At 43.5% G+C, this 230,686-nt stretch carries 206 protein-coding genes, 1 tRNA gene, 1 other RNA gene and 1 pseudogene (2 of these 209 cut by a window edge); 102 read left to right on the forward strand and 107 right to left on the reverse strand.

From position 1 onward, the window contains the following. The 3 genes from C8N29_RS00735 to C8N29_RS00745 all read right to left on the reverse strand — a co-directional run. On the reverse strand, positions 1–870 hold the 5' portion of the coding sequence (locus C8N29_RS00735) for an alpha/beta hydrolase (protein WP_107864103.1). The gene continues 270 nt to the left of window position 1, outside the view; 870 of the gene's 1,140 nt are visible here — the first part of the coding sequence; its start codon is at positions 868–870; its stop codon lies beyond the left edge, outside the window. Between the two features lie 419 nt (positions 871–1,289). Further along, positions 1,290–2,033 carry a LytR/AlgR family response regulator transcription factor gene (locus C8N29_RS00740; protein ID WP_107864104.1) on the reverse strand — a complete coding sequence of 248 codons (744 nt, stop codon included), beginning with the start codon at positions 2,031–2,033 and terminating at the stop codon, positions 1,290–1,292. 328 nt (positions 2,034–2,361) lie between these two features. Then, a complete protein-coding gene (locus C8N29_RS00745) occupies positions 2,362–3,435 on the reverse strand; it encodes a sensor histidine kinase (protein ID WP_107864105.1) in 1,074 nt (357 codons plus the stop codon). Between the two features lie 247 nt (positions 3,436–3,682). On the opposite strand from C8N29_RS00745, the gene argH reads away from it, so the two are divergent. Both argH and C8N29_RS00755 read left to right on the forward strand, forming a co-directional pair. Then, positions 3,683–5,074, forward strand: a complete 1,392-nt coding sequence (gene argH / locus C8N29_RS00750) for an argininosuccinate lyase (RefSeq protein ID WP_204509242.1) — start codon at positions 3,683–3,685, stop codon at positions 5,072–5,074. Between the two features lie 4 nt (positions 5,075–5,078). Beyond that, positions 5,079–5,351, forward strand: a complete 273-nt coding sequence (locus tag C8N29_RS00755) for an oxidative damage protection protein (RefSeq protein WP_107864107.1) — start codon at positions 5,079–5,081, stop codon at positions 5,349–5,351. 95 nt (positions 5,352–5,446) lie between these two features. Here the strand turns inward: C8N29_RS00755 and tfpB are convergent, their stop codons facing one another. Continuing rightward, positions 5,447–7,222 carry a type IV pilus assembly ATPase TfpB gene (gene tfpB / locus C8N29_RS00760; protein WP_107864108.1) on the reverse strand — a complete coding sequence of 592 codons (1,776 nt, stop codon included), beginning with the start codon at positions 7,220–7,222 and terminating at the stop codon, positions 5,447–5,449. A 221-nt stretch (positions 7,223–7,443) separates the two neighbouring features. Between tfpB and C8N29_RS00765 the strand changes: the two genes are divergently transcribed. The 3 genes from C8N29_RS00765 to C8N29_RS00775 all read left to right on the forward strand — a co-directional run bounded on the left by C8N29_RS00765 (position 7,444) and on the right by C8N29_RS00775 (position 10,609). After that, positions 7,444–8,130 carry a hypothetical protein gene (locus C8N29_RS00765; protein WP_107864109.1) on the forward strand — a complete coding sequence of 229 codons (687 nt, stop codon included), beginning with the start codon at positions 7,444–7,446 and terminating at the stop codon, positions 8,128–8,130. Positions 8,131–8,273: 143 nt separating this feature from the next. After that, complete coding sequence (locus tag C8N29_RS00770) at positions 8,274–9,275, forward strand: alpha/beta fold hydrolase (protein WP_107864110.1); 1,002 nt, start codon at positions 8,274–8,276, stop codon at positions 9,273–9,275. A 326-nt stretch (positions 9,276–9,601) separates the two neighbouring features. Continuing rightward, entirely contained in the window at positions 9,602–10,609 is a 1,008-nt protein-coding gene (locus C8N29_RS00775; RefSeq protein WP_146164393.1) for a hypothetical protein, read from the forward strand. Between the two features lie 43 nt (positions 10,610–10,652). On the opposite strand, the gene C8N29_RS00780 is transcribed toward C8N29_RS00775, so the two are convergent. Further along, positions 10,653–13,175, reverse strand: coding sequence for a hybrid sensor histidine kinase/response regulator (locus C8N29_RS00780; RefSeq protein WP_170106837.1), 2,523 nt, complete (start codon positions 13,173–13,175; stop codon positions 10,653–10,655). Between the two features lie 148 nt (positions 13,176–13,323). Here C8N29_RS00780 and C8N29_RS00785 point away from each other — a divergent pair, with 148 nt between their 5' ends. From C8N29_RS00785 to C8N29_RS00795, 3 genes are all read left to right on the forward strand, one after another. Beyond that, a complete protein-coding gene (locus C8N29_RS00785) occupies positions 13,324–14,211 on the forward strand; it encodes a cation diffusion facilitator family transporter (RefSeq protein ID WP_107864113.1) in 888 nt (295 codons plus the stop codon). 232 nt (positions 14,212–14,443) lie between these two features. Next, positions 14,444–15,682: a hypothetical protein gene (locus C8N29_RS00790; protein ID WP_107864114.1), complete on the forward strand. Its 1,239-nt coding sequence runs from the start codon at positions 14,444–14,446 to the stop codon at positions 15,680–15,682. Between the two features lie 278 nt (positions 15,683–15,960). Next, complete coding sequence (locus C8N29_RS00795; protein ID WP_107864115.1) at positions 15,961–18,471, forward strand: ATP-binding protein; 2,511 nt, start codon at positions 15,961–15,963, stop codon at positions 18,469–18,471. Between the two features lie 112 nt (positions 18,472–18,583). On the opposite strand, the gene C8N29_RS00800 is transcribed toward C8N29_RS00795, so the two are convergent. From C8N29_RS00800 to C8N29_RS00820, 5 genes are all read right to left on the reverse strand, one after another. After that, the gene (locus C8N29_RS00800) at positions 18,584–19,888 is read right to left on the reverse strand and encodes an ammonium transporter (protein WP_107864116.1); all 1,305 of its coding nucleotides are present in this window, start codon (positions 19,886–19,888) and stop codon (positions 18,584–18,586) included. A 20-nt stretch (positions 19,889–19,908) separates the two neighbouring features. Continuing rightward, positions 19,909–20,247 (reverse strand): P-II family nitrogen regulator, encoded by a 339-nt coding sequence (locus C8N29_RS00805; protein WP_107864117.1) that lies wholly within the window; start codon positions 20,245–20,247, stop codon positions 19,909–19,911. Between the two features lie 472 nt (positions 20,248–20,719). Further along, entirely contained in the window at positions 20,720–21,082 is a 363-nt protein-coding gene (locus C8N29_RS00810; RefSeq protein WP_107864118.1) for an RNA recognition motif domain-containing protein, read from the reverse strand. 351 nt (positions 21,083–21,433) lie between these two features. Then, entirely contained in the window at positions 21,434–22,687 is a 1,254-nt protein-coding gene (locus tag C8N29_RS00815; RefSeq protein WP_107864119.1) for a dihydroorotase, read from the reverse strand. A gap of 2 nt (positions 22,688–22,689) precedes the next feature. Continuing rightward, the gene (locus C8N29_RS00820; RefSeq protein WP_107864120.1) at positions 22,690–23,682 is read right to left on the reverse strand and encodes an aspartate carbamoyltransferase catalytic subunit; all 993 of its coding nucleotides are present in this window, start codon (positions 23,680–23,682) and stop codon (positions 22,690–22,692) included. A gap of 314 nt (positions 23,683–23,996) precedes the next feature. On the opposite strand from C8N29_RS00820, the gene C8N29_RS00825 reads away from it, so the two are divergent. Further along, on the forward strand, positions 23,997–25,361 hold the full coding sequence (locus C8N29_RS00825; protein ID WP_107864121.1) for a WS/DGAT/MGAT family O-acyltransferase: 1,365 nt from the start codon (positions 23,997–23,999) through the stop codon (positions 25,359–25,361). A 78-nt stretch (positions 25,362–25,439) separates the two neighbouring features. On the opposite strand, the gene C8N29_RS00830 is transcribed toward C8N29_RS00825, so the two are convergent. The 7 genes from C8N29_RS00830 to carA all read right to left on the reverse strand — a co-directional run bounded on the left by C8N29_RS00830 (position 25,440) and on the right by carA (position 34,470). After that, the gene (locus C8N29_RS00830; protein WP_107864122.1) at positions 25,440–25,823 is read right to left on the reverse strand and encodes a septal ring lytic transglycosylase RlpA family protein; all 384 of its coding nucleotides are present in this window, start codon (positions 25,821–25,823) and stop codon (positions 25,440–25,442) included. Between the two features lie 277 nt (positions 25,824–26,100). After that, the gene (locus C8N29_RS00835) at positions 26,101–27,174 is read right to left on the reverse strand and encodes a polysaccharide pyruvyl transferase family protein (protein ID WP_146164394.1); all 1,074 of its coding nucleotides are present in this window, start codon (positions 27,172–27,174) and stop codon (positions 26,101–26,103) included. 124 nt (positions 27,175–27,298) lie between these two features. Then, a complete protein-coding gene (locus C8N29_RS00840; protein ID WP_146164395.1) occupies positions 27,299–28,486 on the reverse strand; it encodes a lipopolysaccharide biosynthesis protein in 1,188 nt (395 codons plus the stop codon). A 275-nt stretch (positions 28,487–28,761) separates the two neighbouring features. Then, entirely contained in the window at positions 28,762–29,238 is a 477-nt protein-coding gene (gene greA, locus C8N29_RS00845; protein WP_107864125.1) for a transcription elongation factor GreA, read from the reverse strand. Between the two features lie 2 nt (positions 29,239–29,240). Continuing rightward, complete coding sequence (gene carB, locus C8N29_RS00850) at positions 29,241–32,456, reverse strand: carbamoyl-phosphate synthase large subunit (protein WP_107864126.1); 3,216 nt, start codon at positions 32,454–32,456, stop codon at positions 29,241–29,243. 49 nt (positions 32,457–32,505) lie between these two features. Continuing rightward, positions 32,506–33,234 carry a pyridoxine 5'-phosphate synthase gene (locus C8N29_RS00855; protein ID WP_107864127.1) on the reverse strand — a complete coding sequence of 243 codons (729 nt, stop codon included), beginning with the start codon at positions 33,232–33,234 and terminating at the stop codon, positions 32,506–32,508. A 93-nt stretch (positions 33,235–33,327) separates the two neighbouring features. Beyond that, entirely contained in the window at positions 33,328–34,470 is a 1,143-nt protein-coding gene (carA, locus tag C8N29_RS00860) for a glutamine-hydrolyzing carbamoyl-phosphate synthase small subunit (RefSeq protein ID WP_107864128.1), read from the reverse strand. A 573-nt stretch (positions 34,471–35,043) separates the two neighbouring features. Between carA and C8N29_RS00865 the strand changes: the two genes are divergently transcribed. Beyond that, positions 35,044–36,000 (forward strand): lipase family alpha/beta hydrolase, encoded by a 957-nt coding sequence (locus C8N29_RS00865; protein WP_107864129.1) that lies wholly within the window; start codon positions 35,044–35,046, stop codon positions 35,998–36,000. Positions 36,001–36,676: 676 nt separating this feature from the next. Beyond that, on the forward strand, positions 36,677–39,364 hold the full coding sequence (locus C8N29_RS00870) for a winged helix-turn-helix domain-containing protein (protein WP_170106838.1): 2,688 nt from the start codon (positions 36,677–36,679) through the stop codon (positions 39,362–39,364). Between the two features lie 489 nt (positions 39,365–39,853). Here the strand turns inward: C8N29_RS00870 and gloA are convergent, their stop codons facing one another. The 4 genes from gloA to C8N29_RS00890 form a co-directional block, all read right to left on the reverse strand. Continuing rightward, complete coding sequence (gloA, locus tag C8N29_RS00875) at positions 39,854–40,237, reverse strand: lactoylglutathione lyase (RefSeq protein WP_107864131.1); 384 nt, start codon at positions 40,235–40,237, stop codon at positions 39,854–39,856. Between the two features lie 32 nt (positions 40,238–40,269). Continuing rightward, the gene (locus C8N29_RS00880) at positions 40,270–43,161 is read right to left on the reverse strand and encodes a hybrid sensor histidine kinase/response regulator (protein WP_107864132.1); all 2,892 of its coding nucleotides are present in this window, start codon (positions 43,159–43,161) and stop codon (positions 40,270–40,272) included. A gap of 196 nt (positions 43,162–43,357) precedes the next feature. Then, a complete protein-coding gene (locus tag C8N29_RS00885) occupies positions 43,358–44,878 on the reverse strand; it encodes a flavin-containing monooxygenase (RefSeq protein WP_107864133.1) in 1,521 nt (506 codons plus the stop codon). A 167-nt stretch (positions 44,879–45,045) separates the two neighbouring features. Next, on the reverse strand, positions 45,046–45,969 hold the full coding sequence (locus C8N29_RS00890; protein ID WP_107864134.1) for a metal-dependent hydrolase: 924 nt from the start codon (positions 45,967–45,969) through the stop codon (positions 45,046–45,048). A 107-nt stretch (positions 45,970–46,076) separates the two neighbouring features. On the opposite strand from C8N29_RS00890, the gene C8N29_RS00895 reads away from it, so the two are divergent. Both C8N29_RS00895 and C8N29_RS00900 read left to right on the forward strand, forming a co-directional pair. Next, positions 46,077–47,093, forward strand: coding sequence for an AraC family transcriptional regulator (locus C8N29_RS00895; RefSeq protein WP_107864135.1), 1,017 nt, complete (start codon positions 46,077–46,079; stop codon positions 47,091–47,093). Then, a complete protein-coding gene (locus tag C8N29_RS00900; RefSeq protein ID WP_107864136.1) occupies positions 47,090–47,632 on the forward strand; it encodes a DUF924 family protein in 543 nt (180 codons plus the stop codon). The genes C8N29_RS00895 and C8N29_RS00900 overlap by 4 nt, the downstream gene beginning before the upstream one ends. A gap of 74 nt (positions 47,633–47,706) precedes the next feature. Here the strand turns inward: C8N29_RS00900 and C8N29_RS00905 are convergent, their stop codons facing one another. Both C8N29_RS00905 and C8N29_RS00910 read right to left on the reverse strand, forming a co-directional pair. Further along, the gene (locus tag C8N29_RS00905) at positions 47,707–48,372 is read right to left on the reverse strand and encodes an SRPBCC family protein (RefSeq protein ID WP_146164396.1); all 666 of its coding nucleotides are present in this window, start codon (positions 48,370–48,372) and stop codon (positions 47,707–47,709) included. Between the two features lie 554 nt (positions 48,373–48,926). Next, the gene (locus tag C8N29_RS00910) at positions 48,927–52,037 is read right to left on the reverse strand and encodes a glycoside hydrolase family 35 protein (protein ID WP_170106839.1); all 3,111 of its coding nucleotides are present in this window, start codon (positions 52,035–52,037) and stop codon (positions 48,927–48,929) included. A gap of 285 nt (positions 52,038–52,322) precedes the next feature. Between C8N29_RS00910 and C8N29_RS00915 the strand changes: the two genes are divergently transcribed. After that, positions 52,323–53,096 (forward strand): dioxygenase family protein, encoded by a 774-nt coding sequence (locus C8N29_RS00915; protein WP_107864139.1) that lies wholly within the window; start codon positions 52,323–52,325, stop codon positions 53,094–53,096. A 77-nt stretch (positions 53,097–53,173) separates the two neighbouring features. On the opposite strand, the gene C8N29_RS00920 is transcribed toward C8N29_RS00915, so the two are convergent. Then, a complete protein-coding gene (locus C8N29_RS00920; RefSeq protein WP_204509243.1) occupies positions 53,174–54,091 on the reverse strand; it encodes a diguanylate cyclase domain-containing protein in 918 nt (305 codons plus the stop codon). Then, a complete protein-coding gene (locus C8N29_RS00925; protein WP_107864140.1) occupies positions 54,084–57,563 on the reverse strand; it encodes a response regulator in 3,480 nt (1,159 codons plus the stop codon). Before C8N29_RS00925 ends, C8N29_RS00920 begins: the two co-directional genes overlap by 8 nt. A gap of 211 nt (positions 57,564–57,774) precedes the next feature. On the opposite strand from C8N29_RS00925, the gene C8N29_RS00930 reads away from it, so the two are divergent. Then, the gene (locus C8N29_RS00930) at positions 57,775–58,020 is read left to right on the forward strand and encodes a DUF2061 domain-containing protein (protein ID WP_107864141.1); all 246 of its coding nucleotides are present in this window, start codon (positions 57,775–57,777) and stop codon (positions 58,018–58,020) included. 56 nt (positions 58,021–58,076) lie between these two features. On the opposite strand, the gene C8N29_RS00935 is transcribed toward C8N29_RS00930, so the two are convergent. From C8N29_RS00935 to C8N29_RS00965, 7 genes are all read right to left on the reverse strand, one after another. After that, positions 58,077–59,054, reverse strand: coding sequence for an NADPH:quinone oxidoreductase family protein (locus tag C8N29_RS00935; protein WP_107864142.1), 978 nt, complete (start codon positions 59,052–59,054; stop codon positions 58,077–58,079). Beyond that, the gene (locus C8N29_RS00940; protein ID WP_107864143.1) at positions 59,054–59,854 is read right to left on the reverse strand and encodes an alpha/beta fold hydrolase; all 801 of its coding nucleotides are present in this window, start codon (positions 59,852–59,854) and stop codon (positions 59,054–59,056) included. Before C8N29_RS00940 ends, C8N29_RS00935 begins: the two co-directional genes overlap by 1 nt. A 1-nt stretch (position 59,855) precedes the next feature. After that, positions 59,856–60,698 (reverse strand): SDR family NAD(P)-dependent oxidoreductase, encoded by an 843-nt coding sequence (locus tag C8N29_RS00945; protein ID WP_107864144.1) that lies wholly within the window; start codon positions 60,696–60,698, stop codon positions 59,856–59,858. A 182-nt stretch (positions 60,699–60,880) separates the two neighbouring features. After that, entirely contained in the window at positions 60,881–61,645 is a 765-nt protein-coding gene (locus C8N29_RS00950) for an SDR family oxidoreductase (RefSeq protein ID WP_420836647.1), read from the reverse strand. Positions 61,646–61,704: 59 nt separating this feature from the next. Further along, entirely contained in the window at positions 61,705–62,406 is a 702-nt protein-coding gene (locus C8N29_RS00955) for a histidine phosphatase family protein (RefSeq protein WP_107864146.1), read from the reverse strand. A gap of 15 nt (positions 62,407–62,421) precedes the next feature. Beyond that, positions 62,422–63,492 (reverse strand): phosphotransferase family protein, encoded by a 1,071-nt coding sequence (locus C8N29_RS00960; protein WP_107864147.1) that lies wholly within the window; start codon positions 63,490–63,492, stop codon positions 62,422–62,424. 290 nt (positions 63,493–63,782) lie between these two features. Beyond that, the gene (locus C8N29_RS00965) at positions 63,783–65,009 is read right to left on the reverse strand and encodes an acyl-CoA dehydrogenase family protein (protein WP_107864148.1); all 1,227 of its coding nucleotides are present in this window, start codon (positions 65,007–65,009) and stop codon (positions 63,783–63,785) included. A 90-nt stretch (positions 65,010–65,099) separates the two neighbouring features. Between C8N29_RS00965 and C8N29_RS00970 the strand changes: the two genes are divergently transcribed. After that, positions 65,100–66,011 (forward strand): LysR family transcriptional regulator, encoded by a 912-nt coding sequence (locus C8N29_RS00970; protein ID WP_204509244.1) that lies wholly within the window; start codon positions 65,100–65,102, stop codon positions 66,009–66,011. Between the two features lie 10 nt (positions 66,012–66,021). Here C8N29_RS00970 and C8N29_RS00975 read toward each other — a convergent pair whose 3' ends face one another. The 6 genes from C8N29_RS00975 to grpE form a co-directional block, all read right to left on the reverse strand. Further along, positions 66,022–67,008: an AraC family transcriptional regulator gene (locus C8N29_RS00975; RefSeq protein ID WP_107864149.1), complete on the reverse strand. Its 987-nt coding sequence runs from the start codon at positions 67,006–67,008 to the stop codon at positions 66,022–66,024. A 245-nt stretch (positions 67,009–67,253) separates the two neighbouring features. After that, positions 67,254–67,835 (reverse strand): NAD(P)H-dependent oxidoreductase, encoded by a 582-nt coding sequence (locus tag C8N29_RS00980; RefSeq protein WP_107864150.1) that lies wholly within the window; start codon positions 67,833–67,835, stop codon positions 67,254–67,256. Positions 67,836–67,895: 60 nt separating this feature from the next. Further along, positions 67,896–68,702: a 4-hydroxy-tetrahydrodipicolinate reductase gene (gene dapB, locus C8N29_RS00985; protein WP_107864151.1), complete on the reverse strand. Its 807-nt coding sequence runs from the start codon at positions 68,700–68,702 to the stop codon at positions 67,896–67,898. A gap of 158 nt (positions 68,703–68,860) precedes the next feature. Further along, positions 68,861–69,988 carry a molecular chaperone DnaJ gene (dnaJ, locus tag C8N29_RS00990; RefSeq protein ID WP_107864152.1) on the reverse strand — a complete coding sequence of 376 codons (1,128 nt, stop codon included), beginning with the start codon at positions 69,986–69,988 and terminating at the stop codon, positions 68,861–68,863. A gap of 280 nt (positions 69,989–70,268) precedes the next feature. After that, positions 70,269–72,185, reverse strand: a complete 1,917-nt coding sequence (gene dnaK / locus C8N29_RS00995; RefSeq protein WP_107864153.1) for a molecular chaperone DnaK — start codon at positions 72,183–72,185, stop codon at positions 70,269–70,271. Between the two features lie 227 nt (positions 72,186–72,412). Continuing rightward, the gene (gene grpE / locus C8N29_RS01000) at positions 72,413–72,958 is read right to left on the reverse strand and encodes a nucleotide exchange factor GrpE (RefSeq protein ID WP_107864154.1); all 546 of its coding nucleotides are present in this window, start codon (positions 72,956–72,958) and stop codon (positions 72,413–72,415) included. 161 nt (positions 72,959–73,119) lie between these two features. Here grpE and recN point away from each other — a divergent pair, with 161 nt between their 5' ends. The 3 genes from recN (at position 73,120) to C8N29_RS01015 (ending at position 77,388) form a co-directional block, all read left to right on the forward strand. Beyond that, positions 73,120–74,775 (forward strand): DNA repair protein RecN, encoded by a 1,656-nt coding sequence (gene recN, locus C8N29_RS01005; protein WP_170106840.1) that lies wholly within the window; start codon positions 73,120–73,122, stop codon positions 74,773–74,775. A 126-nt stretch (positions 74,776–74,901) separates the two neighbouring features. Continuing rightward, positions 74,902–75,825, forward strand: coding sequence for a sulfurtransferase (locus C8N29_RS01010; protein ID WP_107864156.1), 924 nt, complete (start codon positions 74,902–74,904; stop codon positions 75,823–75,825). A 384-nt stretch (positions 75,826–76,209) separates the two neighbouring features. Beyond that, complete coding sequence (locus C8N29_RS01015) at positions 76,210–77,388, forward strand: YeeE/YedE family protein (RefSeq protein ID WP_107864157.1); 1,179 nt, start codon at positions 76,210–76,212, stop codon at positions 77,386–77,388. Between the two features lie 114 nt (positions 77,389–77,502). Here the strand turns inward: C8N29_RS01015 and C8N29_RS01020 are convergent, their stop codons facing one another. Together C8N29_RS01020 and C8N29_RS01025 are read right to left on the reverse strand one after the other, a co-directional pair. Beyond that, positions 77,503–78,543 (reverse strand): Lcl C-terminal domain-containing protein, encoded by a 1,041-nt coding sequence (locus C8N29_RS01020; RefSeq protein ID WP_107864158.1) that lies wholly within the window; start codon positions 78,541–78,543, stop codon positions 77,503–77,505. Further along, positions 78,533–79,321, reverse strand: a complete 789-nt coding sequence (locus C8N29_RS01025; RefSeq protein ID WP_107864159.1) for a hypothetical protein — start codon at positions 79,319–79,321, stop codon at positions 78,533–78,535. Before C8N29_RS01025 ends, C8N29_RS01020 begins: the two co-directional genes overlap by 11 nt. A gap of 264 nt (positions 79,322–79,585) precedes the next feature. Here C8N29_RS01025 and C8N29_RS01030 point away from each other — a divergent pair, with 264 nt between their 5' ends. Together C8N29_RS01030 and C8N29_RS01035 are read left to right on the forward strand one after the other, a co-directional pair. After that, a complete protein-coding gene (locus C8N29_RS01030) occupies positions 79,586–81,091 on the forward strand; it encodes an amidase (RefSeq protein WP_107864160.1) in 1,506 nt (501 codons plus the stop codon). Between the two features lie 44 nt (positions 81,092–81,135). Next, positions 81,136–81,921 carry a dienelactone hydrolase family protein gene (locus C8N29_RS01035; RefSeq protein ID WP_204509245.1) on the forward strand — a complete coding sequence of 262 codons (786 nt, stop codon included), beginning with the start codon at positions 81,136–81,138 and terminating at the stop codon, positions 81,919–81,921. A gap of 157 nt (positions 81,922–82,078) precedes the next feature. Here C8N29_RS01035 and C8N29_RS01040 read toward each other — a convergent pair whose 3' ends face one another. The 4 genes from C8N29_RS01040 to fur all read right to left on the reverse strand — a co-directional run bounded on the left by C8N29_RS01040 (position 82,079) and on the right by fur (position 86,369). Next, complete coding sequence (locus C8N29_RS01040; RefSeq protein ID WP_146164398.1) at positions 82,079–83,287, reverse strand: GGDEF domain-containing protein; 1,209 nt, start codon at positions 83,285–83,287, stop codon at positions 82,079–82,081. 363 nt (positions 83,288–83,650) lie between these two features. Further along, positions 83,651–84,943 carry a replication-associated recombination protein A gene (locus C8N29_RS01045; RefSeq protein ID WP_107864163.1) on the reverse strand — a complete coding sequence of 431 codons (1,293 nt, stop codon included), beginning with the start codon at positions 84,941–84,943 and terminating at the stop codon, positions 83,651–83,653. A 2-nt stretch (positions 84,944–84,945) separates the two neighbouring features. Further along, positions 84,946–85,818, reverse strand: coding sequence for a transglutaminase-like domain-containing protein (locus C8N29_RS01050; protein ID WP_204509246.1), 873 nt, complete (start codon positions 85,816–85,818; stop codon positions 84,946–84,948). A gap of 107 nt (positions 85,819–85,925) precedes the next feature. Then, entirely contained in the window at positions 85,926–86,369 is a 444-nt protein-coding gene (gene fur, locus C8N29_RS01055; RefSeq protein WP_107864164.1) for a ferric iron uptake transcriptional regulator, read from the reverse strand. A gap of 232 nt (positions 86,370–86,601) precedes the next feature. Between fur and C8N29_RS01060 the strand changes: the two genes are divergently transcribed. Then, positions 86,602–87,009, forward strand: coding sequence for an outer membrane protein assembly factor BamE (locus C8N29_RS01060; RefSeq protein WP_239986931.1), 408 nt, complete (start codon positions 86,602–86,604; stop codon positions 87,007–87,009). A gap of 5 nt (positions 87,010–87,014) precedes the next feature. On the opposite strand, the gene C8N29_RS01065 is transcribed toward C8N29_RS01060, so the two are convergent. From C8N29_RS01065 to C8N29_RS01100, 8 genes are all read right to left on the reverse strand, one after another. Then, positions 87,015–87,326, reverse strand: coding sequence for an RnfH family protein (locus C8N29_RS01065; protein WP_107864166.1), 312 nt, complete (start codon positions 87,324–87,326; stop codon positions 87,015–87,017). Then, complete coding sequence (locus tag C8N29_RS01070) at positions 87,323–88,366, reverse strand: hypothetical protein (RefSeq protein WP_107864167.1); 1,044 nt, start codon at positions 88,364–88,366, stop codon at positions 87,323–87,325. The genes C8N29_RS01065 and C8N29_RS01070 overlap by 4 nt, the downstream gene beginning before the upstream one ends. A 140-nt stretch (positions 88,367–88,506) precedes the next feature. Next, positions 88,507–90,447 carry a dynamin family protein gene (locus C8N29_RS01075; RefSeq protein WP_107864168.1) on the reverse strand — a complete coding sequence of 647 codons (1,941 nt, stop codon included), beginning with the start codon at positions 90,445–90,447 and terminating at the stop codon, positions 88,507–88,509. After that, a complete protein-coding gene (locus C8N29_RS01080) occupies positions 90,444–90,752 on the reverse strand; it encodes a DUF167 domain-containing protein (protein ID WP_107864169.1) in 309 nt (102 codons plus the stop codon). Before C8N29_RS01080 ends, C8N29_RS01075 begins: the two co-directional genes overlap by 4 nt. Positions 90,753–90,754: 2 nt before the next feature. After that, complete coding sequence (locus C8N29_RS01085) at positions 90,755–91,324, reverse strand: YggT family protein (RefSeq protein ID WP_107864170.1); 570 nt, start codon at positions 91,322–91,324, stop codon at positions 90,755–90,757. A 4-nt stretch (positions 91,325–91,328) separates the two neighbouring features. Next, positions 91,329–92,153 carry a pyrroline-5-carboxylate reductase gene (proC, locus tag C8N29_RS01090; protein ID WP_107864171.1) on the reverse strand — a complete coding sequence of 275 codons (825 nt, stop codon included), beginning with the start codon at positions 92,151–92,153 and terminating at the stop codon, positions 91,329–91,331. Then, complete coding sequence (locus C8N29_RS01095; RefSeq protein ID WP_107864172.1) at positions 92,150–93,394, reverse strand: glycosyltransferase family 4 protein; 1,245 nt, start codon at positions 93,392–93,394, stop codon at positions 92,150–92,152. Before C8N29_RS01095 ends, proC begins: the two co-directional genes overlap by 4 nt. Positions 93,395–93,399: 5 nt before the next feature. Beyond that, a complete protein-coding gene (locus C8N29_RS01100) occupies positions 93,400–94,089 on the reverse strand; it encodes a YggS family pyridoxal phosphate-dependent enzyme (protein ID WP_107864173.1) in 690 nt (229 codons plus the stop codon). A gap of 361 nt (positions 94,090–94,450) precedes the next feature. Here C8N29_RS01100 and C8N29_RS01105 point away from each other — a divergent pair, with 361 nt between their 5' ends. Next, a complete protein-coding gene (locus tag C8N29_RS01105; protein WP_107864174.1) occupies positions 94,451–95,485 on the forward strand; it encodes a type IV pilus twitching motility protein PilT in 1,035 nt (344 codons plus the stop codon). Positions 95,486–95,498: 13 nt separating this feature from the next. Further along, a complete protein-coding gene (locus C8N29_RS01110) occupies positions 95,499–96,620 on the forward strand; it encodes a PilT/PilU family type 4a pilus ATPase (RefSeq protein WP_107864175.1) in 1,122 nt (373 codons plus the stop codon). Between the two features lie 101 nt (positions 96,621–96,721). On the opposite strand, the gene C8N29_RS01115 is transcribed toward C8N29_RS01110, so the two are convergent. After that, positions 96,722–96,946 carry a zf-HC2 domain-containing protein gene (locus tag C8N29_RS01115; RefSeq protein WP_107864176.1) on the reverse strand — a complete coding sequence of 75 codons (225 nt, stop codon included), beginning with the start codon at positions 96,944–96,946 and terminating at the stop codon, positions 96,722–96,724. Next, the gene (locus C8N29_RS01120; protein WP_170106841.1) at positions 96,940–97,548 is read right to left on the reverse strand and encodes a sigma-70 family RNA polymerase sigma factor; all 609 of its coding nucleotides are present in this window, start codon (positions 97,546–97,548) and stop codon (positions 96,940–96,942) included. The genes C8N29_RS01115 and C8N29_RS01120 overlap by 7 nt, the downstream gene beginning before the upstream one ends. A gap of 246 nt (positions 97,549–97,794) precedes the next feature. Here C8N29_RS01120 and C8N29_RS01125 point away from each other — a divergent pair, with 246 nt between their 5' ends. Further along, on the forward strand, positions 97,795–98,322 hold the full coding sequence (locus tag C8N29_RS01125) for a DUF11 domain-containing protein (RefSeq protein ID WP_107864178.1): 528 nt from the start codon (positions 97,795–97,797) through the stop codon (positions 98,320–98,322). Positions 98,323–98,778: 456 nt separating this feature from the next. On the opposite strand, the gene C8N29_RS01130 is transcribed toward C8N29_RS01125, so the two are convergent. From C8N29_RS01130 to C8N29_RS01145, 4 genes are all read right to left on the reverse strand, one after another. Then, a complete protein-coding gene (locus tag C8N29_RS01130; protein WP_170106827.1) occupies positions 98,779–100,023 on the reverse strand; it encodes an OmpA family protein in 1,245 nt (414 codons plus the stop codon). After that, a complete protein-coding gene (locus tag C8N29_RS01135) occupies positions 100,010–107,785 on the reverse strand; it encodes an SdrD B-like domain-containing protein (RefSeq protein ID WP_107864180.1) in 7,776 nt (2,591 codons plus the stop codon). Before C8N29_RS01135 ends, C8N29_RS01130 begins: the two co-directional genes overlap by 14 nt. Before the next feature lie 167 nt (positions 107,786–107,952). Beyond that, positions 107,953–110,808, reverse strand: a complete 2,856-nt coding sequence (locus C8N29_RS01140) for a beta strand repeat-containing protein (RefSeq protein ID WP_107864181.1) — start codon at positions 110,806–110,808, stop codon at positions 107,953–107,955. Between the two features lie 256 nt (positions 110,809–111,064). After that, complete coding sequence (locus tag C8N29_RS01145; RefSeq protein ID WP_170106842.1) at positions 111,065–111,538, reverse strand: DUF11 domain-containing protein; 474 nt, start codon at positions 111,536–111,538, stop codon at positions 111,065–111,067. A 421-nt stretch (positions 111,539–111,959) separates the two neighbouring features. Between C8N29_RS01145 and argE the strand changes: the two genes are divergently transcribed. The 4 genes from argE to C8N29_RS01165 all read left to right on the forward strand — a co-directional run bounded on the left by argE (position 111,960) and on the right by C8N29_RS01165 (position 116,781). Continuing rightward, entirely contained in the window at positions 111,960–113,114 is a 1,155-nt protein-coding gene (argE, locus tag C8N29_RS01150) for an acetylornithine deacetylase (protein WP_107864183.1), read from the forward strand. 75 nt (positions 113,115–113,189) lie between these two features. Then, positions 113,190–114,536, forward strand: coding sequence for an amino-acid N-acetyltransferase (gene argA, locus C8N29_RS01155; protein WP_107864184.1), 1,347 nt, complete (start codon positions 113,190–113,192; stop codon positions 114,534–114,536). Between the two features lie 155 nt (positions 114,537–114,691). Beyond that, positions 114,692–116,368, forward strand: a complete 1,677-nt coding sequence (ilvD, locus tag C8N29_RS01160) for a dihydroxy-acid dehydratase (protein ID WP_107864185.1) — start codon at positions 114,692–114,694, stop codon at positions 116,366–116,368. Positions 116,369–116,427: 59 nt separating this feature from the next. Next, entirely contained in the window at positions 116,428–116,781 is a 354-nt protein-coding gene (locus C8N29_RS01165; RefSeq protein WP_107864186.1) for a DUF3147 family protein, read from the forward strand. 15 nt (positions 116,782–116,796) lie between these two features. Here the strand turns inward: C8N29_RS01165 and C8N29_RS01170 are convergent, their stop codons facing one another. Continuing rightward, positions 116,797–117,150, reverse strand: coding sequence for a hypothetical protein (locus tag C8N29_RS01170; protein ID WP_107864187.1), 354 nt, complete (start codon positions 117,148–117,150; stop codon positions 116,797–116,799). A gap of 99 nt (positions 117,151–117,249) precedes the next feature. On the opposite strand from C8N29_RS01170, the gene pdxH reads away from it, so the two are divergent. Then, entirely contained in the window at positions 117,250–117,891 is a 642-nt protein-coding gene (gene pdxH, locus C8N29_RS01175; protein WP_107864188.1) for a pyridoxamine 5'-phosphate oxidase, read from the forward strand. Between the two features lie 13 nt (positions 117,892–117,904). Here the strand turns inward: pdxH and C8N29_RS01180 are convergent, their stop codons facing one another. Both C8N29_RS01180 and C8N29_RS01185 read right to left on the reverse strand, forming a co-directional pair. Then, entirely contained in the window at positions 117,905–119,392 is a 1,488-nt protein-coding gene (locus tag C8N29_RS01180; protein WP_107864189.1) for a YifB family Mg chelatase-like AAA ATPase, read from the reverse strand. 95 nt (positions 119,393–119,487) lie between these two features. Then, positions 119,488–119,856, reverse strand: a complete 369-nt coding sequence (locus tag C8N29_RS01185) for an accessory factor UbiK family protein (protein WP_107864190.1) — start codon at positions 119,854–119,856, stop codon at positions 119,488–119,490. Positions 119,857–120,112: 256 nt separating this feature from the next. Between C8N29_RS01185 and C8N29_RS01190 the strand changes: the two genes are divergently transcribed. The 8 genes from C8N29_RS01190 to C8N29_RS01225 all read left to right on the forward strand — a co-directional run bounded on the left by C8N29_RS01190 (position 120,113) and on the right by C8N29_RS01225 (position 125,404). Beyond that, positions 120,113–120,883 carry a TorF family putative porin gene (locus tag C8N29_RS01190; RefSeq protein ID WP_170106843.1) on the forward strand — a complete coding sequence of 257 codons (771 nt, stop codon included), beginning with the start codon at positions 120,113–120,115 and terminating at the stop codon, positions 120,881–120,883. A 90-nt stretch (positions 120,884–120,973) separates the two neighbouring features. Then, complete coding sequence (gene glnK, locus C8N29_RS01195; protein WP_107864192.1) at positions 120,974–121,312, forward strand: P-II family nitrogen regulator; 339 nt, start codon at positions 120,974–120,976, stop codon at positions 121,310–121,312. Between the two features lie 180 nt (positions 121,313–121,492). After that, positions 121,493–122,998, forward strand: coding sequence for an ammonium transporter (locus C8N29_RS01200; RefSeq protein WP_107864193.1), 1,506 nt, complete (start codon positions 121,493–121,495; stop codon positions 122,996–122,998). Positions 122,999–123,146: 148 nt separating this feature from the next. Further along, positions 123,147–123,605: a DUF4124 domain-containing protein gene (locus C8N29_RS01205; RefSeq protein WP_146164399.1), complete on the forward strand. Its 459-nt coding sequence runs from the start codon at positions 123,147–123,149 to the stop codon at positions 123,603–123,605. Between the two features lie 21 nt (positions 123,606–123,626). Then, complete coding sequence (locus tag C8N29_RS01210) at positions 123,627–124,196, forward strand: Crp/Fnr family transcriptional regulator (protein WP_146164400.1); 570 nt, start codon at positions 123,627–123,629, stop codon at positions 124,194–124,196. 68 nt (positions 124,197–124,264) lie between these two features. Beyond that, positions 124,265–124,684, forward strand: a complete 420-nt coding sequence (locus C8N29_RS01215; protein WP_107864196.1) for an MAPEG family protein — start codon at positions 124,265–124,267, stop codon at positions 124,682–124,684. Positions 124,685–124,698: 14 nt separating this feature from the next. Then, positions 124,699–124,980: an antibiotic biosynthesis monooxygenase gene (locus C8N29_RS01220; RefSeq protein WP_107864197.1), complete on the forward strand. Its 282-nt coding sequence runs from the start codon at positions 124,699–124,701 to the stop codon at positions 124,978–124,980. Between the two features lie 52 nt (positions 124,981–125,032). After that, positions 125,033–125,404 carry a phosphopantetheine adenylyltransferase gene (locus C8N29_RS01225; protein WP_107864198.1) on the forward strand — a complete coding sequence of 124 codons (372 nt, stop codon included), beginning with the start codon at positions 125,033–125,035 and terminating at the stop codon, positions 125,402–125,404. Between the two features lie 88 nt (positions 125,405–125,492). Here the strand turns inward: C8N29_RS01225 and C8N29_RS01230 are convergent, their stop codons facing one another. Then, a complete protein-coding gene (locus C8N29_RS01230; protein ID WP_107864449.1) occupies positions 125,493–126,377 on the reverse strand; it encodes an MBL fold metallo-hydrolase in 885 nt (294 codons plus the stop codon). A 162-nt stretch (positions 126,378–126,539) separates the two neighbouring features. Here C8N29_RS01230 and C8N29_RS01235 point away from each other — a divergent pair, with 162 nt between their 5' ends. Genes C8N29_RS01235 through C8N29_RS01245 form a run of 3 tightly spaced genes read left to right on the forward strand, consistent with a single transcriptional unit; the run spans position 126,540 to position 128,103 of the window. Further along, entirely contained in the window at positions 126,540–127,421 is an 882-nt protein-coding gene (locus tag C8N29_RS01235) for an NAD(P)-dependent oxidoreductase (RefSeq protein WP_239986932.1), read from the forward strand. Between the two features lie 53 nt (positions 127,422–127,474). Further along, positions 127,475–127,702: a CopG family transcriptional regulator gene (locus tag C8N29_RS01240; protein ID WP_107864200.1), complete on the forward strand. Its 228-nt coding sequence runs from the start codon at positions 127,475–127,477 to the stop codon at positions 127,700–127,702. Continuing rightward, positions 127,702–128,103, forward strand: coding sequence for a PIN domain-containing protein (locus C8N29_RS01245; protein ID WP_107864201.1), 402 nt, complete (start codon positions 127,702–127,704; stop codon positions 128,101–128,103). Before C8N29_RS01240 ends, C8N29_RS01245 begins: the two co-directional genes overlap by 1 nt. A 40-nt stretch (positions 128,104–128,143) precedes the next feature. On the opposite strand, the gene C8N29_RS01250 is transcribed toward C8N29_RS01245, so the two are convergent. Then, on the reverse strand, positions 128,144–129,100 hold the full coding sequence (locus C8N29_RS01250; RefSeq protein ID WP_107864202.1) for a TerC family protein: 957 nt from the start codon (positions 129,098–129,100) through the stop codon (positions 128,144–128,146). Between the two features lie 339 nt (positions 129,101–129,439). Here C8N29_RS01250 and C8N29_RS01255 point away from each other — a divergent pair, with 339 nt between their 5' ends. The 3 genes from C8N29_RS01255 to C8N29_RS01265 all read left to right on the forward strand — a co-directional run bounded on the left by C8N29_RS01255 (position 129,440) and on the right by C8N29_RS01265 (position 131,419). Next, the gene (locus tag C8N29_RS01255) at positions 129,440–130,228 is read left to right on the forward strand and encodes a hydroxypyruvate isomerase family protein (RefSeq protein ID WP_107864203.1); all 789 of its coding nucleotides are present in this window, start codon (positions 129,440–129,442) and stop codon (positions 130,226–130,228) included. Continuing rightward, on the forward strand, positions 130,221–130,466 hold the full coding sequence (locus tag C8N29_RS01260; protein WP_170106844.1) for an HIT family protein: 246 nt from the start codon (positions 130,221–130,223) through the stop codon (positions 130,464–130,466). The genes C8N29_RS01255 and C8N29_RS01260 overlap by 8 nt, the downstream gene beginning before the upstream one ends. 395 nt (positions 130,467–130,861) lie before the next feature. Then, a complete protein-coding gene (locus C8N29_RS01265; RefSeq protein WP_107864205.1) occupies positions 130,862–131,419 on the forward strand; it encodes a sigma-70 family RNA polymerase sigma factor in 558 nt (185 codons plus the stop codon). Between the two features lie 66 nt (positions 131,420–131,485). On the opposite strand, the gene C8N29_RS01270 is transcribed toward C8N29_RS01265, so the two are convergent. The 4 genes from C8N29_RS01270 to C8N29_RS01285 all read right to left on the reverse strand — a co-directional run bounded on the left by C8N29_RS01270 (position 131,486) and on the right by C8N29_RS01285 (position 136,322). After that, on the reverse strand, positions 131,486–132,652 hold the full coding sequence (locus tag C8N29_RS01270; protein ID WP_146164401.1) for a porin: 1,167 nt from the start codon (positions 132,650–132,652) through the stop codon (positions 131,486–131,488). A gap of 397 nt (positions 132,653–133,049) precedes the next feature. Next, the gene (locus C8N29_RS01275) at positions 133,050–134,702 is read right to left on the reverse strand and encodes a phytoene desaturase family protein (protein ID WP_107864207.1); all 1,653 of its coding nucleotides are present in this window, start codon (positions 134,700–134,702) and stop codon (positions 133,050–133,052) included. A gap of 26 nt (positions 134,703–134,728) precedes the next feature. Continuing rightward, on the reverse strand, positions 134,729–135,355 hold the full coding sequence (locus tag C8N29_RS01280; RefSeq protein ID WP_107864208.1) for a TetR/AcrR family transcriptional regulator: 627 nt from the start codon (positions 135,353–135,355) through the stop codon (positions 134,729–134,731). 409 nt (positions 135,356–135,764) lie between these two features. After that, positions 135,765–136,322 (reverse strand): LON peptidase substrate-binding domain-containing protein, encoded by a 558-nt coding sequence (locus C8N29_RS01285; RefSeq protein WP_170106845.1) that lies wholly within the window; start codon positions 136,320–136,322, stop codon positions 135,765–135,767. Positions 136,323–136,805: 483 nt separating this feature from the next. Here C8N29_RS01285 and C8N29_RS01290 point away from each other — a divergent pair, with 483 nt between their 5' ends. Further along, complete coding sequence (locus C8N29_RS01290; RefSeq protein ID WP_107864210.1) at positions 136,806–138,134, forward strand: DsbA family protein; 1,329 nt, start codon at positions 136,806–136,808, stop codon at positions 138,132–138,134. A gap of 25 nt (positions 138,135–138,159) precedes the next feature. Further along, entirely contained in the window at positions 138,160–140,904 is a 2,745-nt protein-coding gene (locus C8N29_RS01295) for a PAS domain-containing hybrid sensor histidine kinase/response regulator (RefSeq protein WP_170106846.1), read from the forward strand. Position 140,905: 1 nt separating this feature from the next. Here the strand turns inward: C8N29_RS01295 and C8N29_RS01300 are convergent, their stop codons facing one another. After that, positions 140,906–141,361, reverse strand: a complete 456-nt coding sequence (locus C8N29_RS01300) for a hypothetical protein (RefSeq protein ID WP_107864212.1) — start codon at positions 141,359–141,361, stop codon at positions 140,906–140,908. Between the two features lie 184 nt (positions 141,362–141,545). On the opposite strand from C8N29_RS01300, the gene C8N29_RS01305 reads away from it, so the two are divergent. The 7 genes from C8N29_RS01305 (at position 141,546) to C8N29_RS01335 (ending at position 149,769) form a co-directional block, all read left to right on the forward strand. Next, the gene (locus C8N29_RS01305) at positions 141,546–142,886 is read left to right on the forward strand and encodes a porin (protein ID WP_146164402.1); all 1,341 of its coding nucleotides are present in this window, start codon (positions 141,546–141,548) and stop codon (positions 142,884–142,886) included. A gap of 85 nt (positions 142,887–142,971) precedes the next feature. Then, positions 142,972–143,853: a metal ABC transporter substrate-binding protein gene (locus C8N29_RS01310; RefSeq protein ID WP_107864214.1), complete on the forward strand. Its 882-nt coding sequence runs from the start codon at positions 142,972–142,974 to the stop codon at positions 143,851–143,853. After that, the gene (locus tag C8N29_RS01315; RefSeq protein WP_107864215.1) at positions 143,854–144,441 is read left to right on the forward strand and encodes an ATP-binding cassette domain-containing protein; all 588 of its coding nucleotides are present in this window, start codon (positions 143,854–143,856) and stop codon (positions 144,439–144,441) included. Between the two features lie 193 nt (positions 144,442–144,634). Continuing rightward, positions 144,635–145,435 (forward strand): metal ABC transporter permease, encoded by an 801-nt coding sequence (locus C8N29_RS01320; protein WP_107864216.1) that lies wholly within the window; start codon positions 144,635–144,637, stop codon positions 145,433–145,435. A gap of 369 nt (positions 145,436–145,804) precedes the next feature. Continuing rightward, a complete protein-coding gene (locus tag C8N29_RS01325; protein WP_239986933.1) occupies positions 145,805–146,683 on the forward strand; it encodes a polyprenyl synthetase family protein in 879 nt (292 codons plus the stop codon). A gap of 132 nt (positions 146,684–146,815) precedes the next feature. Then, on the forward strand, positions 146,816–148,705 hold the full coding sequence (gene dxs / locus C8N29_RS01330; protein WP_239986942.1) for a 1-deoxy-D-xylulose-5-phosphate synthase: 1,890 nt from the start codon (positions 146,816–146,818) through the stop codon (positions 148,703–148,705). Positions 148,706–148,956: 251 nt separating this feature from the next. Further along, entirely contained in the window at positions 148,957–149,769 is an 813-nt protein-coding gene (locus C8N29_RS01335; RefSeq protein ID WP_107864218.1) for a type IV pili methyl-accepting chemotaxis transducer N-terminal domain-containing protein, read from the forward strand. A 54-nt stretch (positions 149,770–149,823) separates the two neighbouring features. Here the strand turns inward: C8N29_RS01335 and C8N29_RS01340 are convergent, their stop codons facing one another. Continuing rightward, a complete protein-coding gene (locus C8N29_RS01340) occupies positions 149,824–150,234 on the reverse strand; it encodes a hypothetical protein (protein WP_107864219.1) in 411 nt (136 codons plus the stop codon). 181 nt (positions 150,235–150,415) lie between these two features. On the opposite strand from C8N29_RS01340, the gene C8N29_RS01345 reads away from it, so the two are divergent. Next, entirely contained in the window at positions 150,416–150,712 is a 297-nt protein-coding gene (locus C8N29_RS01345; protein WP_107864220.1) for a hypothetical protein, read from the forward strand. Between the two features lie 49 nt (positions 150,713–150,761). Here C8N29_RS01345 and C8N29_RS01350 read toward each other — a convergent pair. Then, a tRNA-Gly gene (locus C8N29_RS01350) sits at positions 150,762–150,835 on the reverse strand. A 566-nt stretch (positions 150,836–151,401) separates the two neighbouring features. On the opposite strand from C8N29_RS01350, the gene C8N29_RS01355 reads away from it, so the two are divergent. From C8N29_RS01355 to C8N29_RS01365, 3 genes are all read left to right on the forward strand, one after another. Continuing rightward, positions 151,402–154,689 carry a transglutaminase family protein gene (locus C8N29_RS01355; protein WP_107864221.1) on the forward strand — a complete coding sequence of 1,096 codons (3,288 nt, stop codon included), beginning with the start codon at positions 151,402–151,404 and terminating at the stop codon, positions 154,687–154,689. A 306-nt stretch (positions 154,690–154,995) separates the two neighbouring features. After that, positions 154,996–157,473, forward strand: coding sequence for a circularly permuted type 2 ATP-grasp protein (locus C8N29_RS01360; RefSeq protein ID WP_107864222.1), 2,478 nt, complete (start codon positions 154,996–154,998; stop codon positions 157,471–157,473). Then, entirely contained in the window at positions 157,473–158,378 is a 906-nt protein-coding gene (locus C8N29_RS01365) for a transglutaminase family protein (protein ID WP_107864223.1), read from the forward strand. Before C8N29_RS01360 ends, C8N29_RS01365 begins: the two co-directional genes overlap by 1 nt. A gap of 86 nt (positions 158,379–158,464) precedes the next feature. On the opposite strand, the gene C8N29_RS17275 is transcribed toward C8N29_RS01365, so the two are convergent. Beyond that, entirely contained in the window at positions 158,465–159,331 is an 867-nt protein-coding gene (locus tag C8N29_RS17275; RefSeq protein WP_275656190.1) for a BamJ family beta-barrel-assembly machinery protein, read from the reverse strand. Between the two features lie 664 nt (positions 159,332–159,995). Here C8N29_RS17275 and C8N29_RS01375 point away from each other — a divergent pair. Both C8N29_RS01375 and C8N29_RS01380 read left to right on the forward strand, forming a co-directional pair. Continuing rightward, complete coding sequence (locus tag C8N29_RS01375; RefSeq protein WP_107864224.1) at positions 159,996–160,661, forward strand: hypothetical protein; 666 nt, start codon at positions 159,996–159,998, stop codon at positions 160,659–160,661. Between the two features lie 46 nt (positions 160,662–160,707). Continuing rightward, positions 160,708–160,959 (forward strand): hypothetical protein, encoded by a 252-nt coding sequence (locus C8N29_RS01380; RefSeq protein WP_107864225.1) that lies wholly within the window; start codon positions 160,708–160,710, stop codon positions 160,957–160,959. Here C8N29_RS01380 and C8N29_RS01385 read toward each other — a convergent pair. Then, a complete protein-coding gene (locus tag C8N29_RS01385) occupies positions 160,956–161,321 on the reverse strand; it encodes a SpoIIAA family protein (RefSeq protein WP_107864226.1) in 366 nt (121 codons plus the stop codon). The genes C8N29_RS01380 and C8N29_RS01385 overlap by 4 nt on opposite strands. Before the next feature lie 184 nt (positions 161,322–161,505). Between C8N29_RS01385 and C8N29_RS01390 the strand changes: the two genes are divergently transcribed. Then, positions 161,506–163,395 (forward strand): ATP-binding cassette domain-containing protein, encoded by a 1,890-nt coding sequence (locus tag C8N29_RS01390; RefSeq protein ID WP_107864227.1) that lies wholly within the window; start codon positions 161,506–161,508, stop codon positions 163,393–163,395. A 95-nt stretch (positions 163,396–163,490) separates the two neighbouring features. On the opposite strand, the gene C8N29_RS01395 is transcribed toward C8N29_RS01390, so the two are convergent. Continuing rightward, positions 163,491–164,936 carry a sensor domain-containing diguanylate cyclase gene (locus tag C8N29_RS01395; protein ID WP_107864228.1) on the reverse strand — a complete coding sequence of 482 codons (1,446 nt, stop codon included), beginning with the start codon at positions 164,934–164,936 and terminating at the stop codon, positions 163,491–163,493. Between the two features lie 148 nt (positions 164,937–165,084). On the opposite strand from C8N29_RS01395, the gene C8N29_RS01400 reads away from it, so the two are divergent. Beyond that, positions 165,085–166,302, forward strand: a complete 1,218-nt coding sequence (locus C8N29_RS01400; RefSeq protein ID WP_107864229.1) for a dicarboxylate/amino acid:cation symporter — start codon at positions 165,085–165,087, stop codon at positions 166,300–166,302. On the opposite strand, the gene C8N29_RS01405 is transcribed toward C8N29_RS01400, so the two are convergent. Next, entirely contained in the window at positions 166,299–167,084 is a 786-nt protein-coding gene (locus C8N29_RS01405) for a class II glutamine amidotransferase (RefSeq protein WP_107864230.1), read from the reverse strand. The two genes, C8N29_RS01400 and C8N29_RS01405, sit on opposite strands and share 4 nt — an antisense overlap. Before the next feature lie 2 nt (positions 167,085–167,086). Further along, the gene (locus C8N29_RS01410; RefSeq protein ID WP_239986934.1) at positions 167,087–167,371 is read right to left on the reverse strand and encodes a YkgJ family cysteine cluster protein; all 285 of its coding nucleotides are present in this window, start codon (positions 167,369–167,371) and stop codon (positions 167,087–167,089) included. A 124-nt stretch (positions 167,372–167,495) separates the two neighbouring features. Between C8N29_RS01410 and C8N29_RS01415 the strand changes: the two genes are divergently transcribed. Then, positions 167,496–169,640 carry an acetyl-CoA hydrolase/transferase C-terminal domain-containing protein gene (locus C8N29_RS01415; RefSeq protein WP_107864232.1) on the forward strand — a complete coding sequence of 715 codons (2,145 nt, stop codon included), beginning with the start codon at positions 167,496–167,498 and terminating at the stop codon, positions 169,638–169,640. 35 nt (positions 169,641–169,675) lie between these two features. Here the strand turns inward: C8N29_RS01415 and C8N29_RS01420 are convergent, their stop codons facing one another. Both C8N29_RS01420 and elbB read right to left on the reverse strand, forming a co-directional pair. Continuing rightward, complete coding sequence (locus C8N29_RS01420) at positions 169,676–170,161, reverse strand: thioesterase family protein (protein WP_204509248.1); 486 nt, start codon at positions 170,159–170,161, stop codon at positions 169,676–169,678. A 420-nt stretch (positions 170,162–170,581) separates the two neighbouring features. Continuing rightward, complete coding sequence (elbB, locus tag C8N29_RS01425) at positions 170,582–171,232, reverse strand: isoprenoid biosynthesis glyoxalase ElbB (protein ID WP_239986935.1); 651 nt, start codon at positions 171,230–171,232, stop codon at positions 170,582–170,584. A gap of 165 nt (positions 171,233–171,397) precedes the next feature. Here elbB and hemB point away from each other — a divergent pair, with 165 nt between their 5' ends. Next, positions 171,398–172,411, forward strand: coding sequence for a porphobilinogen synthase (gene hemB / locus C8N29_RS01430; protein WP_107864234.1), 1,014 nt, complete (start codon positions 171,398–171,400; stop codon positions 172,409–172,411). A 123-nt stretch (positions 172,412–172,534) separates the two neighbouring features. Here hemB and C8N29_RS01435 read toward each other — a convergent pair whose 3' ends face one another. Both C8N29_RS01435 and C8N29_RS01440 read right to left on the reverse strand, forming a co-directional pair. Then, positions 172,535–174,100, reverse strand: a complete 1,566-nt coding sequence (locus C8N29_RS01435) for an RNA-directed DNA polymerase (RefSeq protein ID WP_204509249.1) — start codon at positions 174,098–174,100, stop codon at positions 172,535–172,537. 81 nt (positions 174,101–174,181) lie between these two features. Beyond that, positions 174,182–174,688: an REP-associated tyrosine transposase gene (locus tag C8N29_RS01440; RefSeq protein ID WP_107864236.1), complete on the reverse strand. Its 507-nt coding sequence runs from the start codon at positions 174,686–174,688 to the stop codon at positions 174,182–174,184. Between the two features lie 186 nt (positions 174,689–174,874). Between C8N29_RS01440 and C8N29_RS01445 the strand changes: the two genes are divergently transcribed. Further along, complete coding sequence (locus tag C8N29_RS01445) at positions 174,875–175,378, forward strand: DUF1993 domain-containing protein (protein WP_107864237.1); 504 nt, start codon at positions 174,875–174,877, stop codon at positions 175,376–175,378. A gap of 86 nt (positions 175,379–175,464) precedes the next feature. On the opposite strand, the gene C8N29_RS01450 is transcribed toward C8N29_RS01445, so the two are convergent. The 3 genes from C8N29_RS01450 to C8N29_RS01460 form a co-directional block, all read right to left on the reverse strand. Further along, the gene (locus tag C8N29_RS01450) at positions 175,465–177,645 is read right to left on the reverse strand and encodes a PhoX family protein (RefSeq protein ID WP_107864238.1); all 2,181 of its coding nucleotides are present in this window, start codon (positions 177,643–177,645) and stop codon (positions 175,465–175,467) included. A 131-nt stretch (positions 177,646–177,776) separates the two neighbouring features. Beyond that, a complete protein-coding gene (locus C8N29_RS01455) occupies positions 177,777–178,193 on the reverse strand; it encodes a thioesterase family protein (protein WP_204509250.1) in 417 nt (138 codons plus the stop codon). 13 nt (positions 178,194–178,206) lie between these two features. Then, positions 178,207–178,551: a HopJ type III effector protein gene (locus C8N29_RS01460; RefSeq protein WP_107864239.1), complete on the reverse strand. Its 345-nt coding sequence runs from the start codon at positions 178,549–178,551 to the stop codon at positions 178,207–178,209. 74 nt (positions 178,552–178,625) lie between these two features. Here C8N29_RS01460 and C8N29_RS01465 point away from each other — a divergent pair, with 74 nt between their 5' ends. Further along, positions 178,626–179,381 (forward strand): SDR family oxidoreductase, encoded by a 756-nt coding sequence (locus C8N29_RS01465; protein WP_107864240.1) that lies wholly within the window; start codon positions 178,626–178,628, stop codon positions 179,379–179,381. Here the strand turns inward: C8N29_RS01465 and C8N29_RS01470 are convergent. From C8N29_RS01470 to dnaA, 9 genes are all read right to left on the reverse strand, one after another. After that, complete coding sequence (locus tag C8N29_RS01470) at positions 179,373–180,440, reverse strand: PA0069 family radical SAM protein (protein WP_107864241.1); 1,068 nt, start codon at positions 180,438–180,440, stop codon at positions 179,373–179,375. The two genes, C8N29_RS01465 and C8N29_RS01470, sit on opposite strands and share 9 nt — an antisense overlap. 75 nt (positions 180,441–180,515) lie before the next feature. Beyond that, positions 180,516–180,827: a c-type cytochrome gene (locus tag C8N29_RS01475; RefSeq protein WP_170106847.1), complete on the reverse strand. Its 312-nt coding sequence runs from the start codon at positions 180,825–180,827 to the stop codon at positions 180,516–180,518. A 44-nt stretch (positions 180,828–180,871) separates the two neighbouring features. Beyond that, a complete protein-coding gene (locus C8N29_RS01480; protein ID WP_107864243.1) occupies positions 180,872–182,305 on the reverse strand; it encodes an aldehyde dehydrogenase family protein in 1,434 nt (477 codons plus the stop codon). A gap of 12 nt (positions 182,306–182,317) precedes the next feature. Beyond that, positions 182,318–182,752 (reverse strand): acyl-CoA thioesterase, encoded by a 435-nt coding sequence (locus C8N29_RS01485; RefSeq protein WP_107864244.1) that lies wholly within the window; start codon positions 182,750–182,752, stop codon positions 182,318–182,320. Between the two features lie 52 nt (positions 182,753–182,804). After that, positions 182,805–183,959: an iron-containing alcohol dehydrogenase gene (locus C8N29_RS01490; RefSeq protein ID WP_107864245.1), complete on the reverse strand. Its 1,155-nt coding sequence runs from the start codon at positions 183,957–183,959 to the stop codon at positions 182,805–182,807. A gap of 265 nt (positions 183,960–184,224) precedes the next feature. Beyond that, positions 184,225–186,654 carry a DNA topoisomerase (ATP-hydrolyzing) subunit B gene (gyrB, locus tag C8N29_RS01495; RefSeq protein ID WP_107864246.1) on the reverse strand — a complete coding sequence of 810 codons (2,430 nt, stop codon included), beginning with the start codon at positions 186,652–186,654 and terminating at the stop codon, positions 184,225–184,227. 167 nt (positions 186,655–186,821) lie between these two features. Next, entirely contained in the window at positions 186,822–187,895 is a 1,074-nt protein-coding gene (recF, locus tag C8N29_RS01500; protein ID WP_107864247.1) for a DNA replication/repair protein RecF, read from the reverse strand. A 20-nt stretch (positions 187,896–187,915) separates the two neighbouring features. Next, complete coding sequence (dnaN, locus tag C8N29_RS01505) at positions 187,916–189,070, reverse strand: DNA polymerase III subunit beta (RefSeq protein ID WP_107864248.1); 1,155 nt, start codon at positions 189,068–189,070, stop codon at positions 187,916–187,918. Positions 189,071–189,082: 12 nt separating this feature from the next. Continuing rightward, positions 189,083–190,408, reverse strand: coding sequence for a chromosomal replication initiator protein DnaA (gene dnaA / locus C8N29_RS01510; RefSeq protein ID WP_107864249.1), 1,326 nt, complete (start codon positions 190,406–190,408; stop codon positions 189,083–189,085). A gap of 497 nt (positions 190,409–190,905) precedes the next feature. Between dnaA and rpmH the strand changes: the two genes are divergently transcribed. The 6 genes and pseudogenes from rpmH (at position 190,906) to nemA (ending at position 196,802) form a co-directional block, all read left to right on the forward strand. Then, entirely contained in the window at positions 190,906–191,040 is a 135-nt protein-coding gene (gene rpmH / locus C8N29_RS01515; RefSeq protein ID WP_107864250.1) for a 50S ribosomal protein L34, read from the forward strand. After that, positions 191,037–191,456: a ribonuclease P protein component gene (rnpA, locus tag C8N29_RS01520; protein WP_107864251.1), complete on the forward strand. Its 420-nt coding sequence runs from the start codon at positions 191,037–191,039 to the stop codon at positions 191,454–191,456. Before rpmH ends, rnpA begins: the two co-directional genes overlap by 4 nt. Then, positions 191,419–191,625 (forward strand): annotated as a pseudogene (gene yidD / locus C8N29_RS01525) (membrane protein insertion efficiency factor YidD); the annotation flags it as partial. The gene rnpA and the pseudogene yidD, both read left to right, overlap by 38 nt. 29 nt (positions 191,626–191,654) lie before the next feature. Then, positions 191,655–193,340 carry a membrane protein insertase YidC gene (gene yidC / locus C8N29_RS01530; protein WP_420836644.1) on the forward strand — a complete coding sequence of 562 codons (1,686 nt, stop codon included), beginning with the start codon at positions 191,655–191,657 and terminating at the stop codon, positions 193,338–193,340. 104 nt (positions 193,341–193,444) lie between these two features. After that, positions 193,445–194,902 (forward strand): tRNA uridine-5-carboxymethylaminomethyl(34) synthesis GTPase MnmE, encoded by a 1,458-nt coding sequence (gene mnmE, locus C8N29_RS01535; protein WP_420836648.1) that lies wholly within the window; start codon positions 193,445–193,447, stop codon positions 194,900–194,902. Positions 194,903–195,734: 832 nt separating this feature from the next. Next, positions 195,735–196,802: an N-ethylmaleimide reductase gene (gene nemA / locus C8N29_RS01540; RefSeq protein ID WP_275656191.1), complete on the forward strand. Its 1,068-nt coding sequence runs from the start codon at positions 195,735–195,737 to the stop codon at positions 196,800–196,802. 127 nt (positions 196,803–196,929) lie between these two features. Here nemA and C8N29_RS01545 read toward each other — a convergent pair whose 3' ends face one another. The 16 genes from C8N29_RS01545 to C8N29_RS01610 all read right to left on the reverse strand — a co-directional run bounded on the left by C8N29_RS01545 (position 196,930) and on the right by C8N29_RS01610 (position 205,180). Further along, a complete protein-coding gene (locus tag C8N29_RS01545) occupies positions 196,930–197,367 on the reverse strand; it encodes a gp16 family protein (RefSeq protein WP_107864256.1) in 438 nt (145 codons plus the stop codon). 12 nt (positions 197,368–197,379) lie between these two features. Then, on the reverse strand, positions 197,380–197,682 hold the full coding sequence (locus C8N29_RS01550; protein ID WP_107864257.1) for a helix-turn-helix domain-containing protein: 303 nt from the start codon (positions 197,680–197,682) through the stop codon (positions 197,380–197,382). Positions 197,683–197,686: 4 nt separating this feature from the next. After that, on the reverse strand, positions 197,687–198,364 hold the full coding sequence (locus C8N29_RS01555; RefSeq protein WP_170106848.1) for a DUF2786 domain-containing protein: 678 nt from the start codon (positions 198,362–198,364) through the stop codon (positions 197,687–197,689). A gap of 21 nt (positions 198,365–198,385) precedes the next feature. Beyond that, positions 198,386–198,451: hammerhead ribozyme type II (locus tag C8N29_RS01560), an RNA gene on the reverse strand. 6 nt (positions 198,452–198,457) lie between these two features. After that, positions 198,458–198,631: a hypothetical protein gene (locus tag C8N29_RS16700; protein ID WP_170106849.1), complete on the reverse strand. Its 174-nt coding sequence runs from the start codon at positions 198,629–198,631 to the stop codon at positions 198,458–198,460. A 1-nt stretch (position 198,632) separates the two neighbouring features. Continuing rightward, entirely contained in the window at positions 198,633–198,779 is a 147-nt protein-coding gene (locus C8N29_RS16705; RefSeq protein ID WP_170106850.1) for a hypothetical protein, read from the reverse strand. Position 198,780: 1 nt separating this feature from the next. Beyond that, positions 198,781–199,395: a DUF3164 family protein gene (locus C8N29_RS01565; RefSeq protein WP_107864259.1), complete on the reverse strand. Its 615-nt coding sequence runs from the start codon at positions 199,393–199,395 to the stop codon at positions 198,781–198,783. Beyond that, positions 199,392–200,057 carry a hypothetical protein gene (locus C8N29_RS01570; RefSeq protein ID WP_204509251.1) on the reverse strand — a complete coding sequence of 222 codons (666 nt, stop codon included), beginning with the start codon at positions 200,055–200,057 and terminating at the stop codon, positions 199,392–199,394. Before C8N29_RS01570 ends, C8N29_RS01565 begins: the two co-directional genes overlap by 4 nt. 2 nt (positions 200,058–200,059) lie before the next feature. Beyond that, positions 200,060–200,275: a TraR/DksA C4-type zinc finger protein gene (locus C8N29_RS01575; protein ID WP_107864260.1), complete on the reverse strand. Its 216-nt coding sequence runs from the start codon at positions 200,273–200,275 to the stop codon at positions 200,060–200,062. 2 nt (positions 200,276–200,277) lie between these two features. Continuing rightward, positions 200,278–201,417 carry an AAA family ATPase gene (locus C8N29_RS01580; RefSeq protein WP_107864261.1) on the reverse strand — a complete coding sequence of 380 codons (1,140 nt, stop codon included), beginning with the start codon at positions 201,415–201,417 and terminating at the stop codon, positions 200,278–200,280. An 11-nt stretch (positions 201,418–201,428) separates the two neighbouring features. Next, a complete protein-coding gene (locus C8N29_RS01585; RefSeq protein ID WP_107864262.1) occupies positions 201,429–203,174 on the reverse strand; it encodes an integrase catalytic domain-containing protein in 1,746 nt (581 codons plus the stop codon). Positions 203,175–203,176: 2 nt separating this feature from the next. Next, positions 203,177–204,073, reverse strand: coding sequence for a hypothetical protein (locus C8N29_RS01590; protein ID WP_239986936.1), 897 nt, complete (start codon positions 204,071–204,073; stop codon positions 203,177–203,179). A gap of 7 nt (positions 204,074–204,080) precedes the next feature. Further along, positions 204,081–204,371 (reverse strand): helix-turn-helix domain-containing protein, encoded by a 291-nt coding sequence (locus tag C8N29_RS01595; RefSeq protein WP_107864263.1) that lies wholly within the window; start codon positions 204,369–204,371, stop codon positions 204,081–204,083. Then, entirely contained in the window at positions 204,368–204,631 is a 264-nt protein-coding gene (locus C8N29_RS01600; RefSeq protein WP_107864264.1) for a helix-turn-helix domain-containing protein, read from the reverse strand. The genes C8N29_RS01595 and C8N29_RS01600 overlap by 4 nt, the downstream gene beginning before the upstream one ends. A 45-nt stretch (positions 204,632–204,676) precedes the next feature. Next, entirely contained in the window at positions 204,677–204,913 is a 237-nt protein-coding gene (locus C8N29_RS01605) for a helix-turn-helix domain-containing protein (RefSeq protein ID WP_107864265.1), read from the reverse strand. A 48-nt stretch (positions 204,914–204,961) separates the two neighbouring features. Further along, the gene (locus tag C8N29_RS01610) at positions 204,962–205,180 is read right to left on the reverse strand and encodes a hypothetical protein (protein ID WP_107864266.1); all 219 of its coding nucleotides are present in this window, start codon (positions 205,178–205,180) and stop codon (positions 204,962–204,964) included. A 100-nt stretch (positions 205,181–205,280) separates the two neighbouring features. On the opposite strand from C8N29_RS01610, the gene C8N29_RS01615 reads away from it, so the two are divergent. From C8N29_RS01615 to C8N29_RS01765, 31 genes are all read left to right on the forward strand, one after another. Then, positions 205,281–205,625, forward strand: a complete 345-nt coding sequence (locus C8N29_RS01615) for a helix-turn-helix transcriptional regulator (RefSeq protein WP_107864267.1) — start codon at positions 205,281–205,283, stop codon at positions 205,623–205,625. Positions 205,626–205,647: 22 nt separating this feature from the next. Then, entirely contained in the window at positions 205,648–206,421 is a 774-nt protein-coding gene (locus C8N29_RS01620) for a hypothetical protein (protein WP_146164403.1), read from the forward strand. Between the two features lie 239 nt (positions 206,422–206,660). Further along, positions 206,661–207,038 carry a Mor transcription activator family protein gene (locus C8N29_RS01625; RefSeq protein WP_107864269.1) on the forward strand — a complete coding sequence of 126 codons (378 nt, stop codon included), beginning with the start codon at positions 206,661–206,663 and terminating at the stop codon, positions 207,036–207,038. 154 nt (positions 207,039–207,192) lie between these two features. Then, a complete protein-coding gene (locus C8N29_RS01630; RefSeq protein ID WP_107864270.1) occupies positions 207,193–207,651 on the forward strand; it encodes a D-Ala-D-Ala carboxypeptidase family metallohydrolase in 459 nt (152 codons plus the stop codon). A gap of 8 nt (positions 207,652–207,659) precedes the next feature. Beyond that, positions 207,660–207,872, forward strand: a complete 213-nt coding sequence (locus C8N29_RS01635) for a DUF7940 domain-containing protein (RefSeq protein ID WP_107864271.1) — start codon at positions 207,660–207,662, stop codon at positions 207,870–207,872. Between the two features lies 1 nt (position 207,873). After that, the gene (locus tag C8N29_RS01640; RefSeq protein WP_107864272.1) at positions 207,874–208,173 is read left to right on the forward strand and encodes a DUF2730 family protein; all 300 of its coding nucleotides are present in this window, start codon (positions 207,874–207,876) and stop codon (positions 208,171–208,173) included. A 10-nt stretch (positions 208,174–208,183) separates the two neighbouring features. Beyond that, on the forward strand, positions 208,184–208,477 hold the full coding sequence (locus tag C8N29_RS01645) for a VpaChn25_0724 family phage protein (protein WP_107864273.1): 294 nt from the start codon (positions 208,184–208,186) through the stop codon (positions 208,475–208,477). Further along, positions 208,477–209,016, forward strand: coding sequence for a phage protein Gp27 family protein (locus C8N29_RS01650; protein WP_107864274.1), 540 nt, complete (start codon positions 208,477–208,479; stop codon positions 209,014–209,016). The genes C8N29_RS01645 and C8N29_RS01650 overlap by 1 nt, the downstream gene beginning before the upstream one ends. Continuing rightward, positions 209,016–210,653, forward strand: coding sequence for a hypothetical protein (locus tag C8N29_RS01655; RefSeq protein WP_107864275.1), 1,638 nt, complete (start codon positions 209,016–209,018; stop codon positions 210,651–210,653). The genes C8N29_RS01650 and C8N29_RS01655 overlap by 1 nt, the downstream gene beginning before the upstream one ends. A gap of 154 nt (positions 210,654–210,807) precedes the next feature. After that, on the forward strand, positions 210,808–211,005 hold the full coding sequence (locus tag C8N29_RS01660) for a hypothetical protein (RefSeq protein WP_107864276.1): 198 nt from the start codon (positions 210,808–210,810) through the stop codon (positions 211,003–211,005). A 77-nt stretch (positions 211,006–211,082) separates the two neighbouring features. After that, on the forward strand, positions 211,083–212,696 hold the full coding sequence (locus tag C8N29_RS01665) for a DUF935 domain-containing protein (RefSeq protein WP_107864277.1): 1,614 nt from the start codon (positions 211,083–211,085) through the stop codon (positions 212,694–212,696). Then, positions 212,693–214,105, forward strand: coding sequence for a phage head morphogenesis protein (locus C8N29_RS01670; RefSeq protein ID WP_107864278.1), 1,413 nt, complete (start codon positions 212,693–212,695; stop codon positions 214,103–214,105). Before C8N29_RS01665 ends, C8N29_RS01670 begins: the two co-directional genes overlap by 4 nt. Before the next feature lie 211 nt (positions 214,106–214,316). After that, the gene (locus C8N29_RS01675) at positions 214,317–214,814 is read left to right on the forward strand and encodes a phage virion morphogenesis family protein (RefSeq protein ID WP_107864279.1); all 498 of its coding nucleotides are present in this window, start codon (positions 214,317–214,319) and stop codon (positions 214,812–214,814) included. Positions 214,815–215,011: 197 nt separating this feature from the next. After that, on the forward strand, positions 215,012–216,148 hold the full coding sequence (locus tag C8N29_RS01680; protein WP_107864280.1) for a phage protease: 1,137 nt from the start codon (positions 215,012–215,014) through the stop codon (positions 216,146–216,148). Between the two features lie 34 nt (positions 216,149–216,182). Further along, positions 216,183–216,587, forward strand: coding sequence for a hypothetical protein (locus C8N29_RS01685; protein WP_107864281.1), 405 nt, complete (start codon positions 216,183–216,185; stop codon positions 216,585–216,587). Between the two features lie 66 nt (positions 216,588–216,653). Beyond that, the gene (locus tag C8N29_RS01690; RefSeq protein WP_107864282.1) at positions 216,654–217,562 is read left to right on the forward strand and encodes a Mu-like prophage major head subunit gpT family protein; all 909 of its coding nucleotides are present in this window, start codon (positions 216,654–216,656) and stop codon (positions 217,560–217,562) included. An 81-nt stretch (positions 217,563–217,643) separates the two neighbouring features. Further along, complete coding sequence (locus tag C8N29_RS01695) at positions 217,644–218,066, forward strand: gp436 family protein (protein ID WP_107864283.1); 423 nt, start codon at positions 217,644–217,646, stop codon at positions 218,064–218,066. Further along, positions 218,066–218,671 carry a DUF1834 family protein gene (locus C8N29_RS01700; RefSeq protein WP_107864284.1) on the forward strand — a complete coding sequence of 202 codons (606 nt, stop codon included), beginning with the start codon at positions 218,066–218,068 and terminating at the stop codon, positions 218,669–218,671. The genes C8N29_RS01695 and C8N29_RS01700 overlap by 1 nt, the downstream gene beginning before the upstream one ends. Before the next feature lie 3 nt (positions 218,672–218,674). Continuing rightward, entirely contained in the window at positions 218,675–220,114 is a 1,440-nt protein-coding gene (locus C8N29_RS01705) for a hypothetical protein (protein ID WP_107864285.1), read from the forward strand. An 89-nt stretch (positions 220,115–220,203) separates the two neighbouring features. Further along, entirely contained in the window at positions 220,204–221,649 is a 1,446-nt protein-coding gene (locus C8N29_RS01710; protein WP_107864286.1) for a phage tail sheath C-terminal domain-containing protein, read from the forward strand. An 11-nt stretch (positions 221,650–221,660) separates the two neighbouring features. Continuing rightward, positions 221,661–222,026, forward strand: a complete 366-nt coding sequence (locus tag C8N29_RS01715) for a phage tail protein (RefSeq protein WP_107864287.1) — start codon at positions 221,661–221,663, stop codon at positions 222,024–222,026. A gap of 6 nt (positions 222,027–222,032) precedes the next feature. After that, positions 222,033–222,362, forward strand: a complete 330-nt coding sequence (locus tag C8N29_RS01720) for a hypothetical protein (protein ID WP_107864288.1) — start codon at positions 222,033–222,035, stop codon at positions 222,360–222,362. Positions 222,363–222,561: 199 nt separating this feature from the next. Next, the gene (locus C8N29_RS01725; RefSeq protein WP_107864289.1) at positions 222,562–224,676 is read left to right on the forward strand and encodes a phage tail tape measure protein; all 2,115 of its coding nucleotides are present in this window, start codon (positions 222,562–222,564) and stop codon (positions 224,674–224,676) included. Positions 224,677–224,789: 113 nt separating this feature from the next. After that, positions 224,790–226,013 (forward strand): DNA circularization protein, encoded by a 1,224-nt coding sequence (locus C8N29_RS01730; RefSeq protein ID WP_107864290.1) that lies wholly within the window; start codon positions 224,790–224,792, stop codon positions 226,011–226,013. Then, on the forward strand, positions 225,997–227,136 hold the full coding sequence (locus C8N29_RS01735; RefSeq protein ID WP_107864291.1) for a phage baseplate assembly protein: 1,140 nt from the start codon (positions 225,997–225,999) through the stop codon (positions 227,134–227,136). Before C8N29_RS01730 ends, C8N29_RS01735 begins: the two co-directional genes overlap by 17 nt. After that, positions 227,133–227,597 (forward strand): phage baseplate assembly protein domain-containing protein, encoded by a 465-nt coding sequence (locus C8N29_RS01740; protein ID WP_107864292.1) that lies wholly within the window; start codon positions 227,133–227,135, stop codon positions 227,595–227,597. Before C8N29_RS01735 ends, C8N29_RS01740 begins: the two co-directional genes overlap by 4 nt. Before the next feature lie 4 nt (positions 227,598–227,601). Continuing rightward, the gene (locus tag C8N29_RS01745) at positions 227,602–228,468 is read left to right on the forward strand and encodes a hypothetical protein (RefSeq protein WP_146164404.1); all 867 of its coding nucleotides are present in this window, start codon (positions 227,602–227,604) and stop codon (positions 228,466–228,468) included. Between the two features lie 9 nt (positions 228,469–228,477). After that, positions 228,478–228,849: a phage GP46 family protein gene (locus C8N29_RS01750; RefSeq protein ID WP_107864294.1), complete on the forward strand. Its 372-nt coding sequence runs from the start codon at positions 228,478–228,480 to the stop codon at positions 228,847–228,849. A 1-nt stretch (position 228,850) separates the two neighbouring features. After that, a complete protein-coding gene (locus tag C8N29_RS01755) occupies positions 228,851–229,912 on the forward strand; it encodes a baseplate J/gp47 family protein (RefSeq protein WP_107864295.1) in 1,062 nt (353 codons plus the stop codon). Further along, a complete protein-coding gene (locus tag C8N29_RS01760) occupies positions 229,909–230,490 on the forward strand; it encodes a putative phage tail protein (protein ID WP_107864296.1) in 582 nt (193 codons plus the stop codon). Before C8N29_RS01755 ends, C8N29_RS01760 begins: the two co-directional genes overlap by 4 nt. Before the next feature lie 2 nt (positions 230,491–230,492). Continuing rightward, positions 230,493–230,686 carry the 5' end (the start) of a phage baseplate protein gene (locus C8N29_RS01765; protein ID WP_107864297.1) on the forward strand. 430 nt of this gene lie beyond the right edge of the window, so only the first 194 of its 624 coding nucleotides appear in the window; its start codon is at positions 230,493–230,495; the stop codon falls past the right edge of the window.

Genomic DNA, 230,686 nt, shown 5'->3' on the forward strand with positions numbered 1-230,686 from the left:
CTGGCTGGATGATTCGGGGACTAATACATCTTTAGTGCCTTGTAAAATAATCATCGGCGAGCGGATGTTGTTGATATTCTCTTGTAAACGCTCGGAGGCATTTTGAATGGCAGAAATATAACTTAAAGGCAGAGCGGTACGTGTCGCATTGGGGTCGGTATTAAAACGCTCCCGTGCCTCTTTATCGGCCATCACGCGACCCACGAAGGGTTTTAAGATGGGCAAGGATGGAAATTCAGGTGCTACTGCGTCTGCTTGCGATACTGCCCACATACCAAAAGACATCAACTTATCAGGTACAGGAATGCCTACTAATGCAGACGGATTCGGCTTGACCGCAGGGGCATTGACAATCAGGCCATCACTCGAGACTTTATCCATCATATTCGCCATCAAGACGACCGCCCCACCCAACGATTCACCTTGTAAATAGACAGGAATATTGGGGAAGCGTTTACGAATTTCTCGACGGGCTAGCGTGACATCTTCCACATACTCATCATAGCTGCCCACGCTACCACGGCGACCATAACCTTGAGATTGCCCCCAACCACGCAAGTCAATACCAAAAACCGCATAGCCATTTTTTGTTAATTCGTTTGCCCACGGTGAGTAGAATCCAGAATGAAATACCGTGCCATGAACCAGTAGAATCACCGCACGGGGACGTTCAGCAGGTAGCCACCATTGACCAAACAAACGCAGACCACTGCGCGTGTAAAAATAACGGGCATCGGTTGCGTTATCGCCCAATATATATTTTTCTGGCTCTTCAGACTTGACGTTATGCATACTACTGCATGCGCCTAAACCCGTAACGGCTGTGACTAGCAATAAGCATCGAATCGCCAATAAACGCCAGTTATTCATACACGTTCCCCAACCACAGAACCATGGTACAGATTGAGACTTACTTTTTTTGAATCCGTTAGGTGCACACTTTATTGACTAAAGAATAGGTACACCGCGATGTGTAAGTCGTTATTTGTTTTAGCGGGCTATTTTTATGTTTAGACCTTAAGCCCCAACTTCGTAAGATGGCCTATTATTTAAATAAGACGAGTCGATGGTGGTCTGTACAACCAGATAACTGGTCAGTATGGCCTGTTTGCTATTACGGTTTGATGGTAGCTGCCACGACTCGACTATGAATATAGACTATGCCGACCGCTATATCTTATTGTAATTTTCTTGACCCATCTGTTTGCAAAACACGTCTATATTAGAATGTATGCCCTCATTTGTCATGCTTAACTTTTAAACATTACAAATAAATTTGTGTAGGCTTTCTATAATGATTGCATTTTTTCTCTTAACTGGGGGAGATGTCGACGGCTCACCACCAGCTTTTCGGGTATTCCCCGAAAACGTACTTGATATTGACCACCCGCCAACGACTCTAGGCCATCTAAAAAATGGGTTGCTAATAAGGCATTACGATGCACACGGATAAAACGGTCACCAAACTCCGCCTCTAAGTCTTTAAGTGTTTCATCCACTAATACTTGACCCCGTAAGTGACGCACGGTGACATATTTTTGGTCTGCTAAAAAATAATAAATATCACTGACAGGAATGAGTTCTAAACCACGGTGCGTACGCGCAGTAATATGTTGACGGGCTTCGGGCTTTGCTTCGTCGTTTGATTGCTCACGAATATGCTGTAATTGTGCACGATTGACGCGACTCGCACGGGCTAAGGCTTCATTTAATTGGTCTTTACGGACAGGCTTCAATAAATAACCAACAGCCTCTACCTGAAATGCGGCCAATGCATGTTCATCAAATGCGGTAATAAAAATGACAGCAGGCGGATTGGGCAAGCGCGATAACTCTTCGGCACAAGCAATACCATCCATGACAGGCATACGAATATCCAATAACACAACATCAGGTGCTAATAATTCAATTTTCTGTAACGCCTCGCGGCCATTTTCGGCTTCACCAATAATTTCACAGTCATCGCTATCACGTAGTAGACGTACTAAACGGTCTCGCGCGAGTGCCTCATCATCACAAACTAAAATTTTCATATCGCCTCCGTCTTAATCTTATAATGCTGCTTGCCGATAGAGCGTTTGCGTATAAGCTGTTTATTTTTTGTCCTAACCGTTTTCATTTAAGACCTGATTCAATGTTGTTATACTCTGTCTGGTGCTACATGCTTCGCTTGTCTTTTATGTGGCAATGTAACACCTTATCTAAAGATAGAGCGTCTGTTTTTATATACGGCTGCTATTTATAGCGTTTTTTGTCCAGATAACATAGCTAACTTGCTGTAATCCTTCTCCAAAATAGGCATTTTTGCTTATTTTATCAACATATCAAAGGCCAATTTACAGGGGCTATGATGAGTTAGTCTCAACTTTCCGTATTTTCTAGACTAAATGGATAAGACAATTGCGTAGTAAATAACTCGCCAACCGCCTGTGTTCTTAGTTTAGACTGTTCTCCGTAATGTGCTTGTAGGCGTTCTCGAATATTATTGAGTGCCATACTATTGCTTTTATGATGGCTTTTTTTATCCGCATGATACGGGTTAGTAATCACGATACTGAGCTCTTGCCCCGTCCAGCGAATTAAAATGGTGACTTTACCGACTTCTCCGCTCGGTTCTACCCCATGATAAATGGCATTTTCTAATAAAGGCTGCAAGGTCAAGGCAGGAATACGCAATAAAGGTTGCAAATTATCAAAGCGCCACTCAAAGTCAAGTCGTTTGCCTAATCTCAACTTTTCTATGCCTAAATAACGTTGGCATAAATTGATTTCATCTTGCAAGCTGACTTCACCTTCGGCTTTTAAACTCGCCCTAAATAATGCCGATAAATCTTCTACCACTTGCTCGGCTTTATCTGGGTCAACCATAATCAAACTGGCGATAATATTCATGGAATTAAATAAAAAATGCGGTCGAATACGGGCTTGTAAGGCTTGGACACGCGCCGTCAGTTCAGCACGCTGTTTACGCAGTAATTGCTCTTGCAAATAAAAATAACGTAATACTAAGCCTGCAATAATTCCGCCCATTAACACATTACGGGCTAAAACCGTTTTTAGGTCGATATCGCCTGGTTGACGGATTTGTAAAAATAAAAGTAAGCCTTCGGCGGCAAAGGTAAAAAAAGCGACTAAGGTCAAAAACATAAAAAAGATAACAAAGGCGGCATACGAGCGTTTGATGCGCCGTAAATACGGACGTAAACCACAAATGATAGCGGCAATACTAATGGCGACCCAAGACAACAAAAAAGATTTGAGTGCAAAATCACTCCATGTAAAGGGATGTTGCTGGTCTAAATCGGCAAGCACTAAAAAAATAGCCAATAACTCGGTCACAACCAATAAACGCAACACCGATTGCATATTACAAAAGTCAGGAATAAAAAAATCATCAGTCGTTTGACTGTTTGTTATCAGCGGCGATTGTTGCATAATAGTCGTTGTTCTCTTTATTGGGATATATCGCTTTTTGCACAATTACTGGGTTAGGTGTAAAAAGAAACATCTGCGTTAATAGCGCTGACTGTGTTCCTGTCATAGCGACTAACGATTTATCCTAATGATATCCACTACAGCATAGCATTGACATTTGCATGGATGTTGACTTTATTACATACCACGCAAATCTTAAGACACGTCTGTAGATTTACTTTATTATTTTTACCCCAATCAGTATCTTATGACGACAGCATCTTCTTCTATGTGGGGCGGTCGCTTTAGCGAAGCGACAGATGCCTTTGTAGCCGAGTTCACGGCTTCTGTAAATTTTGATAAGCGTTTGTACAAGCATGATATTCAAGGCTCTATTGCTCACGCGACCATGTTAGCGAAAGTCGGGGTATTAACTACCGATGAACGCGACGCCATCACTCAGGGCTTAACCACCATTCAACAAGAAATCGAAGCAGGTCAGTTTGAATGGCGTATTGATTTAGAAGATGTTCACATGAACATCGAAGCCCGCTTAACCGACCGTATTGGTATTGCGGGTAAAAAACTACATACAGGTCGTAGCCGTAATGACCAAGTAGCAACCGATATACGTTTGTATTTACGTGACGAAATCAGTCGTACACGACAAATTCTACACCGTCTGCTAGTGGGACTGTTAGATTTAGCCGAGCGTGAAGCCAGTACGATTATGGCGGGGTTTACGCATTTGCAAACCGCACAACCCGTCACCTTTGGCCATCATTTGTTGGCATGGTTTGAAATGCTGCTGCGTGACGATGAGCGTTTGGCCGATTGCCGTCGTCGGGTAAATCGTATGCCCTTAGGTTCTGCCGCGTTAGCAGGCACAACCTACCCGATTGACCGTGCGTATACTGCGGAGTTATTAGGTTTTGAAGGCATTTGCGAAAACTCCTTAGATGCCGTGTCTGACCGTGATTTTGCCATTGAGTTTTGTGCCGCAGCGTCCTTAACCATGATGCACTTGTCGCGCATGAGTGAAGAATTAATTTTATGGAATTCTCAACAATTTAAGTTTGTGGATATTCCAGACCGCTTTTGTACAGGCTCTAGTATTATGCCGCAAAAGAAAAATCCTGATGTCCCTGAACTCGTACGCGGCAAATCGGGACGGGTAAACGGTCATCTCATCAGTTTATTAACCTTGATGAAAGGCCAACCACTGGCTTACAACAAAGACAATCAAGAAGATAAAGAACCGCTATTTGACGCTTTAGATACGCTACAAGCCAGCTTACGGGCGTTTGCTGATATGGTACCCGCCTTAAAACCCAATCGAGAAGCCATGCGTGAAGCTGCTTTACGTGGTTTTGCCACCGCAACGGATTTAGCAGATTACTTAGTCAAAAAAGGCACTGCCTTTAGAGACGCGCATGAGATTGTTGGCAAAGCAGTGGCCTATGGTGTACAAAGCAATCAAGATTTAAGTGCCATGTCGCTCGCAGAATTACAACAATTTTCAGCCACGATTGAAGACGATGTGTTTCAAGTATTGAGCCTAGAAGGCTCGGTCAATGCTCGCAATCATCTGGGTGGCACTGCACCCAACCAAGTGCTGGCTGCCATCCAACGCGCTCGTTCACGTATTAGCACGGAGTAACAAAATGACACGCATGGTCATGTGCCGTAAATATCAACAATCCCTTGAGGGATTAGCTTTTGCTCCCTTTCCTGGAGCAAAGGGACAAGCCATTTTTGATACGATTTCTAAACAAGCATGGCAAGAGTGGCTCAAACATCAAACCATGTTGATTAACGAAAATCATCTCAATGTCATGCAGCCCGAAACGCATGCTTTTTTAGATGAGCAGCGGGAAAAGTTTTTCAGTAATGCCGACTATGAACGCCCTAAAGGCTGGACACCTGAAAAAAAATAATACCGTCTTCTTGTGTGCCAAAGACCAGCATTTTATGTTGGTCTTAACGGGCACAATCAGAAATCGCGCCCTTCACCCATCCCAGTCGCTAACGTTTAGTTTAAGGGGGCAACCCGTAATACTTCTTCGATGGTTGTTAAACCTTGCGCCACTTTTTGTGCGCCTGCAATACGCAGGGGTAATAAGCCTTCTTTATAGGCCTGCTTTTTCACTTCCGCTAAAGACGCATTATCGTTGAGTAATCGCTTCACCTCGTTACTCATCGGCATAATTTCATATAAACCGACACGCCCCAAATAGCCTGTATCACGACACTCTAAACATCCTTTGGGCGCACAAATTTTAGTTGGCATCGTGGCTTTCCACGGTTGCGTCAGGTCTGCCCAAGCCACAGCATCACACTCTGCTTCTACTTTGCAATGTGGACACAAAGTACGGACTAAACGTTGCGCCATAATGCCAATCACGGTGGCAGTAATCAAAAACGGCGGCACCCCTAAATCCAATAAACGCGTCACCGACGAAGGGGCATCATTCGTATGCAAAGTGGATAACACTAAATGGCCTGTTAACGCCGCCTGAATAGCCATATCTGCCGTGTCATAGTCGCGCACTTCTCCCACCATAATGATGTCGGGGTCTTGGCGCATCAGTGCTCTAATACCCTCCGCAAAGCTCAAGTCAATGCCATGATGTACCTGCATCTGGTTAAAACTGCCCTCAACCATTTCAATGGGGTCTTCTACCGTACACACATTGACCTCATCAGTGGCTAATTGTTTTAAGGTCGAATAAAGCGTGGTGGTTTTACCCGAACCCGTTGGTCCTGTGACTAAAATAATGCCATTGGGTTCTTGTACCATTTTTTGCCATTTCTCAAAGTCTGCCCCAATCAGACCTAAATCTTTGAAGCCTCTGACTAAAACATCAGGGTCAAAAATACGCATCACTAACTTTTCACCAAAAACGGTTGGCAAGGTCGCTAGACGTAATTCAATTTCTTGGCCTTTAGGATTGCGTGTTTTTAGGCGACCATCTTGCGGCTTGCGTTTTTCGGCCACATTCATACGGCCTAAGATTTTAATACGCGAGACGACGGCATTCATAATCTGACCAGGAAACTCATAAATATTATGCAAGACACCATCAATTCTAAATCTAACTCGACCCGATTCTCGACGTGGCTCTAAGTGAATATCACTGGCACGCTGGTCAAAAGCATACTGCAATAGCCAGTCGACAATATTAACAATATGTTGGTCGTTGGCATCGGGACTTTGTAAATTACCTAGCTCTAATAACTGCTCAAAATTACCCACGCGGTTGACATTACTGACCACAGAATCACTGTTATTTGCGCCCTCAATAGCACGGGCTAATTTATAAAACTCAATACTATAACGGTGTAAATGCGCGGGATTGACGACCACACGGCTAATGACTTTGCCTTTGAGCGTTTGGGTTAAATTTTCTTCCCATTCATGGTGAAACGGCTGACTACTGGCAATCACCACTTCGTCTTTGAACACCTGCACCGCCAAAATACTGTGTCGTTCGGCAAAGGCATACGACATCACTGCCGTCACGGTTGCGGCATTGATTTTTAGGGGGTCAATGTGAAATAGGGGCTGTCCTGCCTTATGAGCTAACCATGTACTTAGGCTGTCTAAGGTCAGCTTATGTTCTGGGTTTGCTTGGTCTACTACATCAAATTGAGCAATCATTTGTAAGGGATGCCAATGGATTTTGTCACGACTACGCGGCGTGGTTGCCACTAAATTGGCATCACGCTGGCTAATACGCCCTTCTTTTAATAACTCATCTAAACACCAACGTGTATCAATTCGATAAGAAACTTTGGATTTATTCATCTTTGTTTGCACACCTAATGGGCTGTACGGTCTGTTGTGTTTTTGATGACGGTTGCGAAAAATATCAACTGCCCCTAAGCCCTATTGTTAATTTTTATAAAATCCAATATAAACTTTCTAGAATCAAGGTTTTGTGTGTATTACGCTCATCACACACCTTTTTAGAAAAACCCAGTTTGGACTATCAAATAAATAGAACATAATTTCAAGGAGCATCTTTTATGTTTAGACGTTTTTCTGTTGTCATTTTAGCCGCTTTATGTTGTCAACAAGCACAAGCCGATGTTGCCCTTGGCGCAGGCTTAAGCACTTTAGGATTTGGTCTACAAGGGACGATTGCCATCAATCCTCATTTGAATTTACGCCTAGCCGCAAATGGCGGTACGTTTAATGATGATTTTGAAGAAAGTGGCATTCAATATAAAGGCGAGTTTGAGTTATCCAGCTATGGTCTCATTGCCGATATTCATCCCTTTGCAGGCAGTTTTTATCTTAGCGCGGGGTATTTAGGTCACGATAACTCTTTAGCACTTAAGGCGACTTGCCCTCAAAGCTGTGATATTGATGGTCAGTCCTACCAAAGCTCACCTGATGGCCAAATTAACTCTCATGTTGATTTTGGTACAGGTGCACCCTATTTGGGGATAGGTTGGGGTAATGCGATGCAAGGGGGCAGACTGTATGCCAAACTTGATATTGGCGTGTTATTTCAAGATAAACCCAAAGTAGATTTGACCGCGACAGGTAGTTTCAAAAATACAACAACAGGGTTAACCATGAATACTAGCAACCCTATTTTTCAAAAAGAATTGGCAAATGAAGAAAAGTCATTACAACAAGAAATCAATGATGCCGACTACAGTGAATTATACCCTGTGATTGGTTTAAGTATCGGCTACCGTTTTTAGGTCTCAGGCCATACGGTAAATAGGGTTGTTGACCCACAGCTTCATGCACAAAAGTGACAACTGTCAATGCTTTTCATGCGCATCGCTCTTTATACTCAAACGTCATCACTACTTTGCTCGTGCCAACGACTGGAATAATAATCATGTTAAAAAAACTCGCACTTAGCTTGTGTTTACCCCTTATGTTAAGCACAACGGCTGTCACTGCTGCCCCTTTAATCAGTGACCCTGTGGCTTTAATGCAATCCATTTTGCAACAAGAACGGGCATGGGCAGGTTTGGAAACAAAAACCATCAAAGTCGAAGATTTTACCTTTGCCTATAGTGAAGGGGGGCCTAAAACCGCACCGACCGTATTATTAGTTCACGGCTTTTCGGGGTCTCGTGATAACTGGAACCGCGTTGCTCGTAAGCTCACCAAAAAATACCGTGTGATTGCGCTAGACTTACCAGGTCATGGCGACACCATTACCCCTCCTACCTACGAGTATACACTGGCCAATTTATCAGAATCGGTACGTAAGTTTGTGACGGCCATGGGTATTCAAAAAGACTTAAATATTGCAGGTCATTCATTAGGGGGCGGTATTTCGGTTTTATATTCGGCTCTTTACTTTTTGGAAGTTCGCAGTGTTTTATTGGTGGATACCGCAGGCGTTTATGCTAATGCAGGGAACAGTTTGATTACTAAACCTCAAGAGCTCAGCAAATTATTAGCCCGTAAACCCGGTGACTTTGAACGTTTAGTCACACAATTTGCCACCTACTCCCCCCCTTTTGTGCCTAAAGAATTAATGGAAGGTTATGAAAAAATTCACATGCGTCGTTTAGCCGAACAAGAAAAATTGATGGCAGGTCTGACCGAACAAATGAAATGGTACACACCCGATACGTTCCAAACAGGCTTACGCACCTTAGAAGCGCCTGTATTGGTAGTATGGGGAGATAAAGACGCGATTATTGGGGTAGAAGCGGTAGAAGAAATTAAAAAGAATCTCAAAGATGGCGAATATTTGATTCTAAACGATGTCGGTCATACACCCATTTTAGAAGCCGACTATCCTGTCAGTGAAGCCTATATCAAATTTTTAGACAGGGTACAAAAAATGCCTAATAAATTCGCGCCTGCTACGCCTGCGAAATAATCTATATTGGGCATAGGGTCTGTTGACGTTTTGATTGTAATTGCGAAAGAAGCTATTTTTAGAGGATACGCGGCTCACACCTAAAACATCAACAGCCCCTACTCTCTCTCAACACCCTAAGATGCGGGAGAGAGTCCCCCCATTAGCCTGTAGATATGACTAAAAAGCAGTTAGATTGGGCTAAATTGTCAATGCAGCAACAGCAAATGCCCGCTAGTATGTCAATAAGACCACACACTTAGACTCTCCAAATAACATAGATTGATTATCCGTAAACAAATTACTAGGATAATCCGCTTATTACACATAACAATGAAGGAATGATTATGCACGCCACAGCGAGTGCTTTATTAGCCGCACACCGTGACCATTTATTAAGCCAACTAACAGGCGAACAACTCAACCATACCCTTAGCCGTGAAGTGAATGCTTTTTTAGATTGGGCAAGCCAATGTCCCATCAACAAAGTCGTCGCGGTAGAACGCTTACAACAAGTAGCGCTGCATTATGTTTTAGCACAAAGTCCAAGCGCAGGTTTAATTGAGCAAATCTTAACGATTGCTAAGGCTGCCTTCCGTAGCCCACTCAATCAAACAACGTATGTACATCAATTAATTGAGCACAAAGACTTTTTGGCGATTGTGGATAAAATTGCCAGCCACGAACAGCTCAAAAAAGACATTATTCATACGGCGGTGGGCAATCCAGTTTACGCCAAACTGTTATCGGATATTGTTTTTCATGCCTTAAGTGACTACTTAGTCAATGAAAATCCCTTAGCCAAAAAAGTGCCTGGTATGTCTTCTTTAATGAAAATGGGCAAAGGTTTAATGGACAGTACAGGCGGTAATGCCGCGATTGAATCGGCATTACGCAGTTATTTGCACAAAAACATGCAAAGTATTGTCGACCTGAGCGAAAAAGTCTTATTGCGCACCTTAGATGCCAAACAAATTCACCATGTTGCTGACCAGTTATGGCACAAAATCAAAGGTTCACCCTTATCCGTTATCCAACAATATATCAACGATAACGACATTGAATTTGCGACCCAAGAAGGGGTCAAATTATGGAATCATTTCCGCCAAACCGCCTATGCAAAATCACTGTTACAAGAGTTAATTGGCGTGTGGTTTAATCATTTTGCGCACAAAGATGGCGTCAGTTTATTGGCCGATTTACAGATTAGTCGTGATGATTTAGTCCGTGAAATTAACGCCTTTGCCGAACCCGTTGTGGCCGAAATGTTAGCCTCTGGTTTTCTTGCCGAGCGTATTGAGGCGCAATTAAGCGAATTTTATGGCTCAGAAGCCGTCAGTAAATTATTAGCTTAAGTCAGTACGGCGCAGGCTCTCAGCAACTGAGGTACTGAGAGTCTTAACGCGCCAATTTACGGCTAATTAATAAACTCATGACATGGGTTAAGGTTTTGAGCAAGGCATCTTGTTTTAAGGGTTTGACCAAAAAACCATTCATGCCTGCGGCTAAACCTTGTTGTTGATATTCGCTCAGGGCATGCGCGCTCACGCCATAAATCAACACGACATTCAGTTGTTTATCTTGCTCCCACTCCCTGATACGGCGTGTTGCGGTATAGCCGTCCATATTGGGCATTTCGCAATCCATTAAAATCACATCAAAATTGATATCGCCCGTCATAATCACTTGTAGCGCTTCTAAACCATCACTGGCGACAACAGGCTGAATTTGATATTTTTTTAACATGCCCACAATCACCATTTGATTGGTTGGATTGTCTTCGGCAACTAGCACGCGCAACCCCGATAGATTGGGATATTCAGCTTGAATAACAGGCGTATTCGTTTTAGCTTTTTTAGTTTTTGGCTCTACGCCATGCTGCATTTTGACATAGAACCAAAAACTTGAACCTTGTGTAGGCACACTTTTGACCCCAATATCACCCGACATTAAGCGCACTAACGAATGACAAATCGCCAAGCCCAAACCTGTCCCACCATATTTACGGGTAATCGAAGAATCTGCCTGTGAAAACGATTGAAATAAGCGTTCCCGTTGCTCATTGGTAATGCCAATCCCTGTATCTTGTACTTCAAATTGAACAAAAATTCCTGCTTCTTTACGGTCTTCACGCAGTGACGCCCTTAACGTCACCGTACCGCGTTCGGTGAATTTATAGGCATTGCCTAATAAATTGATAATAATTTGCCGAATACGGGTTGAGTCACCTATCAGCCAACGCGGTAACAACGGAGAAATATCGGTTCTAATGGGGACACCTCGTTCTTGCGCATGTAACGCAAATAACGACGCACACTCTTCGACTAAACCATAAAGGTCAAATAGCGTATGTTCTATCGCTAACTTACCTGCCTCAATTTTAGAGTAATCTAAGATGTCATTAATAATACGTAGCAAGGCTTCGCAAGACGCATGAATGGTTTGGGTATAGTGTTGTTGCTCGGTATCTAAATCGGTATCGGCTAATAGTTGCGTCATACCAATCATGCCATTCATCGGCGTGCGTATTTCGTGGCTCATATTGGCCAAAAACTCACTTTTCACTCTGGCCGCTGTTTCGGCTTGTTGCTGGGCGCGCTCTGCTTCTTCTGTTTTTAGTAATAAGGCTTGGGTACGCTCTTGCACTTTTTGGTCTAATAAACGATTTAATTGTTCTTGCTCTGCTAATTTGGCTTGTTGGGTGTATTCATTTTCTTGTTGTAGCAGACGTAATCTGTCGGTGAGTGCGGTATTGAGAATCAGTAAAGTGGTGACAGAGCCTAACTGCGAACCGTAAGTTGTCCAAAAATTCACAGGTAAAATATCAAAGGCACGTAATACATTGACCGTCCCACCAATCAACAAACCAGACCAGCCTAGCGTAAAATATTTACCTAGCCGATTACCCTGTCGCCAAATATAGATACCTGTAAAGTACATGGTAGGCGCAGCAATAAAGGCAGCAAACATGGCTAGTTGAATGGCCAACGCAAAGGGTAATATCCATGCGCCAATCAACACAACAGACAAAAACCCCCATATCCAACGGTCTAAGGCATGCCCACGCCATCGGCAATGTTGAATTTGCAGAAAAGACTTCGTTAAGACAAAAGCGGTGAGTGCCAATAAGCCCACGGCAAAAGGACGAATACGCTTCGCAAACTCTGGCCACTCCCCCCAAATAAACATACTGCCAATGCCGTTCAGACTGAGTTCAATGGTGGCATAACAGGCTAATACCATCATGTAATGCCAATGATTGATGTCACGTAAGATAAAAAACAAATAGGCGTTATAAACCAAAATAATCAAAATAGCGCCGTAGTACATGCCGAATAAAAAGCCTTCCTGACGCTGAATATCTCTAAACACTTCAGGATGTAACAAGTTAACCGCCATAATCATGGAGTCACGGCTTTGCAGACGCAAATAAACCACCGTGGTTTGTTTGGAGGGCAAATGGAGACTAAAGGCAAAACCACGGTCTTTAATCGGTCTTAAACTAAAGGGATAACGGTCGCCCGCATGAACTTCTTGATACTGTCCCTTGGCATCAGGCGCATAAAAATCAATTTCGTCCATCAAGGGATAATTGAGCTGTAAAATCCAATCTTGTTGTGTGCTTTGATTGTCTAAGGACAGCTTCACCCAATAAGCGGCTTTGGTAAAACCATAGTTGGGTAATAAGGTATTGGCGTATTGCCATTGTGTTTTATGACGTTGCTCTTCCGCCAAAATATCGGTTAATTTATATTCCAAACTCGGGTCAGCAAAATACACTAAGGCTTTACCCAAAATCAGTTGTTGGTCTTCTGGATTGACTATAATGCGTGTCTCACTGTTGGCATAAACAGGCGCAAACATCGTTAAACAGGCGTACACCAGCGCAATAACGTATGTCCTAAGATGATGAACGGTCATGTCTATACCCATTGTTATACTTATCAGCATGCGTGCTTGTATTAGTCGCTGTTTGGCTTATTATCCATCCAAACTTCCCTTTTTAGCCGTCTTATGCTTGGCCTGAGCTATGTTAGAATAAGGCATATTCTCTTGTTTGAACTGCATCATGAGCTCACCGAATCTACGCCCCTACGCTTGGCTTGCCATTGCCGCTGCTCTGCTTACCTTAGCACTCAAAACAGGAGCCTACTTTTTAACTCATTCCGTGGGCATGTTATCTGACGCCTTAGAGTCTATCGTCAATGTTGCCGCCGCGACAATGGCGCTGGCCATGCTCACCATTGCGGCACGTCCCGCAGATGACGACCATGCGTTTGGTCACACCAAAGCAGAGTATTTTTCGAGTGGGGTGGAAGGCGCACTCATTTTTTTAGCGGCTATTGCTATTATTTATACCGCGATTCCACGTTTATTGCATCCACAACCCTTAGCGCAAGTCGATTTAGGCTTAATGATTGCGATATTAGCATCCGCCATTAACTTTGGTGTCGCACTCATTTTATTAAAAGCAGGTAAACGCTATCACTCCATTACCTTAGAGGCCGATGCTCACCATTTGTTGACTGACGTATGGACATCGGTGGGTATTTTATTAGGGATTGGCGCCGTCGTTTGGACAGGTTGGTATGTTCTTGACCCACTGATTGCGATTGCAGTGGCCTTAAATATTATTTGGACAGGCTGGCAGTTATTACGTCGTTCGGTAGATGGTTTGATGGATGTTGCCTTGAGCGAACCCGAGTTAGACACAATCAAAACCATTCTCAGCACCTACGAACAGCAATATGGGGTGCATTACAATGCCTTAAAAACACGGCAAGCGGGCAGTAAAAAATTTATTTCTTTTCATTTGTTAGTCAATGGTGCATGGAGCGTAGAACAAGCACACGCGCTGCAAGACCAACTTGAAACCGCCATTGAAGCACAGATACTCGGTAGCCACGTATTGAGCCACGTTGAACCGATAGATGCTCCCTCGACTCACCACTACTAACCTTTAATGAAGGCCTCATAGACTATCCGTCTAGGTAAATCTGAACGGCCTTACCCTAATCATGGCTGCTGACACTCCCCAATAATCCAGCCATCGCTATGCCAGTCATCGCGCCAAAAACCTGACTTTTTTCATCAAAGGCCTGTCGCTAATTCCAAAGACCTTCTACGCTAAGTGAGCTACTCTTATTGCTATACAAACGCTACCCTCTATTTGATGACGAGAACATACCATGCCGTATACACTGAGTCCTTTGGCCAAAGAATTAAAACACTTGGAGCAACAAGGTGATTATTTGGCAGTGATAGCACTGGTCAAATCACAACTAGAGGCCAATAAACGTACCTTTGCCGACCCTTATATTAAAGAGTGGATTGGCCGTCGTTGGCGTAATTTATTTTTGCAAGAAGCTATCCACGATAAACGCGCACTCAAAGTGGCTAGCAAAAAATTGGCAATGGCCAAAGATAAACGCTCTGCACCACAAAAAATTGCTGAACGCTTTTTGAAAGGTGACCATCATGTAGAATGGGCGGTAGACATGCCTGCTGCACAAATCTCCCAAGACTTAGCAACGACCCTCATTTTTTGTCCTGGCTTTATTAACGGTTTATTACCTGCGCATGCCTTTGCCGAAGAGTTTCCTGCGATAGAAGCCGAATATGGCTGGAAGATTTTTCAGGCCGATGCTCACCCCATGCGGGGCTGTGAAGCCAACCATAGTGACATTTTACAAGCGATTATTGATGGCAAAGGCTTTTTGTCTAACCCAGGTGCCGCCAGTGACCAATTTCGCCCCAGTGTGCCGCCCGAAGATGTATTTTTAATGGGCTATAGCAAAGGTGCACCCGATATTTTATCAACCCTTGTGCATCATCATCAGGCTATTGGCCAGCGTGTACGCTGTGTCGTGACGTGGGCAGGCGCGATTGGTGGCTCATACATGGCAGACAATTTTTATGAATTGATTAAAAACGCCGATACCGATTTATTAACGTCTCGTTTACATGACTTTTTGCAGCTACTAGTACCCAGTTTAACGCGCAAAGGGTCATTACGTCGTTTAGCAGAATACGATATCAAAGGCGGGGTTCATAGCCTGACCACCAGTGCCCGTAACGAGTTTTATAAAAACTATCACGGCCTATTAGACGACCTCAATATCCCCGTCTTGAACTTTACTGCGGCCACCACCGCACTGGAAGTCCCGACTTTTCAAATGGCAGATTGCTTAAACTTAACTCGCTATGACGGTAATAACGACATGCAGGTAACACAAGAGCAAGCAAAACTTAAAATTCCGATGGCAGCTCATGTGGCCATGCTACACGGCCATCATTGGGACGTATCGTATCCGCCCTTCCCTAAAGCCTTACGCATGACTTCACCCAACTTAGACCATCCCTTTCCACGTAAGGCAGCGATTGTTGCGATTTTCAAACTCTTAGCAGAATTAGGGTTAATTGACTAAAAACTTGGTCAAGGACGACCAAAATCCCGATAAAATGCCCGTAAACAGCCGTGATTTTATGGTAATTTGACTGAGGATCTGTTGGGGTTTGGCCTGTGACTTAGGTTACTGGTACAAGCCTACAATAGCCCTTAGGCGCTGTTGGATGTTAAAGCACGCGGCAACGCCTATTTTTGTCATATGCAAACATCACAGCCCCTCACTAGGCTTGAATAGCTCTGTCTCTTAAAGGTTGCGCCATGATGTCTGCATACTAACGTCATGGATTGAAAATAAACATGCCCCCACTGCTGCGCCATCGTTTATTACGCTCAACCACAGGTTTGGTTGTCATCGTGATTTGTATTGTCGCGAGTGTGACACTGATTCTGGCGTTTCAACCCCAAATTCAACATCAACGGCAACTGATAGAACAACATCAGCAACAAAAAGCGCAAGCGGTTGGTCAGCATTTAGAGCAAACCTTTTTTACCATTCAGCAGCAAGTAGTCAATCTTAATCAACTCGCCTACCAATATCACCGTGACCCGTTAGCGATAGAAACCATTTTACGTACCTTATTGGGCGCATCGTCACCGCAAGCCATTTATGGCATGGGTGTCTGGTTTAGTCCGCAAAACCATCCGCAAAAAACCTCGTTATATGGTCCTTATGTCCATTTTAATGCCCAACAACAAGTAATTTTAACCTACGACTGGATGAATCCTAATTATAACTATCCCAATCAGTCATGGTTCAAGACCATTATGAGTGCGCGTGGCGAGCAGCGTTGTACCCCACCTTATTTAGATATGGGCATGATTTACGTGACCTGTGGACGGGCATTTCCTATGGGGGCAAGCCAACCCATGGGCGTTGTCACCGTCGATTTGGTCTTGCCACAAATAGAGGCAATGGTCACACAAGCCAGTACCCAGCCTTATGAACACGTATTTATCAGTGGCAATCAACAACAACTGATTGCCTTTCCTAATTCGGCTAAGGCATTAAAAAAATATTATCAAAACGACAAACAACAGAGTTTATTGGATATTTCTGTCAGCCACGTCTTAGCCCAACATAATAACCAATACCTAGCGTATGAACACCGCTTAAAAATGGGTTGGACAGTCCATGTACTCAGCCAAAAGTCGTGGTTAGAGCGCGAGATAAACCAACTCAATCAACAATTGTATTTATGGGTGATTTTTATTTGGTTTGCGGGGGCAATTACCGATGCAGTTTGGATGTATACCACACGCCGTATTCGTTCAGAACTACATCATAGTCTGACGTGGCGTAATGCCTTGAGCGATGTGATTCCAGCGGGGGTTTTTGCCGCCAATTTTAATGGCCAAGTGACATGGGCTAACCCTGTATTTAGTCAACTCACCCAACAAATTAAATATCCTTGCGAGCTCATTAATTCGATTTACTTAGAAGACCAACCCAAGTTTCGCTTATTTTGGCATCGGGCCTGTTATGAACGTCGGTCCATGACCAGTGAATTTCGACTCAGTACCAATGCCCGTAAGTGGGTACAAATTCGTTTGGTATTAGCCTTAAACAATGACAAAGAAGCGACAGCCATTGCAGGGACAATGGATGATATTACCGAACGGCGACGTCACGAAGAAGAGTTAAGACACGCTAAAGAACAAGCCGAAGAAGCCAATAAGGCCAAAGGCGAGTTTTTGGCGATGATGAGCCACGAAATACGCACACCCATGAATGGCGTCATTGGCATGTCTAGTCTCTTACTAGATACCCCTTTGTCCTCAGAACAACAAGAGTTTGCCCATACCATTCAAAATTCTGCCAACATCTTACTCAAAATTATTAACGATATTTTAGATGTCTCTCGCATTGAAGCAGGCAAATTCCCCATTGAGCATTATCCGTTTCGCACCGAGAGCCTGATGAGTGAAATACTCACCTTACTCAGTCCTCTTGCCCAGCAAAAAGGCCTCGCCTTACGTTATGATAAAGCCGCAAATTTGCCTGCTATTTTAGTGGGTGACGCTGACCGCCTGAAACAGGTGTTACTCAATCTGCTCAATAACGCACTCAAATTCACGGAACAAGGTAGCGTTAGCTTATTCGTAGACGTGAACCTCAGCGATGCGCAAAAAACCATCCTCACCTTTACCGTTAGCGATACAGGAATTGGACTGTCACAAGAGCAACAACAACGTATTTTTCAACCTTTTACCCAAGCCGATAGCTCAACCACACGACGGTACGGTGGAACAGGTTTAGGTTTAACCATTTGTCGGCACTTAATTGAGTTGATGGGCGGTGAAATTCATTGTGATAGCGACCTCGGCCACGGCTCACGTTTTTGGTTTAGACTCCCCTTTCAACATTATCAGGCAGCGCAATTACCTAGCGCCACCCGTAGCATGCCACAGGCGGTATTACGTACAGATGCCATGATTTTGATTGTCGAAGATAACCCCGTCAATCAACAAGTGGTCGCCAAAATGCTACAAAAACTGGGCTTACATTATGATATTGCCCATAATGGCCGTGAAGCCCTATCAAAACTCAGTACCTCTAATGCGTGGGATTTGGTACTGATGGACTGTCAAATGCCGATGATGGATGGTTTTGAAGCCACACGCCGTTGGCGTGAGCAAGAGCAGCTTTTAGGTCTTAAACGATTAACAATTATTGCCTTAACGGCGAATGCAATGCATGGCGATGAGGAACGCTGTTTAGCGGCGGGCATGGATGGTCATTTAGCCAAACCCATCGGCTTACAAAAACTCTATGAATTGTGCGCACAATGGTTAGCTGTGAAAGATTAAGATCTTTTAAGGTCAACAAGTGAGTAGATTAAGCCATTTAGCTAGGCGTGAATGGCTTAATCTCAGTCAAAGGAAGCGCCTCGCCATATCAGGCAAAGCACTTCAATTGTCATTATTTCAAATCATAACCCCGTTCTTCATGTAACACCAAATCCAAGCCTTCACGCTCTTCATCATCGGTCACACGTAAACCCTTAGTCATGATAGCAGTCAATTTGAGTAGTACCCATGTTGCCAGTGCTGTATAAAGACCAATCACCAAAATACCTGTGACTTGTGTCGTCAACTGACTGCCAATGCTGTCGTGATTCGCGGTATAACCCAAACCAGAAAACACCCCTAAATCTGGGCTACAAAAGATACCTGCTAAAAATGTTCCTAAAATACCGCCTACACCGTGTACAGGGAACACGTCTAAGGAATCATCAATTTTTAGAGTCTTCTTGATTAAATTGGTCATCACGAAACAAATCGCACCTGCCAAGATACCCACAACTAACGCACCTGCGGGTCCGACAACGCCTGCTGCGCCTGTAATCGTCCCTAAACCTGCGACCATACCCGTGACAATACCTAGGACAGATGGCTTACCAAATTTAAGCCATTCACACACCATCCATGTGAGTGCACCTGCGGAAGCCGCAATATGCGTGACAAACAATGCCATGCCTGCCGCTCCGTTAGCCGCTAAGGCAGACCCTGCGTTAAAACCATACCAGCCTACCCACAACATACCTGCGCCAGTCACGGTCATCGTTAAGTTATGCGGGGGCATGGCCACTTTACCAAAACCTTGACGTGGGCCAAGTACTAAAGCAGCCACTAAAGCGGCGACCCCTGCTGTAATGTGCACCACAGTGCCACCCGCAAAGTCAATCAAACCGCGTTGAAAGAAGTATCCGCCCCCCCAAACACTGTGTGCGACAGGCACATAGACCACGAGTGTCCACAACACACTAAAAATGAGTACCGAACTGAACTTCATACGTTCAGCAAAAGCACCAATAATTAACGCAGGGGTAATAATAGCAAAGGTCATTTGAAAGGCCGCAAAAACGATTTCAGGGATATCCCCTGTCATGTTTTCTTTCCCTAAACCTGCCATTAATATGCGCGAACCACCACCCAACCAGTCATTTAAGCTACCGCCGTCGGTAAATGCCAAGGAATAAAAACCTACAAGCCATAACAAACTGATTATCGAGGCAATCGCAAAACATTGCATCAAAATAGAGAGGACGTTTTTAGTACGGACTAAACCGCCATAAAATAAAGCCAAACCAGGCAAGGTCATAAACAGCACTAAGGCTGTTGCGGTCAGAATCCATGCAGTATTACCGTTATTAAGCGGTGTATCGGCGGCAAACGCCGTAGAGGCTAACAAAATAGACGTTAGCCCTGCGAGAATGCGGAACATGATAAATTAACTCAAACAGATTAAATGGCAGATTCGTTAGTTTCGCCCGTACGAATACGTACAACTTGCACAAGGTCACTGACAAAAATTTTGCCATCGCCAATTTTACCTGTACCTGCCACTTTGCAAATCACCTCAATGACTTGTTCAACATCCGCTTCTTTGACGGCTAAGTCTAAACGTACTTTAGGAACAAAATCGACAACATATTCGGCACCGCGATATAATTCGGTGTGTCCTTTTTGACGACCAAAGCCCTTGACTTCCGTCACGGTTAATCCGGTTACACCAATATCAGATAACGCCTCACGGACATCATCTAACTTAAAGGGTTTAATCACTGCACTGACCATTTTCATGGTTGTTCACCTCACCATTTACTACGATTAGGACGACAATGTATTGATACGCCTTGAGCCATAAGCTGAGTTTTTATGCTGACAGAATGACCGCGCCATCACTCCAACAACGCCTTCAGTATGTCTGATTTCGTCTATGTTTAGCGTTTTCTATTGGGAAACGTCCCGTTAAACGCTAAGGCAGACTCGTCTATAGACGTATACAACAAATCAAATCAGGTCGGGTCGGTTGACCCTAGCCATGTATAGGCTTAAAAAAGGCGAATTTATACACTGAATTCACATTAAAGTCGCGTCAAACCCGCATTTATGTCTTTTTTTTTATTAAAAACAGATTAACGGTATCCGACTAAAAAAGCATAAAAAAAAGCCCTAATGAAATTAGGGCTTTTTACAGGCTAGTATGGGCAATAACTATGGTGGTAAAAGCTCTCTTGCGATAAGAAAGTTGATACGGTTGCCCATGTCAGTCTTAGTGGCGACCACCACCAAAACCGCCGTCGCGACGGCCACCGCCATCACCACGACCACCGCCGAATCCACCGCGACCGCCATCACGACGACCACCGCCACCGCCGCCGCCTTCTTCTTTAGGACGAGCTTCGTTAACGGTCAATGTACGACCAGAAATTTCTTTACCATGTAATGCGCTGATTGCAGTTTTGGCTTCTTGGTCACTGCCCATTTCCACAAAACCAAAACCTTTGGAGCGTCCTGTTTCACGATCCATAATTACCATTGCTGAACGTACAGCACCATGAGCTGCAAATAGCTGCTCTAAATCGGCATTGCTTACACCATAGCTTAAGTTGCCAACATATAACTTATTGCCCATGAAAGGGACTCCTCAAAGAACGATAACTGACATAGGACTTAGCTTATTGTTTGCTGGACTCCAAGTTAATAATGAAGGAGCACAAACAAACTCAGCACAATAGAGGCGCACATAAGTCCTGTAATACCACAAACCAAACGCAGGACTTAAGCATTAACAGGGGGAACAAGGTGTTATTACGTAGCAATTATTATAATCAGTACATGACAACTCATGGCCATCCGCGCATAAGCCACTCACCACTAGGCAGTGATACATGCAGTATACTCGCCTGCCTAGTGAGTACAATAGCTTAATTGCTAAAGTTACGGCCGATTTACCCTTTTTTGTGATGACTGGTTACAAAATAGTTTAGAGAAACACACTCTGTACACGTCCTTGCACCGTCATTCCTAAAAATGGGGTGTTTTGTCCTAACGAAACGAGGGTTTCAGGCGCAACATGCCATGTCGCGGCAGGGTCTACTACAATCACACCCGCGCCTGTTGTTAATGCCCCTGCCTCTAAACCTAAAATACGCGCAGGATTGACGGTTAAAGCACGCCACAGTTTGTCTTCGGTCAGTAGCCCATCTCTGACTAATTTTAAGCCTAACGGTAATACAGTTTCTAAGGCAGAAATACCCGCTTCCGTGGCTGGGAATGGCGCTAACTTGGCTGCCGCATTTAAGGGTTGATGATGAGAACAAATGGCATCAATCACGCCCGATTGCAGTGCCGCACATAGAGCCAAGCGGTCTTCTTCGCTACGTAAAGGTGGACGCACATGCGCCAAGCTATTAAAACCGTCAATCGCAGCATCGGTTAAATGGAGTTGATGCATTGCTACATCTGCCGTAATGCTTAAACCTTTCGCTTTGGCAATACGAATTAACTCAACCGAACCTTTACACGATAATTGGCTAAAGTGAGCTTTAACCCCTGTTTCTTCGACCAATAATAATTGTTTAGCTAGCGCAATGGTTTCGGCGATGCTGGGAATGGCAGGTAAACCCAAGCGTGATGCCGTAAAACCGTCATGTACGCAACCCGTTGCTAAGCTGGGCTCTTCAGGATAAAAAAAGACCGTAATATTTAAGGACGCAGCGTATTCTAGACAGCGTAAGAGTGTCTCGTCATTGGCCATACCTTGACGCGCGTTTGTCACTGCAATACAACCTGCCTGCATGAGAGCATGCATATTTGCGGGTTGTTTGCCCTCTAAACCTTTGGTTAATGCGCCAATGGGATATACCTTGACCAAGCCTGCTTGAGCGGTTTTTTCGTGTAATTGCGCCACAATCGCCGCATTATCAATCATCAACTTGGGATTCGGCGGTAATACCACGTGGGCAAAACCACCGTGTAAGGCGGCTTTATTTTCACTAAGCATACTGCCGTGTTGTTTTTCGCCTTCACGTAAACTGGCACACAAATCAATAAATGCAGGTAACACATAATGGCCATGAATTTCTTGCACGTGTGTCACCTGTGCCGCACGTGCTTCCGCCCCCATCGCCACCATACGACCATTATCCACTAAGACATCCGCCACACGGTCTATGTTGGCCGCAATATCAATGACGCGGCCACCCACCAATAAGGTGCGTTGTTGTTGTACTTGCATGATTAGCCCTCTTTGCGTGTGGTGAGTTGACCCTGCATCGTCAAAGCAAGTACGGCCATACGCACAGCAATACCATAATTGACTTGTTTGAGAATCAAAGATTGATGACCATCGGCCACTTCGGAAGCAATCTCTACCCCCCGATTAATCGGGCCGGGGTGCATAACAATCGCATTGGGTTTGGCATAAGCAAGTTTTTGTGGCGTCAAACCATATAAAGCATAAAACTCTTCGGGGCTGGCTAATAACGGTGACTCCATACGTTCATTTTGAATCCGTAACGCAATCACTACATCTGCGCCCTCTAAACCTTGTTCTAAACGCTCATACAACTTGATACCGAGTTGTTGAAAATCTTTAGGCTGTAAAGTACGTGGGGCAATCACGCGAATTTCTTTTGCCCCCAAGGTTTGCAAGGCATAAATTTCTGAACGCGCCACGCGTGAATGACGCACATCACCAATAATGGCGACGGTTAACTGACTAAAATCGCCCGCATGACGGCGAATCGTTAACATATCCAACATCCCTTGTGTGGGATGATTGTGGCGGCCATCGCCTGCATTAATCACTGCCACTTTTGGGGTGACTTGACTGGCAATAAAATGGGCTGCACCCGATTGTGAGTGACGCACCACAAAGGTATCGGCAGTCATGGCTTCTAAGTTCCACAACATATCGCGCAAGGTTTCACCTTTACTGTTAGAAGACTTGGCAATATCAATATTAACGACATCGGCACTCAAGCGTTTAGCTGCTACAGCGAAGGTCGTTAACGTACGGGTTGATGCCTCAAAAAACAGGTTCATTACCGTACGCCCTGCTAACAGTGGCTGATTGGTAATGCTGCCGTCAGGCGCTAAAAAAGATTCGGCAAAATCGAGAATTTCGGTAAGCTGCTCTTTACTCAGGCCTTCAGTTGTTAAAAAGTGACGTAGGCGACCTTGAGAATTAAGCTGCAAACGACTGGGGGTATGCGCATGGGACAAGTGCATGATAGTTTACGATGTGATGAAAAAATTGGCCTCATTTTAACAGAAAGATGCTGGGCTGTTGGCGTTTTGATAGCATGCTGTTGCAGATTGATAACTGATTGCCACAGACGACTTGATTTAGAGGATTCGCTGGCGAGTGCCTAGACACGAATTGCAACTGTTAACATCGCTTTTACCTGTATAAAACCCGCCCTTCTTGAGGCCGATACGATACAATACGCCAAAATAAGAAAGTGTTATGGCCTGTATATCTACAGAGTCATTTGCTAAATAATACCTCAAGGTAAACTGCCTTGCTTTTGTTGAGATGGATTATGGCTAAACGATTAAAACTCCTCGATTCTGGCTGGTTAATGATGGAAACTCCTGAAACGCCGATGCACGTTGGCGGCTTGATGTTGTTTCAATTACCCGAAAATGCGCCTGATGATTACATGCAGTCCTTTTTTCAATATTTGTTACAAGTGGACGATGTCTCTGCACCGTTTAATCAAAAATTGCAGCGCGTTTTACCCTTTAACTTAGATGCCAGTTGGATTAAAGACGGTAATTTTGATATTGAATACCATGTTCGTCCGTCCGCCTTGCCCAAACCCGGCCGTATTCGTGAGTTGTTGGCTTTAGTATCACGTTTACATGCTCAACGAATGGACCAACGTCGTCCGATGTGGGAATGTTATTTAATTGAAGGCATTGAAGGTAATCGTTTTGCCGTTTATAGCAAAATTCATCACTCAATGGTCGATGGTGTAGCGGCTACTCGCCTCATGCAATCACGCATGGCACGTTCTGCCGATGAAGATTTACCGCCTATTTGGTCAGGTGAATGGACAAAACGCTTACCCAAAAAAGAAAAGCGCAGTTTACCCATGCCGCCCTCGCCCAAAGAAGTGTTTCATAGTTTTAGTAATGGTGCCGCGCAACTGGTTGATTTGTTAAAAACACCACGCGAAAGTCATGCCAAAGCCTTATTTCAAGCCCCTAAAACCATTCTTAATCGTCGGGTTACACCTGCTCGGCGTTTTGCCGCGCAGTCATGGCCAATGGAACGCATTCGTCACGTTGCCAAAGGGTATCATGCCACGGTGAATGATATTGTTTTAGCCATGTGTGGTGGCTGTTTGCGTGATTACTTAAAAAGTTATGATGCCTTACCAGCCACCCCATTAGTCGCACAAGTGCCTGTGTCAGTGCGTGCGGCCGATGCCAGTGATGATAATGGTAATGCGATTAGTGCGGTGCAAGTAACCTTGGGAACGGATATTGGCAATCCTGTTGATAGATTACGTGCCATTCAAGAGTCAATGCACGCGGCCAAAAATCGACTATCACACATGGAAAAAGCCGATATTAATGCGTTTACCGTGTTGAGTAATTTGCCGTTAATGTTAGGTCAAGCCACAGGGTTGGCTGGCAGACGCACCACGATGTTTAATGTGGTCATTTCTAATGTACCCGGCCCAAAAGAGCCATTGTATATGCACGGTGCAAAAATGTTGGCTAACTATCCTGTGTCGTTAATTTGGCATGGTTACGCAGCCAATATTACCGTACATAGTTATGTGGACAGTTTAGACTTTGGCATTATTGCTTGTCGTGATACGGTGCCACGTGTACAAAGAATGTTGGACTATTTGGAAGATGCGTTGGCCGCGTTGGAAAATCATTTACCAAAATAAGGCCCCCCGCTCTGTGGGAGAGGGTATTGACCTCACCTTAGCCCTCTCCTAATTAGGAGAGGGAACTTTGTCGCTAATTTAAGGCACTACTTCTATTTGCACTTTTAGCAAGCCTTGATTAGTGTCACTGATTTCCATAAATGCTGATTTTGATAAATCAATAATCCGTCCTTTGCGAAATGGCCCTCGGTCGTTAATTTTTACCACAATACTTTTATTATTTTCTATATTCACCACTTTGACATTTGCGCCAAAGGGCAAACTTCTATGCGCGGCAGTTTTTAGTTTATGCTGATAAACCTCACCACTCGCAGTTTTTTGGTTTTGATGTTTATCGGCATAATAAGAAGCAATGCCTGTTTGGGTATAGCCTAACCAGCTTTTATTTTTGTTGTTTTGGACGGTGCTACAAGCGGTTAAGATTAAGGTATTGATTAAAATGATTATTTTTATAAGTTTCATGGTGTTTTTAATCTTTACTCATTAATACAAATTGTAGGAAAAGCCAACGATACATCGTTAGTCCCTGTGGTCGTTTTAATAGTGGCCACCGAATAAACCCTTTTTCGAGGATACAAGGTTTAGATTGCGTGAGTTGGTCACTCCAACTCAGTTTCTTATTTGTGTGGAGATAGTGACATTATTATAAAGAAAAAACTGATAACAGCTTAGGGGCTATTGATGTTTTGATTGTGGTTACGCAAAACGTCAACAGCCCCTAGCGTTGAGTACGATCATTTTAGTCTTTGACTAAGCCCTCTACCCTGAGTTCTAAATCATGTAAACGCTGACGAGCACGGTATAAATCCTGTTGTACAAGGTCACAGCTTTCAGGAGATATTGCATCTTGAATACGGCTACGCCAGTCACTCACCGAAATAGTGCTCATTTGCTCCAAATCAATAGGGCGACAATTAGACATCACTACGCGCATCGTTGGCACAAGTTTTGTGTCTTTAGATGAAGTCAAGGTAAATGGTATTGCACCTATTCTGACTCCCATAATTAAACCATGTAGTCGATTACTGATAATAATGGCTGTACGTGCATAAATAGCTTCCACTTTTTCAGTCTGCTGATGATGAGTTTCTTGTCCCCAGTCAACTAAATCCATACCATATTTAGTCGCTAGTTCTTGTGCTAATTTATTATCTCGATGTACCTGCACAACCACTGTCGGCTTTAGCCCTTCAGCTCTAGCCGCTGCTACAAAATTAGAAAATATATCGGATGATATAAATTGAGCCTCTCGCAACACAAGGACAGCTAAATCCCTGTCTTTGGTGCCTTGTTGTTGTGCAAAAAAACCTAAATCAGGCGATACTTCGCCTAGACCATTCAGCACAGGTGAGGAAATATCATCTCGAAATGTCAAAATATCCGCTTGACGAGCATACGCCTGTATCAAACGAGCATGTGCAGGATTTCCTCTATATGAGCGTCCCACAATAATAGCTCTACCCCCCGACAAACGAGCAATCTTGATATTGATAAATGCCAATAAATCCCTTAGTCGCGCACGCCAACTCGCAGAGACTATTTGCGGACCTGGTGCAATACAAAAAACAATACGTTTACCACTAAAAAAGGCCATCAATAAAGCCAACTGTAAGGCAAAGTACGATAGGAATAGGCGATACTTTCCTTTTAAGGGGTACGCATTGATATAACTATCCGACATTGTCCCACGATATAATAATAATTCGTTGTTAGATGCTTGTAGCCAAGTCAATAGCACACTTCTAATTTCTATATCACCTAGATTGTCTTCTTGAGCTGCCAAGCTCATTACTACCGTCGTCTGCCTAGACACCTTTATTTCTCCTAAGAGTGTTACTATTAAACATAACCCATGTACTGCGACAAAAAGCAGTATTGATGACACAACATAGTCTGTAAACAGATTTTTGACTACATCTGCCTTTATTTATTGAGGCTTATTGATAACGTTTTAACGCAACGACTAAGACTAAGGTGTGAATAGCGCTGCCAGTTGAATAACCCATTGCCGCACCGACACTGCCTTGTATGTATGCCCCCACTCCTATCAAAGCCAGTACATACAAGCTCGACCAGACACTAATTGCGGATACAATATGACCAAATCCCTTGGCTTGTAATACAGAGCTTGCAATGGATGTACTTGAGGAAACGACTAAGCCCAAACAAATAATTTGTAATGGCAAAACCGCACCCGCATAGTTTTCACCAAACAGTGGGACTACTGCAAAAGGCATCACTCCAATTAAAATAAGATATGGAATAGCCATAATTGCAGTCATACCACCTAATAAACGCATGGGACTTTCATGGGTATTGTCTGGACGAGCAAACCAAGGTAGCACAACGGACGACAAAGAGGTGGGTAACATACGCAATGGCGCAATTAGACGAGAGCCTAGCCCATAAAATCCAGCCTGTAATGGGCCGGCCAACGTACTCACAATTAAAGCATCTAAGTTACGTGCTTGTAAGGCGAAAGAGTGCACCCAATAATGCTTACTTTCCTGAAACACGGTCTTCCAACTCATTTCAATTTCTTCAATTTGAGTGGGTATATTTCTAAATACCATAAAGGCTATCAAAGAGCCTATAAAACTACCCATTGCAAATGAAAATAATGGGTCTAAGCCACCAAAAGCAAAGCCTAAAAATAATGCTAAAGCCAAAAAGCGTCTGATAGTCAGGTCGCGTGTTGTTTTAGTTACGTGGCCTAAGCCCATCCAGACTGCATTACGTACCATTGCCGCTCGTTCAATGGCAAACCATCCCCATAAAGGTAACAATGAATATAAGTCGATAATCTCTAATAACGACAAAGTCACACATGCGCCTAAGGCTAATACACCCAGTAAACTTGTAATATATAAGCTAAAACGTTGTGCTGTTATTGACCCAGTATCCATACCACATGCTGCAACACGTCGTGTAATATAGGTTGTTGCTCCCACATCGCCCACAGAGTGCAAAGTATTCATCACGCCCAATAAGGTCATACAATAGCCTAATTGTACAGGGGTTACCCAGCGTGCTAAAAATACGATACTAATAGCCTGTAATCCTGTACTGACTAGCCTGCCACTCAGCACACTCATGAACTGCCGCAGTAATTTCTTGTGATTCACATTACGACCTCAAATATGAGCTTTACAAAGATACATTGGGTAAGTTGGTTGACATATTTTGCTAGGCATGAAGGGACAGAAAACAAAAGGATACTTGATTTCAGCGTAAAATTTTCGACTGCTTGATAACGTATGATAGTGAGCCTCTACGTGATTTAGCATTTAAAGTCTGAGTCTCATCTAGACTCTAGTCACTAAGACTCAGACTGTAATCTAATCAATACCAGATACGTTAAGTATGTCTATATAAAAATACAAACATGTTATAAAACTCACTAAATATAACGCACTTCACTAATTTCGTATTCGACTTTGCCTGACGGGGTGGTAATCGTCACGGTGTCGCCTTCTTCTTTGCCCATTAAACCACGGGCAATGGGCGAACCAGAGGAAATTTTACCCAACTTAATGTCAGCTTCGTCTTCGCCAACAATTTGATAGGTTTTAACTTCACCTGTTTCGACGTTTTCAATATCAACCGTTGCACCAAAAATTACCTTGCCATTATTGGTCATCTTGGTGATGTCAATAATTTGCACATTAGATAATTTGGCTTCGATTTCTTTAATACGACCTTCAGCAAAACTTTGTTGTTCACGCGCGGCGTGATATTCGGCGTTTTCTTTTAAGTCGCCATGTGCGCGTGCTTCAGCAATCGCCGCAGTAATCCGCGGACGCTCAACATTTTTTAATCGGTCGAGTTCAGCGCGTAAGGCATCTGCCCCCGCTACTGTCATCGGATAACGTTGCATGACTAAACCTCCAAATGCAAGTCTTGTAAACGAGCAACCGATAACTCACCTTGTGCTTTTAAGGCTTGGCACACTGCATTTGCACCACTAATCGTGGTGGTGTAATACACTTTACCTTGTAAGGCACTGCGACGAATCGAGAAGGAATCTTGTTGTGCTTGTTTACCTTCGGTGGTGTTAATAATTAAATTAATCTCACCATTTTTTAACATATCAACAATGTGTGGACGACCTTCAGTCACTTTATTGACACGCTTACAAGGTACACCTGCTTGCGCGAGAATTTTTTGACTACCGCCTGTAGCCACCAAATTAAAGCCTAAAGCGATTAAATCACGGCCAATTTGTGGCAATAAGGCTTTGTCGGAGTCACGCACAGAAATAAAGGCACAACCACCATTCGGTAATTTTTCGTTAGAACCCAACACGGCTTTATGGAAGGCTTCACCAAAGGTTTTGCCAACGCCCATCACTTCGCCTGTTGATTTCATTTCTGGCCCTAAAATGGGGTCAACACCCGGAAATTTAGCAAACGGGAATACCGCTTCTTTGACGCTAAAATAAGGTGGAATGATTTCTTTAGTAAAGTTTTGGCTTTGTAAGCTTTGACCAGCCATACAACGTGCAGCCACTTTAGCTAATGACACACCAATACACTTCGATACAAACGGCACAGTACGAGAAGCACGTGGGTTTACTTCTAAAACATACACATCGTTGTTTTTGACAGCGAATTGTACGTTCATCAAGCCCACAACACCCAACTCACGCGCCATATCAATCGATTGTTGACGCATCACGTTTTGTACTTGCTCATCTAAGGCATACGGTGGCAAGGAACACGCCGAGTCACCTGAGTGAATACCTGCTTGTTCAATGTGCTGCATAATGCCGCCAATGACCACAGTTTCACCATCGGACACACAGTCCACGTCAACTTCAATGGCATCATCCAAGAAACGGTCTAATAATACGGGTGATTCATTAGAAACTTGTACCGCTTCACGCATATAACGACGTAATTCTTCTTCGTTATAAACGATTTCCATCGCACGACCACCCAACACATAGGAAGGACGTACCACTAAAGGATAACCAATCTCGGCTGCTAAACGTACACCCTCTTCTGGGTTACGTGCAGTACGGTTGGGTGGCTGACGTAAATTTAAACGCTCAACCATTTGTTGGAACCGTTCACGGTCTTCGGCACGGTCAATCGCATCTGGGCTAGTACCAATAATCGGCACACCTGCGGCCTCTAAATGACGGGCTAATTTTAAGGGTGTTTGACCACCGTATTGGACAATCACACCTTTTGGCTTTTCAACACGAACAATCTCTAACACGTCTTCGAGAGTAACTGGTTCAAAATACAAACGGTCAGAGGTGTCATAGTCGGTAGAAACGGTTTCTGGGTTACAGTTAACCATAATCGTTTCATAACCATCTTCACGCATTGCTAAGGCTGCATGAACACAACAATAGTCAAACTCAATACCTTGACCAATACGGTTTGGCCCGCCGCCTAACACCACAATTTTGTCACGTTGTGAAGGTTGTGCTTCACACTCTTCTTCGTACGAAGAATACATATAAGCCGTGCTAGTAGCAAATTCAGCAGCACACGTATCAACACGTTTGTAAGTCGGATAAACACCCAATTCCCAACGTTTTTTGCGCAATTGCTTTTCGCTAACACCTAATAAACTGGCTAAACGGCTATCAGAGAAGCCTTTACGTTTTAAGCCCCACAATACATCACGGCTACAACCCGCAAAACCTAATTGCTTGACTTGAGCTTCGGCTTTGATGATGTCTTCGATTTGTACTAAGAACCAAGGGTCAACTGCAGAGTACTCATACACTTGTTCAACGCTTAACCCTGCACGGAACGCATCACCAATGTACCAAATACGGTCAGGGCCGGGATTTTTTAATTCGTGACGGAGTTTGTCTTCAGATTCTGGCGAAGCCAAATTCAATTTTGGACTAAAACCATCTGCACCAACTTCTAAACCACGTAAGGCTTTTTGTACAGACTCTTGGAAAGTACGGCCAATCGCCATCACCTCACCCACCGACTTCATTTGAGTGGTTAAGCGTTGTTCGGCTTGGGGGAACTTTTCAAAGGTAAAACGAGGAACTTTGGTCACTACATAATCAATGGATGGTTCAAAAGACGCAGGCGTTTTGCCGCCTGTAATGTCGTTTTGTAATTCATCTAAGGTATAACCCACCGCTAATTTAGCGGCCACTTTGGCAATGGGGAAACCTGTGGCTTTGGAGGCTAAAGCAGATGAACGGCTAACGCGTGGGTTCATCTCAATCACAACCATACGACCCGTTTTTGGATCAATACCAAACTGAACGTTAGAACCACCTGTTTCTACGCCAATCTCACGCAATACCGCAATACTGGCATTACGCATGATTTGATATTCTTTATCCGTTAAGGTTTGTGCAGGGGCAACAGTAATCGAGTCACCAGTATGCACGCCCATGGCATCAAAGTTTTCAATCGAACAGATAATGATACAGTTGTCGTTTTTATCACGCACAACTTCCATTTCGTATTCTTTCCAACCAATCAACGATTCGTCGATTAACAATTGATGAGTGGGTGATAAATCAAAACCACGCTCACAAATTTCGACAAATTCTTCACGGTTGTAAGCAATACCACCGCCCGAACCACCCATGGTAAAGGATGGACGAATAATGACTGGAAAACCAAAACGTGATTGAATTTCTAAGGCTTGTTCCATGGTCTCTGCAATAGAGGCGCGTGGACATTCTAAGCCAATTTTACGCATCGCTTGGTCGAATAATTTACGATCTTCCGCTTTTTCAATCGCTTCTTTGGTTGCACCAATTAACTCAACACCAAACTTCTCTAATACACCGTTAGCATCCAAGGCTAAAGCACAGTTTAATGCGGTTTGACCACCCATCGTTGGCAATACCGCATCAGGACGCTCTTTTTCGATAATTTTAGCAACCGTCTGCCATGTGATTGGCTCGATATAGGTTGAATCGGCCATGCTAGGGTCGGTCATAATGGTCGCAGGATTGGAGTTAACCAAAATGACGCGATAGCCTTCTTCGCGCAGAGCTTTACAGGCTTGTGCGCCAGAATAGTCAAACTCACACGCTTGGCCGATGACAATCGGACCTGCACCAATAATCAGAATGCTTTTAAGGTCTTGCCGTTTTGGCATCACTCTACTCCAATAAAACGCTTGTGGACGGGTGCATAGCACCTGCCTCTTATTTGGACTGCAAAATTTGTCTATAAGCCTGCATCGTTGCTTCAATACCTTGTTCTAGGCATTCCACAATTAATGCATGACCAATGGAAACTTCTAAAATATTTGGAATTTGGACAAACCTTGGTAGGTTTTGTAAATTCAAATCATGCCCTGCATTGACCCCTAAACCTGCTTGTTGAGCCAATTGTGCGGCACGCGCAAATTGTTGCCATACAGCCTCTTCATCGGCTGTGCCAAACGCTTCGGCATACGGTTCGGTATACAACTCAACCCGTGCTGCACCAATTTCTTTGGCTAAGGCAATATCCGCATTGTCATAATCAACAAACAAGCTGACTTCAATGCCCAAAGGCGTTAGCTCTTGGCAAATTTGCTGCAAAAACTCAGCATGTTGGCGCAAATCCCAACCGTGGTCGGAGGTAACTTGCTGTGGGTCATCAGGAACTAAGGTACATTGTGCAGGACGATTTTGTTTCACAACCGCCAAAAAGTCAGGGGTTGGATAACCCTCAACATTTAATGGCTGTTGATAACGATCACATAAGGCTTTGAGTTCAACCACATCTTGATAACGCGCATGACGTTGATCGGGACGTGGATGCAAGGTAATGCCACTTGCACCAAGCTGCAAAAAACGCTCAGCAAAGTAGTTAACATCAGGGTAATTACGCCCTCTCGAATTGCGGATTAACGCAATTTTATTGATGTTGACAGATAAAGCAGTCATACCTTGTTTACTCTTTTTGCCCCTCACCCTGTCAAAAGGCTAGAATGAGGGCAATAATTACTTCGCCTGATAAATTTACTTTCACAAAACACGCTAATTACGCTGCGATACGTAAGTCGTCATTAACTCAGTAAAATGGTCAAACAACTTATCAGCATCGTGTGGGCCGGGTGCTGCTTCTGGATGGCCTTGGAAGCTAAATGCAGGTTTATCGGTACGATGAATACCTTGTAAAGAACCATCAAACAAAGATTTGTGTGTCGCACGCAAGTTTGCTGGCAAACTGGGTTCATCCACCGCAAAACCATGATTTTGGCTGGTAATCATTACCCGACCTGTTGCTAAATCTTGAACAGGATGATTCGCACCATGATGGCCAAATTTCATTTTTAAGGTTTTTGCACCAGAAGCCAAGGCTAATAATTGATGCCCCAAACAAATACCAAACACAGGAATATCTGTGGTTAAGAATTGTTTAATGGCTTCAATGGCATAAGTACATGGCTCAGGATCACCCGGACCATTAGACAAAAACACACCATCAGGATTCATGGCTAACACAACATCCGCAGGGGTTTGCGCAGGTACAACAGTCACATCACAACCACGGTCAACCAACATTCTTAAAATGTTACGTTTTACACCAAAGTCATAAGCAACCACTTTAAATTTGGCTGGCTCTTTTGGTGTCACGTGGCCTTGACCTAATTGCCAAGAACCTTCTGTCCACAAGTAGTTGTCAGTCACGGTCACGACTTTTGCTAAGTCAGCACCTTTTAAACCACCAAAACCGCGTGCAGCAGCTAAGGCAGCTTCTTCACTGATATTGTCGCCTGCTAAGATACAACCGTTTTGTGCACCTTTTTCACGCAAAATACGGGTTAAACGACGGGTATCGATATTGGCAATACCCACAATACCATGACGTTTTAAGTAGTCAGACAAGGTTTCTTGACTACGGAAGCTACTGGCAACCAAAGGCAAATCACGAATAATTAAACCAGCTGCCCATAATTTTGCAGCTTCTTCATCTTCGTTATTGATACCTGTATTACCAATATGCGGATAAGTTAAAGTAACGATTTGTTGACAATAAGAAGGGTCGGTGAGGATTTCTTGATAACCTGTTAAGGCCGTATTAAAAACAACTTCCCCAACAGTGCTACCGTCAGCACCAATAGCAGTTCCCCGAAAAATACTGCCATCTGCTAGGGCTAAAAGGGCGGGCTTACTCAAACGAACCTCCGCGCATAAACGAGACTTACAAAAAAGCGAGACAGAACTAGACACAACGGTGATTTTGTCATCCCGCTGACCGATTCGCCTCGCTTAGAAAAAATTTGTGCGATTCTACGGAAAAGTGCAGCAAATGTCCAATTCTTAGCGTAGGCTTTTATAGATGCAAGGACATCGCTCAGCTATTTTTTGGCTTATTTTTTCTTCCTGCTGGTTTGAACCTTACTCACACTAGGCTCAACAATACGTCGTGTATCAAAAAATTGATGACTGTTGTAAAGTGACAAATTAGCCACTGAGTAGATAGAAATAGCCTTTTATCTCAAAATCCCCCCTAAAATCATCCTTTTTTCACCCTGTCGGAGGATATATTTTAGACAGTTTTTTTTCGATGATAGCCCTACCACAGCGAGCATCAACATTTAGAACAACAACCGTGATGACGCCAGCCTTGTGACCTTAATGGGCTGCCTGCATTATGTGTCCTGTGCTAATAACATTGACGTGAGTCAACCTGTTGAACCACTCGCAAAAAAAACAAACACATAACGACAATAAACAGGGAAACCTATCATGAAAAAACTACTTGGCTTAAGTGCTATGGCATTGGCAAGCTCTTTAGTATTCACCGCTCCTGCTGCTCATGCGGGTTATACAACCACAAAATATCCTACGTTATTGGTACATGGTATTTTAGGCTTCAAAAACTTTTGGGGTGCAGATTACTTCTATCAAATTCCTTCTACCTTGCAAGCAGACGGCGGCAAAGTGCATGTTGCTACCGTGTCTGCTGTGGGCAGTAATGAGTTACGTGGCGAGCAGTTAATCAAAGAAATGCAAGACCTAAAAGCCATTTACGGCTATGCAAAGTTTAACTTAATTGGCCACAGCCAAGGCAGCCCAACGTCTCGTTATGCTGCTGCTGTACGCCCAGACTTAGTTGCCTCCGTCACCAGCGTTGATGGCGTCAATAAAGGCTCTCGGGTTGCGGATGTGGTGCGTAAAGTAGCCCCTGCTGGGACGGTAACAGAAGCGGTATTCAAATCTGTGGCTGATGGTTTAGCTGCGTTTTTAACCTTTGTTTACGGCACACCCAACTTAGACCAAAGCTCGATTAATGCATTAAATAGTTTAACCACACAAGGTTTAACTACCTTTAATAGCAAATACCCAGCGGGTGTACCGAGCGGTTGTGGTGAAGGCGCCTATAGCCAAAACTATGTTAAGAATGGTGTCACACACAAAGTAAACTACTACTCTTGGGGTGGAACACGCGTATTAACCAATGTACTTGACCCCTTAGATGGCGGCATTGGCTTACTTTCTGCTGCCTTCTTATTTAGCGGTGAGCAAAATGATGGTTTAGTCAGTGAATGTTCACAACGTTTAGGCAAAGTGATTCGCTCTAACTACGGCAATAACCACTTAGATGTGATTAATGGTTTCTTTGGGATTATCAATTTATTCGAAACAAATCCGAAAACCATTTATCGTACACACGCTAACCGTTTACAAACAGCTGGCTTATAAGCCCATACGACCTGTCCTTTAAGGTTGAACACACAACCTTAAAGGGCGTGATAATACGTTAAGATTGTTGTGTCGCCTAAAAATCGAGTCCCCTACAGACTTTTTCTTAGAGTCTCTGTTCTCGCTAATGACATCACTCTCAATACCGCTGGTCTCACCCACTATGTATAAATAGTCTGTCACGACAGCCTAATAGGTGTATTGTCCACTGCTTTACCCTATATGGTGGTTATTCGTGTGTGTGCGAGTGTTCATGACAGCCGTATCCATACGGTGAGATTATTTTTTGTATTGAGAGTTTTTTAGCGTTTTATTCGTCCATTTTCTCCATCCCTCTCCCGTCTTATCGTTATTTGTGTGGCAAAGTTAAAAATTGTCGTCTTTTCACATCTAAAGTGACAGAATTTATCAATAGAAAGTCGCCAATAGTCAATAAAATGATAAGCGGTAAAAATTGGCTTCTATATGGTCTAAACCAAATACCAAGCCAGTGTTTTAATAACAACAATTATTTCATGACTTAGAGCGTACTGAGTCGCTGACGTCGTTAATTACAAAGTAATGACGTTTATGGCAGGAACACCTAATTAGCGCAACGCCAATCATGACGGCTTTCATAATAAAAACCGCCGATAACACGCGCGAGCGTCGTTAATGTGCGCCAATGGTAATGACCATGGACTATATACTAACGACCAAATTACTGATTCCTGCATTGCCTGCACAATTTATTGCGCGGCCTAGACTGATGTTGTCTGAATTCACTCGATTAACCTTAGTGTGTGCGCCTGCGGGTTATGGTAAAACTACCTTATTGACCGATTGGGCACGGCGTCTAGATATGCCTTGCGCATGGTTATCTTTAGATGCCAGCGATAATGATGCACAGCAATTTATTATGCATCTGCTCAGTGCCATCCAAAATCCATGCCCAGCCTTCGCTCAAACAACCGCAACCACCCTCACTTCCACACAGTTACCTTCTATCAATGGCGTTATTCGTACTCTCCTAAATGAGCTGTGCCGCTTACCTCAACATTTGGCGATTTTTATTGACGATTTACACTATATCGACCAACCGAGTATTTATGACGCCCTCGCTTTTATGATTGACCACTTGCCGTCGCATATCCATGTCATTATTGCCAGCCGTAATATTCCACTGTTATCCCTATCTAGACTACGCGCACAACGGCAACTAACCGAGTTTTATACCGAAGATTTACGTTTTAATCGCCTCGAAGTTGCTGAATTTTGCAATCAAGCAATGCAACTCCATCTATCTACCGTGTTAATCGATAGTTTAAGTGAGCGCACCGAAGGCTGGATTGTCGGTTTACAGTTAGCCGCCTTATCGCTTATCAATAATCCGCAGCCTGCGACATTTATTAATAGTTTTGCAGGTGATGACCGCCATATTACCGACTTCCTAATGGACGAAGTATTGCGCTTTCTACCTGCACATATTCAAGACTTTCTCTTAGAAACCTGTTTGGTGAGCCAATTTAATGCTTCTTTATGTGATGCCATTAGACAAAGTCATAATAGCCGTGAACTGATAGACGAATTAGAACGTACCAATTTATTTATCAGTCGCTTAGACCACAAACGTATTTGGTATCGTTATCATCATTTATTTGCCTCTTTATTAACGAGCCGTTTATCTCAACTCACACCCGACCGTGTGGTGGTGATTCATCATCGTGCCAGTTTATGGTTCAAAGAACACGGTTTATTAAGCGAAGCCATTCAGCATGGTATTAAAGCAGGCGATTTTGAGTTTGTTGCGAGTATCATGGAGGAGCACAGTGCAACGCTATTTTCTTTAGGACGTTTTACCACGGCATTGGCATGGGCATACCAACTTCCCGCACAGCTATTGGCTAAACACCCTAAATTGACCATGTTATGTGCTTGGGCTGGTTTAGTCATGGACAACCTCCCCGAAATCGAGCGCCATGTACGCGCCGCTAGTCAATGTTTAGAGCCATACCGTGAAGCACCGTTGGCTAGCCAAGAGCGGGCTTTATTTGGTCAACTCGCCCTGATTCGTAGTTGCCAGTATTGTTTAATGGGCGATGTAGAGCGTGCCGAAGCTTCGGTTATGGATGCCTTGGGTTCTTTATCGCCTAAACAAGTGTTGTATCGTGGCGCGTCTGTCTGCTTAGGCTTTTGTTATTATGCCCAAGGTGATTTAGCAAAGGCACAACGGTTATTTACAGAAAATGCGGCTATTCGAGATGCTAAATACAATTTAATGATTCCTATTTTTGCCACCTTAGGATTGGGACGTACCTTACTACTGCAAGGTCAACTCGTAAAAGCACAAGCGGTGTATTTACAAGCCTTAAGCGAGTGTCAAATATTGGGCTGGCAAGACGTACCTGTCTGTGGGATGTTATATTTAGGTCTGGGGGAACTCTATTATGAACAAGGTTTATGGCAAGACGCAGCCCGTGTTTTACAGTTAGGGATTGACATGACGGCTGCTGGCCACATGCAATATATCAATACGTGGGGACGCGTTTTATTTGCCCGTACACAACATCAATTATGCTTAGACATCACGGCATTAAGTAGCCAACACGACAATTTATTACAAAGCTACTCAGGACGATATGTCGTTGAAACCCCGCCTCTTTCGGCAACCTTAGCACAATTTTGGCGACAAGAAGGCCGTTTAGACTTATGGCAAAAATGGCAGCAACAAGCCCAACTACCAAGCCCAGAGCAACTCGCCTATGAACGACGTGCCGAATATTTGGTATTATTAGATGCATATTGCCAACAAAAACAAGCACAACTGGCACAGCCCCTAATTGATGCGCTGATGAGTCATCCTCATAGCTCGCAAAATATACGTAGTTTAATCGTCATTAAATTAAGCAGTATGCGTTTAGCACTGCAACAACAAGACCTTGAAAACGCTCGCCATCATTTACTCTATGCGCTTGCGTTAGTACAAGACCAACCCTTCAAGGAGCTTTTTCATCATTACTACGATGAGATAATGCGCTTAATTCAACACTATGCCTTAGATGTACAGCATTACCCCGCCATTTGTAAGATTGAAAGCTATCACGCATATCAGCAAACAATGACAGAAATCGCAACGGAGCCACGTATGACGATTAGCTCGTCTTTCGGTGACGTTCTCCTCTCACAACCCACCATCGTGTTAAGTAAAAAAGAGCGTCAAGTCGCTAAACAATTACTGACGGGCGCAACCAGCCAAGAAATTGCCGAGCAACTTTGTGTATCTTTAAGTACCATCAAAACGCATACCAAACATATTTATGCAAAACTGGGCGTTAATAAACGCTTACAGGCCATCGAACTGCTCGTTAAACTCAATCTTGCTTAAGAGGGTGTGTTACTTATGTTACGCAGTTCTCCTATTTGTTACCGTAACACCACAAAGTGTTACTTAGACAGTGTCTAGATGTTACCTTTTAACGAAGGTAACATCGCATATCACACAGAAAAAAAGACGCAAAAATCAATAAACTATTGATAAATATAGATTAAATTTTTTATTATAAAGTTGGCACGCTATCTGCATTATATATTGTGCGTAGCAGATAATAATAAGAAGCACGCGTAACAACAAAAAGAAGACCGACAATAACAACAATAAACATGCTTGTAAGTCAGGATGACAATAAACAAGCCTTAACAAGAGTGGCAACTAACAATAATAAATTGTGCCGCTACAAGTAGAAAAACTGACGAAAAACGATAATAAGCGTCAACTTGCGAAAATATAACAACAATAGTCGCAGCAACAATAAAAATAAGAGGCAATTTAGTGCAAACGTGGGAGCCACAAGCTCCCACGCCTCCTCTTAAACTCTCATTTTTTTCCCAAAAGCTCAATTTTATAACCGTCAGGGTCTTCAACAAACGCTAAAATAGTTGTGCCATGCTTCATTGGCCCTGCTTCACGAACCACCTTAGCACCTGCCGCTTTAATTCGTTCGCAGGCTTGATAAACATCGTCTACTTCCAACGCAATATGGCCATAAGCCGTCCCTAATTCATAGGCTGTTGTATCCCAATTATGGGTTAACTCCAGTGCTGCTTGCTCGCTTTCGTCGGCATATCCCACAAATGCTAAGGTAAATCGGCCTTCAGGATAGTCTTTTTGCCGTAATAAACGCATCCCTAAAACCTCTGTATAAAAAGCGATGGAACGCTCTAAATGAGTCACTCTTAACATCGTATGTAAAATACGCATCATACACCCCAAAAAATATAAAAAACGAAAGACTAGGAATTGTGCCAAAACAACTGCATCAACAATTGTTTTAAGCGTTCAAAGGCGAGTGGTTTGGTCAGAAAATCGTCCATTCCCGACTTCAAACAACGCAATTGTTGTTCTCGCATAGCATGTGCCGTTAATGCGACTATCGGTATAGTACGTAGTTTTTGCGTTTGCTCAAACTCTCTAATAGCAACTGTTGCACCGTAACCATCCAATCTTGGCATTTCACAATCCATTAAAATGGCATCATAGGCAAGTGGCTGTTGTTGATAATACTGCACGGCTTGTAAGCCATCTTGGGCGATATCTACATGAATCGCTAGTTTTTTTAACATGCCCGAAATCACCATTTGATTGACGGCATTATCTTCGGCAATCAATAGTCGTTTACCTGCCAGTGCTTGTTGAATGCTATCGTGGTCTTGGCGTTTATCATGTTGCGAGCGGTAGTGCTGTTGACAACCTAAAAGTTTTAATAAGGCATCTCGTAACATATTGGCCGATGTCGGCTTTTGGATAACTAAGGTTAAACCAACCGCAGCCAATTCGTCCTGACTGGGCGGCATACGCATGGCGGTCAATAAAATACGTTTAGTCTGGCTGAATGTAGGGTCTTGAGCCATTTTTTCTGCTAACTCTAAACCTGTCATACGCGGCATGCGCATATCTAAAGCAGCGATATCATACGGCTCGTTGCGTTGTGTGGCCTGACGCATGAGTTGCAGTGCATGTTCGCCATCATGTACGGCCTCCGCAATCATGCCCCATGCTCGTGCTTGTTCGGTCATAATTTGAGTAAAGTCAATCGAATCATCGACAAATAAAATACGTTGATTTTGTAAGGCCGTCAGCGGGACAAAATGGTCGTTAATATAATCGTGACTGGCGGTTTGATACGGTATTCGGACACTAAACAGTGTACCCTGCCCTATCTGACTCTGTACGGTCATGTGTCCTTGCATTAAATCAATCAAACGCTTACTGATACTCAAGCCCAAGCCTGTACCGCCAAACTGACGGGTGGTTGACGCATCGGCCTGATGAAATGCAGTAAATAACCGTGTTTGTTGTTCTTCGGTCATACCTATGCCTGTGTCACTCACCTCAAAGCACAACTCGGCTTGCTGCTGATTTTCTTCTGCATGCACCCGCAAGCTAATACAACCACGATGGGTAAATTTGAAGGCATTACTGAGTAAATTGAGTAATACTTGTCGCAAACGTGTGGGGTCAGACTTAATAAATAATGGCGTCTGCGGCTCTATAGAGGCTAAAAACTCTAACTGTTTTTGTTCGGCGGTTAAGGAAAAAATTGAGGCGCATTCTAGCAGTAACTTATCTAAGTCCATATCGATTAACTCAATATCCATTTTGCCTGCTTCAATTTTTGAGTAATCCAATATGTCATTGATAATATTGAGTAATGCACTACCTGAGCTATGAATCACTTGCAAATACTGTTGTTGCTGCGGGGTTAATTCGGTATTTTGTAAGAGTTCGGTCATGCCTAATACACCATTCATAGGCGTGCGTATTTCATGGCTCATGGTCGCTAAAAATAAACTTTTGGCGCGACTTTCGCTTTGCGCTTGATAAATCGCTTGTTTGGCTTTGATTTCTTCTTCTTGGGCTTTTAATTTAGTTTGTAAATGCTGTTCGCGTTCCGCATTCGCTCGGCGCTCTTCATTCATTAACAAAAGTTGTGCTTGTTGCTCTTGTTGACGACTGAGGTTAATTCTATCGGCTAAGGCAAAAGATAATAGCAATACCTCACATAATTCCCCTATCTGTAATGCAATATTGGTTAAGGTGGTTTTGGGAATAAGATGTAACTGGCTTAAATCGTAGAGCAGCACCATCGCCGCCAAAAACAACCATGCACACACAAAAAATCGAGCCGCTCTATTGCCTGCACGCCAATTCAAAATACCCGTTGTAATTAATAATAAGGCTACCCCCGCAGACAAAACGATGGTGATAATAATCATTTGCCGATACGGCATTACACACGCCAGTCCCGCTATCAGTATCATCAATAACATATAGGCTATTAATAGACGGTCTATGCGCGGATTAAACCGTTGTGTATGCAAAAAATAGCGACTAAACAGCATACTTAGAAAGAGTGCTAACGCCAAAATGATGACAATGGCTTTGTTATTCCATATCGTCAAGGTTGGCCATAGGTATTGAAACGTCAGGCCATCCACTGTCGTCAACAGCAGGGTATAGACCATGACAAATGCAACATAAATTAAGTAGCTTTTTTCGCGTACCGATAACCAAATAAAAAAGTTATATGCCGCCATAATCAAAAAAGCGCCATATAAAACCCCTAATAATAGTTGCCGATGATGGTCATACTCTTGAAAACGATGTGACTCCCATAAGCTAAGAGGGACTTGCAAGCCGCTAGTACTGACAACACGAATGTAAAGGGTATAGTTTTTCTCAGGCTCTACATGTAAAGGAACTAAGAATAGTCGATGCCGAATGGGACGTTGGTCAAACGCAAAACGGTCGCCTAATTGATACGATTGACGTAATTCAGACTGGCCTTGTACTAAATACAGTTGAATGTCGTCTAATAAGGGATAACTAATTTCTAATAAACGGTCTATCGCTTGTGGATGGTGATGATGTAAATTGACTTTTAGCCAATAAGCAGAGGTCGAATATCCAAAATAGGGTTTTTCTTGGGTTTGTGCTTGCCAGTCTTGGCGTGTTGCAACTTGCTGCCATGTCAGTTGTTGGCTTTTATCCTCAATATACCGCAAGGATTTAGCCAGATTTTGTTGCTCAACCGCAACATCAACAGACGATACAAGGTCTGCCCAACTGGTAGAGCATAACAAACACCACACACACCAGACGCGACAAAACCACGCTATAGGCATTTTTTAATACTTATGAAGGACATTAGGGAGGCTTAATAACGCTTATGTATTCAGATTGACAAGAATCTAGAATTAAGAAAGTTTCCCTTTTTCTTTCAAGCGTAGTTAAAAAACTTAGACTTGTATAGGGTCTATTATCAGCCCACACAAATAAAAAAGGGCGCACTGAGTGCGCCCTTGTTTTATGCGTCAGCCGTTACGCGGTAACCACCTCCACGTCACTGACTGCTGCATAAACTTGGTGGTAGGCGTTTAAGTCTAAGCGACGTGTTGCCAACCAATATTGCCATGTAAAACCTGGCCATGCGGCACCGTTATGGCCATCGGCACTTAAATACCAACTTTGACAACCCGATGCCCAAACTGATTTTTGTAGGCGTTGCTGAATATCTTGGCTGTATTCGGCCTGTACGTTCTTGCGTACATCTAAATAATTCAACTGCTTATCACGAATTGCCTGAATACATTGCACAATATAACGTGCCTGTGCCTCAATCATAAACACCATCGAGTTATGGCCTAAGCCCGTATTTGGCCCCATCATTAAAAACATATTAGGGAAATCGGCAACGGTAATACCCAAGTAATGCTCGCGTTGTTCTGTCATCGTGGTATTCAGGTCTGCCCCTTGTAACCCCTTGATGGTTAGGCGAGATAAATAATTAGTGACCATAAAACCCGTCGCTAATACGATGGCATCGACTTCATGCTCAACCCCATCACGCGTTTTAATTCCTTTGGCAGTAATCGCGTCAATTCCGTCTGTAATCACGTGCGCATTGGCTTGAGTCAAGGCCTGATAATAGGTGTTTGACATCAAAATCCGTTTGCAACCAATGGTAAATTTGGGCGCTAATTTCTCACGCAATACCGTGTCTTTGACCACATGACGTAAGTACAGACGCCCAATAAACTCTAGGCCTTTCATTAAACGTGGGTCTACGACAAAGCCCGTTGCTACCGCTTCATTACGCCAGTAAATATACGCTCGGTGTAACCAACGCGAACTGGGCACAAGGGCAAATAAACGCTTTTCCACAGCGGTCATATAACGGTCAGGCTTAGGTAAGACCCACGGTGCCGTACGTTGGAACAAGGTTAATTGACCTACGGTTTTAGCAATTTCAGGCACAATTTGAATGGCAGAAGCACCAGTACCTACGACTGCGACTTTTTTACCTGCTAAATCCACATCATGGTTCCAGCGTGCTGAGTGAAACATATCACCCTTAAAGTTTTTTAGGCCTTTAATGTCAGGGTCTGCGGGGGTAGATAATGCGCCGTTACCTAAAATAAACGCACGCGCCAGTAATTTTTTAGTTTTCCCTTTTTCCTTAAAACTGACTGTCCACAAACCTTGGCTTTCATTAAAGGTTGCACCCGTTACCTCGCAACCAAAACGAATTTTTTCACGAATTTGGTATTTATCGACACAATGGTCTAAATAACTTTTAATTTCTTGTTGCGGCGAAAAGGCTCTAGACCAATCGGTTTTAGGTTCAAAAGAAAAGGAATACAAATGCGAAGGCACATCACACGCAGCACCAGGATAGGTATTATCACGCCATGTACCGCCTATATCTTCTGCTTTTTCTAACAAGGTATAACTATTAATGCCTGCGCGTTGTAACATGACCGCCATGGCAATGCCTGAAAAACCAGTACCCACAATAATTATAGGGAAATTATTTTCAATGATACTTGCTTTTGCTGTCATAAATCGGTTCTCAGTTGGGGATAAATGTCGTTTTTGAGGGCACCACATGAGCGATGTCGTGACCAAACGAGAGAATTTTGAAGGTTAGAGTCTATGCCCAACTGGGCGAGAGTTAGCAGGCATAGACTCTAGGGGGTTGCACAGGATAGGTGTCAAATCACCACAAATTAATGCACACCAACAGCGGCTTTATTTTTTAATTGGTCGTATAACAACCCTTCTTTAGCAAATAGAATGTCTTTCCATTGTGCCAATAAAGCATCGGTGTCGTGTTGTTTAGGATGAAAGCTCGGCTTAAAGAAATCCAAGTATTGGGGTAACAAACGGGAAAAGACGCCCTTTTTACCATTCCAACAATACTTAAACGCATCCCAATTTTGACGGAATTTGAATAACTGACCATCCGTTGCCAATAAGCGTGCGTGAAAGGCAAAGGTCACTGCAAAGAAAATAACTGTCACAGGAATCATCGTGCCTACGCGTAAAGCATAGCTGCCAACAACTTGCTCATACACATCATAAGCAACGGTTTTATGTTCATTTTCTTCTAAGGCATGCCATAACCATAATTGACGTGCTTCAGCAGCAAATTTTTGTTGAACTACTGGGTCACGCAACAACATTTCAGCAATAATCGCGGTATAGTGTTCTAAGGATACGGTAATCGACAATTGCACCGATTTAGGTAATGCTTTTTGGCCAAAATGCAATAGTTTGGCCAGTGTTTTATCTAATTTATCAACGGGATAACCTAAACGTGTGGCCATATCATTGAACGCTTGATGTTCTTTGCTGTGCATGGCTTCTTGGCCAATAAAACCAGACACTTGAGCTTTCAAAATGGGGTCAGTAATTTGCTCACGATACGCACGTACCGACTCAACAAAAAATGATTCGCCTTCGGGAAACAAAGAGGATAATGCGGTCAAGAACGTACTTAAATATGGGTTATTGTCATAATAATAACGCTCAGAATCCGTCGAAAACTCAAAGTCTAAACGACGAGGAGGAATGTTAACGCTAGTCCCTAATGCTTGTTTTGTCTTGTTTGGTACGGTGTTAATAACTGTTTGAGAAACTGCTGTGTTCATATTCAACCCCTAGTGTTACATTGACTAATGTCACACTGATAATGTAATTGTATGACCATACGGTAAATAGGTGCTTTGGTGCCATTTTTTTATCATTAGAGGCCAAGATGACAAATAATTTACAAAGCCTACCTGTGGTGTATCCACTCTTACTCGTTGATGTCGCTGCCAACTGGCAAGTGAAGCCAGAAGAGTTACTCAGCGACTTAGGCTTAACACGGGAAATGTTATTAGACCCACAGCGACGCATCTCTTTTGATGACCTAAACAAACTGATTATTAAAGCGGGACAGCTTACCCAAGAAGCGGCTCTGGCCATTTATTTTGGCCAAAAAATGCAGATTTCGATGCATGGCTTTGTGGGTTTTGCTGCCTTAACGGCTGCGAATGTGCGCGAGGCTTTAATGATTGCCGAGCGTTTTGTAGGCATGATTAGCAGTATTGTGAATTTGCGTTTAGAAGAAGGCACAGACGAAAGTGCCATCTATTTAGAAATGAACACGCAGTTACAACCGCTACGCGAAGTGGCTGTGCTTGCGGTGATGTTTGGTTTTGCTCACATGGGACAAGCAGCCACAGGCCAATTAGTGACTGGCCGTGCCGAATTGGACTTTCCTCCGCCCTCTTATTTGGAGCCGTTAATTCCATTTTTGCCTGCCCAAGTCAGCTTTAATCAAGCACAAAATCGTATTATTTTTCCGAGTAGTTATTTAGACTTACCTCTCGTCATGGCTAACCCTGTTGCCAGTCAAATCGCGTTAACACAATGCGAACAAGAGTTGCAGCGTTTTGGCTTAGAACAACCATTTATTGCCCAAGTCAAAGCCCTGATGTTTGATGAAAAATATGGCTTTTCTACCTTAGAACAAGTGGCTCAACGTTTACACATGTCCGAACGTACCTTAAAACGCCAGCTTGCCAAATATGATGTGACTTACACCGATTTAGTCGAAGATACGCGTAAGCAAAAAGCTCTGGATTTATTAGCGAATCCCAAATTAAGCCTAGAAGATATTTCTGAGCATTTAGGCTATTCTGATATGGCTAACTTTACCCGCGCCTTTAAGCGCTGGACGGAACAGACGCCTGCCGCTTACCGCAAAAGTTTAGGGAAACCGATATGAGCGATGCACACACGATTTTAAGATTTTGGTTTCAAGAAATTGATTCTGCCTTATGGTGGCGTAAAGATGCAGCATTTGATGCGTTAATTGGCGAACGTTTTGGCGCATTACATCGCCAGGCTAGCCAAGGAGAATTGGCACATTGGCGTACAGATGCACAGGGACGTTTAGCTGAAATTATTGTCTTAGACCAATTCTCGCGTAATTTATACCGTGATTCTGCCTTAGCATTCAGTCAGGATTTAGCGGCCTTGTGTTTAGCCCAAGAAGCCATTAGGCTCGGCTTAGACCACACGTTAAACGCCAATGAAAAAGCCTTTTTATATTTGCCGTTTATGCACAGTGAATCTTTGGCGATACATGAGCAAGCGGTACAACTCTATCAAGCCGCAGGTTTAGAATATAATTTAGCCTTTGAATACAAACATAAGATAATTATTGAGCGTTTTGGTCGTTATCCACACCGCAATCAAGTCTTAGGTCGTCTATCTAGTCCAGAGGAATTGGCTTTTTTACAACAACCCGACTCTCATTTTTAGCGAGGCATCTAAGGCCTCACCCATCATACACCTGTACAATATGAGAATCGGGTAGATGCTCAAAATAAGCGCTATTATTGCGCCTGCGGTAACTGCCCTAAGCGTTGTTTTTCCATATAATCGTTATAAGAATAGACCTTAAAAGGCACAGGCTCACGGGATTTGACATATTCATCTTTCTTCAACATTCGCAACACCCCTAACGCCACACTGTAGGGGGCACTGTGTTGAATAAAATTAGCTGCCCATGACGGTACTTGTCCACCAGGGTCAACATAACCTTCGGCTTCAACAAAAATATCGTTACCATTCACAGGCGTAAACTTAAAGCTCAAGTCTTCGGCAATCATACGGACTAACGGCGGCTTAGGCGGAATATAATTCGGCTCTGTATCGACTTTTAACAGTAAGTAATTACGCGTGGCAGTTTGTGGTTGTACTGTTGCGTGTAAAATGACATCGCGGTCGGGCAAACCCGTAGGGGCTTTGTGCACTAAGTACAAATAATATTCGGTAGGTGATACTTTTTTGAGCAGTTTGGACTCCAATACCTGCCAGTACCATTTATTATAATTATCAAAATCTAAAATTAAACGCACCAGTGTTTCGGGCTTAACCTCCTTCATAAGTACCGTGGCTTTGAAGGAACGATAGCGTTTACCATCCTCTAAACGAGCATAGGTCTTAATATCGCGTAGGCGGTCATTTTTTACCAGCGTCCATTCATTGGTTAATTTCATTTGTAATTCATCGAGGTCGTCATTTTCAGCATGTGTTACGGCTGAAACCGTCAAAAGCGAGACGAAGCCCATAGCGATGAATAATTGTCGTAGCATAGTGATACCTTTTGTTGTTGCACTCTTGTGTATATCAAAGACACGCGGCTCATCATGGCCAAACGCTTATTTATCTGTATTTTTTATAAAAGGCTAAAAACAGAGATAAACCCACCCTCTCTCCATCATAGCGAGGAGACAACGTTGTTTTTGGGTAGATAACTGACAAAATTTTTATACGATTTATTTAACACAAGTTCTAAATACTTAGCGGCAACATTTAGATATGAGGTTGCTATTTACAGATATTAACTGACAAGCATTGTACAAACATTGACCTTAGAACACGAAATGGTGAAAAAAAAGCCAACCAGTTCTCATTTAATGGGGTTGGCAATCTCTTGAGAGACGGAATAGTGGTGCGTAGATACAGAGAAAAACTGGGTAAGGCTTAGACAAATTTTCCGCATCGCTTAGATGCACATGGCGTCCTGACAGGACGCCATGTACGCGCTCAGTTACTCTAAAAAGTCCACATTCAACAGCGTTTTACCACGTGGTTGATTAATCAACATCGACTGACCATTAATATCAGCTCTGATTTCTGGACTATAGGCCAAAGATACTTCACCTACTTGTCCTGCGCTTTCGCTACCATCCGAGACATCTTCAAAGGCAACTGCTAACACATTGGCGGTACCTGCTGGGTTTAAGCCTGTGGTGCTAATGGGGAAATAATCAGGGTTAGTATTCATCCACATATCACGAATTGCACGCCCCCAAAAGCCATTATCAATCCAACCGTCACCACTCAACCAACGACCAATTAACTGACCATTTAACCAAACTGTGGCTTTAACACGTTGACCCGCAAAACGTAAGGATAAAGGCGCGTGTAAATTGCTGGTATTGGGTAATTGGCTAGCATCAAACTTGGCACGATACCAACGTACTTCACCTTTGGCTAAGTTCATGGGTAAAGTTGCAGATTGCCATGTGCTATCACTATAACTGTGACTCATTAAACCTGTACGTTCACCATTTAAGTCGGCACGTAACGACCAATTAGTTAAATTGGTGCCACCTAAACGCGCTGTTCCCCATAAGCCTTTAAAGCTATCAAAACCCAAACTGGGGATTTTCATGTTGGTTGCAGCTAATGTGCCACGTGGGAACATAAAGCTACCGTGTCCCCATGATTCAACACGGAAAGCCACCACATTTTTGCCTTGTTTTAAGTAAGGACGTAATGACGGGAATTTATATTTATCATTCCAAGAATCCGAATCCAATTCAGTGCCTACAGGTAACTTGGTACTTAAATACGTGCCGTTGACATAAATCCCAACAATATCACTGGCATGTTCAATATATAAGGAACAATCTTCCCACCAATATGGCGCATGGTCAAAATCTAACTCAGTACGATACCAAGCATGACCTGTATAAATGCCTTTGCTTTCTAAGGGTTGTGGCTCACCTGTCCACTTTATCCATGTGCTGTCGTTATAATCTAACTTGGCTTCGGCCATATCGCTGGCTACTTTACCTGCCATTAAACTCGGTAATGGTGCTAAGTTAGGAATAGTTTGTGGCTTGGTAAACGTTGCACTTTGAGTTTGACTATTCCATGCACTATTCACCACTAAATTACGCAACTGCATCCGACGTGGTGACATAACAAACAGGGGGCGATTTTTAACGTCATATTCCGCTGCCAACTGTAAGTTGTACACTGAGGATACACCTGTTTCTTTTAACAGTTCTAAACCTGCCACCACATAATCTTGATTATTGATACGTGGAAACCAAAAACGTCCTGCTTCTTCCGTAGTTGTCACTAACACACGCACCGTTTTACCCGCTTCACTACGCACCACTAATTCTAAATGTGGATAGTGGCTATAGGTTAAGGCTAGACGATTGGCATTTTGTTCGGCAATGTTAATACCATTATCACGGGTGATAACGGTAGCATTGCCCAAACCTTCTAACACCAATTCACCTTGATTATTGGCCACACCATGCACAATCACTAGGGCATCACCGTTATAACTGCGTGAAGTCAATAACTCACTGCTTGTCCATGCGACTTTGCCTGCACCATTGCTTAACGGTAAATCTTTGACCAAAATCATCGCATAGTCTTTAGAAGCGACACCTGCTTCTGGATTGGTTGGCACAGTCATTGACACATACTTAGGCAAGGTTTGACCATTTAAGTTAATGCCATTGACAGGAATATTTTGTGCAAAACCTGATTGATTCACCAAACCAACAAATTGCACACCTTGAGTGCCTTGCAACCAATAATTGACCTTAACATTGTTTGGTTCACGCGCACCCAACTCCGTATTACTGATACTTAAACCTGTTTTTTGCGCTGTACCTGCACTGGCAAAATATGGCTCTACCGCATCAAAAAATACGTTATCACGGCGGAAAGCATGGAATGATGGACGCAACAAACCAGACGGAGACACAGGCCCATAATAATCAACAACTCCATGAAAATAGCCCACTTGTGGTGAGACAAAACCATTCATGATGTTGTTAATCGAACTAAAATCAAAGGCGTTATCAACACTGCGGGTATTTAACACAATCGCATTACGATAACCAGGGGTCATCATACCCACCGCATTAAAGGCAAATGTGCCATCTAAACCGCCTAATAATAAGCGTTTGATTTTGACTGGGTCACGGTCGGTTTCGGTAGTACCACTGGGCATATTGGCATAGACACCACCATGATTACTGCTGTGCATATCGGTTAATAAATCAACAGCCGTTTTTTCGGGATAATCACCCCCTAAGCCATTATAAATATTGGGCATAGGCACAACACCAGACACATCACCTGTGGCTGAGGCTTTGCCATCACCCGGACAAGTGGTAATGGGGACGGTAATACCATCATTACGGACAATATCACGTAAGGCAGTAAAATACGCATTAGGATTAAAGTTTTGCCACAAACCACGCTCTGGCCCACCTTCATAACCAAACAATTTGTCAGCCTCGTGGAAAGGTTGAAACCAGTTATATTCATTTTCTACCGAATATAAAATAATTGGCCCACCACGGTCAGCAAACAAATCGCGCACTTCGGCATTCACACGGCGTAAATATTTACCCACATAGTGTAAATAATCAGGGTCATGGGTACGTAAATTGGGTTTGCCATCCGCCGCAATGTCTTTTTTGGTGGATTTGGCCATTAACCATGCTGGCACACCGCCACCATCCATCTCATTGGTAATATAAGGGCCTGGTCGTAAATAAACATACAAACCTAACTCTTTACACAACAAAATAAATTGACGCAAATTAGGACTGCTAAAATTAAACTGCCCTTCTCGCGGCTCTACACTGTTCCACGCCACATATAAATCTACCGTATTAAAACCTGCGGCCTTAAAACGCTCTAAACGGTCACGCCATTCACTGCTTGGAATCCGAAACCATTGCACCGTGCCGCCACGCAACAAACGATACTGACCATCAATCATAAAACCATTGGCATCCATACTGACATCATAAGGCAATCCATTGCTTAAACTGGCATAGGCAGCACTGGCACTCATCATGGTTATGGCAATTGCTGCACTTAAGTAGGTTTTTTTCATCGTTTTGCCCTTACACATCAATATGGTTAAACTGTAGGACAATCTTACGTTTCAACATAAGGCATTAATTGATAATTTCTGACAATGATTAGGGAAAAGGTGTCTAAAGTTAAAAAAATGGCGCAAAAAGTTAAGACCATTAAAGACATACATTTGTATATAAATTTGTATATTTATTATTCCGTATTAATTCGTACTTTTGGGCAACACCCTGTTATCTGTTTTATGGCTACTCTGTAGATAATTAACTCATTACACTGGATTTATTTATATGGAGTAATCAATATGACTCTTAGCCCTGCTTTGTTTTTAGGACATGGTTCGCCAGAAAATGTCGTGCTTGATAATCGTTTTACCCAACATCTAAAACATTGTGGTCAACAACTTGCTAAACCAAGAGCCATTTTGATGATTTCGGCACATTGGCTGACACAAGATGTACGCATAACCAGTGCGATTCAGCCTAAGCAGATATTTGATTTTTACGGTTTTCCACCTGCGTTGTATGAGGTGCAATACCCTGCCAAAACTGACCAGAACTTAGTACAACAATTATTAGCGATGAACATAGGGATTGTTGCCGACCCACAAGCTGGCTTTGACCACGGAACATGGACAGTGCTCAAACATCTTTTTCCACAAGCGGATGTACCTGTGGTGCAAATGAGCCTCAATACCCAATTTACTCGTCAACAACACCTTGAATTTGCAAAAAAACTGCAAGACTTACGTCATCAAGGGGTAATGATTATGGGTAGTGGCAACGTGGTACATAATTTAGGGCTTTTAGACTGGCAGCAACGCGAACAAGGTGCTGATTGGGCGATTAGTTTTGATATGCAAATAAAAGCGGTTATTGAACAACACGATTTGTCTTTTTTAACACAAACACGGCAACAGATGAGCCAAATTGCCCGTTTGGCCATTCCCAGTGAAGACCATTATTGGCCTCTATTATATATCGAGGCGGTGCGGCTAGCTGACGAGAGACTGGAATGGCTGTATGAGGGCTATGAATATGGCAGTATCAGTTTGAGAAGTTATGTATTAATGACCTAATACCTAGGGCGTGTGTTCTATTGACCCGCTTTATCGCGACACCATCAAAAGCTCAACAGCGCCTAGGCATTGGCTAGTTATAAAACATACAGCCTGTTACGGCCTTCTTCTTTAGCACGATACAAGGCTTGGTCGGCTATTTCGACTAAATCACTGACATGCTGTTCGGGTTGCGGCATTAAGGTCGTCAAGCCGATACTCAAGGTCACGATGCCATAAGGTGATAATTTATGTTCTACCGCTAATTTGCGGCAGCGATTGAGAACCTGTTCGGCCATCATAGCCGCACCGTTGGCATCGGTGTCTGGTAATAGGCAAACAAACTCTTCGCCACCGTATCTAAACACCACATCCGCAGGACGACGTAAGAGTTGTGTTAAGGTGTTGACAATCGCTTTTAGGCAATCATCTCCTGCTAAATGGCCGTATTGGTCGTTGTATTGCTTAAAATAGTCGACATCTATCATCATCAAAGACAAGGGCAAATGCGCGCGCATGGCGCGTCTAAACTCACGCGGCAAACACTCATCAAAATAACGACGATTACGCGCACCTGTTAAGCCATCAATCCAGACTAAATCGGCCAATAAATCGCGATAGCGTTTTAGCTCTAAATGGTTCGCAATACGTGCCTTGACCACTGCGGGACTGAATGGTTTAACGATATAGTCGATTGCGCCCAAACGTAGGCCTTTTTCTTCGCTATCCGTTGCGGCCATCGCGGTCACAAAAACAATAGGAATGTCTTTGGTAACAACATCTGACTTCAAACGCTGACACACTTCATGCCCATTCATTTCGGGCATAATAATATCAAGCAAAATTAAATCGGGTCGTGTTTTAGCGGCTAACTCTAAGGCCTCATGGCCGTTAGTGGCAAACAATACCTCGTAATCAGGTGCTAACATCGCGTGCATAACTTCGATATTGGCAGGAGTGTCATCAACGACCAAAATGGTCGCACGTGTTGTTACAGGGTTGATAGGGTCAATCAACGTTTGTCTCCACAATAGAAATCAACTCAGCCAACAGTTGTTGCGCATATTTAAAGTCTAGCTTTGCTAAGGCATTTGCTAAGTCTTCTGTTTTAACCACATCGTATTTAGCCAAGTCTTGTTGTAACTCATTAAATACACGGCGTCCATCTAAACTATTACGCAATAATAAATGATTCAGTTGCATAATGCGCTGTACAAATGTCTGTTGTTCTTGAGTTTCTATGGGTGGTAAGGTCTGCGTATCGGTCTGTAAGACTAAAAATTGGCTCAGTACCTCCGCCAACTCATGAAAATCTATAGGCTTGGCAATATGGCCATTCATGCCTATTTCTAAGCACCGTTGTTTGTCTGTGGGCATGGCATAAGCCGTTAGTGCAATAATCGGTAGCGTTTCACGGTCAAAACGCTCCCGAATTCTGAGTGTGGTTTCAAAGCCATCCATAACGGGCATTTGTAAGTCCATTAAAATTAAGGCATAGGGATGTGTGGTATTATGTAATTTTTCGAGGGCTTTAGTGCCATTAGCGGCAATATCTACCTCTAAGCCTAAACGCTGTAACATTTCTTTTTGAAGACGTTGGTTAATCGCGTTATCTTCTACCAATAAAATACGTGCCATTAAAAATCGACGGATTGGCGTAATCATGGCGGGTTCTTGCAACATGGGTTGTTGGCCAAACACTTGCTCTATGGCAGTTTGCAAGACGGAGGGGAGAATGGGCTTTTGTAAGTGCGCACTAAAAAATGCGCCTTCGGTCATTTGTTTAATGCGTGCAAAACCATAACCAGTCATTAAAAATAAACTAGGACGATGTTTTAGATTGAGTTGTTGTAGCCGTCGCGCGACCTCTATGCCATCACAAATGGGCATTTTCCAATCCATAATCACCAAATCGAAGGGATGCGTGTTATCTTGTTCTTGAATCAGCGTTAATGCTTGTAAGCCCGAAGATAAAGACCTTGCTTCATACCCCTGATGTCGCAGCATGGCAACTAACACCGCTTGCAATGCCGATGAGTCATCCACGACCAACACATGCAGGGGCTGACTGACAGAGCTAATAGATGGGGTATTTAACTGCGTTGGCGCAATATCAAACTCTAACTCTATACTAAATGTACTCCCTACCCCTGCCGTACTCTCGACACGGATATGCCCTCCCATCAACTCTACTAATCCTTTACTCACCACAAGACCTAAGCCTGTACCGCCATAACGACGCGTGATTGAACCATCGGCTTGTGAAAATGCAGAAAATAGCCGTTTTTGTTGTTCTGGGTTAATGCCAATCCCTGTATCGCTGACAGCAAATAACAGACGTACATGTGTGGTTTGTAAACTCAATACGGTCACACGGACAACCACTTCGCCACGCTCCGTAAATTTGACTGCGTTATTGGCTAAGTTAAGTAATACCTGTCCTAAACGTATGGGGTCACCCATCAACTGGGTGGGAAGCTGCGGGGGTAAATCGACAATAAATTCAATTTTTTTATCGGCTGCAATTAACATGACTTGTTGTGAGATTTTTTGTAATACGTCTGCGACATCAAACATATCATGGCCAATCTCGATACGACCCGCCTCAATTTTAGAAAAATCCAAAATATCGTTAATAATACTTAATAAGGAACGCGCTGAACTGTCAATTTTTTCTAAATATTCTCGTTCTTGCGCTTGTAAAGGCAATCCTAATAACAAATGCGAAAAGCCAATAATCGCATTCATGGGGGTTCTAATTTCATGACTCATGTTGGCCAAAAATTGCCCTTTTGCAATATTCGCTTGTTCGGCTTCTTGTCTGGCACTCTCTAAAGCCGCATTTTGCTGTACTAATACCTCGGTATGTTGAGCAATCATGCGCTCTAAGTATTGGCGGCGACCCGAGTTAATCATGGTATAGGTGACAGCCAATGCGGTACTTAATAATCCAATCATTAAGACAGACCATGTTAGCCACGATTCATATTGGGTCAGTCGTTGGGGCGTTGGCCAAATTTGCATTTGCCAATGTTGTTGGCCAATCGCCAATTGATAGGTGTTATACATGCCTAATGACTTCACCAAACGCCACACTTGGGGACTAGGCGGTTGGCCATAGACAACTTTAGCCGCCACGGTATCTTTTACCATCAACGAAAGCTCAGGCGTCATTAACTCCTCTGTTAAACGTTCCAACACCCTATCAGCTTTGAGCACAATCACAATAAAGCCTTGTATCTGTGACCAATCATTTTGTCCCGTTAAGGGTCGCTTAAAGACAGGCGTATATAACAACACACTGATTTTATTGGTGGGAGCTTGAATCAATTGCACAGGTGAAGTGAGTGTCGGAGAGTTAGTCAGTACGGCACGGTTCAGCGCAGGGAGTCGGTCTGCTTTCGCTAAAATATTAAAGCCAAAGGCTTTGCTATTTTCTTCATTGACAGGATAAATATAACGAATCGCTAGACGATGTGTGGCCGCTTGTAATGTCTTTGAGTCTACATCTTCAAAAACCTGAATCGCTCTTTTTTGCTCTTGGGAGACTTGATTCTGCCATGCTAAGCGTTCCGTATCTGGTAAATATTCCGCCCATTGTACCGCTTGCACTTCGGGATGCGAGGCCTGCCACTCGCCAACAAAGGCACTGAATTCATCGGCTGCAACATGGTGACTGCCATAAAAAAAGCCCCGTACAAGTTGAGAAAACTCATCATAATCCGTAAAACGACGCTGAACTTGCGAGGTGAATAACTGAGCACTGACCGTGAAACGATTAATACGCTCTTGACGCTCTAATTGGCTAACCAACACACAACCAAGCACCGCAAAACTGAAGGTCGCTATTAATACAACGGTGACTATGACTGCGCGAGTACGGTCATAAAAAGGTTTATTCATCCCCCAAATAATCAGCAATGGTGCAAAAACTAACACACCAATACTGTCCCCCATCCACCATGTTAACCAATTTTGTATATATTGGTCTGGTGGGATAAAACCCGCGATATAGCGTACCGTGACACTCCATGTCGGGTTAATTAAGGTTGCAACGATACCGCCTAATGCTAAGGACTTAATAACAACCGCAGGCTCTTGAAACCCTTCTTGACGCGGCACAAAATGCTGAATCAGAGCAGCACCCACCCACGCCTGTAAGCCTGCACCTAATGCACACAGAATGGGAATCAGCCAATTTACTTGATAAATGGGTAGTCCAGTCACATTGGCACTGATAACCACATTAATCGCTATCGTACCAACAATCACACCAATAACAAATCGTGCACCCGCCAATAAAACCCATGCAAGGGCAATACCCGCAGGTGGCCATACAGGAGAGGCAAATCCTAAGGGACTACTCAACGCCAAACCAATATACGCAGTCGCAAAATAAACGAGGGCTAGGAACAAATTGCCCATAATGGGATGGCGAATGGTATGTGCAATATAGTGGTCAATACTCAATTTCTGCAAATTATCCATATCGGCTTTAGGCTTAGGTGAGTGCGGCAGATAAACAAGTGGGTCGTCTTATCATACACGCGCCTCTATAAGACGGCACTAGCTAGTTTGGGATTAAACGCTGCCAATTCATTATAAAAAACTATCATAACAATAAAAAATAATAGTTTTACACAATCGCATTTTCTCTCTAAGATGGAGTCTATAGAAGCACAACTTAGAGGATACGATCATGGCTCACATTAAACAATTTATTAGCACCCATCGTCATACCTTAAAGAAGACCTTAAGTTACTATGTGATGCACATTACTGTCGCTGCGATTGTCGCTTTTATGGTAACAGGCAATATTTGGATGGCGTTAACGTTGAGTATGTTGGAGCCTAGTGTGCAAGCGGTGGCGTTTTTCTTTCATGAACGGGCATGGGCGCGTAAAGAGCAAACAACCATTGCCGTACCAACGGTGGTTCATGCTTAGCTTAGCATCTTAGTCATCATGTCGACTCCATGCAAAACACGGAGTCGATGATTACTTTACTCCATGACTAATAACGCTTTACCTGTCACTTTACGCTGCATTAAGTCATTCAAGGCTTGAGCGGCTTGCGCCAAGGGATATTCTGCTGAAATATGCGGTTTTAATTGCCCCTGCATCAGCCATGCAAACAACTGCATCATATTGGCTTGATTATCTTGTTTTTGCCGAACCGCAAACTCTCCCCAAAACACACCAACAATTGCACAACCTTTGAGTAAAGCTAAATTTAGTGGCACTTTGGGAATATCGCCCGCAGCAAAGCCAACCACTAAATAACGACCACGCCATGCCATTGAACGCAAGGCGGGTTCGGCATAATCGCCACCCACCGCATCGTAAACCACATCCACTCCTTTGCCGTCAGTCAAGGTTTTGATTTGTTCACGCCAGTTAGCTTCGGTGTAATTCACCACAGCATCTGCGCCATATTGTTGGCAAACCGCTAATTTTTCAGCCGTTGAAGCGGCAGCAATCACTTTTGCCCCCATGACTTTGGCGAGTTGCACCGCAGCTAAACCCACTCCACCTGCTGCCCCCAAGACCAATACGGTTTCACCTGCTTGCAACTGAGCGCGGTCTTTTAATGCGTGATAGGACGTGCCAAAGACATAAGCAAAGCTTGCTGCTGTTTTAAAATCAAAGACGGGTGGCACAGGAAACACCCGTGAGCCATCAGTGACAACTTCTTCGGCAAAACCACCCCAACCAGTCATGGCAATGACGGTATCTCCGACTTTTAGGTGTTTAACACCTTCGCCAACTTCTTTAACCACACCTGCCACTTCGCCACCCGGTGAAAAGGGCAATTCGGGTTTGAATTGGTATTTATTTTGAATAATTAAGGTATCAGGAAAATTAACACCACAGGCTTTGACGCTAATGACGACTTGTTTTGCACCTGCTTGTGGTGAAGGAATATCTTCTAAAACAAGTGTTTCGGGAAGGCCATGAGTTTTGCAAAGAATAGCTTTCATTATATTACCTTTATAAACTTTTCTAAGGCTGCATTGACTGCATCAGGTGTTTCAACGGTTGAGGTATGCCCTGCTTGTGGAATCACCACCAATTGACTGTGTTTAATTGCGGCGTGCATGCGTCGTGATTTGGCAGGAATGGTGGCAATATCCTCATCACCGACAATAATCAAAGTGGGTGTCGTAATTGAAGGTAAATATTGATAAACCCCTTGTCGACTAAACACACCATTAATGGCTTTGCCAATATTGACTCGGTCGTTTTGCAACAAACGCCGACGCATTTCAACGCGTTGTTCAGCACGATGAGGGTCAGTTAAAAAGGTTTGACCAAACATGATGTGCATCGCTTGTGGCGCAACCACGGCCATCCCCAACCAACGGGCAATTTTGGGTAAGACTTTATATTTTAATAAATTTTGCTTAGGTTCTAGATCGGCGGAAGTTTCGAGCAAACTTAAAGACAACAACCATTCCCGATGATGAATGGCCAAACGCATACCGACAAAACCGCCCATCGACAAACCAACAAAATGCACAGGTTTGCCAACCAATTGTTTAATCAAAGCCAAAGCATCAGCAGCGAGTGTGTCCATGTCATAACCACTGTCGGTCGCTTGGGAACGGCCTTGTGCTCTAAAATCAAAGGTAATACAACGATAATGCTGTTTGAAGAAGGCAACTTGTGCCTCATACATTTGACCACTCCACAACAAACCATGCGCAAAAACAATGGTTTGCGCACCTTGGCCATGCTCTTCGTAATAAATATTTGCACCATTTACCGTTAAATAAGGCATGTCACAAACTCACTAACGTTGGATTACGCTCTTGTAAAATATCTTCCATGCGTAGTTGAATGGATGATTTAATTTTGGCATGGGTAAAGATGTAAAAGCGTTCTTCTTGAATCGCCGTAAAGACATCATTAGCCACTTTTTCGACAGGAATACCTTTCGCCACTGCTTGTTGCACCATACCTGCGGTAAAACGATTAACTTGGTCGGCTTGACTAAAATCAATGCTTTGGCCAACAGTGCGATTACGCTCTGCCTCGGCAATGCCTGTTTTGACCCATGCAGGACACAATACCGAGACTTTTAACTTAGCTTGGCGCAGTTGTAAATCAAAAAACAAACCTTCAGAAACCGTCACCACCGCATGTTTACTGGCATTATAAGCGGCAGTACATGGCAACGATAACATGCCTGCAACTGATGCTGTATTAACAATATGTCCTTCTTCATTGTTGGCTAACATTCGGGGAATAAAAGCTCTTAAACCATTGGTTACCCCATAAAAATTAACCCCCATCACCCATTGCCAATCTTCAGGTGTGGTTTCCCAAACAGGCCGAGAAATCGCCACCCCTGCATTATTGACTAACAGATGAACGTTACCAAAATGAGCAAATACCGCATTGGCAAAGGCATCAACCTGTTGGTGATTAGCCACATCAAATGCTTGGCTAAATACCTCGACCCCTTGTGCAACAAACTCATCGACTGTTGTTTGTAATTTTTGGCTATTAATATCGGCTAAAGCGAGCTTCATGCCGTGTTGTGCCGCTTGTTGAGCAATCGCCTTGCCAATGCCTTCGGCTGCACCTGTAATCACCGCAACTTTGTTTTTTAAATCTTTCATAAGTACTCTGTATTATTATCATTAACGGTACGCAAAATGTCAGAAAATCATCAATGGGTATTAACAGGGATAGCGTGGTGCAGCATGTTCGAGGCAGGGATGCCGAGTTCTGCGCCACAAATGGTTTTGCTTACTTTTGCCGAAACAAAAGTAAGGCCTGCCGCAGGCAATACCCAGAACGCCTATCCCAACAAATATCCACCATCAACATTTAAACACACACCCGTTGTATAACTGGCCGCAGGTGACACCAAATACAATACCGCACCTGCCATTTCATTCGGTTGAGCAATACGATTCATAGGCACATGTTGTAAAACCGACTTAACAATTTGCTCATTTTTCACCAAGGCTGAGGCAAATTTGGTGTCGGTAAAACCCGGTAATAAAGCATTAACACGCACGCCCATGCCTGCACATTCTTTGGCAAAGGCTTGGGTCATTGACATCACAGCGGCTTTGGTAATCGAATAAATGCCCTGAAATAAACCCGGAATCACACCATTCACTGAGGCAACATTAACGATTGCCCCACCACCGTTTTTCGCCATCAATTTTGCGCCATACGATGACATAAAAAAGTAACCACGAATGTTAACATCAACCGTCTTTTGAAAAGCATTAACATCGGTATCGATAATCGAACCAAAATGCGGATTGGTTGCGGCATTATTAACCAGAATATCTAAACGACCATGTTTAGCCTCAATTTGGGCAAAAATGGCTTCAATTTGTGCCATTTCACCAATATGACAAGCCATTGCTTCGGCTGAGCCACCTGCATTAATAATATTATCAACCACCACCTGACAACTTTCGGCTTTACGGCTCGAAATAATCACATGTGCGCCATGTTGGGCTAATAACTCAGCAATCGCTTGGCCAATGCCACGACTTGCACCTGTCACTAGGGCTATTTTTCCAGATAAATCAAAGGTATTTGCCATTATCATTTTTTATACTCAACTGTAACTCCCTCTCCCTTTGGGGAGGGTTGGGGTGAGGGTTAACGATAGGTAATTAATTCTGCTTGATGCTGTTGTTCTAAATGGCCATGACTATTGAGATAGCTAAGACTGAGTCGCTCGCCACTAAACAACAGCTTAGTCACACCTGTATTCACTAAATTCCAATTAATAGTAAAGGCTTGTTGAGGGTCTAAAGCCAATAACTGCTGCACAATCGCGGTAATTGTGCCGCCCGACGTAAACACCCAAATATGACGTGCATTCGCTGCTTCAGCACGCACTTGTGCTAAGGCTTGCCAAGTTGCCTGTTGAAATGCTGACCATGTTTGTTGGTAATCATGGTCATATTCGCCACTTAACCAACGGTCAACTGCCGCACTAAACAAGGCTTGAAAGGCTTTGCGTGGATTAGGACTAGCCGCTAAAAACTGCGCCATCGCACTATGTTCGGCCAAATCAGGACGATAACGATTTAAAATCTCAACATGGTCAAACTCATTAAAGCCCGTTAAGCTTTGCCAAGCACTTGCTGATAAATCATCGGTCATTGCCAAACAATGTTGTGCGGTTTGTAAATGCCGTTTTGCCTGCCCTAAATAGACTTTTTCAACAGGTAAAAGACAATCTTTTAACCATTGACCAAGGAGCTGAGCTTGTTGCTCACCACGCGCCGATAATTGGTCGTAATCCGCCGCGCCAAAACTGGCTTGACCATGTCGCACCAAATAAATTGCCGCCATTTTTTACCTCAAAACTTATAATTTAGAGTTTGCGATGAAACCTAAACAACGTTGCTCAAGATAATTGACCATTTGGCCAAACATGGCAAATTGGGCATTTTTGCTTTGACCATGATAAAAACGATAATAAATTTGTTGGGCAATCACCGCTAAACGGAACAAGCCATAAATACTATAAAAATCAAAATTATCGACTTGATAACCTGTTTTTTGGCCATAATAATCAATCACTTCTTGGCGCGTTAACATACCTGCCAAATGGGTGGGTTGACGACGCATCATTTGCATCACCCCATCATCATCAGCCTGCACCCAATACGCTAAAGTATTGCCTAAATCCATTAAGGGGTCGCCAAGTGTTGCCATTTCCCAATCTAACACACCAATCACTTCTAAAGGATTATCAGGATTTAACACGACATTATCAAAACGAAAATCATTATGAATCAAACAAGTAGCCACATCCTGACTGGGCATTTTGGCTTTTAACCATGCCATCACGTCCGCAAAACTGCCGACATCGGGTGTACGTGCTTTTTCATAACGGTCTGTCCAACCATCAATTTGTCGTTTGACATAGCCCTCACCTTTGCCCAAATGGCTTAAACCTGCTGCGCGATAATCCACTTGATGCAATTCAATCATTTTATCAATGACATTAATGCACAACTGGCGCGTTTGCTCAGGGCTTAAATTGAGTGATTTGGGCAAGTTTTGCCGAGGAATAATGCCTTTAATCCGTTCCATGACATAAAAATCGACATCCATCACCTCATCTGCATGGCTACTCGCCAATACGCTTGGCACATAAGGATAGACAGGTTTTAGTGCAGTCATAATGTGTGCTTCACGCAACATATCATGTGCCGATTTTGCTTTATGGCCAAACGGTGGACGACGTAAAATCAAATCACGATCGGCATACGCTAACAAATAGGTTAAATTTGACGCACCACCTGCAAACTGTTCTAAACGTGGTTCACCTTGTAAAGACGGCAACTGACTTTTTAAAAATTGGTCAATACGGGTAATATCTAACTCTTCACCCTGACGCACCGAACTGGCTTTGTCTAAAAGATTGTCCATTGTTATTCTCTAAAATAATTAAGTTCCTCCCCCTAATTTAGGGAGAGGTTAGGAGAGGGCTATTTGCGAAACCCCACCCTAACCCTAATGCCAGTCAGTTAAGAGAAAATTGCCCCTTAAAAATAACCCTTCGACTTCGCTCAGGGTACATTTTTCGTTGGTTGAGCGGTGGTCACTGAGCGCAGCCGAAGTGAGTCGAAACCAACAAAAAATGCTTAACTGACCAGCATTAACCCTAACCCTCCCCTTAACAAAGGGAGGGAAGACATATATTCACAACTGAGCTTAGTTCAACCTGCCAATTTAGCGATTTGCTTTTTATATTCTAATTTAGCAATCAAGGCTCTATGCACCTCATCAGGGCCATCCGCCAAACGCAACACACGCGCATAGGTATATAAGGCGGCTAAGGGGAAATCATCGGACAAGCCTGCACCACCATGAATCTGAATCGCTGCATCAATCACTTGTTGGGCAACATTGGGCGCAACCACTTTAATTTGGGAAATTTCACTCATTGCCCCTTTTACACCTACGGTATCCATCATCCATGCTGCTTTTAACGTTAATAATCGGGCTTGTTCAATCGCCATCCGACTGTTAGCAACAATATCAGGATTACCACCTAGTCTTGCCAATTGTTTACCAAAAGCGACTCGTGTGCCTGCACGTTGACACAACAAACTTAAAGCACGTTCAGACGCACCAATCGCACGCATACAATGATGAATACGACCCGGCCCTAAACGCCCTTGTGCAATTTCAAAACCACGTCCTGCGCCTGCAATAATGTGGCTAATCGGCACACGCACATTGGTAAAGGACACCTCACCATGTCCTGACGGCTCATCAAAACTGGAAAAAACAGGCAACATTCTTTCTACTTTAACGCCTTGAGCATCAATCGGGACTAATACCATCGAATGTTGACGATGTTTTTCGGCTGTTTGATCGGTTAAGCCCATAAAAATCAAAATTTTGCAGTTGGGATGACCAATGCCTGTACTCCACCACTTGCGGCCATTAATCACCACTTCATCACCGTCAATAATCGCAGTAGCTTGCATATTGGTGGCATCACTTGAGGCAACATCAGGTTCAGTCATACAAAATGCCGAACGAATCTCACCACTTAATAATGGCAATAACCATTGTTGTTTTTGCTGTTCAGAACCATATTTAACCAAGACTTCCATATTGCCTGTGTCGGGTGCATTACAGTTAAATACTTCAGAAGCAATAAAAGACGTACCCATCATTTCGGCTAAGGGTGCATAATCACTATTACTTAAACCTGCGCCATATTCCTCATCAGGCAAAAATAAATTCCATAAACCTGCGGCCTTCGCTTTGGCTTTTAATTGCTCCATCACTTCGGGCTGCCGCCAATGTTGATGATTTGGGCTATGACTTAAACGTTGAAAATAGGCCGCTTCGGCAGGATAAACCTCGTCACGCATAAACTGTTGTAAACGTGCCAGATAATCTTGGGCTTTGGCAGAATAAGAAAAATCCATGATTTTGTTCTCTGTGCAATAAATTTGCATTGAGCTTAGACCGCGCTCTATCATCTAGCAAATGAATAGTTTGCATGGACAACTATCAATATGCTGCATATTAGTCGGGTGGATTTGAATTTATTTATCGTCTTAGATGCTATTTATCGTGAAGGCAATATTACTCGTGCCAGTCAAAAACTGCATTTAACTCAACCTGCGGTCAGTCATGCCTTGGCGCGTTTACGTGAACTTCTCAAAGACCCGTTATTTGTGCGTCAAGGTACACAGATGATTCCTACACCCTACACGCGGCAATTGATTGTCCCCATTCAACAGGCCTTACAAAGTGTTGAACAAAGTATCAATCAAGAACCGTTATTTGAGCCATTACAGAGCGAACGACATTTTTATTTAGGCTTACGAGATGTGTTAGAAGCGTCGATTCTGCCGCCGTTATTACAACACCTACAACAACATGCGCCGCATATTTGTTTATCCAGTGTGCGTTTAGACCGACAAGATTTAGAGAGTGAGTTAACGGCAGGAAATATTGATTTTGCCTTAGAAATTCCTTATGCCGTCAGTGATAGCATTGAACATTTGCCTGTAGTCAGTGACCAATTAGTTGTCGTTGCTCGTCAACAACATCCTGCATTAGCTTCAGGTTTAAATTTAGAAAATTATTTAGCCCAACGTCATATTATGGTGTCTACACGACGTAAAGGCTGGGCATTGGAAGACGTAGAATTAAATAAAGCTGGCTATAAACGAGACATTCGTTTACGTTGCCAACATTATTTTGCCGCGTGTCGTGTCGTCAGTGAAACCGATTTATTATTAACCATGCCCGAGCAATATGCGCGCTTAGCAAATGCACAATTTGGCAACCAACTCTTTGATTTTCCGCTCAAAAGCCCGATATTGGATATGCACTTATATTGGCATCGCAGTGCTAACAAAGACCCTGCCCATCGTTGGTTACGCGGTCTTATTAATGACTTGTTTCAGCGTTTTAGTTAGAGCGTCTTCTCTAAAGTGCTTTACGATAGACTTTGGGCGGCTGCTGATACCAACGCTTAAACGCACGATTAAAGGCACTTTGCTCTGAATACCCCAACAACAAGGCAATATCGGTCAACGATAAACTTTTATCTTCTAAATAACGAACAGCCAATTCTCGACGGGTATCTTCTAAAATATCCTGAAAAATCAGTCCACGCTCTTGTAGACGACGTTGTAAGGTGCGTGTGGATAACGCCATATAAGCCGCAACCGCTGGTAAGGTAGGTTCACCTTCGTGTAAACATTGCACCATAATTTGCTGCAATTTTTCTTCAAAGGCATCGGCTTTAGGCAAGACTACTAACAAAGATTCTGCCTGTTGAGATAACAACTCTAATAAAGTCGGGTCGCTGTGCAACAATGGCGCTTCTAAATAAGCGGCAGGAAAACGGACACGGGTAACCGTATCTTCAAATTCGACAGGACAATGAAAATAGTCACTATAGACTTGGCAGTTTTTGGGTTTTGGATTGACAAAACTGACAAACGAAGGATGCAGAGGCTGATTGGTCAAAATATGCAAAAAGTTGAACAACGCAGCAATAGACGTTTCATCAACTAATGACCCCGGTTTGCCATAATCAATGCCCCAGCGTAACTCCATGCCCTGCTCGTCCATGTGCACACTGAACGGATTTACGTCATAGACCAAACGCTGGTAGCGGGCAAAACGCAGTAAGGCTTGACCTAAGGTTTGACAAGATAAGACCAAATAGCCCAACACCCCCACATGACGCGGTGCAATACGTTGACCAATGGCAAGACCTAAGGCGGGGTCATTGACCGCAGTAGAAATTTTTTGTAGCAGACTCGACCACAATTGCAAAGAGATGCGTGCTTGTGTGCCATATTGCGCGACAGCGTCATCAACTTCAGGGATATGTACTCCTTTTTCGTGAATAAAGTCTCCTAACATGCCTAGCATGGAGCCTGTCAAAAAAAGACCTTTGAACATAATCCGCTCTCTTGCTTCCCCTGTTTAGGGATGCTGTTATGGTTATTGTCATGAGCTAATGGCGTGATATGTTAAAAATACTACAGTCGAGACGTTTTGCAAAGTGCCTAATCAGCGCTATTGATGACCGTCAAAAGCAGATTATCGGCTATCTTTTAGGCATTACGCGCTTATAGGATAGCCGCGTTTAGCTGAATCTATCGACAACACAGCGTCATCTACAGAGATACCTGAGCGCCTTCGGTTTAGCGCATCTGAGCCCCTAATTGATAGACTTGGGCTAACCATCGCTGTTTTTGTGTGTCACTAGCCGCCTTCATTGAACCAAAACTACTGATTTTGACAGGTTTAATGCCACAAAATTCTAAAATAGCGTTTTTCATTTGATAATGATTAGGCATGTGGTTAATCCACTTAAAGTACCAAGGTGGCGAATCCATCGTCACTAATAATCGAGCGCTACGGCCTGTCAACAACTTGTCCCATAAGGCTGAATTTTTACGATACTTAAAGGCAAAACTGGGTAAAAAAGTACGGTCGATAAAGCCTTTTAATAAGGCTGGCATCGCCCCCCACCATAAGGGATAAACAAAGACTAAATGTTCTGCCCATTGAATTAAACGCTGCGCCTCTTGTAAATCAGGTTCAAGTTGTGCAGATTCGGTTTTATAGCCTTGAAAACTCAATTCAAAACGCAGTTGGCTTAGGATGAGTTGTTTGATGTCTGCGCCTGCCTGTGTTGCCCCCAAGACATACTGCTCGGCTAAAGCATGACAAAAACTGTGTGGTGCAGGATGCGCCAAAATCAGCAAAATACGTTTTGACATCGTGTTATTCCATAAAAAAAGAGGCCAATTAGCCTCTTTCTTTAATCAGGTCAAATGCGTTTATTTCAATCCTAAAACATCACGCATATCATACAAACCCGCCCGACGGGTGCCAATCCAAGCAGCCGCACGTACTGCACCATTGGCAAAATTCATACGGTTAGTTGCCACATGACGAATTTCCACACGTTCACCGTCACCCATAAAGTAAACGGTGTGGTCGCCCACAATATCGCCACCCCGAATGGTCTGGAAACCAATCGTTTGGCGGTCTCGTGGCCCTGTGTGGCCTTCACGTGCATAACAAGCGACTTCTTTTAAGTCACGGCCTAAGGCCTTAGCCACCGCTTCGCCCATCATTAACGCTGTTCCAGATGGGGCATCGACTTTATAACGGTGATGCGCTTCTAAGACATCTATATCGACGGTATCTCCAAAGGCCTTGGCAGCTAACTCCAACAGCTTCAATGAGACATTGACCCCAACGGAATAGTTACCCGAATAAACTATTGGGATTTCTTGACTGGCTTCAATCAAAAACTGCTTTTGCTGGTCATTTAAGCCCGTTGTACCAATGACAATCCCTTTGCCTTCCTGACGACACAAAGCCACATTATCAATGGTAGCGGCGGGTGCGGTAAAATCAATCACGACATCAACTAAGTCTATTTGACTGGCTAAAGAGGCGTTGATTTTGACGTTCATCGGACTTAATGCCGCCATTTCGCCCGCATCCGCGCCAATTAATGTACTGCCTACGCGTTCAATGGCCGCCGCTAGTACCACGTCTTCACGCGCATCGACAGCATGAATCAACGCACGTCCCATACGACCTGCTGCCCCACAAATTCCAATACGTGTTGGCATGACTACTCTCCTAAAATCTGCAACATTAGGATTAACACAGAAGACAAAAAATAGCGAGCTACGACAGGGTGTTGAGCCTGCAAACTGAGTTAATCCCAACTTTTTCAGCTCATAAGGCTTGTTAGGTTAACCTTCAACAAGCCTTTGCTGCGTGTCCCTTACGAAAATAACTCTTTTAAGCCGTCAAAAAAAGACTTTTTATTGGGAGATTGCTTATCGTTACCATCTAAACTGGCCTGAAATTCCCGCAATAGTTCTTTTTGTTTGGTATTAAGGTGTACAGGCGTTTCGACAATCACACGGCACAACATATCACCCGCATCATAGGCTCTGACAGGTTTAACACCTTTACCACGTAAACGGAATAATTTACCTGACTGTGTGCCTTCGGGAATTTTAAGTTTAACGCGACCATCTAAAGTCGGCACTTCAATTTCTGCCCCTAAAGCCGCATCAACAAAACTAATAGGGACTTCGCAATATAAATCTGCCCCGTCACGCTTAAAGATACTGTGTTCTTTCACCACGACTTGTACATACAAATTACCTGCGGGCGCACCATTTGCCCCTGCTTCACCTTCACCTGCCAAACGTACTTTATCGCCTGTATCTACACCTGCGGGAATGGTGACCTCTAAGGTTTTTTGTTTGTTGGTTCGGCCTTCACCATGACACGCCTCACACGGGTCTTTAATAATTTGGCCTTTACCACGACAGGTTGGGCACGTTTGCTGAACGGTAAAGAAACCTTGTTGCATCCGCACTTGGCCTTGTCCACCACACGTACGGCAGGTAGTCATGCTAGAGCCTTTTTTAGCACCTGAGCCATCACATACTTCACACACTGCCGCTGTGGTAAAGCGAACCTGCTTTTTAACCCCTTTGACTGCTTCTTCCAGCGTTAACTCTAAGGTGTATTGTAAGTCAGCACCACCGCGCTGACGACTTCCGCCACCACGACCACCGCCACCACCAAAAATATCACCAAAGGCTTCAAAAATATCACTAAAACCGCCGCCACCACCAAAACCGCCGCCAAAGCCCCCTGCGCCCATGTTGGGGTCAACACCTGCATGGCCATGACGGTCATAAGCAGCACGTTTATCGGCGTTAGAGAGAATTTCGTAGGCTTCGTTCGCTTCTTTAAATTTCTCTTCGGCTTCTTTGTTATCAGGGTTACGGTCTGGGTGATACTTCATCGCCAAGCGGCGATAAGCCTTCTTGAGCTCTTCCTCAGTGGCTGTTTTGGCCACACCCAAGACTTCATAATAATCGCGTTTCGCCATTTGGCTATTCTCCGCTAAAATGACAAACGCCAAAGTTATAGGACTTATGCATTGCACTGCAATTAGCGCGCTTTGTGAGCATAAAGCCATCTAGGATGACGAATATGTGAACAAATAAGCGATAACCGCGTAAGTCCTAAACAAGTTGGCGTTGGAAAACTGGCTTTTGTCAGCAGTAGCCCGTGTGATAACACGGGGCTTAAATAATCCTGTATTTCGCTACGCGGCATACAGGCTACTGGCGTGTTGGTGGGTTATTAACCCACCCTACGACAACACTTTACTTCTTGTCGCTAACGTCTTCAAACTCAGCGTCAACCACACCATCATCAGCCTTGCTGTTGCCACCTGCTTGTTGTGCACCTGCACCACCAGCAGCTTGTTCAGCAGCATAAAGCTTTTGCATTAATGGCATAGAGGCATTGCTTAATGCTTCTGTTTTAGCGACGATGTCATCTTTGTCGTTGCCTTTTAAGGCTTCTTCCAACTCTTTGATTGCCGCTTCAATGGGTGTTTTTTCAGCATCGGTCGCTTTGTCACCCAAATCTTTTAAGGTTTTGCGCGTTGCGTGCACTAAGTTGTCGCCTTGGTTGCGAGCATCAACCAATTCAGCAAACTTCTTGTCTTCTTCAGCATTGGCTTCTGCATCACGAACCATTTGTTGAATTTCTTCTTCACTCAAACCAGAGCTGGCTTTAATGACGATGCTCTGAGCCTTGCCTGTGCCTTTGTCTTTAGCAGACACATTCAAAATACCGTTGGCATCAATATCAAAGGTGACTTCGATTTGTGGCATACCACGTGGTGCTGGTGGAATATCACTTAAATCAAAACGGCCAAGCAATTTGTTTTGTTGTGCCATTTTACGCTCACCTTGGTAAACTTGAATGGTCACAGCCGTTTGGTTGTCGTCAGCAGTCGAGAACACTTGTGATTTTTTGGTTGGAATCGTGGTGTTTTTCTCGATTAAGGCAGTCATCACACCACCCATCGTTTCAATACCAAGGGTTAATGGCGTGACGTCTAACAACAATACGTCTGTGACACCACCTGATAACACCGCACCTTGAATCGCTGCACCAACAGCAACCGCTTCGTCTGGGTTAACGTCTTTACGTGGCTCTTTACCAAAGAACTCTTTCACCTTTTGTTGTACTAAAGGCATACGAGTTTGACCACCTACCAAAATCACATCACCAATTTGGCCAACACTTAAACCCGCATCTTTTAAGGCAATTTTACATGGCTCGATGGTGCGTGCGACTAAATCTTCAACCAAAGATTCTAACTTAGCACGTGTCACTTTGATGTTAAGGTGCTTAGGCCCTGTGGCATCAGCAGTGATGTAAGGTAAGTTAACTTCGGTTTGTTGGCTGGAAGATAATTCAATCTTGGCTTTTTCAGCCGCTTCTTTTAAACGCTGCATCGCTAAAGGGTCACCTTTAAGGTTGATGCTTTGTTCTTTTTTGAACTCATCGGCTAAATAATCAATTAAGCGTAAGTCAAAATCTTCACCACCTAAGAAAGTGTCACCGTTAGTGGCTAATACTTCAAAAGACTGTTCGCCATCCACATCCGCGATGTCGATGATAGAAATATCGAATGTACCACCACCTAAGTCATAAACAGCGATTTTACGGTCGCCTTCTTTTTTGTCCATACCAAAGGCTAGAGCAGCCGCTGTTGGTTCGTTAATGATACGTTTAACATCTAAACCCGCAATACGGCCTGCATCTTTAGTTGCTTGACGTTGGCTGTCGTTAAAGTAAGCAGGAACGGTAATAACGGCTTCAGTGACTGGCTCACCTAAATAATCTTCTGCTGTCTTTTTCATTTTCTTCAAGACTTCAGCAGAGATTTGTGGAGGTGCCATACGGTTACCACGAGCAGATACCCAAGCATCGCCATTGTCAGCAGCAACGATTTCGTAAGGCACCATGCCGATGTCTTTTTGCACAACGTCGTCTTTAAACTTACGACCAATTAAACGCTTAACCGCGAATAAGGTGTTTTTAGGATTCGTTACTGCTTGACGTTTTGCACCAGCACCAACTAAAACTTCATTTTCGGTATAAGCAACGATAGATGGAGTAGTACGTGCGCCTTCAGCATTTTCGATAACTTTGGCTTTATCGCCTTCCATAATAGCGATACACGAGTTGGTTGTGCCTAAGTCGATACCAATAATTTTGCCCATTTTTTGCTCCTAAAGCGGTGTTAATCGAAGGAGTTCTTTTTGCCTTCGTTAGTTTATTTGTTTGACAATGTGTGCTTGTTAATCACATCGTTTACATGATTCTGATATGGTGATTACCTTAAATTTTTCAAGGTTTTTTTATTACCCTTCACCCGAATCCTCTCCCACAGGGAGAGGCTATTCGTTCTCTCTATAGGAGAGAACTAGAGCGGGAGGACAAAGGTGTTTTATTGCGCAACCACCACCATCGCTGGACGCATTAAACGACCATACAGGGTGTAGCCTTTTTGGAAGACGGTCACGACGGTGTTTGCGGGTGTCGCTTCGCTTGCAGGCTGTGTTGCAACCGCTTGATGTAACTCCGCGCTAAACGCTTGACCTGTGGGGTCAACAGCGTCTACACCAAATTTTTTGAGTGCATCTAAAAAGGCTTTTTGGGTTAGTTGCAAACCTTCAACTAAATTTTTATTGGCTTCGTCTTGAGGCGCCGCAGCCACAGCACGTTCTAAGTTATCCACGACGTCTAACAGACTATTGGCAAATTTTTCGACGCCAAATTTATGGGCATTACTGACTTCGCGTTCCGCACGTGCCTGAATGTTACGAATCTCTGCTTGCGCACGTAGTTGGCTATCTTTTAGTTGCGCCTCTAATTCCGCAATACGCGCCGTTAATACTTCCACTTGTGTTTCGGTAACTTCTAAAAACTCTTGTTCGGTTTGGGCATCTATACTGGCGTTATCTACCGTATCGTTTGTGGGCTTCTCAGACATTCTTTGTTCCTCTTGTCAGCTCTTTGTGACTGGGGATTGACCCCATTACCTAAAATATGGACGTTTTATGGGGTTATTGCGTCAATATTCAAGGTGTGACCTGTTTGCAGCGTAAAAAAGTCCCGTTATCATCGCCACAGCCCACAACAATGACGTTCATCATGCTGACTTATCTTGCTATTAAACAATTTACCTTAGTGGATAACCTAGAATTAGACATTGCACAGGGATTTACGGTGATTACAGGCGAAACAGGGGCAGGCAAATCGATTTTGTTAGATGCCTTGGGTTTATGTTTGGGGGATAAAGCCGATGGCCAAGCGGTGCGTTATGGCGCAGATAAAGCCGAATTAACCGCAATTTTTGACCTGAGTCAGTTGGCACAAGCTCAGACTTGGCTACTTGAGCGCGACCTTGCTCACGACCAAGAATGCAGTTTACGGCGTGTGATTCATAAAGAAGGACGTTCTAAAGCATGGATTAACGGGACAGCCGTTACCTTAGCCGAATTACGGACATTGGGTGAATTGCTGATTAATATTCATAGCCAACATGCACATCAATCCTTACTCAAAAAAGAGGCACATCGACAACTACTGGATAATGTCGGTGGCTTACAAGCACTCGCCCAACAAGTCGCTAACGCTTATCAAACATGGTTGAACGCCAAACAACAATTGCAACACAGCCAAACGCATTATGCGACTCAACAAGCCAAACTCGCCTTAATTGGCAGTCATTTAGAGGAATTAGACAAACTCCATCTTAAAGCAGGCGACTATGCACAACTCGAACAAGAGTATGACCGTCTAGCCCATTTTGAAGCCTTAATGCACGATGGCCAGCATAGTCTGAACTTATTAACCGACGGTGAAAATCCGATTTATCGGCAACTACAACAGGCATTACGGACACTCGAAACACACCAAAGCCGTGCCACTACCTTAGCCAATGTCTATACTGGCTTACAATCCGCCTTAATTGACATTAAAGAAAGTAGCCGCGAATTAAGTGCCTTTTTAGCAGAACAAGAGTTAGACCCTGTGCGCTTAGCCTATCTGGAAGAAAAAATTGGCGAAGCTCAACGCTTAGCTCGCAAACATAAAGTCTTGGCCTCCGACCTGCCAACACTACAGCAGCAATTACGTCATGAACAACAGACCTACCAACAAGCTCAAGACTTAAGCGCCTTAGAACAAGCCGTCACGTTGGCTAAAGAGGACTATCTTGGGATAGCCGAACAATTGCGCCAAGCCCGTCAGTCGGTTGCCCCGCAGATAACCGCTAAAGTGAGTGCGCATTTACGGGACTTAAGTATGCCTAACACACAACTGAGTTATGCATTTACGGCACTAGACAAAGCAAGTCGAGACGGCTTAGATGACATTGAGCTGTTATTTAGTGCCAATTTAGGCCAACAACTACAACCACTCGCCAAAATTGCCTCTGGGGGGGAGTTATCACGTTTTGCTTTAGCGGTACAAGTGATTCAAGCCCAACACAGTGCGGTACCCGTACTGGTATTTGATGAAGTAGACGTAGGGATTAGTGGTGGCACGGCGGAAGTGGTTGGTAATTTGTTGCGTCAGTTGGGTGAGCGTGCGCAAATTTTATGTATTACCCATCAACCACAAGTGGCGGCTAAAGGCCATCAACATTGGCAAGTGCAAAAATATACCCAAGATGATAAAACCCTCAGCCGTGTTGTCTGTTTAACACATCGGCAACGCGTTGAAGAAATCGCCCGCATGTCAGGTGGATTAACGATTACCCCAGAAACCTTAAAACATGCGGAGAGTATGCTTATATCAACGTAATTCAAATGCCTGCAAAAACACACTCTTTATATCAATATGGAATATAAAACATAAAAACTATTATTTTATCTCTGATAAGTATTATCGTATTTTTGCTATGCCTATATTTTATACAGGATAGCAATCATGGCTTTTTCTCGTCTTCTACTCAAAATTCAGGCGGTTGGCTTATTATTAGCCACTAGCCTCTCTGCCTTAGCGAGTGATTTTTTGGTCACGACGGATTGGGTTGAAAAGAACTTAAATAATCCTAAAGTACGCTTAATTGAAGTTAGTGTTAATACGGGTTTATATGAACGTGGTCATATTCCCGGTGCCGTCAATTTTCCTTGGCATACGGAGTTTGTAGACACTGTCCGCCGTGATATTGTCTCTTTAGAGCGTTTTCAGCAAGCACTACGCAAAGCTGGCGTGAACCAAGATACGACCATAGTCTTGTATGGCGATAATAACAACTGGTTTGCTGCATGGGGTGCTTGGATTTTTGATGTTTATCAAGTGAAAAATGTTAAGTTGTTAGATGGTGGCCGTAAAAAATGGGAAGCTGAAAGCCGTCCTTTATCACCATTAGCCTCCACTTATAGTGCTGGGAATATCAGCCTTAGCAAAGCGAATTATAGTCTGCGTGCCCGTTTGCCTGATGTGCTTGCTGTCGCTGAAAAAAAGAATAATGCAGTACTCGTCGATATTCGTTCCCCTGATGAATATAACGGTAAAGTTTTTGCCCCAGCAGGAGTAGATGAATTATCTGTACGCGCAGGCCATATCCCTAGTGCAGTTAATATACCGTGGAGTAAAGCTGTAGCGGCTGATGGTACGTTTAAGCCTGTTGCAGAACTCAAACAATTATATGCAGAGGCAGGAATCGATGGCACTAAGCCCATTATTGTTTATTGCCGTATTGGGGAGCGCTCTAGCCATACTTGGTTTGCGTTAAAAAAACTACTTGGCTATAACGTAAAAAACTATGATGGCTCTTGGACAGAATACGGAAACGCTGTCGGTGTACCTATCACTAATTTAGCTGGCACCGTTTGGGGTGGTAAATAACCTGAGCTCTGGATAAAAACATGTTAACTTCTTGAGTATTGTGTAGAAATTATCTTAAGACCTTATAACAGCCGCCTTCCGTGGGATTGACGTTGGTTTCGGCCAACGTCAGCAAAGCCATTTCGTGGTGCAAAACTCGTTGCCTAACCGCAATCCAGCCTTCGCCCTGCATGGCTCAAGCATTCAGCAGGCAAGCAACGGTGTTGCTTGAAAGCCCCGCTTCACACTTGGCTCAAACAGTTGCACCACAAGGCTCCAACAGTGCCTTTGACGTTATAAACAGTACACTTTCAACTAAAAAGCCATAGGCTTATCCCGAACTTAGGTTAAATAATATATCTGTACGAGGCCAACTCCTGAGTTGACCTCCCTCTAGAGACGACTATGACTACCCACTTATTATCCTATCCCTTGTCTTGGCAGCGCACGGTCAGCGCGAGTCTTGTTTTAGGCTGCTTGTTCATTTGGGCTTACAACTTGTCACTTAATACGGAGCTTGACCCTAACTTAAGTTTATCTTTGTTATTTGGTATTGCATTCGGTGTGATTCTACAACGCAGTCGCTTTTGTTTTTATTGCATTAGTAATGACTTTTTACGTGAACGTAAAATTGAAGGGGTTCTAGGTATTATTGTTGCACTAGCGATTGGGACATTAGGCTATCATACGATTTTTGGCGCCTTCTTACCCGAAGCGACAACAGGCCGCTTACCACCTAATGCGCATATTGGTCCTGTGAGTATTGTACTTATATTAGCGGCAGGCAGTTTTGGTGTGGGGATGGCGTTAGCTGGCTCTTGTATTAGCGCACTATTTTATCGGTTGGGCGAGGGATATTTTGCGGGTCTAATCCCCCTGTTCGGTACATTATTAGGTTTTATCCTTGGCTTTTATGTATGGAATGATGCCTATCTTTGGACAATTCAATCTGCACCTATCGTTTGGCTGCCCTCACAATGGGGCTATGCAACAAGTCTTCTTATACAATTAAGTATATTAACTGTACTCGTGATAGCGTTCCAATACTGGGGTAAAAAACCACTCAACTCACCTACTCTTTCATTAAAACAGAGTATTTTTATTCAACGCTGGCCAACTTATGTTGGTGGAATTCTAATGGGTATGTTGAGCACTTTAGCTTTTTTACGTCTTAGTCCGTTGGGGGTTACTGCCGAACTTGGAAGTGTCGCTCGCACAATCGGTCATGATTTACCCTATTTTCCTGAACGATTGGAGGGCTTAGATAACTTTAGAGGCTGCATGACTATGATAAAAGAAACATTACTGTCACGTAACGGTTTACTCGTTATCGGATTGATTGGCGGCTCTTTAAGTACTGCTATTTTATCGGGTGATTTTAAACCCACTAGACCCCAATTATTAGATATTCCTCGCTTATTTATCGGTGGCATACTCATGGGGCTAGGCAGTATGCTCGCTTTAGGTTGTACAATCGGGACATTACTTTCTGGCATTATGGCAGCCGCACTATCTGGCTGGGTTTTTCTGATTTTTTGTACAACGGGTTTATATTTAGGTTGGAAAATACGGCAACACATATAAGCAAGTCTGTATGGATCATAGAGAAATACGAAAAAACCCGTTGTTTTTGCTCGTATCTAGCCCGTATTAGGTCATAATTCACGTGCGCGGTTATGGCTTACACAAACAATAGCCTTAAGACACCGAGCGCACCAAACGCACATTTAAGGTATAACTTTTATGTGCCAATCCATCATGACCATAGCCAAAATACATCGCCCACGCATAATCCGCTTTTTCATCTACCGAAGATGTCCAAAATCGGCTACCTAGACTTTGCATATCCGTAAAAATATCCTCACGAATATGATAGTAATTTGATACCTCTTTGGTTAATAAACTGGCTAACTCGCTCAAGGTCGGTAGTCGCCAATCTGTAAAACCGCACCAACCGACAGTATTGACTTGCCGTAACCAATCAAAGGTATTTTGTCCCAAACTTTGATGCCCTTCATGGCCACCATTCAGTGCAGGGTCTGGCTGAAACCACGTTAGCTCACCACGATTAGGAAAACGGTCACTGTCACGCCAGTTCACTGCCCACATCAATTGCTGTGCTTCATCGACTACAGCCGCCCAACGCTCTGCGGTTAAGGGTAACACTTCGCCTTGTTTGCCAATTTTTTGCCAGCCAAAAAAACGAGACTCTAATTTGGCTAAACGCTTAGAGCCTGCATCTTGCACCATTGGCACCATTTCAGGCGTTACAACAGGCGCAAGCACGATTTTTTCTTCGCTGGTATCTAATTTTTTACGTTTTTTAGGGACTGGCTCTATGATTTCCTGCTCTGTTATTGCAGCACGCGCTTTACGTTTAGCGGCTACCATTTTTTGTAATACTTGCTGCGCCATCCGCGAGCTGAATAACTCTGCTAAGGCAGTAATGTCATCTGCCTCCACCACGCTAATTAACTGCTCGTCATGAGCTTTGACCAATGCCGCTAATAACTTCTCTAAGCCCATAAAACCCTGACGTAGGGCAGGCTCTAATAGACTGTAATCTCTGCCTGTTTGCGGGCTGAGTAATTGGTCTATTTCGGCTTGTAAATGATTAAAGTTAGCTAATACAGCACGGTATTGCTGAATGAGAATCCGTATAGGCTCTAATTCTTGCTGAGCTTTAGCTTGTAATAATTCGTGGAGATAAAGGCTAAAATCGTGAGCACTAATCGACATACACTGCACTCGAGTCTAAAACATGTTGATAAACGGCTGCGTCATAATATTCTATGACAGGCTGAAAAAAGTCGTATAACGCCGCTAAGGGCTGCAATTGAGGCGCTTCAATCGTAAGCCGCTGATGCGCGTGTACATTCATCACAAGGGCGGGTGTGGTTATTTGCTCGATGAGAGCTAATAACTGCGTTTGCCACTCATCGACTGGATGTTTAGGAAAATAGTGCTCAGACAACAATAAAATAGGCACAACGCCTAAGGCTAAACCATATTGGCAAATATCTAATAAACGCGTCAATAACTCGACATCGGGCCATAACTGGCTAATCACCACAATCTGTATCTTATCTGTCGCTGAAGGTATCGCCAGACGCTGGTTGTCAGATAGCACTTGTGCGCTATTAATACCCTGTTGACGTTGTACTAAGAGGGTATGTAAGTCTTCTAGATAGTCCTTAAATTGCTTTTTATGATAAATACAGCGTATAGACGAGGAAGATAATTGTTGAAAATAGGGAAAGGCTGGCCGTAAAGAGTGTTGATAGACAGTAAACTCTAGCTGCGCCGCACCATGCTGCCATAACGATAACAAACAGTTTTCTACCAGTTGATAAGCGGCCTCTTGGTGCGCTAGTTGATGACGAATGACAATCGCTTGCTGATAAGTGATGGGCCATAGCAAAGGCAGCCCTGTATTTAGGCGCGCTAAACGCCAAAATGCAGGTAGGTGTTGCGCGATTGAGGGCTGTGTTAAAGCCAAGGTCGAAGCGTCTATCATCTGCGATTCCCTGTCGTTATGATGCTCATTACCTTCGCATACTTTTAGTTGATTGAATAGAGTCTGCGTTTACGACAATGAGTCAATATATCCCTTATTAACCCACAAATAACAGAAAGAGATTCCCAAATACTGCCAGTTTCTGTTAATTAACATCACTACTCGATATGAAAAAACGAAACCTTTTAGACTAGGGTTATTAGGCTTAAAAATAATGAATATTGTGTCAGCCTTCAGCAGTCCCGTATACACAGGAAAAATAATATGACTGGTTTTAAAGAGTATGCCAATTATGATGCCCTCGGTTTAGCCGAATTAGTCAAAACAGGTGCGGTGAGCCCTATTCAACTTTTAGAAGAAGCGATTAAACGGCGCAACCAAGTGAATCCTAAACTGAATGCGGTTATCTACCCAATGGATGACTTAGCTTATGACACCATTACTAGAGGTCTGCCTCAGGGAACTTTTCAAGGTGTGCCCTTTTTAATTAAGGACTTATTAGCTGCCTATGCTGGCGTACCGATGACCAGTGGCTGTCGCGCCTATGAAAACTACAGACCAAACTATGACAGTGAAATGGTCAAGCGCTACAAAGCCACAGGTGCGGTTATTTTTGGCAAAACCAATACCCCCGAATTGGGCTTGATGGGTGTCACAGAACCCAAACTACACGGTGCAACCCGTAATCCGTGGCATTTACAACGTACGGCAGGTGGCTCTAGTGGCGGCTCGGCAGCGGCAGTTGCGGCAGGTATCGTGCCTATGGCGTCAGGCGGTGATGGTGGGGGTTCGTTGCGTATTCCTGCGGCTTGTTGTGGTTTAGTCGGCTTCAAACCGAGTCGTGGCCGTAATCCTTATGGGCCTGCCGTGTCTGAGCCGTGGTTTGGTCAAGTACAAGAAGGGGTAATTTCGCGCTCTGTACGTGACAGTGCCGCCATGTTAGATGCCACACACGGTCGTGATGTGGGTGCATTGTATGACGCGCCACCATTACAAGGTAGCTTTTTGGCTGCCGTCAGCCAAACGCCTACCCGCTTAAAAATTGCCTATACCCGCGAAGCCTTATTAAGTGACACCACCTTAGACAGTGAATGCGTGACAGGCTTAGACCACACGGTAAGTTTACTGAAATCCCTAGGACACGAGCTGATTGAAGCCACACCGCCGATTGATAAAAAACAACTTGCCCACGGCTATTTATTACGTATTGCAGCAGCGACTGCAGGCGATGTTTTTGCCACAGAAGCCGTCATTGGGAGACCTGTCACGTTGAAAGACTTTGAAACCGAGACATGGTCTTTAGCGCGTTTAGGTCAATCATTCAGTGCCTTTGACCTAGACCATGCCAACCGTATCATCTACCAACAAGCCCGCCTATTTGAAACATGGATGCAACAATACGATATCTTTTTGACTCCTACACTGGCTGCCCCCCCTATTCCGTTAGGTGGATTTAGATTACAAGGCATCGAAAAACTCTTAGCCCCCGTTGCCAAACGCTTCAAACTAGGGGCTTTAGTCCACTATTTACCTGTTTTAGAGCATTTGGCCGCACAAAATTTTCAATGGGTTGTCTCTACACCCGTCATGAATATGACAGGCAATCCCTCTGTCTCTTTACCTTTACACTGGTCTAGAGATAATTTACCTGTAGGCATGATGTTTACCGCCCGTTATGGTGATGAACAGACGCTATTTCAGTTAGCAGGACAACTCGAACAAGCCCAACCGTGGTTTCATCGACGTCCGCCCTTATTCGCTCATGCTTAAGAAGGCTTAATTCACTCAACACATACATGATGAAGGATGTTGTAATGACTCAACTCGCTGGTTTTAGCTCGTTTAATTTTGACTATCAAGATTTTAGTGTACCTGTATTCGTCAAAGGCACTGGGCCTGCCATTATTATTATCCATGAAGTGCCAGGTATTACCCCACAAGTCATTTATTTTGCTGAACGCGTCGCTGCGGCAGGTTTTACGGTGGTCTTACCCAGTTTATTTGGCACACCAGGCAAAGCCTTTGGCCCTGTTTATGCCTTAGAAAGTATTGGTCGCGCCTGTATCCGTAAAGAATTTGCCGCTTTTGAAGCCAATAAGTCAGGGCCTATTGCCGACTATATGCGTGTTTTATGTCGTTTGGCACACGAAAAATACGGTGGTAAAGGCGTGGGTGCCTTAGGCATGTGTTTTACAGGAAACTTTGCGCTATCACTCATGGTTGAACCGTCGGTATTGGCAGGCGTACTCAGCCAACCCTCGTTACCCATAGGTTTACCCCCTCTCACCGCGTCGGCCTTACATACTTCACCCGAAGACCTCGCCGTTCTCAAAAAACGCATTGCGACAGAAGATTTATCGGTTTTAGGTCTACGGTTTACGCATGATTTTATGTGCCCTAAGGCGCGTTTTGACCGTCTACGTGATGAGTTAGGTGAGGGTTTTGAAGCCATTGAAATTGATTCTGGCCCTAAAAATCAACATAAAATTAAACGGATTGCGCATTCGGTATTAACCATGGACTTAGTTGATAAAGAAGGCCATCCGACACGCCAAGCCCTAGACCGTGTGCTGAGCTACTTTCAAGAAAAATTATTATAGGTATAACTCACCCATATTCACCCGTTGCCCCCCCCTAGACCCACTTTTTAAGAGGGAGTGCTAGAAAAGGATTTCACACAGGCGTTTGATTGAGCATGACCACTTGCGACATAGTGGTCATCAGCCTCTTTTTGACAATCCCCACATTAAAAGCTGCTCATCTGTGCTCATGGCTCATCAGCTCCATATCCGTCTCGATGCTATCGCCTAGGACAACACAGTTACGCCCCTGTGCTTTAGCCTGATACAACGCTGTGTCCGCAATACGGATTAGCGACTGGTCTGACATCTCTGTAGGTAAGGCTAATACTGAAACACCAATACTACATGTCCATGAAATTGCGCCATGCGATGTAGAGTGATAGACGAGTTGACTGACGGCCTCACGACAACGCTCTGCCACAACCATGCTATATGTGGTGTCAATGTTTTTTAATATCACAATAAATTCTTCACCCCCAAAACGCGCGACCACATCGCCATCACGTAGATTTTTTTTGAGTATTTGGGCAGTCATCTTTAACGCCTGATCTCCCGTCAGATGTCCAAAACTATCATTGATACGCTTAAAGAAATCTAAGTCAATCATAAAAATAGCCACAGACTTTACATCAGCCGCCTCTAACAACATGTGTAAATAGTCATTTGCATAACGCCGATTCATCACTCCTGTCAGACTATCGGTTTTATTTAATAACTGAATACGCTGAATATAAGAATTTGTTTCTTTGAGAAATAAATAGGCAATGCCAATAAAAAACATCAAAAATGGGGTGGCAAAAAAGAATTGGGAAAAATAATAGAATCGACCAAACTCTACCGATTCGCGTACTGAAATATCGAGAAACAGGGGCGCATAGTCTAATGCGCCTGCAATCGTAAGGTCATTAAGAACCAACATAGCAATAATTGTTGTAAAAACTGCCGATAAGACCATAGGGACAGGTAGCAACATCATACCCGTCACCACCGCCCCCACCATGACTGCACCCGTGGAAATAGAAAGTAAACCAGACACATAGGCACCCATCATCAGAATGATGGTAAAAAACCAAACCGTTGTAAACGATAACCACCATTCTAGGCGTGCGTTTGTTGATATTTTTAGGCCAATCAAGACCAAACCTATCGCTCCAAATAGCCCAGAATAATAAACAATCCCAATCCATTCTATCCAATCTTTAGAGATAAAATGCTGATACATAGGATGTCTTAGTACATAATTGCCCCACAGGATATGAGAGAACAGTTGTATGGCAAAGGCTATCATCAAAATAGCAACTCGTTGCCCAGCTCTTAATTCCATCAAACGCATAATCATTATTCCAGATAACGATAAAAAGCCTGATAGACGGATACCCGCCACTATCAATACACTTATTTTGAGAGTTATTTTTTATGTATCCTTTATAAAACATATATGTGCATAGATGCTAGGGTCTGTTGACGTTTTACGTGTGAGCCGCGTTGCTGATAAAAATTGACTCAGACAAGGCACAAAACGCAGCGCATAGTGATTCTATTGGCCAGTTTTGTCACGTAGTATGAAGCGGTTTTAACGCAAACCACAGGGAAAGAGCGATTTTTTGAGGCTACTTTGTTCCTCATCGCTTAGTTGGAATCACGCGATTTATGCCGCGTATCCTCTAAAAAATAGCGTTTTTCGCAACCACCATCAAAACATCAACAGCCCCTATTTATTATTCTCTAAAGGACGTTGAGGATGCCCCTACGACTTTTCTGATGACAAACCGCTTAGCCACTGTAAACGTGCGGCAATTTTGGCTTCTAAACCACGGTCGGTCGGCTGATAAAAACGCATGCTTTGTAATGGTTCAGGCAGACAAGTTTGGCCTTTGGCATGGCCATCTACTTCGTCATGGTCATAACGATAGCCCTGACCATAACCCAAATCGGCCATCAATTTTGTCGGTGCGTTACGTAAATGCAAAGGTACTTCCAAACTACCTGTTTTTTCAATGACTTGCTTAACTTGCTTCCAAGCACTGTAAACCGCATTACTTTTAGCGCAACAGGCCAAATAGACGGCTGCATTTGCTAAGGCTAAGTCCCCTTCTGGGCTACCGAGCCGCTCATAACTTTGCCATGCCTCTAAAGCAATTTGTTGGGCGCGCGGGTCTGCCAAACCTATATCTTCAATCGCCATTCTTACTAAACGTCGCCCCAAATAACTGCCATCTGCCCCGCCATCTAACATACGTGCCAACCAATACAACGCAGCATCAGGATTCGAGCTACGTACCGATTTATGTAAAGCCGAAATTTGCTCATAAAATTGGTCGCCACCTTTATCAAAACGGCGTAAGCCCTTGCCTAAAAATTGGCTCAGTACCTTATCATCTATGCCTTGTGAGCGTGATAACTCATAAGCAGTTTCTAATAAGACTAAGGCTTTACGCGCGTCACCGTCTGCTAACTGTGCCATCCTCAATAACCAATGTTGCGGCAACGCATCGGCGCTGGCCGCTAAGCCATCGCTTGTGTCGCTGAGTGCACGTTGCAAAATCTGTAAGAGTTCGGCCTCAGACAAAGGCTTTAAGACAAATACCCGCAAACGAGATAGCAATGCGGCATTTAATTCAAAGGAAGGATTTTCGGTGGTTGCGCCAATTAAGGTAATCGTCCCGTCTTCAACGTAGGGTAATAAGGCATCTTGTTGGCTTTTATTAAACCGATGAATTTCATCAATAAATAAAATCGTCCGTTTAGCCAATAAGCCACGTGCCTGTTGTTGTGCTTGCGCAATGGCCTCACGTAATTCTTTTACGCCTGCTAATACCGCAGACAAGGCAATAAAATGGGCATTCACATACTTAGCAATTAAACGTGCTAAAGTGGTTTTGCCTACCCCCGCACTGCCCCAAAATATCAAGGAGGGACATTGCCCTTGCGTTAACAACACCCGTAAAGGTGCACCTTCGGCTAATAAATGTTGCTGACCAAACACTTGATCTAAGTTTTGTGGTCGCATCCGCTCTGCTAAAGGGTGATACTGACTCATAACTACATGGCTGTTGATAAGGCTTGTAAACAATGATGTGGCAAAACATAATTCAGAGAATTGTCATGCACAGGATTAATATCAATACTTGGAGCTAGACTATTCACTGTTCCAAAAATAGTCGCAAATGGCACATCGGCGGCATCTCTGCCCACACCAAAACGCACAAATCCCATGGGGATAGACGTGCCTGACGGGTCAAAAATATACCAACGGTCGCCCAAATACACTTCAACATAAGCATGAAAATCGGGTGGGCCCAACACAGGATTAGCCCCATAGTCTGTGCCTGTCACAAAACGTGCAGGAATATTTACCGCCCGACACAAGGCAATCATTAAATGTGCAAAATCACGACATACCCCCACTTGCTCAATTAAGGTATCAATCGCGGAGGTACTCCCATTCGAGGTATTGGGGGTAAAGATGACGCGTTTTTGTACCCATTCTTGAATTGCTTGCACACGGCTATAACCTTGCCATAAATGACCAAATTCACGAATCGCCAACTTATGTAACCGATCAGACTGACAATAACGACTTGGATAAATATAACTCAACACCTGCATGGGCAACCGTGCGACAGGTACTTCGGCAATTTGAGTTGGCTCAGCACGATGATGATTAATCTCAACCGTTGACTGGTAATTTACCTTTAAGTGCCCAACATTGGCATGTAAACGCATATAACGATTACCTGTTGCCGCATCGGTATAAATTTCGGGGTTAATCTGCGTTTGGCTTAACACCAAACTTTCTTGTACTACACGTTGATAAGGGGTATGAGCGTGATGAATATTGAAAATAAAATCTGAGCCTTGATCCAGTATTTCATAATTAAGTTCGAGAGCGAGTTTGAGTTTGACCATAACCATCTTAAATCTAAAAACCACATTAACTAACGTGGCATAAAACAAAAAACGATTATGGTCGTATCTGTCATAGACAACCAGCACTATCTGTCTTTTTACACTAAGATACGTTAGCGTTTGTTACGACCATGCGCTTTGTCTTGACACTCTGGACTACTGCAAATGCCATATAAGTGCAAAGCATGTCCCGTCAGGGTAAAACCTAAAGACTCTGCTACTTTATGCTGCTGTTGCTCAATCAACTCATCATTGAACTCTAAAACTTTCCCACAAGTCACACAAACGATATGGTCGTGATGTTCGGCTTTACTGATTTCAAATACCGAGTGACCGCCTTCAAAATGATGGCGCTCGACAATACCTGCAGATTCAAATTGGGTTAATACACGATAGACTGTGGCTAAGCCCACGTCTTCCCCTTGTTCCAATAAGGCCTTATAGACATCTTCTGCACTTAAATGATGTACAGGTGAGTTTTCGAGTAACTCTAAAATTTTGATACGCGGTAGCGTGACTTTTAAGCCTGCTTTACGCAAATCTTGATTGCTAAACATAACCTAGCCTCTTAGCCCTTTATATACAGTAAAGAAGGTTGCCTTGTGTTTGCTTAAACACATAGACGCACTTGCTTACTCTCATCATTTTAGAGTCGTTAACATGGCGTAATCGAACGCTAAAACAGCACAACCCTGTTGAATATCTACAAATCAGTAATTATCGTCGGGGTGTGAATGGTGTAGGATTATCGACTTATCTCCCCCGATGAACAAGAGAGGATACGACACTGTGACACAAAAACTGTTTTTTTTGCCAATTCTGTTGGCGACACTTGTGTCCTTAACGGCTTGCCAAGCACTCAGCGTGTACAAGATTGACCGTCCACAAGGCAACCCGATTACCCAAGACATGGCCGCTAAACTTAAACTGGGCATGACGCCGTCTCAGGTACGTTATATTTTGGGTAGTCCGATGATTACCGACACCCTAAATCCTAATCGTTGGGATTATCAATACCGTTTTGATGCGGGAACTTATGCAAAATATAACGGCATTAAAGATGTCCGTCATCAAGGTTTAAGTGTGATTTTTGAACAAGGCAAGTTGAGTCAAATTATTGGCGCCGATACCTTGCCAACCAACACAACCATGACTATTCCCAGTAAAGATGGTGGACTCAGAGCCGAGCCACTATAAACTGATTAAGACTTAGCGCGTGCCTCTTGTGCCTTTGCAGCACGTGCTTTGCGTGCCTCTTTGGGGTCTGTGAGTAACGGACGATAAATTTCTATGCGTTCACCTGCACAAACGGCGCGTGTTTTTGGCGATTTTTCTAATTTACCAAAGACACCCAAACTGGCTTGACTGAGGTCTAAATCGGGAAAATGCTCGACCATTCTCGACTGAACGACGGCATCATATAAACTGGTACCTTCAGGCACTTGTATGGTCAAAATCAGTTGCTTATGCGGTAAGGCATAAGCAACTTCGACTTCAACTAAGGTTTGACTCATAAAGCCAAACCGACCAATAGCCAAATAACGGTTAAGGGTACCGCAATACGAATACCCATGCGCCATAGATTATACAGTGCCTCACTTTGCATATTTAAGGCCTTACGGGCATGGCTAATTTTCATCAACCAGCCTGTTAAAATGGCATATCCCAATACTGCCACTAGGACGGTCACTATCATGACATAATCAAAGGCGACATAAGTCGCCGCATAAGTCGCCGCCACAATCAGTAACATCACCCCACCTAAGGCAATAGGCTTTGCCATAAAGCGCTCGCGCAGTTGGCGAACAATCACTTCAGCCAAAATTGCACAGGCAAATACAGCCGTTAACACATGGCAGACAACACTCAAATTACCTTCTGCGCTGCCAACAGCAATGGTTAATGCACCCACCAGTGTTTGTGTCAACCAAACGGGCAATACGGTGGTGCTGGCACGTTCATCATGCAAACGCTGCTGTACAAGCCATGCATATAAGCCTAAACCCAAGCCATTGGCCAATAACACGGCGCGGCCAATTTCTTGCCATTGTTCAGGTGTTAATAAATGAATTTGTAAGGTTTGTGGCACAAGCACCACATTCAACACTAATACGGCGGGTACTAAAATGGCGACATACGGCAACAAGCGCGCCATACCTACCCATGCAAAACCCATGGCCAAAAAGACGATTAAAAAGGGAAAAATCTCTTTAGTGGCAATATTTTCGCTGCTAATCACGAGGCCTTGCGTGGCGTAGTAGGCCGAAAATGCAATTAACAGCATCAATGCTAACATCGCTAAAGGCGCTAATAGGCGCCAAAAAGTGGCTAAATCGGAATCGCGAGTAATAGGCGCTAAGGCTTGTAAGGGCAAAACTTTGGTTCTACGCACCAGCACAGCATCTACAAAGGCTAAAGGCAAACCTGCAAGCACCATAAACAATAGCCATAACAAGGCAAAGGTCTGGTTATGCGGCGCGCTAGGTAGACCCAACGCCGTCGTTAAACTTAAAGTCGTGAGGGCAGCCGCCCCAATCGCGGATAGAGTATTCATAAAGTGTCAATAATCAATTAAACAGAATGAGCCAAAGCTGGTGCTAACGCCTGTATTACTTGAAGCCATTTTCTGTTTTTAATAAAAAACGTGTTATCTTGTCAGTATAGCCCCTGAATCAGAAAAGGGGTACCGTCTCCTTAGCTCAGCTCTACAGGTTGCAAGCAGAAAGAAACCTCCTGTAAGAAACCTTCTTGCTGAGTCAACTCATCTAACTGCTGTTTAATTTCTACTAAACGATGGTCACGGGTGGCATCTATCATCTGTAGATGTTCTAAGCGTTTTAATTGTTCATCAATGCGTTTTTTGGCTTCTAGGGTTTGTTGCATCAGTGGAACTAAGACTTGTTTACACCAACGCGCGGCATCTTCACGGGCTTTTTCATAAACCACCTTCGCTTCGCGCGCTAAGGTATCAAAAAAGTGGTCAAAGACTTTTTCTTGATTCGCCAATAACGAACCAAAACGGTTTTTATACGGAGCCGCTTGTTTTTCTAGCTCAGTAAACTCGTTGATATATTGCTCAATATCCACATAGGGATATTTAAGGTCTACTTGCCCCAAGGCTTGCATATAACGCTGATAAATTTTATTGGCCGTTTGTTCGGCAGCATCCATTTCATCACGTAAACGGCGTAAATCTAATTTCAGTCCTTGAAAGAAAATCCCAATCGCGGCAGCCGAACCAAAACCTACCGTACTACTGGCTGACTCACGCGCACGCGAGAAGTGCCACTCCAATTTTTCATTACCCACTAACTCGGCAATGCGCCCGAGATGTTGCTCTAAAACCGCCTTTCCTTCTTGCAGAAGAACTAAACGTTGGTTATGTTTTTCTTGCTCTTTACGCACTAAACGCGTTAAACCAACCAACTCCACTTCCACGTCTTTTTCGTTACGGTTAAATAAATCATATTCTTGCTGTAAGGCTGCCCGTTTTTCGACTAAGGTTTGCTGACTGGTATCAACCAGCTCAATCACTTCTTTTAAGGTCACGTTTTTTAAGGATTGTTGACGTGCTGTAATCACTGAGGTCGCTAAGGCAGCTTCTAAGTCCAATAGACGGCTGGACTCTAACAAGGATTGGTCGTTATAGACATACGCCCGCGCACCTTGACGTGCACTCAAGGGCAAGACATTTTCTATGGGCAAATGCAGTTGATGTGCAGAAAAACGCACTAAACGTGACAAACTGTCTTGTACATCAATGGGATACAATGCATCGTCATCATCTAATAAATCAATTTTATTGATAATCGCATACAACGCGGTATTACTACGCGCTGCTAAATCGCGGACATGGTTGTTCCAAATGGAGAAGTCACTCGCGGTGACACCACAATCGGCGGATAGGACAAATAATAAAGCATGGGCTTCTGGCAAAAAGCTGAGGGTTAATTCGGGCTCTAGGCCTAAGGCATTCAAACCAGGTGTATCAATAATTGATAAGCCCATACGTAATAAGGGATGGTCTAGATTAATCAGCGCATGTCGCCATGCGGGAATATGTACATAACCTGCTTTTTTGGAGGAAGACTCCAAAAACTCGACCTCAAACCCCAAACTTTCAGCCACTTGAGTCGTCACTTCACGGGTTTTGGCCACTTCTTCAAAGGCACGCTGAATGGATTGTGTGCTACTCAGGTCTAAATCTAAATGCGCCCAGTGTTCTAGTTGACGACGATATGAAGCCAAAGGTACGGCACTACTACGGGTTTGAATGGGTAATAATTTGATATATGGTCCACTCGCTTGTGGGTCATAAAAGACTTCGGTAGGACACATCGTGGTTCGGCCAATCCGCGTCGGAAATAAACGCATTTTGTAATGCCGCCCCAAAATAGCATTAATTAATTCTGTTTTACCACGCGAAAACTCACCGACAAAGGCCAATAAAATACGGTCTGAGGTAAAGGCTCTTAGGGCTCTGGCTAAGCGGTCATCTAAATCTATAGAGCTTAAGCCTTGCTCATGTAGCCACAGACGATAACGTTTGATTTCATTCGCAATTGATAATTTCCACGCACTAAAGGCTTGAATACCCGTGAGTAGTTTATCTCCCATTTGCACGACTTGTGTCACGATACAACCCCTTGCAAAATTTTTATAATCGATGGGGGCAAACACACGACGTTCTGAACACGAACCCGTTTAGTGCGTGTGGTTTCGCCACTCAATAATTGCACCGATTTTTTATTGACGGCAAATATATGTGCCAAAAATCGACATAACTCGTCATTTGCTTTGCCATCCACAGGTGGCGCGTGCAAACGAACTTTTAAGGCCTGACCATGCAGCCCAACAAACTCAGAGCGAGCTGCATTGGGTTGCACATGCAGATTTAATACCAAATCTGAGCCGTGTTGTTGAATGGCCTCGGTTGCCATAGTCAAAAATTCAGGCTAAACAGGCTTTGCGACATCGCTCTTAATAAAATTTGTAGTATTTGTATCATTAAAAAGGCCAAAATTGGCGATAAATCTAAGCCACCCATGGCTGGTAATAGTTTACGAAACGGGGCTAACACAGGTTCCGTGATTTGTTGTAACAGGGCAGCAAACGGACTATAACCAGGGCTAATCCAACTTAAAACGATACTAATAATAATTGCCCAAAAATAAAACTCCGTCGCCAGATAGATTAGCTGAAAGATTGCACTTAAAACAAGCAAGATTGGCGGTAAAGTGCCATGCCCACTGATGAGTGACATCAAGGTCATACTGAGCAATTGCAATAACACAATAGCAAATAAAGCCGAAAAATCCCAATACTTATGTTTAGGCATAATCTGCCGTAAGGGATTGAGCACAGGCGCACTTGCCTTGACGACAAATTGAGAGATAGGGTTGTAAAAATCGGCTTGCACTAATTGCAACAAAAAGCGCACCCACAAAATGCCAATATACAGGCTAAAGGCGGTGCCTAGTAATAAATTGGCAATTTCGGACATGGCATTCATTGGCTTACTCCTGCTTGCCTAATAATTCGGCGAGTTCTTGACCACGGGCAGCACACGCTGTTAATGCGTGTTGAAATGTTTCTTTCATCGCAGCCGCATCAAAGGTGGCAATCGCTCGCTCTGTCGTCCCACCTGGCGACGTCACCCGACGACGCAACTCCGCAGGACTGACATCGGCAGTAATTGCCATTTGTGCTGCACCCAACGCGGTTTGTAAGGTTAAAGCGCGTGCGGTTTTTTCATCTAAACCCAATTGACAGCCTGCATGAATCATCGCTTCCATCACATAAAAGAAATAGGCTGGCCCCGAACCAGAAACGGCGGTTACACTATCAATTAAAGACTCTTCTTCTACCCACAAGGTCAAGCCTACGGCATTCAAAATAGTTTCGGCTTGCTGACGCTGTTGACTATTGACTTGCGGACTGGCAAATAAACCTGTTGCCCCAGACTGCACCAGTGCTGGCGTATTGGGCATAGCACGTACAATCGCTAAATCCCCACCCAACCAACGACTGATACTGGCCACAGGAATGCCTGCCGCAATCGAAATGATAATTGGTTGTTTGGCTTGTACAAGCGGTGCTAAAGGTTTGAGCACCTCAGCCATCACTTGTGGCTTAACCGCCAACACTAAAATATCGGCCTTTTTAACGACCTCTGCATTGTCGGTACTGGTAAAAATACCCTGTTCGCCAAAGGCATGTAATTGACTGATTTGGCTATCGGCCAGTGCTAATTGTGAGGCGTGATGACCACGCGCTAATAAACCCCCTACTAAAGCGGAGGCCATATTGCCCGCGCCAATAAAACCAATAGTCAAGGTCATACATTTGTCTCTTGGGTTAATAACTGTTGTACAAAGGCGAGTTGCTGCGGCATACACACCGTTTTTAAGTCGTAATGCTGTATTATCGTTTGCCGTGCTGCTGCTCTGAGATAGTCATAACGTTGCGGTTGCGCTAAGACATCTACCACCTGCGTAATTAAACTGTCTTTATCAAAGAAGCCACACAATAAGCCATTTTTGCCGTGTTCAATCACCTCCAAGACAGGTGGCGTAGACGAAGCCAATAAAATACAGCCTGCTGCCATCGACTCCAACATCGACCACGACAACACAAAGGGATAGGTTAAATACAAATGGATTTTTGAAATTTGTAAAGCCTGTAAATAGTGCTGATAGGGCAAAGACCCGACAAAGTGGATACGACTCATGTCTAATTGTGCACCTACCTCTTGTAGCAACGCCTCTTTCCAATTAGCTGCGCCTTTGGGCGGTGCACCATAACTGACACTTTCACTGCCAATAATCACGGTAATTGCCTTAGGTCGCTGACGCTGTATCTCTGGTAAAGCGCGCATAAAGACATGAAAACCTCGATACGGCTCTAAATTACGATTAACAAAGGTAATGACTTCATCCTGTTGTGTCAGAGTGATACCGTCTGGGGTTGTAAACACCGCCTCAGGATTGGGTTTGACGATATCGGTATTAATTCCCTCATGTATCACTTTAATCCGTTGCTGAAACTCGGCAGGAAACAAACTGCGCTGCCATTGTGTAGGACTCCAGCCGTAATCTACGCCTGTCCATGTCATCAGTTGCGTGGCATTACGGGTACGTAATAAAAATCGACGGTCAAAATCTGTCGGAAACTCAGGGTCAAAACCGACATCTTTGCCCACCGCGTGATAAAAAAACTCAAAATATCCGACAATCTTGGCTTTAGGATAAATATCTCGCAGATATAAGGCCTCGCCCCACCCTGCATGTGCAATGATTAACTGTGGCTCAAATCCACGTTGACGTAACTCCAAACACGCTCTCACGACGGCTTGACCACGAAGAATATGTTCTTCAGTACCCCATAAATATTTATGTGTTTGTGCAGAACGCGCACGGTTAATTTGATAACCCACACGTTGTACCCCTGCGGGGCTAGGCTTACGCTCCATATTCTCTTTTTGCGCAATAGACACAACCACATGTTCTGGTTGCTGCGCCAAATAGGCCGCTAAATGGGTAAATTGTCCTAAAGAGTTTTGATGTACAAATAAAATATGCATTTTTATTATCTTGTTAAACGATGACCAAAAATTGCAGTGCCTACACGCACCATCGTACTACCCGCTGCAATCGCAGCGTCCATATCGGCTGACATTCCCATCGAGAGGGTATCAAAGGTATCGGCATCTAGGGTAGGAATTGTCATTAATAAATGTTGCCGTAAATTGACCAAATCGGTAAATGCTTGCTCATTCCCCGCTTGGGGGATAATCATCAAACCACGTAAGCTCACGCGTGGGAGCGCTAAGATAGCATGAATAAGCGCAGGTAACTCAGCGATTGTGCAACCAGATTTGCTTTCTTGGGCATCAATATTCACCTGCAAACATATATTTAGAGGGGGTAGTGTGTCTGGTCTATAGGCCGATAGGCGTTGTGCTATTTTCAAACGGTCGACACTGTGTACCCATGCAAAATATCGCGCCACTTCTGAGGCTTTATTACTCTGCAAATGGCCTATCAAATGCCACGTAATGCCTAAATGCGCTAAAGCAGGTATTTTAGTTAAGGCCTCTTGGACATAATTTTCGCCAAAATCCCGTTGCCCTGCTTGATACGCCGTCATAATCGCATCGACAGACTGCGTCTTACTCACCGCCAAGAGCTTTACTGTATGGGCTGGTCTGCCCGCTCGGTCACATGCAAGTGCCATACGTCTAAGAACTTGTTGCAAATGTTGTGAAATATCTTGCATTTTTAGCCCATCTGACTCAAAAATTTGCGTTAACCTAATACAGACTATGGTGAGTGCTCATGTTAGGGCTTGTTGACTGGTGGATAAGGTCTCAAGCCAGCTTATTATAACGTGGGAGTTTGATGTTCTGACTAGTGATTGACCGTATTCAATGCTAATTTATGCAACACCTAAACAGAATAACCGACTGAATTCACCCTGTTTCAAGACTTACATTGCAGCAGAGTCTTCTCTCTGTACTATCGCAGAATAAACAGAAAGATAAGGTGGGACGCACAGTCGCTCTGTCGCCCACTGAATGTACTGATGAAATTTTCGGCTCATACGCCACATGATAAATAACCGATTCGTGGAGTCAACAATGGATATTACAGAATTATTAGCTTTCTCGGCCAAAAATGGTGCCTCTGACTTACATCTCTCCGCAGGCCTACCGCCCATGATTCGTGTAGACGGCGAAGTGCGCCGTATCAACTTACCCCCCATGGAACATAAAGACGTACACCGCCTTGTCTATGACATCATGAACGACAAACAACGTCGTGACTATGAAGAATTTTGGGAAACCGACTTCTCGTTTGAAATTCCTGGCGTTTCCCGTTTTCGTGTCAATGCATTTAACCAAAACCGCGGCGCAGGCGCAGTATTTCGTACCATTCCCTCTAAAGTCTTAAGTATGGACGACTTAGGCATGGGCAAAGTATTTAAGGATATCAGTGACTTTCCACGCGGGATTGTCTTGGTGACGGGCCCGACAGGTTCGGGAAAATCCACGACCTTAGCGGCGATGATTGACTATATTAACGCCAACCGTTTTGACCACATTTTAACCATCGAAGACCCGATTGAATTTGTACATCAATCTAAAAAATGCCTTATCAATCAACGTGAAGTACACCGTGACACACGTGGTTTTAACGAAGCGCTCCGTTCGGCACTGCGTGAAGACCCCGATATCATTTTGGTGGGTGAGATGCGTGACCTTGAGACGATTCGTTTAGCACTCACCGCCGCCGAAACAGGCCACTTAGTGTTTGGTACGCTTCACACCACCTCCGCAGCAAAAACTATCGACCGTGTGGTCGACGTATTCCCAGCCGAAGAAAAAGACATGATTCGTGCCATGTTGTCCGAATCTTTGCAAGCGGTTATTTCACAAACCCTGTTAAAGAAAAATGGCGGTGGTCGTGTTGCCGCCCACGAAATCATGTTGGGCACACCTGCGATTCGTAACTTAATTCGCGAAAACAAAATTGCCCAAATGTACTCTGCCATTCAAACGGGTGCAGGCGTTGGTATGCAAACCCTCGACCAGTGTCTAAAAAATCTGGTTACTAAAGGTCTGATTTCTCCGACTGTCGCCAAATCTGCGGCTAAAATCCCAGATAACTTCTAAGCGGAGACGAATCATGGATTTTGATGATTTACTCAAACTGATGGTCGAAAAAGGCGGCTCCGATATGTTTATCACCGCTGGCGTTCCCCCATCCGTCAAATTGAATGGCAAAATTGTCCCCATTACCAAAAGTCCACTCAGCCCAGATGTCGCGCGCGAAGTAGTCATGAGCATTATGTCTGAAGACCAACGTCTGGAGTTTCAACGCACCAAAGAATGTAACTTTGCGATTTCTGCACGGGGTATTGGTCGTTTTCGTGTCAGTGCTTATTATCAGCGTAACCTTGTTGGTATGGTTTTACGTCGTATTGAAACCAATATCCCCAAAGTAGATGACTTAAAACTGCCAGAAATTATTAAAGATTTGGCGATGACCAAGCGCGGCATTATTGTCTTTGTGGGCGCAACAGGCACAGGTAAATCGACGTCTTTAGCGTCAATGATTGGCCACCGTAATATGAACAGTCGTGGTCATATCATTACCATTGAAGACCCCATCGAATTTTTACATTCGCATCAAGGGTGTATTGTCAGTCAACGTGAGGTGGGTTTGGATACCGAATCGTTTGAAATTGCACTCAAAAACACCTTACGGCAAGCTCCTGATGTGATTTTAATTGGTGAGATTCGTACCCGTGAGGTCATGGATTTTGCGATTGCTTTTGCAGAAACAGGGCACTTAGTATTAGCCACCCTACATGCCAATAATGCCAACCAAGCCTTAGACCGTATCATTCACTTCTTTCCTGCCGACCGTCATAGTCAATTATTTATGGACTTGTCGCTAAATTTACGCGGAATTGTGGCGCAACAACTCGTTCCCACACCCGATGGTAAAGCGAGAAGGGCATGTATTGAAGTGTTGCTCAATACGCCGTTAATCAGTGACTATATTCGCAAAGGCGAGGTGCACTTACTCAAAGAGTTAATGAAAAAATCCCGTGAATTGGGGATGCAAACCTTTGACCAAGCCCTATTTGATTTATATACCGCAGGCGAAATCACCTACGAGGATGCCCTCAAACATGCAGACTCGCCTAACGATTTGCGCTTGATGATTAAACTCGGTAATAGCTCTGACCCCCGTTATTTAGACCAAGCAACACGCGGTTTGAGTATCCAAGGTTCAGAATAAGGCCTTATAACCAACACTGGGGGTTAAGATTGCCCCTAGTGTCGGTATAGACATCCGTATTACGCGTCTTTGACAAACAAAATCCAGACGCCTATCAGTGCCTAGCAATCTTGTTGTATGCGTTTAACAATCGCTTCAACATCAAACTCACGTATTGGCAGTGGGATTTGTTTGCTGACTTCTTGCGTCAACCTCAAGGTTTTCAAATAACGCCGACAGTTTCGGCATACCGCCAAATGTAAACGAAACTGAGCCTGTTGCCACGGCGTTAGTTCGTTGGCTAAATAACTGTCTGCTTTTATCACCAAATCTTGACAACTTAACATGGCTTGCCCTCCTCATAAGCCTCAATCACGGCCAGTAATTTCAAACGTGCACGATGCAGTAATACACGGACATTCGCTTCTGATGTGTGTAAATGACTGGCTATTTCACTAAACTCCAACCCTGATTGGTCTCTTAACAGCCATGCCAAGCGTTGAGCGGACGGAAGATTGTCGCAGGCTTTTGCCAAAATCGCGGCCAACTCCTGACGCGCCAATATTTCATCAGGCGTTTCTGCTTGCCAACGCACTAACGGCTCTTGCCAATGACCACTGTCATCAAAACGCTCATGTAAGGCCATATCTTCCGCTAATACCTGATCTAACGATGCCATCAAACGTTGTTGCTCATAACGATAACGGTTATAAGCTGTATTAATGACAATACGTGTTAGCCATGTTTTTAAGGTTGAACGCCCCTCAAAGTTAGCCAATGCCTTAAACGCTAACAACCACGCTTCTTGAACCACATCTTCGGCTGCCTCGCCCACAATTGAACGGGCAACCGCCAATAAACGATTATGATGGGTTTGCACTAACTGCCGACAGGCTAAGGTTTCTCGCTTTAGCAGTCGTTGTATCAATACTTGTTCATCCTGCATCATTACCAACTTCTTCCTCATAGGGTATGGGTACGGTCTATTGATAGGTTGCAAATCTGCACCCTCTATCAAGGCAACCACAAAGCTCATATATGAACTACCACATCGTTTCATACTTAGAGCGATACTAGGCAGTAATGTTACATTTATACGCTACTTGTCTTGCATCCGCTCGCCTATCGTCGAAAATGATTTGACACCATAAAGACAAATCAGGTTATAACATTCTATTTAGTATGAGAGTACGCCATGATGGATTTACGCTCTTGCCAAGGCTTTATTCGCCGTTATTTCGATTGGACAAGGTATTACAAACAACGTTACTGGCAATGTGTGTTATTTTGCTTATTGAGCCTACCGTTCTCTTCGGTCATGGCTAATGACATCGGCTTAAGCATGCGTGCCGAAAAGTCCGTCAGTACTATTGAAAATGGTCAACCCGTGCTGAAACTGGTACCCGCAACACGTATCAAAAAGGGCGATATTCTGACGATTACCATTCGTTATCAAAATCTTAGTGATACCTTAGCGGCCAATATACGCATTGATAATCCCATCCCTGCGGGCGCGCATTTTATTAACGGCTCAGGATTTGGCGCAAATGCTATTGTTTTGGTGTCTTATGACCAAGGTCAAAGTTTTGAGGATGATATTCATGTACGCAAAGAACCTGTCACCCATGTGCGCTGGGATATTGACTCGTTGGCGGGTAATGCGAGCGGGGAGGTCGGGTTTAAGCTACAAATCGATGATGAACGCGTCAACTTTAACCGCTAAGGGCGACTCCATGTGCAAATAAAAGGCAGGCAAGCGTTCAGGGATTGCCTGCTTTTTTGTACTAAACCGCGTCTAGTTTGAAAAGTATAGGGGCTGTTGACGTTTTGATTGTGGTTGCGAAAGAGACTATTTTTTAGAGGATACGAGGCGTGAAGCGCGTAGTTTGGTTATTCCAAATAAGCGATGAGCAACGAAGTAGCCTCAAAAAATAGCCCTTTCCCTTTGGGTTGCGTTAAAAATTGACTCATTCTGCGTGACAAAACTTACCAATAGAATAACTATTCGCTGCGTTTTGTGCCTTGCCTGAGTCAATTTTTATCAGCAACGCGGCTCACACGCAAAACGTCAACAGACCCTAGTAAATTCTCCCATTCATGGTGAGCCTGTCGAACCATTGGCGACAAGCTCAGGGTGAACGGTCAATACAGTAACTATGGTTTTCTGTATGGACAGGGTTTATTTAGCTTTTTTTCCTTTTTTACTGGATTTTGCTTTACTCGAGGTAGCTGCTTTAGATTTTTTCATCGCTCTAGCGGCTGCTTTTGCTTCAGCTTTTTTACGTGCCTCTTCAACGACAATATCACCTGTTTGGTCATAGGATTGAATATTCTCGCCTATGTAGGCAATTTCAACACGACGACTGAGTGCATGTCCCATTAACTCATCTTCGGCTGTTTTGAGATTATCAAAACCTACCGCTTGATATGTCATACGCTCTTTCGCAATCCCTTTCTCATTCAAGTATTTGAGTACCGACTTCGCACGACGCTCAGACAATGCCAAGTTATACGCCTTACTAGCACGGGAGTCGGTATGACCAACCAAGACAATGGTCATTCTTGGATAGGCTTTTAAGATTTCGGCAACACGGTCGAGAATAATCGTCCCTTTTTCATTGATATTCGATTTATCTAAACCAAAATGCACATTACGTGGCACATTGACTAAATCTAGCGGCGTAGGCCCTGCATCTGGCACAATCACTTTCTGAGCAAACGGTTTATCCGATGGCGTAACTGCAATTACGGGTGGTTGCTCTACGGGCGGTTGTGTTAATGGGCAAGGTTTCTCTGCTTCTGGCGGGCAGAAACAATTATCCGCTAATTTTTTTGCTTGCTTAGCCAAACGCTCAGCGGCCGCAAAATGTTCACGCGCATGACGCCATCCCATCTCTTTATTTTCGTGACCCGCCCAAACTAAACGCACTTCCATTTCTGCCAGTGGGGCAGCCGCACAAGAGAAGCCCTGATGCTGTTTAAGTTGAGCTGCAATAATCCATAAGTCTTCACGTAGGCGCTGTGATTCAGGAATGATAGGCGTATCTAGCGTGATATTATTATTAGCCGCCTCCATTTCTGCTATCAAGCCCGCGGACTGCTCTAAGGCATGCTCAATCACTAAGCTACGGTCATTTTCGTAATACTCGTGCATGGCAAAATCTAACCATGCCTGTGCTTTGACCAAATAATAATTTTCTGCCCCTACGCCGTTATTATTTAATTTAGCAATACGGTCTTGTAAGCCTTTCATGGCTTGCAAATCACGGCCAATCACTTGGTCACTAATCCGTTGTTGTTGCTGGCTATCCAATACCGTTGGTGCAGGGGATGCAGCAACCACTGTCATATCCTCTGCATGAGCGATACGACATACACTGACGGCTAATGCTAGTAACGAAACTTTCATTTTATGGGCCAACATGTTGAGGCTCCAATGTTTTATTAATCGAGGGTCTGTCAGAACGGAATAAATCTTCATCAAACTTAAAGCGTATACGCATATAAACGCCATCGACGGTGAACTCACTACCCACCACATCGTCATCCTGATAACTCATAAAGTTATAACCACCCGACAACCATAAATTTGCAGTAATTAAATAACCTGTTTCCACACCCAGTACATAACGTTTGCCACCTGTGTCACCACCCAACCAACCGCCTTGGGCACTGGCTTCCCAGCGCTCAGTAATATCATGTATGGCGCGCAAGCCTACCATGTGGGTATCTGAACGTGACTCTAAATCATCCAAGGTATCTGTTACCCACTTACCTGCATAATTACCCGCAAACGTCCAACGACGTACAGGATGATAGTTGGCGTGTGTTGAGAAAATATACGCATGTCGGTCAATCGGATTACTTGTGTTGTCGTCTTGCTCAACCTTATATTCCACTTTGGTTAGTGCATCCCAACGGTTGGTATCGACTTGACGATAGGCAGCACCGAGCTGGAAGCGGTCTTGTAAACGGTCACCATTGATATGATTGTCCGTAAAGTTAATCGTATTACGCGCTAGTAGCGTCCAGTCACGTGACAACTTATAAGCCAGTCCTAATGTATTGAGAATGGTATCTGCCTGCGCAGACCAACGTAAATCTATCTTGCCAGTGGCTTTCCACAATGGATTAGCTAAATAATCTAAACCTAAACCCACGGCTGTGGCATCGGTATTATCATCACCTTCCAAGGTGGTAATACGCTCTAAATTCGTGTTGATGCGAATGTCTTTAGCAATATACCAACGATTACGTAAACCAACGGCTGCTTCGGCATCACGCGCAGAAATGGCATCGCGCACACGGTATTCGCTAAATACGCGGCCATCTTTCATATAGTCACTTTCAAAACCAAAGACGGTACTATTACGTTGTTGTTGGTCATTCAAACCAAAATTACCCGACAAGCTCGATAAGAACTCGTGACGTGCATATAAGCGACCTTGTTTACCAATACGGTAGTCTCCGCCTAAAGCCATCAGCTTACGATTTGCCTCATCAATATCTTGTTCATACTCAAGGTAGGCACTTGCGCCATCAAACTGTGGTAACTGTAATTTTAGTTTGGTATGTGCGGTAATACCTTCATACGGTGTTGCCCCATAACTACTGGTTGAGGCAGGTGATAAGGTTTCCTCGTAATAACGACCACCGACCTCAAGGGCAAGGTATTTATTCACGCTACGCTCTAAACTACTTTGAATCCCTTGACGTACACCACCTGTATTATCATCAGCCGTACGGATAATCTCAGTACGCAGAGTGCCCCAGTCTTCTAACGCGAGTTGCAGTTTGGCACCGCTCTCTGAACGACCACTGCTGAGTAATGCGGCTGAATTTTCGAAGTTTTTATCACTTTCGCCATAATATACACGCAGATTCGTACGGCCTTTTTCGTGGTTAAACTCTACGCGTTTCGCTAAACCTTCCACACCTTCACGGTCTGACTGTGCGACTTCCGCAATAATTTTTGTATTGCTATTCAGACGAATCATGCTGTTAACACTGCCTAAACGATAGGTGTCGTCAGGCACATCTTCTTGCACAACTGCCGCACCCACAGACAATTTATCGGTGATTTTTTTCTCGGCTTGTACACCACCAACCCAATAATCGGGCGCAGCATCGTCCTGCACTTCTAAGGTCACACGAATAAAATAGGGGTTTAAGTTTGCATCTAAACTGGCAATAGGTGCTTTGAAATACAAGTTGCCAGACAGTGGCTCAAACTCATAATCGGTAAAACGACTCAATTGTTCGGTCGCAATAATTAAACCTGGGTTGTTACGGTCACGTAAAATAATTTCCACTTTTTCGCTGTTAACTAAGAGACCATCTACATTAGGTACGTTGTAAGGGCCAGATACCCCCTGTGCACGAATCTCTTCGACGACTTGTTTGGCTTTAGTTTGCGCAATAAAGGTATTCGCTTTGAACGAGTCCGTTTCATAATGCGCACGTGCACCCGTCAAAGAGCGACTATATTGACCTAAGTTTAATGCCTCCGTGCCGTCAATACGGGTGTTATAGTCACCAAATAAGGCATACGAACGACCTTTATCAAGACGTACATATAATTTACTGGTTGACTGAGCGTCAAAACCTCTGACAGCCGAATCACCATAGACAGGGTAATAGTCATCTGGACGAATATCACGGAATAAACGTTGTTTATCGTCTTTGTCGGAATCATAGGCTAAGGTTAATAAGTATTCCCCTTTGACTTTACCTTTCAAGTAGAACGCTGCGCGGCCATTGGCATTTAATTGACCATCGTTACTACTGGCTAAACTTTGCAGCTCTTCTTCAAAACCGTCTCTGGCATTAGCAGCACTGACTTTAGCGGTATCAAAATTCTTAAATGACACCATGCCTTCAATAATACCTGTGGCAACCATTGGTCTTAGTTCAGGGACAAAACGGACATTAGCATCTGTTTTTAATTGACCACTACGCACACGCACCGTGGCTTCACCTGCTTCTAAGGGCGATACCAATTTCACCGTAAACTGACCACCTTCAACAAAAATCTGTGTACCAGGTGTTTTGTCATCTAAATCTATGGCTCTAAATCGCCCCATATTCGTTTCTAAAGTGACAGGTGTACGCGTCGTTACAGGAATATCTTGTTTATCGTTAAGTTTAACGTGAACGAGCACTTCATTACGGCCATTGGCTTCAACAATTTTTTGTTCTGGTTCTACTTTGATAATAGCCAAATTATCTGGTGCAATGACCTCGATAATCGTTGTGCCACGCACATTGCCTAGTGGGTCAAACTGCTTCAGTGATAAACGGTTTTTACCTGCTTTCAAATCAATACCAATATATTCACGTGCTTCTAAACGCTTTTCGGCTAAGGCTAATTTAGTACCAATTAAATTGTCAGAAATTGGCTCATCATTTAATAGCAATTCAAAGCGTGCACCCAATGTCCCTTTCATTAAGATATTGGTTTGTGCATACGATAATACTTGTTGGTCTTGTAAGTTAATAATAGCCAGTTTGTTACTATCTTCTTGCTGTAGATAGTCTTCTAAGGATTTATTCGTTTTTTGTGTGACCACACGAATAATATCGTCATCTTTGTTAGTAGCCGCCGAACTTAACGTGGGTAGTTTAGCTTTACCCTGTACCCCACAGTCATTACCTGTGCTATTGATACAGCCAGTGGCAGGTAAAGCACGTACATCGGTAGGATTACTGGTTTCAAACTGTAAATCAGCTTTTAATGCCCGCTCCATTTCACCGATGGCATTGTCACCCTGATTCCGACGACGATAGATTTCGGTCATCGCTGGCCCTGAACACGTGGCATTATCCGTTGTGATGGCAAAATCAGCCCGATGTAATTGACTGGCTTTAAGGTCAATAAACACGCTGGCTGGGTCGCCTGCGTTACGTACACTTTGCTCAATTAATTCTACATCGTCAGGCAATGTTGTACGGTCCAGCTTTAAGACATGAGTAATTGGGCGTAAGCCATAAAAATTGTACTTACCTTCAATATCGGTAATGACATACGAACCATCTTCTAAAATCAGACGCACTTGAGGCACGCCAATTTCTTCGGGGTCTTGTACACCGTTACGATTACAGTCGGTATACACCTTACCTGTGACAAAGGCTTCGGTACTAAATACACCAGGCAACACGGTCACTTGCGCAATCGCCTCGTTTGAATAAATCCCACCGACAATATTTTCGCTGGCTTTTGCGCGGTTAATGGCATCACCCCGTAAGGCACTTGCGGCGACTTGCGCACGATAAGTAATTTCCACCTGTTTATCTTTTGGCAAATCCCCCACTGTAAACACTAAGGTTGGCCCACGTCCCCCTGTAGGCTCACTCGCCACTTTGGCTATTTTTGCACTACCCACGACATAACTAAAGCCTTGTGGTAATTTGTCTGTCACAATGACTTTCTGGGCATCGGTTGTCGTTGACGCGTTACGCACAAGAATTTTGTAGTCAATAAAGTCACCGACTTCAACAGTAGTTTTTGAATTAGCTACTGTTTTTTGGACGAACAGTGTCGACGAAAAAACGGCTGGCGGGTCTAAAGGAATATCAATTTCTACAGGACCCGCTTCGGGGGTGACCGCAAATGAAAAACCATAAGACCCATCGGCTTTAATTTCACGATGGAACTTGCTGATTAACTCGTTCATTGGTACCACACTAGGGAAGGTATACCCCGCAGGTGGTGTAATCAATAACTTATAACGGGTCGGTGGCACTAAGGGATAACGGAACGAACCTGTGTCATCGGTGGTAATAATTTCGGTACAGCTCGGGTCGGCTTGAGGATGCCGTTTAGAGGCAGGCACACATTGACGACCTGCATCATCAAAAATTTCTACTTGTGCACCATCTTCACGCACTAATTGTACGATGGCATTTTTAATCGGTTGATTGGTGACACTGTCAAAGACAATACCAAAGGGGTCAACTAAGACATCGTCAGATACCCGCTTACCATCTTCACCCCAAACATCGCCGTTATCACGTTTTTGTTCATTATCATCCAAACACCACATAATCGTTGCAATCAACTTATCATGTTTGGTGGTTTCCATGATGTAGTTACCTGATTGTGGGGTAAAGGTAAACATATCCCGTGTAGGCAACGCATTCATGGGGTTTAAGTTGCTGTCATGAAAACGAAATACGCCCGAATTGATGTCAGTTTCTTCAGCCACAATTTGTTCAATATCATTACTGCGGGTAGATGCAATGCTTAACAACACTTTATCTTTAAGCGTAGGACGTAAATTACACTGAGCAACCGATGCCTCTACATGCAAGTTTGCATTTAAGGCAATACGGGCAATTAACTGGTTGTAATATTCGTCTTTAGGTTTAATAGACGCAAAACCTTTGACAACGGTATTCACCTGATTAGAACTAGATTCTCTTTCTTGAGCACCATAAATATAGTTTGCCGTAAATTTGTTGCTAATTGTGGCACCCACGGCATTGCTGACTACTTTAAAATTAAGTACCACTTTATCTTGCATACCCAGAGGAAACTGGTCGTGTGCTAATAAAATAGCATCCATCTCTGCGGGCGCAGGATTTTGCATCGGTGCAGTCAGACTATAGGTATGATAAACATCCGCAGGGTCTGTGATTAAATGATACAGAATAGTGCCTGACCCTGTGTACTCAATCGCTTTTTTAGTACCACCTTCACGGTCATTAATTAACAGCGCATTCGCAGGTAACACGTCAGTAAATAGTACTTTTTCGGTGGCTTTGCCATCTAAAGTAATCGGTGTAGGCTGCAATACTGCATCACCAATATTGTGTGCATGTAAGGTGTAAGAAAGAATAGTCTCTTGAACTGTGTCACTAAAGGTAATCAGATTGGTATTAACTTCTTTTAATAACTCAACGACAGGGCGCACACTAATCACACGGTCTAGACGTGCTTCTGGAGCTAACACCTCACTTGAGGATGTAGCAACGAGATTAACATGAAAAAAGTCATTGGGATTGATATTAGTAGGCAGTGTGCCTTTTACTAATAAAGTGACACTTTCGTTAGGCTGCAATACAATTTTTTGTCCAGCCACTAATATAACCTCTCCACCCGCTGTTTTTCTGATGAATTGGATATTACTTAAGATACCACTATCGCCGTCTGCATCGCTGACACTAAAGCTATAAGTATCGGCTAAGGTGCCTGTATTGGTGAGCACATGTGTCCATGTTGCTACCGTACCAGGCTCTCTATATAAAAGGTCTGCTGCCGTTAGTGTAAAGACTTTGTCGTCAATACGGGTATCGACTAAATTTGATGTTGTGCTGAAGCTACTTGCACCGTAACTGTAACTCGCACTGAATTGGTTACTCACAATCGTAGACATCGGTGCTTGCGTACGTGCACGCACTACTAAACTATCTTGTTGACCTATGGCAAAACTTGGCCATGCTAATCCAATCGCGTCCACCTTAGAAAAGTCTGGTGGTGTTGCACTGTTATAGGTTTTATAGCTATTCGCAGCCGTACCACGCTCATGATACAGCACTTGGCCAGTACCACTATAAACTAGTTGGCTAATCAACAGTTGGCTAGACAATTTATCTTCAATAAAGACTTTATTGACTGACACCCCATCTATTATTAGCGCCGTCGCGCCTGCATTGGCATTGCCTGTATTCGCAATAGATAACGTATAGGTCAGTAAATTTTTATTCGTATTAGCAACACTTAAATCGACTGCACTTTTATCTACTGATTTGATTAGACGTAAATTAGGAAAGCGCGTATTGGCCACATCGGTCACTGACAAAATAGGTGGCACACCACTTAAGGGCACAATGGCTAGATTAACATTAAACGCATCATTGGGTTTAACGGCATTGGGCACGATACCACGTACTTCTAGAGTTCGGCGCTCACCCGCTTCTAAACGAATTTTTTGGCCAATTGCCAAAATAACGTCTGGTGCTCCGCCCTCCCCTTTCAGGATGAGTTGCAAGCCCGATAAGTCGCCACTATCACCTGCCACATTACTCAAATTAAAACTATAGTCATCGGGCTGTGTACCTGCGTTAGTCAACAGATGTAACCAAGATACTAATTCTGAAGGCTCGACTAATTTGGGGTCAGCACTGGATAAGGTAGATGCATTGCCAATAATTTGCGTCTGTACAATATTAGAGAAGACTTCTTTGTTTTGGCTACCAAAACTATAGTAGGCAAAAAACTGATTATCAAATGTCGAGCCTAATTGTTTGCTGGTCGCATTGGCATAAATAAAGAGTTGGTCTTTTTTGCCAACCGCCCAGTCATCATAGGCAATCGCCAGCGATTTAATTGTACTGGTGAGCGGTGGATTCGCTTTATCAAATAGACGGTAGACTTTTTCGCCATCATTAATGTGACGATACAATAATTGTCCCGTACCGCTGTAATCCACCGTTTTGAATTGAACGACACTCGGTAGGGGGTCTTCAACAACCACCTTGCTGAGATTTTTGCCATCAATACTGACCGTCATCGGCATAGCTGTTGCTTTGCCTGTATTGGAAATATCTAAGGTGTAGGTTAATAAGGTGTTATTTGTGTCGGTAGAACTCAGATTGATGATTTTTTTATCAACATTTTTATGTAAAACCAATTGCGGGCCAACCGTATCAGCGCGGTCAACACGCGTTAGCACTAAGGCAGGCTCATTGATACTAACCGCACTTAAGTCAATCTTAAAAAAATCACCAATGTTGATACTTTGAGGAATTAAACCTTGTACGAAGAAATTAAAACCTTCTTGAGGCTTTAAGGTAATCGGTTTATTGATATCGTAGATTACATCTATATTTGCTTGATAAACCCCATCACCATTGATGTCATGGATGATTGTGAGGCCGTCTAACACACCACTATCTAAGGCTGAATCTTTAATACTTAATTTATAACTATCGGTATCATTACCCGTATTAATAAGTTGATGTGGCCAATAAGCCTTATCTGCAGGGTTAACCACTAAATCATTTGCAGGTGTTAACTGTGCAGCATATACCGTTCTAATAATCACATTAACAGGATTAGAGGCTACGTTTTTATTATCGCCGTCTTGGTCATAAAACTCGCCTGTGGCGATGTTAATAATACTAACTCCCGCTGGTGGCATGGCCGCATGGCCAACACCAATCCATGCCAAACATACTAACAGCATGAAGCTCAATAATAAGTTTGGTTGAGAGTGGGACTTTAAACGCACGATGTTGCCTTTTCATTAAGAATTTATAATTAATGTGTAGGCTAAAAGAGTCAGCAATACTGACTCTTTTAGTTTTTTGGTAGGCATCCGTGCCTAAGTTCCGTTTAGAGACAACTTAAGGCTTAGTCATCTACTTTCACACCGAAGGTGATGACCGCAGTTTCACCACCAATTAAGGTGCCAACATCCACAGTCATAGAACCTGTATAGTTATTCACTAAGCTAGCAGCATTGTTAAATGTGCCTTTAGTGGTTGCTGGGGCTAAACCAACATTTAACTTGGTGTAGGTTGGTGTGGAGTCGTATACAAACACGCCAGTGACAGGTTGTGAACCTTCGTTAGTGGCCGTAATTTGGTAAACAATACATTCACCTGGTTTGGCTGCTAAGTTAGCGGCTGTGTAAGCTAAATCGCCTGCATCAGCAACATCACCGTCACAGTTTGCATCTAAGCCTTGTACTTTGTCTAAACGTACTTGACCAAAACGTACTGTTGTGGTGTCGGTGTTGCTGTTGTTAGCTGTGTTACCATCACCTGTAGAAGTCACAGTCACTGTAGCAACGTCTTGTTGACCATCGGTTGCACCTGCTGGGCCAGTCACTTGAGCGAAGATACGGATGGATTCACCTGGAGCTAAACCAGAAACGTTTGCACCTGTACCTGTATAACCGCTTGTTGTACCACTCAATACAGAGAACTCACCTGCACCTGTGTTAGTGATAACTGGGTCAGCTGGGTCTAAAGTACCGTTGTTGTTGATATCTAAATACAATACGGTTGTAAAGGTATTACCTGTGACATTCAATAAGATATCACCAACATTTGTACCTTCAGTCACGTTACCTAAGTTAGTGACAATGTGGCTATAAGTTACAGTACCGTTAGGTGCTACTTGGTTAGAGCCGCTTGCAGTGATGGCAATATCACGAATCGTATTGACAGTGACCGCATCCACTTTGTAGTCGCTAGCGCCAGTCACAGCAGAAGAAGAACGTAAGAATACGTTTGTTGTCCCTGGAGCAGCACTTGCTGGCGCAGTAACTACCGCACAGAACTGAGCGCTTGCGCCCGCAGCAATGTTACCTGTATTGGCAACAATTGGGCCTGTACACGTACCAGAGTGGAATACTACTGTCCAACCTGCAGGTAATGCAGTCGTAAATGTACTATTGCCTGCAGCGTCTAAAGCATAGTTGTCAACGATGTTAGAAGTGTTCTTCACATATAATGTAAAGTTAGCGCTGGCACCTGGGTTAACCGCAACCGTTGTTAAGGCAGTGTTAGTACCTGGACCTTCACCCAATGCTAAGTCACCGTCGTCAGTTGGATTATCGCTACCTGTATTTGCGGGTTGATCGTTGGTCAAGTCAACTGTTGCGCCTACAAAATCACTTAAACGGTCTGTTACTGTATCGGACGTACCGTTAGTGGTAGAGGTTGCTGTTTTGGTGACAGTGAATGGACCTACAGTACCAACAGGTACGTTGGCAGGCAAGGTTGCTTTCACGACAACAGTATAACGCTCACCTGCTGCCAATGGGCCTGTATCTGGTGTAGAGTCTGTGTCGGTGCTGACTAATGGGGTTAAACCATCGCTCTTATAGAGTTGGAAGGTAGTACCCGCTGGGAACGTGCTACCAGACAAGGTAATGTTGAAGGTGTCGTCACCGTTACCGTTGTTCCAGATTTCGTTGTTAAACGAAACAGTATCACCTGGGTTAGCTGGGTTGGCACCGCTGATAGGTGTACCTGTTGCATCAAACGCATCGCTGATGTCATCGATACCACCTGCTGCCGAGCTAACAGTAGAGTCGTTAGCTGCTACCGCCACAGTTTGTAATACTTGGAAGTTTTGGTTGTTGGTATTGACTGGACCTACGCTGCCGCCTGCACCTGCACCGTTGGCATCATAGCTATACTGTGCAACGTTGGTTAAGAAGCCTGGTGGTGTTGTCGAACCCACTTGTACTTTGAACTTAATTGTACCGGTTACGTTTGGTGCAACAGAATCAATCACTGCAACAACTTTGTTGAGTATGCTGTCATATTTATAGCTAATACCGACTGGGTCTACACCCACATCATCAGCATCCGTTAGGAAGGCACTTGAACCACTCCACAAACCTGTACCAGCTTGGTAGTCCATACCTGCGGTTGGGCTGGCTGGGAACGGATCTGGCATCACGTCTTCGATGGTCACGCCAGTCGCTGTGTTGTTACCGGTGTTACGGTAGGTCAAGGTATACTCAACAACCGTACCTGTTGGGCCAATAATCACGTCAGCCGCTTTAGTGACACTGATAATCGCATCCGCAGTGACTGTGGCAGAGTCATTATTCACTTCATCGGCTGGGTCTACGTTACCCAATGGACCATGAATAACTTGGTTGTCATACAATTGGGAATCAGCAGTAACGTCTACTCTACCAATGTCACCATTAACAATCGTATTTGGTGCAATAGCAACGACAACAAAGTTATAGACACCGTTACGTGCTAAAGTAATGGTTGTACCGTTAATATCGGTAGTGTTATCTGGTTGACCGTCACCGTCAGTATCGGCATAAATCGCGACACTGTTGTATTCAAAGTTATCACCACCGACGTTAGCCGCAGAAATAACAAAGGAGTCTGTACCGTTACCTGTATTGGTTAAGGTATGTGGGAATACCACTTGACCACCTGGCGTCACATATAAATTGTTGTCTGCAACTAAGCTAAACGTAGCGATTTGACGAACGCTGGTATTAACTTGGTTGGATGTGGCCGTACGTGGGGTTGCTGTTGCGTCGGTATAGTCCGCAGATGCAATGTTACCAATCGTTGTGCCAGCATTAGGTGCTGCGGCAAACGCTTGACCAGGAACTGCTGCCAAACCACCTAAAGCGATAGCAACGGCTGCTGCTACGCCATTAAAACGCCAAATAGCGCTCGTGCTTGGGCGAGCCTTTTGACGAAGTTTCTCTTGATTACGCATAATGAAGAACCTCTGTTTATGCTAGGTTGTGTAAGTTTTTCGCCTTGCCAGCCCTTAAAAAACTGGCGTCGCTCACGCGTATCCTTACCCTTAAATGTGAGCGTCCAGCTCCATGCACGAGCTTCAAACGACTCTCGTACTTGCGGTACAAAAACGGCGCATTCTGTACCTGTAAGTTTTGCTCTCATCACAAGAGCAAAAGTCCTTAAACTCATACCGAAGTACGAGCTTGAAACCTCAAAAACGGAATCTTTTGTTATTCTTGGCTGACTTTCATACGCACACTAACAACAAAAGATTTATCTGCCGCTAACTCTGCCACATGCCAGCGCACAGCTTTATACTCTTTGACAGGAATTTCTTTTTTATCAGCACCTAACAGGGGGATGGGTGCAAAATTGGTATTATCGATAGTTGCTTCAGCATTGGCTGGTTTAGCTGTCTTAGACACATATTCCATACCTTCAGGTACGGGCAATTTAGCAACGAGCTTTTTAACGTTGGCTTTACTGACGTTTTTGTAGGTTGCTCGGTATTCAACGATTTCGCCTGGTTTAGTTTGTTTACTATCGACGAGGCTTTCTTTACCGTCTTTACCCACAACTACTTTGAACAACTCTAAATTGATTTGTACGGCTTCTTTTTTATCGTTTGGAGCTGCCCAACCGACTGCCGCAAACACAGAGCACACACACAACAAAAACACTTGCAGGATTTTACGATTTGACACTGTCACACCCTCATAGACCTTTTTGATATGGCCAGTCACCGTTATTCATCATCTGGAATCTAGCCGAACGAATCTTAAGCATACTCTAAGATTATTGACAATTGATGGCTGTCTACACTACATGATGAATTATTCACAGACTTGTCATAGATCATTACATACATTTACATATTATCAATTTTTATTGTGAATGCCATCACAAACACTAGCCCTTAAGATAAAAGGTATTTTTTTAACGATAAGAGAAATTCATCACGTTTTATCGGCAATATTAACGGCTATTTATAGTTTGAAAAGCCTTATTATGGTGTTTGAATCATCAAAAATATGTAAACAAGCATTACGTTTTCAAACGATTAACTCTTCTAGAACAGCTATTTTCGTCGTATGCTGTCTTAAAAGCTACGCTACACTAAATATTATGATTGATAAACATTTTTTACAGCAATTACAGCAACTCGTTGCGCTGCCTAGCGTGTCTTGCACGGACCCTAAAATAGACCAAGGTAATTTGGCTGTCATTGAATTATTGGCCACGTGGTTTAGTCACATCGGTTTTAGCTGTGAAATTATGCCGATTAGTGCAGGTAAAGCCAATTTAATTGCCACCTTAGGCAGTGGTTCGGGCGGTTTAGTGCTCGCAGGCCATACCGATACGGTGCCTTGTGATGCTCAATTGTGGACAAGCGACCCGTTTAAGGTCAGTGAACGTCATGGGAAATTATATGGCTTAGGCATTGCCGACATGAAAGGCTTTTTTCCTGCTGCCTTTAATGCGGCACAGGCCTTTAGTAAGAGTAAGCTGCAAGCGCCTCTCATTATTATTGCCACATGCGATGAAGAATCGTCGATGGCAGGCGCAAAAGCCTTAGTTGAAGCGGGTAAACCCAAAGCCCGCTTTGCCGTGATTGGGGAACCCACCAGCCTTAAACCCATTCGTTTACATAAAGGCGTGATGATGGAGCGGGTCACGATTATGGGGCATAGTGGTCATTCGAGTGACCCCAGCTTAGGCAATAATGCGCTAGACGCCATGACTTTAGTGATGGGTGAATTAATGGCGTTTCGGGCGGAAATGCAACAAAAATACCATCATCCTGCATTTACTATCCCCTACCCTACCCTAAATCTAGGTTGTATTCATGGTGGCGATAACCCTAATCGTATTTGTGGCCAATGCGAATTACAATTTGATTTGCGGCCATTGCCTGACATGAATATGGACGATATTCGTCAACAAATTGGCCAACGCCTTAAACGCATTGCGCTACAACAACACATTCAAATTGACTATGAACCCATTTTTGAAGGAACTCCCCCTGCGGAAACCCCTGCTAACTCTCCCTTCGTCAAAATGGTTGAGCGCTTAACCCAAAGTGAGGCAGGCTCGGTCGCTTTTGGCACAGAAGCGCCTTATTTTCGTCAATTAGGCATGGATACGGTCATTTTGGGCGCAGGCAGTATAGAAACCGCTCATCAACCCAATGAATATTTACCCATAAGCAACATTTCCCCGTTATTATTGTGGTTAAAACAACTCATACACCACTATTGTGTGCTTGGCCATGCGGCCTAAGACTTACAGCCACCCCTAAGCCTCTGCCAACATGCAGAGGAATAACGGTATTCAGTTTTTAGGATAGTTATCATTATGACTGATGATTTTTTGTCTCCCGATACCATGACCGAACAATATGTTCATTGGTTTAGAAATTCTGCCCCTTATATTAATGCTCATCGCGGCAAAACCTTTGTCTTAATGTTTGGTGGCGAAGCCGTTAATCACGATAATTTCCGTAACATTATTCATGATATTGCCTTATTACATTCCTTAGGTATTCACTTGGTTTTAGTGCATGGCGCACGACCACAAATTGATGAAAATTTAATTGAATACGGCTTGAGTACCCCTTTTCATAAAGGCTTGCGGGTCACGACACGCGAATCGTTACGCTGTGTGTTGGATGCAGTGGGGTCAATTCGTTTAGAGGTTGAAGCCTTATTAAGCATGGGGTTAGCAAATTCGCCAATGTATGGCGCACGTATTGATGCCGTTTCAGGCAATTTTGTCATTGCCAAACCTTATGGTGTGCGTGAAGGCGTTGACTTTCAATTAACGGGCGAAGTGCGTTCGATTGATACCGAAGCTATCAATAAAAACCTAATGAATCATCATGTTGTCATTTTAGGCCCAACAGGCTATTCAACTACTGGCGAAGTCTTTAATTTATTAGCAGAAGAAGTCGCGGTGCATGCAGCGATTGCCTTAAAAGCCGATAAATTGATTTTATTGGGCGAAAAAGAAGGCATTGCCAATGATGATGATCGTTTATTGCGTGAAATGATTCCCAATGAAGTCGACCAATACTTACGAGGCAAAGTCTTGGATAGTGAAATTTTGCGCCATATGGATGCGTCCCGCGAGGCGTGTCGTGGCGGGGTGCGGCGCGTACACATTATTTCTTATGCGCGTGATGGGGCATTATTACAAGAACTATTTACCCGTGATGGTTCAGGCACATTAATCACCCAAGACCCGTACGAAGAAATTCGTACCGCCGAAATTGACGATGTGGTGGGTTTAATTGAACTGCTACGCCCTCTTGAAGAAGAAGGGATTTTAGTACGCCGTTCACGTGAACGTCTAGAAACCGAAATTAATCAATTTGCGGTCATTGAACGTGATGGCATGATTGTCGGTTGTGCTGCTTTATATCCCCTGCCTGCTGATGAGCAAGGCGTATTAACGGGGGAAATTGCCTGTGTTGCCGTACATCCGAGTTACCGCAAAGGCGATAGAGGTTCTGAATTATTAGACTATTTAGAAGCACGGGCGCGCAATAAAGGCATTAAAAAGCTGTTTGTGTTAACTACACGTACCGCACATTGGTTTTTAGAGCAAGGCTTTAGCCCTGTCTCGGTCGATGATTTACCCAAAGAACGTAAAGCACTTTATAACTTCCAACGCAATTCGCAAGTGTTTAGTAAAAAGTTATAATCGCTTATTTATGCCTCGACTCCGCTCAGTCCACGCAAAAATACTCCCTGAGCCGAGTCATAAAGTGTTCGAGCGGAGTCAGAAGGTATTCCCTGAGCGAAGTCGAAGGGAAAACTCCATTATTCATTTAATATCGTTTTAACAAGAGATTTTGTATGTGTGATACCCCCAATATGCGTAAGCATTCTTCCGAAGTGGTTGATGGTATTGAAGCCGCACCAGCCCGCGCCATGTTACGCGCCGTTGGTTTTACCGATGAGGACTTTAACAAACCACAAATTGGTATTGCATCCACATGGGCAATGGTGACGCCTTGTAATATGCACATCAACAAATTAGCCGATGAAGCTGAAAAAGGTGCAAATGCTGCAGGTGGTAAAGCCGTTGTTTTTAATACTATTACCATTTCTGACGGTATTGCCAACGGCACTGTTGGTATGAAGTATTCTTTGGTGTCACGTGAAATTATTGCTGACTCAATTGAAGCAGTAGCAGGTTGTGAAGGCTTTGATGGTATTGTGGCAATTGGTGGCTGCGACAAAAATATGCCTGCTTGTATTATGGGCATGGCACGTTTAAATCGCCCCTCTATTTTTGTGTATGGCGGCACGATTAAACCTGGTGCAGGCCACACTGATATTATTTCGGTGTTTGAAGCCGTTGGCCAACATGCCAAAGGCGAATTAAATGCCATCCAAGTCAAACAAATTGAAGAAGTGGCTATTCCCGGCCCTGGCTCTTGTGGTGGTATGTACACAGCCAACACCATGGCCTCTGCCATTGAAGCCTTGGGCATGAGCTTACCTGGTTCCAGCGCACAAAATGCGGTGAGTGACGAAAAAATGTCTGACTGCTACCGTGCAGGTCAACAAGTGCTTGAATTATTGAAAAAAGACATCAAGCCTAGCGACATTATGACCAAAAAAGCCTTTGAAAACTCGATTCGTGTAGTCATTGCCTTAGGTGGCTCTACCAATGCCGTTTTACACTTCTTAGCTATGGCGCATACTGTAGGTGTTGATTTAACCTTAGATGATTTTGTGCGTTTAGGTGAAACCACACCAGTTTTGGCTGATTTACGTCCATCAGGCAAATACATGATGAGTGAGTTGGTTGCCATTGGCGGTATTCAACCTTTAATGAAGCGTATGTTGGCGCAAGGTTTGTTACATGGTGATTGTTTAACCGTAACAGGTAAAACCTTAGCTGAAAACTTGGCGGATGTTGCCGATTATCCCGAAGGCCAAGACATTATCCGTGATTTTGATAAGCCGATTAAAGCTGATTCTCACTTAATTGTGTTAAAAGGTAATTTAGCCCCAGAAGGCTCTATGGCTAAAATCACAGGTAAAGAAGGCTTATTTTTCCAAGGCAATGCCCGTGTGTATGCCAGTGAAGAAGATGCCTTACAAGGTATTTTAAACGGCGAAGTGGTTGCTAAAGATGTCATCGTCATCCGCTACGAAGGGCCTAAAGGCGGACCGGGTATGCGCGAAATGTTGTCACCCACTTCGGCCGTGATGGGTAAAGGTTTAGGCAAAGACGTTGCCTTAATTACTGATGGTCGTTTCTCGGGTGGTAGCCACGGTTTTGTTGTTGGCCATATTACCCCTGAAGCAGCTGAAGGTGGCCCAATTGCGTTAATTGAAAATGGTGATGTCATTACCATTGACGCGGTAACACGTGAAATTAGCGTCAACGTCAGTGATGAAGATATGGCAAAACGCCGTGCTCATTGGACTGCGCCTGCCCCCAAATACACCCGTGGCGTATTGGCCAAATATGCCAAAACCGTCTCCAGTGCGTCTGAAGGTGCGGTAACTGATAAATAATCATTTTGATTATTAGCAAAGGCAGAGTGAAGACTCTGCCTTTTTTATTGGCGTGAACAATGACTTGGATTATCACTAAATATCTCATCACCGCGGCGATGGTGGTTTTTATTTCGGAAATAGCCAAACGTAGTGACAAACTCGGTGGTTTGATTGCTGCATTACCGTTAGTGACTGTTCTTAGCTTAATTTGGCTGTATATAGAGCAACAACCAACCAGTAAAATTGCCAATCATGCTTGGTATACCTTTTGGTATGTCATTCCTACCTTGCCCATGTTTTTAGCCTTTCCTTGGCTAATATCACGTTTTGGTTTTTGGCTGAGTTTAGTCCTATCCTGTGTGATGACAGTGATTTGCTTTGTCCTTTTGGCATTACTTGTTAAACGATTAGGTATTGATTTAGGGATTTAATCTCCCCAATACGCTTTATTTGTACAAAATTTGACCCTCTTCATCATAAACCACTAAGCCAACTTGCTGTGCACAATGACAAATGGCTTGAATAAGTGGTAAGTCGGTGACTGCTTCCTTGAGCACTAATAATTTCACATCACCAAAAGAACTAGCCACCTCTAAACCTTCTTCCCAGACATTCTCTTCATTATCGCCATCCTCATCTTCTTCCGATAAATCAGGATATATTTGCGTGATTAACCCGACAAATTGTGTAAACTTTTTGGAATTTATCGGTGCTTGCTGGCGCTGGTGTGCGACAAAAATAGCCGCTTGGCTCGCCGTGGTCAGAGAGGTGTTATCGAGTAAGGCAAGCATATATGCCATAGAGGGTCTCCTTTATTATCACAGACTGGCCTTTGTATCATTGCCTTTTATCTGTACTTCAGACATGCTTAAAAAATTAAATCTACACCTAATCAGCGTATGAAACAGCTTGATATTGCCAGTATTCGCCAAGATTACTCCAAAAAAGAACTCTCTGTCGATGAGTGCCTTGCAGACCCCATAGCACAATTTAGCGTGTGGCTTGATGAGGCTATTCAGTCTAAAGTGAATGAACCCACCGCGATGAATTTAGCCACTGTCAGTGCCGAAGGCAAACCTTCCGCACGTATGGTGCTATTAAAAGGGGTCGAAGAGCAACAATTTGTTTTTTATAGCAATTATCAGAGTCGTAAAGGCGAACAAATGGCAGTGAATGCGTATGTCGCACTGACATTTTTTTGGCCCGAACTTGAACGACAAGTAAGAATTGAAGGTAAAATTGAACAGGTTAAAGGCGAAATTTCTGATGCCTATTTTCAGTCACGACCTTATAGCTCCCGCGTTGGTGCATGGGCTTCCGAACAAAGTCGTCCTTTAGATGCCAAATCGACCTTAGTCAAACGGGCTGCTTTTTTTGCCGCAAAATACATCACCCATGTGCCACGTCCTCCACATTGGGGCGGTTATGCTGTCGCGCCAGAACGCATCGAGTTTTGGCAAGGTCGGCCAAGCCGTTTACATGACCGCGTGGTCTACTGTTTAAGCAAAAATGACTGGCAAAAAGCGTGTTTATTTCCTTAATCGCACGCTTAAGCTACTGTCTATCCAACAATCTATAACCAATCGCCTCGGTTACATGCGGGACTAATATCGTATCGGACTGGCTCAAATCGGCAATGGTACGGGCAACGCGTAAAATACGATGGTAAGCGCGTGCTGATAAACGCAAACGCTGCATGGCTTGGTCGAGTAGTTTATTTTCTTGTGCGCCCAACCCGCAAAATTGTTCTAACTGACGTACCGTTAAGGCTTGGTTCGTACACCCCTGACGCGCCACTTGTTGCGCGCGTGCCCCCAATACCCGCTGCCTGACTATCGCTGAGGATTCACTGGCCTGCGTTTCTCTTAATTGTGTCGTTGTAATGGCGGGTACTTCAATGTGTAAATCGATACGGTCTAAAAGTGGCCCAGACAATTTTGCGCGATAACGGCCGATTTGCTCCACAGTACACCGACAACGCGAGGAACCATCCCCTAAAAAACCACAAGGACAGGGGTTCATGGCTGCTACTAATTGAAACGCCGCTGGAAAAGTCATTTGTTTCGCTGCTCGTGAAATCACCACTTGACCAGACTCTAAAGGCTCGCGTAATACCTCTAATACCTTTCGGTCAAATTCGGGTAACTCATCTAAAAATAAGACCCCATGATGCGCCAAACTAATTTCACCGGGTTTAGGTTGCGAACCACCACCCACTAAGGCTGGGGCTGAAGCCGTATGATGCGGCGCACGAAAGGGGGCAATCCCAAACGGTGCGGTATGGCCTGCAATAGAATGAATAGTAGCAACTTCTATACTTTTACTGTCGTCTAAAGGCGGTAAAATACTCGGCAAACGCGACGCTAATAGGGTTTTACCCGTACCTGGTGGCCCCATCATTAATAAAGAATGCTGTCCTGCGGCGGCAATTTCTAAGGCACGTCGCGCACGATGCTGTCCCTTAACATCAGCCAAATCTAGTACATGAGTAGGCACATTATCGACGGGCGCCTGCGCAATAGATGGGCTAATCTCGCCCTGCAAAAAACGATAAAGCTGCTTTAGGTCACTAAAACCATATACTTTTGCACCTGAAGGTCGAGCGGCCTCGGCAGCATTGTCTGCGGGCACACACAACACATGCTGCTGCTGTGTACTAGCCAAACTCGCTGCCAATACTCCTGTAATTGGACGAAGTTCGCCTGTTAACGCCAATTCACCTAAAAACTCTTTTTGTTGTAACCACTGTGCATTTAGCTGCCCACTAGCCGCTAAAATACCTAAAGCAATCGGTAGGTCAAAACGTCCCCCCTCTTTAGGTAAGTCCGCAGGCGCTAAATTAATAGTTAAACGACGCTGAGGAAAGTCAAAACCTGCGTTAAGTAAGGCCGAGCGCACGCGGTCTTTACTTTCTCGCACAGCCGCTTCGGGTAAACCGACAATCGTTAAGGCGGGTAAGCCTTGACTTAAATGGACTTCTACGGTGACTAAGGGCGCCTGCAAGCCTAAAGCGGCTCGCGTATATACTAGAGCAAGAGACATAACACATCCTTATGTAGAGAGGTCTAAACTAATCCAAACAGACCACTAACACTGTATCAAACCTTGAGCCATTTCGGCTAGTTATCACTGAAGCATCAGGAATCTGAGGCTTGTGATTTTTGTATTTGTTGCTCTAGACTTTTGAGTTGTGCGTCCAAACGATGCAATCTTTGTCGCGCCTCTGCTAATAACATCGCTTGTCGGTCAAACTCTTCACGGGTGACAAGCTCCATTTTGGCAAACGTTTCCTGCAAAACGGCTTGTAAATTTTTATCTAACTCTTGCCAAAGCCCCGATTGGTTAGCTTGCACATAACGTTCTTTGACCTGCTCACGAATTTTTTGCACCAAATTATCCAATGCCATCATTTTCTCGCTTAAAAATGCACCAAAACAACAAAAACAACCAATAAACGCACCAAAATAGCTCTTTATGCCTTTATTTAATGCGCTCTTTTTTAGCATGACGCCTGTATTCTACAAATGATTACTGCTTAAACACGTTTATTGACAATAATCCTAAGAAGTTGGCATGACTTCTGCTAATAAAACATTGCGATTCACACTTAACGGACTTGCGCTAGTTTGTCACAAGTTTGGGTTAACGGAAATTTGTTTTACGTCAACTCAAGTCAAAAAGGAAGTTGAGTATTGTTGTTCATGGAATGAATTGTGCCATGCAAAAGTTCGATGTTTGTTTATAACTATGTACGGGGTCTTTATGAAACTCTCTTCTTTAGCCAAAGCCATTTTAACCAGTTCTTTATTTGCGGTTGCCGCCCATGCCACTGCGGCTGAGCCAGTCACCTTAACAGGCAGTGCTGCATTCACCTCTGATTATTTGTTCCGTGGTGTTTCTCAAACCTCTAATGGCGGTGCTGTACAAGCAGGTATGACTTTTGCTCACGAGAGTGGTGCTTACTTCTCTCTATGGGGTTCTAGCATTACTGCTTTCTCGAACACCTCTTTTCAATCCACTGGTTTAGAGTTAGATACCTTATTAGGTTATAGCGGCAAAGTTGGCGAAGTCGGTTATGACGTGGGTGTGATGCGTTATAACTATCCAGGCTTAAATGCAAACAACAATTTCACTATCGACAGTAATGGCGATATTGTTGACGCTGACTTCAATGAAATTTATGCCTCTGTCAGCACGATGGGTGCAAAAGTCGGTTTTAACTACAGCCCAGACTACTTTAACGAAAGCGATAAGTTCCTCTACTTGTATGCCAGCTACGGTACAACTATTGGTGCAGTGTCTTTATCTGGCAGCTTAGGCATGAACAAATTTGACAGTGCAGAGATGATGTATCAGGCATTAGGTACTACAGGCAGTGATGACAGCTACATGGACTATAAACTTGCAGCTTCCACCAGTGTTTTAGGTGCAACGGTTGAAGGTGCATACATTGGCTCTGATATTGACGAAGAAGAATGTGCCGCAGGTTTATGTGAAGGCCGCTTTGTGGTCACCGTCTCCAAAGGCTTCTAATTATTTAGAGTCGTTAATGTCAACGACTCTACCATTTTGAGTCGCCCTCTTGCCCCTTTCGAGGGTGGCTCTTTTCTAAGGAGTAACATGATGAAATTGGTCACAGCCATCATCAAACCATTCAAACTCGATGATGTTCGCGAAGGATTATCTGACATTGGTGTACAAGGAATTACAGTTACCGAAGTCAAAGGATTTGGTCGTCAGAAAGGTCACACCGAACTCTACCGCGGCGCAGAATATGTGGTTGATTTTCTGCCTAAGGTCAAAATTGAAGTTGCCATTGGTGACGACTTGCTTGACCAAGTGATTGAAGCCATTACTAAAGCTGCTAATACAGGCAAAATTGGTGACGGTAAAATCTTCGTCAGTACCTTAGAACAGGTAATTCGTATTCGCACTGGCGAAACGGGTGTTGATGCTGTCTAAGCACATGGCTTACGCCACTGATGACCGTTGTTTTTATAACACTGGCTTTAAGAGTGAGACCCCTCTCTAAGTTGTCCCCTCTATAACGCCGCACAACGTCACGCTCCGTGTTACGCGTAAGTCTTGTATAAAAAAACTTGCCCCCTTTTTCCTTTAGACCCAATCACGTGGAGAACCATAGTGAAAAAGTTCTTGCTTGCCCTAAGTTTGAGTGGTGCACTACTAAGTACCGCTCCACTGTATGCAGAGGAAGCTGCGGCACCCGCATCAGCACCTGCTGTTACCGCCATGGCTGACGCGGCACCAACTGCGGCACCTGCACCTGAAGCGGCCGCACCTGCCGAAGCCGCCCCCGCCGAAGCTGCTGCACCTGCGCCTACCGCAAATAAAGCAGACGATGGCTTCTTAATGATTTGCTCTGCTTTTGTCATTTTAATGTCGATTCCAGGTTTAGCCCTGTTTTATGGTGGTTTGGTACGTAAAAAGAATATGCTATCGGTACTGATGCAAGTCTTTACTGTGTTTTCTTTGATTACTGTTTTATGGATGATTTACGGTTATAGCGTCGCCTTCACCGAAGGGAATGCCTTCTTTGGCTCGTTATCCAAAGTCTTCTTAAGTGGTGTCACTCTTGACTCACTCGCGGCCACATGGAGCAAAGCAACGCCCATCCATGAAATGATTTATATTGTTTTCCAAGGGGCTTTTGCTGCTATTACCTGCTGTTTGATTGTGGGTGCTTTTGCTGAACGCGCAAAATTTGCAGGTATCTTAGCCTTTATGGTGTTGTGGTTTACCTTCTCTTATTTACCTATCGCGCACATGGTATGGTACTGGGCAGGCCCAGATGCGTACACCGATGCTGCTGCTGCCGAAGCCGCCACCGCTACTGCTGGCTGGTTGTTCCAAAAAGGTGCTTTAGACTTTGCTGGCGGTACCGTTGTTCATATTAACTCTGCGGTTGCAGGTTTAGTGGGTGCGTATGTGATTGGCAAGCGTATCGGTTATGGTAAAGAAGCCATGTTACCTCACAACATGGTCATGACGATGATTGGTTCTGCCTTATTGTGGTTTGGCTGGTTCGGTTTTAACGCGGGTTCTGCTTTAGAAGCCAATGGTATTGCAGGTTTAGCCTTCTTAAATACTTGGGTTGCAACCGCCGCAGCGGCCTTCTCTTGGATGGCAACTGAGTGGTTATTCAAAAGCAAGCCCTCTATGCTAGGTGCTGCTTCAGGTGCAGTTGCTGGCTTAGTCGCCATTACCCCAGCTTGTGGTTTTGTTGGCCCAACAGGTGCGTTAGTCATCGGTTTACTCGCAGGTATCATCTGCTTGTGGGGTGTACATGGCCTCAAGAAATTACTCGGTGCCGATGATGCCTTAGACGTATTCGGCGTACACGGTGTTGGTGGTATCTTAGGTGCTTTATTAACAGGTGTGTTCGCTGACCCTGCCTTAGGCGGTACAAGCTGGTGGGATTACGTTGCTAATGCAGCAGGCACTTACGACATGTTAGGACAAGTGAAAGTACAAGCCATTGCGGTTGTGACTACCATTGTCTGGTCGGGTGTGGTTGCCTTCATCGCTTACAAAGTCGTTGATATCACTATCGGCTTACGTGTCGGCGAGGAAGAAGAGCGTATCGGTTTAGATGTCACCTCTCACGGTGAGCGTGCTTACAACGACTAAAGCATCGTGTGAGTACACAAAACGGAGGCAAATGCCTCCGTTTTTTTATGACTTTTTGCACGCATTTGTATTCTGATGATTGACAGCCTGTAAGAAATAGATTGTCATCATTCGCCATATCGTTCATGCAAAAAGATAAGGAATCGCCGTGAATCTTAAACCTGCGTACTTGCTCGTCATATTCAGTCTTAGCTTCCCCTTCATGGCGCAGGCTGAGATTTATAAATGGGTAGATGCCCAAGGCAATGTACATTTTGGTGACAAAAAGCCCAATAGCAGCCAAAGTGAAACGCTCTCTTTACCCGCGTCTAAATCTAGCCCTACCCCGTCTGCCTCAGAAAACCCCAACCAACAACAACGGCAAAAAAAATTGCTTCAAACCTTGCAAGAAGAACGGGAGCTACGCGAGAAGGAAACTAAGGTATCCTTAGAAAAACAGAATAAACTCAAACAAGACTGTGCGTATTGGAAAGATTATTTACGTAATATCTCAAGTGGCAGGATTTACACCTTAGATAATAAAGGTGAACGTGTCTATGCGAATGACCAAGAGCATGAGACCCAAATTAAACAAGTACAACAACAAATTGACCAATACTGTCGCTAAATGATGGCTAAGTCCATATTTTTGCCCTCGCTTCAAGACCATGAGTCTGCGTGGATAACACAAAAACTCCAATCTCTACCGTTAAAATCCGTAGATAAAGGTCAACGCCTCTACACCGAAGGGCAATACTTTGACACGGTTTATATTACCTTATCGGGTTTATATCGCAGTTATTATATTTTTGAAAACCAAGAAGTTAACTTGCGTTTTTTGGCAGGACATAGTTTGTTATGTCCTTTGTCATCACTTGGCAGTTTATTATATGGTGGCGATAAGCAAAAATCGGTTGAATCTATTGAGTGTGTCAGTGCTGGCCAAGTCTTCTGTTTATCGGTAAAAGACTTCATCCCTCATCCTAAACAAAACGATTATGCCACTCACCTCAAGGTGTTTAATACCATTGTGTTTGAGCATTACCTCTCTTTAGAACGCCGTTTACGCATGATTCAGCTCAAACGCGCCAAACAACGCTATGATTACTTTTGCCAAGTCATGCCTGTCGATATTGTGCACGGGATGCCGAGCTTTCATATTGCCTCTTATTTAGGTATCACCCCCGAAGCACTGTCACGCATTAAATCTAAAAATTGATTTTTATCAATGTCCGCCCGTGATTAAGGTTATACCGTATAAACCAGCCTTATTAAGGAGTCATAATCATGAGCACTGCACTTTACGTCCCCATGCTGAGTTTGATGTTGTTAACAATGATTGTTTGGTTGTGGATGTATATTAAACGGATTAGCTATATACAAACCAACAAAATTGACCCACAGTCCGCTGCAAGTCGAGTTGGTTTATTAAAAGTGCTACCTGATGAGGTGCAAGCCCCTGCCAATAATTTGAATAATTTATTAGAGCTACCGATTATCTTTTATGCGCTCTGTTTACTAAACAGCCAACAACCCCATGTGGGTCATACCTTATTGTATTTGGCATGGACGTATGTGGGATTAAGAGCGCTACACAGTGTCATCCATTGTACTTACAACAAAGTCATGCACCGTTTTAGTGTCTATTTTCTGTCCAGCGTTGTCTTATGGGCGATGTTGGTTTTAACCCTCGTTAGCGTGATGTAATGGAGTCAAAAACGATGGATTATGTTTTAATTATTCACGAAGTCGCCTCCTATTGCCTATGGAAAGACATCTTTGATAAGGCCGCTAAGTTACGCAAAGATGCGGGAGAAATACGCTATCAACTACTACGTTATGAGACCGACGCCAATCAAATTGTCCATTTTTCTCAATGGTCTTCTTTAGAAAAAGCACGTCAATTTTTTGAGTCCCCTGCATTAATTGAGATTCGTCAACAAGCGGGTGTCAAAGCGCCAAACTTTCTGTATTTACACCAAATAGAACAAGAGGTGTTGTAGTCAATACGATATCCCTATCCTAAACAAACGATGCTCACTGAGAGGTGTAGGCATGAAGCTATTTGAAAGCATCACTCTTTTACTGATTGGACTCATACATTTTCTGCCGCTGTTGGGGGTCATGGGCGTTAAACAACTAAAGACCTTGTATGGCGTAGACTTAACCGATAGCAGTGTGATTTTATTGATGCGCCATCGCGCGGTGCTCTTTGGCATCGTGGGGGGATTGATAATGTATAGTGTGTTTTTTCCTACGTTGCTCGCTGTTGCGTATATTGTAGGAGCTATCAGCATGGCGAGCTTTGTCGTGCTCGCTTTACCGATAAAAAATCACACGCCAGCACTCAAAAAAGTCTTTTATATCGATATGATTGGCCTCATCATGCTATTAGTCTCGTGCTTAGGTGCAACCTTTTTCAGCTAATATGTCGTAAAAATACGCATGGCAAAAAGAGTTCATTAGAGGTTCAATAACACCAGTAATTGAACCTCTCGCATCCGCTATTTCGATGTTATGAACGATGAAACCATTGTTTACCACGCATCGGCATCACAATCGGTTCTACCCCTGCTTCTTTAATTTCTTCTATAAACCCTGCTAAATCTACGCCAGGAATATAATCGGGGTCTTGTTCGTAGGGGGTAAACATAGTGTCCCAATGGCAAGGCACAATCCATTTGGGTTGTAATAGTGTCACCACGTCTTTGACATAATTCGGTCTGTACTTACGCCCGATAGCACATAAACACACCACATCCGCACGGACATTTTTTAACTCTTCGGGGATGAAGTCCGCAGAATCAATATGGACGATTTTTAAGCTACCCGTATCGACCAACCAATTCAGCACCAACCCGTGTTTTAAGTCGAGCATTTTCGGTGGCCAGACAGGCGGCGATAAAATATCCCCTGGAATGGGAATGCGCCCCATAATGGCTTTGCCATGAATCGAAGGTAAACCACGCACTGTCCATGCACCACAGACAATATCTTCACGGCCTTTAGTTTCAACTAATTGAGACTCTGGTAAACCCGCAGCACGTCCTACCATACACGTCGCCCGCGAACCAATTAAACGCGCGCCTGTTTGTTTACACAAATCTGGTGCATCTAAAATATGGTCATAATGGGCATGGCCAATTAACACCTCATCCGCAACAGGAATATATTTTTTTAATAACGCGGTATTGGTATGTAAGGGTCTTAATAACTCTGTCAGACCGATACGACTCAGATAGGGGTCTAACACAATAGTACGTTGTTGATTTTTAATAATAAAGCCTGCTGTACCCAAATAGGTTAACTCTATGCCCTCTTCGGTTTGTGTTAATGGCGCGCTGTATAAATGGGGCTCTGGTTTTAATTTGAGTACCCGACGTACAACCTGACCTATCATGCTAAAAATCATACGGCATCCCTCTCATCATTCTGCTTATCTTGACACCACGCCGCAGGAAGGTAAAGCCTCCAAATAGCCTCTGTGTCGTTAAACACTAACGCATTGAGATGGCAAATTAAAGACAGTACACTGTCATTTTTTATGGGGCATAGTAAAGACATGGCACCTCGTATTGGATTTGTTGGTATCGGCTTGATGGGCAGTCGTATGAGCCAACGCTTACTGCAAGCGGGTTATGAATTAATTATTTGGAATCGCTCGCCCGATAAATGTCAGACACTCGTTACACAAGGCGCTACCTTAGCCCCTACGTTGGCGTATGTCGCTGAGCACAGTGATATCATTTTCTTATGTTTAGCCGATACACATGCCGTTGAATCTGTCGTATTTGACGAGCAAGGGTTGGCAAATGCCCTCAGCAGTGGCCAACTGATTGTGGATTTTTCCAGTATTACACCCGATGCCACTCGCTTATTTGCTCAACGTTTAGCGGCTCAAAACATTCATTGGCTTGATTGCCCTGTGTCGGGTGGCGTGATGGGTGCAGAAAAAGGCACTCTCATTTTAATGGCAGGTGGCGAAGCGGCACAAATTGAACGCTTCAAGCCGATTGCTCAACATTTAGGACAAAAATTAACCCACATGGGGGATGCGGGGACAGGGCAAATTACCAAAATTTGTAATCAAATGATTGTCGCCAGTAATGCTGTTTTAATTGCTGAAACGGTAGCTTTAGCCGCGAAAGCAGGCGTTGATGCTCGTCAACTCGCCCCTGCCCTTGCAGGTGGTTTTGCCGATTCATTACCCTTACAAATTTTAGCACCACGCATGGCAACGGATAGCTTTGAACCTGTGCAATGGAAAGTGCAAACCTTATTAAAAGATTTAGATAACGCTGTCGCCTTAGCCAAAGAAAATACCAGTAGTACGCCTATTTCTGCTTTAGCGTCACAACTGTTAAGACTTCATGCTGCAACAGGTGCAAGTTTGGAAGATTTGAGTTCGGTGGTGAAATTGTTTAAAAATGCTGACTTAAAGTAGGAATTTTTGAGTAGCTGAAATATAATAGCTAATATAATTTATAAGAGGTTTTTATGTCGCAAATTACCTTATATTTGGATTACGAAGCTGAGCAATTATTACGCCAATCAGCACAAGCGGCAGGTTTATCTAACAGCAAATGGATTGCGGAGTTAATTAAAAAACACGCTCGTCAAGAATGGCCGACCGAACTTAAAAACCTAGCTGGGGCTTTTGCGGATTTCCCTTTGCGAGACGATAGCTTGCAACAGGCACAAGATACACCCAGAGTAGGCTTTTAATGTTAGTTTTAGATACCAATACTATTAGCTATTATTTTAGAAATGAGCCTTGTGTCGTCCAACAATTACAAGCAACGCCTTTGCAACAAATTGCTGTGCCCGCTATTGTTGTTTATGAACTTAAATATGGGATTTTGCGTTTACCAGACGAGGCCGCCTTGCCACGACTCAAAGCCTTAAGCAAGTTTTTACAATTTTTATCTATTATTGATGTTAATGAAAAAGTCGCGGACTTAGCCGCTCAGATTCGTGTCGATTTAGAAAAAACAGGTTTAGCAATAGGTGCACATGATGTATTAATTGCCGCCTCTGCTTTATCGGTAAATGGCCAATTAGTGACACGTAATGTACGTGAGTTTGAAAGAGTGCAAGGCCTGCAAGTTGTAAACTGGTTTAAATAAAAAAGGCTTGGTTGCCCAAGCCTTTTTCTATCGTTATGTCTTACGCTTGAGCGTCTTTTTTTGCTTTGCGTAAACTTAACCACATGGTGATGCTGAGGATAGTAATAATCACTGCTAAAGAAATTAACGCAGGAATCTTAAACACATCGAGCAACAACATCTTAGTACCAATAAACACTAAGACAATCGCTAAACCATAATTTAACAAGCTAAATTTATCGGCAATACCCGCCAACATAAAATACATCGCACGTAAGCCTAAAATCGCATAAATGTTAGAGGTCAGCACAATAAAGGGGTCACTGGTAATCGCAAAAATAGCAGGAATACTATCCACCGCAAAAATTACGTCACTTAATTCGACAAAAATTAGCACTAAAAACAAAGGCGTAGCGACTCGTTTACCGTTTTCCCACGTAAAAAACTTTTCACCGTCGTAGTCTTTAGATAAGGGAATGTGACGCTTTAACCAATTCAACAGTTTGTTATCTTCTAAGGAGCTATCTTCGTCTGCCCCTTGCCACATTTTAATACCCATCAATACTAAAAATGCGCCAAAGACATACATCAACCAGTGGAACTCGGTCAATAACCAACCACCGACAAAAATCATCACCGCACGTAAAATAATCGCACCTAAAATGCCATACAACAACACACGACGTTGCAAATGAATGGGCAGGGCAAAATAGCTAAAAATCATTAAGAAAACAAAGACATTATCAACAGCTAAAGACTTTTCAACCAAATAGCCTGTAAAGTATTCAGCGGCTTTTTCGGTAGCGACTGCACTGCCCAAAGTGTTGCTTGTTTCCCACCACAATAAACCACCAAACGCTAAAGCCAAACTAAACCACACTAATGACCATTTAAGGGCGCTGTTAAAAGAGACGGTTTGTTGGCTATTTTTATTTAAGCCATAAAAATCAATGGCAAGTGCCGCAAACACACTGACTGCAAAGGCTGTCCACAGTAGCGGACTGGCTAGCGTTTCCATAATCAACCTCTATTAGATTGGGATTACGGTCATCTGAATTGATTGTTGATAAGAATTTTGACAATACAAAACCGATGACCAAAAGTTTGGTCACCATAGTCTTGCTTGTCTGAGATAATGCTCGATGAGCATTAAAGACTAAATATACCGATTGCTGTACTGAGGCTAAGATGTGCTTAGCAAGCAATGTGTTGACGATATATTTACGAGAAGCTACTCCCTATGGGATTAAAAGTACTATAACAAAAGAATTAAAAAAAACAGCTCTACAAGGCATTTTTGTGGCATATTTTTACACAACAATACAAAGCATTTATATTTAGTAACACGAGAACACATATGCCGCATTTTTCTGCGAATTTATCATTATTGTTTAAAGAATATCCGCTGATTGAGCGTTTTGGCGTGGCCAAACACGCAGGTTTTGATGCGGTTGAAATTCAATTTCCTTATGAGTTAAGTATTGGCGACATTAAACAACAATTAGATGACCATGACTTAGACCTCGTGTTAATTAATGTGCCTGCCGCTGATTTGATGCAAGGCGGAGATGGTTTAGCTTGTGTACCTGCTAAAGAGCAAGCCTTTAGAATGGCGGTCATGGAAGCTCTGAATTATGCCCATGAATTAGGCGTCGGTCGGGTGAACGTATTGGCAGGTCGTCAACCTGTAGACTGTGAGTTATTAGATTGCTTAAAAACCCTAGCCAGTAATTTACGTTATGCGGCCGAAGCCTTTCAATCAATTGGTGTTATTACCACCTTTGAAGCAATTAATACCTTTGATATGCCGCGCTTTTTAATTAAGTCGGTGGTCGATATGCAAGAAATGTTGGAGGTCGTTGACCATCCAACGCTAAAAATGCAATTTGATTGTTATCACATGGCGCGTATGGGTGAAGATTTATTTGCCAACCTACAAGAAAATATCGCGCAGATTGGTCATATTCAATTTGCAGACACGCCACATCGTCATCAACCCCATACAGGCGATATCGACTTTAAGCGTTTGTTTGCTCTCATCGACCACGTAAATTACAAAGGCTATTGTGGCGCAGAATACCATCCTTTAGGTCATAGTTTGGATTCGTTGGCATGGCTCAAACAGTATGGAGATTCTCATGAGTGATTGCGTCTTTTGTGCAATTAACGCCAAACAAGCCCCTGCCAGTATGGTGTATGAAGATGAACTCTGTATGGTGTTAATGGATATTTTTCCGCTACGGCCTGCCCATGTTTTGGTCATCAATAAACGTCATGTCCAATATGTGCGCGAGCTGACAGAGCAAGAGCGTAATCATTTATTTGCCACTGCCAATAAAGTCAGTCAGGCCATGATAGTTTTGCTTTTGTCAGTAGCCTATTAGGCAAGCCTTTGTTAATGCTAAAAGGCGGTGCTAATCGCAAAACCTTAGACCAGCAAGCCAAAGAAATTGCTAAAAACTTGCAACTTTTTTGACAGCCCTTCGTTATAAGAGAGGTAAATAAACTAATCTCTCATTAACGAGGTGTAAAATGACAACTGAAGCTCAAAAATCCTGCCAATGCCCCAACTGCCATTGCACGAATTGTACTTGTGAAAACTGCAACTGCCCCTGTTGCCAAGGTGAATGCCAATGCACACCAACAGAGTGCAAATGTAACTGTGATTGTGGCTGTTGTAAGCCAAAAACAACAGAAAAAACAGAAACTAAAGGCTGTTGTTAATCATTAATACTTCCCTCCCCTAATTTAGGGGAGGGTTAGGGTGGGGTAAAATTTTATGACCGCTTCTGCACTAATACCTGATTTGTGGCAAGACTACCATCAGCGATTAACACACTATGTGCTTAAACGTATTCACAATCAAAGTGATGCCGAAGACATTGTGCAAACTGTTTTTCTAAAAATTCAACAGCAGCCACCACAGCTTAAAACCATCCCACAGTTGGAAGCGTGGTTATTACAAGTCACTAAAAATACCTTAGTCGATTATTGGCGCAAAATTAAACCAACAACGCCATTATTAGATGAACATGACTATGTTCTCGAAGAAGACCCCGAACCCAACGAAAATCCGTGGTTAAACTTGAGTTGCTGTTTGTTGGCGATGATGCAAGACTTACCTGACAAATATCGTCAAGCCGTTGAGTTAGCCGACCTCAAAGAAGTCAAACACAAAGATATTGCTCACATGATGGGGATTAGTGAATCAGGCGTCAAAAGTCGGGTAAAACGTGGCCGAGAAAAACTCCGTGATTTATTAGTGAGTTGTTGTGGCAGTGATTGTACTTGCCACGAAAAAACCACTGAACAGGGCTGTTGTCATCAGTCAGTCTGAATCTCCCAAGTTTATTGGGAGACTCATCGCGACTGCTGTGCGCTTATATGATGCTCACATGTGGCCTTAGAAGCTGTAGCCTATACCCAAAGAGAAACCGTCTTCGTCGACAGTCCCTAAGGTGGCTAACTTCTGGTCTTGAATATCTAACTTTAAGACAACACGTGGCGTTAAATAATAATTTGCGCCATAGTTCCATTGTTGCTTTTCGCTATCCTCACTGTTGCTGCTTGTATTTTTGGCTTCATTATCCCAAACACTATAACGCGCAAATACGCCTACTTGCTCAATCGGTTTATAAGCCGCTTCCAAGAAATAGCCATCTTGTTTGGCTTTGTGTGCATCTGCAGCAACTAAATCTTCTACATCCCAACGAGCATATAATGCACGGGTCGAAAAGCCTTGCCAACTGTACGCAACATGAGCCTCCATGAGGCTTGCTTTATTGGTTTTACCCACGCTCTGAGTAATATCTTGCTGTAATTGATAGGCAATCCCTGTATCTAAGCCTGCAATGCCTCGATAATTCACGCCCAAAGTATAGGCCAAATCTTCTGCAACTGCTTTTGCGCCTTTTTGACGACCACTACGAATGGCAGCACTGTCGGTTTTTAAGCCTGTCGAGACCAATACGTTATAACTTAAGCCGTCAACTGTAGGAATTAAACCACTGGCTTTGACTGCCCCTTCCCACCATGTGGTTGGAATTAAGTTCGTCTCAATCGGATTACGCTTAGTCCCATAAAAGGTTTCAGGCTCATGCGTTTCGTTCAAGAAACCTATCGGTAATATAATTTGGCCAATCGACAAATTTTGTTTGCCTGCATAATTCCATTCAATAAACATTTGTTCTAATTCGACTTCACCCAAATTGGTAGTGCCCGTGGGATTATCACGAATTAAGGCATGTTCAACTTCTAACTCAGAATGTAAACGTACGGTATTAGAGAATTTATGCCCGACATACAATACAAAACGGTAGGCATCGTACTGTTGGGGCGCATTATCATAATTATAATAATGTGCCTCACCATAACCGCCTAAGGTCGTATTAGCAAAACCTTGACTGGTCGTTGGTTGTTCTACTGCGGCAACTAAAGCATCAATTTGTGCTTGTTGTGCTTTTAATTGTGCTTTTAGGCTGGCTATTTCCGCCTCTGTCGTCTGTGCATACACAGAGCTGGCAACAGAGAGGGAAAGCATGGCAGTGGCTAGCTTATTTAACATCATCATTGCACCTAATATGTGACAAATTATTTCCGCGCAATGATACCGCAACACTAAAAACAAATGCAAATTATTATCATTTATAACTACATCAAGAGACCTAAACAGCTCTAGCTATTTGTCTATCGGTTTAGGGTCCGTTGACGTTTTGCGTGTGAGCCGCGTTGCTGATAAAAATGGACTCAGGAAAGGCAAAAAACGCAGCGAATAGTGATTCTATTGGCCAGTTTTGGCACGTAGAGTGAGTCACTAACCCAAAGCATGATGTGATGAGATACAGACGAGACTATTGAGACAAATGGCAAGCTAAACTTTGCTTAAACATCGGTTAATCGTCGTGTAACGATTAGTCCATTCAGATTGCCACTTTGCGCATGACCTCCACACAAAGTGGCAACAACAGCTAACCAACAAAGATTTTTTTGGCTAAGGGTAAGGCTTTGAGGCCACCAATCGTCACGGCGGTCATCAAGCCGCCAATCATCGCACCGACCACACCACAGGTCATCACATCTTGACCCGTTAAGTATAAACCGTCGATATCCGTTTTAGGTTTTAGCCAATTTTGCTCAAAGCGTTGAGGGTCATGGTCTAAGCCATAAATCTCCCCTTTCTCATACCAACAAAAAAATTGCGTCGAGAGTGGCGTAGATAATTCGTAATAATCTATTTTACCCCGTAAATGTGGGAGTTTTTGATAAAGTTTTTCTAAGAGCCGTTGAGAGAATTGCTCTTTTAGCGCGTCATAATCGGCTCCCCGCTTGCCCCACGGTTTATCTGCCCATTGTTCCACCCACTCCCACGGGCATGGGGCAACAATTTCGATAGTGGCACGATTTGGATAACGCTCATTAAAGGTCGGGTCTTTGGCTGATGGGAACGAAATATAAACGAGTGGAATATCTTGTTTGGGGTCTGCCAAGAAACGGTCTATATCCTGCTCGTAACGCTCACTCGGGTAAATCCATAAGTTGGTTTTGGGTAATTGTAGGTTGTCACTCGTGTCTTGTAGACCAATGTATAAACATAAGCTGGCCATTGACGGTTTGACGGTCTGTAAACGATGAGCATACGGCGTTTTATCGACTAACGCTGAGGGTAACAAGCGATTAAAGGTATTAAAAACGCCTGCATTACTAATGACAATAGGCGCGTGGACATCGGTGCCATCCTTCATACGCACTCCCACCGCTTTTCCTTGTTCAATCAAGATTTGTTCAACGGCTGCATAGGTAAAGACTTCACCACCTGTTTTTTGAATTTGCGGAATAATGGTTTCTGCCATGCGTGACGCACCGCCCACAGGATAATAGCCGCCGTATAAATAATGTTTGGCAATTAACGCATGAATCAAAAAACTGGATTGGGCAGGAGGCATGCCATTGTCCCCCCATTGGCCTGTTAAAAAGGCAATTAAGGTTTGATTAGAGGTTAATTCTTCTAATACTTGACGTGTTGGACGATTGAAATAGTCGGGCATGGTACGCTCACGCACTAAACGCGAGGCTTTAGCGACGACATTTGGCAACATACGTTCTAGGGTAAAATGTTGCATCGCATCAGCTACGCGCCCTAAACGGAATAAATATTCGTCAATAGCGTCTTTTTCTTCAGGAAACCGTTTAATTAAATTTTCTCTAAAATTATTGCGCCCCGCTACCAAATCAAAACTATCTTCGCCTAAATAAATGCGGTCATAGGTGCTGTCCATCGCTTGCCATTGCAATTGGTTATTGCTGATAAAATCAAACAACCGCCGTGCTAAGGTTGTCTTGACCCCGACATCACCAATGTAATGGACTCCAACATCCCACTCATAACCATTTCGACAATAGCTGTGGGTAAAACCACCTGCCGTATAATGTTGTTCAAACACCACCACTTTATAGCCAAAACTTGCCAAACTGGCTGCCGCTGTCAGACCGCCAATCCCTGAACCAATGATAATGGCGTCATAGTCACCATTGAGTCGATTGGCTCGATAACGCTTACCAATACGAATCGTACTAGGCGTTAACGCCGATTTTTTGGGTTGGCTATGAATAGCGTCAGTCATGAATGAATACTCCAACTCATCTAGGATTAAGGGTTACGCAATAACCCATGCGCGAGGGTATTTTGTACTTGGTCAGCAATCGCTATCAGCACGTCTGCTTGTTGGGGGCGTTTGACTAAACCATCTATCGTTAACATTGACATCCCATGCACCAACGACCACGCCGTCATGGTCATCACATCCAACGGTAAATCCTTAAATAGCTGCTCATCCATACCCCGCTTAATCATGTTGCGTAGTGTGGCAAAGCTCGCATTGGATGCCTGATACAACTCTGGATAACGTGCACGCTCAACCATACGTTGACCAAACATCAGTCGATAATGTGCAGGATGGTGCATGGCATAATCGACATACCCTATGCCAATACGTTTTAAGGCGGTCAGGGCATCACACGGGTCAACACCTAAATGCTTAACCATATTTTGGGTTAATCCTACAAAGCCATCACAGGCGATGGCGGCAAGCAAGGCGGATTTATCTTCAAAATGCCGATAGACGGCCGTTGGTGACACGCCCACATCACTCGCTAAGGCGCGTAAACTTAATTTAGCCACACCATCATTGGCTAAACGCTCTAAGGCAGCCGATAACAAGGCATCACGTAAATTGCCATGATGATAGGGCGTTTTGGTCGAGGATTCGCTTTTCACCGTTCTACTCTATTCAGTCACAAAGTCTCGTAGTGTACAGCCATAAATAGCCTTATTGCTGATATACGGTCTGTTGATGTTTGGATTATGGTTGCGAAAGACGTTTTTTTGAGGATATCCGATGCGTTGTTTGTTTATTCCAATTAGGCAACTTATAACAACATAGCCTCAAAACATAGCGTGTTGCCCCCAATCCATGATGCCCATTGTTATTTACGACGTTAGCACACTACTTTGTTCTTGCTTATATCTTAATCAGCCATGTTTACACTGTCAACATTTATCTAAACAATCGTTATGTCATGCTGTCACGCTTAAACAAGGGACAGACTAGTAAAAACTTATAGACGAGATATGCTTGCGATAGACAGCATAGCTTTAGAGGATAGTGACAGACAAAATTTATATTTTATTTAATAAAATCAAAAGGATGCTTTAATAACCATTCATTCACACGTTGTAGACGTAATTGTGGATTATTTTCTTCTAGTAATTCTTGTTGTTCGGTTAAGGATAACGGCAAGGCATCGGCTAAACGCCACGCTAAAGTCCCCGCATCGGTCAATATATCGCCACATTCGGCAAACGTATCTGCAATCGCTTGTAAGGCGTTGGGAATCGCGACAAAGGGGTCTGCACTTAACCACTCAATGGTGGCACGCGTTAAGCCATCGGGCTCCACCGTGACACCTGTGACCCGAAAACGTCGACCTCCGACAGCCATCACCGCGAGGCTTCCATCTGCTAAAGCAACCTGCTGTACGACATAGGCAGATGTGCCTATGTCATAGGTAAATGCAGGCTCGCCGACCTCATGACCATAACGTATACGCACCACGCCAAAAGGTTGCTTTTTACCGCACTCATCTAACAAACGTCGATAACGTAACTCAAAAATACGCAGTGACAATTCACTTTGCGGAAACAATACCGTATTTAGCGGAAACAAAGGGAGTTGGTAAATCATGCCATTCATCCACGCCCACTCAAACAATGCCCAGAGTGAATGAGATAAGCGATATAAAATACACAGCGATTAACACAATATATATGTTTACAGAGTGTCTGCTCAACAAATACGTCTGTCGATTCTCTGTTTAGACTAGATGATTTTTATAAAAAGGAAAGTCGCTAGGATATTTTTTGCTCAAACGGTGCATCGTTTATGGTGGGTATTGACGCGCTTTTATTCGTGATAAAAGCGATAATGAGGATGAATTTAGCAAAGAACAAAGAAAATAAGTTGTCTATGGCGATAGAGTCGTTATAGTTACACAAATAGGACTTACTGACAACAAAGATAATATGCGTTCAGGACGACTCAAGCTACTCATCAGGTGAATCACTGCCTGTTTAAAATGCTGTCCTGTCCTGTTCTACTCAGCCACGGCACGCCCTATATGAGTTTGTCAGCCCTCTTCACCAAAGTCCTAGGTATTGAGGACGATTTATGCCATTAGCTCGACGATTATTACAACCTTTATTGTCTAGAGCATTAGTACATCCCTATGTTCATCAATTATTGGCGGCACGTTATGAGCTTCCGCGTCGTTTGGCAGCTATTACCCCGACTATTACGGTCTGGTTACGCTGTAATGACCCCTATAGCTACCTTTTAGTACAAGTATTACCGCAATTAGCCAACCAATTTGAATTACAATTTGAAATTAAGTTACTGCCTTACCAAGAACCCAACCATTTTTTGAGTCACGAATTACGCGACGCTTGGTATTTAGCACAATTACATCAATTGAGCTTTCATGAATTTCAAACACCCAACGAAGAATCTTGCCAACTGGCCAATCAAATTTTATTGGCAGAGCATGACTTAGCTTTAGAGGATTATTTGACTCTCATCAAACAGGTATTTTTATGTTTATGGGAGCATCAAAGCCATAAACTACGCACCTTAGCACTGCGGTTTAGCCCATTCCCGCTCGAACAAAGTCAACGCCGTTTACTGATTAACCAACATCAACTCACGCAATTTGGCCAAGATAAGGCCGCTTATTTGCACTATCAAGGTCATTGGTTTTGGTGTTTAGATGACTTACTCTTTTTGACCGAACAACTATCCGCTGCGGGACTTGGCCAAGAGTATCAAAGCGGTCTCTATTTGCCCTCGCATACGCCTGATTATTTAATCAATGACACCGAACAACTCACTATTATTCGTCGCCAAAAATACCAACTAGACTACTATTTTCACCTCAATGAACCGTGGTCTTATTTATATTTTCAGCCTGTGTGTCGTTTGGCAGAATACTATCAACTCAAACTGCACCTAAAACCCATTTTATTAAGTCAGTATGATGACTGTAGTTTAGATTTATCATGGTACCAACGCCTGCAAACCTTAACGTGGTTTGCGCAAAAAACACAAACCGACTTTGGCCGCATTTGCTTAGCAAACGACAAAGCCATGATGTATAGCCTCAATTTAATTTGTTTGGCCAAAAGCCAAGGTTTAGACCAAGCCGTCAGCTTGGCTGTTCTACAAAGAATATGGGCAACTGGCCATGATCTCAGCTATAGTAGTTCCTTAAAACAATTGATTAAAGAAACAGGATTAAAACTTAAGCAGATTAATACCATCAAAAATGATAGCTACTTAAGTACCATAGAACAATACACCTTAGAATGGACACAGTTAGATGTACCGTATGTGCCCACTCTGTATTTACACGGCGAACGTCGTATCGCTTTTGGGGGCGCTCATCGTTTATGGGCGATTGAGATGGCACTCATTGACAATATGAAGCTCATAGGAACGATTTAGACAGATTATGTCAGTCATAACAACAATGATAAAAGGACTCCGCCTATTATTACCCAGCAGTTTTACCAAACAGTTAGGGTTATTATCGGCTGCCTCATTATTGATGGCTTTAGTACTATTTGCAGTGACCATTTATAATCAACAACGTACAATTAACGAAAAAAGTGCCATCAATCAAGGGATATTAGTTGTCAAAAACCTCAGTACTATCGTCGAACAAGATGTTTTAATTGCCAATAAAAAATCCATACGTAATTTATTACTCAATACGGCTATTTTTACAGAAATTCGCTCACTCATTATCACCGACCATGAAGGTAATGTCTTAGTAGAAGTCGCGCATCATCTTAATGAAGACCCTATTGAAATCAGCAATTCCCAACGTCTCAAAACCCCTTCCACAAAGGATATGTATTACACAATTGACAGCGCCAATAGCAGTATTTATTTTTGGCAACCGATTAGTGATTATGGCTGGGCATATATGCTGTATGACTATTCGGAGCAATCGAATAGTTATTTAGAGATTCTCAAAAAAGCCTTATTAACAGCGGTGATTATTTCGTTAATTGCAGGTATTTTATTTTTCTATTTTTTACAAAGCCCTATCAAACACCTCAATACCTTAATTGATTTTGCAAAATCACTCGATGTATATAAAGGCTTAAAAGAAATCCGTATTGACTCTCATATCGATGAAATTAAAGATTTAAATTTGGCACTCAATCAATCGGCCTTTCGCTTATACGAACAAAGCCAACGTTTAATTCAATCAGAGTCACGTTATAGTCATGTCATCAATAATGTTCATGAAGTTATTTTTCAGACAGATAACCAAACAATTTTTACCTTCTTAAATCCTGCTTGGTATGATGTCACGGGCTTTCCTGTCGAAAGCACGCAACAAAAACCAATGATTGATTTTATTCATCCCGAAAAACAGGATGAAATTTTTCACTTATTACAACGTTTATTTAACGGCGCGTTAGACCAAGTACGTTGTGATACGCAGATTATGACGGCCTCTCACGACCATCGCTGGATTCATTTATGGATTAGTTTAATTTATGATGAAAATGGCAATGTTTGTGGTACAACGGGCACCATTAACGATATTAGTGCACGTAAACAAACCGAAAGCGCCTTAATTGCAGCCAAAGAAGCCGCAGAATCTGCCACACGTGCTAAGAGTGAATTTTTGGCAACCATGAGCCATGAAATTCGTACGCCCATGAATGGCATTTTAGGCATGGCACAATTATTATTAGAAACGCCGCTTAATCAAGAGCAACAAGAATATTCACGCATTCTGTATCATTCTGGCCAAGCCTTATTAACGATTATTAACGATATTCTCGACTTCTCTAAAATAGAAGCGGGTAAATTAACCATTGAGCAAATCCCTTTTGATTTACAGAAATTATGTGAAGAAGTCTGTGATTTATTATTATCGCAAGTCAGTGCTAAAAACCTAGAATTAGTGCTGGCTTATAACCCAAGCTGTCCACGTGCGTTAATTGGTGACCCAAATCGTATTCGGCAAATTTTATTAAACCTACTGGGTAATGCCATTAAGTTTACGCGTACAGGTTATGTTGCCTTAAAAGTCACGGCTGAAATTACCACACCTGCGCATGTCGAACTAAATCTAGAAGTGATTGACACAGGCATTGGTATTCCACACGAAAAACAAAGCAAACTGTTTCAACTATTCTCGCAAGCCGATGCGTCAACCACGCGTCGTTTTGGTGGCACAGGTTTGGGCTTAGCCATTTGTAAAGGCTTGTCTGAGTTAATGGGAGGTCATATTTCCTTGACCAGCGCACCCAGTTTAGGCTCTACCTTCAAAGTGCATATTTGCTTAAAACGCGAACATGCTGTCGAACGCTCCCTACCATTATATCCAGAACTGTATTTTGTCCCTATTTTGATTATTGACCCGTTAGCGATTAACCGTATTCATATCAGTGAATGTCTACAACGCTACGGCATGCGTGTGGATGTAGCATCTTCAACCGAAGAAGGTTTAGTCAAACTCAAACTGATGAACACCTTATCACCACGAACGCCTTTTATTTTGGTCGATAGTCAATTAGCCAAATCTAACGAGGGTATTTTGTTTGCCAACTCCGTACGACATAATCCACAATTTGCACATAGTCACTTGTTGTTAATGAGCCAAACACCGTTACGTAACCTGAGTCCCTCGTTATATAATGCGTTTAATGGTTTTATTGCCAAACCCATACGTTTTTATGCCCTCATCAACGAAATCGCTGCCATCCATATTGGCAAACGTAGCTATTTACAAAGCCACGAACTTAACGAGGCTAACCCAGCTCACATACCGACAGTCGCACCCGTTAGCCCAATTATTACACTAAATAAAAGCGGAAAAGCCTTAGTCTTATTGGCTGAGGATAATATCGTTAATCAAAAAGTTGCGCTAAAAATGCTAGAAAAAGCAGGCGCACAAGTGGATGTTGCCCACAACGGTAAAGAAGCCGTTAAATTTAGCCAAGATAGGCAGTATGATTTAATTTTTATGGATTGTCAGATGCCCGAAATGGATGGTTTTGATGCCACACGTGCCATTCGTTTATATGAACAACAGCAAGAGCGTCATCCAACGCCTATTATTGCGTTGACAGCGAATGCCTTAGATGGTGACCGCGAAGAATGTTTGGCCGCAGGGATGAATGATTTTTTACCCAAGCCCTTAAAACAAGAGGCATTGCTTAGTCTGTTGAAAAAATATGGCGTGTGCTGAGTTAACGATAGGTCGCTTTGGCGACGGCATAACAGTCATCAATGTGCTGATAAACAATACGTCGCAACACAAAGTAGCCCAAACCTGCCGCCACCATTTGCCCACCAAACGGAATAAATTTAGCGACTTGTTTAGAAATAATTTTGGTGGCCATGTTTTGCACACTTTGACGTACTAAGGTTCGAGTAACAACCAAGCCCAAAAATTGCGAACCACGTCGGCCAATTTCTGTCCATGCCAGTTGTTTGGTATCAGCATCAAATGCTTCTATTTGCTCTGGTGCTAAGCCAAAACGTTGGCTAATCTCAGGGATAAGCACCGTTAGCATGCTAGCATCAACCATGACATCTAAAAACGGCACAGGCACTACCGCCACGCCCGCGGAAACTAAGGCACGTTTACGGGCAAGTGTACGGCATTGCTCACGAATAATATCGACTTCACTTTGACGAGACATAGTCTATTGCTCTAATTATTATGGCACTATGATACTCGGACTTTACCCCATGTCTGCCTCAAAGACTAGGGGGGGCGATTGTCAATGCGTCGATAGATGACACGATAAACATAAAAAGCCTTCACACCTGCCCTGAAATAATGTTATGTTATATTATAACAAAATTAGTGGGACATCTCTTGCGATGAATAAATGGCCTCTCTTACTTTCTAGTCTTGCGCTCAGCTCTGTGGCATGTGCTGACAACACCCATGCAGTCGCTGCGGCATCTTATTTTAATCCTCAAATGTCATTGATTTTGAATGGTTATTATTACCATGATAATCAACGTGGTGCTGCCAATGAACGCATAGAAGAAATGGCAGGGATTGGTCATACCGTACATGACCCGCACGCACATGCACACGGGGGTATTGAACAAGGATTTAATTTAGCCGAATCGGAGCTAGTACTCTCAGCAACTGTTGACCCCTATTTTGATGGCAAATTTATTATGACTGTCGATGGACAAGGTCAAACGGCTGTCGAAGAAGCATGGTTACAAACACGGCTACTTCCCGCTGGCCTAAAAGCTAAAATGGGTAAATTTTTAAGTGAAATCGGCTACTTAAACAACCAACATCCTCATACATGGGACTTTGCCGACCAAAATTTGGCTTATCGTGCATTACTGGGTGACCACGGTTTGATGGATAGTGGTATCCAACTCACATGGTTAGCCCCAACCCCTTTTTACAGTTTATGGGGGATTGAAGCCCTACAAGGTAGTAACCAAGAGCGTTTTGGTGCGTTAGTTGACGAAGAGCTTATCCATGAAACCCTAGACGAAAATACGATACAGGGTGATATGTCGCCCTCTCGTGCTGGCCCACGCATCTATACCGCCTTTGCTAAGTTCGCACCTAATCTTGGCGATAACCACGCCTTACAAATTGGCTTGTCTTATGCGCAAGCCAAACAATACCAACAAGTATTGGATGAAGACGGCTTGAGCTTATCGGGTGACGAAATGGCACTAAATGGCAAGCAACAACTCATCGCCACCGATATTGTGTATAAATGGGATACAGCAGGTGACTATGGTCAAGGTGACTTGAAAGTGATTGCCGAATATTTAAGACTCAATAAAGACATGACCGTGGTCGCGACAGGTGCGGGTGTAGACACTGACGGTGATACGCTCATTGATAGCTTTCCCGCCGCGATTGGCGAAAAAGTGACTGGCAAACAAGACGGTTATACTCTACAACTGGCGTATGGCATTGCACCACGTTGGCAACTGGCTTGGCGCCATGATGCGACAGGCAATCTGAACGAGTTAACCAGCGCAGGAAGTACGGAGAGTTTTGCAAAATCGACACGTCACAGTGTGTCCTTGAGTTTTTTTGCCAGTGAATACTCACGCTTACGCTTACAAGCCAGCCAAGCCGATATTGCTGATGAAGCGGGTGATAGCGAACAAGTAAAACAAATATTTTTGCAATATACCCATAGCTTAGGCGCACATGGCGCACATAAATTTTAGAGCCATTAGGGGGTGTTGAGCGTGTGATGATGCTTAGACAACAAACAAAACCTCCATTGCCCCCTATCAATGATTAGAGAAACTCATGATGCGTTTGCTTGTTTTGTGTCTATTAAGCATGTGCGCCATGCTGAGTCATGCCGCTATTAATATCGTTGCTACGACGAGTAGTATGGGCATGTTAAGTCGTACCGTAGGCGGCAATTTAGTATCTGTTACCGAATTAGCGCCACCTGACCGAGACATTCATACCTTACAGGTCAAACCGTCCATGCTACAAGCCCTACGCCGCGCACAACTGGTGGTGTCTGTAGGTGCCGAGCTAGAACAAGGTTGGTTGCCTCCTGCGATTTCAGGCGCTGCCAACCCCAAAATTTTACCCAATACCTTGGGTTACTTTGAGGCTGCCGCTCAAGTCCCTTTGCTTGAGCAAAAAACCAATGTTGACCGTAGCGAAGGCGATGTACATCCTTTGGGTAATCCGCATGTACAGCTAGACCCTGTGCGTATGGCCGACATTGCCAAAGCCTTAGCCGAGCGCTTAGCCAAATTAGATATGAATAATGCGGCTATTTATCGACAAAATGCGCAACAATTCAAAGAAGCTGTTAATCAGCAGCTTGGTCAATGGCAACAACTCAGTCGCAATCCAACAGGCGTGATGTTGTATCACAAAGATGCCAATTATTTGATGGCTCGTTTTAATATTCCTGTCTTAGCCTATATTGAACCCTTGGCAGGCATTCCCCCCACAGCCAGTCATTTGTTAGGCTTAGTACAACAGTACAGAGGCAAAAAAGGTGTCATATTGCATACAGTTTATCAAGGTCATGCCGGTATCCAACAATTAGCGAATCAATTAGGCTGGCCACACCATGCCTTAGCCCTAGACCCGCCAACTAATAGCCAAGCATCCGCCTATTTTGCCTTAATTAGCCAATGGCTCAATGCGGTGAGTCAACCTTAAATGAGTCTATTACGTTTAGAACAGCTCAGTGTTGGCTATCAGCGCCCTATTTTGTCCAATCTCAGTTTGAGTCTTAGCGCGGGTGAGATATTGGGCTTAGGTGGTAGTAATGGTTGCGGTAAAAGTACGCTCCTTAAAGCCATCAGTGGTGAGGCGCGTATTTTTTCAGGGACGATTTATAAAGCGCCCACACTGAATATCCGTTTACAAAAACAACATCCGATTCGTTTAGCCAATTTCCCATTATCCGCGCGCGAATATTTGGCCTTAATGTCCGCACAAATCGCGCATCTACCGACACGATTAGCACAACTGCTAGACCGCCGTTTGGACAGCTTATCGGGTGGGCAATTTCAACTATTAAGTATTTGGGCTTGTTTAGCAACCGATAGCGATGTTGTTCTTTTAGACGAACCCACCAATAATTTAGACCGTTTAGGTATTACTTTGTTGTTAGAAATGCTCAATCAACGCCGACCTGAACAAGGTATTGCTTTAATTAGCCATGACCATGAATTTGTCCATGCGGCCACCACACGCCAAGTCGACCTCAGTCCATTTCATCAGTCTGATATCGAAGCGCTATGAGCCACTGTATCAATCCGTTACTATAGCGCTAGACTTAACGACGCGCACCTGTTGAGCTTTCGTTAAGCCATAAACCTATAGAATGCTGGTTATTGTCAAGGTCTATGACTGTTAACTACTGACCATGCCAGATATAGCCCTATCGTCTAAGCCTTAATTTGCGTCACGCTGTTAAATCACGAATACATTTGTTATGCACCTACTATTTGACCCACTATTTAGAGTGCCTTTATTGGTTGGCCTATGTGCTAGTCTTGTGTTGCCCTTACTGGGCGCACTACTCCATGCCCGCGAAGAGTGGTTAGCTGCGTTAGGTGTGAGTCATATCACGGCGGCTTGTCAACTGGCTGGTGTTGCTTTAGGTATTCCGTTATTAGCCAGTGGGAGTTTGGGGGCAATTGTTGCGGTCATTGGCAAATATGTGACTGCACAACAAGGCAACTTGGGGTATGTACTGTTGATGTTTGTCGGTTGGGCTATTTTATATTTAGTAGCGGCCAACAGCAGTTTAGGAGAATCCTTAGCGCATGCATTAAGTGACGGACAAATCTTTTTAGTGGGTCAAGAGCATTTATGGGCGATGTTGGCCGTTGCTGTCCCTTTCTTGGGGTTATTACCGTGGTGGAGTCAGCGTTTATTACGTGCCCGTTTTTTTGTCGGTTATGAGCAAGCCAACCAATTACCCGCATGGCGTTGGCATTTGAGCTTCGACTTAATCGGAGCATTATTGCTGGCATTTAGTACAGCAGCACTCGGTCTCATGGCCAGTTTTGCACTGGTGGTATTACCTGCTTGGATAGCGTTTTCTTGGGTTAATCGTTGGCAACACGCGCTTTGGTTGAGTTTGCTGTTAGGAGTCATCAGTTATTTGCTGGCTTTTATCATTGCCTTAAGTTACGACCAAGCCTTTGCACCTATACAAGTCGCTACCTTATTGGTTGTTGCTGCAATCGCCAAAGTACTCAGATTATGTATCCCCGCATTAGCACATTAATCATCTCGTCTGGGATAAAAAACTGTTGCGTCTCTGGTTTACCTACCTCGTGCTATGTGTGTTACCTGAATTCTAGATAAGCCTCGTGTCTTCTCCTTGACACACGACAACCATCACACGTCGACAACGCTGGACGTATGTACCGCACTTAACACGCTATTCATTGATTACTCATCATTTTTTCACAATCAATCTGCCTATTTTTTGCGTATGCTTAGGGTATTGGTTTATATGTCTGCTATTCGGACATAGACAGCCTGAAGCGCCGCTAACGCTGTCCGCCACGATAATGCTAAAATAGTCAGCTTTCGTTTTGCCAAGCGCTCATTTATCGGCGTTGCTACCATCATTTATGCACAGGATTTATGTATGTCGGTGCCCACGCATTTTTTACACGATTGTCAGATGCGGATTCAGCCTTGGTTGGAGCAGTTTTTAGCTGCACAAAACGGACTCGCCAAACCCTTATCGGCAGCCATGCGTTATGCCGTCCTGAATGGCGGCAAACGTATTCGTCCTGCACTGGCCTATGCAGCATGTGTCGCATGTGGTGGCCATATCAACGATGCAAACTCAGCCGCAGGGGCTGTCGAGTTAGTCCATTGTTATTCTTTAGTCCACGATGACCTACCCTGTATGGACGATGATGATTTACGCCGAGGCGTGCCTACCTGTCATAAAGCTTTTGACGAAGCCACGGCTTTATTAGCAGGTGACACCTTACAAGCATTAGCTTTTGTTGCCTTAGCCTGTAGCCACTTAGACGATACCATTAAAACACGGCAAGTACAGCAACTCGCCTTAGCCAGCGCCAATATGGCTGTTGGTCAAGCCCTTGATTTAGCAGGCGAAGGCAAACAATTAAGCCTCCATGAATTAGAAGCCATTCATCGTCACAAAACAGGCGCACTGATTCGTGCCAGTGTGTTAATGGGCGCAAGTGCGGCAGGTTGTACAGATGAGCAAACCTTAGCCTCCTTAGAAAACTTTGCCGATAAATTGGGCTTGGCTTTTCAGGTGCATGACGATGTCCTCGATGTGATTGGTGATACGCAAAAACTGGGTAAACACGCGGGTGCTGATGCCGAACATGCCAAAGCCACCTACCCCGCTTTATTGGGTCTACAAACAGCGCAACAATTGGCTGTGCAATTGCATGACGACGCAATTTCTGCCATAAAACACTTGGGATGTCGCGCTAATGCTTTGATTTGGTTAGCCGATTTTTTGGTAGCACGCGACCATTAGCGGGTTGTTGTCTCGTTATTGCTTATACCTTACCAAAAGTAATTTGGGGGGTAGCACAAATCACACTGCCACAGGAATTAGCCTCCCTGCATAGCAGATTACCTAGTTAGCATTTTTATTTTGTTGATGGCAATCATGTTTAACCACATTCCTTTAAGCAAACCGCATACCCCGCTGCTCGACCAAGCAAGTATTCCTCATGCCTTACGCAAGTTACCCCTGAGCGCGCTACCGCAACTCGCCCATGAATTACGTGAGTATTTATTATGGTGTACAGGTCAAACAGGTGGCCATTTTGGTGCAGGCTTAGGCGTCGTGGAACTGACCATCGCGTTACATTATGTCTATAACACCCCGTTTGACCGTGTTGTGTGGGATGTGGGTCATCAAGCCTATCCCCATAAAATTTTAACGGGTCGCAAAGAGCAGATGTTATCCATGCGCCAAAAAGATGGCTTAGCTGCTTTTCCTAATCGGGCAGAATCGGAATATGACACCTTTGGTGTCGGTCACTCCTCAACCTCGATTTCTGCGGCCTTAGGCATGTCCTTAGCAGCTCGCCAACAACAATCTGGCCGTAAAGTGGTTGCTGTGATTGGTGACGGTGCGATGACCGCAGGCATGGCGTTTGAAGCACTCAACGATGCGGCTCATAACAAGGCCGACATGCTGGTGATTCTCAATGACAATCAAATGTCTATTTCCCATAATGTCGGTGGGCTTTCTAATTATCTGGCACGTATTTGGGCAAGTAAGAAATATATTGCCTTACGCGAAGGCGGTAAAAAAGTATTGGCCACGATGCCAACGGCATGGAATTTTGCTCGTCGTACCGAAGAAAGTGTCAAGCACATGACCGCCTCTACAGGCACATTATTTGAAGCTATCGGCTTTAATACCGTTGGCCCTATTGATGGTCACGATGTGATCGAATTAGTCAAAGTGCTAACTACCTTACGCAAAACCAAAGGCCCACAACTTCTGCACTTATATACGACCAAAGGCAAAGGTTTTGCCCCTGCCGAAGCAGACCCTATTGGTTATCATGCCATCACCAAAATTGCGCCCGCTACCGAACGTAACCAAAGTCTGCCAGTGGTGAAAAAACCTAAATACTCCGATATTTTTGGTGCGTGGTTATGTGATATGGCCAGTAAAGACACGCGTTTAGTGGCCATCACACCTGCCATGTGTGAAGGCTCAGGCATGGTCAAATTTGCCCAACAATTTCCTGAGCGGTTTCATGATGTCGCCATTGCCGAACAACATGCCGTGACGTTGGCGGCGGGTATGGCATGTGAGGGGCTAAAACCTGTAGTGGCCATTTATTCTACGTTTTTACAACGGGGTTACGACCAACTGGTACACGACGTTGCGCTACAAAATCTCGATGTGACTTTTGGTATTGACCGTGCAGGATTAGTAGGCGAAGACGGGCCAACCCATGCGGGGGCGTATGACTACGCCTATATGCGTACCATTCCACAAATTGTGATTTGTGCACCTAGCGACGAAAATGAATGTCGCCAATTATTGTATACCGCTTATCAGTATCAAGGCTGTGCTGCCGTACGTTATCCACGTGGGACAGGGACAGGCGTGACGATTGAACAAACCATGACAGCCATTCCTATTGGTAAAGCCGAAATCAAACGTCAAGGCGAAAAAATTGCCATTTTAGCGTTTGGTAGTATGGTAGCACCGAGCCTACAGGTAGGCGACAAACTGAATGCTACTGTCGTGAATATGCGTTTTGTTAAACCGCTAGACGACGCATTGATTCAACAACTCGCACAAGACCATGAGTTATTAGTGACTGTCGAAGAACATGCGGTCATGGCAGGTGCAGGCAGTGCGGTGAATGAGCTGTTAGCCAACGTCGGCTTAGAGAAAGCCGTGTTAAACTTAGGCATTCCTGATGCTTTTATTGAACACGGTACGCACCAAGAAATGCTGCATGCTTGTGGCCTAGATGCAGATGGAATTTTCCAATCTATCACACAGCGTCTAAAACACATCTAAAAATAGTCTAACAATCAGGGGTTATCGACTACTAACCCCTGTGTTTTATTAACACGTTCTCATTTTTGATAAACTGTGCCAAACCTGAGGCGCATCGGCTTAGATTTTGCTTAACTCTCCGTATGGGCGCAGTAATCATGCCCTAAAAACACCGCAATATGTCCCAATAGACTGTCAATTTGCAGACAGTGTGATGATGAAATCCCGATTTATCACCCATATTGCAGGCAATCGTAGAGGAGAAATTCAACATGCTATCCCGATTACGCACTGGACTTATCTTGATTTTGTTATCAAGCATTTGTCTACCGACTTGGGCATTAACAGATGCCGAAGCGGTTAATATGTCTGGACTACAGCGGATGTTGAGCCAACGGATTGCAAAAACTTATCTGATGTTAGGACAAAAAATCAGTACCCACGAAGCACGTCAACAACGTGATACCAGCGTGCGTTTGTTTGATGACAACCTAAAAGCCCTACAAGCCTATGCGCCGACGCCCGATATCGCCGAACAAGTCAGCAAAGTGGAGTCGGTTTGGGTTGGCTATAAAAAGCGTGTGCTCAATACGCCATCACGCCATGAAGCGCTCACCGTCGTTCGCCAGAGTGATGAAGTCTTAAAACTGAGCGAAAAATTGGTTAAACAAATTCAAGACCACAGTAATGCGAGTAGTGCACAGTTAGTCAATCTGTCAGGACGGCAACGTATGTTAAGTCAGCGTATTGCCAAAATTTATTTAGTCAAAAGTTGGGGACTCAACTACGATGCGATAGATTTAGACTTACAAAGTGCGATTCATGACTATGAGCAAGCACTCACTCAATTAAGTCAAAGTCATCTCAACACGGCAGATATCAATCAAGGGCTGGCACGCGTTAAAAGTATTTGGCAATTCTCTAAAGCGGGTTTTGCACTGTCACAAGAGAAAGTCTTTGTGCCAACCGCTATTTGTAATACCACAGAGAACTTACTTAAACACATGCAAGAGATTACCAAACTCTACGAACAACGCATGCAAATGGCGGATAATCCTAAAGCACTGGCTGTACAAAAGTCCTAATGACGCTTTATGGGCTTGATGTTTTACCTTACTCTCTGTGAGTAAGGTAAAACGCTAATCAAACTCATGACGAACAGACCAAAGTGGAACAATAATCGCCAACATAACCATGCCATTTAAGATGGCATGTATCCAAACCCCATAATAATAAGAGTATATGCTGTCATAAAGTCCCCAGACTAAGGTTGCCGTTACCATTAACAACCAACTACTGCGCGTACGCAACATAAACGATTGTTGAACCAACGCCCAAAATAAAATCCCCCAACTCGCCACCGTAGGCCCAAATAAACTCAGCATAAAGGCTGTTAAATGGTGCGCATTGAGGTCGTTAACAGCAAATGCATCCATTAACCACTGAATATAGATTTGACTAAACTCTAACTGAATAATCAGGGGTAATAATAAACCTAAAACAATGTGTGCAATCGCAAGAAACTGTAGCCATTTTTTTACGACACTCATCGTATAAATACCCCCACTTATCACGGCTACGCATACAAATACGTAGGCTTCTGTTAAAGTCCTAAGCTAATGAGAACCAGTTCTCATTAGTTCTTTTTAGGACTCACGTATTTAGCAGCTTTTATCAGTTGCTAACACGGTGCAATGCGTGAGTCCTAAACTCACTTTAAGGAATGTTAGGTTGACTATTCAACAAATCCGCCTCGTTCAAATTATTTGCCAAATTAGCGTCAGTGTGAGCGCTATCTCAGTGCTGATTTTTGCAGCCGCTATCTTACGCATTTTTCATTTAAGTGTAGAAACAGGCGTGGTGATACAAGATATTTTTGTGGCATCAACCGTTGCCAGTGCAATATTAATTCTTGTCGTTAGACGCTTAGAATGTCCCGTCTGTGCCAATCGTTTTATTGGTGAAACACACCCGAGTTTATTTACTAAAGTATGTAAACATTGTCGACGCGGTGTTGGTGAAGACTAGGTTGTTGGTCATCCGACGGATTGTCTGTGTCAAAGCCATCAACAGAACTTGGAGCGGGTGAAGGGAATCGAACCCTCGCCGAAAGCTTGGGAAGCTGCCGTTCTACCATTAAACTACACCCGCCTAGGTTGCTGATTTTAAGCATTTTTTTAGCACGTTAGCAATCACTATCTGACTAGATTATCGGCGCTGTCGCCTTTTGCCACCGTCAACCAAAGGCTATGGTGATGAACATACGTCCTAAAGACCCCATTTATCTGTATTTAGCTTCTATGCTGAGCGTCGTCACTCCATTGGATAAGCGATAGACCTCGCTCAAGGTATACCTAAATTGATGCGGCTGTGCTTAACATAAATCAATATTGTTAGCATTTTGCCTATGACTTGCATGGCTGAATCATCTTCGTATTGCCTAACTTCACCACAAACGACTTATTTTGCTTATAATGCCTCATATTGGTGCACAAATGCACCTAATGTTTGCCTGACTCCCTGTCATTACATCACCACTCGTCATGTAAAGGACATCTTTTCGTCATTTAGTTCACTTAAATTAGGGGCTGTTGATGTTTTAACACGGTTGATACGCTTCAGGATTTTTGCAAGGATAGCGTCACAGATATCAGCCTAAAGTGGCACAACTCTTGCCTTTGCACAGCTAAAACTGCTCATTAACAGGGAGATTCTCGGTGTCCATCCATGTTGCCCTTCATCATGTTACACATTATCAGTACGACCGCCCTATCAATGTTGGGCCACAGGTAATTCGTTTACGTCCTGCGCCACACTGTCGTACCCGTATTTTGTCGTACTCACTCAAAGTGCTACCTGAAAAGCATTTTATTAACTGGCAACAAGACCCTCAATCTAACTACTTGGCGCGTTTGGTTTTTCCAGAAAAAACCACGCAATTTAAGGTGGAAGTAGATTTAGTCGCCGAAATGTCGGTCATCAATCCTTTTGATTTCTTTTTAGAACCGTATGCCGATAAATTTCCCTTTAGCTACGATACCAGCCTAGACCAAGAGTTAGCACCTTATTTACTAAAGCAAGACCCTAGCCCCTTATTTAGTGAGTATTTACAAAGTATTGATACCAGTACCGTTAATACCATTAACTTTTTGGTCTATCTCAATCAAAAACTCAGTCAAGATATTAACTACCTGATTCGTTTAGAACCGGGGGTGCAAACACCCGAAGAAACACTCAGCAAAGCCTCTGGTTCATGTCGTGATTCTGCATGGTTATTAGTTCAACTCCTCCGTCACTTAGGCTTGGCGGCACGTTTTGTTTCGGGCTATTTAATTCAACTCACGGCTGATGTCAAAGCGCTCGATGGCCCTACAGGTACAGATGTTGACTTTACCGACCTACATGCATGGTGTGAGGTTTATTTACCAGGTGCAGGTTGGATAGGTTTAGACCCCACCTCTGGTTTGTTAGCAGGTGAAGGCCACTTACCGTTGGCCTGTAGTCCAGAACCCTCGTCTGCTGCGCCTATCAGTGGCTTAATTGATGAGTGCGAGTGCGAGTTTCACCACGAAATGCGCGTTGACCGTATTTGGGAAGCACCGCGTGTCACTAAACCTTATACGGAGCAACAATGGCACGCAATTGAGCAACTGGGTCATTTAGTGGATGCCGATTTAGCCGCTATGGATGTACGTCTGACCATGGGGGGAGAACCCACGTTTGTTGCAGTTGACGACCCTGACGGTGCGGAATGGAATACTGCCGCTCTTGGCCCTACTAAACGCCTAAGAGCGGCCGCATTATTCAATCGTCTACGCGATAAATATGCCCCACAAGGCTTGTGTCATTTTGGTCAAGGCAAATGGTACCCTGGTGAGCAATTACCGCGTTGGTCACTGAATTGTTTTTGGCGTAAAGATGGCGAACCTATTTGGTTAGACCCCAGTTTGTATGCCGATGAAAACAAGCAATATGGCACAGATGCCGCCTTAGCAGCTGAATTTTTACAAGGTGTCGCACAACGTTTAGGGGTAGATGAACAGTATATTTTTCCTGCCTTTGAAGATGTCTTTTATTATATGTGGCGTGAACGTAAACTGCCGAGCAACGTCGACCCCCATGACTCCCGTCTCAATGACCCACTCGAACGTGCACGTTTACTCAAAGTATTTAGCCAAGGCCTAGACCACGTTGTTGGTCATATTTTACCCATCACGTGGAATGTCAAACAACATACATGGCAAACAGGCTCTTGGTTTTTACGTACCGAACATTGTTATTTATTACCAGGTGACTCCGCGATTGGCTATCGTCTGCCCTTAGATTCACAACCTTGGGTGAGTAAAGAAGACTTTCCTTATATCAATCCGCATGACCCCAGTGTTGAATTTAGCCCACTCAAATCACATACCGCGATTAAACAACAGGTATTAGGCGAAAAACGTCATACCATCAGCCACGATAGCGCCCCTAAGGCCAAAGAGTCTGCCATCGATTTAACCCGAACCGCTTTATGTGCCGAACCGCGTGATGGCAAGCTATATATTTTTATGCCGCCTACCTTAGAGCTAGAACATTATTTAGAGCTTGTTTCTGCCATTGAAGCCACCGCAGAAGCCTTGCAACATCCTGTTATTTTAGAAGGTTATGAACCTCCAAACGACCCTCGTTTGACCTATTTCCGAGTCACACCCGACCCTGGTGTCATCGAAGTCAACATTCATCCTTCCGCATCGTGGGATGAATTGGTCGATAAAACCACACACCTGTATGACAGCGCGCATCTTTGCCGTTTAACCAGCGAAAAGTTTATGACCGATGGCCGTCATACAGGCACAGGCGGCGGCAACCATTTTGTTTTGGGTGGTGCCACCGTTAATGACTCCCCCTTTTTACGCAGACCCGACTTACTACGCAGCTTAATTGCTTATTGGCATAATCATCCCTCATTATCGTATTTATTTTCAGGTTTGTTTATTGGACCAACCTCACAAGCCCCGCGGGTGGATGAAGCCAGAAATGATGCGTTATATGAACTCGAAATAGCTTTTCAACAATTTCCTGCCGTTGGTAAAAGCTGTCCTCCGTGGTTACTTGACCGCTTATTACGCAATTTATTAATTGATGTGACTGGTAACACGCACCGCGCAGAGTTTTGTATTGATAAACTCTACTCACCCGATAGTAGCTCAGGACGTTTAGGGCTTTTAGAATTACGCGCCTTTGAAATGCCCCCTCATGCCCAAATGAGTTTAGCGCAACAACTCTTATTACGGGCGCTCATCGCACGGTTTTGGAAAGAGCCTTATTATCCTGCGCGTTTAAGCCGTTGGGGAACAGAATTACATGACCGCTTCATGCTGCCTTATTTTGTCAAAACAGACTTTGATGATGTGATGAGTGAATTACAAGAAGCGGGCTACCCCATTCAAGCCGATTGGTTTAATGCCCATTTTGAATTCCGTTTCCCGAAATACGGAGATTACGCCGTTAAAGGTATGGCGTTGGAAATTCGTCATGCCTTAGAGCCGTGGCATGTCTTAGGCGAAGAAGGCTCCGCAGGGGGAACAGTACGTTATGTCGACTCCTCGCTAGAGCGCGTGCAAGTTAAAGTCACAGGGCTAGCGCCTGACCGTTATACCCTGACCTGTAATGGCGAACCTGTCCCTTTACGGCCTACAGGGAATGTCGGTGAATACGTGGCAGGTGTACGTTATCGCGCATGGCAGCCTGCATCCTGTTTACAACCCACGATTGGCATACATTCGCCTTTGACCTTTGATTTGGTCGACACATGGATGGAGCGCTCAATGGGCGGCTGTCAATATCATGTCATGCATGCAGGTGGCCGTAACTTTGATAGCCTACCCGTTAATGCTTATGAGGCCGAAAGCCGTCGTTTAGCACGCTTTTTCCGCATCGGTCATACGCCGCGTAAAGTGGCTGCTAAGGTGTCGACGACAAACCCTGAACATCCATTTATTTTGGACTTGCGCCGTAAATAAACGGATACCGTGTCAAGTCTGTATAAACGTCCCAGTTGAGTATCTTCCTCGGCCTCTTTTTGCTAAAGAGAGGCTGAAGATTCTGCGTCTAAAAATGGGTTTAGTCATGGTAGATAAAAGACTTACCATGTTTAGGATGGATAGAAAATCGTCTATCCTGTACGGATGTTCCGACCTGTGGCTATGTTGTACTCTTGCCCCTAGACCATAACTAACCGACAATAGGGGTCTCAGGGGAATTTTCCAACTTCTTAAAATACAGAGGCGTATACCACCATACGTCCCGTTGAGTAACGCCTAATATCCATGCCAACACTGTTTGATGCTTATCAGGTTGATTCCAGCCGCTACAATGAAATTTTTGCTGCTGATGGTACTGTCCATCCGCATTGGTATCGTTTTGCCACGACCCTACAGTCTATGACTGCGTCACAAATGCAGGAACGAGCCGACCTAGTCGCTCAACAAATCCATGAAAATGGTGTCACCTATAATGTCTATGCCGACCCACAAGGCACTAATCGTCCGTGGCGCTTAGGCCCGATTCCTAATTTAATTCCAGCCGAACAATGGCAAGTCTTAGCCGAAGGTATCACCCAGCGTGCCACCCTCTTAAACGCCATGTTGGCTGATATTTATGGCGAACAACGACTCATTCGGGAGGGATTAATTCCTGCGGAATTGATTTACGGCCATAATAACTTTTTACGCCCCTGTATGGGCATCAAACAGCCTCATAATACCTTTTTACATGTCTATGCCGCCGATGTTGCCCGTGATGCGAATGGCCAATGGTGGATTATGGCTGACCGCACGCAAACGCCCTCAGGCGCAGGTTATGCCCTCGAAAATAGACAAATCATTGCCCGTGCTTTTCCAGAACTGTATCGTCAACTCAAAGTACAATCACTCAATGACTACTTTCTTATTTTAAGACAAACACTTAGCCGATTATCACCTAGCAGTGGCGAAGCGCCATTGATAGTCCTACTGACGTCGGGTCGTTTTAATGAAACCTATTTTGAACATATTTATTTAGCCCGTCACATGGGGATTCCGTTAGTCGAAGGCTACGACCTCACTGTACGCGGCTCGGTGGTTTATCTAAAAACCCTAAATGGCCTCAAACGTGTGCATGTTATCTTACGACGTCTAGATGATGACTATTGTGACCCGCTTGAATTACGCAGTGACTCTGCCTTAGGCGTAGCAGGCTTATTAGATGCCGTACGCTCTGGTACCGTGTTAGTCGCCAATGCACTGGGTTCAGGGGTATTGGAGTCGGCAGGTTTATTGGGCTTTTTACCCAACGCCTGCCAATATTTACTCAAAGAGCCACTCAAACTGCCCTCAATCGCCACATGGTGGTGCGGTGAAGACCCTGTACGAGAAGAAGCACTGAGCAAACTCAATCGTTTAGTGGTTAAACCTGCATTTCCTTCTCAGCGTTTTGAACCTGTCTTTGGCGAAAAACTCAGTAAAAAAGAATTGGAGAGCCTCAAACGCCGCATCGAACGACGCCCCTATGCCTATGTAGCCCAAGAATTAGTTGCCTTAGCACAATCGCCTGTTTGGCACAAAGACACAGGCCAATTTCAGGCACAATCTTCAGGGATGCGCGTCTATGCTGTCGCTAGCGACGAAGGTTATAGCGTCATGGCTGGCGGCTTATCTCGCGTGGCAAGCCATCACGGTGCCAATGTTGTCTCTATGCAACGGGGCGGCATCAGTAAAGATACATGGGTATGTTTTGGCCAAAGTACACGTACCGAAAAACCCAAAGTGCGTACTATCGGGGTGCGCGATTTATTACGCCAAGACCCCTATCTTCCCTCACGCGTTGCCGAAAATATGTTTTGGCTCGGCCGTTATTCGGAGCGTTGTGATAATAATGCCCGCTTACTGCGCTCTGCGTTATCCCGTCATATTGAACTGGCAGGCGATAGCGATTTAAGTTTAGAAATAGCCCTCGAAAGCTGTCAGTTTTTGGGCTTATATCCCGAAGATAAAGACCTCAGTAGCCAATTGTTAGCAGGAATTTGTGACGCAAAATGGGGTAGTAGTTTAGTCTCTAACTTACGCAGTTTGATTTGGTCTGCCTCGCAAGTACGTGGCCGTCTATCGCAAGAAAACTGGATAACCATTGCCGAATTACAACAAGAAGCCGATAGTTTACGTCCTGAACAGCTCGAACTTGGCCAAGCCTTATCTTTTGTTGACCGTTTATTGATGTCGTTATCGTCATTAGCAGGGTTTGCGATGGATGACATGACACAAGACAATAGCTGGCGTTTTTTGATGTTAGGTCGACGTTTAGAGCGTCTTCAGTTTTTGGCCGATATGATTGCTCAACTCTTACAAACTAACGCCGCGATTGAACAAACAGGCTTAGATTGGCTGCTCGAATTAGCCGATAGCACGATTACCTATCGCAGTCGCTATTTATCAAGTGCACAACTCATTCCTGTGTTGGATTTGATTTTGTTAGACCCCAGTAATCCACATTCTTTACAATTTCAGCTCGATACGCTGTTGGCTTATTTGGCACAACTTGACCACGATAACGATTATGGTTTGGCTGCCTTGCGTGAACGACTACGCTCCTTAAACTTTGATGTCCTCGAAAGTGAGATGGATTATCCAACGCGTCTGCCACGCGCATTAGGACTGATTGCGGTGTTACTTCAAGACATTGCCCGTACAGGACGTGACTTATCAGATCATTTGAGCTTACGCTATTTCGCTCATATCGACACCATTAGCCAACCGACGGTATCTGCATAATGACTGCTGCGCGCGCACGTTATCATATTACTCACGAGACCCATTATCGTTATGCGGCTGCCGTGTCTTTGTCACAACAACTGGTACACCTTCAGCCCCGATTTATGCCTTATCAGCAGTGTGTCTATCAACAATTGATTATTCGGCCTGAACCCAGCGATAACACCACGATTCATGACAGTTTTGGTAATCCATGTACCTTGTTAGCGTTTAATCATCCACACGATGAATTATTGGTCACAGCGAAATTATGTGTAGACGTGTCTAGACGCCAATATCCTGATTTTAGTCAGTCCATGCCGTGGGAAGAGGTACTCAAAACCTGCTGTTATCAAGCGAATCGACAATTAGCTGCGGACTTGTTTCAAGCCTTACCCTTTCGGTTTGAATCACCTTTTGTCCATCTCAAGCATAGCTTTGCCGATTATGCCGCTGACTGCTTTAGTCCACACTTACCCTTATTATTAGGGGTCAAAGCGCTGATGGAAAAAATATTTAGCGAATTTACCTTCGACCCACAAGCCACACACATTGGCACGCCCTTAAGTGAGGTTTTAAGTAAAAAACGCGGCGTATGCCAAGATTTTGCCCATTTAATGCTCGCTTGTTTACGCTCGATGGGTCTACCCGCACGCTATGTCAGTGGTTATTTATTAACCAATCCACCTGAAGGTCAAGCACGTTTAATTGGCGCGGATGCCTCACATGCATGGATTGCTGTCTTTTGCCCGCGTTTAGGTTGGGTAGACTTTGACCCAACAAACAATGTGATTCCCAATATTGAACATATTACCGTGGCATGGGGACGTGATTTTAGTGATGTTTCGCCACTGCGAGGGGTGATTTTAGGGGGTGGGCAGCATGAATTGGATGTACGTGTCACTGTGATGCCGATGAATCAATAGCTCATCTTCAGGACTAAACAAACTCACCGTGACGGGTGGCGCAGCGCATGCTTAACACACGCTGCCCCGCCAACAGCAAAGACTACTTATTTTTTCTTCTTTTTACTTTCTGTTTTTTCGGTTGGTTCTTTAGTCACTTTTAATAGCTCGACATCAAATACCAACACCGCATTGGGTGGAATAGAGCCAGCACCCATTTCACCATAAGCCAAAACAGCAGGAATGGTTAAACGAAATTTGCTGCCCTCTTTCATTAACTGCACACCTTCTGTCCAGCCCTGAATCACTTGGTCTAAACGAAACTCAGCAGGTACACCGCGCGCAACGGAACTATCAAAGACCGTACCATCGGTCAAACGACCTTCATAATGTACCGACACCATGTCGGTGGCTTTAGGTTTTGCGCCTGTTCCTTCTTTTAAGACTTCATATTGCAAACCCGATGCAGTCGTTGTGACCCCTGCTTTTTTGCCATTTTCTGCTAAAAATTGGGCGCCTAAGGTACGATTGGCTTCACCTTGTTTTTGGAACTCGGCTTGTACTTGCGCCATACGACGCTCTTTGTAGTCAGCTAAGACTTGCTTAATTTGGTCTTCGCTTAACAACCCTTGTTTACCACCGTAACCGTCTTTGAAGCCTGTGACAAATTGTTCAATATTCAAGTCTTCAATGGCCGCTGCATTGTTTTTACCAAAAATAAAACCCAAGCTATAGGCGACTTTGGCATCTTCATTACTAAATGCAGCACTTTCTGTAGAAACGGGAGAAGGTTTAACTATCTCTCCAGAACCGTTAGCTGTGACACCGCCACCAAAACCACTAACCACTGGTGTTTTTTGAGTGCCATTCACATCTTGTTTACTCTTTATCATATCTTTTGGTTGATTAGTTGCATCAGCAGCCATCGCCTGATGAGCAAAAGCTAAGGCGGCAATCAATAATAAACGCTTCATATCTTCTCCAACATTCGTTTTAGACTAAGTTGATGTTATCGGGGGGACTTAGTCTTTTTATTCTTAGGGTCTGTGCACATAAGGCTGCTGAAGATTGGGATATTTTCATCCGTTAAACACAGGTTATCTTCATGCCTATAGCCTAAACCTAGCACCGCAGCGAGCATACGATTCCTTTTTTCATTTGGCTAGTCTTAGTGTGTACTTGAACGTGAATTATCAAACAAATTGCGTAGTAAATATGTGTCATCTATTCCTAAGTCTAAATAGATACTTAAAAGACACGCTCCAGCCCATGACTATCACCTAGATAAAATCTGTGCATCAACAAACTAAACAGTTAGGAGACATACATCCATTAAATTGTCTTTTTGTCAGACAAAAAATAATCTTTTTGTCATCGAGATAGGTTAATTTTTAACAGGTATAGATTGCCGTTTTCTTCAGCACACGCTTTACATACAAGTCCATTATACAGACTTGATAGGCACTAAGAAAACGAGCTTCTCGTTATATTTTTTAAGGTTTAGACCTTTCGCCATGAGCATGTTTGTTGCATAGGATTATATATGCCTGTACTCAACGTGAAGTTGAATCTTATCAACGCTGCGCTCAAGGCTCACAGTTAGCCAGTTTCAGACTATCATCCCTTGGAGACCAAACCATGTCCAGCAAGAAAAAAGCTGCCAAAACCGAAAAATTAGTTGCCGATACTAGCGAACAATTACAGAAGCTCGCTAAAAAAGCGCAAAAAGAAGCCGAAAAATACATCGAATCCGCTCGTAAGCTAGTTGAAAAAGCAGAAGCCAGCTACAAAGACATTTTAGCCAAATTGTCGCAAGTGATTAAAAATGGCGATGTCGATGCGCAAAAATTGTTGAAAGATGCACAAACACATGCTGAAGCTGCTTTAGAAGCCGCTAAAAAGGACTACGAAAAAGCCAAAAGTATTTTTCAAACCAGCGAATTACGCTCTTATGTACAAGCCAAATTTGCTAAAGGCAAAGAAGCGGCTGTCGCTTTAGTTGAAGAAGTGAAAAAAGATGCGGCTGCCGTGGCCGAAGAAGTGACACATGTGGCCGAAGAAGTGAAAAAAGAAGCCGCTGTCGTGGCCGAAGAAGTCAGCAAAGCCACTGCGTCTGTGAAGCGTACCGTCACACGTAAAGCCCCTGCTAAAAAAGCCAGCACTGACGGTGAAGCGGCTGCCAAACCTGCCGTCAAACGCACTGTCGCTCGCAAAGCCCCGACTAAAAAGCCTGCCGTCACTGATGCTGCGCCTGTTGAAGCCGCTGCTGACGTACCTGCAAGCAACGAAACACCAACTGCCTAATTATTTCGTGGTTGATGTCGAGGGCGACTTTAGGTCGCCCTTTTTTATGGAACGCCAAAAATTGATACTGATTTATACCCAACGTGGCCTGTACCTCAGTCTAAAACACCGAGACGACGCACAACTGTGCCAAGACTATCCAGACTATATGACACATCTTGGTGCATGGTCAGTGGCCGAGCTACGCGATTACTTGCTAACAGAGTATCCTATCTTGAAAGACAGCATTGACCGACAACTGACACAAGCAGTCAGCGCAACAGACGATTATCGCTTAAGCTGGCCTGTCAATCGTTAGGGCATTAACCACGCTCTGGCTAAAGGTTCATGCGCGAGGGGAAAATATTTAATCGGAAAAGCAACCAAACCACTTAAAAAGAACAGCTGAGCCGCCGCAGACCATTTTTCTGAACCTAAAATGGCTAAACTGGTCACATGTTGCTGAATAAAGGCGTCTAACTCGGTGTCGTGCCAGTCGGCTAACTCCTGTAACTGGCTAAAATCTTCCTCAATCACAATCATAATGGCTAATTTGCCATGCTGTTTTAAGAGGGCGGCAACTGCTTGTTTGCTTTGAGTAAACTCCTCATGGGTTAATATGCCCGACCCACGTAATACCAATAATTGATTGGCTTCAAAATCCACTGTGACCGTCATCATCGTTACCCTAATCTTGCGTAAATCCAATTTTCAGTCAACACCCGCTTTGTTGAGCTATGGGTCGACTTTCCATCATTCAATCACATTCTACCTAAGTCTTAGGGATAAAACAGCCAGACTTCTACCCTAAAATGATGACAAGCCGCTACAATAGCGCCCGACTTTGACCAAGGCTGTGCCCACCATGATTCAGTACCAAGATTTAACCTTACGCCGTAGTGGCCGCGTATTATTTGCTAATGCCGCTGGCATGATTCACCCTTCATGGAAAGTTGCTCTGACAGGCGAAAATGGCGCAGGTAAATCCAGCTTTTTTTCTGCCTTGTTGGGCGGATTAACACCCGATGCAGGCACATTATCACGGCCACAAAGTTGGACAGTGGCACACATGGCACAAGAGGTAGCTGCCTTGAGCCAAAAAGCCATCGACTTTGTATTAGATGGCGACAAAGAATGGCGACAAATTAACAATGCGCTCGAAAGTGAACAAGACGACAATAAATTAGCTGATTTATATAGCGAGTTTGACAGTATTGATGGTTATACCGCCCCTGCACGCGCTGCACAATTGTTAGCGGGTTTAGGCTTTAGCGAAAGTGCACAACAAAAATCGGTCAGTGAGTTTTCGGGCGGTTGGCGGATGCGCCTAAATTTGGCACAGGCCTTGATGTGCCGCTCTGATTTATTGATGCTTGACGAACCCACTAACCACTTAGACTTAGATGCCATTTTATGGCTTGAAGATTGGCTCAATCGTTATCAAGGCACATTAATCTTAATTTCGCATGATAGAGACTTTTTGGATGCCACTGTGGGTCATATTTTGCATATCGAACAGCAAACCATGACCCTGTATACAGGCAATTACACCACCTTTGAACGTACCCGCGCTGAGCGTTTAGCGCAGCATCAGCAAGCCTTTGAAAAACAACAAAGTGAAATGGCGCATTTGCAAAAATACATCGACCGTTTTCGCGCTCAAGCCACTAAAGCTCGTCAAGCACAAAGCCGTATTAAACAACTCGAACGTATGGTGCTGATTGCGCCTGCTCATGTTGATTCCGCCTTTAGCTTTAGTTTTAGAGAGCCTGCGAAAATGGGCACACCACTGATTCGTTTAGACAGTGTGAACGCAGGTTACGGCGATAAGGTGATTGTGAATCAAATTAATCTCAATATTAGCCCCGATACCCGTATTGGTTTATTAGGGCCAAATGGTGCGGGCAAATCCACACTCATTAAAACATTAGTGGGCGAAATTCCATTATTAGCAGGCGAACGGGTATGTAGCGAACATTTAGTGTTAGGCTATTTTGCCCAACACCAAGTCGACCATTTAGATATGGACGCATCGCCGTTATTAGCTTTAACCCGTATTGCACCACGTACGTCCGAACTCGAACTACGTAAATTTTTAGGCAGTTTTGGTTTTAATGGTGACCGTGTTACTACCACTGTTGAAAACTTTTCGGGCGGTGAAAAAGCGCGTTTAGCTTTGGCCTTAATTGTGTGGCAACGACCCAATGTATTAGTGTTAGATGAACCCACCAACCATCTCGACTTGGAAATGCGTCATGCGTTAAGTATGGCCTTGCAAGCCTTTACGGGTGCGTTAATTGTGGTATCGCACGATAGACAACTTTTAGGCAGTTGTTGTGATGAGTTTATGTTGGTAGCCGATGGCAAAATTGATATTTTTGGTGGCTCGTTGGTTGATTACGCCGCATGGCTAAAAGAGTGGCGCGCCAAACAAGATGTGAAGGTTGAAAGCACCGCTACCCGTCAAGAAAAACGCGAAGAACGGCAACAAGTTAAAAATACAGGCGACAATTTGCATATTTTACGCCCTTTACGTCAACAAGCCGAAAAATTAGAAGCAAAATTTAATCGTCTCACCGAACAGCAAAAGACCTTAGCCGCACAACTTGAAGACATGACTCTTTATTTAGAGGCCAACAAAGACAAACTCAAAAAAGTCTTAGCCGAAAAAAACAAAGTTGATAACGAATTGGCAGAGGTAGAAGTGGCTTATTTACAAGCCTTAGAAGCCTATGAGTTAGCAGGAGGTCAGTAATTCGATGACTTAGACCTTTTACGACAAGGTCTAAGTCCTAAATGCTCCTTGTGTCGCCGCCCCTCTGTCGAGGGGCGGTATACAAACGTATTCGTTTAACCGCTAACGACCTGATTACGTCCGATAAACTTTGCTTTATATAACGCACTATCCACACGTTGTAGCAATTCTTTCATGGTATCGTCATAACGATAATTAGTGACTCCAAAACTCATCGTCATTTTTAAGCTATACATGTCATATTGCACCAAATGGTTGGCAATACGTTGACGAATTTGCTCAGCGATACGATTGGCATCTTCCAATGAACATTTATGTAGAAAAATAGCAAATTCCTCTCCACCCCAACGACACACGACATCGGCTTCTCGGACACTGGCTTTGAGCATGTGCGCCACCTCTTTTAAGACTTGGTCGCCTGCGGGATGACCATAGGTGTCGTTAATATCCTTAAATAAATCAATATCCGCCATAATTACACTTAAGGGATGATTGTGACGACGGCTATCAGCCAAAATATTTTGGCTTAATGCCTCAAAAGTTTGACGGTTGATGAGCTGGGTTAAATGGTCTATGGTCGCCATCACTTCTAACTTACGTTGATATTTACGCACCGTCATGTTGGTTAAAAAAATGGTCAACAAAATAATGACCGTACATAATCCAATATTAAAATAGAGCGCGTGTTTGACCTTGATAATCGCGAGGTCTTCTTGGCTTTCAACAAATAAAAACAGCCTGACTTCGGGCATATAACGCACATGCAATAAATAATTATGGCCATCTAACACATACTGAAACACAGCATCTTTACGTGCTAAGGCTTGATGGGCAATGTCTTTTAAGCCCGCAATATCATGAATAGATTTAGGGTCTAACAAACGATTATTGCCTGTTAAACGTACCCTGCCTGTGGCATCAACTAAATAAATATTTTTTTGATATTGTTGTTCGTATTGACATAAGAGTTTGAATAAACGGTCCATACTCACACCCACACCCGTGACTCCTAAAAACTTTTGTGCCTGATTAAAGACTCTAAAGTTCATAAAAATGGCTAAGGAATTGGCATTAGCTTGGTCGTAATCAATATTAATTTCATAAGGTTCATTGAGCTGACGCGCTCGAAAATACCATTTATCTGCGGGGTCAGTAGCCGATACTGTTTTTAAGATGCCATTGGGATAATAATAATGTTGGCTTTGCTCTGAGACAAAAAAACTGGTAAATACCTGATAGCTCGCTTTGGTTTCTTGTAAATAACGGGCAATCACTTGCGGATTTTTCTCTCCTGCACTCACCCAATCCTGCAAAAAGGTATTGGTACTCATCATGGATGAAATAAAAAATGGCCGTACTAAATCTTTTTGTAATTCTGCATAAATGGCATTGGACGTGAGGGGTAGCTCTTTTTCAATTAGGGCTAAATGAATGGTCTTTTTTGACGAAAAGTAACTGACTAAAGAAACAGCTAAAAAAGAGCAGACTAATAATAAACATAAAATAATCGTGAGCTTACGCTGCTGCAAAAATTGGGACATAATCGCCAAAAGTTCAAGATGAAAAACATCTATTTTAGCCTAAACATTAAGCTAACGCCTAAAATTTCACGGATTTCTCTGACCAATGGTCAGTGTCATTCATCGTACTACGCGTTGCTTTGTCTACGTTATTCACCTGAGACCCCGTATGTCACTCAATAATCGTATTTTACTCGGCGCATTGATTGGTTTAATCCTTGGTTATGGCATCCGCAATTACGCGAGCAGCTCTATCATAGAACAAAGCGTGATGGTGAGTACTTTAATCGCCAGCCTATTTGTGGGATTACTGAAGATGGTGTTGCTGCCACTGGTCTTTAGCTCCATTACGCTGGGGGTGGCTAATTTACGTGCCCATCAACAAATGCACCGCGTCTGGCAATTGACCTTACTCTGTTTTGCATCCACAACCTGTATTGCCATTACCTTAGGTTTAAGTGCCGCGCACTTGTTTGAGACGGGGGCAGGCCTTTCCTTACCTTTATTTCAAGCACAACTCACTGACTACGATGCCAGCCAACTCAGTACCAGCGAGTTTTTACAAAAGCTGGTACAAGGGATTTTTATGAATCCTTTTGCCGCTTTAGCACAAGGTAATATTTTAGCGGTGGTCAGCTTTGCATTATTTGTGGGTATCGTGTTAGCAAAACATGGGGACAATTACCCTCAACTTAAACAGTTTTTTCAAGAGGCATTTCAGCTGTGTATGCAGCTCATTACTTGGATTATGTACATTGCGCCTTTGGGTATTATGGCCTTGTTTTTTAAGCTCGTGGTATCGGAAGACAGTGCCTTGTTAAGTACCTTAATTGAATTTATTGCAGTAGTGATTGGCACTACCTTAGTACACGGGTTAATTGTTTTGCCACTGATTTTATATATGTTTACCCGTGTTAATCCGTGGCAATTTTGGCAAGGTGCAAAACCCGCACTGATTACAGCTTTTGCCACCAGCTCCAGTGCCGCCACCATTCCCGTGACCTTAAAATGTGTACAAGAAGACCTCAAAGTCAGCCCTAAAGTCGCAGGTTTTGTCATACCTTTAGGGGCACAAATCAATATGGACGGCACGGCGCTCTATGAAGCCGCCGCTGCACTTTTTGTCGCTAATTTAGTAGGGATAGATTTAAGTCTAGGCCAACAAGTGATTGTCTGTTTAACGGTGATGCTGGCTTCGATTGGTGCGCCTGGTATTCCCAGTGCGGGCATGGTGACGATGGTCATGGTGCTACAATCGGTCGGTTTGCCCGCCGAAGCCGTCGCCATTTTAATTCCCATTGATAGACTCTTAGATACGGTAAGGACGATGGTCAATGTGGAGGGCGATATGGTGACGAGTTTGATTGTCAATAAACATACCCATTAAAGGGTATTAGGCAATAACACGTGTGTGACCTGACCTTCGCAAAAATAGACCATCTCGCCCGCTTGCATGGCGTGCCACGTCTCATTAGTCGTGAGCGGGAGGGTCGCAATCACCGCGACCCTATCCTCTGGAGTAGTCACTTCACTAAAATCAATCGACACATCTTCATCTACTAATTGAGCGACGGCAAATGGGGCTTGGCGAATAATATAATGTAGTTTGGTTGAGCAGTGAGCAAACAACCAATCGCCATTAGACAACATAAAATTAAAAATACCATGTTGTGCTAAGTGTGGCACAAAATCTTTTAAGACTGCCGCTAACTGAGTCAGTGAGGGTGCTTGGCTAAAATGTTGACGTAAATGTTCCAAAATTAAACAAAAGGCGTGTTCGCTATCGGTACTGCCTACAGGTCGATAATATTCGCCTCGAATCGCGGGTAGATTATTGAGGTCGCCATTATGGGCAAAAATCCAATATTGCCCCCAAATTTCCCGCTGAAATGGATGTGTATTGGCTAGGCTGACTTCGCCTTGGGTCGCTTTACGAATATGGGCAATCACACTTTTAGATTTAATGGGATATTGTTGTACCAATTGAGCGACAGGCGATTGGGCTGAGGGCAAATAATCCAAAAATAAGCGACTGCCCTTTTCTTCAAAAAAGGCGATGCCCCAACCATCACTGTGATGGTCAGTTCGTCCACCGCGACAGGCAAAGCCCGTAAAGGAAAAACAAATATCGGTGGGCACATTACAATTCATGCCTAATAACTGACACATAATTAACTCGTTAACTGCTCTAAGTCTTGTAAATACGTCATCGCCTGTGCGTTTGTTTGGCCACACATGCTCATGGTTGGTCTTAAACTGACACACACCTTAGGACGTTCAGGTTGACCAAAAATTTTACACAAGCCTTGCGTATCTAATTGCACACAGGGAACCCCTGCGGGTTTACCTTGTGGCATTTCTGGAATGGGTGACGAAATCGAGGGCGCAATACAACAAGCAGCACAGCCCAAGCGACAGGTGATTTCTGTGTCATCTGTTAGGGTACTAATTTTCACAGACGCTCCTGCGTTCTTAGGCATAAACATATCTAAAACTGCTACACAATAAGAGTTTTAGCTCTATCATTAAGCTGTCACAATAACATAAAAATTGCTATCAAAACCATTAGGGAGCGCCTCTATGTCCGCTAAGATTTATCATTCTATCGAACAAGCCGTTAGCGATATTTTAACTGCCATTGACGGGACAATTCGGTTGGGCGCGCCCCTTGGTATTGGCAAGCCGAACCCATTTATCAATGCCATCTACCAACGAATTGCCAATCAACACCAACGCAGTTTAGAAATTTATAGCGCGTTGTCACTCAATAAACCACAAGCCAGTAGCGAGATAGAAGGCCGCTTTTTACAGCCGTTTGTGGCGCGGGTATTTGGTAACTATCCCGATTTAGATTACGTTGTGGACTTAAAAAACAACAAAGTCCCTAACAACATCAGCGTGCACGAGTTTTTCTTAAAATCGGGCGATTGGCTCAATCACAGTGCTGCCCAACAGCATTATATCAATAGCAATTATACGCACATTGCGCGTGATATGGCGGCTAAAGGGGTCAATGTCATCTGCCAAGCGATTGCCATACGCGAAGAAGCGGATGGCAGTCGTCGTTATAGTTTGTCTTGCAACCCCGACCTCAGCATGGACTTATTAGAGTTACTTGCGCCTCGCCGTGCGCAGGGCGAATGTATTTTTACCGTGGGCGTTATCAATCGTGAATTGCCGTTTATGGCAAACGATGCCGAAGTCCCTGCCAGTGTCTTTGACATGATTATTGATGACCCTGCGGGTACACATACGCTGTTTTCTACCCCCAATATGAAAGTCAATCTTACGGACTATGCCATTGGTTTACATGCCAGCTCCTTAGTACGCGATGGCGGCACCTTACAAATTGGTATTGGCTCGTTAGGTGATGCGATTGCCCATGCCTTGATTTTACGTAATCAAGATAATGCCAACTATCAAACCATGATTCGTCGTTTGAATGCCGACCATCCCTTATCTACCGACATAGACCTCGCTCCCTTCCACCAAGGTTTATATGGTTGTAGTGAAATGTTTGTGAATGGCTTTCTTAAACTGATTCAAGCCAACATTATTCGCCGTAAAGTCTACCCGCACACAGGCCTGCAACAGCTTATCAATCAAGGCTTATTGAGCGAAGAGTTGACGATTAACAGCCTACAGACTCTAAGAGCGCATGACCTGATTAGCTCTCCCCTAACAGGTGAAGACCTTGCCCTACTGGAGCGTTTTGGTATTTTTAAGGAAGAGTGTTGCTTTCAAAATGGCCAAATCTTGATAAATGAGCATTGTATTGGCACTGACCTTGACGACGAGGCTACCTTAGACGCCTTAGCAACATACTGTTTAAGCGAGCGTTTGCAAGGCGGTATTATCATGCACGGCGGCTTCTTTTTAGGGCCAGCCGATTTTTATCAAGCCTTACGAGAGATGCCAGAGTCTTTAGCCAATCAAATCAATATGAGTACGATTGCTTTTATCAATCAACTCTATGGCGACCGTTATGGCGATGAAAAACTCAAACGTGCACAACGTATCAACGCCCGTTTTATCAATACCTGTATGATGGTGACTTTATCAGGTGCGGCGGTCTCGGACGCACTTGACGATGGCCGTGTGGTCAGTGGTGTGGGCGGACAATATAATTTTGTCGCTCAGGCACATGAACTGCCCGATGCGCGCTCAATATTGATGTTACGCAGTCATCGTGTCGTTGATGATGAGGTACGCTCCAGTATTGTCACTAGCTATGGCCATGCGACGATTCCGCGTCATTTGCGGGATATTGTCATTACTGAATATGGTATTGCCGATTTACGTGGTAAAAGTGATAGCGATATTATTAAGGCACTCCTCAATATTAGCGATTCTCGATGCCAAGACGATTTACGCAACTGGGCGATTGAACACAAAAAACTCTCACCCGATTATGTCATTCCTAAAGCCTATCGCCAAAACACGCCCGAAGCACTCGCGGAACGATTACAACCTTATTTGTCTCAGCTTCCTAGTTTTCCGTTTGGAACAGACTTTAGCAAAGACGAATTAACCATCATCAAAGCCCTACAAGCGCTTAAATCCAGTACCGAACATCCACTGCAACTGTTAAAAACAGCCGTCAGCTCCATTTTTAAGGACGAAGATGATGCCAAAGTACAGCGCTATTTGGAGCGTATGGGTTTAGATGAAACACATAGTCTGAAAGACAAAGTGATGAAACGGTTATTTATGGGCAATCTTTAACCATAGACGACCCCGCTAAAAACGGGGTCTACGATTTAATACATATAGGTTGCGGTACCTGCCGCAATCAACTCGTGTTTTTCGTTATGTAGCTCCATACGAGTCACGCAAATTTGTTTACCCACCCGTAACAAACTCGCGGTTGCGGTAAATAAAGTGCCCCGACCTGCTTTGAGATAATCTATCCGCATATCAATGGTTGCTAATCGGTTAATGCGTGTTGCTCTGTCTTCTTTGGGTGTGCCTTTTAAGGCCACATACGCGCCACTCATGGCCATTGCGCCACCCACTGTATCCAACGCGGTGGCAATCACACCACCATGTAATACCTGCTTAAAGACATTACCAATCAACTGTGGCTGCATCGCAAACTCAGCAGTAATTTTATCAGCACTCATTTCTTTGATAGTTAAACCCATTGCTTGGGTAAATGGCACCATGTTAAAGCCCATTTTTAATCGCTCTTGCAAAATACGTGCTTTTTCGTCGTCGGTGATAGTGGCTGTTTGCATGTCTGTCATGGCATAAGGTCTCTTATTATCATTGCAAACTGTGTTTTTAACCTATCAAATGCTTGCTTGGCAATGACTCTGATAACGAGAGGTAGCGAATTTACGGTATATACATGAGACCTTATTTAGGGTCTGTTGACGTTTGGCGTCTGAGCCGCGTATCCTCTAAAAAATAGTCTCTTTCGCAACCACAATCAAAACATCAACAGTCCCTAAGCTGAGTTTGGGATAAAAGAAGGTTAATTTCTTAAATGTTATGTAGAAATCGTCTAAAGACCCTATGACAGCCGCCTTCCGCAGGACTGAGTTTAGTTTTGGCCAACATCAGCCAGCACAGCCAGTTCGTGGTGCAAAACGATTTATGGTTTTAGCTCCCACCCAAAGTGACTAAAGGAATCCTGTTAATTTAGGAGAGAGCTAGGATACCGTTTAAGCCAAATTCAACACCGCTTGGACTAACTTTTGAATGCCTGCACGCGCTTCACGAATACGTGCCGCATACATATACGCTGGCGTTGTAACAATTTTGCGTTCGCTATCAATCACACATTCATCCACCGCACAATCCACATGTACGCCACCCATTGCGTTAATCGCAGCAGCCGTACCTGCATCATTGCCAATGGTGTATTGTGTCCCCACACCACCAATTTTGGGTGCCATAGACGGTGCAATGCACACCAAGCCAACAGGTTTAGCTGCCTGACTCATACCTTGCGCAAACGCTAACACATCGGCTTGTACGGTCATGTCGCTGCCTTTAACAGCAAAATTGCATAAATTTTTAGCAGCTCCAAAACCACCAGGAATAATCAAGGCATCAAAATCTTCAATTTTAGCTTCAGTAATCGGCTTGACATTACCCCGCGCTAAACGTGCCGCCTCGACCAAGACATTACGACTTTCGGGCATTTCTTCGCCTGTTAAATGATTGATAACGTGCATTTGCGGCATATCGGGTGCAAAACACTGATAACTCACATCTGCTTCATCTAAGGCTAATAAAGTTAAGGTCGCTTCATAAATTTCGCCACCATCTTTAAAGCCACAACCTGATAAAATAACCGCTACTTTTTTCATTTTTAGCATCCTGTAAAATATAAGTTTAAGACTGACACATTTCAGCGAAGGCCTGTGTTGAGCGGCGTCAAAACAAGCGCGTGAGCTTTAAGTCAGTAGCTAAATTTAGCAGTACAGGGTATTTTTACTATGCTACAGATGTAATTATTTTTATTGAGTTGCCTTATGTCCCAATTTACTTTTGCTCGTGGTGCTTTTCCTCAAACCCGTATGCGTCGTTTACGCGCTCAAGAATTTAGCCGTCGTTTGGTTCAAGAAACGGTGTTAACGCCTGCCGATTTAATTTATCCCATGTTTGTGTTAGAGGGTGAAAATCGCCGTGAAACCATTCCATCCATGTTAGGCATTGAACGCGTCTCAATTGATGAATTACTCAAAGAAGCGGCTGAATTGGTGGCTTTGGGAGTGCCTGCGGTGGCCTTATTTCCTGTCACGCCGCCCGAAGCAAAAAGTTTATTAGCCGAAGAAGCATGGAATGCCGAGGGTTTAGCCCAACGTGCAACACGCGCTTTAAAAGCGGCTTTTCCACAACTAGGCGTGATTACTGATGTTGCGTTAGACCCATTTACCACACATGGTCAAGATGGCATTATTGATGAAAATGGCTATGTGCTAAATGATGTCACCACCGAAGCGTTAATTAAACAAGCGATTTCTCATGCGCAAGCGGGCGCGGATGTGGTTGCTCCTTCGGATATGATGGATGGTCGTATTGGTGCAATTCGTGCGGCTTTAGAGCAAGCAGGCTACCCGAATGTATGTATTTTGTCGTATGCCGCGAAATATGCTTCTAACTACTATGGGCCGTTTAGAGATGCGGTCGGTTCGGCTGGTAACTTAAAAGGTGGCAATAAAAAGACCTATCAAATGGATTATGCTAACCGTATGGAAGCCTTACACGAAGTGGGTTTAGATTTGGCGGAAGGTGCAGATATGGTGATGGTGAAACCTGCCATGCCCTATTTGGATATTATTCGAGAAGTAAAAGATACCTATCAAGCACCCACTTTTGCTTATCAGGTCAGTGGTGAATATGCCATGCACATGGCGGCGATTAGTAATGGTTGGTTAAAGCGTGATGAGATTATTTTAGAGTCGTTAGTGTGTATTAAACGCGCTGGTGCAGATGCGATTTTGACCTATTTTGCTAAAGAGGCGGCGAAGTTGTTGCAGAAGTAGCGTGGGTTGACGTAGGAAACCCACGATTTGAGTGTTGTGGGTTTTGTTTGCCCGTCAAGAGCAAAAATTTGTAGCGTGGGTTGAGGAACGAAACCCACGACCGTTTAAATCTAAAAAGCTAACTCAAATTGTAAAGTCACTTTTGATAAAAGTAATTTTGGCTTCTTTCATTTTTTTCCAATATCTTGTTAACTTATCTTTTGCAGAGACTTCATAAATAAATAGCCAATTTTCATCAAAATCATTAACTCTAAGCACGTCAGCAAGTTCCTTATAAGGCTTTAAAGCCGTTTTTTTAAAATTTTTCTTATCATGTAAATACGCTAACAATAGAAGAATACAATCTTTTGAGTCTTTTATACTCTCAAATAAAGTATCACTCAATTTAAAATTATATTTAATTGATAGATATAATGCATAACTAATAGCCTCATTAATCCGTTTTTCTATTCCCATATTGAAGATATTGCGGGTGATTTTCTCTATCTCATCAGTTGAGACATTTAAAGATAAAAATACATCATCAATTAAACTCAACAAATATGGATAAATCAAGATTAAGTGATGAATAGTGTTCAAGTAGTAACTTAAGGCATTAGGTGAGAGTTTCTTTTTGGAAATAACCTTAATTGCATAATTAAGAATGGCCGAATTATCATTATTTTTGTGCATTATATCAATAACTGAATCAATGTATGCCCTTACATCATTAAAACCTAAATTCACTTTATCTTGAATATTATTAAGATTATTGAGCCTTCTAATCCAACACTCGGTTGATGCTAATGGCAACCTTGAAATTTCTGTTTTTTTATGATTTAGAGAAAGGTTAAATTTTTTTAATTCACTTGCCAAGTCAATCAAAAATTGCTCGGCTTTTTCATTAGTTTCTACAAAACAAGAATAATCATCAATATTACGGATAAACTGATAACCTTTCTTGATTAGCTCATCATCTATCACCACTAAAATAATTTCGGAGATTAAGTTTGAAGCATGAGGCCCGATTAAAATACCATGCGTTTCCTGCGATTTTAAATTTCTAGTATACAAATCTATATCATTAAACCAATTACCATTTTTATGGATTTTTGAATATGATTTTCCAACTAATGCCCAAGAAATAGCATGTGTATATATACTAGGAAAGCAATTAGAAATATCCGCCTTAATTAAATATTGCTTTCCAATTAACAACTCAGGTTCTGGGTAATCATCTTCACTAAAATCTCTGTATGACATTTCAAATAAATGTTTTTTTTCATCAAAAGTCTTAAAGGCATAAGGCTCATCATATTCACCCATAACAAAAATGACTTTCGAGTTTTTAATTTTACGAATATGAATACGGCTTACTTTGTATTGATGATGCGCTGTATATTTTTCAAAATGCTTTAATAACTCATTCCAATTTTCTGACAAAGTTTTGCATAGATTTCTATAAGCAACTGGTTCAGGGATTGCCAATAGTCGAGGAATATTAATATTGCGTATATTTTCGTACTGAATAAAGCCTTTATCTGTATTTTCAAATATTTTCGGATTTGCTGTTTTAACGAAGTTTAAAAAAGGTTCTGAGGTTAAAAATGGGGGGATTCTGTCAGAAAACAGTCCATAACCTAAAAAACCATCAAATATATTATCTACTGTAATTGATTTCATTTGTTCTAAATAAGATTTTTTAGCCAAAACTATCACTCCAAAAATTGACTTTTATCACCTTCAAAATGACCATATCCTAATATTGTGGGTTTCGTTCCTCAACCCACACTACAATCCTGCCCAATTAGCATCATATATACCCTGTTTAACGGCTTTGTGAAATGATGAATACGGCCAATCAACAACACGATTAACAAGCTGATGTTTTACAGGATTAATATGCACATAATCTATATGGACGCGATAATCCTCTTCACTTCTAATTAAATGTTCCCAAAAGCGGCGTTGCCAAATGCCTCGCTCGGCTTTTTTGACACGACTGTCTGAATAAATCTCATCATTCAAATACGGTAAATGATATGAGAAATAACTTTTAATCAAACGCCAACGGGTTGAATAGTCCATATCGTTTGTCGGCAATGTCCATACACAATGTAAATGCTCAGGCAAAACAACTATTGCATCAATGTAAAATGGGTGTTTTTGTTGAACATGGCGAATGGATTGTTTGAGTAACTCAATATGTTCAATTAATAATTGGCTATGCCTATTCGCTAAATTAACCGTAAAAAAGTAACATCCGCCATGACAATATAATCGGCGATAAATTGCCATATCTCTAAATCCTTTTAAAAATTATCGTAGCGTGGGTTGAGGAACGAAACCCACAACCGTTAAATTACCACTGCATATTAGGTTAACCAATAGCACATTCCACCATTATTTTTCTTCTCGCAATTGACTTCCCCCTTCCCCACCCCTATTAAATAATTTCGACAATAAACAAACAGGAACACCGTGATGTCACTCTCCATGTATCAATCTTCAATCCCCATTTTTATTCACATGTTAGGCAACCTACGTAACATTCTACAAAAAGGCGCAACTCACGCCACCAACAAAAACTTTGATGCAAGCATTTTAGTCAACAGCCGATTAGCACCCGATATGTTCGCTCTTGCTCGCCAAGTGCAAATTGCCACCGATATGGTCAAAGGTTGTGCTGCTCGTTTGGCAAGCATTGAACCGCCAAAATATGACGACACCGAAACTACGATTGATGAGCTCATTGCACGTATTGATAAAACCATTAGCTTTTTAAAAGAATTTAGTCCTGCCCAAATTGATAACACAGAAGCCAAAGAAATTACGCTTGCCTTACGCACGCGTACCTTAAACTTTGATGGCAAAACCTACTTGCAGCATTTTGTGATTCCCAATATGTATTTTCATATCACCACGACCTACAACATTTTGCGTCATAATGGTGTAGAACTGGGTAAACAAGATTTTATTGGTGGTTAACAATCCTCTCTCCGTTTGGGAAAGGATAAAATAAAAAGCCCTTGCACAATGGCAAGGGCTTTTTTTATGGCTGTTAAGAATGTTGCTTAGACAGCAATTTCTTTACCATCTTTGCGGTAAATCACGATGGTTGCTGAGCGTGGACGTGCTGTTTTATTGCTATTTACCACCGTTGGATTAGCCACATCTGGCCAGTTACTGCTAATGCTCGTTAAATTACCGTCTTCACCAGGATGCTGAATATTCACAAAAATGGCTTTGTTATCTGGTGTCATGGTTACACCCGTAATTTCGCACTGTACAGGGCCAACCAAAAAGCGGCGTAAGTTTTCTTCGGTTGGATTTTTACCCTTAAAGGTATCTTGTGTATCAATGGTTGTTTTGCCACCATCCCCAACTTTACCTGTCACTGCCGCTAACATCATACAATTAGTGATATCGGTGTAAGCACCATCATCGGTTTGAATCCACAAGATACCGCGTGAATCAAACCACAAACCATCGGGGCTAGACATATCGTTGCCACTAGTTAAATTAGAGACGTTAATTTTGCTCTTATCGGCATCTTCTTCGGCAGCAAAAACATACACATCCCATGTAAAACTCACAGCACTATGTTCACCGTCTTTTTCTTTCCAACGAATAATATGGCCGTTCGGATTACCCTTAGCTTTTTTGCCATCTTCGTCGGTGTAATTACGGGGGTTAGCCGCATCCACAGGATAACTTGAACCACGATTACTGTTGTTGGTTAAGGTTAAATAGACTTCACCTGTTTTGGGATGTACGGCTGTCCATTCGGGTCTATCCATTTTGGTTGCCCCGACAGAATCAGCCGCTAGACGTGCATTTACGACCACAGCAGCTTGTGAGGTAAACGGATAAATTGCATTATCTGGTAATAACCCATTCACGCCATAACTCAACTCTAACCACTTGCCTGTACCGTCAGCATTAAACTTGGCCACATACAACTTTCCTTCGTTCATGTAGGTGTCGCCTGCTGTCAACCCTGCTGTGGCATCTGCTGCATCCCACATTTTTGCTGAAACAAATTTATACACATACTCGCCACGCGAGTCGTCACCCATATAAAACACGACAGGTTTACCCACTTTAACTGGCGCAATCTCGCAACCCTCATGGGCAAAACGTCCCAAAGCGGTACGCTTACGCGGTGCATTGCTGGTATTAAAGGGGTCAATTTCAACGACCCAGCCAAAGGTATTTGGTTCATTACGGAAGTCGGTATCGGCAGTTTTGGCTGCATCCAAGACTGTTGCATTCCAACGGGTAAAGCGGTCATCGGTATCGCTGGCCGTTGACCATGCGTTTGCCCCTGTAGAACTTGAAACACCATAACGTGTCAAGCTGGCTACGTCGGCACTTGTGCGTAAACTATTGTCAGTACTTGGACGCTTAAAATAACCTGCCCAATTTTCTTCACAGGTTAAATAAGTGCCCCAAGGTGTATAACCATTCGCACAGTTATTTAACGTGCCACGGCCTTTTTTAGCTTTGGCATCGTATTTAGTCACCAAGAAACGGCTACCTGCGGCTGCACCATGAAACTCCATCACCGTATTTGGGGTGATACGACGGTTTAAGGTGTTAGTTTTATCCACAGCAAAAGAACCGCTTGTCTGGCGCGTAATGGCAACCACACTGACACCATGACAATTAATTTCTTTTAAGGCTTCATTGATTGGACGCTTGCCATCGACAGTGCTCGGTGCAGCGGTATGCAAAAACGCACTGGTGATGTTTTCATGATTTAAGCATAACATGCCTTTATCGGAGGTGTTTGGACTCCATTTTCCGTCATTGCCTAAACCAAAAAAGCTCATACCATCGTGATGGTCACCTGCACGAAACTCGTAAGACTCGGCTGTTTCAGAGCCATCGTTTGCCCATGCAGGTGTCGTTGTGTTTAAGGCATCACCCAGCGCATAAAGTACGGCAACGTCATAACCTGTAGGTACAGTCACGACATCATTTAGGTTTTTAGCAACTGGGGTAAAGCCTAATTTTAATTCTGGCTCAGGGATAGGAGTGCTTGGGGTGCTGACTGGACTATCATCGTCGTCATCACTGCCACAGCCTGTTAGTCCGCCCAGCATCAACGCTGCAGTGGCCGACATACCGCCTGTTAATACACTACGACGCGATAAACGTGCGGCTAACAATTCGCTAAAATGCGGATTGGAGGACGGATTTAAGTTGTCTAATTCTTCGTGCGTATCGTGAAAAGGCTGTTTGTGTGTCATGATGATTCCTAGCTAAATCCAGCAAATAATATGATTTGCCGTAAACTAAAGACTCAACATGACAAGACGTTGACCAAGTGATGACAGTTTGATGACCTAAACTTAAACGGCTTAGGCCATCAGCAATAGACTTAATTTGGCCTTACCCGTTGTTGTGCGCCCGCTAATAAACGTTCTGTACTGATAATCGCGCGTGTGTGCGTGCCTGTACCAATTTTACCGCCTGCATCAAAGGCTTCAATCGTAAAGCGGTATAACTTTCCTTCTCGACCCACATAAGTCGCAACGGCTTCCACCTCGACATGCGTGGGTGTTGCTGCGATATGTTGTATATCCACACCAACTCCCACCGATAACTCGCCAACTGCCAATATCGGTTGCAAACAGCGAGCTGCCGCTAACTCCATTAACGCCACCATTTTAGCAGTGGCCAACACAGCGGGAAAATCATCATAGGCATCAACAGCAATTGCTTTGGCGGTATCAGCGTCAGTCACGTACATCGTCGCACGCGCTGTAGGTAAAGGCATATTGTCATTATGGTTCATGACAGCAGTCATCCTATTTTTTGGGGTGCAAGGCAGGACTATCAAACTGTATACCCGTCCAACCGTCACGCATAAACGCACGAATATTAGCGTGGCTTGTCCCCTGAGGGTCGTTTAATACTTCTTGGTAAAATCGACCAAAACAAGCCAGTGTTTGTTGTGGTGTCAAGGTATTGAGTAAGGCAAAGGCAAAAATACGACAAGAGCCTTCATTTTGACCTGCCTGATTGACGACAACGGGGTTTATCCCGTTCGTAAAACGGCTGGGGGTATAGTCATAATGCTGATTAATGAATTCAATAGTATCTTCAAAATCTATGGTTTGATGTGATAATTTTTCTAAAAAGGCTGCTAACATCGTTGTCACTCATGGGGGAATATAATCGCCCTATTGTGCCTTGCTTTGTTATTTTTTTTAAGAGGGAACATGTGATGACTAAAAATGTAATTATTACTGGCGCATCCAGTGGGATTGGTGCCGCCTTGGCACAAGCCTTTGCCAGTAAAGGTTATGCCTTAGGTTTAGCCGCGCGTCGTGTGGATAAACTTGAAGAGTTAGCACGGCAGTTAGAAGATACATACAGTACCCGCGTGGCGGTAACTGAACTTGACGTCCAAGACGATACACAAGTCGCGCCCGCATTTAGTCGTCTTGCACAAGAATTAGGGCAAATTGATATTGTGGTAGCTAATGCAGGGATTACGGGTGTACGCCGTAGTGGTAACGGCAACTTAGCCCTAGACAAAGCGATTTTACAAACAAACTTAGTGGGCGCGATTGCTACGCTTGATGCAGCTACTAAAATTTTTGTCGCGCAAGGTCATGGGCATTTAGTGGGGATTTCCTCGTTTTCTGCCTTCTCCCCGATTCCAGGCAGTGCCGCGTATTCGGCCAGCAAAGCAGCATTAACCAATTATATGAATGCCATGCGAATGGAATTGGCTACGAAGAAAATTCAAGTCACCGTGATTCACCCTGGATTTATTAAAACCGATATTGCACCGCACATGGAAAAATACCCTTTTGTGGTTGAAGCCGATGTTGCTGCACAACAAATGGTACGTGCCATAGAGCAAAAGAAGGCGAATGTAATTGTCCCTGCGATGCCGTGGAAAGTCGCTAAAGGTTTGATGACCATTATGCCCGACCCACTTTTAACCCTGATGTTTACTAAGTTTCTAAAATAAAGACAGTTGCCCATCACGGGTGGGTGGGCAAAATAAGTCTGTTCTTAAGTGAGCAGCATGTGTACCTAACTGATATTTTTTACATGCTAAGGCAAAACGCTGTTGTAATAGCTGTGCTAAAACGCCCGTTCCTTGCATACGTTCGCCAAAACGTGTGCTATTTAGTTGTCCTTCACGCATCTGTTTAATCGCTGCCAATATACGTGCGGCTTTTAGCGGATAATGCTGCTGGAGCCACGTACTAAATAGCCTCTCTAACTCGTGCGGTAAGCGTAATAACATATACGTCGCATCTTGCGCCCCTGCGTCTGCCGTCGCGGCCATCACAGCTTCTAACTCATGGTCGTTCAAAAAGGGAATGATAGGCGCAACCATGACACCCACAGGAATATTTGCACTTGCCAAACGCTCTATAGTCAATAAACGACGATGTGGCGCACTGGCTCGAGGCTCCATCACTTGACTCAAGGTATGGTCTAAACTGGTCACAGAAATAAAGACCTTAACCAGTTGTTGTTGTGCAAGCTCGGTCAATAAATCAACATCACGCAAAATCAGACTATTTTTCGTAATTAACACGACAGGATGTTTGGTTTCCACACATACGGCTAATAATTGACGGGTGACTTGCCACTCTCGCTCTATGGGTTGATATGGGTCGGTGTTTGCACCGATATTGATAATAGCGACTTGATAGTTTTTTGCAGATAACTCAGTACGTAAATGCTGGGCTGCGTCGGGCTTCACAAATAACTTTGTCTCAAAATCTAAACCTGCGGATAACTCTAAATACGCATGACTGGGTCGAGCATAACAATAAATACAGCCATGCTCACAGCCTTGATAAGGATTGATTGATTGACGAAAAGGGATATCTGGTGATTGATTGCGGCTAATAATCTGGCGAGTCTGTTGGACGGTCACGCTTGTCTGTAAAGGGGCTAATGTCGCCTGTTCTTGATACCAGTCATCAACCTCTGCCTCAACATGCTGCTTGGCAAAACGATTGTGTGGTTGTGCACGAGTGGCTCTACCTTTGAGAGGGGGCTGCGTCATCATTCTTACCACGTGTGTTAGGATGGGGTTTGCTCAGCGTATCAGCGCGCTCTACAGCCCATCTAAACACGCCTCAGCTTATTTGCGGCCAAACTGCCGAATCACCCGAATCAAGGCAGCTTTTTCTTCATCGGTCAAGTCTGCATAAGAAGGCATAATGCGTGGGCCTTTATTAATCTTAGCTAATATCTCTTCATCGCTGTGTTTGGCTTGCCATTCTTTATTGGTAAAGTCACGCGCAAAATATAAATAGCCACGCAGATTATCGGCCTGTCCAGATGCCCCATGACACTTAGCACATTTATCTTGATAGAGGGCGTAGGGTTCAATCGCTGCATGGGCAACATTCATTCCCACTAACATACAGAGAGAGAGTAGTATCGTTTTCATTATTGTTGTTTCCTTTGTTTGTCTAATAGCCATATTATTTGAATTTAGGAGGGTATTTCGCGGACAATCAATAAGCGAATCTCAGTCATATCCTCTATCGCATAACGTATGCCTTCGCGTCCCAAGCCACTGTCTTTTATCCCGCCATAGGGCATGTGGTCAACACGCCATGAAGGCACATCGCCAATCACGACACCACCTACTTCCAAGGTATCCCATGCTTGATGCATTTTATACAAATCACGGGTAAACACTCCAGCTTGCAGTCCATAATCACTGTCATTCACAGACGCTAAGGCCTGTTGAAAGTCATCAAACTTTTCTAATATCGCCACAGGGCCAAAGGCTTCCTGACAGACGACCTCACAGTGTGCGGGCACATTTTCTAACAAGGTGGCAGCCAACATAGCCCCCTGACGCTGCCCACCACATAATAACGTTGCGCCTGCAGTGATAGCTTGTTGTATCCAATTCTCTAAGCGTTGCGCCTCTTTTTCGCTAATCATCGGGCCAATAAAGGTATTTTCGTCTTGTGGCCGTCCCATCACTAAGGCCGCCGTTGCTGCGACCAGTTTGGTTTTTAGAGCATCATAAATGGTACTGTGAATCAAAATACGCTGTACGCTAATACAGCTTTGGCCTGACTGATAAAACGCGCCAAACACAATACGCTGTACTGCATCGTCAAGTTGGGTATCTGCGTCAACAATACACGCTGCATTTCCCCCCAGCTCTAGGGTGACTTTCTTTTTACCTGCTTTGGCTTTTAATGCCCAACCAACCTCAGGAGAGCCTGTAAAACTCAATAGTTTTAAGCGGTCGTCTGTAGTAAATAAATCTGCACCGTCTCGGGTACATGGTAAAATAGAAAACGCCCCTTTCGGTAAATAGGTTTCGGCTAATACCTCGCCAATGATTAAAGCCCCAATCGGCGTTAAACTGGCGGGCTTTAAGATAAAAGGACAACCTGCGGCTATGGCTGGCGCGATTTTGTGTGCCGCTAAATTTAGAGGAAAATTAAACGGACTAATAAAAGAACATACGCCGATAGGTACACGTTTCGTCATACCACGATAGGCCTTGGCACGCGCACTGATATCTAAGGGAATGGTTTCACCATGAATACGGGTCGCCTCTTCGGCAGCAATTTTGAACGTGTCAATCAAACGCGTGACTTCACCCCGCGCATCCTTAATGGGTTTACCTGCTTCTATACACAGACTTTCAGCCAACTCCTCTGCCCGTTCTCTAAAACGAAGTACACAATGCTCTAATACTTGCTGACGTTCATAAGCTGCCATTTTTGCCATGGGCACTTGTGCCTCAACGGCGGCTGCAATTGCTTGGTCAATGACGTCACTATTCGCCAGTGCCACACGTGTTGCAGGCAGATGGGTATATTTATCAGTAACCACTAGGTCTTGATTGGCATAGTGAGCTTCATTCGCTAAATAATAAGGATAGGCTGGTTTTAACATGAGTATCGTCTCTTAAACTTTGAGCTTTTCAAGTGCTTTACGAATAGCTTCAGGAATAGGTACGGGTTGATTGGTTTTTCTATCAACAAACACATGGACAAAATGGCCATCCGCAACCGCGTTTTGCTCATTCTCCCTAAACACAGCAACACCATATTCTACCGATGATACCCCCAAACGATTGACGCGTAACCCGCCTAATAAGGGTTCAGGAAAAGCCACAGGGGCATAATAATTACAACCCGAATTAACCACAAAACCGACAACCTCATCACGATGAATATCCAGTTGTCCTTGTTCAATTAAATACCTATTAGCAACCGTATCAAAGTAGCTGTAATAGGTGACATTATTCACATGACCATAAATATCGTTATCGCTCCAGCGTGTACTAATCACAGTGCTGTAACCATAATCGCTCAGTCTTGACGGTTGAGGACGGGACATAACTATTCTCTACGAATGGGGATAAAGCGGCATAAAGCCCATATTTTTATTATCAAAAAGCCGCCTGATAAATGGCAAGCGCATCTGCTTCGGTGAGCTCACGCGGATTATTCACCAATAAGCGTTGTTGCTGCATAGCGTCTTTCGCTAACATCGGCAAATCGGTTTCAGGTACATGTAATTTTCGTAATGAGTTGGGCAACTTCACCGCATGAATCAAAGTTTGCATCGCATCAATAAAATACTCGGCTAAGGTAATTTGTTTAGCACGCGCATAAGGGTTAATAACATTGGCTAACTGGGCATACTCTGCGGTTGCCGCAGGTAAATTAAAATGCAACACATGAGGCAAGACCAATGAATTACTCAGGCCATGCGAAATATGATAATGCCCACCTAAAGGATAGGCTAATGCATGAACCGCAGCGACAGGCGCATTGGCAAAGGCCTGCCCTGCCAACATCGCACCGTATAACATGGCACTACGCGCAATCAGGTTATGCCCCTCTTCGACAGCCGTGACAATATGACGCGACAATAAACGCAAGGCCTCACAGGCCAATAAATCAGAGTAAGGGTTTTTACGATGCTTACTGGTATAGGCTTCAATGGCATGTACCATCGCATCAACCCCTGTTGCTGCTGTCACTTCTGGTGGTAGGCCTACGGTCAACTCAGCATCTAATATCGCAACATCTGCCAACAATAAGGGCGAGACAATACCCTGTTTGGTAGTAGCCCCTGTTGTAATAATCGAAATCGGGGTCACTTCTGAACCCGTTCCCGCCGTAGTTGGAATTTGAATTAAAGGCAAACGCGAGCCTGTGGCATTAGCGACCCCATAAACGTGCGCTAGCTTCTGTGACGAGTAGGTCAATAAAGCGATGACCTTTGCTACATCCATCGAACTACCGCCTCCCAAACCAATCACACCATCAATCTGCTGAGTACGGGCAAAATCTAAGGCTTGTTCAACGATATGCTCGGGTGGGTCTGCCACTACGTCCGTATAAACGATGGCGTCTATATGAGCCGCTTTGAGGCTATCCAGTGCAGGTTGAATCAATCCTGAAGCCACAATCCCTTTATCTGTAATAATTAACGCACGTGTTACCGCCAAGGATTTGGCGACTGTGCCTAATTGTTTGCCACAGCTACCTAAATCACTGATGACTGTTTTAATGGTTGCAAATGAAAAGCCTTGCATCTTAGCCCCCTCTTCCCTTTCTACCGCAAGTATGTATTGACCTCATCTAATCAGACAGGCTGATGGCTGCTATGATGATGCACCCTAAAGACTGGCATATGATTGATGATATCCTGTTAAGTTTTATCCTTGCTTGTGAGTACAATTATTTCTTTTTAATGAATTTTTTAATCTGATTGTTAAAAAATACTCAGACATCTTACCGCAAAACACCAATAAAAAAAGGGGCATTTTGCCCCCTTTTTTGTCGATAAACCGTATCTATTTAGATATCTAGATTAGCCACCAATAATGCATTCTGTTCAATAAAGTCACGGCGGGGTTCAACGGCGTCCCCCATCAAACAGGTAAACATTTGGTCAGCTCGAATCGCATCTTCAATCGTCACACGTAACATACGACGATTATTAGGATCCATCGTGGTTTCCCACAGTTGGTCTGGATTCATTTCGCCTAAGCCCTTATAACGCTGAATAGCATTACCGCGTCTAGATTCTTGCATTAACCATTGCCACACTTGCTTAAAGTCATTCACCGCCAAGACACGCTCACCTCGTTTAATATACGCTCCCTCTTCTAACAAGGTTGCAATCTTGGTAGCAAGTTGACTAATACGACGGTATTCATTGGACGAAATAAAGTCATAACCTAAACGATATGTATGAGGCACACCGTGCGCCACCATCTCAATTTGCACCACATAACGATGCTGTTCCGTATCTTCAATCACTTCAACCAAGAAGCGTTGGCTAGGGTCAGCCGCTTGATTTAATATCATTTGTAACTGGCTTGCCCATAGCTGAGTAGCCGCCTGCTCACTTAAGGCCTCGACAGCAAGCTGTGGTAGCTTGAGTAATTGTTCCAACAACACATCAGGATAGACCCGACTCATACGACGAATGAGATTTTGGACACTACGATACTCAGCCAACAATTCGGCTAATGCTGTTCCTAACAAGGGCGGTGCCACAGGATTGACATAAAGCGCTGCATCATCTAATGCAGTTTGCGTCAAATACTCTTCTAGTGCGTCATCATCTTTGACGTATTGCTCTTGCTTGCCACGTTTAACTTTATACAAGGGAGGCTGGGCAATATAAATATAACCACGCTCTAGAATTTCGGGCATTTGTCTAAAGAAGAAGGTGAGTAACAACGTCCGAATATGCGAACCGTCTACGTCGGCGTCTGTCATAATAATGATTTTATGATAACGCAATTTATCTGGATTATATTCTTCCCGACCAATACCACAGCCCAAGGCGGTAATGAGCGTGCCTACTTCGGCAGATGATAACATTTTGTCAAAACGTGCTTTTTCTACGTTTAGAATTTTTCCTTTTAAGGGCAAAATTGCCTGCATTTTACGATTACGGCCTTGTTTGGCAGAACCACCCGCAGAGTCCCCCTCAACAATGTATAGTTCAGATAAAGCGGGGTCTTTTTCTTGACAGTCGGCTAATTTACCTGGCAAACCCGCAATATCCAAAGCCCCTTTACGGCGTGTCATTTCCCGCGCACGACGGGCTGCCTCACGCGCTCTCGCCGCTTCAACAATCTTGCCCACAATTGCTTTGGCTGCACTGGGGTTTTCTAATAAATACCCTTGTAGTTTTTCGGCCATGGTAGATTCAACAACAGGTCGAACTTCGGACGATACTAACTTATCTTTAGTCTGGCTAGAAAACTTAGGGTCAGGCACTTTAACTGAGACAATCGCAGTCAATCCCTCACGTGCATCATCCCCTGTGGTTGTCACCTTCTCTTTTTTTAGCAGCCCTTCACTTTCCATATAATGATTCAGTGTACGGGTCAGTGCACCACGGAAACCTGCTAAATGTGTACCGCCATCACGTTGAGGGATATTATTGGTAAAACAGTAAATGCTTTCCTGATAACTGTCGTTCCACTGCAACGCCACTTCAACACCAATGCCAGAATCCGTTTGGGTATTAAAGTGGAAGATTTTATTTAAGCCATTTTTATTCGTGTTCAAATACTCTACAAAAGCAGCCAAGCCCCCTTCATACGCAAAAACCTCTTGCATACCCGTACGCTCATCTTTCAAAACAATACGCACACCCGCATTCAAAAACGATAGCTCACGTAGGCGTTTAGCCAAAATATCGTAAGAAAAATGAATATTGGTGAAAGTTTCTGCACTAGGCCAAAAACGTACTTCTGTGCCACGACGCTCTGTTTCACCCACTTCTTTGAGTGGATATTGTGGTTCACCATGCGCATATTCTTGCTCATAGACTTTGCCATTACGACGAATCACCAGACGCAATTTAACCGACAAGGCATTTACTACCGAAACACCCACACCGTGTAAACCACCTGATACTTTATAAGAATTATTCCCTTCTTCGCCGCCAAATTTACCCCCCGCATGCAAAATAGTCATGATAACTTCTGCTGCAGACACCCCCTCTTCGGGATGAATATCCACAGGAATCCCACGCCCATCATCTGTTACGGTGATTGACTCATCGGCATGAATGACAACATTAACCTCACTACAATAACCTGCTAAGGCCTCATCAATAGCGTTGTCAACGACCTCAAACACCATATGGTGCAAGCCTGAACCATCATCCGTATCACCAATATACATACCAGGACGCTTGCGTACTGCATCTAAGCCACGCAATACCTTAATACTTGACGAATCGTAATTATTACCGTCAGTCATTTCTATTCCTCTACACAGCACAGCATTTGCGTCGGTTGTTTTAACAACAGGCAGTCACTGAATTTGACTTATAAATTCTTTATTTTCAGTAAGTTAGACCTACCAAATAATACTCTCAACAACAGTAAAAAGCCTTTTAAGGTCACATTTACTTACAAATGCAGCTTTTATACTGCATGAATCAAGCCTTGTTCCACGTGAAACAATTTAGCTTGCTTATCCAACTCACACAATGTAGGCCATACAGAGTCAGCCTCCACTGCAGTGATTAAAATCTGAGCATCTAAGTAATGTAAATGCGTCAACAGTCTAGCTCGTGCAATCACATCTAACTCAGACGCTAAATCATCCAATAACACGACACAGGATTTATTGATATGCGTTTTTAAGAACTCAACTTGAGCCAATTTTAAGGCACAAATCAACAGTTTTTTTTGACCTCTAGACAAGACTGCTTCTGCTAAACCCAACTCAGTTTTAAGTTTAATATCGGCTCGATGTGCCCCTAATTGTGTATAACCACGCACACGGTCTTTTATTCTTGAATCATATAACTGTTGCACAAGGTCTGTTTCAACATCAAAACCAGCACTATACTCTATTTTAATCGAGATTGCAGGCAACAACAAAGCAATAGATTTTGCCAAAAACAACTGCCACTGGCTCATTATTTGACTACGCATACCATGTAATAATAGTGCATAGCTTGCAATTTCTTTTTCCCAAATGACCAGTTGGTCATCAATATGAGTATCACTTTTGAGCAAGACATTTCGCTGCAATAAAGCACGCTGATAACGTTGCCATGTATGATAAAAATCTGGTTCCACGTGGAACACAATCCAATCCAATAACTGTCTTCTGGGTTTGCTACCACTATCTATTAAATCCATACTTTCTGGATGGATTAACTGCACAGGTAAATCATAGGCAAACTCAGCCATATTATTCACTAACACACCGTTACGTTTTAATAGCTGACCGCCATCATACAGCTTAGTAATGCCTAATTGTTGTCCCGAATAAAAACGGGCAAACACAGTACATTGTTGTTGCCCGTCTTGAATCACTTTACGTATTAATTGACTACGAAATGAACGCCCCATGGCCAATAAATAAACAGCCTCTAGTAAGGAGCTTTTGCCACTACCATTAAAACCATAAAATAAATTTAGGCGAGACAGCGTCAAACTGCACAACTGTAAGTTTCGCACATGAGAAACAGTAAGACGCTGCAACATAGAACAAACATCAGATAAAATTACAAACGCATTGGCATGACAACATAAAGCGCATCTTGAGTATCTGTTTCTTGTATTAAGATAGAGGCATTGGCATCACTTAATACCAACTTAGCATTCGTACCTTCTAACACATTCAATACATCCAACAAATACTGCACATTAAATGCAATTTCAAGACTTTCACCTTGATACTCCACCACTAATTCTTCACGTGCTTCTTCTTGTTCAGGGTTATTGGCTTGAATGCATAACTCATTGTTTTGCAATAAGAATCTTACACCTTTATATTTTTCATTGGTCAAAATAGATGCACGTTGTAAGGCTTGGCGAAAATCTTCGTGACTCAGTAATACGATTTTATCACCACCACGCGGTAACACGCGCTGATAATCAGGAAATTTACCGTCAATCAATTTTGAGGTAAACGATACAAAACCTTCTATATTAGCATCTTCTTCTTTCTTTTTTCCAGTAGAAATTGGTAATGTCACTTGTAAGTGATTATTGCCAAAGGTCAGATGCAATGCACTGTCTTCATCTGCTAATAAACGTTGTAATTCTTGAACCCCTTTACGTGGGACAATCACTTGAATTTTTTCACTGGGTTCGGCTTCGGCAATCGCATCAAACAACGCCAAACGATGACCGTCTGTGGTCACTGTACGTAATTGATTTTGACTGACCTCAAATAACATGCCCGTTAAATAATAACGCACATCTTGTTGTGCCATCGCAAATGCGGTTTTTTCGATTAAACGCTTTAAGTTACGCTGACTGACATTAAGAGAAAACGCCCCTGCATCTTCTTCTAAACTGGGAAAATCGTGAGCAGGGAGCGTGGCGAGCGAAAAACGACTACGGCCTGATTTAATCAATAACTTTTGTTCATCCATGCTTAATTCGATATTGGCATTTGCAGGTAGCGATTTGCAAATATCTAATAATTTACGGCAAGGGATGGTAATTTCACCCGCTTGTGCCAATTGGTCTGGATTTAATTTTTGTGTCGCAACTAACTCCACCTCTAAATCTGTCCCTGTAAAGGAGATTTCATCTTGTTGTACACGCAATAATACATTCGCCAATATCGGCATTGTATGCTTTTTTTCCACTACACCAGCCACTTGTTGTAATGGTTTTAATAATTGATCTCTACCTATAGATAATCTCATGATACCTCCTCGTTAACCATGTAAGGAACGAATTAAATTATGGTAATCTTCTGCCACTGTTTTATCTAACTTGCGTAATTCATCGACCTTTTCACACGCATGCATGACGGTGGAATGGTCTCGTCCTTCAAATGCCAAACCAATATCAGGATAACTTTCGCCCGTTAATTCACGTGCTAATGCCATGGCAATTTGTCGTGGTCGTGCATATAACCTTAAACGTTTATGTCCCGTTAATTCGCGTAGGGGAATGCGATAATATTCAGCAACCACTTTTTGAATACTATCGATATTGATTTGTCGCGCTCTCACCGCCAATACATCTTTTAATGCATTTTTGACGATATCAATATCTATCGAACGCCCCTGAAAACGTGCTGTTGCTATCACTTTATTAAGTGCACCTTCTAATTCACGCACGTTAGCCTGAATGTGTTGTGCAATAAATAAGGCCGCAGGTTTGGGTAACTCCATACGATTAATTTCTGCTTTTTTACGCAGAATGCCTACACGCGTTTCTAAATCAGGTGGTTCTAACTCTACCGCCAAGCCCCATGAAAATCGCGATTTTAATTGCTCGTCTAAGTCGGGAATCTCTTTAGGGTATCTATCCGAGGTTAAAATAATTTGACCTTTATTTTCTAACAACGAATTAAAGGTATAAAAAAACTCTTCTAAACTCGCGCCTTTACCTGCTAAAAAATGAATATCGTCAATTAACAATAAATCAAGCGCACGACAGGATTTTTTGAAATCCTCTAATGCGCCACGCTGTAATGCGGCTACAAAACCACCCACAAATTTTTCGGACGTTAAATACAACACACGTGCATCGCGTTTACGCTGAAGTAGGGCATGGCCTACTGCCTGCATCAAGTGCGTTTTTCCCAAACCTGTAGCGCCATACAAAAACAGTGGATTATGGCCTGTTGCAGCAGGATGACTAATCACATGCTGACAGGCGGCATACGCCATCTGGTTTGCCTTACCTTGAACAAAATTGTCAAAGGTAAATCCTTCGTTTAATGAGGTTTTTGGACGCTCAACAACGGAAGAGGGGAGGGGAGGGGAGGGGGGGACGACACTTTCATCAACCCGAACAAACTTGGTTCCCACTTCCAATGATACGTTGGTGATACGTCCTTGGCTAAAATCAGCCGCTAATAAGCGAATACGTTCAAGGTATTTTTCGGCAATATGCTTACGAAAAAAAGGGTTAGGTGCTAATAAACGAATGGTTGTGTCGTTTTCTTCGACTTGAAGTGGACGAATCCACATGCCAAACAAATTCGCAGGCATTTCGTCTTGTAGACGGTCAAGACACAATGTCCAGATCATCCTCAGTCTCCAATGCCATCAAAAAGGCTCGTCATTGTACGCAAGCCATCCTCATTTGTCAGCCCAAAAAATAGTAAAACCAGATAAAAAAACCTGTGGATAACTTTGTGGATAAGTGCTGTGGATAAAATTCAAATTTCTGTGGATAAGTGTGTGGATAAGTTTTTAGGCAAAAAGTTATCCACATTTCATCCACAGGTTTATCCACAGGCTAAGTGGTTGATATTAAATAGAAATAGTGACTTATCCACAGAAAATGGCGATTTCCACTATAAATTCTAAATTTAAATTTATATATTAATTAATTAAATTTATAGTAGGTGGCTCAAATTTCTGTGGATAACTTTGGTTTGAGGAAATTTATTTACAAGTTATCCACAGGCAAATCCACTGTGATTGAGATGATTTATTGTTTGACAGATGTCCCTTAAATACATAGAATGACCGCCTTTTTGAATGTGGCCAATTTTTGGCCGTATAACGTTGAGTAAAAAATCATGAAGCGTACTTTTCAACCCAGCGAACTTAAACGCAAACGTACTCACGGTTTCCGCGCTCGTATGGCCGACAAAAATGGTCGTCAGGTTTTAGCACGTCGTCGCGCTAAAGGCCGTAAGCGTTTAACAGTGTGAGCCAGCTCAGACCCTATCTTTTTCGGCCTGAGCAACGTTTACGCACTAGTGCAAGTTTTCAGGCCGTTTTTGATAGTCCTTTGTGTAAAGTGGCACAGCCACAATTTCTTGTACTTGTTGCAAAGAATCAACAACCTAAAACGCGAATTGGTTTTGTTATCGCACGAAAAAAAGTGCGTTTTGCAGTAGAACGAAACCGTATCAAACGTTTAGTTCGCCAAAGTTTTCGTTTGCATCAGTATGAGTTGCCCGCCGTAGATATTGTGTTTATTGCTCGGCAAGGCATAGATAGTTTAGCTAATCACGAACTGACTAAGGCCTTAGACAAAACATGGCAGCAATTAAACCGACGATATCATGCCTCGTTGAAGGCGACAGATGAAAATTCTATTTCTCATTCCCATCCGCGTGTATAAATACGCAATCAGTCCTCTGATGGCGGGAAATTGTCGTTATATTCCAACGTGTTCTACCTATGCCGAAGAGGCAATTCAAAAGCACGGTGCGCTTAAGGGCACTTATTTAGCATCAAAACGTATCCTACGTTGTCATCCTTGGGGCGGAGGGGGTTATGACCCTGTGCCAGATACCTTTTCTTGGTCTGCTGTGGAAAAATGACTATGCAATGGGCTCGTAATCTAATTTTGGTTGCCTTAGCGATCGTCAGTTATTTGCTGATTTTAGCGTGGCAAAAAGACTATGGTAATACAACCCCTAACACCAGTGCTGAAAGCGCCGTAAATCGCAGCGTTGAGCCTGTAAAATCGACAGATTTGCCAGCTCCTCCCCCTGCAAATTCGGATGTACCTACCGTAGCGAACGCATCAGCCGTGGCAGAGCTTAACTCGGTAGCCGCTGCAAGTACTGCATTGATTCATGTCAAAACCGATGTGCTGGACTTAAAAATTGACCCTGTAGGCGGCGATATTGTTAATTTATCCTTGCCAACCTATACCACAACGGTTGATAGTCAAGAGGCCTTCAAGTTACTACAAAATTCGCGTGAGCATACCTATATTGCTCAATCGGGATTAATTGGAACCAATGGCCCTGACCAAAATCCGCAAGGTAGACCATTATATCGTGTAGCTAAACAGAATTATCAATTAACGAATCAAAATACCTTAGAGATTCCTTTTGTTTATAGCGATAATAATGGGGTCGAGATTCAAAAAATATTTACCTTTAACAAAGGAAAATATGAAATTGGTGTGCGTTATAACGTAATTAATCGTAGTCAAACACCTTGGCATGGTGTGATGTTTGCTCAATTAAAGCGTGATGCCAGTGAAGACCCCAGTAAAAACCATCAAGGTTTTGGGATGGTGACATACTTAGGTGGTGCTTGGGGAACAACAGAGAAAAATTATAATAAGATTTCTTTTGGCGATTTTAGTAAAGAGCCACTCAAAGAAAAAGTAACTGGCGGTTGGACTGCAATTGTTCAGCACTATTTTGTGACGGCATGGGTACCAGAAGCCAATACCAGTAATTATTTATCTACACGGTCTAATGACAAAGGTGAATATTTTATTGGCTTTACGTCTTCTGATTTAACAGTGAATCCTGGTTTGCAGCAAAGTGTAAAAGCAACGCTGTATGCGGGGCCTAAATTACAAGACCAATTAGCGAAGTTATCCACAGGTCTAGAGTTAACCGTCGATTATGGCTTTTTATGGTTTATTTCCCAGTTCTTATTTTGGGTATTGCAGTTATTGCATGGCTTTTTAGGAAACTGGGGCTGGTCGATTGTTTTCTTAACCTTATTTGTTAAATTAGCCTTCTTTCACTTATCGGCAACCAGTTATAAGTCGATGGCGAATATGCGTCGAGTCATGCCTGAAATGCAACGCATTAAAGAGCAATATGGTAATGACCGCCAAAAAATGTCTCAGGCCATGATGAGTTTGTACCAAAAGGAAAAAATCAATCCTGTTGCGGGGTGTTTACCTATTTTAGTACAAATGCCCGTCTTTTTAGCCTTATATTGGACATTAATGGAAAGTGTTGAATTACGCCATGCGCCTTGGTTATTGTGGATTACTGACTTAGCAGCGATGGATAAATATTTTGTTTTGCCGTTAATTATGGGTGTGACAATGTATATTCAGCAAATGTTAAACCCGCAGCCCACAGACCCTATGCAGGCTAAAGTATTAAAGATTATGCCAATTATGTTTACCGTCTTTATGCTGTGGTTTCCCTCAGGCTTGGTATTATATTGGGTGGTCAATAATATTTTATCGATTGCGCAACAATGGGTTATCAATCGTCAAATTGAAGGCGCAGATAAAAAATAAACAGACTGCGTACTTGGCGATATACGAAGGCTGCCCGTGTGGGTGGCCTTTGTTTTTTGTATGCTAGATTTATCAGGCGAGATGAGAGTAAGAATATGGCCTTAATCAATACTCAAGATACGATTGCAGCAATTGCCACGCCGAATGGTCGAGGCGGTGTAGGTATCATTCGTATTTCAGGCACACATGCCCTACAGATTGCGCAAACATTGACACAGGATAGCACCGAGTTCAAAGCGCGATATGCCCATTTTCGACGTTTTTATAGTGAGGATGGCGCTGTATTAGATGAAGGCTTACTCTTATATTTCCCGAATCCGCAGTCGTTTACAGGTGAAGATGTGGTGGAGTTACAGGGACATGGCGGCCCTGTGTTAATGGATATGTTACTTAAACGCGTGTTGGATTTGGGCGCGCGTATGGCGTTAGCGGGTGAGTTTTCTCAACGTGCATTCTTAAACAATAAATTGGATTTAGCGCAAGCAGAAGCGATTGCCGACTTAATTGATGCGGCTTCTCAGGCTGCCGTTAAATCCGCATCGCGGTCATTACAAGGCGCGTTTTCGCAGCGTATCAATACGTTATTAGATAGCTTAATTTATCTGCGTTTATACGTGGAGGCAGCAATTGATTTTCCTGACGAGGAAATAGATTTTTTAAGTGATGGTGTGGTTGCAAATAAATTAGCTGAAGTACGGCAGCATGTAGACACGGTTTTAACAGAAGCAAAGCAGGGGGCGTTATTGCGTGAAGGGGTACGTGTCGTGATTGCGGGTAAACCTAACGCAGGTAAATCCAGTTTGTTGAATGCTTTGGCGGGTTATGAAGCGGCGATTGTCACAGACATTGCAGGTACGACCCGTGATGTATTACGCGAGCAAATACATATTGACGGCTTGCCCTTACATATTATTGATACCGCAGGTCTACGTGAGACCAGTGATGCGGTCGAGCGTGAAGGTATTCGTCGGGCATATCACGAAATCAATCAAGCAGATGGCTTATTGTTGGTTTATGACTTATCCACAGAGTTATCCACATTGCCAGTCTGTTCTGTGGATAACTTGTCTGAGTCTGTGGATAAATCAGCCAGTTATCCACAAGCAGGGCACAAGTTATCCACAGCTTCACACCCGCTTGCGTTGGCCAAACAATTTTTTGACCCCTTACCTCCACCAGATAAACTCTGTTTTATCGCCAATAAAAGCGACCTCGTGCAGCAAGAAGCGCATTTAACGTGTGTGGAAGGGTATCCCCATATTACGGTGTCTGCGCGTCAGGGTGAGGGCTTAGCGTTGCTTAGACAGCATTTGAAAGCCTTAGTGGGGTATCAAGATGCAGAACACAGCCCGTTTATTGCACGTCGTCGTCATTTAGAGGCACTTAAACGCACACAACAAGCCTTAGAACGTGCCAACCAGCAACTACAGGGGTTAGCCTTAGGTGAGTTGATGGCAGAAGATTTGCGTGCAGCACAAGAGGCATTGGGAGAAATTACGGGTGAGTTTACGGCTGATGATTTGTTAGGAAAAATTTTTAGCAGCTTTTGTATTGGAAAATAGTTTAGGCCTAGACTGACACTTTTTATTCAGACAAGTTTTTAGGTGCTGTTTGCATTTTGATTGGCTCATACGCAAAACGTCAACAGCCCCTGAGGTGTCAGTCTAAGATTATCGTTGTCTCAGTCATGAACAAAATACACATCATCACGCGTTTATTCGTTGCAGTTCGGATTTTTATTCATCAAACAGACCTCTAAAACATCCGTCATTTCTTTAGATATCATATTCGATCTCAGCCAATTTTTGGCGGCTACAACACTTACCTAAGATAGTTTTGTTGATAGCTGGCAATCTTTTGACGCAGTTTTTCTGTAATCCTAGCTTAATGTGTGTCTTAAACCTTTCTGTGCTATTTATTTGGCTCTTCAATACCTAATATTTGTAAGTTGTTGATAATCATCATATTTGCTAAATAAAAATCTCAGTTTTTGTTTGATTTTTATTCATATTTAACCCATTATCTAAGGTAATCTTGCCTTTTTTTTATCCAAAAAGAGATGTTTGGGTTTAACAAATCAAAATCAATCCGATGAAAAAGTGACATAAAAAAGAAAAAACTCATAAATTGTCAGGTGTATTTAAAATACACATACCTATAAAAATAGCTAATTTTGTATTTTTTATTATGTAATACATTGTAATTTTTAATACATTATTTTTTATTGTATTCTCCCTTGTGAAAGTTATGAGGCGCCTACACCTATATGACATTGCATCAAGGCTGTGCCTGTGCTGCTAATAGGGGTATGTATGATTGGCAGCCACATAAACGGAGTGACGTCTTCATCGTTATATCTTGGCTGAGTGATTAAAAAATAGAGGGTGTGTTGTGATGAGTCAGAGTTTGTTTAGTCCATTAACCGTGGGGGCTTTGAGCCTAAAAAATCGTGTCATTATGGCGCCCTTAACGCGAATGCGTAGTCAGGATGATAACGATGTGCCTGTCTTGCCATTGATGGCAGAGTATTATCGTCAGCGTGCCAATGCGGGCTTGATTATTAGTGAGGCTTCGCAAATTTCGCCTCAAGGCAAAGGCTATATGGGCACACCAGGTATTTATAGTGCTGAGCAGGTGTCTGCATGGCAACAAATTACTCAGGCGGTACACCAAGCAGGGGGTAAGATTGCGATTCAATTATGGCATGTGGGGCGTGTATCCCATCACTCCTTGCAACCCAATCAACAATTACCAGTCTCTGCTTCTGCTATTCCCTATGTCAATAAGACGACTATTCGTGGGGAGAATGGTCAGCCTGTACGTGTCGCGTGTGATACCCCTCGTGCGCTCATGTTAGATGAAATACCGAGCCTAATAGCCGATTATCAGCGTGCTACACACAATGCACGAGCCGCAGGATTTGATATGGTAGAGGTACATGCGGCACATGGTTATTTGTTGCATCAGTTTCAATCTAGCGAAAGTAATCAACGTAACGATGGCTATGGCGGGAGTTTAGAAAATCGTGCGCGTTTGACCTTAGAAGCGATAGATGCCTGTGTTAGCGCATGGGATGCTGCCCATGTGGGTGTACGTATTTCGCCCTTAGGCATTTTTAATGGCTTAGACGATAAAGATGGCTTAGAAATGGGCTTGTATTTGGCACACGAATTTAATAAGCGGGGTCTTGCCTATTTACATTTGTCTGAGCCAGATTGGGCAGGCGGTCCTGCACACAGTGATGCGTTTAGACAGGCCTTACGCGACGCATTTACAGGTGTCATTATTGGTGCAGGAAATTACACTGTAGGCAAAGCAAACGTGTTAATGGAAAAGGGCTTTATTGATGCCGCAGCTTTTGGTCGCCCGTATATTGCTAATCCAGATTTAGCGATTCGTTTAGAAAAAAATGCCGAGTTAAATAGCTTAAATCCTGCCACATTATATGGTGGTGGTGCATGAACTATAACTATATAAATAAACCTAAAAAACGAGATAAATGGGATAAAACGGGACTTGATGGGATAAAGTGGGATAGAAAAAGTGAAAAAGCGTTTCAAAAATTAAGGGGCTTAAATTGCCCCCTTTTTTATGCTGTTTTTTTTGATTCGACGCGTAATAGCCAATTTTTTAGAGTTTCTATAACTTGACTGGCTTGTGCGGTACTTAGCCAAGCTAATGATTCAATGCTTGTGATGCGTTTGACGTAAGCAGCAAGGGCTGCCTCTGAGGAGTCTTGGATATGCCCTAGACGGTGTAGTTCTAGCCACAATGCGCGGATTTTTTTGGATTGTGGGTCGAATATTTTTGGGGCTGGTTGTTTGTGTTTGGTTTGGATTTTGAAGCCTAAAACTTGTAAATGAGCTACAACACGATTGAGTTGACCTACTGTTAATAGTTTGGTGCTATCTTTTTGGGTGAGTTGTTTGAGCATATTACGATAGGTATCATCGTCCATACCAAGCTGACTTTTGGCAATATGGATCAGTTGGATTAGACGTGGTTTTGAGTCGGATTTTACTGTCATTATGGTATCCTCTTATAAATATAGTGCATGGTTTACTTTCCCATTTTCAATTGCCGATAATTCAGGAACTGATAGTTTTAGTCGTTTTGCTGCTTGATATAAGGTTTCACCATTTAGCTGTCTACGCTTGCGGTAATCTTTACCAAAAGCAATCCAGTCTGCCATTTGGTCAGGAACTTGGCCTACGCCATGACATCGCATACATGGGATTGATTCACGCCATTCGCCATCACAACGACCTTTTTCTTCGTTAAAGCCTTTGTTTAAATGCACTAAGCTAGTTTTGCCAGTACCATTGCAGTCAGGACATTGCATTTTCTTATCCGCCTATTGCTAATTGTTCTTGACCTGAAACACCACGATTTAATTGTGCTGTTTGACCTGCTTCATAGCCTTGTTGATAAGCATTTATATCTCGGCCATGTGTGGTGCGGCGTTTGACTGGTACAGAGTTTAAATTGGGGTAATGTTTGGCTTTATAGGCTTTTATCGCGGTTAATTGTTGCTCGTCTGCTCCTGCAAAGTCAGACACTTTATTGGCTACTGCATCAATCCACGCATTTGCAAACTCTTCACCACGTCTGCGTTTGGTGGCTAATTTACAGCGCGTTTGTTTAGCAACAAACTCTTTGCGAGCTTTTTGAAGTTGGCGAGCTAATACTTCGTAAGCATATTTAGATAAATCGGGCGCAATATCAACACCAATAAACTTAAATGTGTAGCCTTCAAAAAATGATTGTGTGCCAACAATCTCGCAACCAAATGCACTGGCACAGGTTTGTGCTAAACGAATCATCCAAGTTGGCGGCATTTTAGATGCGACTGAGGGGATTTGTTCTTCGTGAACTTCACTGGCTTGAATCTCAGTAATGTCTAATTGGTGCATATCCATGAGTTTACGCGCTTGGCGTAAAGCAGCTTCTGCCTCATTAGTATTATCTGATTTGGCGAGTGACAATAATTTTTTTATCTTATCTAAGGCGGTTTCTTTATCCACGATTTGCTCCAGTGATTTGTTAATTAGCTGCTCGTCAGTACCTAGCCGCTACACTAGATAGACACCGCCATTGGCGGTGTTTCGCTTAGGAAGTTAATTTTCACTCTTATCGTCTATAGGAGTTAGTGCGAACTCAAAACCATCTGAAAAAGCTTGCTGATAAAGTTGACGCAAGCGTTCCCTGATTTCATATTCACTTAATAACTCAATGCTAAAACTTGCTTTAAAAATTGCTGTGTTTGCTTTTTGAATGAGTTGCTCTTGCATTTCACACCTCCGCACCGCATTGGCGGTCATATTCTTGCTCTAGTTCTTGTTGGCTAATTTGAAACAAAGTGGCTGTACGATAAGCGGCATCGGGGAATTCAACGCCGTTATCAATCAGCCAATTGAGATGTTCAAGGGCTGCTTTCACATTACACCCCTGCAATATCTAAACTAATGACTTCGTATTTTTGAGTTTGCTCATTGCGCTCATAAATACGGACGTAACTTTTGCTGCCAACAATGGTGACGGCCTCGCTAATCGCGGTCATGGCGCGTAACCATTTGGCATCTTCTATCTTTAGACTGCGGAGGTTAAAAACACGTCCAAGAGAGATTTTGCCTTCTTTATCCACGGCAAAAGCATTATCAATCAGGGCTTTAATTTCAGGACGGCTGTCGGCTGTCCATTCACGTAAACAGTCATCAATCAGTGATTTTGCCGCTTGCAAACGCTCATCAAAGACAAGGTTGTCGTGATTGGCAAGCTGCACTTTAAAGCGACCATCAAACGAGACTAAGGTGGTGTTGCCTTTAACTCCTCCCAGTTTGGTGTCGTATTTTTCTGCTGATAATTCAACAAATGCTGTGATGTCGTTAAATAGCTCTTGTTTAAGGACTTTTAATTCAGCATTCATCAATTTGGCTTTTTGCACAATTTTGCAAATCACGTCATCACGTAACAGCGTGATTTCGGGAATCGTGGATAAGGGAATTAATGCGCCTTTGGCGTTAGGTCTATACTGGCCTAAATCAATATGGTTCATGGTGTATCTCTTGGTTGTTTGCGTTCTGCTAACTCTTTATCGATCAGTCGCTGCATTTCTTCTTTAGCTTGTTGGCTGCTTTGGGCGGTCTCCTCCGATTTAACAGTTCTTGTTGGGAGTTTTACACCGAGCTTTTGACTTAGATTACTTAGTGCTCTAAGTCCTTCGTCTTTAGTCATGGTGTCTTTTGGCGGTTCTAAAAACTTGCTTGGTTCATCGTAGTGATGAGTTTGGGCTTGTGGTTCTGGAGTTGGCGTGGCTTTTTTCTTTTCAATATCTTTGATGGCTTTTGCATCTAGGCTCATCATGATTTCAAATAGGTAGCCATGACTCTTTAGCGGTAATGTGAGTCGGTCGCGTTGGGCAAGCATTTGTTCAATGGCTGCCAACCAGTAGTTAAGCGGTGCATGAAATTGTTTGCCGCCTCGTTCAAAAGCGGCATTTTTTATCATCGGGTGTAGTTCGCCTAATAAACTCGCCATACGGCTAAAGCTGAGTTTAGTTTTTTGTGGGCGAAACAAAGCGATGTACTGCACCATTAAACGCCATAACTCTGGTTGCATTTCACCTGAGATTTTGACCACTTCACTCGCGCCATCTTCGGCAGCGAGTAAGAGGTCTAAACTGGCAACTGCACCACAAGCAGGACATTTAATGTGCATGGTTATTTACCTCTGAGTCGTGCTTTGGCTTCAAAGGCGCGTTGACATTCAATGCAACGAATCGCGTTGACTAAAGTGGCTCTTAGAGGAGGAATTGCTTCGCCACAATCGTCACAGTAAATGCCTCCACGCTTTGGCTGATTGGCTTGGTGATTCGCTAAGGCAACCTTAATTTGATGTTCAGTAATGTCATTTGCTACGTCTGCAATGTCGGTCATGATTATGCCTCTCTGATAATATCGGCATTGATGACTGGCACACCAAGATCGGCAGCTAGGTTTAGCGCACCCGTGATCAGGTTGCCGATTGCGAGCGGGTATAATAATGAGCGTGTAGGTTCATGTTTGCGTGTGCCACTGGCAGAAAGCCGCATGCTCAGGGCATTGATGCCTGTTTCGTCAATGAATTCAGCGAGCTTACGACCTGTGTTTTTGATGCGATGCTGTAAATAGTCAACCAGCCCTGTGTGAGTTAGTGGGTCTAGAGTGACTATTTCACAGCGTTGAACTACCTCGCGGACTTCTTGATTTTGCTCGGAGAGTTTGAGTGCTAGTTCGTTTTGTCCAATTAAAATAATGGACAATAATTTTTTAAAGCCGTCTTCTAGTTCAAAAAAGCGTTTTAAGTGCTTGAGTGTGGGGATGGGTAAGCTATGAGCCTCTTCAATGATGATTACGTGCTGATTGCCAGCGCGGCTGGATTCTTTGAGCAGTTTGTGAAGTTGGCGAAACCTTGCTTCAGGGGAGCGTTTGGGGTTTTCGAGCGGGGCAAGCGAGTGAATAATTGCTTCGGCAATATGAGCAGATTTTAGTGTTTTGCCTTTGATGTCGTTGTCTTCAGCTGCCAAGATGTATGGTTCGATGGTGATGATGGCGAGGCGTTCCCGATGTATGCGTTCGATAAGTTCACGGCGTAATGTGCTTTTGCCTGCACCACTTTCTGCACAAACAGCAATGAAACCACCGTTTTTGGCAGCGTTATACATGGCGGCGCGGACATAGTTGATGTCAGTAGAGGTGTAAAGTTCGTCTAGGCTTTGTACGTCTTGAGCAAAGGGGTTGCTAAAGAGTTGAAAGTGTTTTCTTGCCTTCTGACTTAGCGTTTGCTTGCGTAATAACATGGCTTCTTTTTCCTGTGTCGATGGAAGGTTTTTGGCATTAAAAACTGCTTCAATTTCAATTTTTGCAATGCCTTTTCTGGTTAAAAATTGGCTAATACTGGCTATTAAGTCGGATTGATTTGGGCTTTTTGGCCACTCGCCCTTAATGATGTTGTTTACACTGGCGGCACTTATACCAATGGCATCAGCTAAATTTCGCTGGCTGATGCGATGGTTTTCTAAGAGTGTTTTTAAGTTCATGGCGACTGCTCTTATTGGTTGATTACACGTAAGTGTGTTGTTTTTTGAGAGTTGATAATTTTTTCGGCTATTTCACGAATTGCATCGACTGGTACAGCTTGAGGGTGAGTGGCAACTAATGTTTGATAGCTGCTGGCTGTCCAAAATTCAGCCAATCCTTGCTCACTGAGTAGTGCTTTTATTTGTTTCGCTGCTTCGACATGGTTAATTGGTGCAAGCTCTCGGCGTGTTTGTTCAGTAATGAGCTGCTGTCCAGCGCGTGGTAAATTTTGCAGAATTTCTGTGTTATCAATATCTGCCATTGCATTAACTTTGCCTTGATAGGCTGCTTGTTTGGCTTTGCGAGCAGCATCCACTTGGGCTTCGGTGTCAGCGTTATAGGCTTCTTTTGAAATGATTTTGCGGTTGGTGTCTGCTTGGCTATCAGGGGTGCTATCCATGCGTTGATTGATCACAGGTGCATCAATGGCAAAGCCTGCGCTGTTGAGCTTTCTTGGTGAGACAGTAATGCTGTATGGGTTGCCATTGCTGTCTTTCATTAAAATATCAATGTCGGGCGCACGATACGGATTAACAACCACGTCTAATTTTGCTTTTGGATAAACGCCGTCAATATGACGCACATCGTAACTTTTGTTGCCATGTCCTTTTACTGTATGGGTAATCGTTAAATCCCCTTTGACGGTGATTGTGGTGGGCATGGTGGTGACTAAATCACGGCAAATTTCAGGACTTGGTGCGATGCGTAACTCTGCACCTTGAATGGTTTGCCACAATTGATTACGTGTTTGTTTAGTGCGTGTATGGACGAACTCTTGGTTAAACGCTAATCGCCAGCGAGTGGCATATTCGTTTAGTTCGTCAATGTTGTTGACTTTGATAAAACTTAAGCGACCTTCAAATTTACGCTCTACAATATTTTGAGCGCATTCAACTTGGCCTTTGGCGCGTGGGTTGCCTGCTGCATGGGTGATGTAGGTGACGTGTAGGCGTTCTAAGAGATTTAAGAAATAGCCGCTAAGGTTGGCACTGCCTTTGTCCATCATTAATATATGTGGAACGCCGTGCATGGGGTCTTGGTAACTACGATGCTGTATGGCATTTAGAAAGCATTGAATAAGATTTTTACTGTCTTCTGCACCGCTAACATATTCTAAATAAATGTTGCCGCTGTAGTGGTCGGTGATGACATAGCGAATCACGCGCTGATTTTCGACCTTTTTAATGTTGGCTGGTTTGTTTTTATAAAACTCTTTTTCTTCCATGACTTGTAAGCCTCCTTTTGGGAGGTAAAACAAGACACAGACAGACGCATCAATTTGCCATACATGATTAGGGTGTAAGCTGCGTTGTTGTATATGGGCTTTGGGTGTGCGTAATTGTTCAGGATGAAATTGATATTGACGTAAGGCGCGACCAATGGTGGTTGGACTGACTTGTGGGGCAAGTCCTTGCTCACTCAAAATGGTTAATGTGTCTTTGATTGAGAGTGTTTGTTTGCCATTGGCTCGTGTGGCGATATGAATCATACCGCCGATGAGTTTGGCATGGTCTTCGGTAATCACGGATTTGCCTTTATCTGAGCGCGTTTTGCGCTCGGTGGTGTAGCCGACATTTTCTAAACGACGGTATAGCTCAGCATTGCTAATGCTTAAAAATGTACTCGCATCTTGAATAATGCGGCCTTTTTGTCCGTGTTTAGCGGCCTTTAGTTGTTGTGCGATACCGCGTAAGTAGTCAATTTCGGCTAGGTTCATGGTTATTCACCCATTTCTTGTTTTGCAGCTTGTACCCATGCTGGGCTAACCATTTCGACAAAATCAATGGCGACACCCAGTTCGTGGCTAATGCTGGCAATGTTTTGATAAACAAAGTTGAGGGTGTTTTGAATGGCTTCATCAAAATGGTGGCCATAGCTGCTTTGTTGGACGGCATCTATGGCAACGTGAAATTGCTGAAAGGCTAACAAGGCGTTGTTTTGGGCGGTTTGGAGTTGCTGCAAGACGGCTTGTTCTCGCGCTTGTTGTTCTACGAGGTCGCTATCAGGTGAAAACTGGCTGCGCTTGGTTAACTCAGCATCTAGGGTGTTAATTTTTTGGTCTTTTTTGGCGAGCAAAGTGTCTTTGGCTTCGGCATCGGCTTTTGCTTCACGCAGGGCTTTACGCAACTCGCTTGGACTCATACAATCTATTTTGTCTAAAGCAATATTTCGTACACTTCCTTCTTCTGATAACTCCTTGATTTCCTCGTCATCCAATACGAGTAACTCTAAAAATCTGCCTTGACTTACACCTGATAAATTCTTCAAATGCGAAAAGTTTTCGCTTTTGCAAAATTTTTTTGCCGCTTGCATGAATTTTTGACCTAAACGAATATTGATACCTAGCATTTCAATGCGTTTAGAAAATTCGCCATGTGGTGTTACTTCTTTAAGAAGAATTAGTCTTTTACCAAGTTCTAAAACATCTTCAACACTGCGGCGTTGATAAAAGCGAATTTCGTCTTCTAACGCGCCCACGGTTAAGCTGCCGTCATAACCCAATTGAGTGGCTAAGGCTTGAATGTTGGCGGCTGCTTGCTTGTCTAACGCAAGCAAGGTGTTTTGTGGGTCTGCTACCCAGTCTTGTTGTTGTTCAACGAGTTCTTTTTTTGACATGATTTGCTTATCCTGCATGAACAGCCGCACGGCGTTGTAGTTCTTTAATACGTTGCTCGGCTTGGTTTAACGAGTTGAGGTGTGCTAATGCAATTTGTTCCATGAGTGGCGTGTGAGCAAAATTGCCGTTATCAAGTTTTTGGACTAAATCGGCTGCTGCTAAATCTTGCAAAGCACGGGTAATGTTGGTTGGGGTTTCGTTTAAATGAGTGGCTAATTGACCATTAGACAAACCACTTAACGAGTGACCGCGTAGGGCTTTAAGTACGCTTAATGCGCGTTGTGCTGAACTGCTCATCGTATGGTTACTCTTAATGCAAAGCCGCTGATTACAGTGGTTTGATGAGCGCGATAAAGTGTTGGCCACAACATATAAGGCTCAGCATTGACTGAGTTAGCAATAACCTTAGCAATGTTTAGATGGGCTTCTTTAGCGTTAATCACATCGTGAACATCGTTAATGTGAAAGCCATGTTTTTGACAAATTGCTCCTAAAGAAATGCCTTTTGCGTTGAGCATGGCGATAATTTCTTCGGAAAGTAGATTTTTTATTGTCATGTGTTTACCCTCTACTTGTTTTGTTGGTACAGTTACAACCGTTTGTTAGGCTACTTGAGTGCTGTTATTAACAGTGATTTCGCCTTCTTTAATGCCTAAACGAACGGCGATTTCGTGGCCAATGCCATAAAAGCCTTTGCGTGTGCCGCCAATGACTTTGCAAACTGTGTTGTAGTTGTAGCCATGTTCGACAGACCATTGTTTTAGGGTTTTGCCTTCACGCAAGAGCTTGGCTTTCAGCTCTGGAACTGTGAGTGCTTTGGTGCAGGTGTAGGTTGCCATGATGGTTTCCTTTTTCTGCGGCCTATATTGGCCGCAGAGGTGGTGTTGTTATTGGTTAGTTTGGGCGTTAGTGGTTAAAACCCATTGAGCCAGTTTTTCGAGATTGGCTAATGATTCATGCGATGCAGGCGTTGGATTTAATAAAAACTCAGTCATGACTTGTTGACCCATGTGAGTATTAGCTAACAGTTGAAGGCGGATTTTTTGGGCAGGCGTTAATTCGTTTGAGACTAACGTTAAAGGTTGTAGGGGTAATTCTTCGTTCATAGTATTGCCTCTTTGTAGTACAAGAACTGGTGCATTAGTGCATCCGCTGAGTTCATAATAGGACAAATATGTCCCTTAGTAAAGAGGTTTTGTGGTTATTATGGACAAAAATGTCTTTTCAAGATTGAAAGAAGAAAGAGAAAGATGTGGCGTTACTCAAGCACAGGTTGCAGATTTAACAGAGGTAAATATTAAAAGTGTTGGGCGTTGGGAAAGAGAGATACCCATTCCTAGCGACAAGCTAGCAATGCTGTCAACTTTGGGAATAGATGTTCTTTATGTCTTAATTGGCCAGCGAAGTATTCCTGTCGTGCTAAATGCTAAAGAAGAGGCTTTGTTAGATAATTACCGTAATTCTAATGAGGCAGGAAAAAAGGCAGTAGAAACTACGGCCAGTGCGTTCGCGAATGCGGACACCGATAAAAAAGCCGCCAATGGCAGCTAATGATGATTAACAGGGAGTAAGGATGATGGCAAAGAAGCCAAATACAGTAGAAGCATTGATAGTATCTTTATTTGCGGTAATAGCTTTACCGATTATTTTGCTGACTTGGCTTTACGAAACAATCGGCTCAACTGGATTTTGGTTTCTGATGTCGTTTTTAGGTTTTGGAGGCATGTATTACTTGTTTAAAAAACAAAACAAACAAAACCCTCAGTCGCAAAGTTTTGTAGATTGGCTTAATAATGGCTCAAACAATAGCAGCTCATCACAACAACAACGCACGCAAACCAGTAATAATGACTACTTTGAGGAGCTAGCGATTTATACAGCAAGTAGTCATGTTGTGTATGAGCTGTCTAGTGATTACGGTTGGAACTTATCCTTATTGACTTTTAGGCAGCAGGAAGTATTGCGGAGTTTGCAAATTATCAGAGAATCTTTAAATATCAGTGCCAAGACCAAAAAACAAGATATAGCAGAGTCTCGCCTAAGTCTTGCTCATCAGCTTTATGATGAAGTTTGTAATAATTATAGTGATGTTTTTAAGGTTGATTTGTTAACAAGAATCAAAGGCATTATTGATGCCGATTTATTAAACGTCCATACAGAGGCTTATCTTAATGTAGCAAATGCGCATCTTGACAAGGCCTTAAATGCAAAAAGAGCGAATACCAAAGCTAAGTATTTCGGATTGGCTAAAGAGGTTTTAGAGACAGGCTTAAGTGACCCGTATAGTGATAAAGAACGTATTAGAGAGCTGTTAGCGTTTAATAATAGACTTGAAGAAAATATATAGTATTTTTCTAGCCCCCAAACAAAAAGCCCCTAGTTTTCACTAAGGGCTTTTAGGTCATCTGTTACGCTTGCTATCGGGTAGCTAGGGCAATCTGTGTCTCTGCCGCGAATTTAACCACTCTTTCTATTTTATGTATAGTATTTTTATCGGTTTGGTACAGTTGCAACCGTGTTATAGGCGTACTTTTTTTTGAATATTTTCTAAACTCTCACCATAGGCATTTTGTGGTGAGATGCGACATGATAGATGGTTTTCAAAGGCTGTGCCAACTCATTGGCCAAAACGATGCTTTTAAGCTCATGAACTTATGCGGCGGTACACGCGTATATATTCCGCTCATTGAGCATTGCAAGGCTGAGCATTACTTGGCTCAGGTGATTGGCTTGGATAATCTTGTTAAATTAGCCCAAGAGTTTGCTTGCGACCGCATTGAAGTGCCGATGGGCTATCATGCGTTTAAAGAACAGCGTAATAAAGAAATTATTAGGCTATTTAATGAAGGGATTTGTCAGTCAGAGTTAGCTATTCGTTTTGGCTTAACTGAGCGTCAAATTAGAACTATTTGCGCTAAACGCGCTCCCGTTGTTGATAAAAATCAACTGCCTCTTTTTGAATAAAAAATACTTCAATAAATGATTGAGGGCAAACATATAGATTTGCCCCAACGAGCGGAATCCCTTCCTCCTTATAGAGTCGCTTTTTAGCTATCACAATACCCTTGTTGTTTGGCCTTTATAGCGGCCTTCGGGCTGCTTTTTTTAGGGGTAAATCATGTCTCAGATTATTATGTTGTCCCCCCATTTTAGCCTTGCTGAGTTTATTGTCAGTGAGTCTGCCGAGCGATTAAATATTGATAATCAACCGCCTGTTGAATTAATGCCTAACTTAGAAATGACTGCCTTAAAAATGGAGTCGGTGCGCGTACTGTTGGGCAATAAAAGCATTATTGTGACTAGCGGCTATCGTAGTCCCATGCTGAATAAAGCGATTAACGGTTCGCCCAATTCTGCACATCCAAAGGGTATGGCGGTTGATTTTATCTGTCCTAAATTTGGCTCATCTTTGGAGATTTGCAAAACCATTGCAAATTCTTCGCTCATTTTTGACCAGTTAATTTATGAATATGGCCGATGGGTGCATTTGGGCTTTAGTAAAACAAAGCCGCGCAAACAAATTTTGACGATTGATAAATATGGTGCGCGTGTTGGCTTACAGAAGATTCGTCTTTAGAGGTTTTTATGCAACTTAAATTAGTTGAAAACTGGCGTACAGGTTGGCGTTGGTTTAGCAATATTGCCATGACTGCGATTGTGGCCATTAATACTGCGCCTATTCCACCTGAACTGGTGGCCGTTTTACCCCCCGACACTCAGCAAAAAGTCACCATTAGCTTGGCCGTTTTTGGATTGATTGGTCGGTTTATTAAGCAAGAGATGCCTAAGCAGGATTGATATGAGCGAAGAATTAAAATTAGGCATTCAAGTGCTGCAATTTGTTTGTATGTTTGGGTTGGCTTTGTACACCTTTATTAGCAATAGACGTGTGGCCAAAGATACCGAACTGCAAGAAGTTAAACATCGTGTCACCGTGGTTGAAGAGCGCGTTAGAAACATTCCCACCCACCAAACCGTTGCAGAAATGATGGGTGAGATTAAGGCCGTCAGAGCTGAGTTAAAAGGGATTCATGTTCAGCTTGAACGTTTAGAAGTGGATGTGAATCGCGTCAATGACTATTTATTGAATAATAAATAAAGAGGTTTTTATGAGCTTTACTGAATTTGTTCGTGAGGAACAGCGTTTGGTGTTGTTGCGCTTGCTGCATGAAATGCCTCGCTATCAGTCAAATAGCTCCGTATTAACTACAGGCATGGATAAATTTGGTTTGGCCATGAGTCGTGACCAAGTTTGTACTGAGTTGAATTGGTTAAAAGAGCAAGGTTGTGTCACTTTGCAGGAAGCAGGTTCTGTGGTGGTTGCTACGTTAACTGAACGTGGTGCAGATGCGGCAACAGGTATGACCAAGATTCACGGTGTTAAACGTCCGAGTCCACGATAATGTTAAAAAAATCGTCTATTCGCAAATTGAGTGATGAGCAACGACAGTTTATTGAGCGTTTAATGCGTGAAGATAATCGCACGCTTGATGAAATGTTAGAGGCGATTAAAAAGCAGTTTCCTGACCAAAAAACACCTAGCCGTTCTAGCTTAGGACGTTATAGACAGTCATTTGACGAAATGGCCAGTAAAATGCGCGAAATTCAAGTTGCATCACAAGTGTTGGTGTCTGAATTTGGTGAAGATGTTGACGATAAAGCAGGTGCATTACTCTCACAAGCGGTAACAACACTGGCGACAGGTGTTGCGCTACGCTCTAATGACGATGACAAAATTAGTATTCAGGATGTGGGCGATTTAGCCCGTGCTGCCCGTGCCGTGATGCAAACGCGCACCATGTCTATTAAAGAACGTCAAGCTATTCGTAAAGCCTATGCTGAAGAAGCCGCCAATGCTGTTAGCGAAGAACTGCGTGGCCAAGACGGTATGAGTGAAGAGCTAGAAGAAAGGATTCGTGCTATTTTATTGGGTAAAGCATAATGGCTGATAACAAGCTAATACCGCTTAATAAGCCGCGTAAAATTGATTTAGCGGCTGAAATGGAACTGCATGGCGTTGTTGTTCCCCAAGAAGTTGAGGATGCCATTCCTAAAGGCGATGCTGTTTTTTTGCCGTATCAACAACGTTGGTTTGAAGATACCAGCGAAATTATGATTGCCGAAAAAAGCCGCCGCACGGGTTTGACATGGGCTGAGGCTGGCCGCAACGTGATGAATGCCGCCAAGCCGCGTAAGCGTGGCGGCTGTAATACCTTTTATGTTGGCTCTAAGCAAGAGATGGCACTGGAATACATTGCGGCTTGTGCGTTGTTTGCCCGTGCGTTTAACCAGTTGGCTGAGGCTGATGTTTACGAGCAGACTTTTTGGGATTCGGCAAAAAAAGAAGAGATTTTGGCGTATATGATTCGCTTCCCTAAAAGCGGATTTAAGATTCAGGCTTTAAGTTCTCGCCCCTCTAACTTGCGTGGTTTACAGGGTGACGTGGTGATTGACGAGGCGGCTTTCCATGAATCCTTAGAAGAGCTATTAAAAGCAGCTTTAGCCTTAACTATGTGGGGCAATAAAGTCCGTTTAATTAGCACGCATAATGGTGTGGACAATCCGTTCAATCAATATATCCAAGATGCGCGTGAAGGTCGAAAGGACTATAGTGTGCATCGAATTAGTTTGGACGATGCTTTAAAAGATGGTTTATTTAAGCGGATTTGTTATGTGACGGGTAAAGAGTGGTCACCTGAAGCAGAGAAAGATTGGCGTGACAAGCTGTATAAAAACGCTCCCAACCAAGAATGCGCGGATGAGGAATATGGCTGTATTCCTAAAAAATCAGGCGGCAACTATCTATCACGCACCTTGATTGAAATGGCAATGGTGGCAGATAGGTCTATTCCTGTGCTGACTTATGAAGCCTCTGATGCATTTATGACGTGGTCAGAAGAAGTTCGTATTGCTGAAATTGAGCAATGGTGTGTTGATAATCTGCTACCACAATTAAGTAAGCTGAATAAACTTAATCGTCACTCCTTTGGTGAAGACTTTGCTCGTCGTGGTGATTTGACCGTCTTTGTACCATTGGCCATTAATGCCGAATTACGCAAGCGTACGCCTTTTGTCGTGGAGTTACGCAACCTAACCTACGACCAACAAAAACAAGTCATGTTTTTTATTGTTGATCGTTTGCCTCGTTTGAGTGGTTTGGCTTTTGACGCGACAGGTAACGGTGGTTATTTGGCGGAAGCAGCCGCTTTACGTTATGGCACAGAGATGGTTGACCAAGTGCATTTATCTGCTGCTTGGTATGGCGAATGGATGCCAAAGCTCAAAGGTGAATTTGAGGCTTTTAATATAGAAATACCGCGTTATCAATCTATGTTAGATGACATGATGCACATCAAGATTGAAAACGGTATTCCGCTTATTGATAAAGGTCGACAAAAAGACCTTGACTCGATTGGCGGTAAAGGCAAACGACATGGCGACTTTGCGGTGGCCTTAGCAATGGCTAACCGTGCCAGTTGGATGACTGGTGGTGTGTTTGAGTTTACGCCTATTAAGTCTAAGAACGATTATGACGATGATGATTGTGATGAAGAATGGTATGGCGATGGGGGTTGGTGAGATTAATTATCATTTTTTAATTAAAGAACCCAATGGGAGTGCTACGCGGAGTGGTCTTTGACCTTTAGCCCTGCTCGTTATTGTGAGGATGAGCAAAACAGTAGCCGACTGACTGGCGTAACCAGTTAAACTTATTTTTAATACGGAGTGTGTTATGACAGGTCTATCTAAATGGTTTGCATTTGGTCATCTTCCAACTCATTTGCAAGAAGTAAGCAAGCCTATTGGCGAACTAGCGGCAAAACTTGAAGCCGAATTACCAGATAGTGCCGAAAAAACCGCAGGTATGCGTAAATTGTTGGAAGCTAAAGACTGCTTTGTTCGCGCAAAGCTAGATACGCAAAAACCCTGAATTCCTTCCTCCTTATAACTAATTTATCTACCGTGTAACTTGGCAAGCAGCTTGTTTATTGCCTGCCGAGTGACACCATGTCTAAAAAGAAAGACCTTGAAAAGTTAAAAAAACGCGAAGCCAAAATCGCCCTTGAGCAACAACAAAGTGCCGAGGTGTGGAGTTTGGCGCGTGAATTTGCTGACCATCCTGCCCGTGGTTTAACTCCTCAAAAACTGTACAATATTTTAACCGCTGCCGAACAAGGCGATATTGTTGCTCAGTCAAATCTATTCTTAGATATGGAAGAGCGAGACGGTCATATTTATTGTGAGATGAGTAAACGTAAACGCGCCTTACTCACCTTAGACTGGCATATCGAACCACCTAAAAATGCCACGACTGCCGAAAAAGCCCTTGCTGCTGAAGCGCAGGAATGGCTAGAAAACATTGATGATTTTGAAGATGTGATGTTGGATGCGCTTGACGGCATTGGTCATGGCTTTGCTGCCCTTGAGGTTGAATGGGAGTTGCTTGGTAATTTGCAATTGCCTTGCAAATTTCATCATCGTCCACAGTCTTGGTTTCAAACACCGATTGATAATTTAAACGATTTGCGCTTGCGTGATGGCACGATGGAGGGTGCAGAACTGTGGCCGTTGGGATGGCTTGTCCATAAACACAAGGCTAAAAGCGGTTATTTAACGCGTTCGGGTTTGCATCGTGTTTTGTGTTGGCCGTATTTATTTAAAAACTATTCGGTGCGTGATTTAGCTGAGTTTTTAGAAATTTATGGCTTGCCTTTGCGCTTGGGCAAATACCCCAGTGGTGCAACCGAAAAAGAAAAAACTACTTTATTAAGAGCGGTGACTCAAATTGGCCATGCGGCAGCAGGCATTATTCCGCAAGGCATGATGATTGACTTTCAGGAAGCGGCCAAAGGTAGCCATGACCCATTCCAAGCCATGATTGATTGGTGCGAAAAAACCCAGTCTAAGGCAATTTTAGGTGGCACACTCACCACTCAGGCAGACGGCAAAACCTCAACCAATGCGCTCGGCAATGTGCATAACGAAGTGCGCCATGATTTATTAACCGCCGATGCCAAACAATTAAGCAGCACTTTAACACGCGGTTTAATTATTCCTTTGTTGAGCATTAACAAAGCAGGCTTTGACCCCAGTCGTGCGCCTCGTTTTGTGTTTAACACCCAAGAACCCGAAGATATTAAATTGTTTAGTGAGGCGATTCCTAAATTGGTGGGTGTTGGAATGCAGATACCAACACAATGGGCGCATGAAAAACTGGGTATTCCTTTGCCTGAAAATGACACTGTGGCGGTTTTAAAGTCTGGTACCTCGCAAAATTCACCCACTGCCGCGTTAAGTACCGTGGTTGCTGCGTTGAAACAAGAGCCGTTAGCTCCATCAAGTAATCCTACTGAGGATGACAAGGTCACCAAGAATGCCAGTGTCTTGTTTGAGTTAATCGATAAGATTCCCGATGAAAAATTGCAGTCTGTGATTGAGCCATTGTTGTTGCCAGTGATTAGCAAGTTGAAATCAGCCAGTAATGAAAATGAGAGGCTGTCTGTATTAGCCGAGGCTTATCCGACAATGGATGATGGACAGCTAATCGAAACATTAGGTGATTTATTGTTTATTGCTGATTTGTGGGGACGATTGTCTGTACAAGAGGAGCTAGGCCAATGAACGGCTTAGACCTTAAAGCCATCTTTGGCATGAAGCCCGAAGCCGCTATTCAGTATTTAGAAAGCAAAGGCTATAAAATTACATGGGATTGGCGCGAAATGGATGCTGCTGCTCATGCTCGAGCTTTTACCGTTGCCAAAGTTGCTCGTGTGGATATTTTGCAAGATATTCATCAAGGGCTAGTTAAGGCTTTAAAAGAAGGAAAAACTTTTGAGCAGTTCGCTAAAGACATCACGCCCACTCTGCAACAAAAAGGATGGTGGGGAAAACAAATTGTTATTGATGGTGCAGGCAATGCTCAAGTGGTACAGCTAGGCAGTATTAGACGCTTACGAACCATTTATGACACCAATATTAGCTCGGCATATATGGCGGCTAAGGAGCAATATTATTTAAGTAATCCTGCATTACAAATTAGTCATCCCTACGTTAAATACATCGCTATTTTAGATGGCCGTACTCGTCCTACACATAGAGCGATGAGTGGTCGTATTTTTAGATTTGACGACCCCATTTGGCAAACGTGCAAACCCAAGAATGGTTTTGGTTGCCGTTGTAATTGGACATGGGTATCGGGTTACGAAGTTGAAAAAGATAATCTAAACGTGGACTCATCTGCCAATAAATTACGCACGGTTAATGAAGAAGTCGGTAAAAATAAAACTACGGGTGCGCCTGTGATGGCTCAACGAACAGGCATCGATGTGAAAGACACTAATGGTAAAACCCATTTTTTTGCGCCTGATGCTGGCTTTAATAGTTCGCCTGCCGAGTACCTTGCACCTGTGTTAACTAAAGTTCAGGCAATGGAAGCTCCGTTGGCCACGCGCTTTTATGCCGATATGAAAAATACTTTACTGCCTGAAATGGAGAAGCAATTTGCAGCGCGTGTAACAGCATTACAAAAAGAGCTTGATGCGATTAAGTTGTTGCCACCCACGGTTAAAGCACCACCGATTATCACGACTGGCGAACGTTACCTTGCAGGTGTATTAGATAGTGACGTTTTAGTGGCTTTACATAATAAAGTTAAGGTTGACCCAGTTAAATGGAAAGAGCCACTTACTGCTGCCATTATTTCAACCGATGACGATATGCTGCATTGGATTAGGGATGCTAAATCAGCGAGAGGCGCAAGTGTTTCTACTGCTTGGTTGGAACAATTGCCTGCACAATTAACTGCACCAATGGCTATTTATTTAGATGCCCAAAAACCCAATACAGTGCTTTATATCTATGACTTGGGCAATGGCGAGGCGGCAAAGGTGGTGGTTGCGGTTGGTTTTGTCGATAAAACTCAACTTACAGGCACACAACGTGCGTCAGCGATTGAGAACAGAATTAGGACGATTGGTATTGTGCCAATGGTAGAAATAACGAATGTTTCAAAAAATGAGAAGATTAAATAAGGGCAAGGCGGTACGCCACTCTCCGCGTGATAGACGTTGTAAACAACAACTAAACTGGACGTGCGATTTCCCAGTTGTCATGCCCTCGTTGTAAGATGGTGGTACGCCACTTTCCACTGAGGCCATAGCTCTTAACCAAGGCCGCTAGGCAGCGAATTATCCTAGCTTCTATCTCACGCTGTTATTATAGCTCTACACCTGAGAGATTGCCATGTTTGAAATTAGAATGACTGCAACAGAGTTGCAAAATTTTATGAATCAAATGCAAGCCCACGCCAATTTGTATGGCTTGCCTGCGGTGGTGGCCACAGAACTTTATAATCAAACCGTTAAAAATTTTGAGGCTAATGGTCGCCCCAGTTGGGCAGGATTAAGCCCTGTCACTAAAGAGCGGCGTGCTGCATTGGGCTATGGCAGTGATAATATTTTACGAGTACGTGGTAAGTTGTTTGATGCTATTACGCCATTCTCAGGCAGTGACTTTGCAGGTGTGGGCGTTAGTCATACTGTGCCTTATGCACCAACCCAACAATTTGGTGCTAAAAAAGGACAATTCGGACAAAGTAAACGTGGTAACCCTCTCCCTTGGGGCGATATTCCTGCGCGTCCTTATATCCCCATTGATAAAAATGGCAACCTCCAACCCGAAGCTGAAGAGGCTGTTTTAGGGGTTGTCACCCATTATTTAAGAGGCTTAGGCTTTAATTGATTTAGAAATCGATTTAATAGCGTTTATGAGCGTTCATAAACGCTATTAGTTATCTTGAACGCCTCTTTGTAGCACGTTGAGCTAACCGCGCTTAAAACGCAAAATTTCAAAGCATTTTTGTTAAGAGCGGAATCCCTTCCTCCTTATCTTAAACCTCAATTGATTTTAGGCTGACCACACTAACGAGAGGTCGGTTTATGAATCACGCTTTAGCTGCTTTAACCCTTGCCATTAACTCAGTCACCGAGTCGCCATCGGCTGCTCAATGGTTGCGTGTATTGCCTATGGGTGAGTTTAAAGGCGTGGATGGTCGGCCTGTTGGCATGACATGGGGTAAAGGAACACCTGTTGAGTGCAAGTCTTGGTTATTAACCCAAGAGCAAGGGCAAAAACTTGTTGCGGTTTTAAAGGCACGTCAGGACGATTTAGTGATTGATTATGAACATCAAACACTCAAGGCAGCAGAAAACGGACAGCCTGCGCCTGCCGCAGGATGGATGAAAGATTTTGAATTGCGCGAGGATGGACTTTACGCGCTATGCGAATTTACGCCCAATGCTCAAGCGATGATTGATAACAAAGAGTATCGCTACATTAGTCCTGTTTTTCCCTTTCACCACAAAACAGGATTAGTGACCGCGTTATTAAATGTTGCGTTGACCAACGCGCCTGCTTTAGACGGATTAACCGATGTGATGGCTAAAGCGGCTCTCTCGTTATTTTCTTCAACTCCCAAAAACGAGGACTCCGCGATGGATGAACTCTTAGAGCGTTTACGTTGGATGCTGAATTTACCTATTTCGGCAACCGTTGACGAAGTTAAAGCAGAATTACAAAAGTTGGCAGCTATGTTGACGGAAGGACAAGCGACAGCCGCCGCCAGTGTTGATTTGTTGGCTTTATTAGCTAATCAAACACAACAAATTGCGGCATTAAGTCAGCAATTAACGACTCAGGCAACAGCAACACCTGACCCAACTAAGTTTGTACCGATTGATGTCGTTAATGGCTTACACCAACAAATTGCTGCTTTGAGTCAGCAACAACAACAAAACCAAGCGGACGAATTGGTCACTGCGGCATTGAATGATAACCGAATTTTGCCTGCCGAAGAGTCATGGTTACGTGGTATGGCAAAGTCTAACTTTTCCGCTGCTAAGTCGTATATCGATGCACGTCAGCCCATTGCTGCCCTTAGTCAAACACAAACCAGTGTGACTAAGACATTGGCAACACAAGAAGCCGATTTGGATGCAACAGCATTAGCGATTTGCTCTAAATTAGGCATTACCAAAGAGCAGTTTAAAGCTCAACAAGCGTTGTTAAGCAAATAAATAACAAGGTTCTGGTCAATAAGAGGATAAGAACATGACTGCAATCACGACTGACCGTAATACCCCATATAAAGACCCATTTATTGTTTCTGTGCCATTGGCGGCAGGTGTCACGGTATTGGCAGGCACAATGGCCGTTGCCAATGCTGATGGTTTTTGCGAAATGGCAAAAACCGCCGATGACCTCACCTATTTAGGCCGTTTTGATGAAGCGGTTGATAACAGTATAGGTGATGACGGCGATAAAACCGCACAAGTACGCCGTAAAAAAGTTTTTTGTTGGGACAACCACGGTGCAGACCCTGTCACTCAAGCCAGTTTAGGTCAGCTTTGTTACATCGTTGACAATCAAACCGTGGCAGCAACCGATGGGACAGGCACGCGTTCCGCCGCAGGCATTGTGCTTGTGATTGATAGTGACGGCGTGTGGGTTGAATAAATAATTTTTTATTGGCTGAGAAAAATCTAAGCCAAAATGAAATAACGTTACAACAGGAGAAACTCCATGTTAGTGAATAAAGCAGCACTCACTACTTTATATGTCAGTATGAGTGCGATTTTTAACAATGCCTTTGATGCTGCACCGAGCCAGTGGCAAGAAATCGCCATGCTTGTGCCGAGTACAACAGCAACAAATGATTATTCGTGGTTGTCAAACTTCCCACAAATGAAAAAATGGATTGATGAAAAAGCCATTAAATCATTGGCGGCTTTTAAATATTCGATTGAAAACGAAGATTGGGAAACAACGGTTGAAGTTGACCGTAATCACATTGAAGATGACCAATACGGCATTTATAAGCCTCAAGCGATGATGGCTGGTGAGTCTGCCAAACAACTGCCTGACGAAATTGTCTTTGATTTGGTGAATAAGGCTTTCGACAACAAATGTTATGACGGTAAAGCATTTTTTGCTACCGACCACAAAGTAGGTAAAACCACGGCTAGCAATAAAGGTACTAAAAAATTATCGATTGCGACTTTAGCTGCCGCACAGGCGAGTTATGGTGCTGCACGTATTGCTCTCATGAAATTAAAAAGTGATGAAGGTCGCTCGCTGAATATTAAGCCTAATATTTTACTTGTGCCACCTGCATTGGCGGACATTGCTAATGCCTTGATGACGGTTGACCGTTTAGAGGACGGCAAATCCAATATTTACAAAGGTGCGGCCAAAGTGGTGGTTGATAACCGTTTAACTAGCGATGACGCTTGGTTCTTACTTGATACCACCAAAGCGATTAAGCCGTTTATTTATCAAGAGCGTAAAAAACCTACTTTTGTGTCTCAAACCGATTTGAGTTCTGACGATGTGTTTAGTCGTAAAAAATTCAAATTTGGTGCTGAAGCGCGTGCCGCAGGGGGTTACGGTTTTTGGCAGTTGGCGTATGGCAGTGATGGTTCTGTTGCCTAAGTAATCCTAAAACGCCTCGTTTATCTACTCAGTAGTCCTAAAAACTCTTCCTTATATAAAGGAAGAGTTTTGGAGCAAGTCATGTACGCAACCAAGCAAGATTTAATTAACAAATTTGGTGAGCGTGAAGTTATTGCACTAACAGACCGCGAGCCATATCAGCACGCAGTTAATGATGCGGTGCTAAACGATGCCATTGCTGCCGTTTGTGCTGAAATTGATAGTTATATCAGTCCGCGTTATGCCGTGCCGTTAAATCCTGTCCCTAAAATTGTGTCTTATATGGCGTGTGACATGGTGCGCTATTACCTAACAGGTGCAGCGGCCACCGAAACTGACCCCATTGCCATGCGTTATAAAAATGCCATTAAGTATTTTGTTGAAGTCTCAAAAGGTGCTGTGACGATGGGAGGTATGCCCAATAATGCAGGGGTTGCGCCAACCGTAGATAACACCGTGCAAATGACGAGCGGTGGCCGTGTGTTTGTTCGTGGTGATTACTAATGGCTAGTTTTGACTTGGTCGCCATTGAGCAAGGCATTAAAGATGCGGTTAAGGCGTTAAATCGTCCTTACATCGCGGAAATTGCCACTTATGGTGGTGAGTTTGATGAGGGGCTTGCTGAGTCCGTCAAACGATTCCCTGCGGTTTGGGTGACGTTTAGTGGCGCAAATCCACGGCCATCCAGTACCTCAAAACGCAAGTGGCACGTGGATTTAACGTTTGTAGTTTTAGTGGGTTCGAGGTCAATACGCAATGAAGAAACAACTCGGCATGGGGCTTTTACTGTGGGTGGCCAGTTCGTTGAAGTTGGCACATTTCAATTGCTTAAAGATGTACAAATTGCCTTGCTCGGCAAAGATTTGTCATTACAGATTAAGCCGCTTGAGATGGGTCGCATCACAACGCTCTTTAATACACGCCTACAAAACCAAGCTGTATCTGTCTTGGCGCAAGAATATAAAACGTCGCTTTTGGTCGGTGTCGATGATGAAGATGGTGACGGTGAAAATGCCGCGCCTATCTTGCTAAATATAGGGATGGATTATCACTATCCACCCGAGCAAGAACCTGCCTTTGTCAGTGAAGTTGTCAGTTTAGAGGAATAAAAAATGCCAAATTTTCCAGAGCAACCCAATTTTGATTTAAAAGTTCCTTCACTGCCAACGTATAATATTGGCTGGCTACATCGTCTTAATGAGGCATTGCAAGCTGTTGTTAATCGCACGCGATGGTTGTATGAAAATGCTGGTGATGCGAGTGTTGAGTTTATTGATAGTTTAGAATCTACGCGCATTGATGCTGGTTTGTCCGCAAATCAAGGCGTAGTGATTTACACAATTTTACAGCAACTCGGTTTATTAATTGAGTCAAAAGCCGATTTGGAAAGCCCTATTTTTTCTGGCACAGTCAGATTGCCAACCGCTGTTCAGGGCACGAATGACGACGAAGCCGCATCGACGCAGTTTGTCAATGATGCGATTTATAATGCAATAAATGCGTTAATCAGTAATGCACCTGAAGCACTAAATCAGTTAAACGAATTAGCAGCAGCATTAAATAATGATCCTAATTTTGCGACAACTATATTAAATGCGGTTGCGACTAAATTAGCGTTTGATGTTGTGCAAACATTGACATTAGAGCAAAAAAATAATGTCTATGAAACATTGGGGCTGAAAGCTGGCGCATTTGCAGAAGACTCAGATGATTTGAGCGAAGGTTTAACAAATCTTTATTTTTCAGAATCTCGCGTGCTTGGCACAATATTATCTGCTCTATCTTTTCTTGACTCGTCACCAGTTTTGGCTACAGACAATGCGCTAGTCGCATTTGGCAAGTTACAAGCGCAAATTAATGCTGTTAATTCGCCAGCGAATCAAAATTATTGGATAGAAGATTTTGATGGACATAGCTCAACATTTAAGATGCTTTTCTTGAGTGCTTCAGCAACGAATATCTCTACAAGCGTAGTATCTGACGGTAACAGTGTTCCATTGAATCAACCATTTAATGGCGCGCTTTATTTAAAGCCGACTTCAACAACGTTTAGCGGTCAAGTCTCAACTAATGCATCACCCAGCACTCAAATACAGCATCATTTTTTTAGTAATGAAGTTGATATTTCTACTCGTTTTATGTTGTTAGACAATGATACGAATACCTTCGTTGCAGAAGTGGGCTGGGGAATGTGGCGTACATCGTTTTCCAGCCCAGATGTCGGTTTTTATGCGCGTGTGAATTATCAAGCAAGCACAATTGTTTTTTATACAAACAATGCGTTAGTTCAAGCTAATTCGCCAGCTTTTGCATTTATCAATTATGGAATTACTACTAACAAGTTTTTAAAGCTACGCATGCGTCATACAGGCACTGCGATAGAGTGTTATATAAATAATGTATTGGTACATACATTTAACGCTAATCTACCAGCGAAAGCCCATGCCTTTGGATTCGCATTTCAGAATCTCACTCTAGCTAGCCCATCTTCAAATGCGGGTTTAGTCATTGACTATGTTGATAAAAAAGTGAAGTTTTCAACAGCACGCTAAATGATGTAGCGGAATCCCTTCCTCCTTATTACTTTTTGTACTCTTGTGTAAGCTGCCTAAAAAGCTAAATTGCTTATACAGGAGTCGTCATGACTGAATTCAATTTTAGAGAAATTCCTGAAGGCATTCGTAAACCGAGTGTTTATATGGAGTTCAATATCACAGCGGCTAATCGTTTACTGCCTAGTAACGAACAAAAAATATTAATCATTGGCCAAAAAAATCCCGAAGCTCCACAATTGCCACTACAGGTTTTTGACGTTTATAGCTCCGACCAAGTTGGCATCAGCTGTGGTTTTGGCTCATTAGCTCATCGCATGGCGAAAGCAGGCATCAAGGCATTTCCCTACGCATCACTACAAATGATTTTATTAGATGATAGTGATTTTGCTGAGGATAAAGCGACGGCAACAATTGCCTTAACAATGGCAGAGCCAGCCATTCGCTCAGGTAAATTAACGCTTGATATTGGCGGTGATAGTTATGTTGTTGCTATTGCTCAAAATGATACTGCTAACATCATTCTTGATAAAATCGAAGCCGCTATTAACAATGACAACGATGCGCCTGTCTTGGCTGACTATGATGGTGTTGGCACAAGTCTGTTATTGACTTTAGAAACCGCAGGCTTGGTTGCCGAAAGCTTACTTTTATCGGCTGCTTGTGATGTGGCTGGTATTACGGTGACTGTGCCAGCTCGGCCTGATGTATCGGCATTAACGCGTCCTAATGTCGATGACATACAAGCTGTTTTAGATGTGATTTTTGCAGCAGGACATAACATTTTGGTTGTGCCTTATGCCCGTGAAGATTTGCTGACGGCTGTACGCGACCACTGTGATTTGGTGAGTAACGGCATTGAGCAACGGGGCTGTGTGGCCGTTTATGCGTCTAATGATGACGTTTTAGCAACTGCTAAAACACGGATGCAAAACTTAAATGCTAAGCGGTTGGTGGGTGCTTATTTGCGTGGCCAATCGAATTGGGCAGGCGAAGTGGCGGCTGCTACTGCGTTTGTGTTGGCAAGTGAGTCTGACCCTGCACGTCCGTTAAACGGCCTGCCTTTGTTGGGTATTAAAGCTCCGCCAGTGAGTGCTTGGCTTAGTCGTGCTGAACAAGAGGATTTATTGCACAACGGTATCACTCCGCTTGAAGTGGGTGCAGGTCAAAAAGTGCTGATTGTGCGGATGCTAAGTGGCTATTTGGTCAACGATATTGGTGTGTCTGACCCTTCTTTATTAGACATAACGATTATTCGCTCTTTGGATTACATTCGCCGTTCCTGCCGTGAACGTATTTTATTGCGCTTTCCGCGTTCTAAAAACTCCGCTAATCGCCGTCGTGCCATTCGTTCTGAATTACTCAATGTGTTAAAGCAGCTTGAAGGCTTAGAAATTGTGCAAAATGTCGATGCCAATAAAGACTTTTTAGTTGTTGAGGAGCATAGCACAGACCGTACTCGTGCCAATGCACGTATTCCTGCTGATGTGGTACGTGGCTTACACGTCTTGGCTGGTCAAATTGATTTACTGTAAGGGGCTAACAAATGTCTGAATATGTTGGAGCTATCGTCTTAGAACTTGACGGTAAAGAAATTGATGTTGCCAATGTGTCGGTAACAATTAATGCAGGTCGTAAGTTGGTAAAAACTATGAATCGCTTACGCCGTGCCAAAGGTTTTACTAAGACGGTTAAAGAGGTCATGTTAAAAGTGACTGCGGTGATTGACCCTGATAATCCTGTGGTTTGGGAAGATATTGAAGGTGCAAAAATATCTATTGAAAACCCCGATGGCACGTTGCGTGAGTCCTATTTAGAGTGTGGCTCAATCAGTGTTGGTAAGCAGTACGACACAGAAAATGAAGCGCGTATCGATATTGATATGTATGCCTTAGACCATGTTGTTGAGTAATCCAAAATGGAACAATTAAAAATAATGGGTGTGTTGCCTGTTGGTGTAGTTGTAAACGGTAAATTATGTAACGTTGTTACACTACGTGAAATGACGTTGCGTGATAGCTTAAAAACCGCCACTGTGCCTGATGGTGTTGACGAAGCGCAATATTATCCAAAATTAGCAGGCATTGCGGCTTGTTTGACTATTGATGGTGTGCCGAAAGAAAAAATCACCCACGATTTTGTTTTGGATTTGTCCGAAGAAGATGGCGAATATTTGCTAAACCTTAAGCAACAATTAAGTGCAAAGAAAAAAGAGCAAGTACAAGCCGCCGCAACCTTGACTCCTTAGTATTTGCTCTGATTGGGCATGGTTTTAGTAAAGACGAAATTTACGCCATGCCTGAGTCTGAGTTGAGTAATCACATCGAATTTTTATCGATTAAATATAAGCTAAACAAAAAGCCATCCTCTGATAAGACTGATAATGACTCGGTCACTAAAACGTATGTTTCTACTAAACGTAAAAGCAAGTGTAAAGGTAAATAGCCATGACATCTAAAAACATGAGTGTCAGCTTGCGCGTTTTGTTGCAAGGTTCGGCAACCAAAGAGTTTGCTCAACAGCTTAAATCTTTGCGTAGTGAAACCTCTGCTTTTACAGACGTGGCGACTAAAGCAAACACTGAGGTGCTTAAACTTGCAGCAGGCTTTAAATTGGCTATTGCTGAAGGTAAAGGATTAGCCAGTGTTTTGGGTCAATTGTCGGGACAAAGTACATTATTAGGTGGACGTTCGCGGACATTGGCGAGTGATATTAATGTTGTTAATCATAGTTTGCAGCAAGGTGCGCGTGATGCCGAGCGGATGCGCCGTGAATTAGATAGATTAGGTGGTGCTAGACCACCGAGACCCTTGCCACCAAATGGTGGTGGTTCGGGTGGTGTTGGCACAGGTAGTGGTTGGGGCGGCGCGGCAATGGGTATTGGCTCAGGTGCAGTCGCAGGCTATGCCATTGTCCGTAATCCTTTAGAACGCGCACGTACCTTTGAGACACAAATTTTTGATGCGTCCACCAGTATTACTGGCGGCTACAAAAATATGACTGATGCCCAAGTCAGAGAAACGAATTTAACACTCGCTAAATATGCAAAAGATGCGGTGCGGCAAGGTCATGGTACGGTTGAAGGGATTGGCGACAGTGCAGGCATTTTGGCCGCTTCGGGACAATATCAAAATGTGAGAGACCTTAAAGAGCCATTAAAAGCAATTGCTAAAACGGCTTTTGCAGCAGGTGCTGTAGAGCAGGATATAGCTCTCTTGACCCAACAAATTAAACAATTTGGCGTAGAACCTAATCGTACACAAGCAGCTTTATCCCGAGCAACGGCATCAGGTTTTGCGGGTGGTTTTGAATTAAAAGATATGGCAAGACTACTGCCAGAAGTTTTAGCAATGGCGAAAACCGCAGGTTATAGCGGAGAAAAAGGCTTAAATACCGTAACCACCCATTTGCAATTGGCTCGTAAGTATTCGGGTATTCCAAGCCAAGCTGCTGACAATATGCGTGATTTGTATCTTTTGTTCTCACAAGAACATTTTAAGCGTGCTATTGGTCAATACATTATTCCTGAAGAGGGAGACCCCATTAAAAAAATAGGTTTGCGTGGCAATCGTAAAGGCTTTGACATGACAACATATTTAGAAAGACAAAAAGAAAAAGGTATTGGTACGGTTGATGCCACTGTGATGCTGATGAATCGTCAAATATCTAAAAACAAACGTTTTGTTGAATTACAGAAACAAATTGCTGATTTGGAGGAAAAAAAACAAGGAAATTCAAATGAAGCAATACAGCGTAAAAAAGAAGCTGCTGAAATTGTTTCTGCTGGCGAATTTGGTAAAATTTTTCACAATCAACAATCTTTATTGGGGTTAATGTCGGTAATCTCTGGCATGAATAATGGCGAATTTAAGCGTATTGATGAGCTTTCATGGAATGGTGTTGATGCTGTTGGCCGTGTTGCAGGCTTTAAAGGCGAAATAGAGCCAGCTCAAGCACACGCATTGCAACAAGAGTCTATTTTAGCAACGGTTAAAGTCTATGATTCACTAAAAGGAACACTAGGCACATTTGAAGCAGGACTTCAAAATACAATGGAGGCTAACCAAGCATTAACTGCTTCGGCTTATGCCGCTGCAACCGCATTAGGAATATTGACGGCAGCTAAAATCGGTAAAGCGATGCTGGGGGGTGCTGGTATTTCTTTGGGTGGAGCGGCAGCAGGTGCTGGTCTAGGGGCTGCGATAGTTGGTGTTGGTAGAATGTCATTAACTGCATTGTTGGGGGCGGGAAAAATGGGTTTAGGAGCTGCTGCACTGGGTGTTGGTGGTGCAGGCTATTTGGGCTATCAAGCAGGTGACAAAATTGTGCGTCCATTTTTGCATGGTGCAAGCGATGGCAAAGCTGATGATTGGATTGGTGAAAAAGTTGCTTGGTTTCTTGCACACGGATTTGGAAATAATAATGCGCAAGAAGTTCTCAAAATAAATGAAAAATTAGCGAATATGCCACCACCAAATATTCAAGTTAATGTGAGTTTAGATAGTCAACAAATTGCATCAAGCGTAGAAACACAAATTACAAGACAAGCTCGACGCGAATAAGTCTTTGTGGCTGTTTTGTCTAAGCGGAATATCTTCCTCCTTATCCTTTGCTTTATATAGTCATAAGCTGAACACCTCAAATACGACAAATTGTCGCTTTTAGGCGTGTGGTTATGGCTTGGCAAGAAACATTACAAGATGCAAGTTTTCGCGGTGTACCGTTTGATGTGTTATCGACTACCGATAACCACAAACAAGCCGTTGTTACGCATAGCATCCCTTATGTTAATGGCGGTTCATTAGAACCGACTGGCTACGACCCACGCGCTTTTAATGTCTCAGCCATCATTTGGGGAGAAGATTATGAAAGCCGCTTAACCCAACTAGAACTTGCCCTTAATCAAATTAGTCTTGGGCAGCTCATTCACCCCACACGCGGTTTGCTAACCGTTGCTGTCCAAGATTACAGCGTCAAGCACTTAGAAGAAGAAGTTGAAACAGCTCGTATTGACATTGTTTTTATTGAAGAAGGTTTGATTACCGAATTATTTAGTCTTGCAACACCTGAAGAACCTACCGAAGCATTAGCTGAAGCTGCTTTGTTATTGTTTAATAATGCTAACGATAAACTGGCTCAAGAACTTGCAGTTGTCAGTGAGTCAGCCATATTTAGCGCCAAACAAAGAGCATTACGCCTAGATAAAATGTTGCTTAAATCCTTACAAGACTTACGCAAACAAGTGCAAAGTACCGTTTCTAGTTTAGAAAAAGCTATCAATGCCCCTTATGAGTTTGCGGCACAAATCGCTGATTTATGTGATGGTTTAATTGATTTACGCGCTTTTGATGTCGATATTATTGCCGCCAAATGGCATAACTTACGTGGTCAATTTAAAAATATTCTCAGGTTGCCCAATGACGGCAAATCACTAAACGCCAAACAACAGCGTGACAATCGGGTGTTTAGTCAATACATGGATAGTCTTGTATTGCGTAGTAATAGCGTTGCAGCCAGTCAATTATTCGTCAACGATATTGAGTCGCCCACGCTCACCCCATTGGAAGTTGAGGCAATCAGTAACACGCTGCGAGCCGATGGCCAACAACTTATTAATGCTATTCGTCAGTCCAATAGCCCACTCTCTCAACAAGATTTAGCTGTGATTGAGGCGATTAAAACTGTCGCGTATCAGGCGCAGCGAGCTGGCTTGGCTTTGTTAGCACGTAAGCCACCACTGATAGAGCGCAAAGTTGACAATGCAACATCCTTACATTTATTAGCTCATTTTTGGTATGCCGACCACACTCGCGCCCTCGAGCTTTTACGTCTTAATCCCCAAATTCGTCATCCTAATTTTATTGATGCTGGCGAGGTGTTAAATGCCTACGCCAAATAATCATCTTGCCTTAACTATTGCAGGCAAACAACATCATGACTGGCAAAGTTATGAAGTGGACAGTGATTTATTGATTGCTGCCGATGCTTTTCAAGTAGAGATTGCACCCACGTCTTTAGTGTTGCCTGAGTTTATCAATATTGGCGCAGATGTGCGTTTAACGCTTGATGGCAAACGGATTTTGACAGGTGTGATTGATGATGTGACTGAGTCCGTGGCTAAAAGTCAGCATGCCGTTAGCTTGTCAGGCCGTGATTTAGCAGGACAGTTATTAGATTGTTCTGTACCGTTATTTGATGGCCAAGAGTTAAGCCTCAGCCAAATTCTCAAACAGTTTTTAAGTCCATTTAACATTCCTTATGTCATTGAAGCCGCCAGTACCGCTATTCGTCAAAAAGTCACCGTGGATGTCGGCGAAACGGTATGGGAAGCAATTAGTAAAGCTGCCGAAGCCAACGGTTTATGGCAATGGTTTAGTCCTGAAGGCGTGTTAATTGTTGGTGAGCCTAACCCCAAAACGGCCACGGTGGCACATTTGGTACTTAGGCGCGATGGAGTTGGTAATAACGTCCAGTCATTAACCTATCACCGTAGTTTGAATAATCGGTACAGTTCGGTGACGGTACTCTCACAAACCACCAAAACAGACCCACTTTTTTATCAGGATATGGGTGGTACAGCAGACAACGAGGCAGAAGCCGACAACACTCAACCTAACATTAAAACAACTTTAACAGACGGTAGTGTTAATCGTTATCGCCCCAAAATTGTCATGGCCAGTGATTGCGAAAATCTTGCGGCTGCTCGTGCTAAAGCCAAAAAAATCATGGTGGACGGCCAATTAAATGGCCACAACTTAACCGCCGTGGTCAAAGGCCACTACACCGAATCAGGTCTGCAATGGCAACCGCGCCAACGTGTCACCGTATTTTCTGAACCACACGGCATCAATGGCACGTACTTTGTTATGGGGCGTAAACTCAAGTTAAGTCGGGTTGGCGGTAAAACCACTGAGTTACGCCTCAAGCAAGATGGTATTTGGCTGGTTGACCCCTTTAAGAAAAAAGCGAAAAAAGTCAAAAGCAAACAGCCAGTGCTTTATCAGGAGATAACTACGCCATGATAAATGAAGTCAAAAAAGCTATTGACCGCGCATTAAAGCAAGTACGTCCTGCATTTCGTGGTGTCACCAGTTTATTAAACACGGCTAGTCAAGTGAGCGTGGCACAAATCAAAGGTGTGGCTAGTGAGGTTTTAAATAATGTACCTGTCTTTCAACAATTTGGCTTTACCTCTGCCTTACCTGATAACAGTGACGTGATTGTTTTGCCGCTTTTGGGTCGTAGTGGGCTGAGTGTAATTATCGCCAGTGAGAACGGAAAGTTTAGGCTTAAAGGCTTGGTCAAAGGCGAAACAGCGATTTATGACCTACAGGGTAAATATATTTTATTAAAAAAGGATGGTGGCATTATTGTAGAAGCCAAAAACCAACCAGTCACAGTCAATAACGCCACTGTTGTGACCATTAACGCAAGCGAAAAAATTAAGCTCGTTGCGCCTGTAATTAGTTTGAATGGGAGTTGATGCAATGATAACCCTTTGTGCCAACAACCCATTACCGACTTTTAAATCTCTATATGATAGTGTTGTCGATAATCTTAAATTTCCACCCATAGCGATAGAGATACCAACATTACCTACGCTAAAAACACCTATTTATGAGGGTTTTAGCAATACAAATATGGAAATTCTGCAACTTATACAAGGACTACAGGACTTCCAATTTCAAACAACTTTAATGGCTTTAATACAGCCCTTAGTGTCAGTTGTGGGTGGTGCGTTAGAAGACATCTTACCCAAGATTCCACACACTGATTTAACGTTGATTGACTTATTAGCCTCCAATCCCAGTCATATTTATGACGTGATTGCGGCAGCTATCGCCGAACATGGTTTGGGCATCTTTCCATTTGTCCCTAAACCGATGTTCGGTAGCTTTTCAATCCCTGCGATTGAGGCTGTTAATGTCGTGAAAATGGTTGTACGTGGCTACTATATTGCTGTTTTAAATGTCATTAGCTCTCTTATCGACCAAGTTACTGATATTTTGGAACTTGCTGGACTAGGAGTATTGCCCACAATTCCTACATTATCTGCAATAACCGCCGCTTTAATGGCCGCTTTTCCGCAATTTGATAACCTGAGCGCACTTATTCAGTCAGGCATCGGTATTCAAGATATTTTCAGCATGTTGTTGTTTAGTGGATTTCCACCCATCGCCATACCTAATCCACTTATACCCAGTTTTAGTAGTCATGAAATTGAATTTCAAGAAGCCTTATCAATTATCTACAGTGACTTTTTGACTATTCCTTTAGCCATCATCATTGATTTTGTGCAAGACACACTGGGTATGTTGGGTTTCAGCTTTCCACTGTTATGTATTTCGTTTTAGGGTGAAAGTATGAGCTATATCAATCCACAAACAGGCGATTACGCCTTAGAAAACGGTACAGCCAAACCTGACCCACGCAAAGGTTTAGCGAATGCCGTTTATATGCGCTTGATGACACCTCTCGGTAGTTGGTGGGTTGACCCGAATTTAGGCAGTCGTTTGCATGAATTGTATCGTGAGAAAGATGTGCCACGAGTGATGTTGCTTACTAAACAATATGTCATCGAAGCCTTAACGCCATTACTCAGCTCGCAGCGCGTTAAAAAACTCGATTGCGAAGTCTTTAGACCTAGCAATGGCCGCTTAGAGTTTTACGCACTGGTGACAACCCACGAAGGCGAAGAAATCAAGTTTAGAAAATTTATACAGGTGGGAGCATAAAATGCCGTATATCATTCCTAATTATGCTCAGTTGGTGCAAACTCAAAAACAAGAACTTGCTAACTTAAACCCTGATTTGTCATTACAAGACGATGATGACGAAATGGTTCGCGCTCATGGTGTGGCTGCTGTGGTTGAAGGCGCATACCAACATCAACAATGGATTATTAGACAGCTATTTGCTCAAACGGCTGAAAAAGAATTTTTAGACTATTTAGCCGCAAAAGTTGGCATTACGCGTAAACAAGCCGTTGCCGCGACAGGCTCAATTAAAATATCAGGCACTGAAGGCGCAAGTTTATCGATTGGCGCAAACATCGTTCGTAACGCTTATACATGGATAACCACTTCATTAGGCACAATTGACGATACAGGCTTTGCCACCGTTAATGTCATTGCTTTAACCACAGGAACGGCAGGCAATCTAAGCGAAAATACCCCAGTCACCTTAGCTTCAGCACCAATAGGTATTCAAAGCCAAGCCTTAGCTTTAACCATGTCGGGTGGTTCTGAGCAAGAAAGTGATGACGATTTACGCGCACGGGTGTTGTTTGCTCAACAAAATCCTGAAGGTAATGGCACAAAAGCCGACTACGTGCGTTGGGCAATGGCCATTGAAGGTGTGTCTAGTGTTTATGTTTTTTCACGCCGCCGAGGTTTAGGCACAGTGGATTTGTGTATTGGTACAGCCACAGGTTTACCCAGTCCCACACTTATAGCCGATGTTCAAGCGGAAATTAATCTTAGGCAGTCAGAGCCTGCGGATTGCTTGGTTTATGCCCCTCAGTTTAAATTTGTCAATATGGGTATTTTGGTTGAATTGTCAGGCACAAATTTAGCCGCGATAACACCTCTGATTGTTGGAGTATTAGTAGATTATTTTGCAACCCTAAACCCAGCAGACAGAGTAGTCATTAAACAAATTGAAGCTCTCATTATGAGCTTAGAGGGGGTGGTTGATGTTAAAGTCAATTCGCCCAACACCAATATTGTGCCTGAAGTTAGCTTGTTTTCCACAGAATGGTGTCGTTTGGGTGATGTGGAGGTCAATGTTTTATCATGACTACATCTCGTCATTTAGCTGTTTTACAGCAATTACTTCCACCAGTCAGTTATGACCCTAATGGCCAACATATCAAGGCTGAATTAACAGCGACATCTATTGTTTTAGACGCATTACAAGATAGTGCTGCTCGTGTTTTGGCTGCGATTGACCCTGCCAAAGTCGCCGAATTATTAGATGAATGGGAAAAAGATTATGGTTTACCTGACTCATGCAATGGCGAAGTACCAACGACTACTGAAGAGCGTTTAGGGGCTTTATATGCGAAGATGGTCAGCCATTTACCACTTACCATTCCATTACTAGAGTCTATTGCTGAGAGTATTGGTTTTGCAGGTACTCAAGTTAAAAAGCGTCAACCAACCACCTGCGTTGACCCATGTAATACATTATTAAACGGTGAGATACATCGTTTCGTCCTCAATGTTTTGACCCCTTATGTCCGTAGTCAACAAATGGCTCACTGTACAGCAGCTTGTAATAGCGCAATTGCGTTTATTGAAGAACCTTTATTGGAATGTGTATTCAGGCGATTGCAGCCTGCTTATGCGTTCTTTCAATTTTATTACGGAGTTTAATTATGCATCGTATTGACACAATCAATGCTAGACCTAATGCCAATGGCTCAGGAAAAGCGGGCTATCATTTAAATGATGATTTATCGGGTGTTGACCCCACTAATTTAGACCCTGACGCGCTTAATGCTATTCAGGAAGAGATATGCACGGTTATTGAAAGTCAGGACATTACATTAGTTAAAGGCACAAATAATCA

Source organism: Agitococcus lubricus, from assembly GCF_003051055.1.
Taxonomy (GTDB): Bacteria; Pseudomonadota; Gammaproteobacteria; order Pseudomonadales; family Moraxellaceae; genus Agitococcus; species Agitococcus lubricus.

Bases quoted from the DNA above. Each gene is read 5' to 3' on its own strand.
- C8N29_RS00740 (WP_107864104.1), bottom strand. From the start codon at position 2,033: ATGAAAATTTTAGTTTGTGATGATGAGGCACTCGCGCGAGACCGTTTA.
- C8N29_RS00745 (WP_107864105.1), bottom strand. From the start codon at position 3,435: ATGCAACAATCGCCGCTGATAACAAACAGTCAAACGACTGATGATTTT.
- argH (WP_204509242.1), top strand. From the start codon at position 3,683: ATGACGACAGCATCTTCTTCTATGTGGGGCGGTCGCTTTAGCGAAGCG.
- C8N29_RS00755 (WP_107864107.1), top strand. From the start codon at position 5,079: ATGACACGCATGGTCATGTGCCGTAAATATCAACAATCCCTTGAGGGA.
- tfpB (WP_107864108.1), bottom strand. From the start codon at position 7,222: ATGAATAAATCCAAAGTTTCTTATCGAATTGATACACGTTGGTGTTTA.
- C8N29_RS00765 (WP_107864109.1), top strand. From the start codon at position 7,444: ATGTTTAGACGTTTTTCTGTTGTCATTTTAGCCGCTTTATGTTGTCAA.
- C8N29_RS00770 (WP_107864110.1), top strand. From the start codon at position 8,274: ATGTTAAAAAAACTCGCACTTAGCTTGTGTTTACCCCTTATGTTAAGC.
- C8N29_RS00775 (WP_146164393.1), top strand. From the start codon at position 9,602: ATGCACGCCACAGCGAGTGCTTTATTAGCCGCACACCGTGACCATTTA.
- C8N29_RS00780 (WP_170106837.1), bottom strand. From the start codon at position 13,175: ATGACCGTTCATCATCTTAGGACATACGTTATTGCGCTGGTGTACGCC.
- C8N29_RS00785 (WP_107864113.1), top strand. From the start codon at position 13,324: ATGAGCTCACCGAATCTACGCCCCTACGCTTGGCTTGCCATTGCCGCT.
- C8N29_RS00790 (WP_107864114.1), top strand. From the start codon at position 14,444: ATGCCGTATACACTGAGTCCTTTGGCCAAAGAATTAAAACACTTGGAG.
- C8N29_RS00795 (WP_107864115.1), top strand. From the start codon at position 15,961: ATGCCCCCACTGCTGCGCCATCGTTTATTACGCTCAACCACAGGTTTG.
- C8N29_RS00800 (WP_107864116.1), bottom strand. From the start codon at position 19,888: ATGTTCCGCATTCTCGCAGGGCTAACGTCTATTTTGTTAGCCTCTACG.
- C8N29_RS00805 (WP_107864117.1), bottom strand. From the start codon at position 20,247: ATGAAAATGGTCAGTGCAGTGATTAAACCCTTTAAGTTAGATGATGTC.
- C8N29_RS00810 (WP_107864118.1), bottom strand. From the start codon at position 21,082: ATGGGCAATAAGTTATATGTTGGCAACTTAAGCTATGGTGTAAGCAAT.
- C8N29_RS00815 (WP_107864119.1), bottom strand. From the start codon at position 22,687: ATGCAAGTACAACAACAACGCACCTTATTGGTGGGTGGCCGCGTCATT.
- C8N29_RS00820 (WP_107864120.1), bottom strand. From the start codon at position 23,682: ATGCACTTGTCCCATGCGCATACCCCCAGTCGTTTGCAGCTTAATTCT.
- C8N29_RS00825 (WP_107864121.1), top strand. From the start codon at position 23,997: ATGGCTAAACGATTAAAACTCCTCGATTCTGGCTGGTTAATGATGGAA.
- C8N29_RS00830 (WP_107864122.1), bottom strand. From the start codon at position 25,823: ATGAAACTTATAAAAATAATCATTTTAATCAATACCTTAATCTTAACC.
- greA (WP_107864125.1), bottom strand. From the start codon at position 29,238: ATGCAACGTTATCCGATGACAGTAGCGGGGGCAGATGCCTTACGCGCT.
- carB (WP_107864126.1), bottom strand. From the start codon at position 32,456: ATGCCAAAACGGCAAGACCTTAAAAGCATTCTGATTATTGGTGCAGGT.
- C8N29_RS00855 (WP_107864127.1), bottom strand. From the start codon at position 33,234: ATGACTGCTTTATCTGTCAACATCAATAAAATTGCGTTAATCCGCAAT.
- C8N29_RS00865 (WP_107864129.1), top strand. From the start codon at position 35,044: ATGAAAAAACTACTTGGCTTAAGTGCTATGGCATTGGCAAGCTCTTTA.
- C8N29_RS00870 (WP_170106838.1), top strand. From the start codon at position 36,677: ATGGACTATATACTAACGACCAAATTACTGATTCCTGCATTGCCTGCA.
- gloA (WP_107864131.1), bottom strand. From the start codon at position 40,237: ATGCGTATTTTACATACGATGTTAAGAGTGACTCATTTAGAGCGTTCC.
- C8N29_RS00880 (WP_107864132.1), bottom strand. From the start codon at position 43,161: ATGCCTATAGCGTGGTTTTGTCGCGTCTGGTGTGTGTGGTGTTTGTTA.
- C8N29_RS00885 (WP_107864133.1), bottom strand. From the start codon at position 44,878: ATGACAGCAAAAGCAAGTATCATTGAAAATAATTTCCCTATAATTATT.
- C8N29_RS00890 (WP_107864134.1), bottom strand. From the start codon at position 45,969: ATGAACACAGCAGTTTCTCAAACAGTTATTAACACCGTACCAAACAAG.
- C8N29_RS00895 (WP_107864135.1), top strand. From the start codon at position 46,077: ATGACAAATAATTTACAAAGCCTACCTGTGGTGTATCCACTCTTACTC.
- C8N29_RS00900 (WP_107864136.1), top strand. From the start codon at position 47,090: ATGAGCGATGCACACACGATTTTAAGATTTTGGTTTCAAGAAATTGAT.
- C8N29_RS00905 (WP_146164396.1), bottom strand. From the start codon at position 48,372: ATGAAATTAACCAATGAATGGACGCTGGTAAAAAATGACCGCCTACGC.
- C8N29_RS00910 (WP_170106839.1), bottom strand. From the start codon at position 52,037: ATGAAAAAAACCTACTTAAGTGCAGCAATTGCCATAACCATGATGAGT.
- C8N29_RS00915 (WP_107864139.1), top strand. From the start codon at position 52,323: ATGACTCTTAGCCCTGCTTTGTTTTTAGGACATGGTTCGCCAGAAAAT.
- C8N29_RS00925 (WP_107864140.1), bottom strand. From the start codon at position 57,563: ATGGATAATTTGCAGAAATTGAGTATTGACCACTATATTGCACATACC.
- C8N29_RS00930 (WP_107864141.1), top strand. From the start codon at position 57,775: ATGGCTCACATTAAACAATTTATTAGCACCCATCGTCATACCTTAAAG.
- C8N29_RS00935 (WP_107864142.1), bottom strand. From the start codon at position 59,054: ATGAAAGCTATTCTTTGCAAAACTCATGGCCTTCCCGAAACACTTGTT.
- C8N29_RS00940 (WP_107864143.1), bottom strand. From the start codon at position 59,854: ATGCCTTATTTAACGGTAAATGGTGCAAATATTTATTACGAAGAGCAT.
- C8N29_RS00945 (WP_107864144.1), bottom strand. From the start codon at position 60,698: ATGAAAGATTTAAAAAACAAAGTTGCGGTGATTACAGGTGCAGCCGAA.
- C8N29_RS00950 (WP_420836647.1), bottom strand. From the start codon at position 61,645: ATGGCAAATACCTTTGATTTATCTGGAAAAATAGCCCTAGTGACAGGT.
- C8N29_RS00955 (WP_107864146.1), bottom strand. From the start codon at position 62,406: ATGGCGGCAATTTATTTGGTGCGACATGGTCAAGCCAGTTTTGGCGCG.
- C8N29_RS00960 (WP_107864147.1), bottom strand. From the start codon at position 63,492: ATGGACAATCTTTTAGACAAAGCCAGTTCGGTGCGTCAGGGTGAAGAG.
- C8N29_RS00965 (WP_107864148.1), bottom strand. From the start codon at position 65,009: ATGGATTTTTCTTATTCTGCCAAAGCCCAAGATTATCTGGCACGTTTA.
- C8N29_RS00970 (WP_204509244.1), top strand. From the start codon at position 65,100: ATGCTGCATATTAGTCGGGTGGATTTGAATTTATTTATCGTCTTAGAT.
- C8N29_RS00975 (WP_107864149.1), bottom strand. From the start codon at position 67,008: ATGTTCAAAGGTCTTTTTTTGACAGGCTCCATGCTAGGCATGTTAGGA.
- C8N29_RS00980 (WP_107864150.1), bottom strand. From the start codon at position 67,835: ATGTCAAAACGTATTTTGCTGATTTTGGCGCATCCTGCACCACACAGT.
- dapB (WP_107864151.1), bottom strand. From the start codon at position 68,702: ATGCCAACACGTATTGGAATTTGTGGGGCAGCAGGTCGTATGGGACGT.
- dnaJ (WP_107864152.1), bottom strand. From the start codon at position 69,988: ATGGCGAAACGCGATTATTATGAAGTCTTGGGTGTGGCCAAAACAGCC.
- dnaK (WP_107864153.1), bottom strand. From the start codon at position 72,185: ATGGGCAAAATTATTGGTATCGACTTAGGCACAACCAACTCGTGTATC.
- grpE (WP_107864154.1), bottom strand. From the start codon at position 72,958: ATGTCTGAGAAGCCCACAAACGATACGGTAGATAACGCCAGTATAGAT.
- recN (WP_170106840.1), top strand. From the start codon at position 73,120: ATGCTGACTTATCTTGCTATTAAACAATTTACCTTAGTGGATAACCTA.
- C8N29_RS01010 (WP_107864156.1), top strand. From the start codon at position 74,902: ATGGCTTTTTCTCGTCTTCTACTCAAAATTCAGGCGGTTGGCTTATTA.
- C8N29_RS01015 (WP_107864157.1), top strand. From the start codon at position 76,210: ATGACTACCCACTTATTATCCTATCCCTTGTCTTGGCAGCGCACGGTC.
- C8N29_RS01020 (WP_107864158.1), bottom strand. From the start codon at position 78,543: ATGTCGATTAGTGCTCACGATTTTAGCCTTTATCTCCACGAATTATTA.
- C8N29_RS01025 (WP_107864159.1), bottom strand. From the start codon at position 79,321: ATGATAGACGCTTCGACCTTGGCTTTAACACAGCCCTCAATCGCGCAA.
- C8N29_RS01030 (WP_107864160.1), top strand. From the start codon at position 79,586: ATGACTGGTTTTAAAGAGTATGCCAATTATGATGCCCTCGGTTTAGCC.
- C8N29_RS01035 (WP_204509245.1), top strand. From the start codon at position 81,136: ATGACTCAACTCGCTGGTTTTAGCTCGTTTAATTTTGACTATCAAGAT.
- C8N29_RS01045 (WP_107864163.1), bottom strand. From the start codon at position 84,943: ATGAGTCAGTATCACCCTTTAGCAGAGCGGATGCGACCACAAAACTTA.
- C8N29_RS01050 (WP_204509246.1), bottom strand. From the start codon at position 85,818: ATGGTTATGGTCAAACTCAAACTCGCTCTCGAACTTAATTATGAAATA.
- fur (WP_107864164.1), bottom strand. From the start codon at position 86,369: ATGTTTAGCAATCAAGATTTGCGTAAAGCAGGCTTAAAAGTCACGCTA.
- C8N29_RS01065 (WP_107864166.1), bottom strand. From the start codon at position 87,326: ATGAGTCAAACCTTAGTTGAAGTCGAAGTTGCTTATGCCTTACCGCAT.
- C8N29_RS01070 (WP_107864167.1), bottom strand. From the start codon at position 88,366: ATGAATACTCTATCCGCGATTGGGGCGGCTGCCCTCACGACTTTAAGT.
- C8N29_RS01080 (WP_107864169.1), bottom strand. From the start codon at position 90,752: ATGGCAACCGAGGCCATTCAACAACACGGCTCAGATTTGGTATTAAAT.
- C8N29_RS01085 (WP_107864170.1), bottom strand. From the start codon at position 91,324: ATGAATGCCATGTCCGAAATTGCCAATTTATTACTAGGCACCGCCTTT.
- proC (WP_107864171.1), bottom strand. From the start codon at position 92,153: ATGACCTTGACTATTGGTTTTATTGGCGCGGGCAATATGGCCTCCGCT.
- C8N29_RS01095 (WP_107864172.1), bottom strand. From the start codon at position 93,394: ATGCATATTTTATTTGTACATCAAAACTCTTTAGGACAATTTACCCAT.
- C8N29_RS01100 (WP_107864173.1), bottom strand. From the start codon at position 94,089: ATGCAAGATATTTCACAACATTTGCAACAAGTTCTTAGACGTATGGCA.
- C8N29_RS01105 (WP_107864174.1), top strand. From the start codon at position 94,451: ATGGATATTACAGAATTATTAGCTTTCTCGGCCAAAAATGGTGCCTCT.
- C8N29_RS01110 (WP_107864175.1), top strand. From the start codon at position 95,499: ATGGATTTTGATGATTTACTCAAACTGATGGTCGAAAAAGGCGGCTCC.
- C8N29_RS01115 (WP_107864176.1), bottom strand. From the start codon at position 96,946: ATGTTAAGTTGTCAAGATTTGGTGATAAAAGCAGACAGTTATTTAGCC.
- C8N29_RS01120 (WP_170106841.1), bottom strand. From the start codon at position 97,548: ATGATGCAGGATGAACAAGTATTGATACAACGACTGCTAAAGCGAGAA.
- C8N29_RS01125 (WP_107864178.1), top strand. From the start codon at position 97,795: ATGATGGATTTACGCTCTTGCCAAGGCTTTATTCGCCGTTATTTCGAT.
- C8N29_RS01130 (WP_170106827.1), bottom strand. From the start codon at position 100,023: ATGTTGGCCCATAAAATGAAAGTTTCGTTACTAGCATTAGCCGTCAGT.
- C8N29_RS01135 (WP_107864180.1), bottom strand. From the start codon at position 107,785: ATGCTGTTAGTATGTTTGGCATGGATTGGTGTTGGCCATGCGGCCATG.
- C8N29_RS01140 (WP_107864181.1), bottom strand. From the start codon at position 110,808: ATGCGTAATCAAGAGAAACTTCGTCAAAAGGCTCGCCCAAGCACGAGC.
- argE (WP_107864183.1), top strand. From the start codon at position 111,960: ATGATTGATAAACATTTTTTACAGCAATTACAGCAACTCGTTGCGCTG.
- argA (WP_107864184.1), top strand. From the start codon at position 113,190: ATGACTGATGATTTTTTGTCTCCCGATACCATGACCGAACAATATGTT.
- ilvD (WP_107864185.1), top strand. From the start codon at position 114,692: ATGTGTGATACCCCCAATATGCGTAAGCATTCTTCCGAAGTGGTTGAT.
- C8N29_RS01165 (WP_107864186.1), top strand. From the start codon at position 116,428: ATGACTTGGATTATCACTAAATATCTCATCACCGCGGCGATGGTGGTT.
- C8N29_RS01170 (WP_107864187.1), bottom strand. From the start codon at position 117,150: ATGGCATATATGCTTGCCTTACTCGATAACACCTCTCTGACCACGGCG.
- pdxH (WP_107864188.1), top strand. From the start codon at position 117,250: ATGAAACAGCTTGATATTGCCAGTATTCGCCAAGATTACTCCAAAAAA.
- C8N29_RS01180 (WP_107864189.1), bottom strand. From the start codon at position 119,392: ATGTCTCTTGCTCTAGTATATACGCGAGCCGCTTTAGGCTTGCAGGCG.
- C8N29_RS01185 (WP_107864190.1), bottom strand. From the start codon at position 119,856: ATGCTAAAAAAGAGCGCATTAAATAAAGGCATAAAGAGCTATTTTGGT.
- C8N29_RS01190 (WP_170106843.1), top strand. From the start codon at position 120,113: ATGAAACTCTCTTCTTTAGCCAAAGCCATTTTAACCAGTTCTTTATTT.
- glnK (WP_107864192.1), top strand. From the start codon at position 120,974: ATGAAATTGGTCACAGCCATCATCAAACCATTCAAACTCGATGATGTT.
- C8N29_RS01215 (WP_107864196.1), top strand. From the start codon at position 124,265: ATGAGCACTGCACTTTACGTCCCCATGCTGAGTTTGATGTTGTTAACA.
- C8N29_RS01220 (WP_107864197.1), top strand. From the start codon at position 124,699: ATGGATTATGTTTTAATTATTCACGAAGTCGCCTCCTATTGCCTATGG.
- C8N29_RS01225 (WP_107864198.1), top strand. From the start codon at position 125,033: ATGAAGCTATTTGAAAGCATCACTCTTTTACTGATTGGACTCATACAT.
- C8N29_RS01230 (WP_107864449.1), bottom strand. From the start codon at position 126,377: ATGATAGGTCAGGTTGTACGTCGGGTACTCAAATTAAAACCAGAGCCC.
- C8N29_RS01235 (WP_239986932.1), top strand. From the start codon at position 126,540: ATGGCACCTCGTATTGGATTTGTTGGTATCGGCTTGATGGGCAGTCGT.
- C8N29_RS01240 (WP_107864200.1), top strand. From the start codon at position 127,475: ATGTCGCAAATTACCTTATATTTGGATTACGAAGCTGAGCAATTATTA.
- C8N29_RS01245 (WP_107864201.1), top strand. From the start codon at position 127,702: ATGTTAGTTTTAGATACCAATACTATTAGCTATTATTTTAGAAATGAG.
- C8N29_RS01250 (WP_107864202.1), bottom strand. From the start codon at position 129,100: ATGGAAACGCTAGCCAGTCCGCTACTGTGGACAGCCTTTGCAGTCAGT.
- C8N29_RS01255 (WP_107864203.1), top strand. From the start codon at position 129,440: ATGCCGCATTTTTCTGCGAATTTATCATTATTGTTTAAAGAATATCCG.
- C8N29_RS01260 (WP_170106844.1), top strand. From the start codon at position 130,221: ATGAGTGATTGCGTCTTTTGTGCAATTAACGCCAAACAAGCCCCTGCC.
- C8N29_RS01265 (WP_107864205.1), top strand. From the start codon at position 130,862: ATGACCGCTTCTGCACTAATACCTGATTTGTGGCAAGACTACCATCAG.
- C8N29_RS01270 (WP_146164401.1), bottom strand. From the start codon at position 132,652: ATGATGATGTTAAATAAGCTAGCCACTGCCATGCTTTCCCTCTCTGTT.
- C8N29_RS01275 (WP_107864207.1), bottom strand. From the start codon at position 134,702: ATGACTGACGCTATTCATAGCCAACCCAAAAAATCGGCGTTAACGCCT.
- C8N29_RS01285 (WP_170106845.1), bottom strand. From the start codon at position 136,322: ATGATTTACCAACTCCCTTTGTTTCCGCTAAATACGGTATTGTTTCCG.
- C8N29_RS01290 (WP_107864210.1), top strand. From the start codon at position 136,806: ATGCCATTAGCTCGACGATTATTACAACCTTTATTGTCTAGAGCATTA.
- C8N29_RS01295 (WP_170106846.1), top strand. From the start codon at position 138,160: ATGATAAAAGGACTCCGCCTATTATTACCCAGCAGTTTTACCAAACAG.
- C8N29_RS01300 (WP_107864212.1), bottom strand. From the start codon at position 141,361: ATGTCTCGTCAAAGTGAAGTCGATATTATTCGTGAGCAATGCCGTACA.
- C8N29_RS01305 (WP_146164402.1), top strand. From the start codon at position 141,546: ATGAATAAATGGCCTCTCTTACTTTCTAGTCTTGCGCTCAGCTCTGTG.
- C8N29_RS01310 (WP_107864214.1), top strand. From the start codon at position 142,972: ATGATGCGTTTGCTTGTTTTGTGTCTATTAAGCATGTGCGCCATGCTG.
- C8N29_RS01315 (WP_107864215.1), top strand. From the start codon at position 143,854: ATGAGTCTATTACGTTTAGAACAGCTCAGTGTTGGCTATCAGCGCCCT.
- C8N29_RS01320 (WP_107864216.1), top strand. From the start codon at position 144,635: ATGCACCTACTATTTGACCCACTATTTAGAGTGCCTTTATTGGTTGGC.
- C8N29_RS01325 (WP_239986933.1), top strand. From the start codon at position 145,805: ATGTCGGTGCCCACGCATTTTTTACACGATTGTCAGATGCGGATTCAG.
- C8N29_RS01335 (WP_107864218.1), top strand. From the start codon at position 148,957: ATGCTATCCCGATTACGCACTGGACTTATCTTGATTTTGTTATCAAGC.
- C8N29_RS01340 (WP_107864219.1), bottom strand. From the start codon at position 150,234: ATGAGTGTCGTAAAAAAATGGCTACAGTTTCTTGCGATTGCACACATT.
- C8N29_RS01360 (WP_107864222.1), top strand. From the start codon at position 154,996: ATGCCAACACTGTTTGATGCTTATCAGGTTGATTCCAGCCGCTACAAT.
- C8N29_RS01365 (WP_107864223.1), top strand. From the start codon at position 157,473: ATGACTGCTGCGCGCGCACGTTATCATATTACTCACGAGACCCATTAT.
- C8N29_RS17275 (WP_275656190.1), bottom strand. From the start codon at position 159,331: ATGAAGCGTTTATTATTGATTGCCGCCTTAGCTTTTGCTCATCAGGCG.
- C8N29_RS01375 (WP_107864224.1), top strand. From the start codon at position 159,996: ATGTCCAGCAAGAAAAAAGCTGCCAAAACCGAAAAATTAGTTGCCGAT.
- C8N29_RS01380 (WP_107864225.1), top strand. From the start codon at position 160,708: ATGGAACGCCAAAAATTGATACTGATTTATACCCAACGTGGCCTGTAC.
- C8N29_RS01385 (WP_107864226.1), bottom strand. From the start codon at position 161,321: ATGATGACGGTCACAGTGGATTTTGAAGCCAATCAATTATTGGTATTA.
- C8N29_RS01390 (WP_107864227.1), top strand. From the start codon at position 161,506: ATGATTCAGTACCAAGATTTAACCTTACGCCGTAGTGGCCGCGTATTA.
- C8N29_RS01395 (WP_107864228.1), bottom strand. From the start codon at position 164,936: ATGTCCCAATTTTTGCAGCAGCGTAAGCTCACGATTATTTTATGTTTA.
- C8N29_RS01400 (WP_107864229.1), top strand. From the start codon at position 165,085: ATGTCACTCAATAATCGTATTTTACTCGGCGCATTGATTGGTTTAATC.
- C8N29_RS01405 (WP_107864230.1), bottom strand. From the start codon at position 167,084: ATGTGTCAGTTATTAGGCATGAATTGTAATGTGCCCACCGATATTTGT.
- C8N29_RS01415 (WP_107864232.1), top strand. From the start codon at position 167,496: ATGTCCGCTAAGATTTATCATTCTATCGAACAAGCCGTTAGCGATATT.
- C8N29_RS01420 (WP_204509248.1), bottom strand. From the start codon at position 170,161: ATGACAGACATGCAAACAGCCACTATCACCGACGACGAAAAAGCACGT.
- elbB (WP_239986935.1), bottom strand. From the start codon at position 171,232: ATGAAAAAAGTAGCGGTTATTTTATCAGGTTGTGGCTTTAAAGATGGT.
- hemB (WP_107864234.1), top strand. From the start codon at position 171,398: ATGTCCCAATTTACTTTTGCTCGTGGTGCTTTTCCTCAAACCCGTATG.
- C8N29_RS01440 (WP_107864236.1), bottom strand. From the start codon at position 174,688: ATGGCAATTTATCGCCGATTATATTGTCATGGCGGATGTTACTTTTTT.
- C8N29_RS01445 (WP_107864237.1), top strand. From the start codon at position 174,875: ATGTCACTCTCCATGTATCAATCTTCAATCCCCATTTTTATTCACATG.
- C8N29_RS01450 (WP_107864238.1), bottom strand. From the start codon at position 177,645: ATGACACACAAACAGCCTTTTCACGATACGCACGAAGAATTAGACAAC.
- C8N29_RS01455 (WP_204509250.1), bottom strand. From the start codon at position 178,193: ATGAACCATAATGACAATATGCCTTTACCTACAGCGCGTGCGACGATG.
- C8N29_RS01460 (WP_107864239.1), bottom strand. From the start codon at position 178,551: ATGTTAGCAGCCTTTTTAGAAAAATTATCACATCAAACCATAGATTTT.
- C8N29_RS01465 (WP_107864240.1), top strand. From the start codon at position 178,626: ATGACTAAAAATGTAATTATTACTGGCGCATCCAGTGGGATTGGTGCC.
- C8N29_RS01470 (WP_107864241.1), bottom strand. From the start codon at position 180,440: ATGATGACGCAGCCCCCTCTCAAAGGTAGAGCCACTCGTGCACAACCA.
- C8N29_RS01475 (WP_170106847.1), bottom strand. From the start codon at position 180,827: ATGAAAACGATACTACTCTCTCTCTGTATGTTAGTGGGAATGAATGTT.
- C8N29_RS01480 (WP_107864243.1), bottom strand. From the start codon at position 182,305: ATGTTAAAACCAGCCTATCCTTATTATTTAGCGAATGAAGCTCACTAT.
- C8N29_RS01485 (WP_107864244.1), bottom strand. From the start codon at position 182,752: ATGTCCCGTCCTCAACCGTCAAGACTGAGCGATTATGGTTACAGCACT.
- C8N29_RS01490 (WP_107864245.1), bottom strand. From the start codon at position 183,959: ATGCAAGGCTTTTCATTTGCAACCATTAAAACAGTCATCAGTGATTTA.
- gyrB (WP_107864246.1), bottom strand. From the start codon at position 186,654: ATGACTGACGGTAATAATTACGATTCGTCAAGTATTAAGGTATTGCGT.
- recF (WP_107864247.1), bottom strand. From the start codon at position 187,895: ATGTTGCAGCGTCTTACTGTTTCTCATGTGCGAAACTTACAGTTGTGC.
- dnaN (WP_107864248.1), bottom strand. From the start codon at position 189,070: ATGAGATTATCTATAGGTAGAGATCAATTATTAAAACCATTACAACAA.
- dnaA (WP_107864249.1), bottom strand. From the start codon at position 190,408: ATGATCTGGACATTGTGTCTTGACCGTCTACAAGACGAAATGCCTGCG.
- rpmH (WP_107864250.1), top strand. From the start codon at position 190,906: ATGAAGCGTACTTTTCAACCCAGCGAACTTAAACGCAAACGTACTCAC.
- yidC (WP_420836644.1), top strand. From the start codon at position 191,655: ATGACTATGCAATGGGCTCGTAATCTAATTTTGGTTGCCTTAGCGATC.
- nemA (WP_275656191.1), top strand. From the start codon at position 195,735: ATGAGTCAGAGTTTGTTTAGTCCATTAACCGTGGGGGCTTTGAGCCTA.
- C8N29_RS01545 (WP_107864256.1), bottom strand. From the start codon at position 197,367: ATGACAGTAAAATCCGACTCAAAACCACGTCTAATCCAACTGATCCAT.
- C8N29_RS01550 (WP_107864257.1), bottom strand. From the start codon at position 197,682: ATGCAATGTCCTGACTGCAATGGTACTGGCAAAACTAGCTTAGTGCAT.
- C8N29_RS16700 (WP_170106849.1), bottom strand. From the start codon at position 198,631: ATGCAAGAGCAACTCATTCAAAAAGCAAACACAGCAATTTTTAAAGCA.
- C8N29_RS01565 (WP_107864259.1), bottom strand. From the start codon at position 199,395: ATGAACCATATTGATTTAGGCCAGTATAGACCTAACGCCAAAGGCGCA.
- C8N29_RS01570 (WP_204509251.1), bottom strand. From the start codon at position 200,057: ATGCACATTAAATGTCCTGCTTGTGGTGCAGTTGCCAGTTTAGACCTC.
- C8N29_RS01575 (WP_107864260.1), bottom strand. From the start codon at position 200,275: ATGACCGACATTGCAGACGTAGCAAATGACATTACTGAACATCAAATT.
- C8N29_RS01580 (WP_107864261.1), bottom strand. From the start codon at position 201,417: ATGAACTTAAAAACACTCTTAGAAAACCATCGCATCAGCCAGCGAAAT.
- C8N29_RS01585 (WP_107864262.1), bottom strand. From the start codon at position 203,174: ATGAACCTAGCCGAAATTGACTACTTACGCGGTATCGCACAACAACTA.
- C8N29_RS01590 (WP_239986936.1), bottom strand. From the start codon at position 204,073: ATGTCAAAAAAAGAACTCGTTGAACAACAACAAGACTGGGTAGCAGAC.
- C8N29_RS01595 (WP_107864263.1), bottom strand. From the start codon at position 204,371: ATGAGCAGTTCAGCACAACGCGCATTAAGCGTACTTAAAGCCCTACGC.
- C8N29_RS01600 (WP_107864264.1), bottom strand. From the start codon at position 204,631: ATGACAATAAAAAATCTACTTTCCGAAGAAATTATCGCCATGCTCAAC.
- C8N29_RS01605 (WP_107864265.1), bottom strand. From the start codon at position 204,913: ATGGCAACCTACACCTGCACCAAAGCACTCACAGTTCCAGAGCTGAAA.
- C8N29_RS01610 (WP_107864266.1), bottom strand. From the start codon at position 205,180: ATGAACGAAGAATTACCCCTACAACCTTTAACGTTAGTCTCAAACGAA.
- C8N29_RS01615 (WP_107864267.1), top strand. From the start codon at position 205,281: ATGGACAAAAATGTCTTTTCAAGATTGAAAGAAGAAAGAGAAAGATGT.
- C8N29_RS01620 (WP_146164403.1), top strand. From the start codon at position 205,648: ATGATGGCAAAGAAGCCAAATACAGTAGAAGCATTGATAGTATCTTTA.
- C8N29_RS01625 (WP_107864269.1), top strand. From the start codon at position 206,661: ATGATAGATGGTTTTCAAAGGCTGTGCCAACTCATTGGCCAAAACGAT.
- C8N29_RS01630 (WP_107864270.1), top strand. From the start codon at position 207,193: ATGTCTCAGATTATTATGTTGTCCCCCCATTTTAGCCTTGCTGAGTTT.
- C8N29_RS01635 (WP_107864271.1), top strand. From the start codon at position 207,660: ATGCAACTTAAATTAGTTGAAAACTGGCGTACAGGTTGGCGTTGGTTT.
- C8N29_RS01640 (WP_107864272.1), top strand. From the start codon at position 207,874: ATGAGCGAAGAATTAAAATTAGGCATTCAAGTGCTGCAATTTGTTTGT.
- C8N29_RS01645 (WP_107864273.1), top strand. From the start codon at position 208,184: ATGAGCTTTACTGAATTTGTTCGTGAGGAACAGCGTTTGGTGTTGTTG.
- C8N29_RS01650 (WP_107864274.1), top strand. From the start codon at position 208,477: ATGTTAAAAAAATCGTCTATTCGCAAATTGAGTGATGAGCAACGACAG.
- C8N29_RS01655 (WP_107864275.1), top strand. From the start codon at position 209,016: ATGGCTGATAACAAGCTAATACCGCTTAATAAGCCGCGTAAAATTGAT.
- C8N29_RS01660 (WP_107864276.1), top strand. From the start codon at position 210,808: ATGACAGGTCTATCTAAATGGTTTGCATTTGGTCATCTTCCAACTCAT.
- C8N29_RS01665 (WP_107864277.1), top strand. From the start codon at position 211,083: ATGTCTAAAAAGAAAGACCTTGAAAAGTTAAAAAAACGCGAAGCCAAA.
- C8N29_RS01670 (WP_107864278.1), top strand. From the start codon at position 212,693: ATGAACGGCTTAGACCTTAAAGCCATCTTTGGCATGAAGCCCGAAGCC.
- C8N29_RS01675 (WP_107864279.1), top strand. From the start codon at position 214,317: ATGTTTGAAATTAGAATGACTGCAACAGAGTTGCAAAATTTTATGAAT.
- C8N29_RS01680 (WP_107864280.1), top strand. From the start codon at position 215,012: ATGAATCACGCTTTAGCTGCTTTAACCCTTGCCATTAACTCAGTCACC.
- C8N29_RS01685 (WP_107864281.1), top strand. From the start codon at position 216,183: ATGACTGCAATCACGACTGACCGTAATACCCCATATAAAGACCCATTT.
- C8N29_RS01690 (WP_107864282.1), top strand. From the start codon at position 216,654: ATGTTAGTGAATAAAGCAGCACTCACTACTTTATATGTCAGTATGAGT.
- C8N29_RS01695 (WP_107864283.1), top strand. From the start codon at position 217,644: ATGTACGCAACCAAGCAAGATTTAATTAACAAATTTGGTGAGCGTGAA.
- C8N29_RS01700 (WP_107864284.1), top strand. From the start codon at position 218,066: ATGGCTAGTTTTGACTTGGTCGCCATTGAGCAAGGCATTAAAGATGCG.
- C8N29_RS01705 (WP_107864285.1), top strand. From the start codon at position 218,675: ATGCCAAATTTTCCAGAGCAACCCAATTTTGATTTAAAAGTTCCTTCA.
- C8N29_RS01710 (WP_107864286.1), top strand. From the start codon at position 220,204: ATGACTGAATTCAATTTTAGAGAAATTCCTGAAGGCATTCGTAAACCG.
- C8N29_RS01715 (WP_107864287.1), top strand. From the start codon at position 221,661: ATGTCTGAATATGTTGGAGCTATCGTCTTAGAACTTGACGGTAAAGAA.
- C8N29_RS01720 (WP_107864288.1), top strand. From the start codon at position 222,033: ATGGAACAATTAAAAATAATGGGTGTGTTGCCTGTTGGTGTAGTTGTA.
- C8N29_RS01725 (WP_107864289.1), top strand. From the start codon at position 222,562: ATGACATCTAAAAACATGAGTGTCAGCTTGCGCGTTTTGTTGCAAGGT.
- C8N29_RS01730 (WP_107864290.1), top strand. From the start codon at position 224,790: ATGGCTTGGCAAGAAACATTACAAGATGCAAGTTTTCGCGGTGTACCG.
- C8N29_RS01735 (WP_107864291.1), top strand. From the start codon at position 225,997: ATGCCTACGCCAAATAATCATCTTGCCTTAACTATTGCAGGCAAACAA.
- C8N29_RS01740 (WP_107864292.1), top strand. From the start codon at position 227,133: ATGATAAATGAAGTCAAAAAAGCTATTGACCGCGCATTAAAGCAAGTA.
- C8N29_RS01745 (WP_146164404.1), top strand. From the start codon at position 227,602: ATGATAACCCTTTGTGCCAACAACCCATTACCGACTTTTAAATCTCTA.
- C8N29_RS01750 (WP_107864294.1), top strand. From the start codon at position 228,478: ATGAGCTATATCAATCCACAAACAGGCGATTACGCCTTAGAAAACGGT.
- C8N29_RS01755 (WP_107864295.1), top strand. From the start codon at position 228,851: ATGCCGTATATCATTCCTAATTATGCTCAGTTGGTGCAAACTCAAAAA.
- C8N29_RS01760 (WP_107864296.1), top strand. From the start codon at position 229,909: ATGACTACATCTCGTCATTTAGCTGTTTTACAGCAATTACTTCCACCA.